Raw genomic sequence first — 230,686 nt, 5'->3', positions numbered from 1 at the left:
TAAATAGCCCCTACCAAAAACCCTCCTTTCATTGAATATATAGTCTACGTTTTCTTATTTTTAATGGTTCAAAAACCGGAAACTCAAACTTGAGACACGAACATATAAAGGCTGCTTTTCCTAGTTCGAAAAAATTCTTGTGAAAAATACTTTTCATCCGCTTATCTAATTCACATTATATGACTATCTATGGTGAGTTGTAAACGTTTTTTTAACACTGTCGGCTCTGCTATGGTAAGATCTTCCTGAGTGAGCTTTTCCAAAGAAAGGAGCTTGGCATGATAGAAATCTATGGAACCCTGGGCCCGGCTTGTGCCCGGGTGTCCTGTCTGAAAGAGATGATCGAAGCCGGCATGACCGGCATCCGCCTCAACCTGTCCCACACCGGCCTGGCCCAGGCTGAGCCATGGATCCGGGTCCTTCATCAGGCGGAGAGGGAGGCCGGGAGTGCGGTGTCTCTCCTTGTTGATCTCCAGGGGCCGGAACTTCGGACCGGGATCCGAACCCGGCCTCTTTCTTTGGAAAAGGGCCAGGACCTCCCCCTCTATTTTTCGGGGGATAGCCCGGCCCAGGAGGGTGAGGCGGATGGCCCGGTCCTTCCCAAAGAATGCAAAGACTTCCTCCGGCCGGGCCAGGAGATCCGGATGGATGATGGGAAGATCCTCCTGGAAGTCCTTCCCGGGGAGGGGCGACTCATGGCCCGGGTCCGCCAAGCCGGTCTCCTGGGCGGGCGGAAGAGCCTGGCCCTGCCGGGTTGCCGGGTTCCCATGCCAGCCCTGACTCCGGCGGATCGTGAGAATATGGCTCTCTTTTCCGACATGGGGGTGGGCGAAGTCATGCTTCCCTTTGTCCGGTCGGCCCGGGACCTCGTGGACCTGAGGGAGGCCCTGGACAAGTCAGGGAACCCGGAGGTCCGGATCCTGGCCAAGCTGGAAAACCGACAGGGCCTGGATGCCCTCGACGACCTCATTCCCCTGGCCGACACCATGGTCATCGCCCGAGGGGACCTGGGCACCGCCCTCCCCCTTTGGGAGCTGCCCTGGGTCCAAAAAGAAGTGGCCAAAAAGTGCCGGGAGGCGGGCCGGCCCTTCATGGTGGTCACCCAAATGCTGGATTCCATGATCCAAAACCCCATTCCCACCCGGGCGGAGGTTTCCGATATTGCCAATGCCGTCTGGGACGGGGCGAGTGCCGTTATGATCACCGGCGAAACCGCCGCCGGGGCCTATCCGGTGGAGGCCATGGACTACCTGGTTAAAACCGTTCGTTTTGCCGAAAACCACATTCCCCGACGATAAGATTACGCGACTAAGGAGGCAACCATGTCCACCATTCACTGCAGCTTTCGCTCCCAGACCCTGGGCAAATCTAACCCCTTCATCATGGTGATGCCGGAAGAAGGTACGCCCTACACCCTGCCGGGCCTGGAACCCCGACTGGTCTTTGGCCTTCATGCCCTTTCCGCCGGCTATGAACAGCTCTACGCCAAGACACCCATCCAGTTTTTTGCCGACACCTACAACATGACCTTCGTCCTCCCCCAGGCCGACCGGTCCTTCTACCTTAACGGCGTCTATCCTTATGAGGACTACATCACCGCAGAACTCCCCGACTACCTCGACCGCCACTTCAAGCTCCCCGACCGGTCCCGCTGGTCCGTCCTCGGCGTATCCATGGGGGGCTATGGAGCGGCCAACCTCTACGCCAAGCACCCCGACCTCTTTTCCTCCTGTGCTTCTTTTTCGGGGGCCTTCGACATCCCCCTCATGCAGGAATTGTCCAAAGCCGACCCCTACCGGGTGGGTCGGGAGAGCCTGGACCCCATCCTCCAGGAATCCTTCGACGCCCTCTTTGACCGGACCTTCCCTAAAAATGGAAAAATCGCCCTCTTCTGTGGAAAATCGGACTTCCTCTACCCCTCCAACCTCCGCCTGGCGGAAAAGCTGGAAAAGGAAGGGGTCAAAGCCCATATCCACTTCGAAGAAGGCGACCATGACTGGATCTTCTGGTCTAGTGTTTTTGAAGAGGGTCTGCGTTTTCTCCAAGGGGTGAATCCGAAGAAATAGAATCTTTTCCCATAATGACCTTCAGCTCTTCAATGATGGGGCGGGTCCCCTCCAGCCAGGCCAAGGGATCCAACTCCTCTCCGGTCAGCCACCGGCCCTGGCTGGCCTCCACCAGGGTCATTTCTCCCAGAGGCCTGGCCCAATAGAGGGAGAGCCGGACCCGGTATTCCGGGTAGTCATGGACCGCCTTCCGGTAGAGGCCCAGGATTTCCATGTCCACCTCCAGCTCCTCCCGGATCTCCCGCCGGAGGGCCTCCTCCGGGCTCTCCCCCGGCTTGACCTTCCCGCCCGGAAATTCCCAGTAGCCTTTGTAGGGGCCATAGCCCTTCTCCGTCCCGAAGATCCGCCCGGGCCTTTCCGGGCGGTCGCAGAAGACGGCCACCACCACATCAATATCCATCAGATCTTCTTTCTTTCCTTGAGCAGGGCCTGGACCTTGTTCATGAAGCGGGGGTAGAGGTCATCAAAACGGGGGATGTCCTCTTCCTTGGGATCTTCCAGGAAGGCCTCCATCTCCTTGGCCAGGGCCATGAGTTCCTCATCCGCCTCCTCCTCATGAAGGGCCCGGGCAACGACCAACCCCTTGTTAGCCAGGGTCATCCGCTTCATGAACTCATGCTCCTTGGCATTTTCCTCCACCAGCTTGGCATAGGGCCACTTCCGGTTGGTTTCGGTCAGGCCCGCCTTGAGGGGGATATAAAAATCCTCCTCCTGGCAGAGGTCCAGGAAATCCGACAGGGCCTCTCCCCCCATGCCCACAAAGAGCTCATGCTCCAGGTCCCGGTCCGCCACGGGCTCCTGGACCCGGTCGTTATCAATGGGGCCATCCACCATGAGGTCCTCCACCGTCATGGAAAACTCCTCATCCGACACCGGCCGGAGGCCGAAGCCCGACCGTGTGGCCAGGTCTTTTAACTTCTCAAAGCGATCGCCGCGAAAACCATAGCAAATAATATAAGGTGTTTTCATTCTTTTTCTCCTCATTTGTTTTATTTATTCATTCCGAATGGGTAATAATAAAGAACTAACGACCATCAGGAGGAAAATTATGCAGAAAAAGACCCCCAAGCCCCATAGACCCTCCGCCAGGTCCACCCGGCGGAGGAGGCCCGACCCCCTCAAGCGGTCAAGGGCCCCCATCTACCTCCTCCTGGTCCTGGTCTTGGCTATGGCCTTCTTCTATTATCTGGTCAATTGGGGGCCCCTGGCCTACCGGAGACATACCGTTTCCGACCTCCCCTACCACGACCTCTTCATCCCTAAGGCCCAAGAATATGGCCTCTCCCCCTATTTGGTGGCCGGGGTCATCCAGCAGGAATCCGCCTTCAAGCCCATGGCCGAGTCCCCGGTCGGCGCCCGAGGGCTCATGCAGGTTATGCCCGATACCGGCCGCTATATCGCCCGAAAAAGGGGGCTGGACTTCGACCCCGATGACCTCTACCAGCCGGAAACCAACATAGACTACGGCTGTTGGTACCTCTCCTACCTGATGAAGCGCTTTGACGGGGTCATCCCCACCGTCCTGGCCGCCTACAATGCCGGCCCCAACATCACCCAGAAATGGCTGGAGGATCCGGAGTATTCCAAGGATGGCCGGACCCTCTACCGGATCCCCTATGGAGAGACGGACCGGTATGTGGTCAAGGTTATGGGCTATATGGAGGACTTCCGGGAGAAATCCAATACGAGCGATCAATGACAAAACCCTGGTCAGGAAATTGGCCAGGGTCTTTTTTTGTCCTAGTCCTCCGCCAAAAATTCCATCCGGGGAAGGCGGACCGACTTGACCGGCCCATAAACCTGGACCTGGAGGATGGCCCCATTCTGGGGAGCCAGGCCCTTGAGGGACTGGTTGGTCCCCATGACCCAGCCCAAGGCCGAAGAAAGGACATTGTAATGGCAGACCAGAAGGTAGTTTTCATTGAAAGCCGGATCCGGCCGCATCCCATAGGGGGTGGCCACAAAGGAGGCCCGCTCCTTGGCCGACAGCTCGTCCAAAACCGACCAAACCCGCCGGCAGACCTCCTCATAGGTCTCCCCCTCCGGAGCCGCATAGGTAACGGGGTTGGCACAGAGGGCGGCATAGTCCGCCTGGTACTGGTCCCAAACCTGGGTCGGTGTCAGGCCCTCGAATACCCCGAAGGACCGCTCCCGAAGGCGGGGCTCACGAACCGCATCCGGATAGCCCAGAGCCTCCGCCGTCTGGATGCAGCGGGTGTAGTCGGAGGTGAAAATGCCATCAAAATGGATTTTGTTCAAATAGGCCTTGGCCGGCTTGAGCTCATCCAGATACTGAGGATCCAGCTCTGTGGACCCGTCGCTGTAGGTGTTGGCCATATTGGACAGGGACCTGCCATGGCGGATAAGATAGATGTTCAAATCGCTGCTCTCTTTCTATTACAGGACCCGGCTTTGGACGGGCCGGCCCTCCAGGAAGTCTTGGGCATTCTTCAGGACGATGTCGGCCCGCTTGGCCATAGCCTCTTGGGTGAAATAGGCCACATGGGGGGTCAGGAGGACATGGGGGGCGGTCAACAAGGGCTCGGACTCATCCAAGGGAGGCTCCCGGTCAAAGACATCCACCCCGGCCCCGGCGATCTTCCCCTCGGCCAGAGCCCGGGCCAGGGCCTTGCTGTTGACGATAGGTCCCCGGGCACAGTTGATGAGGATGGCCGTCTCCTTCATGAGGGCCAGCTCCTTGGCCGTGATGGTGTTCCGGGTCTCCTCGTTCTGGGGGAGGTGGACCGTGACGATGTCCGCCTGGCGGAGGAGGTCCTCCAGGCTCAGGTAATCCATCCCCATATCGACCAGGTCCTGGTGGACGGACCGGTTGTAGCCAACCAGGCGGGCGCCTAGGGCCTGAAAGACCTGAGCCACCCGGGTCCCGATCTTCCCGGTCCCGATGATCCCCACCGTCCGACCGGCAACTTCACCGCCCAGGAAGTCCGCCGCTTTTCCTCCCCGGCGGATGGCCCGGTCGGCCTCTTTGATTTGCCGGAGGAGGGAGATGGTCATGCCGACAACCAACTCTGCCACCCCTTCATCCGAATAGCCGGCGGCATTGGACACCTGGATCCCCTTGGCCTTGCAGGCCTCCAAGGGAATGTGGTCCAATCCCGTAAAGGCCACGTTGATGTATTTGAGATTCTTGGCCGACTCCACCACTTCCTCCGGCATGGGGGTGTTGGCCATGATGACCTGGTCGGCATCCCCCACCCGGTCCAACCACTCCTGGGTGGAGGCGGGCTTGGTCTCATAGGCGGTAAAAGAGTGTCCATCCTGCCCCAAAGCCTCCCGGAAAGCGTCCAGGATGTCTTGGCTGATGGTCAATGGTTCCACGAGTACGGTTCTCATATCAATTCTCCTTCTGGTCATTATTCGGATAGGAGGCCGAAGCCAGGCTGAGGCCATAGATAGGGATCCCTCGCTCCAGCAGGGGACCCGCCCCTGCCACCATGGTCCGGCCGGTCGTCACCAAATCATCCACCAGGATGCCTTCCTGGTCCATCAGGTCCTCAACCCGGACCCTTCCGGTGACTATTTCCTTCCCTATAAAAAATTCAGCGGATAAAAAACCATCCTCCTCGGCCAGGATATAGGATCCCCGGACATTGTCCATCCGGTCCCGGCGGGAGAGAGTGTGCTGCTCCCGGGATTCCCGGGCCTTCCGCAGGGCATGGACCAGGACCAGCCCTCTCCTCATGGCCAGGCCACGGGCGAAGTTCAGGGCCGGGTTGTAGGCCCGGAGGGTCTCCCGCCGTTGCCGCATGGGAAGGTAGGTCAGCCATCCGGCCCGGGAAAGAACAGGGTGGTCTTTCATATAGTCATCCAAAATCGAGACGAAGATCTCTTCCTTATAGCTCTTCCCTGAAAACTTGTAGTCTGCAAATTGGTCCCGGAGGAAGTGGTTGTAGAAGGAAGCGGAAAAGACCGTAAAGTCCGCCTCTTCCGTCAGCTTCCGGCAGGTGGAGGTCCGGTCGATGGCCGCCCGGCAGGAAGGGCAGAGGCCTCCGGACAGGGCCTTCCCCCTCTCCCCGCAGGCCAGGCAGAATCCCTCTTCCTCAAAGAGGAGGCCGAAAATCCGGGCCCCCGGTCCTCCCTCCCAAAATGTCCCATTCTTCTTCCGTCTCATTCCTCCTCCTTAAAAGTCAAAGGGTGACCCTCTTTCCATACTCTCCACGATAGCCCTGTTCAAAGAGGTCTGGCGGGCGTCCGACCGGTCATTCTTGATCATGGACTCCATGATTCGCCGGCTCCCCACCAGGATGCAGAGTTTCCTCGCCCGGGTGATGGCGGTGTAGAGGAGGTTCCGGGTCAGGAAAAAGGGAGGCCCGGCCACCATGGGGAGGACCAGGCAGGGGAATTCCGACCCCTGGGCCTTGTGGATGGTGATGGCAAAGGCATGGTCCAACTCCCCCATGGTCTGGAGGTCGTAGGTCACCCGGCGGCCTTCAAAGTCCACAACCAGCCCTTCGCCCTCCGGGAGGACCTCCTCAACGAAGCCGAAGTCCCCATTGTAGACCCCCTGGCCCTGGACCTCCCCTCCATCGGTCCAGAGGAGGTTGTAGTTGTTTTTGACCTGCATGACCTTGTCCCCCGGCCAAAAGCTCCGGTCCCGGCCCGAGGTCACATGGTCCGCCCGGGCCCCTTGGGGGTTGAGGGCAGCCTGGAGCCTCCGATTGAGCTCCTCGACCCCGCAGACCCCCTTCTTCATGGCTGAAAGGACCTGGATGTCCCTGAGGGGGTCCCAATCGTAGGCCTGAGGCAGACGGCGGGCGACCAGGTCCTCCACCAGGTCCGCCGCATCCCGGTCTGTAGGCGTGGGGAGGAAGAAGAAGTCCCCCTCCTTGTCATTGACCTCCGGAAGCTGGCCATGGTGGATCCGGTGGGCGTTGGAGACGATGAGGGACTCCTTGGACTGTCGGTAGATCCGGTCCAACTTGATGGTGGGAATGACCTCGGACCGGATGAGGTCATGGAGGACATTGCCGGCCCCCACCGAAGGGAGCTGGTCCACATCCCCGACCAAGACCAGGCGGGCCCCATCGGGCAAAGCCCGGACCAAGGTGGCCATGAGGGAGAGGTCGATCATGGAAGCCTCATCGACGATGAGGGCATCCAAGGGTAGAGGGTTGTCCCCGTCGTATTCCGGGATGACCCCGCCCTCCTCCGACCCCTTGAAGCCCAGGAGCCGGTGGATGGTGGAGGCGGTCCGGCCGGTGGACTCCTCCATCCGTTTGGCTGCCCTTCCCGTGGGGGCAGCCAGGTCGGAGGTCAGGCCGTTTTGGTCAAAAACCTCCAGGATGGCCCGGAGGATGGTGGTCTTTCCGGTCCCAGGTCCCCCGGTGATGACCAGGATGGGCTCCCGGGCCGACCGGTCCACCGCCTCTTCCTGGAGGCCGGAGAGCCGGAGACCCATGGCCCCTTCGACCTTGCTCTTGTCAATGACCAAGTCCTCCCGGTCCTCTTCCATGAGGATGGCTAGACCGCCGGCAATGACCTGCTCCGCTGAGTAAGCCCAGTCCGGATACCAGCGGTCCTCAGGGCCGGGCATGAGCCCTCCTTCCCGGTGGACCCTCCCCTGTCCTTGCAAGGCTTCCAGGGCCGGGTCCAGGTGGGAGGAGGCCAGGCCCAGGAGCTTTTCCAGCTCCTCTTCCAGCCGGTCTCCCGTCCAGAAGGAAGACCCCTCTTCCTCCATCCGGGTCTGGAAAAGATAGTGGAGGCCGGCCAGGGTCCGGAAGTAGGAGTCCTCCTCCACCCCCAGCTTCCGGGCCAGCTTGTCGGCGGTCAAAAATCCCACCCCCTCGATGTCCTCAGCCAGGCGGTAGGGGTTTTCCCGGATGATGGCCTCCGTATTCCGCCCATACTTGTCCAAGATCCGGGAGGCCAGCTTCATCCCCAAGTCCAGGGACTGGAGATAAATCATGGAGGCCCGGTTGGCGGCCTGGTCGAGGAGGGCCTGGTGGATTTCCTCCGCCCTTTTCTTTCCGATCCCCCGGATCTTCTTCAAGGCCTCCGGGTGGTCCGTGATGGTTTCCAGGGTTTTCTCCCCATAGAGGTCGACCAGCTTCTTGGCCCGACTTTCTCCGATGTGGGGAAAGAGGCCGGACGACAAATAAGCCACCAACTGTTCTCTCGTTGATGGCTCCTTCTTTGTCCAGCTTGTTACCGAAAATTGGGCACCGAACTTGGGGTGGATGGCCAGGTCCCCGTCCAGAACATAGGCCTCCCCCGGATTGATGTCCAAAAAGTTTCCCACGCAGGTCAAGGGACCGTCCTCCGTGGCCAGCACGAAGACGGTGAATCCATTCTCCCGACTGTGATAGCGGACCCGGTCCACGACCCCTTCAACCTGCATGGTGTTTTCCTTTCTTGACCCGGCCCTCCGGCCTAGTCGTCCTCCTCCATCCGGAAAATATCAGCACCCAAGCCCCGGAGTTTTTCCTCAAACTTGTAGTAGCCACGGTCTAAGTGGAAGACATTGTAGACCTGGGTCTCCCCCTCGGCGACCAAGCCGGCCAGGACCAGGGCTGCGCCCGCCCGGAGGTCGGTAGCCTGGACCTTGGTCCCGACCAGGTGGTCAACCCCCCGGATGATGGCCTCATTGCCCTCGGTCAGGATCAATGCCCCCATCTTGTTGAGTTCGTCCACATGCATGAAGCGGTTCTCGAAAACCGTCTCATCCACCTTGGACTGGCCCTTAGCCGTGGTCATCATGGCCATGAACTGGGCCTGGACGTCCGTGGGCAGGCCCGGATAGGGAAGGGTCCGGATGTTGATGGCCTTGGGTCGGCCGGAGGCATGGATGGTGATCCTGTCCTGGTCCTCATCCTCATTGATGTCGCAGCCGGCTTCTCTCAGCTTGGCCAAAACGGGACGGATGTGCTCGCTAAGGACGTTTTCTACCGTCACCTCGCCCCCCGTCATGGCAGCCCCAACCAGGAAGGTGGCCGCTTCAATCCGGTCGGGGATGATGGAGTGTCGGGCACCGGTCAGGTGGTCCACCCCTTGGATGACCACAGTGGAGGTTCCGGCTCCCCGGATCTTGCCCCCCATCTTGTTGATAAAGTTAGCTAAGTCCACGTTTTCCGGCTCCTTGGCGGCATTTTCGATGATGGTTTCCCCCTTGGCCATGGAAGCCGCCAGCATGATGTTCTGGGTCGCCCCGACAGAGGGGAAGTCCAGGTAGATCCGGCCACCCACCAGGCCGCTGGAGGGGGCCTTGGCCCCGATGATATTGGGTTCCTGGTCAATCTCCGCACCCAGGGCGGCAAAGCCCTTAAGGTGGAGGTCTACCGGCCGCTTGCCGATGGAACAACCGCCCGGCAGGCCGATCTTGGTCCGGCCAAACTTGGTCAGGAGGGGGCCCATGACGATGAAGGAGGCCCGCATCCGGTTGACCAGGTCATAGGGGGCCTCATACCGGTCGACGGTGGTGGGGTCGATCCGGATGACATCCTCTCCAATGTAGTCCACTTTGGCATTGAGGGACCGCAAGACCTCGACCATAACGTCAACGTCCCGTAAGGGGGGAATATTCTCCAGAATAATCTCCTGGTTGCCGAGGAGGGAGGCGGCTAAAATCGGCAGGGCGGCATTCTTTGCCCCGGAGATGGGAACCGTCCCCCGAAGGGGCTCACTCCTTCGAACTCTAATATAAGTCATATTTATCCTCGCTCGTGTCTCTTCGAATCCCTTCTTTTCGGGAAATGATTCCAAATACTTCCTTTATTTCGTCCCGAAGAGGCGGTCGCCCGCATCGCCCAAGCCCGGAAGGATATAGGCATCCTCATTGAGCTGGCGGTCCAGGCCGGCCAGGGTGATGTCCACGTCCGGGTGGGCATCATGGACGGCCTTGATTCCCTCGGGTGCCCCGATAATGGCCACCGCATGGATGGACTCGCAGCCGTACTTCTTCAGGGAAGAAATGGTGTCGATCATGGACCCGCCGGTGGCCAGCATGGGGTCAAGGACGAAGATTTCCCGGTCCTTCACATCCGCCGGCATCTTGAAATAGTATTCCACCGGCTTGTGGGTTTCGGGATCCCGGTAAAGGCCGACATGGCCCACCCGGGCGGAGGGAACGATGGTCAGGAAGGCGTCCACCATGCCCAATCCGGCACGAAGGATGGGAACGAAGCAGAGTTTTTTCCCGGACAGCTGGTAACCCGTGGTCTTCTCCATGGGGGTCTCGATTTCAATCTCTTCCAGGGAAAGGTTTTTCGTCGCCTCATAGCCGGCCAGGATGGCGATCTCCCCCACCAGCTTGCGGAATTCATTGGTCCCCGTATTCTTGTTCCTCAGAATGGTGAGCTTGTGCTTGATTAAAGGGTGGTCCAGGACTCTGACGTTTTCCATATTTTCTCCTATTCTTCGATGACGCGACCGGCCGCCGCCTTCCGCATCCGGTTCATGATGGATTCTCCGTAGCCCAGGGGCGGAACCCCCATGGCAAGAATGACCGCCATCCCGGCCATATCAAATCGACGCAAATTGGTGAAGAGGCTGTGTCCCATCTCGCTGAGATCGGACCGGGAGCCCTGGCTGATGATATAGGGCTCCGGGCCACCGGCCGCCTTGACCGCTTCCCGGACGGGCCGGACGTTCTCTTCAAAAAGAAGGAGGCCCACCCGATCGGGGGACTCCGCCTCCAGGTAGCGGGTGACGATATCCCTTACCGCCTTTTCCATACTATCACTTTTATCCACAAAAAGGGTCATTTCCGCCCGAGGGGCGTAATGTTTATATTTTTGGCCGGGGGATTTGGGCAGGACCTGGCCGGGACCCAGCCCCGGATCCAGGGCTACCCTCGGCAGGTAGGGGGCCAGGATTTCCGGCGTATAGAAACCCGGCCGGAGGACCTGGGCCGGTTCCACCGTCAGGTCCACGACAGTCGATTCAATCCCGATGTCGCAGGGTCCCCCGTCTAAAATGAGGGGGAGGCGACCCGCCATGTCCTGGTAGACGTCCCGGGCATTGGTGGGCGAGGGACGGCCTGAGAGGTTGGCCGAAGGGGCGGCCACCGGCCTTTGGGCAGCCCGGAGGAAGGCCCGTCCGATGGGGTGGGAGGGCATCCGGATCCCCACCGTATCTCCACCGGCCGTCACCTGGTCGGGGATGAGGGAGGACCGGCGGAAGACCAGGGTCATGGGCCCGGGCCAGAGGTCCTCCATGAGCTTTTGGAAGGGGGCCAGGTCCTGGTTCACCAGGGCCGGCAGTTGGTCGAAGTCAGCGATGTGGAGGATGAGGGGGTTATCGGAAGGCCGGCCCTTGGCCCGGAAGATGGCCCGGACGGCTTCCGGATTGAGCCCGTCCGCCCCCAGACCGTAGACCGTCTCGGTCGGAAAGACGACCAGTTCCCCTTGGCGGATAAGGGCTCCGGCCCGGTTCAGGACCTCCTCCGACCCCTGGGCCCGGACGGGGATGAGGTCGGTCTTCCGGTCGGCCTTGATTTGGGATACGCCCAGGCCTTCCGGGGCCTGGCTTCCGGCATCCACCCGGGAAGGGCCCATGGCCCCGGCCTTAGTCATGGCTTTCGACCTCGGAGAGGGCGTGGTTGAGTTTGGGGATGAGTTGCTTTTTCCGGGAGAGGAGGCCGTCGGCTACGAAAGTGTGGTCCACCAGGTTGGCGCCGAACTCCTTGGCCACCAGGTCGGCATGGTCCCCGGCCACCATAACCCGGGAGGACTCCCGGAAGATGTTGGTCATGAGGAGGAGGTAGGTGTCGTCCCCTTGCTCCTTGAGGATCCGGTTCATCTCCTTAAAGAGCTTGTCGTTGATCTCCCCCTGGATATTGTCTTCCATGGTGAAGACCTGGGCGACCCGAATTTTATGCTTGTGGATGTCAAAAAATTTCACGTCCTCGGTCAGGATATCCTTGGCCTTCTTGGAGGTCAGGTCCGTCCCGGCCTTGAACATCTCCATGGCATATTCCTCGGGGTCAATCCCGGCAATGGGGGCCAGGCGAGCGACGGCCTGGCGGTCGGCTTCCATCGTGGTCGGGGACCGGAAGAGGAGGGTGTCCGAGATGATGGCCGAGCACATGAGGCCGGCGGCCAGACGGGAGGGGCGGATCCCCTGTTCATAGTAGATCTGGGAGATGATGGTGGAGGTGCAGCCCACCGGGACGTTGCGGAAGTAGATGGGACCGGCTGTGGTCACATTGGCCACCCGGTGGTGGTCGATGATCTCCAGGATCTCCGCCTGGTTGAGGTCGGGGATGGACTGGGAGGCCTCGTTGTGGTCGACCAGGATGACCTTCTTCTTTTCCGTGTTGATCAGGTGGTAGCGGGAGATGGACCCGACGACCCGGTTCTGGGAATCCACGATGGGATAGGACCGGAAGCGGGTGGAAGCCATCTTCTGCTGGACATCCGGGAGGAAGTCGGTGGTGTGGAAGTAGACCATGTTTTCGGTGGTCATGAGGAAGCCCACCGGGACGGCCTGGGGAAGGAGGCGGGTGGCGGTGAAGGTGGAGAGGCCCGTGGAAAGGACGGTGACCCGGTAGTCCTCGGCCAGTCGGGCCAGGTCCTCGCTCAGCTTGGTGTTGTTGGTCAGGATGAGGAGGGCTACTCCCTTCTTGATGGCATCTTCCTGGGCGTTTTCCCGGTCTCCCACCAGGACAATGTCATTTTCTTTGATGAGCTCATTGTCCACATGGCTCATGGCGTAGATGGCGATGTCGCCGGAGATGGTCCGGGGGTCGTCCGGGAGGAATTGGATCTCGGCGGAAAGGACGTCCATGATGTTGGAGAGGGGGGTCTGAGACCGGCCCAGGATGTTGTCGTTCCAGATGTTGGCATAGGAGTTGGCGATGTTGGACAGGGCGATGATCCCGATCAGCTTCTCTTCCTCATCCACCACCGCCAGGTTATTCTGGTAGTTAGCCTGGATAATTTCTGTGGCCTGGTAGAGGGAGGTCCCCGGCGAGATCCCGTAGGAGGAGTCGAAATTGATGTCTCCCAAAATAGGTTGGATGGACTCCAGGTATTGGGGCGGCTTGGCCCCGAAATAGTCCAGGACAAAGCGGGTTTCCTGGTTGAGCTCGCCCAGGCGGACCGGGATGGCTTCGACATCCCCGATCCGATTTTTCAGCTCCGCATAGGCCAGGGCCGAGCAGATGGAGTCCGTATCCGGGTTCCGGTGACCCGTGATATAGACTTTTTCCTTATTCATTCCTTTAGTCATGGTTCTCCTCTTCTGTCTTCTCTTCTTCGATACTCTCCATCCCGTAGAATTCCAGGGACCGGTTGAGGATGTCCATAAATTCCTCTCCGGTGATGGTCTCTTTCTCCAAGAGATAGCCGGCGATGTCGTGGAGCTGGCGTTCGTATTTCTCCAGGGTTGCGTAGGCTGCCTTGTGGGCTTGACCGATGATGGCCTGGACCATCTTGTCCACCTCCGAGGCCGTGTCGGGGCCGGCCATGAGGTCGGTGTCGCTACTCAGATAGGGGGAGGTCACGGTCTCCAGGGCCAGGAAGCCGAATTCATCGGTCATCCCGAAACGGGTGACCATGGCCCGGGCCAGTCGAGTGGCCTGGAGGATGTCGTTGGAAGCCCCGGTTGTCCGGGTGTGGAAGACCAACTCCTCCGCCGACCGTCCGCCGGTCAGGACCTGGATCCGGTTGAGTAGATCTTCCTTGGTCTCCAGGACCTTCTCCTCCTCATCCACCTGCATGGTGTAGCCCAGGGCTCCCGAGGTCCTGGGAATGATAGTAATCTTGGTCACCGGGGCCGACCGCTTCTGCATGGCGGCGACCAGGGCATGGCCCACCTCATGGTAGGCGATCATCTTCTTGTCCCGGTCGGTGATGACGGCGTTCTTCTTCTGCTGGCCGGCGATGACGGTCTCGACGGATTCGATGAGGTCTTCGGTCGTTACCTTGGACCGTCCCTGACGGACAGCCCGGAGGGCCCCCTCATTGATGATGTTGGCCAGGTCGGCTCCGGAAGTTCCGGCCGTCATCCGGGCCACCTGGTCGAAGTCCACGTCCTCGACCATTTTGACATCCTTGGCGTGGACCTTGAGGATGTCCAGCCGTCCCCGGACATCGGGGAGTTCCACCCGGACCATCCGGTCGAAGCGGCCGGGCCGGGTCAGGGCAGGATCTAAGACCTCCGGCCGGTTGGTGGCAGCCAAAATGACCACCCCGGTGTTGGCGTCAAATCCGTCCATCTCCGAGAGGAGCTGGTTAAGGGTCTGCTCCCGCTCGTCGTCGCCGCCCAGGCCCCGGCCATCCCGGCGCTTGCCGATGGCGTCGATCTCATCGATAAAGACGATGCAGGGCGCTTTTTTCTTGGCTTCCTTAAAGAGGTCGCGGACCTTGGAAGCCCCCATGCCGACAAAGAGCTCAACAAATTCCGAGCCCGAAATGATGAAGAAGGGAACATCCGCCTCCCCGGCCACGGCCTGGGCCAGGAGGGTTTTTCCGGTTCCCGGAGGGCCGACCAGGAGGACTCCCTTGGGGCAAAGGGCCCCGATTTGCTCATACTTGGTCGAGTTGTCCAGGAAGTCCACCACCTCATTAAGTGATTCCTTAGCCTCATCCTGGCCGGCGACGTCGGCAAAGGACTTGCCGGTTTCCGCCTTGACGTAAACCTTGGCGTTGGACTTGCCGAAGGACATGGCGTTGGACCCGGGCATGTTCTTCATGAGCTGGCGGCCGATGAGCCAGAATATAGCCAGGGGGAAGATGAAGGTGAGAAGGAAGGTCAGGATGGGGTTGGGTGGAGAGGGTATGGTCGCTCCGAATTCCACCCCTTTTCGTTTCAGGCTTTCCGTCAGGCTGGGGTCGTTCCACGGCCCGGTTTCATAGGTCTGGGTGTTCCCCTTGTCATCCTTGGCTTCGAAGACATAGCGGTTTTCCTTGAGGGAGACCTTGGTGACCCGGTCATTGTTCAAATCCTCGATAAAGTTAGAGAAGGGGACCTCCTTAACCTGCTTTTGTCGTATGCCGGGGACCAAAAAAATTTGGGCTAAAATCAGGGCAGCCAGGACGATAATATAATAGTAGGTTATCTTCCTGGGCTTCCTGTTCTTGTTGTTTTTCATGGCGTTCCTTTCTTTGCTGGGTTGATCTTGAATCCCTGGAATTGGGTATAAAAATTCAAAGGCTGGATTTGGGACTTATTATTTTTTACCCATCCTATCCCATTCCACCGGAAAAACTGTTACTGACGTCGGAAATTCGGCGAAAGGGCCGGAAAAAGGGCCCGCATCTGAACTGAAAGTGAGGAGGAAAGAATGGGATTAATTAGAGCAGGGGCCGGAGCCATCGGTGGCGGCCTGGGCGATGCCTGGCTGGAAGCCATTGAATCGGCCTATATGGGCCCCGAAATCATCACCGCACCGGGCGTCTCCCGGTCCAAGGATGACCGGAGAAATTCCAACACGAAGAATACGCCCGACACGATTTCCAACGGGTCCATCATCCACGTCGGTGTTAACCAATGCGTGCTCCTCATCGACGGCGGAAAGATCGTCGACTACACGGCGGAGCCGGGCTACTTCAAGGTGGATCATTCCTCCATGCCTTCCCTCATGAATGGGGAACTGGGCAGTTGGGTCAAGGAATCCTTCAACCGCTTCCGCTTTTCCGGGTCAACCCCCCTCAAGCAACAAGCTTATTATATCAACCTCCAGGAGATTCGGGGGATCAAGTTCGGGACCCCCAACCCCGTTTCCTATTATGATAACACCTACAATGCGGAGCTCTTCCTCCGAGCCTTCGGTACTTACACCATCCGGGTCGTTGACCCCATCCTCTTCTACCGTGAGGTGGCCGACCACGATGCTTCCACCTCCGTGTCCATGCAGGATGTGAATGAGCAGTACCGGAACGAGTTCCTGACGGCCTTCCAGACCGCCCTCAACCGCTTCTCCCGTGAGGGTGAGCGGATCGTCTACATCAACTCCCGTGGCCAGGAGCTGGCCGACTACATGCAGGAAGTCCTGGACGATAAGTGGCGGAAAGAAAGAGGGATGGTGGTCGAAAATGTGGCCATCGCCTCCATCTCCTATGATGAGGAATCCCGTAAGCTGGTCGAGATGCGGAGCCAGGGTGCCATGTTGGGCGACCCCTCCATCCGCGAAGGCTATGTCCAAGGGGCCATCGCCCGTGGCCTGGAGGCCGCAGGGTCAAACGAAGCCGGTGCCGGCCAGGCTTTCATGGGCATGGGGATCGGCATGAATGCCATGGGCCAGGGCATGGGGCAATTCTCCCAGACCAACGCCCAGCAGATGGCGGAGGAATCCCGGAAAAACCAGGAGGCTTCCGGCGGGGCCGGTGGGACCACTTCCGGTGGCGCCGGCGTGGCTGGTGGGACTTCCGGCGGGACTGGGGTCGCTGCCGACCGCTGGATTTGCCCGGAGTGCAAGCATGAGAATAGCGGAAAATTCTGTTCAAATTGTGGAACAAAAAAACCGGAGGCAGTTGAAGCCCACTGCCCCAACTGCGGAGAGCGCTTGAAGGATCCTTCTGCTAAGTTCTGCTCCAATTGTGGCCACAAGCTGATCGGCTCCTCTGAGGATAAGCCGGGAGCCGCCCCCCAAGAAGAAAAATAAGGGCAGCCTTCTATAAGAAGCTGCTGGTGAATAGAAAAAAGGCTGTGTCCGAACGATGGATCGTTTGGGCACAGTCTTTTTTCGCTCTCGAAATAATATGGGAGACTTAACAGGTCGGTGGACCCTGGCTGGAGACCCAACTCTGCCACTAGCCAGGGTAACCCCGCCCTGGCTGGAGACCCGATTCTGCCACTAGCCAGGGTAGCCACGCCCTGGCTGGAGACCCGATTCTGCCACTAGCCAGGGTAACCCCGCCCTGGCTGGTGTTCGATTTCGACATAAGCCAGGGAAGCCCGGCCCTGGCTGGTGTCCGGTTTCGCTATAAGCCAGGGAAGCCTCGCCCTGGCTGGAGACCGGTTCTGCTGCTAACCAGGGTAGTCACGCCCTGGCTGGAGCCCAATTCTGCCGCGAGCCAGGGTAAGGGCGCCCTGGCTGGAGACCGATTTCGACATAAGCCAGGGAAGCCTCGCCCTGGCTGGGGCCCAGTTCTTCCGCTAGCCAGGGTAGTCACGCCCTGGCTGGAGTCCGGTTTCGCTGCTAGACAGGGTAGGGCCGCCCTGGGAGATGGCGGAATGATGAGGTTCCCAGGGAAGGCCAGCCCACCTTTCCACCTCCTAATCCTGCTGGTCCTGGAAAAAGCGGATCATGTCCTTCATGGGCTGGCTGAGCCATTTTTTCTTATGGTAGATGAGCTGGCGGTTCATGGAGAGGTGGAAGTCTTCCACGGGGAGGATCTTGAGCTTGTCTCCGGCCATGTGGTGTCGGAGGCTGTACTCGGGGAGGAAGGAAATGCCGCCATTGTCTTCGATGAGGCGGAGGATGATGTCGGTGTTGGGGACCTCCAACCGGGCCTGGATTTCCAGGCCTCGCTTGGCCAGCTCCTGCTCCAGGGCAAAGCGGTAGTTGTCGTGTTGTTCGGTGAGGAGGAAGCTTTGGTCCATGAGGTCCTCCAATTTGAGCTGGTCTTGCTTGGCCAGGGGGTTGTCCCGGTGGGCGATGAAGCAGAGGGCCTCCTCCTTATCCACGGGTTTGATCCAGTTGACGTCATAGAGGGGGCGGTCAAAGAGATAGGCCAGGTCCAGCTCATTGCTGTTGAGCATCCGCTCGATCTGCCAAGGGGACCCGGTGGTGATCCGGACAGACTGGTCGGGGTGGGCCTTGTAGAAGGTCATGAGGACATCCCGGACAAAGGAATTGCAGAGAGAGTGAATGGTCCCCAGGTGGATGGGGTCCCGGATGGGGGCATGGGCCATCTCATATTCGGCCTGGCGGCATGCGGCGACGATGGCCTGGGCATGGGTGTAGAAGAGCTGGCCATGGGCCGTCAGGCGAACGCCCTTTCCGATCCGGTCAAAGAGCTGGGTATTGAACTCCTCTTCCAGCTGTTGGATTTGGATGGTGATGGCCGATTGGGTGTAGCTGAGTTCCCGTGCCGCTTGGGAGAAGGACCCCCGGTCCGCCACCTTGATAAATGTCTTTAAATAGGTCAGTTTCATGAAATCCCCCTTTATCTCCTGCCCTAGCCGGCCAGGTCAGTATTATAAAAATATTTTATCAGTTCCATAAAAAGCTTGCAATTTACAAATGGGTTACGTTTTCCTATACTTATAGAAAAGAGAGGTTTTTTTGACAAGGAAGGTCGTCGAAAAAGAAAGGAAAAGAGGTCCTATGAACGTATTTTCAATTATTGGCCCCGTCATGATCGGTCCCTCTTCCTCCCATACGGCAGGCGCATGCCGGATCGGAAGGATTGTCTACCTCATGACCCATGGCACTCCCCTGAAAAAGGTCACCATCGAACTGTCCGGGTCCTTCGCCCACACCTACCAGGGCCACGGGACGGACAAGGCCATCATGGCCGGTCTCATGGGCTATCAAACGGATTCCATCGAAATCCGGGATGCCCTCAACATTGCCCGCGACCGGGGGATCGACTTCACCTTCGTCCCCACCCACATCCCCGACTCCCACCCCAACACCGCCCGGATCACCTATGAGCTGGAGAACGGGGAGAAGGGCTCCCTCATGGGGGCCTCCATCGGCGGCGGCAATATCCGAGTTGAGGCCGTCAACGGTATGCGGGTCAACCTGACCGGAGAGCGGACCACCGTCATGGTCCTCCACAACGACGTCCCCGGCGTCATCGCCGACGTCACCTCTATGATCTCGGAAAAATACAGCCAGCTCAACATCTGCAACTTCACCCTGGGTCGCCAGGAAAAAGGCGGACTGGCCCTCATGACCATGGAATTCGACAACCCCTGCCCTGACAGTCTGAAAGAGGATATCGAGCAGGTGGACGAAGTGGTCAATACCGTTGTCTTCCCGGCGATATAGGAGGTAATCATGGCAAAAGAATTTTATTCCATCAAAGAGATGGTGGGTGAGGCCCAGGAAAGACAAATCAAGCTCTCCGACCTCATCCTCGAATACCAGGCCCAGGAGTTGGGCAAGAGCCAGGAGGAGCTCCTGGAAATCATGGATGACTACTTCCAGGTCATGATTGACGGGACCCACTTCCATGAGGAGGACAACCTCCCCTCCACCTCCGGCCTGACCGGGGGCGAGTCGGAGAAAATCATGACCTATGCCCGCGAGCACGATGGCGGCTTCGCCGGCTCCTTCTTCACCAAGGCCCTGGCCAGAGGGGTCTCCGTCTCCAACTGCAATGCCGCCATGGGGCAGATCGTCGCCACCCCGACGGCCGGTTCCTGCGGCATCCTCCCCGGCTGCCTGGTCACCATGCTGGAAGATGACGGGGTTGACCGGGGCAAGCTGGTCCGGGCCCTCTTCGTCGCAGCAGGCTTCGGCATGGTCATCGCCCGGACCGCCTCCATTGCCGGAGCCGAGGGAGGCTGCCAGGCCGAGTGCGGGTCAGCCGCCGGCATGGCTGCCGCGGCTATGGTGGAAGTCCTGGGCGGAACCCCTGCCCAATCGGCCGACGCCTGCGGGATGGCCCTGATCAACCAGCTGGGTCTGGTCTGTGACCCCGTGGCCGGCCTGGTCGAAATCCCCTGCGTCAAGCGGAATGCCGGCTCCATCGCCATCGCCCTCTCCGCCACCACCATGGCCATGGCCGGTGTCGACCTCTACATCCCTGTCGATGAGGTTATCGCCGCCATGAAGAAGATCGGCGACACCCTTCCGGCCTCCCTCAAGGAAACCGCCGGAGGCGGACTGGCCCAAACCGCGACCGGCCGGGCCCTCCGGGACAAGGTCTTCGGCAAGATCAAGCAGGAGGAAGCCGAGGAGATGGTCGACTAACTGGACCGGTAGTCAAGAGAAGATAAAAAAAGCCCCCCAAGTTTGGGGGCTTTTTTTATCTTCTAGTGGGCTATTCCTTCGCCGTTGTCTTGACTAGCGAAGATTCTCCCAGACCTTTTTGTTGACGGCCTTTTCAAGACCGACCACAAAGATCTTATCGTAGTTGGCCTTTTCAATGACGGCCTTGATTTCTGCAGGAAGGACAGAGGGCCGGGTCAGGAGAACCGGAGCATCTTCCTTGGCGGCCACAGGACCGACCACCAAAGCATCCGCAAAGACCTGACCGGAAGCCAGGAAGGCGGTCTTGGAATGGGCGAAGAAGTTTTCGGCAATCTTGGCCGATGTGTCATAGCGGTCTTTCCCGGCAACGCGGGCGAGGATTTTCGGCAGTACCTGATCCAGGCTCTTGGACACTGCCTTGTCTCCGCCGGCCACATAAACACCGGAGATGGAGAGGTCCTTGATGGTCTTCTGAATCACCGAGGGAAGCTGATTCTGCTTGACCAGAAGGACGGGATAGCCCATCTTAGCCGCATAGGGGCTGATGGAGAGGGCATCGGCAAAGTCTTGTCCGGTTGCGATAACGGCCTTCTTGGTATTGCCAATGGTGGCAACCACTTTTTTAGCAATCAGGCTGGAGGTCTCGTAGCGGTCGCTTCCGCCGATCCGTTCGATCTTGCCCGTGATCTTCTTGACTTCCTGGGCGGTCGATTCGGCAATGGCATTTTCCTTTCCGATGATGTAGGCTTTTGTGGCGCCCAATCTCCGGATTTCAGCCGCCGTCTTGGCATCCAGGTGGTCAGTGGTGGTCAATAGAATGGGGGCATCCAGGGCCCGTGCCAAAACGCTGGCAGTCAGGGCATCCGGGAATTCATCCTTGCGGACGACGATGACCTTGTCGGCGTGGGTGTAGAATCTCTGAGATACTTTCTCACCGGTTTCCACACGGTCCTCGCCGCCGATGATCTCCGGTCCAGTAGGAGTGGTCGGATTAGTGGGGGTGGTTGGAGTGGGGGTGGTTGGAGTGGTGGGTTTGGACTTCCAAAGGGCTTTCACCAGGAGATAACCCTTACCTTCAACAGCATCCTTGTTAATGGAGTAGGTGCTTCCTTCCTTGTATTCCTTATCAAGGATTTCCCAAGCTTGGAATTCCTTTCCTGGAGGCGGAGTGAAGCCATTTTGGGGTAATTTATAGTCCAGCGGTGTTTCCCATTTTCCATCGAATTCCACCAATCCATTCTCCATCTCACCGCTTCCACCGTTAGGATCAAATCGAATGATCAGATAGGGATTGATATAATTAACGTCGTAGTTATTCAAGAGGCTTTCTTCTTCCAGGATGTCGTGCTTGACATCGGAAGCCGGATCAAACTGCAAATTGGTGAAATCTCGGTAATTTTCAGGGGGAGCACATAGCCGCATCGCTGACCGATTCCCCTTGAAGAGCGTCTTGGCATCGGTTTCCAGACTTTGATAGGCCTCCGGCTTAGTGATTTTATAATTATACTCATAGGGATTGGTATAGATTGCTCCACCATGATAATCGGCAAGATTATTGGTAAACCGGGTGTCTGTTATTTTCGCTCCCTTATTAACAAAGAGGGCTCCACCCCATAAGGCTTCATTTTCCTCAAAGCTGCAGTTGGAAATTTCGGGCTTCCCTAATCCATAGATCGCTCCGCCCGTTCTCGCCTGGTTCTTCTTAAACGTAGCATTTTTGATCGATCCCTTCGCATTGGCACCATAGATAATGGCCCCGCCAACCTTCCCCGCCTGATTGGCCTCGAAAAAACCGCCGGTGATTTCCAAGTTCCCGTAGGCTGCAATCGCTCCGCCATCCGACTTGCTGGTCGCATTGTTTCTAAAGGTCCCACCCTTAATCGTTAGGCTGGCTCCATTTCGTACTTGGATAACTCCTCCCTGGGTGGCGGATTGGTTATTCTGAACAAGAGCTCCTTCTTCCACATATAAATGGCTCTCACCCGTTACAAATATTGCAGGACCATCCGTTCCCACAGGACCATCGGTGCAATTCTGTATCACAGCACCTTTTCCTAAGGTCAGCATGGACGTATTAAACATCGAGCAGCAGCGTCCATCCCCATTTCCATCCAAAATAATATTTTCCAACCGTAATTTACTCGTATTGCCAATAGTGAAAAATCCCCGGTCTCCTTCTCTTTTCAGGGTATATTGGTTATTCCCCTTTGATTTCAATACGATATTCGAATCCTGTTTTGCCCACCAAGCCTCGTCCCGGGGAATGGTATAATCCCGATTTAAGGTGATAACATATTGCTTGGTTAAATCCCCCTGGCCACATACCCCCATGGCTTGGTGAAAGGTATCATATTCGCCGATAAGCTGGGAATTTGTTCCATCCTCTAACTGGACCGTCACCGTAAAGGGCTTACCCTCCGGCTCTTGCGCTTTCACAGGAACAGGTGAAAGGACGGGAATGACCAAGGCCAAGAAAAAGGCAAAGACCAGGGTTAAAAATCCGCCTATTCTTCGATTCTTCATGCAAAGACTCCTTTCTTAATATACAATTCAATGAAAAAAATATTTATCTGTTTTCATTTTACCAGTTCTTTATACTAGAAAGCTTATAATTTTTCAATTTTTCCATCAGATAAAATGAGCATTTCTCTTGTCAACCTCTTTTATTTTCGAGTTGACACTCCCCCTCCTCTCTCGTACAATAGTTCTAGTTTCTTCAAAGGAGGACCTATGTTTGAACCCAGCAAAAAATTCCAAGTCCTGACCCTCTTGCAGGAAGCAAAAGATGAGGGGCGGGCCATTTCCGGATCCGACCTGGGCCGGGCCATGGACATCTCCCGTCAGGCAGTCTGGAAGATGGTCAAGGGCCTGGAGGATGAGGGCTTTGTTATCCCCTCCTCCCCCACCGGCTATTCCCTGGAGGCCCTGCCCAAGGCCCTCCACCCGGAGGCCCTCCGCCTCCTCCTCCCCCCGCCCTATGACGAAGGGGGAATCCGGATCCTGGAGGACACCGCCTCCACCAACCTGGATGCCAAGAACCTCCTGGATGAGACCCGGGCCGAGTGCGTGGTCGTCGCCTCCCGGGCCCAGTCCAAGGGCCGGGGCCGGTTGGGCCGATCCTTCTTCTCCCCGCCCGGCGGCCTCTACTTTTCCTTCGCCTGGCGGAACCATGAGGACCAAAAGAATTTCGGCCTCATCACCATCTTCGCCGCTGTGGCCCTCCACCGGGCTATCCTGGACCTCTACGGAATCCCCACCACCATCAAATGGGTCAACGACCTGGAGAAAGAAGGAAAGAAAATCTCCGGTATCCTGACCGAGGGCCGGGCGGGCCTGGAAAGCGGCCGGATCGACACCATCGTCTGTGGGATCGGAACCAACCTCATGACCCCGGAAGGGGGATTCCCCGAGGACATCCGGGCCCGGGCCGGAGCCCTTTTCCCCGGCCCTCATGAGGACCTGGACTACAACCTCCTCCTGGCCCGGATTATTCAAAACTACCTGGACTTCCAGGCCCATCCCGACCGGGGGCTGGACCTCTACCGGAAGGCCTGCTCGACCCTGGGCAAAACCATCGCCTTTGAAGAGATGGGAAGGGCCAACCCCACCACCATGAAGGGAAAGGCCCTGGCCATCGATGACCTGGGCGGCCTGGTGGTGACCACTTCCCATGGGCAAGAAAAGACCCTCCGCTTTGGAGAAGTCCAAATCCTCAAATAATTTTTTCATTCACTCAAGAAAGGAGCTTTTCATGAAACAATCATCTTTGGGAGCCCGGGAGATCGCCCTGGCGGCCATGTTCGGTGCCCTGACCTACCTGGGCTCCCTCCTGGTCATTCCGATCGGGCCCGTCCCCATCACCCTCCAGACCCTCTTTGTGGAGGTCGCCGCTATCCTCCTCCTGCCGAAAACCGCCGGCCTGGCCATGGTCGTCCACCTCCTCCTCAAGCTCATCACCCAGGGTGGTTCCCTCTTTGTCAGCCCCTCCTTCGGCTTCGTCATCGGATTTATCTTCGCCGCTTTTGCCGGCTCCTACTACTTCAACACCCGAAAAGGCGGCCGCCTCTCGGATAAAAAGTCCCTCCTCACCGCCATCATTATCGCTGCCCTCCTCCCCTACCTGGTCGGCCTCCCCTACATGGCCTATATCCTGAACGGGGTTAATGGCCTGGGCAAGTCCTTTATGGACCTGATGAAAGCAGGCTTCCTCCTCTTCATCCCGGGAGATATCGCCAAGGTCATCCTGGCCTACTTCCTCTCCCTGGTCCTCCTCCCGGCCGTCCAGAAGTCTGGCCGGTAAAGAAGGCTAGTTCTATTTTCCCTTCCCTAATCTATCCATCAAAAAAAGACGGAAGACCGACACCATCGATCCTCCGTCCTTTTTCTTTTGTCTACTTACCTCACCAGGCGAGGCTCACTTTTTCCCACTACGTTCATCACTTCTCCTGTGGTCTCTTTTTCTTGCCCTTAATGAAGAGGGTTCCAAAGAGAGCGAATGAAGCAAGTCCCACTAGCGCATAGGGTAGGATGAAAAGATCACCGGTATGTGGTGCCTTGCTTTGGTTCGTTTTTCCGCCTTTGTTAGCAGGGGAATTCGAAGTCGCAGGATCTTTCTTTCCTTGCTCAGGTTTGCTTCCGGGTTTGCTTCCGGGCTTATTTCCGGGGTCCGTACCCGGCTTTGTGTCCGTCCCCGGTTTTGGATCCGGGTTCGGTTTCTCCGGATTGGTTCCCGGGTTTGGTTTATCCGGATTTGGCTTGTCCGGATCAGTCCCCGGTTCAGGATCCGGTTTCGGAACCACCGGCTTTCCTTTATATTGTGCTTCGAACGTTTGATCCTTCACAAGACCGGTTTTCGGCACATTCGGCGACCATTTATCAAAGAGCTTGGTGCCATCTTTATACCTTGCCGTCTCCGGCAATACTGCCCGTAAATCCGGATCCTCATAGGTGACATCATTACGAACATCAATGATCTTCTTCCGATGACCTTCCACTGTACCGTCTTCCGTCGCATCAAAGATGAGGCGGACATAGCCTTCCGGCACTTCACCCGGATGGTCCGGATCCTCTGAAACAATCACTTTAGGATTATCCACATAGAGGGCCGTGTAAGTTTTCTCCGTTACCGGTCCTTCCGTCGGTACAGGGGAATCCCAGGCATCAAAGCGTTTTGTCGCATCTTTATATACCGCCATCGTCGGCAGGAGTTCCTGGAAATCCGGATCCGCATAGGTGACATCCTGTCTCACATCCAAAATCTTCTTGGTATAACCATCCACTGTGCCGTCAATGGTTGCGTCAAAGATAAGACGAACATAACCCTCCGGAACAGGGTCCGGATTCTTAGGATCTTGTGTGATCACCTTCGGATTTTCCGTATATTGAGCAATGAATATCTCCGGCTCCACCATACCTGTCTCAGGGATAAGCGGATTCCAACGATCAAACTTCATCGTGCCATCTTCATACGTCGCCGTTTGCGGGAATTCCTTCCTCAAATCAGCGTCTTTATAGGAAACATCCTCCCGAACATCAATCACTTTCTTCCGATGACCTTCCACTGTACCATCTTCCGTCGCATCAAAGATGAGGCGGACATAGCCTTCCGGCACTTCACCCGGATGGTCCGGATCCTCTGCAACAATGTACTTCGGACCCTGTTCCACGACCGGTACCGGTTCAGAAGGCATTTTTTCCTTTTCAGTTTGCGTCAGATAGATGTCTTTCGGCTTTTTCCCTTCCGGCAACCGGTTTGTCGGAATGGTAAATTTACCGGTCTCATCGACAGAGACTTCAATGGGATTTCCATCATTTCCCTTCAAGGGATTGCCATCTTCATCGGTCACCGTAATCTTGGAACCGGGAATGCCATTTCCGGTGATCTTATCCTCGCCATAGGGGACAAGATCTACCACCGGCGGATCAGAGATCGGAACAATGGGAGTCAGACCGCCATAATCCTTCTGATATTCCGCTGTAATCGTCGTGTCTTCCTCGAAGATACCGGTCAGCGCTTTGTCCCATTTCGTAAATAGCCAGGTAAAATCTTTTGTGCCATCTGCTTTTCGAACTTCTTTACCGACTGGATCCCCTTCCGGTAAAGTCACTTTCTTCTCCGGATTGACCCAATAGATATGAGGTGTAGAATCAACCGCCTTCTCCGTCGGATCGCAGGTGACTTTCACAAAGTTCTCCGGTACTTCCGGTTTATCATCTCCGATTTGCGGAACAAAATCGGGAACCACCTTCACGTCAACATCAATAATAGTGCTGGACCCATCTTCATAGAAGACTTCAATGGCTTCTTTGAAATCGCCCTCTTTTTCCGTTGTCACTCTCTCTGCCTTGGGCTTGACCAGTTTAATGGTCAGGATTTTCCGCAAATCCTTGCCATTTTCATCCTTGGGCGGCGTGATCACTGCTTCATAGTCATCTACAGTCAAGCTATCCCCAATATTCTTGATGATTTTCCTTGCCGTCGGTTCCAAGGGCAGGATGGGCTGTGTTGGTGTTGAATAAGCGGCGATGATCTCCCTTTCCTGCGAGATCTCCATGCGTTTCGCCAGATCCACCTCCACTCTTCCCTGGGGGTTTTGTTCGCTAACTTGAGCCGGATCCTTATAATACCAACCCTCAAAAGTGAGATTTCCGTTTGGCTTCGGATCTTTTTCCGGAATAAGAACTTGGGCAAGCGGATTGACATAGTAAACTTTCCTCTGCTTATCCACCGCTTTATCCGTTGGATTCACCGTCACCTTGACGTAATCGGAAAGCTCCGGATTATTTTTCACAACATTCGGCTTATCCTCATCATTCAAGGCACGATAGATATTTTTAAATACCTTGACCGGAATGTTGACGACTTTCTTTGTTCCGTTCTTAAAGGTGACCTCTGCTTGGATTTCGACGGTCCTTGGTTTGCTGTCGCCCACCGGTCCGTCTTCCTCCTTAACCAGGTCATAAATATCCTCTTCGCTCGTGATGATTCGATAACTCTGATACTCCGGAAGACCGGTTACCTTTTCCAAAGCCTGGTCAAACTGGTCTTTTTTAGGCATGAAGTTATTCACCCAGGTCCCGTCATCCTTCTTCAGGGATTCAAATACCCACATTCCCCCTATCTCGGTTTCCGGAACGTTCTCCAGGTCCGACCACTTCAGGTTATATTGAGCAACAATCGTCGTCACTTTCTCGGTGAATTGATCCTTGATCGTTTCACCCTTATTCCAGACCTTGGTGGCGTCATCCTTTACCTGCCAGGACTTAAATTGCCACTTTGCCTCCTTGCCCTTTGCATCCTTTAGCGGATTTCCGTCTTTGTCCTTTACCCCGCCACCTTGCGGATCAGCAGCAGGAATTTCCACAATTTTCTCCGGATTGACCTTAAAGTGCTTTTTGCTCTCACCGGTAAACTGATTATCCGTAATGGACGCATCCGCCTTATCCGTTGTATCAAGATAGACATCAACAAAGTAGTCTGGAAGGTCTTCATCTCCCGTTGTTATTTCGATGACGTCCTTCAAGGGTCTGAACTTAGCTGTAAAGGTGTAGTCCTTCCGGATAACGGTGTTGCCATCGATCAGGGGGCTGTCCTGCCAACCGACAAATTCACAATTCGGATCCGGTGTAATCACCGGGGGCAGAAGCGAGCCCTGGGCATCCTGCTCTTGAGGAACGGGAATGTTGCGGAATTCCAATCCATCAATCACGTCGTAAAAGACTTCTTTGATCGGCTTACCCCCGGCATCCTTCCCGAAGGAACCATCCCGGCCTGCTTTGAATATGACACGATGGTAACCATCCGGAACAGCGGAATCCGGCGTCTTCCTTTTAATTACGCGGACATCTTGATAGTAGAAATTCACTTCACCGGAAGCTACCCCGTTAATGCCTGTCATTTTTCCTTCACTGTCCACATCGAAGAAGAGCTGTCTCTGGGGTGTACTGATAAGCTTCCAACCGGGAATCTCACGGAAGTTCACTGCATCATAATCGTTGTTTCCCTTTGTTAGCTCTTCTGAAGGAATAATGGTGTAGCTGCCATCCGGTTTTTCACCTATCGCCGGCAGAGACTCTACCGCTGTATTCTTTGTGCTGAGATAGTTTACTGTATAGTGTCTCTTGGTAAACTCTCTGTAGAAGAAGCGGAAATAATTCTTCTTGGCCTCAGGGTTATCTTTTAGCTCGCCGTGGTCATCAATCTTATCAGGAGCCACGCGCAAACTTTGGAAATACGTGTTCTTTCGTTCCGTTTCCTCGACATATTGTTTATATTCGCCGGAATTCTGTTCCAGCTTGTCCCACTCACTTCTTGGAATCAGGAGATATTCATTCCCTTGGTATTTCCCGGTTGTGGTTGCATATTCCCCTACGCGATTGTTGGGGATGGTTACCTTGGTGGGTTCCTTTATGGGATGAAAGTCCTCATCCAGGAAATAGTGTTCCGCAAGGATGTCAACCATGTCATTTTTGACCCAAATTGCCTTCAAATAGACATCGCTCAACACACTATTGCCAAAGGCGTACAATTCCTCCACACCGTACTTATTTTTATAGGAGGCATCGATCGATCCATCGGCTTTGAAACGAACGATCTCCCAGCCCAGAAAATCGTAACCCTTTCTTATCGGAGGAGCCGGTGCCTGAACGGTCATGCCATTTCGAACATGGAATTTCTGCTCCTTCTCATCTCCGGATTCTTTTACCGGCAAAACATAAGGAACGGTTCCGATCGAGGTTTGGATCTTTTCTCCCTCTTTATGGGTCGCAATATCTTGAGGAAGAAGATCGGAGAAACTTCCTCCATTGGCATCAAAAGTGAGCTTCCAATCGACATCCGGTTCGCCCCATTTGGCATAAAGCACAATATCGTAATTGGGCATCGTGTTGTCGACCTGATCCAATTGAACTTTCAAGGCATCTAGTTCCTTCTGAATGCTTTCCCTTTTTGCATCATCCTTTGCGTGATCAGCAAGCTCGCTATATTTCTCCGCAATTTGCTTTTCTAACGCTTCAGCTTCTGTTGCGCTATCTTTGATCAGCTGACTTCCTTCAGGATCAATGGCCCAGCCTTTGAAGACATACCGTTCAGGCAAATTTGCCGGACGATCGGCTTCTGTCAAAAGATACTCTTTGTCAAGATTTAATTGACGAAGGGGTAAATCATAGTAAATATCCGTAATTGTTGCCGATTTCCCGTTCGAAAGCGTCTTACCCTTAAAATCAGAATATTGGTTGATCGTCGAAGGATCAGTATCCAGGAAGAGCTTGTATTTTTCGCGCTGATATTCAAAACGGAAGCGGTATTTAGGAATCTCGTCGGTTTTTACTCCGTTGATCTCCTCTCTCTTCAAGGCCTGGAAGTAGGATCGTTCATTGTTTTCTCTCTCTGCATCAATCTCATCGAGCGTTTTTTGCAAATCATCCGCTTTTTTTTCAGAGAGATTTACTGCGTACTTTCCTTCTCCCCGGTCTGCTTCTTCGACAGGGTTTACCTCTTTCGTTTCATCCGTGGAAGTGAAACCAATGATTCCCGGTGCAGGATAGAAATATTCTACATCGGTATCGATCTTCGTATAGGCCATATCCGGATTAAAATGCATCTTTCCATCAAAGCCTTCAAAGGCATAATCAATATAGTAAATAGCAAACTGATTTTCCGCGCTGATCGTAGGGCCTAAGGAAATTGTCCGTTCCGGTAGTGGCTTCCCGGTAGACACCGAATGTGTAAGCGGTTTGTTACCTTCTCCAAGTTCATCCAATTCTCTATCAATAAAGTCTTTCGATGTCAGCCAATAGGGCGGAGTATCAAGGAAGTAATCTTCATTAAAATCACCTGCATATCCTGGGATATAGTTAAATCCCCAGCCTAAAAATGATGTTTGAGGAGGAAAGTCAACGCCATCCTCTTCAATCAGCCAAAAATCGTTAGGCCACTGCTTCAATCTCTGCCCGAACTTGGCATCAAAATGATAAGGCTTATTCACCGCCTTCGTGGAATCATAGTGCGTTCCATCAGGTAATGTCATCTTGGCTTCCAGCTTGTCATTGATTGCATATTTTTCAAATAAAAGATGATAGACCTGGCGATCATAATAGATATTGTAGACCGTTCTTCCATCGGGCTGGACTTTCTTGACCAAATCAGCGGATGTGCCGTCCTCGTTTTCTACCTTTTCGCTATTGGCTTCCAGGATCTTCTCCGTATTGCGAACATAATACTTGTTGAGTTCCTTTTCTTTCCCTTGGTCGGTCAAGGATTTCTCGATTTCAGGGAATTTAATGCCATCGGGCATCATCGTGGAAAGGTCAGGTCTTGAGCCCGTTTTCGCATCGGTAACCACTTTAGCCGCGATGAAATCGTAAGTATCCGATTCCGCCCTCTGTGTCCAGAATTGAATCGTATAATCGGCTTTCGGCTTCTCTTTCCAGAGTGCAGTAAAGGTAATATTTTGGGCAGGCATCGCTTCTTTAATCCCGTCAGGAAATTGATCCATATGGAATGTTGTCCCTTTAGCTAGCGTTTTTACTCCGTCATCCGTCTTGTAGCGCAGGTCGACGTTCGCTTTCCAACCATCGAAAATTGCCCCGGTTTTTGATGGTTCCACATCCAGATTGGGGATGGTCTGTCCATAGTAGAGTCTCAGCGAAGGAATCGCCGATCCACCGTCCATATCAAATCGGATATTGAAGGCATCGCGATTATAACGATATTCAATGACCGCATCTTCTTTATTCTCCGGAATTCTCGTATGGATCACCGTTTTTTCCTGAGTGTAACCGATTCTCTCCTCCTCACGAAGAGGCTGGACAATCACATCTGATCCGACAATTCCGCTAACTGTCGTATAAATCAGCTGATCTTCTCCATCTTTTGGTCCATATTGATTCTTATCGTATAGTCCCTGGAAAATATGCTTGACACGCATTTTCCCTTCCTTTGCCTGATAGCGATACGGGTGGAGGGCCATATACTCCGTTCCGCTCTTTGTCCCCTCAATTGCCTTCTGTTTAATGTAATCATAATTCAGTTGGACTTCTGGAGTGGGACGAGTGTAACCATCAATATCCGGAAGCTTCACCGTCTTATCAATCTTACTTTTCTCTGCTTCAGACATTACCGGTTGTTCAATGCCCCGGTTATCGGTATACCGATATTCCTTATCCCCCACGGTTGCTTCATAGGGTTGAAAGATAGGCACTTCTTCTCCGTCTTTCACCGCCATATATTGAACTTTGATGTGATAGGTATTCGGCATCCGGGCATTTTTTATCTGCTCATTTGCCTCTTCTTTTGTCGCCGGATCATCTCCCAGATCTGCCGGGTCAGAAATCGGCTTCTGATTAATGAATTTGGTTTTCTCCTCAGGTATCGCATCATAATTGAAGCCACTCCCATTCCCCTGGCGAAGTAAGCTATTCTGCATTTCCTCGATATATGCCGGTGATGCCGAGGACCGGGTCGGCATCGCCGTGAGAAGCATGGCTATGCCTAACAAGAAGCTAAGACTTCGCATCAAAAAACGTTTCATCCTCTTCCTCCTCTACTTCCAATGATCTGGTTATTCACGCCCATAACCTTTTTTTGAAATTGTCTATTCTTCCAGGATTGACCCTTGTTATATTCATTGTTTCCAAAAATGAATTAAAACTTTGCAAAAGAAAATCATATCCTAGTGTATTCATACTCATTATTATAACGAGCATATCGCTTGTTTTCAATCTCTATTGAGCAAGGATCCTTCTCTTTTCGACCCATGTAGGATTGATTAAAGGAAGATTTGCTTAAGAAAAAAGTGTAAAAAAAGGCGGAATCCTGATGTTGGACTCCGCCTTTTTTCCTGTCTGCTTAATCGTTCAGAAGCTAGGCGTATTTATTCTGGAGGAAATCCTTGGCCACTTCGGGGAAGGACCCATAGGAGAGGACATCCTCATCCGTTCTTGCCAGGCCTGCCGTTTCCTCGCGAAGCTTGGGGAGGATGGGGTCCAGGTGGTCGGCCGGGCGGTCGGTCATGACCTCGGCGTTTCCGATCATCTTGGTCCGGATCTCATCGGAGATGGGTGCGGGAGGCTGGCCATAGAGCCCCTTGACATAGTCTTTGACTTCTTTGGGGACCAGCTTGTAGCGCTCACCCATGAGGACATTCATGGTGGCCTGGGTTCCGACCATCTGGGACATGGGGGTCACCAGGGGTGGGTAGCCCAGGTCCGCACGGACGTTGGGGACTTCCTTGAGAACCGGCTCATAGAGGTCGGGCCGCCCCTGCTGGGTAAGCTGGGAGAGGAGGTTGGAGAGCATGCCGCCCGGGACCTGGTAGACCAGGGCCTTGGGCTCCACCTGGAGCATCTTGATGTTGAGGACGCCCTCGTTGACGTACTTGTCCCGGATGGGGGCGAAGTATTCGGCCAGCTTCTGGAGAACCTCCAGGTCAAGGCCGGTATCGTAGCCCATCTCGCTCAAGCTGATGTGCATGGTCTCGGTGGCCGGGTGGGATGTCCCGCCGCCCAGGGGGGATAGGGCCGTATCAATAATGTCGGCTCCGGCTTCGACTCCCTTGAGGAGGCTCATGGAAGCCGTCCCGGCGGTGGTGTGGCTATGGACTTCGATGGGGAGGTCGGTGACCTTCCTCATGGCCTGGACCAGCTTGAAGGACCGGTCCGGGGTCAGCAAGCCCGCCATATCCTTAATGCAGATGGAGTCCGCACCCAGCTCTTCCATCTCTTTGGTGAGCTTGGTGAAGTAGTCCAGGGTGAAGACCGGGCCCGTCGTATAGCAGATAGCTGCCTGGGCATGGCCCCCGTACTTCTTGGTCGCCTTCATGGCGGTCTCCAGATTTCTCGTGTCGTTCAAGGCATCGAAGATCCGGATGATGTCGATCCCGTTTTCAATCGACTTGGCAACAAAGAGCTCGACGAAATCGTCCGGATAGTTCTTATAACCCAGGACATTCTGCCCACGGAGGAGCATCTGGGTCTTGGTATTCTTCAGCCCCTTGCGGAAGGTCCGAAGCCTCTCCCAAGGATCCTCATTCAAATACCGCATGCAGGTGTCAAAGGTCGCTCCGCCCCAGCACTCCACGGCATAATATCCCGCCGAGTCAATTAAATCGAGAGCCCCTTCCATCTCCTTGGTCGTCATCCTGGTGGCAATCAGGCTCTGCGCCGCATCCCGGAGGATGGTATCCACCACTTTAATTGATTTATTCAAGAGATTATCCTTTCTAGGTACCGGGCGGGAAATCCGCCCCTGCCCCGTTCAAGCCATATACACTCCCCTTTATTCTATCCTAAAAAACGCTTTCTTTCTATCTGATGAGGGAATATTGTCCTCTCCCCACTCTCGCCTAGTGGTGGTTTGGCGATTTCCTGCTAATCAACACTATGATTTTGTCGTCTCAGTAGTGGTGGTTGCCGCAATTTCCGCAAACCAACACTACAATTTCTCCGCCTCAGTAGTGGTGGTTTGACGATTTTCTGCAAATCAACACTATGATTTCGTCGTCTCAGTAGTGGTGGTTGTAGCGATTTTCGCAAATCAACACTACAATTATATCGCCTCAGTAGTGGTGGTTTGGCGATTTTATGCCAATCAACACTATGGTTTTGTCATCTCAATAGTGGTGGTTTGGCGTTTTTCTGCTAATCAACACTATGATAGGGCGAAAAACGCTAATGATGGCCGAAATAATTTAGAAAAAAATTGGCCCCAAAATTGGCCCCAAAACCCAAAATGTGGATAACTTAAAGCAAAAGAAAAACGGCCTGAAGTCGTTGATTTCAAGCCGTTTCTTTATTGATCGGAGTGAGAGGATTTGAACCTCCGGCCCCTTGTCCCCCAGACAAGTGCGCTACCGAACTGCGCCACACCCCGATATCTCAATTATTTTAACAAAAAAAACCAGGTCTTTCAAGGCCTCCGCTGGAATTTGTTGCCCTGTAGGAAATAAGGGCTTGCTACTTTCCAGGCAACATAAACCACCTTACTTTCCCTAGTCCCTGCAAGCGTGGGTTTAGGCGGAACCCAAAAGGATGTCCCTATACCCCTCCAAATGGCAATAACGTCATGAAGGAGCGGTATCCTCATACCCCTCCAAGCGGCGAGAACGTGGGGAAGAGGGGAATTCCCATACCCCTCCAAGTGACGAAAACGGCGGGAAGAGGGGAATGCCTATACCCCTCCAAGTGGCAATTACGGCGGGAAGAGGGGAATGCCCATACCCCTCCAAGTGACAATTATGCCAGAAAGGGGGGGTTCGCCTGGCCACATCGCCGCCTGGCCTGGCCCTTGCAGCCACTCCACGCCCAGCCCGGCTCTGCCAATCCTCGCCCCCCACAAAAAAAGCCCCTCGGCATCAGGCCGAGGGGCTTATCTATAACTATTTTTCCAGACTATTTTACCCAGCCACGGAATTTCATGGCTTCATAGATCCGTTTGATGGAGACGAGGTAGGCGGCGTCGCGCATGGAGCACTTGTGCTCTTGGGCCAGGTTCCAGATGTCGTTGAAGGCGATTTCGGTGGCGGCGCTTTGGCGTTCGACGACTTCTTCTTCTGTCCAGTAGTAGCCGGCCAGGTTCTGCACCCACTCGAAGTAGGAGACGGTGACACCACCGGCGTTGGTCAGGATATCCGGAGTGATGACGATACCACGGTCCATGAGGACTTTCTCACCGGCGGGGGTGGTGGGGCCGTTGGCGGCTTCGGCGACCAGCTTGCACTGGAGCTTGTGGGCTACTTCTTCGGTGATGGCATTTTCCAGGGCACAGGGAGCGAAGATGTCCACGTCCAGGGTGAAGAATTCCTCTTCATTGAGTTCCTTGGAGCCGGGGAAGTTGATGAGGTTGCCATTCTTCTCCATATAGTCTTCCAGCTCATCGAAGTCGAAACCGTCTTCGTTATAGATGGCATAGGTGCCTTTTTCCCGGGTCCATTCGGAGATGGCCACGACCTTGGCGCCGCCCTTGCACATATTCTTGACGGTGAATTTGCCGGCGTTGCCGAAGCCCTGGACGGAAACCTTGGCGCCCTTCATCTCGATACCGATCTTCTCGGCAGCAAACTTGGCGATCAGGTAGATGCCGTAGCCGGTGGCTGCTCCACGTCCGAGGGAGCCGCCCCATTTGGGGTCCTTGCCGGTGAATACGCCGAAGTTGGCATTGCCTTGGTTGATCTTGCAGTACTCATCCTGCATCCAGGACATGACTTTGGTGTTGGTGCCGACATCGGGAGCGGGGATGTCATAGTATTCGCCCAGGTTCCGGTAGAGTTTATCCACATAGCCACGGCAGAGCTGTTCGAGCTCATTGTCGGACAGGGTCTTGGGGTCAACGATGACGCCACCCTTGCCGCCGCCGAAGGGGACGTTCATGACGCCGCACTTGAAGGTCATCCAAATGGAGAGGGCCTTGACTTCGTCAATGTTGACGTTCTGGTGGAAGCGGATCCCGCCCTTGTAGGGGCCGATGGCATTATTGTGCTGGGACCGGTAGCCCTTGAAGACCTTGGTGGTCCCGTCGTCCATCTGGACGGGGATGTTGACTTCAATGACTTGCTGGGGCTGGGAAAGGATCTGGTAGACGTCGTCGCCATAACCCAGGGTTTCGCAGGCTTTCTTGACTTTGGCTTGGGCGGATTCAAAAGGGTTCAGGTTTTCTTTGGCCATGGATATCCTCCTTAACGATATTCCAAATTATCCAAATGGTTGACAGGATAGGAGACAGGCTCTCCCTTTAATACTTCAATGACGCCGGTGGCAGCCATAGTGCAGCAGTTGTAGACCGCCTCACGGGTGGTCGCTGCCGTATGGGGAGTCAGGATGACTTCTTCCATATCATAGAGTGGGGAATCCATGGGCAGGGGTTCCTGCTCGAAGACGTCCAGGGCAGCACCGACGATTTCGCCGGCCTTAATGGCTTCAATAAGATCTTCGGTGTTGACGACTTCGCCTCTGGCGCAGTTGACCAGGGAAGCGGTCTTCTTCATGGCCTTGAAATCCGCCATACCGAAAGAACGATGGGTCTCCGGCGTTCCGGGGAGGTGGAGGGAGATGAAGTCCGCCTCTTTCAGGACCTCTTCCTTGCTGTCCTTCAGGGTGATGGGGGCTTTCATGTTTTCCTGCTTCTGGTAGGGGTCATAGCCGATGACCTTCATGCCCAGGCAAGCGGCTTTTTCCGCCAGCATCTGGCCGATCCGGCCACAGCCGATGAGGCCCAGGGTATGTCCGCCCAGCTCGTAGGTGTTCTTGAGGGTGTAGCGGACGTTGTAGTTTCCGCCGCGGAGTTCCTGGTCAACGTGGCGAACCCGGCGGGCCACCATGAAGAGGAGCATGAGGGTGTGTTCGGCCACGGAGTTGGCATTGCCGCCCGGAGCCCAGGTAACCTGGATGCCCTTTTTGGTGGCATAGTCCACATCGATGTTGTCCAGGCCCACGCCGTGTTTGGCGACCACCTTGAGGTTGGGGGAAGCATCCATCATAGCCGGGGTGATGGGGTCCACCCGGGTGATGATGGCATCGATCTTCTCTTCCTTGAGAATCTTGATGAAGGTTTCTTCCTTCTGGTCGGGCGAGACGATGATTTCAATATCATTTTGATCCAGCAAGTCTCTTCCGGATTGATCCAACTCGACCGTAAATAGTACTTTCTTTTTTGACACGAATGTCCTCCTGTCCTTTTTCCTTTGTCATCGACAACAAGCCGAAGAAGGCCGGTCCCGGCCTTCTCCGCCTGCTTATTCCTTAGTCAAAAAGTTTCTTGACCGCCTCTTTTACTTTATCATCATTGGCGATAAATGGAAGAGTAATATGGCCATCTTCGTGATTTTTATTCCACTCAGCCGCCACTTCCAAAGCGTGCTCATTCCGAGCCCAGGACCGACGGGCCACCCCGCCCATAACGTCCCAGGAGAGGGAGAGGCGGATGATCTCATCGACTTTTTCCGATCCATCGAGGACCAGCCCGAAGCCGCCATTGAGGGACTTGCCGATTCCGACCCCGCCGCCGTTGTGGAGGGCCACATAGGTCATTCCGCGGGCCGCATTCCCGGCGTAGCATTGGATGGCCATGTCGGCACAGACGTTGGAGCCGTCACGGATGTTGGAGGTCTCGCGGAAGGGGGAGTCCGTACCGGAAACATCATGGTGGTCACGGCCGATCATGACCGGGCCGATCTTCCCTTCCCGGACCAGCTTGTTGAAGGCCAGAGCGATGTTGACCCGACCCACTTCATCCTGGTAGAGGATCCGAGCCTGGGTTCCGACGACCAGCTGGTTATCTTCCGCATCCCGGATCCAGTTGTAGTTATCGCGGTCCTGGTAACGGCGGGTAGGATCGATCGCTTCCATGGCTGCATGGTCCGTGGCAATCAGGTCCTCATGTTTACCGGACAGGCAGACCCAACGGAAGGGGCCATAGCCATAGTCGAAGAGGAGGGGGCCCATGATGTCTTCGACATAAGAGGGCCAGATAAAGCCGTCTTTGTCATCGACGCCGTTCCGGGAGATTTCCTTAACACCGGCATCGTAGACCGCCTTCATGAAGGAGTTCCCGTAGTCAAAGAAGTAGGTTCCACGCTCGGTCAGCTTTTTGATGATGTTGAAGTGTCTGTGGAGGGTCTTGTCCACCAACTCACGGAAGGTCTTGGGATCTTCGGCCAGCATCTTGGTCCGCTCTTCAAAGGTCAGGCCCACCGGGCAGTAGCCGCCGTCATGGGCATTGTGGCAGGAGGTCTGGTCGGAGAGGAGGTCAATGTGGATGTCATGGTCATAGATGTATTCGAGGAGGTCGACAATGTTGCCATGGTAGGCAATGGACATGGCTTCCTTCTTGTCCAGGGACTCCTTGGCCATTTGGCAGGCCTCTTCGGGGGTCTCGGCCAGCTTGGAAATCCAGCCCTGCTCCAGACGGGTCTCGATCCGGGAGATGTCGACTTCAGCAACAATGGCTACCGCATGGGCAATCTCCGCCGCCTTTCCCTGGGCACCGGACATCCCGCCCAAACCGGAGGTGACAAAGAGTTTGCCGGACAGGTCATCCTCATGGCCAAGGCCCAGCTTCAGGCGACCGGCGTTGAGGATGGTGTTGAAGGTCCCGTGGACGATGCCCTGGGGCCCGATGTACATCCAGCCGCCGGCGGTCATCTGTCCGTAGTTGGTCACGCCCATCTCTTCAGCAATTTCCCAGTCCTCATGGTTGTCGTATTCACCGATGAGGATGCCGTTGGAGATGACCACACGGGGAGAATTCTTCCGGGACTTGAAGAGACCCACGGGATGGCCCGAAGCCATGACCAGGGTAGTCTCATCGGTCAGGTTCTCCAGGTACTTTTTAATCAAACGGTACTGCATCCAGTCGTGGCAGACGGACCCGGTTTCTCCGTAGGTAACCAGCTCATAGGGATAAAGGGCGACATCGAAGTCCAGGTTGTTATCGATCATGACCTGGATGGCCTTGCCTTCGGTGCATTTCCCCTTGTACTCATCGATGGGCTTGCCATAGATCCGCCCTTCCGGACGGAAGCGGTAGCCATAAATCCGGCCGCGGGTTTTCAGCTCTTCCAAAAATTCGGGGATGAGTTCTTCGTGGAACTTCTCCGGAATGTAGCGAAGGGCATTCTTCAAGGCGATTTCCGTTTGGGCTTGGTTGAGCCGGAAGCCCCGGTCCGGAGCCCGGCGGATCCCTTCCTTGAAGGCCGGCATCTCCGGCAGTTCGTCGAAGTCGAGCTGGATCCGCATGGCCCCGGCGATTTCCTTGTTATCTAACATCTTTTCCTCCTTACTTTTGCAACAAAAACCGACAAAAAGGCAGAATCTTTTCCTTAACAAGTTAAGAATAGTCGGCTTCCGTCTTTTTATAGTCAATTTGGAAAGGGTTTTTTTGACTGTAATTGGATCGTGAGGGAATATATTAAGTAGACGATAAAAATCTTCTCTCAAGCGAAGGTCGACCCTTTCGCTTCTTTTGAACCCCTGCCGGCCCATGAGCCGGCACAAAGGAGGATCCATGCACGCTGACCGCATTCTCACCCACTTCAACCAAGTATTTGCCCCCCATGATCCCGGCCACCCCCTTCGTGGTCAAGAGATGAACCGGGCTGACATCCTGGACGATGCCTATATTGCCTTCAAGGACGGGAAAATCCTGGCCACCGGCTCAGGACAAGTCCCCGCTGACCTGGTTGGCCCGGAAACCGAGGTCCTGGACCGGTCCGGCCACATCGCCCTCCCCGGCCTGATCGACTGCCACACCCACCTGGTCTACGGCGGCTCCCGGGAACATGAGTTCTCCAAAAAGCTCAATGGGATGTCCTACCTGGAAATCCTGGAGGAAGGCGGGGGGATCCTGTCCACCCTGAAGGCCACCCGGGAATCCTCATTCGACCAGCTCTATGACAAGACCCGGGACCTGGTGGAAACCATGATGATCCACGGGGTGACCACCATCGAAGCCAAGTCGGGCTATGGCCTGAATTGGGAGACGGAAAAGCGGCAGATGGAGGTGGTCAAGAAGCTCAATGAGACTCTGCCCGCCGACCTGGTCTCCACCTTCATGGCGGCTCATGTCATCCCCCCCGAATATAAGGGAAGGGAAGATGAGCTCATGGACCAAATCATTGCCATGCTCCCCGATGTCAAGGAGGAGAAACTGGCCGAGTTCGTGGATGTCTTCTGCGAGAAGGGGGTCTACACGGCCGCCCAGTCCAAGCGCCTCCTCCTGGCCGCCAAGGACCTGGGCTTCGCCACCCGGATCCATGCGGATGAGATCGAATCCATCGGCGGATCCGCTGTCGCTGCTGAGGTGGGGGCCACCTCCGCCGAGCACCTCATGATGGTGACGGATGAGGACATCCATAAGATGGCGGAGGCCGGCGTCATCGGCAACCTCCTCCCCGGAACCACCTTCTCCTTGATCCAGGACACCTACGCCCCGGCCCGGAAGATGCTGGATGCCGGCATGGCCATCACCGTGACCACCGACTGCAACCCCGGCTCCTGCCCCATGGCCAACCTCCAATTCGCCATGCAGCTGGGTTGCCTCTACCTCCGGATGACCCCGGTGGAAGTCTATAATGCCGTCACCATCAATGCCGCCTACTCGGTCCGTCGGGCGGAGACCGTCGGCTCCCTCCACGCCGGCAAGAAGGCCGACCTGACCGTCATGAATGTCCCCAACCTGGACTTCGCCCTCTACCACTTCGGGACCAACCACGTTTCCGAAGTCTATAAAGAAGGAAGGCTCGTGGTCAAGGACCGGCAGATGGTCGATCCTGCCGCCACTCGTTAAACCATGAACTACCTTTTGATTGACATCGGGTCCACCTTCACCAAGGGGACCCTGGTGGATGGCCAAGCCGGCCGGATCCTGGCCCGGGCCCAGTCCACCACAACGGTAGACCGGTCCGTGACTCTAGGGGTGGACCGGGTTCTGGAGGGCCTGGAAGAGTCCTCCGGAACCAAGCCCTCATGGGACAAGGCCCTCCTCTGCTCCTCCGCCGCCGGCGGGCTCAAGATGGTGGCCATCGGCCTGGGCCGGAAGCTGACGGCCGAAGCCGCCACCCGGGCTGCCCTGGGGGCCGGAGCCAGGATCCTTAAGACCTACGCCCTCCGCTTGGATGAGGAGGACATTGCGGAGATGGACCGGCTGTCCCCCGACATCCTCCTCCTTGCCGGAGGAACCGACCAGGGCAACCGACTGACCATCCTGGACCATGCCCAAAAGCTGACCGGTCTGACCCGTCGGCCTCCGGTCGTCGTGGCCGGCAACCGGGCCGTCCGTGACCAGGTGGTGGACATCCTGGAAGGGGCCGGCTTCGAGGTCTTCCCCACGGAAAACCTCATGCCCCAGGTCAATGTCCTCAACGCCGACCCCGCCCGCCGGGTCATCCGGTCCATCTTCATGAGCCGGATCACCCGGTCCAAGGGCCTGGATGTCCTGGAAGACCGCCTGGGCAAGGTCCTCATGCCTACCCCGGACGCCGTCCTCCAGGCTGCCCGCCTCCTTTCCCTAGGGACCGAGGGTCAGGCCGGCCTGGGCGACCTCCTCCTGGTCGACATCGGAGGTGCCACCACGGACATCCACTCCGTGGGTCTGGGCCATCCCCGGGAGCCCCGCCTCCGAATTGGGGACAAGACCTATGAGCTCCGGGAGGAGGGCCTCCAGGAACCCCTGGATAAGCGGACGGTCGAAGGCGATTTGGGCATGCGGTATTCGGCCCAAAGTCTCCTGGAGAGCGTCGGCCACGAGGCCCTGGAAGCCCTCTACCCCGCCGACTACACCGCCGCCTGCGGGAGGCGGACTGCCAACACCCGGCTCATCCCGGATAGTCCCGAAGAAATGGCCATTGACCAGGCCATGGCCCGGGCGGCCTACCTCAAGGCCCTGAGTCGGCATGTGGGGACCCTCCGCCGGGAGTTCACCGGCCGGTCCATCTACTACCTGAGCGGCAAGGACTTGACCCACTTCTCCACCATCATCGGAACCGGCGGGGTCCTGGTCCATTCCCCCCAACCCGACCGGGTCCTGGGCATGGACCCCGACCCGGAAAAACGTCCCCTCCTCTATCCTGCCTCCCCCCGGGTCTACATCGACCGGACCTACTCCCTCTCCGCCATGGGCCTCCTGGCCCAGGAGGACCCCGACCTGGCCCTCCGGCTGATGAAGGAGGATTTGGGGGTAAGGTGAGGCTTTGCTATGGATGGAAAGAATGGTGAGGGTGCAGACCTTTAGAATAACCTCAAATATTATTAACAAATATACATTGACATCTTGGTGACATCGTAATAAAATAACAACTAGATAAACGTTTTCTTAATGGCTTCCCCTTTCAGGAAGCCTCTTTCACTCTTAAGGAGAAATCATGTTTACTTTCGAAATCAAGAAGCATTTTCGGCAAAAAAAGCCCTGGATCATTCTCCTTTTTTCCCTCCTCCTCTGTGTTTATGCCTATCTTCTCCGGCCCGACTCCCTTTCAGGATTTGTTGAAGAACGCGAAGAGGCCGACTGGTTCTCTATTTATAGTTATTTTCCTGATTCCAACAATAAGAAAATTCAAGACATCATCACAGAATATAATGAAAAGGAAGCAATCGATTCCATCCAATCGAACACTCCCCATGTAGATATCGATAACCTGGAAAAATTGTCGCCCAATTCTCCCGAATATCGAGAAAGTCGGCGGAAATATTTGAAGTATATCCTTCATTCTGCAGAATTTAACCAGGAATTTATCCGGTCCCATTCCGACATCTTTCGAGAATTTGCATCCGATCATTTCGACGAGCAAAGGCAAAACTTAAAGTGGCAAGTGTTCAAGAATCAGGAACTCCTCCGCCTCGATGAAGATGACCCCTACACCAACGTTCATCCCCTAGGCGAGAATATGGTCGAAGCCTTTATCCATCGCTCACCGGTCTTGCTGGGTCTTCCCGTCTTTCTCTTTTTTGTCCTTCTCTACTCCGGTTTCTATGCCGAGGAAAGAGAAAACGAGACCATTCATTTTCTCTACACCCAGCCTCTGGCAAAGGCTAGAGTCATCCTGGCAAAGGCCCTGGTCATCCTCCTCGACCTGGTCCTCTACCTCCTTTTTCTGGGCCTTTTTTCCTTCCTCATCCTCTCCTTCCTTGGTCTGCCCCTAGCAGGTGGACAAGCCCTCTACCGGATCATGGACCCGGCCAGCTTATCCAATCTTTCCTCGTCACCCCTTTTCTATTACGGCTGGGAGGTCCTCCTTCTTTCCCTGGTCAGTTTTCTCTCCCTTGCCCTGTTTTGGTCCATGCTCTCCCTTTTCTTCTCCACCCGTTTTCACAGCCAAAAGGCTTTGGCTCTTTCCCTGACCTTATTTGCCGGACTCTTTGTCTTGACCCAACACCTTCCGCTTTTCCAAAACAGTGCCAACCCCCTCTTTGCCGGAAAGGTCGTCCTGCGTTTACTGGGGGAGGAATGGATGTGGACCTCCCCCGGGGGAATGGTTCAGGTAGAACTCTTTCCTCCCTCCTCTCCCCTCTTTTCTTTGGTTTTCATCGGCTATTCCCTCCTGCTTTTTGCCCTCTCTTGCCTGCCCAAGGTGGAGGTTATTGAAGGAAGGAAGGCCGGGCGGAAACGGTCCATGTCTCTTTTAAAGATGGAGACCCTGAAGATTGTCGATAGCCAGGGATTCCGAACTTTTTTCATCGGCAGCCTTGTGGTTTTGGTCATTTTATTCATTCCCCGCTTACAGCTGGCTCGTGACGTTCGCCAAAACCAATTGGGAGACGAGGGCTTTCTTCATATGTACCAAGAGGAGGCTGAGGACGCAAAAAAAGAGCTGGACTACATACAAGATCCGGACACCATGAACCACCTCTATGGTAATGAAAAAGAGGGCTATATTCCGGTCAAGGAGTGGACCGAGGAAATCAAGTCCTATTACCAAACCCTCTTAGAAAGCTATGAGACCATCTACCGGGAGCAGGAAGAGAAATTGAAGCTATATCAATCCCTTAGTGATAGCTTTAAAAATAATGATAGTGCGGCCTATTATGACGCTCTTAGCCGGCGGGCCCAGAAAGAGGTGGATTGGTATGATCACACGTTTCGAAAGATGAACTACCCCGGCACCAGCCTTAGCTTTACCCAGGACATCTACCGTGAAGCCGGGAAAAGAGGGGCAAAACCGCTTGTTGGCGAAGACGTCATCTCGATTTCTCCCTACGACCACTTCGAGAGTCCGAAAGCCCGGGATGAATATGTCCTGCGAACCTCAAAGAACGAGGCGGACGGGTTTTTCTTTCCCTATGAGTTGTTAATCAACGAGCATTCCGGCCTTCTTTGTCTGGCTTTAGTCCTCCTTATGGTCATGACCGGTTATACGACAGACCGGGAGGGAGGGCGGCAAATCGAACTCATGTACACGTCCGGTTACCGGAGAGAAACTATCCACTGGATGAAAATCCTTGCCCATGCCCTGATCTCCGTTTTTGTCATTGCCGTCTTCTTCGGTTTTCAGGTCCTTCTGGGCGGGATCTGTGAAGGCTTTGGGAGTTATAACTATCCTGTGGCCTTCTATGAGAATGGGGGTTACCGCTTTATTAGCGTTGCCGGTTTTGTAGGGCGGACTATGGTCACCCTCTTTTTGGTCAGTTTCTTCATCTCTGCCCTGGCCACCTTCCTTTCCCTCTTTATTCGGAAGAAAAACAACCTCATCTTTGCCACGGCGGCCCTCTTATTGTCCGGTTATGTCCTGTGCCGTTTCCTTCCGGCAAGCCTTCGGGCCCTGACCCCCTTCCCCTACCTGGAAGTTTCCCTGGTGGCCGACAATAGTCTTTCTATCCTGCGGGATCTCCCCCTGGCCAGTCCTCCCCTGGTGATGGTCGTCCTTTTGGTTTGGGGGGTGGTCCTTGGCCTGGTTGGACACGTATTGGTTCAACACAAAGATAATGAATGAAAAGATCGGAGTTAATCATGGCCATTTTACAAATTAAGGATCTAAAGAAGTCCTATGGAAAACATGAGGTCCTCAAGGGCATTACCCTAACCCTGGATAAACCCGGCATCTATGCCTTGGTTGGACCCAACGGAGCCGGGAAGTCCACCCTCTTTAATTGCATCTCCAACATTATCTCTCCAAGCTCAGGAACGATTGAGGTGGTCGGGTTAAAGAACACAGACCCCAAGATCTTCTATTCCTGCTCCTTTCTCAAGGACAACCGTGTCCTCTACGACTACCTGACCGGCTACGACCACCTCTTCTTTATTCAAAAGGCTCAAAAACTGGATCCGGATCGGGTGAAAGAAGTGGTGGATGCTCTGGATATTGAAAGCTATATGAACAAGAAGGTCGGCGACTATTCCCTGGGTATGAAACAGCACCTCCTCTTAGCCCTGGCTATGCTCAATAAGCCCAAACTCATGATCCTGGATGAGCCCCTCAACGGTCTGGATCCGGCGGCCATTGTCAAGGTTCGCCGCCTTCTTAAAGACCTGGTTCAAGCGGGAACCACCATCCTCATCTCCAGCCACACCCTGAGTGAAGTGGACAAGATGACCCAGGACATCCTCTGGCTAAAGGACGGACAAATTATTGAAGAAATCATTGACGGAAGCGGGTCTGAAGCCCGATATATGGAGATGTTCCCCGAGGCCATGGAACAATAGTAAATGGCTAATAATTTGATGATAAACATTTGTAATAATGTGAGACAAATAAGAGTATTCTCTTCTCACTTTAATGGTATAATAATAATTAAAATAAGTAGAACGTTTCCTATTAATACGAAATAGGTTCCTTTTCAGAAAGGAGGTTATTCTTTTTCTAAAGCGCAATCCAAGTTAAAGTGCTTTTTATTCAACCCCTAATAATCGATCAAAAGGATTGATATTTTATTCAATCTATCTTTTATTTATGAAAGAAGATCATTATGAAAAAAGCATTACGAATTATCTCTATTCTAATGGTAGCGATCGTTTTTATCTCTATTAACTCTCTCGCTTTGGCAAAAGATAACCAACCTACAAGAAATGATATACCTTATATATTAAATTCTAGTAAAATAAGCGAAGACACAAAAGATTGGCTTCGTTGGTTTGATTCTTTACCTTCGGAAGAGCAACAATACGTAAACTATAGACCATCCGAGTTAGATGGTTATTCTTATGAAAAAAATAATAAGTATTTTAATCCATTAGACCTCCATTTTATTTTTCCTGACGAAGCAGATATATTCACATCTGGTTCAATCACTACATTTGGAGTGAACCCACAAGACCCGGGAAACAAAATATTGCCTCTCTCTGGCTATGAACTAAAATATAATCCTCAATACTGGAACAGTTATAAAGACAGAGCGAACTGTTATACTTATGCTCTAAATTATTTAGCTGGCAAAAACCCTGCAACTCAACAGCCAGGGTATGCTTCCGGTAGAAAGTTTACTTCCTGCACAGGCAAAGCAATTCTGGAAGCGGCTAAACGAGATGTCCCATATTTATCAGGTGTTAAAGGCTTACGTTCTGCTTCAGAAAATCAAAAGCCTGGAAAAAATGAATATAAGGTTGCATTAGTAATAGCGACAGAAATAGGGAAGAAGAAAGATTATCACTGGTATCGTCAAGATTCTGATGGATATTGGAGCCATAAAAGGGGATCCACTGCGATTACAAGGACAGATGCTTCTGGTAAGCAAATTATAAATCCTAGAAAAGCAAACCGTAATTATGGATCCTTAAACTACAATATATTTTATGGATATTTTTTCATAAAACATTAGTTTATTTTCTTTGAAAATGAAAGTCGAGTGTGATCTTATGAACGCAAAGAAATACAAAATAATTCTCCCCGTCCTTGTCCTTGTTGTCTTGTTGCTTTACTTGGTCTTCTTCCGTCAAGGCCAAATCAATAGCCGAGATGTGAAAACCGGGCCTGACTTTTTGCAATACTTGGATCAAAATGGAACCCGGACTGTTAGCTGGTCGGACTTTGACCACCTTCCTCATGAAAAGGATGACGCCGACGAAGGCCATACGGTCACCTACCGGTTAAAGGACGGTTGTGAACTGCTTTTCAGCGGAGATTCTTTGGATCAGCCTCCCCGGTGGATATCGCTCAACCTGGAAAAGGCTTCCATCCAGCCACAGGACAAGGAGGGGAAAATCGAGCCCAAGTCCATTCAAACCAGGGAAGATGTCATTCGCTATGTGGGCCAGGTCGGCGGGGACCATGTTACCTGGTCGGACTTTGACCACTTACCCCATTTACCCCCTGAGGAGGGAGCATCGGGACTTTATATGGTCATCTACACGCTCAAGGACGGCAGCATGCTCAGTCTAAGTGGCCCCGGAGAGGACCAAGCTCCTTGGTTTATCAATTTGTCCTTGACTCCGGATAAGAAGTAAATCCGTCAAGAAACAGACCAAAATGTCCCCGACTTCCGGTTTCGGGGGCATTTTTATTGCAAAGAATAGCTGGCTAGGTCGCTTTTAGACGGTGGGTAGATTGCTCCTTGCTAGAGTGAAGGTGAATGAGAATCAGAAATGGGCCCAGGGCCCAAACCATACCTATAAGAAGGAGTAATCACTATGAAGGATAAAAAAAGACGTCGGATTCTTGTGGGCATCCTGATCCTCATTGCCGTTATTGCCTACTTTCACTTTTTCCGGCAGGCCCCGATCAAGAGCCAAGATGTGACCACCGCCGCCCAGTTCCTCCAGTATTTCGATCAAAAGGGCGAAAAAAATATTACCTGGTCGGATTTTGACCACCTCCCCCACGAAAAGGAAGACGCCGAGGGCCATACGATCACCTACCAGTTGAAAGACGGCAGTACACTGCATTTCAGCGGAGATTCCATGGACCAGCCTCCCCGGGATATTTCCCTCAACCTGGAAAAGGCCTCCATCCAGCCACAGGAAAAGGAGGGAAAAATCGAGCCCAAGTCCATCCAAACCAAGGAGGATGTCATTCGCTATCTAGGCCAGGTCGGCGGGGACCATGTCACCTGGTCGGACTTTGACCACCTTCCCCATGAGAAGGGAGGATCCGGACTTTATGTGGTCGTCTACACGCTCAAGGACGGCAGCAGGCTCGCTCTCAGTGGAACCGGCGAGGACCAAGCCCCTTGGTTTATCAATTTGTCCTTGACGTCGGATAAGAAGTAAACCCGTCGATAAACGGACCAAAATGCCCTCGGCCTTCCGGTTTCGGGGGCATTTTTTTGCAAAAAATGGCTGACCAACCCGCTTTTAGACGGTGGGTAGATTGCCCCCTGCTAGAGTGAGGATGAATGAGAATGAGAAATGGGCCCAGTGCCCAAACCATAGCGTATAAGGAGGAACCATGAAGCGTGTCATGTGCATCCCGAACTATTCCGAGGGTCGGGATCTGGAAAAGGTGGACAAGATTGTCGAGTGCTTCCGGGCCAAGGAAAATGTCAAACTGGTGGACTACCAGCCCGACAAGGACCACAACCGAACAGTGGTAGAGGTTATCGGGGACCCGGATGCGGTCATTGACTGCGTGATCGAATCGGTCAAGGTGGCCCAGGAGGTCATCGATATGACCAAGCATGAAGGTGGCCATCCTCGGATGGGAGCGGTCGATGTCGTTCCCTTTATCCCCATCACCGAAACCACCACCGAAGAGTGTGTGGACTACGCCAACAAGGTGGGCAAGGCCATCGGCGACCTGGGCATCCCGGTCTACCTCTATGAGGATGCAGCGACGTCCAAGTCCCGCAAGAACCTGGCCAAGGTCCGGAAGGGGCAGTATGAGGGCTTCTTCGAGAAGATCAAGGAAGACGGCTGGGAGCCGGACTACGGCCCCCATGAGATGAATGCCAAATCCGGCTGCACCGCGGTGGGCGCCCGCTTCCACCTGGTCGCCTTCAACGTCAACCTCAACACGGATAAGTTCGAAATTGCCGATGCCATCGCCCGCAAGGTCCGCCACATCGGCGGCGGCCTGGCCAAGGTCAAGGGCATCGGCCTCTCCCTGGAAGATAAGGGCATGGTCCAGGTCTCCATGAACCTGGTTGACTACCGAAAGTCCGCCATCTACCAGGCCCTGGAGATGATCAAGTACGAGGCCAAACGCTATGGTGTGACCGTGGGCGAAACCGAACTCATCGGCATGGTCCCCCTCCAGGCCCTGATCGACACCGCTTCCTACTATCTCCAATGCCATGACCTCCGGGCCGACCAGGTCATCGAAACTCTCCTGATCGAAGAATAGGAGGGACCATGGAACTGCGTCATCTGACCCTGACCGATTTCGTCCAGGAACTGGGGTCCAACTCCCCCGCCCCCGGTGGCGGTTCGGTAGCCGCCCTGGCCGCTGCCCAATCCGCCGCCCTCTTCGCCATGGTAGCCGAGCTCACCGCCCAGTCGCCCAAATACACCGACGTGAAAGAGGAAATGGAGGAAATGGCCAACGAACTCCACGCTCTCCAGGACCACTTCCTGGAAGAAGTGGACAATGATGCCAACTCCTTCAACGGCGTCATGGCCGCCTTCCGCATGCCCAAGGATACCGACGAAGAGAAACAGGCCCGCCGGGAAAAAATCCAGGCCGAATACAAAAATGCCGCCAACGTCCCCTATGGCGTAGGGACCAAGGCCGCTGAACTTACCAAATATGCCCCCATCCTTCTGGAAAAGGGCAACACCAACGCCATCACCGACCTGGGCCTCGGCGTCCACAACCTCCGCATGGCCGTCGTCGGCGCATTCTATAACGTCAAGATCAACCTGGGTTCCATTAAAGACCAGGCCTACGTCGAAGAGAAAAAATCCTCCATGGCCACCATCCTGGCCAAGGTCGAAGAAGAGACCCGCCCCATCATCCAGGCAGTAGAAGAAGCCATTGCCTAGGCGATGGGAAGCCCGGGCGGCCCGGAGCCAGGTGGCCTGGGAGCCCGGGAAGCTTGGGAAGCCGGGGAAAACAAGAGTCCTGCCTCTGTCGGAAATATGCCGACAGGGGCAGGGCTTTTTTGGCGGAACTCATAAAGGCGGGACGCAGGGGGAGCCCCCCTTTTCTCCGGTTTCACCAGATAAGGAGGCTCCATATGGCTCTGCCGTGCTTTAGCTTCAAGATGTATAGGAGATGAGGTACTTATCTTTTAAGGAGTTCAACATGCTATGCTTTATCATCCGCTCCTGCTGCATTCTTCCAACAACAATTCCAGGAGCGATTCCCTGATTCTCGGCAAAGTGCTTAACGCTTTGGGCAGAGTAATCCCCTTGATTCCTGAAATCTTCGAAGGCTTCTTTACTAATTAGGACATCACTAGCCCATTGATCTGCCGCTTTTTCATCCTCCTCCGATGTACCGTTAACCAGGCCAGTATGGCCAAGAATGATATGTCCGAGCTCATGGAAAAGGCTAAACCAGAAACGATCGGCATCCTTCCCTCTCGCTGTCAGGCCTACAACAATTTTATTTCCATCTATAAAGGAAGCTCCTTGCAAAAAGGATCCTTTCAGATGAGGAAGAAAAACGAGTGCGATGCCGCAGTCTGCAAGACATTCTTTCAATTGTGGGCAAAAGTCCTCTGGTTCAAGCAAACTCATCTTCCGAATTTTAGGCACTGCAGCCTTCAAACCTTTGATGGTAATTGGATCTGTTGGAATTTCGCGTGCTTTGATCTTCACCTCTTGGGTCCATGCCATCAGTGCGAGATCGCTTTTCTGGGTGATCTTCAACCTTCTACAGGCTATTCTTGTAATCTGATCTTTGCCAATGAGCGAAAGTCTGATAACCTCAAAGAATTTTCTGAGATAAAATACTCTTTCATAAATATTTTTTGTCGCTGGGACCCATCCCTTATCTGCCATTTCTTTGTAAGGGAATTTCTTCGCTAGTTCAGCATCTTCATCCATGCTATTTTCAGCTTCTGCTTTTATCACCTTCTCCCTGAAAATAGCTTCCAGATTATTCCAAAACCGAGCCGGAATGCCCAGCACCATTTCCAATCTCACCGCAGTTTCCGGTGTTAACTGCACTTCGCCATTAATCAACCTGCTGATATGTTTCTCCGACATGTCCATCCTGGCGGCAAACTCTTTCTGGCTCATTCCTCTATCATTCAATTGTTCCTTTATTGTCGCCCCGGGAGGCGTTGCAATATAAGTATGACTTCTTACCATCATGCCACCTCCTTTTCCGGACTCTTCATTCAGTGATAATCAACAATCTCCAAGATATGGGCAATTTGGATTTCTTCATTAATCTTTTCAAAAACCAATCGATAGGGATGAACCAAATCTACTGCATACTGACCCTTCCTATTTTGTGTCAAAGGATGACATCGTCCAATTCGATACTCTATCATCATCTCAACGGAATCGGCTGCTGTGATTTCATCGATACGCTGATGGATCTTTCGGGCCATGTTTGTACCATAAGCTTTTTCCGCTAATTTGGCATCCGTACAAATCTTTTCAATCTTTTTGTATTTATACGTGATTACCAAACCGTCACCCCTTTTCAAAGTTTACCTATAAGGTAAATTTAATATAACATGAAGAGGTGATTTTGTCAATTTCATAATTTACCCATGAGGTAAATTTTTGTCTTTTGTTGTCCCAACTTTCCTCATAAAACAACGATTTCGCTTGCTGTGCAATGACACAGGACTGCCGCATGACACGAGTATGCCCCACCCCCTACAACCGACCTCTCTCGAAAGCATCCCGGTTGGGATCCAGGCCGGCCAGGGCCCGGGTCCGGTAGCTGGTGAGGTCTTGGTTTTGGAGGGCAGCCAGGGCCGGGTCGAGGGAGGAGGAGCCGGTGGTTTCCAGGATGTGGACCCAGGCAAAGGCGACAGTCCCGTCGGCCCGGGGGTCCTTGAGGGAGGCCCGGTTTTCGCCGGCCCGGCTGAGGAATTTGGCGGCGGCTTCCATATCCCCGGTGTCGAAATAGCAGAGGGCCAGGTAGGCTTCGAGGACGGGCCGCTTCCAGAAGGAGTCGAAGAGGCCATAGAGCTGGTAGGCCATGGCGAATTCCTCGCCGGCCAGGTCCACCTGACCCAGGGCATAGAGGGTCTTACCCTTGTTGATGTAGAAGACGGACATGGCGGATGAGGCCTTCTTCTCTTCGGAAAGGCCGATGGCCCGGTCGTATTCGGACAAAGCTTCCCGGTACTTGCCTTCCTGGAAGAAGATTTCGCCTAGGTAGTTGTGGGCGGCGGCGATGTTGACCGCATACCGGCTACCCAGGAAGTCCCGGTCTTGGAAGATTTGGAGGGAGGCCTCCAGGTGGGTCCGGGCCTGATCGTTGTCGCCAACCATCATATAATATAGGCCTTGGAGGCGGAGGAGGATCCCCTCTTCTTCCTTATCCTCCAGGGACCGGGCCAGGTCCAGGCCTCCCCGGATATACTTTTCCATCCCCTGGGCCTGGTTGGTCTGGATGTGGTAGAAGATGACCTGCTTGTAGGATTCCAGGATGAAGACCTGGTCCCCCAGCTCCCGGGCCAGGTCGATGACTCGGCGGATGTCCTGGATTCCCTCCTCATAGAGGCCATCGTGGATGAGGTAGCGGCCCTTGATGTAGTAAAAGATCATGAGGAGGCGGTGGATTTCCTTTTCATCCGGGCCACGGAGGTCAGAGAACTGGGCTTCCAAATGGGCGAAGGAGGACTTGGCCCGATCCCGGGGGATGTAGACCCCCTCGCGGTCATCCTCCCGCTGGTTGGTCAGAACCGGGAAGAGCTCATGCGAAAAATTCAGGTAGTAGTTCAGAGTTTCCAGCTCATATTCCAGGCTCTTGAAGGGGTCCTTGGCCCCACGGAAGTGGTAGACCAGCTTGGAATAGATATAGCCCGTCCCTCCTTTTTCGATGCCCTCCTCCAAAATCTGCCCAATCCGCTGGTGGATGGCCTGACGCTTGGCGGGGGATTGGTCCTGGTAGATGTACTCACGGAGTTTAATGTGGGTGAAGGCAATCCCCACATCCTCCTGGTGGACCTTTTCCACCAGGAGGTTGGTCCTTTTTAGTCCCTCCAGCATTCCAATCAGGTCCAGGTCCGACAGGCCGGTCAACTGGGAGAGGACGGACAGGGGGGCCTCATCATAGAAATAGGAAATGAGGTCGATGAGCTTCCGCTCCTGGGGGCTGAGGAAGGCGAAGCGGGCCCGGATGGCATCCTTGATTTTGGGGGTCATAAAGGGGTCTCGATCCGGCGTATTCATGACCTGGAGGTATTCCGTGAGGAAGAAGGGGGATCCTTCGGTCTCCCAATAGATCCTGTCCATGACCTTATTTTCCAGCTTCTTCCCCATGGCCTGGCGGACAAATTCCTCGGACTCCTTCCGGTTGAACCGCTTGAGGGTAATAGGGGTCAGCTTCCCCGCATTAACCAGGCTGGAGGCCATGTCCAGGAGGTCCTGGCGGAAGGCGGGACGGGAGAGGAGGAGGAAGAGGACCCGGGGGTTGGCCCGGAGGATGGTGGCGGTCAGGACCTGGACGGAGAGGTCATCCATCCAGTGGAGGTCGTCGAAAACCACCACCAGGGGGGACTTCTGGGTGATTTGTTCCAAGGCCAGGAGGATGGTTCGGGAAAGGTCCCGGACCTCCTGACTGCGCTTCATTTCCTCTCCCTGGCTGGACAAGATGTCCTCCAGTCGTCTCAAAAAGACCTCCATGGGGCGAAGGGAAAAATGGGTTTCCGCCTGATAGGCGATAACTTCCGTAGTCAGGACGCCTTGGGGGAGGTCCTCCATGGCCCGGCGGATGAGGGCGGTCTTGCCGACCCCCGCCTCCCCTTCCAGGAGGATGGACCGACCCTCCCCCCGGCCCTTGGCCAACGCTTGGATAGCCCCGCCCACCTGGGCTAACTCGGGGTAGCGACCATAGAAGAAGTCCTCTTTTTCCTTTTCAGGCAGGCGGACCTGAGCCACTGCCTCCTCATAGAGGGCCCGGGTATCATTGTCCGGGCTGATGCCCAATTCATCCCGGAGGAGTTTCTTCAGATTATAATAGGCCTCGATGACCTTTCCCCGCCGGCCCGTCTTTGCATAAAAAGTCATGAGGAGGCGGACATTGCGCTCATCAAACTCATCCATCCCCACCAGGGTGTGGAGGGGCTTTTCCACCTGGTCGAAGCGTCCGGCCTCGATGGCCTCGGACAGGACCTGGTAGGCGTTAGCGATGTATTTCTCCTGGTAGAAGGCCCGCATCTTCATGGTCCAGAATTCATATTCTTCGCTGTCTTTGATATAAAATCCATCCAAAAAATCGCCCCCATAGAGGGCCAAATTGTCCACAGGATTATCGGCAAATTTCAGGGCATCACAAGAGATGTCTTGGGACCAATCCAGACAAAGGAGGGACTTTTTAGGCGAGTCGATGAATTCCGCCCCCAGGCTTTTTTTTGCCTGGTAGATGGCATTGCGGAGGTTCTTTTTGGCAATCCGTTCATCCTCCTCCGGCCAGAGAAGGCCGGCAATCTCATCCCGTCCCACTACCGGCTTGACAGCTAAATAATAGAGCATGGCATTGATTTTGGCATAGGGAAAATAGACTTCCTCCCCGTCCAGTCGGACCTGGGGCATGCCGAAGAGGGTGATTTCCAATTTGGCCATGGGCCTTCTCCTTTCAAAAACCGCCTCTTTTTTCCCGCTCCATCCCTCCGGGAGGTCGCCCGGGGAGTGGATCATGAGGCGAAAGACTTCTTTCCCCTATTTTGTCATAGGGGGTCATTTTCGTCAAAAAAAGAAAATTCTTTTGACGGTCCACCGGCCGGGTCGATGAGGCCATTTCTCCCCCTTTTCTCCTGATTCTTTTCCATGAGGCCTCTCAATAGACCGTTTGTGGACGAAAACGTTTTAGAATAATTGTGATGAATGCTGACTAACCCAGCGAAAAGAGGAGTCCCGGGACTCAATAAGGAGGATATTTATGGAAAAAGTGATTCTAAATGGAGAAGACCTGACCCTGGAAGAGGTCGTTGCCGTTGCACGTGAGAAGGCTCCGGTGGAGATCGCCCCGGAGAACATTGAAAAAGTGAAAGAGTCCCGGAAGATCGTGGACAAAATTGTGGAGGAAGAGCGGGTCGTCTACGGTGTCACCACCGGCTTCGGCTCCCTGGCCAAGGTCCACATCGACAAGGACGATTGCTCCCAGCTCCAGGAGAACCTCATCCGGACCCATTCCTCCGGCTACGGCGACCCCCTGAGCGAAGAAGAAGTCCGCGCCCTCATGCTGATCCGGATTAACTCCCTGGTCAAGGGCGTGTCGGGCATCCGCCTGGAGACCGTCCAGACCCTCCTCGATATGCTCAACAAAGGCGTCGTCCCCCATGTTCCTGAAAAAGGCTCCATCGGCGCATCCGGCGACCTGGCCCCCCTCTCCCACATGGTCCTGCCCATGCTGGGCCTGGGCCGTGCTTTCTATAAGGGCGAACTCATGTCCGGCCAGGAGGCCATGGACAAGGCCGGCGTCAAGGTCATCCACCTGGAGGCCAAGGAAGGCCTGGCCCTCATCAACGGAACCACGGTCCTGACCGCCATCGGCGCCCTGGCCACCTATGATGCCATCAAGCTGGCCAAGCTGGCCGACATCGCCGGTGCCCTCTCCCTGGAAGCCCACCGCGGCATCATCGATGCTTTCTATGAGAAGCTCCACACCATCCGCCCCCATGCCGGCAACCTGACCACCGCCAAGAACATCCGGACCCTGACCGAGGGCTCCACCTTCATGACCCACACTGCCGAAATCCGGGTCCAGGATGCCTACACCCTCCGCTGCATGCCCCAGATCCATGGCGCATCAAAAGACACCATCAATTATGTAGCAGACAAGGTCGCCATCGAAGTCAATGCGGCCACCGACAACCCCATCATCATCTCTGAGGATGAAGTCATCTCCGGCGGGAACTTCCATGGGGAGCCCATGGCCCAGCCCTTCGACTTCCTGGGCATCGGCGCCGCTGAGCTTGGCAACGTCTCCGAACGCCGGGTCGAGCGCCTGGTCAATGCCCAGCTCTCCGACTTCCCCTCCTTCCTGGTCAAGCACCCCGGCCTCAACTCCGGCTTCATGATTACCCAATACGCCTGTGCCGCCCTGGTTTCCGAGAACAAGGTCCTGGCCCACCCCGCCTCCGTTGATTCCATCACCTCATGCGAGAACCAGGAAGACTTCGTCTCTATGGGAACCATCGCCGCCCGCAAGGCTCGCGAGATCATCAAGAACTCCCGCCGGGTCGTCGCCACCGAAATCATGGCTGCCGTCCAAGCCATCGACTTCCGCAAGGAAATGACCGACGGCCAGCTGGGCAAAGGCACCCAAGCCGCCTACGACCTTGTCCGGTCCAAACTCGACTTCATCGCCCACGACAAAGACATCCAGATGTATGACGAGCTGGAAAAGATGACCGACCTCCTGGTCAACGACGACCTCCTGAACGCCGTCGAAAAGGTCGTCGACATCGAGATGTAGTTGAAACAAGGCGGATGCGCCGCCGGCGCTGATGCCACGCAAGAATTAAAGAAAAAAAGCCCCTGACCGCCTCTTGGCGACCGGGGGCTTTTTTGTGGGGGCTCATAGGGCGGCGGCCCCCCTTCCCACGATTTCGGCGAATGAGGAGGCTCCGCTTGGCCCCCTTGTTCCTGCATTTTGCCGAATGAGGAGGCTTACCATGGCCCCCTTGTTCCCGCATTCCGCCGGATAAGGCGGCCCACCATGGCCCCCTTTCTACTGCATTTCGCCGAACAAGGGGGCTCACCATGGCCCCCTTTTCTTCGCATTTCGCCGAATAAGGCGGCCCCGCATGGCCCCCTTTTCCCCGCATTTCGCCGAATGAGGCGGCTCACCATAGCCCCCCTTTCCCCCAATTCCGCCAGATAAGAGGGCTCCACTTGGCCCCCTTGTTCCCGCATTCCGCCGAATGAGGGGGCCAGCTTCCCCTGCCCAATCCCACTACCCCCACCAACCAAAAAGCCCCCAGGTCCAGCTTGAGCGCATTGCAAATCCGAAGGATTTGCCTAAGCGAAAGTGGACCTGGGGGCTGTATTGTTTTTACATCTTTTCCGGAGGATCGTAGCTTTCCCCAAAGGTTTCTGCGGTCACCTTCTTCATGACCTGGTCCTCGAGGGGACGGTCCTGGAAGCCGGTCGGTGTCTTTGCGATCTCATCCACGACATCCAGGCCCTCAATGACCTTGCCGAATGCGGCATAGTCGCCATTGAGATGGGGTGCCGGAGCGTGCATAATGAAGAACTGGGAGCCGGCGGAGTCGGCCATCATGGACCGGGCCATGGAGAGGACGCCGCGGTCATGCTTGAGGTCGTTGGGGATGCCGTTGGAGGCAAATTCGCCTTGGATGGAATAGCCCGGGCCGCCCATGCCGGTGCCCTCGGGGTCACCTCCCTGGATCATGAAGCCGGGGATGACCCGGTGGAAGATGGTTCCATCGTAAAATCCGTCCGCCACCAGGGCCAGGAAGTTCCGGACCGTATTGGGGGCCAGGTCCGGGTAGAGCTCGGCCCGGATGGTCCCGCCTGATTCCATTTCAATCGTCACAATGGGATTTTTCTTTGTCATATTATCTCCTCATCTTTCATTTACCGGGCGGCCGGGATTCCCTCCGGCACCGCCAATTTGAAGTTATCATCCTGGTATTCGATGTCGAAGTTCCCGACCATCTTGTAATCATCCGGGCTCATGCCCATCCCTTCCATGGAGTCCATCCCATCAGAAGAAAGGCCTAAGGAGTCCGTGACCTGTTCCTTCATGGCTTCTGTCCCATCAAAAGAAAGGCCGATAAGACGGTAGCTTTTCTGGTCAAATTTCATGGTCATCTTGACAGGAAGCTTGGCATTCTCGACATCCGGAAGGGCCTGCTGGCTCTGAGCCCCGGTGGATTTGGAAAATTCCTTGAAGTCCAATTCCATATCAAAAACATAGGCTCCGTCCTTTTCCGTCATTTTCGCCTTCTTCAGTTGGTCTTCCAGCTCCTTGACCTGGTCCTTACCCGGCAGCATGGTATTCTTCATCAGGGTTTCTTTGGATAGTCCCTCTGTTTCCTGCCAGCCGCCTCCTTCCTGCTTGACATAGCCATGACCTCCCGAAACATAGAACTCCACATCCTGGGCATTCGTCATTCCCAGCATGGCCATGGTCACCGACATCTTCATGTGGGTGTTGGCTTCTTTATCGGCGGTCAGGTCCATAGTCGATTGAGCTAGGCCCAGATCCATCTCGCCCTTCATCTTCATTCCGACGGGCTGGCTATCTGCCTGCTTGATGGTGGAGACCACCTCCGCTACTACCTGGTCCTGGGTCTGTGTCTGGGCCGTGCCGGAGCAGGCCGTCAGTGCCAAGACGCAAACGAGGAAAAATGAGAGGATGTGCTTCATGAGATCTTCCTTTCTCCCTAATGGGCTGAGTACATCGATTCGGACAATGGATGATGGTGAATGCGTTTTCTTTCTATAAAAATTATATCATTAGACAGGGAGAAAGAAAAAGCCATCCCTCATTCTCTCAGGGCAGTGATGGGAACCACATACACCCCGTCTTCCCTCTGATAAGCTGCATGGCTTAGGCCACATAGGACGCAAAGGACTTCCGGTCCTTTCAACCCATCCTCGGCAAATTGTTTCTTGATCGCCAAAAGATGCTTTGCCGCCTTATCAATCTGTCCAGCCCCCAACTTGATTTCAAAAGCAGCCCAATCACCATCATCAAAGGAAATAACCGCATCTATCTCATTCCCCTTATAATCCTGGTAGTGGAATAGCTTTCCTCCGAAAGATTCCGCATAAATAAGGAGGTCTCGTTCACATAAAGATTCGAAAAGGAAACCGAAGGTGTTGAGGTCCTGAATCAAAGCTTCCTCGGTGACACCTAGTAAAGCCGCCGGAAGAGAAGGATCAACAAAATGTCGCTTGGCTTGTTGTTTTATGGGAACAGAGGAGCGAATATTGGATGAGAAAGCTTTCTGGTCTTCGATCAAGAAAAGACGGTCAAAAAGAGCTAAATAATTGCTTACCGTTTCTCTATTAATAGGATTTCCATCATGGAAGCTAATATCCCGAATCAGTGTTTGAATGCTAGCTGTTGTCGATTCATTTCTTGCCAAAGATCGCAGAAGGGCTTCCATTTTATTTGTATCACGGTTAACCCCTTCCAAACGGTAAATATCATGGTTAATGACCTGATGAAGATATTCTCTTGGGACCTGATAGGCATCCTCCCTTGCTACTGACAAAGAACCCGGCCACCCTCCTCGAATAATAAAATGGGCGAGGTCCTCTATTTTACTTTCTTCAACAAGATGGTTTGTGAAATCCTTCCGGCAGATCGCCTGGAGTGAAACGACTCCGCTGGACTCTCCGGATTCATAGAGTGACATGGGTCGCATACGAATGGACCCAATTCTCCCCGCCCCACTATGGAGAATTCCCTTCTGGGTGGGCGTAGATGATCCTGTCAGGATAAATTGCCCCAACTCACCCCTCCGATCCACCTCATAGCGGACAGCATCCCATAGGCTTGGCACCTCCTGCCATTCATCCAGCAGGATTTTCAAGCTTCATCCAGCAGGATTTCTACTTTTCAACCAGCAGGATTTTCAAGCTTCATCCAGCAGGGTTTCTACTTTTCAACCAGTAGGATTTTCTGAGCTTTTTCACCCAACCCCCACCTCCCCCACCACAAGGGGGCTTTCGGCGGACACCACTTCCAATAGAAAGAGGGCATCCTCTTCCTCCACCAGGACGAGATGGCCGGCAGGGAGGTCCAGGGGATCCCGGCTGCCCAGGCGTATGCAGGCGTCAGCCGGGGAGTAGGCAAAGAGGAGGCCCCGGCGTTTGGGGACAAAGGCCTCCCCCGGACGAAGGACAGCCAGCTGGGCAGGGAGGTCTTCCCGGACGATGAGGTTGAAGTCCCGGCAGTCCAGGCTGTTGCCGGATTGGGTGGTCCATGAGCCGGAAAAGTAGTCTACCTCATAGGGAACAAGGTTCCGCCGGTAGAGAGGGTGGCCTTGGGGGTCAGCGTGGGCCAGCCAGAGGCTGCCGACCAGGGGAAGGATGTAGCGCTGGTAGCCGGTGAAGTCCGAGAAGACGGATTCTGTCCCGGTGAAGCTGGCGGATGAGATCCGAAAAAGGAAGGTCCGGTCCTTGAAGTTCTCCCCTTCCGGGAAGATGGTGAGCTCAGTGGTCTCGCCGCCCGACCAGGTTGAGCGACGGAATGCGTCCGGTGGAATGATCCTCATGGTTCCTCCTCATGTCATTTGCTTTCGATAGCCAGATCTTTCTTACGACTTATTTTACCAAGTCAGGTCCGATGAACCCAAGGATCTTTCTCGAAAATCCCATAATATCCCCAAGCTCGACGGTTATGGTAAAATAAAACCGCTTACCATAGGAGGTATATCAATATATGGAATCTTCAAAAAATCTCATTCAAGCCCCCAATGCGGGTCCCGGGCTGCAAAACTGGGTCATCCGCCTGGTCAAGGGCATTTTGATTGGCATCGGGGGCATCCTCCCCGGCCTATCCGGCGGGGTCCTCTCCGTCATCTTCGGGGTCTACCAACCCGCCATCCGCTTCCTCTCCAATATCCGTGACCACTTCCTGGCCAATGTCCGCTTCTTCATGCCTATCGGCATCGGCGGCCTGGCCGGCATCTTCCTCTTCTCCATCTTTGTGGAGAAGGCCTTCGGCCAATATGCGGCCCAATTCGTCTGCCTCTTCATCGGCTTCGTCATCGGGACCTTCCCTTCCTTATATAAGCAAGCCGGCAGGGAGGGACGGGACTCGACCGACCTGGTCCTCATGGTGGTCTGGGCCATGATCATCTTTGGACTCATGTTCCTGGGACGAAATTTCCCCAAGATCCAATCCTCTCCCCTGGTCTGGTTTTTCTCAGGCGCCGTGGTGGCCTTGGGCTTCATTATCCCCGGCATGTCCCCCTCCAACTTCCTGATCTACTTCGGCCTCTATGACAAGATGGCCGGGGCCCTGGCCGGCCTGGACCTGTCCATGATCCTCCCCTTCTCCCTGGGCATCGTCCTCTGTGTCCTCGCCCTGTCCAAGGTCGCCACCTACCTCTTTGACCACAACTACTCCAAGATTTTCCATTCCGTCCTCGGCATGGTCATCGGATCCACCCTGGGGATCTTCCCCGCCATCATCTTCCCCGCCTACACCGCAGAAGGCCTGGCCCAGGCCAGCCTGACCTTCCTCCCGGCCCTGGCTTTCGGAGCGGTCATGTTGGTGGCCGGGATCCTCATCTCCTACCGTTTCTCCAAACTAGAAGAGGAAGTGTCGTATGAATGATGAAGCACGCTATGCGGTCCTGATCGACGCAGAAAATGTCTCCCCCAAGTACATCCAGATCATCTTTGATGAGGTCTCCAATTATGGGCTGACCACCTACCGGAGGATCTATGGGGACTGGACCTCCAATGAAAACTCCGGCTGGAAATCCACCCTCCTGGATGCCTCCATCACCCCCATCCAGCAATACACCTACACCTCCGGCAAGAACGCCTCGGACTCAGCCCTCATCATCGACGCCATGGACATCCTCTACACCATGTCGGTGGACGGCTTTGTCCTGGTCTCCTCGGACTCCGACTTCACCCGCCTTGCCTCCCGCCTCCGGGAATCCGGCATGCACGTCATCGGCATGGGAGAATCCAAAACCCCCTCCGCCTTCATCGCCGCCTGCAACTCCTTCAAATACCTGGACGTCCTCTATGACTCCAGCCGTGAGGGCAAGGAGGAAGAGGAGCGAGAAGAAGAGCCGACCACCGCCAAACCCTCCAGCAACCGGAAATCCCCTTCACCCAACAACCGGCCCCACAGCAAGTCCTCCAAGTCCAAGGCCGGAACCTCCATCTCCATCATCAAACGGTCCATCAACAACATCATCCAGGAAAACTCCGATGAAGAAGGCATGATCTCCCTGGCCAACCTGGGCAACCAGCTGGTCAAACGCCATCCCGACTTCGACGTCCGAAACTACGGCTATACCAAACTCGCCTCCTTTATCCCCACGGTGAAGAACGTCAAATTGGAAGCCCGGAAAAACTCCAAAGACGGCGCCAACCAACTCTTCGTCAAGCTGAAGTAGGAGGCTCATGAGGCGGGACTCATAGGGCGAGGTGGGGTCATGAGGCGACTCAGGCCGGAAAGTTCCCCCTCTTCCTGATGATTTCGTCATTTGGGGCGGTATGGCAATACCCCTCCTCCTGATGAATTTCGCCATTTGGAGCGGTACAGCAATACCCCTCCTCCTGATGATTTCGCCGTTTGGAGCGGTATGAGGATACCCCTCTTCCTGATGATTTCGCCATTTGGGGCGGTACGGCGATACCCCTCTTCCTGATGATTTCGCCATTTAGAGCGGTATGAGGATACCCCTCTTTCCACCAATTTCGTCGGTTGGGCCGGTATGACAGTGGCAAAATAGCCCGCTTCTCTGATCATCTCCTCAATGATTTCTTTTTTTCATCAAATCCTTTTTTTTGTAATTTAGAACTATACTAATTATATAGAGAGAGTTCCTCTATCTTCTCTTCTATCCGGGCAATCACACAGGATCAATTCAACAGATCGGAGGTAATAGTGATGTTGAAGAATGAGTTTTTAACGATTTATCAGGAAATCAAGCACCCCTACACTAAGCTCAATCTTTCCTATCATCTTTTCAAGATTGCAGCATGCATGGCGGCAGCCCTTTTCCTCATCAGCTTGATTGATGGGGTCATCCTGACCTTCCTCCAGCTTCAAGGAAATATGACTCGCTTCGAACAAGTGGCGGTTAATGCGGCATATTCCACTTCCTTCTTTGCCGCCGTCTGTCTCCCCTTGTTCCTCATCAGCTCTCTCCTCCGAAAAAAAATCTAGGATCCTTTCCAGTCAAAACAAAAGCCCCCTCCCATCCCGCAGGCTAGCGGGACCGGAGGGGGCTCTTTTTTCTTTCACTAATCGCAGGAAACCAAGGGGTTCAAGAGCTGGTAGAGGGTCTTGACGTGGACGCCGGTGGCCATGGCGGGCAAGTAGCCCCGGGCCTTGGACCGGTAGGCGGTCCCGGCGATGTCCAGGTGGATCCAGGGGAGGTCTTCCTTGACAAAGGCCCCGACAAAGAGGCCGGCGGTGACGGATCCGGCTTCCCGACCTGCGGAGTTCTTGATGTCGGCGACGTCGGAATCGTTGAGCTTCTTGAAGAGGTCGTCATAGGGGAAGGCCCAGACCTTCTCCCCGGCCAGGTCAGCAGCCTCCTGGAATTCCTCATAGAAGTCCGGTGCATTGGTCACGGCCCCGGTGTACTCCTCGCCTAGAGCGCTGAGGACCGCCCCGGTCAAGGTGGCCAGGTCGATTACCCGGTCTGCCCCAAGGTCGTTGGAGGCGTAGTGAACGGCGTCCGCCAGGGTCAACCGGCCCTCGGCATCCGTATTGACCACCTCGATGGTCAAGCCCTTCATGGAGTCGATGATGTCCCCCGTCTTGTATGCGGTCCCGGAGATCATATTCTCGCAGGCCGCGACCAGGCCCACCACATTGCACTTGGCCTTGGACTTACCCAGGGCGTACATGGTCCCGATGACCGACCCGGCCCCGCCCATGTCCGAGTGCATGGTGGCCATACCGGCAGGCGATTTCACGCAATAGCCCCCGCTGTCATAGGTCAGGCCCTTGCCCACCAGGGCCGTCTTTGGGCCATCGCTGTTGGCCAGCTCCATGACGATGAGTCGGGGACGGTTGGCTGCCCCACGGGCAACCGCCAGGTAGGCCTCCATCCCCAGGTCCCGGATGGCCTCTTCCTCATAGACCGTCACCTTGACCCCCACCGACTCCAGCTTTTCCTTGGCCAGACGGGCCAGGCTTTCGGGATAAATGACATTGGCCCGCTCATTGACCAGGTCCCGGGCAAAGAAAACCCCATCCATCATATCCCGGATCCGGGCCAAACCATCCCTAAGCTTGTCTTCCTTTCCCCCGGCAGGAGTGTAGTTGACGACCAACCGGACCTCATCGTCCTTCTTGTCGGTTTTCTTGGAGAAGCGGTAGTCCCCTTGACGGAGGCCCTCATAGACCGCCATCAAGGTCTTCCGGTGGCAGAGGCCCAGGTCAGGCATAGTCACTTCCACTACACCCTCTTTCTTCTCCCGGACCAACTTGCCCAGGTCAAAGAAGATCTCCCGAAGGTCGTCCAGGGTCAGGTCCTTCTCCCCTAAACCCAGGGCGACCTGGCCGGCCCCTTCCGGAGAGGGGAGGTAGACCATCTCCCCCTTCTTTCCCTCAAAATCCAGCCTGTCCAGGTAAGCACCGAGGCTTCCTTCCGCCTTGTCTCCCGGGCGGAGGAAAAACACCTTGGCTCCACCCTGTCCATATAATTGAAAGTCGATCATACTATCCTCTTTTCTATTTTTCTCATCCAGGGCCGGACCATGTCCCGCCCTATTGGTGACCATATTTCAAAAAGTCCGAAGGGGGAAGGTCCGGCAGGTCCATCCCCATCCCCTTCTTTTCCATTTCATGCAGTTTTATGAGAAGCAGGTTGATGTCCACCTGGAGGGTTTGGGCCAGGCTGACGACATCGACCCCCTCCTTCAGGTGGTCCCGGACCTCCCCATCATCCATGAGGAGATGGGCGGCAAAGACATTCGCCTCATATTCCGACCGGGAATTGGTGGAAAAGAGGGTGAATTGGACCATGTCCAAGATCCCCTCCTCTGATTGGTGGAGGACGGCATGGCCCAGCTCATGGGCCAGGACGATCCGCCGGTCCCTCTCTCCCATATTGGCGTTGAGGAAGATGCAGGGTCTCCGGTCGACAACGGCAAACATCCCCAGGAGCTGGCTGAAGTCGGACCGTTCGTAGATGGAGACCCCCAGCCCCCGGGCCAGTTCCTCCGGATCCTCCGTCCGAAATTCTTCCTTTAAAGACTCTACCCGTCTCTCAATCTCCATCCTACCCCTCTTTTCGTCCCTCCCAATAGGCATCCTGGAGGGCCCGCATGACCGCATCCTTATCCTCTTCCGTCAAACTCCCGCCGGCAAACATGGCCGAGGCCCGCCGGACCAGGTCCTGGGCTTCCGCCATCCCCGGGTCAGGGGCCATACCCCCTCCCCGGCCTTCCTCAACCTCTTCCATAAGAAGATAGTTCCGGTCCACCGCGAAAATCTTGGCCATCTTATCATAAATCTGCCGACTCTTGGGGTAGGACTGGCCCGTCTCATAAGACCCCACCGTCCGGACCGTTACCCCCAATTGGTCGGCCAGGTCCTTCTGGGTCCAGCCCGCCTTCTTCCGCAGGTCCTTTACCTTATCCGCAAACTTCATACATCCCCCTAGTTTTTCATTTACCCGATCATTGCTCCTTCCATTATACATGAAAACAGAAGAAAATCTTTTCTTTTTTCAACAAAATCCGAAAAATATCTTCCTTTTTCTCTTGACAAGCGAAGTCATTCTTCCTATAATTTCTCATAAACAGGAAGTTCATCTTCTTATTTATGAGAAAGGAGTCAGCTCATGTCCCCCACCATCCTCCATGCCGACATGAATGCCTGCTACGCTTCGATTGAACAAGCCCGCAATCCCGCCCTCCGGGGAAAGGCCATGGCCGTCTGTGGATCGGTGGAAGCCCGAAACGGGATCATCCTGGCCAAGTCCCAGGAAGCCAAGATCCAAGGGGTCAAGACCGGGGAGGCCATCTGGGAAGCCCAACAGAAATGTCCGGGTCTCCTCCTGGTTCCCGCCGACTTCTCCCTCTATTTGGCCTACTCCAAGATGGCCCACCACATTTACCTGGACTACACCAACCGGGTGGAAGCCTTCGGGATGGACGAGTGCTGGTTGGATGTGACCGGGACTGACCGCCTCTTCGGGGATGGGGAGACCCTGGCCCGGACCCTCCGCCGGCGCTTCCGAGATGAACTGGAGGTGACCATCTCCGTGGGGATTTCCGACAATAAGTTTTTCGCTAAGTTGGGCTCCGACTATAAGAAGCCGGATGCCCAGACCCGGATTGACCGGAGTAATTATAAGGAAGTCGCCTGGCCCCTACCTACCTCCGACCTCCTCTTCTGTGGTCCCCAAACGACAAGAAAGCTGGCCCGCTTCGGCATCCACACCATCGGTGACCTGGCCCGGTCGGACCCCGAATTCATCCGCAAGCTCCTGGGCATCAACGGCTATCGGCTCTGGCTGGCGGCTAACGGCCGGGACAGGACTCCCGTAGCTCCCTATGATTTTCGCCCTCCCATTAAGTCCCTGGGCTGTGGGACCACCTTCCGGAGGGACCTGGTCAACCGGGATGAGGTGGCCCTCTCCCTCCGCCGCCTGGCCAAGGAAGTGGAGGGCAAGCTCCTTTCCGCCGGCCTCTCTGCCAGCCGCCTCTCCCTCTCCGTCCGAGACAATACTCTCTTTCAAATGGGCGATGACCTCCCCCTCCCCTATCCCACCCAAAACGCCCAGGACCTGGCCGACCGGGCCCTGGACATCTTCGACGGCTTCTGGTTCTGGAAGCACCGGGTCCGGGCCATGACCCTCCGGGCCTCCCGCCTCCTCCCCCAGCCCAAGGCCGTCCAAAGGGCTTTCTTTCCGGACTACCCTGCCCATGAGAAAAAAGAGGACCTGAGCCGGGCCCTCTTCGCCATCCGGTCCCGATTCGGCTCCAAGTCAGTGGATTTCGCCGCCCTCTATGGCTATGACTATGCCGATCTGGACCGGGATCGGGCGGACATGCCCACCAACAAATTTGTCGCTTGCGCCCGGTAAATCGTGGTAGGATAGGGTGTATGTATTTTTAACTTTTTCTAGACTCTGGAAGGAGGAGGAACCGTGATTTACACCATTACCCTCAACCCCTCTTTGGATTTGATTTCCATTTTAGATGAGCTGAAGCCGGGCCGGACCAACCTGGCGACCAACGACAGCTTCCGAGCGGGCGGACGGGCCATTACCGTTTCTCAAATTTTGAGTATTCTGGATATTCCCTCCACGGCCACCGGCTTTGTGGGGGGCCACACCGGCGCATTTATCGAAGAGGAGCTCTCCAATGCCGGGATTTCCAACCAATTTGTCCACATCGCCGACAACACCCGGATCGACGTATCCCTCTTTGATAACGATGTGGAAACCCGGGTCCTGGGCCGGTCGACCATTGTGACCGTCCAGGAAATCAACGACCTCATGTTCTACCTCTCCCGGATCCGGGAAGGAGACTACATCGTCCTGGCCGGATCCCTGCCCAAAAATGTCTCCGCCGACCTCTACGACCGGATGATTGACATTGCTGTCGTTAATGGGGCCAACTTCCTCCCCATTATCAATGCCGAATATCTCCCCGAGGTCTTGTCCAAAAAACCCCTCCTGATTACCCCCACGGTCAAGGAACTCTCCGAGATGCTGGAAGAAGACCTCCGGACCAAGCAGGATATCCTCCGGGCCGGCCTGACCTGCATCGACATGGGGGCACAAAATGTCATCATCAACCAGGAACTTGCGGGCTCCCTCCTCATCACCTCGGAGCGAAAAACCTATGAAGCCCAGGGGCCGAGCAAGAAAGTAGTCTCTTCTACCCACACGGATATGACCCTGGCTGCCGGCTTTATTGGAGACTATATGCGGATCAACGACCCCAAGGAAGCCTTCAAACTTGCCCAGGCCGTTTCCAATGCTACCTACTATGTCCGCTCCCTCCCCAGCCTGGAAGATATCCGAGAGGAAGTCGATCGGGTGGACGTACTTCCCCTGAACTAGAAGGATAAAAAGATGAAGCTCGCTCAATGCCCATATGAATACATCCCGGTTGTCCTGGGGTCCAACATGAACTCCCTGGGGACCATCCGTGCCTTCCGGTCCCTAGGCGTCGGGGGAATCATTGTGGCGGAAGAAGATGGCGTGGCCTGCTACTCCAAGTATGCGGTTAAAACCTTCATTCAAGATGACCTGGTGGAGGGCTTGGAAAAGGCCGGAGCCTACCTGGCTTCTATAGGAAAGAAAGGTTACCTCTTGGCCACCTCGGATGACTACGCCCTCCGAGTCACCCGCCTGGGTTCCTTGCCCAACTTCCACATTGTCAACAACAATCCGGAAACCATCCAAGCCTGCCTGGACAAGACCGGCCTCTACCCCCTTTTCGATGAAATCGGGGTGGACTATCCCCGGTCCCGCCGGGTGGAGGAGGGGAAGGATTTGCTGGACATCCACGACCTGAAATTCCCCCTCCTGGTCAAGCCGGTGGTCTCCATCCATTTTTCTGACCGCTTTGACAAGGCCACCATACTCCACGAAGAGGAAGCGGTAAAAAACTATGTCGAGAGGTTAAAAGAGGCGGGCTTGGACCGGAGAGTCCTGGTCGCCCAAGAGTATATTCCCGGCAGCGAGCAAAACCTCATCTACTATTTTGCCTATGTCAAAAAAGGGGAGACCATTCGAGAAGTGGCTTCCCGAAAAATTCGCCAATACCCTCCCAATGCAGGAACAACAACCGCCGGCCTCTATGAGGATATTCCCGGCGTGTGCCCGGCCGCCCAGAAGATCAACCGGGCCCTGGCCTTTGATGGTCTCCATGGGATGGAATTCAAATATGACCCCAGGGATGGAAAATACTACTTCCTGGACTCCAATCCCAGGACCTATTTGGATATTTCCGCCCTTGAACCGACAGGAGTTAATGTTCTCCAGGCTGCCTACCTGGACTTCCTGGGCCAACCCATCGACTTTATCCCCAAGAAAGTCCAGAAGAAAGTCCTCTGGGTCAAGGACCATGAGGATATTCTCCGAGCCCTTTTCTTCAACAGGAAAAAATATCCGGACTTTACCCTCAGCTATGGCCAGTACAAAAAAACACTCCAAGGGACTGTGGTCTTTGCGGTTAAGGATGCCGATGACCCCAAGCCTAGACGTTACCTTAACCGAGAAAGGATGAAAACTCTTGTTCAAAAGATTTTCCGTCGCCGCTAAGCGTCTCCTCATCCGCCTTCTCAAGGGACCCTTCCGTGCCTATAACCGAAAAAAGATTCGACAAATCCACCAGGATCGACCCTTACGGGCCCGGGCCCTGGACCCTTCTTCCTTTTATGGAAAGAAAATCCTGGTTCTCTCCCCCCATATCGATGACGAGATCCTGGGCCTGGGCCAGTTTTTCCTCTCCTTAAAAGGAAAGGCGGATATTGACCTCCTCTACACCACCAATAATATGAATGGTCAGGGACAGGAAGTCCGCTTCCGGGAATTGGAGGAGATTGCGAAAGACCTGGACCTCCATGTGATCAAGGCGATCGGCCTCCCCAATGCCCGGGAGACCTCCCACCTCCGGGCCCACTGGTCCTATTTTGTCGACCAAATCAAAGAGGTCCTCGTCGCCAAGGACTATGACCTGATTTGTTCGGTAAATTTTTTGGATGCCCATATCGACCATGAGGCAACGTGCTTCGGCCTGGCCCAAGCTCTGGAAGACCTGGGGGCAGAGAATCCTTCCCCACCCGACATCCTCCTCTACCAGGGATCCAATTTCCTCCCCTATTCCTGGATCAACGCTTATCTCTTGATTGATGACAAGGATAAAGAGGAACTCCGAAAACTCTGTGCTGTCTTCTCCTCCCAGATCTTTATTGAGTTTGCCTTCTACGAATTCCTGGCCCAGGAATTGGCAAAGACTTACCTCCACACTGAGGAAGCCGGGGAATTCTACCGGATCATGACCCGGAAGGACTTCCTCCGTCTGGCTTCGGCCCTGGATTTTGACCAAATTGTTCGGGACTATCCCTTCCGCTTCTATGCCCACCACTCCTTCTATAAGATGGCAGGGAGAGAAAGGGAAAGGCAGGAAAAATATGCAGGAATTCTTCAACGTTTAGAACTTTAAACTATCTGCATTCAAAAGAAAATACTTCATTCCCATGATGACAAATCCCTCATCATTTCTCCAGGGTTTCTTGTTGCCATTTACAATGATGATTTTCTTAAAAGAGTCTGGGATATTACGCAAAGAGTTGAACTCCTGAGTTTGCTTCTCTTCCGAAGTCATGTCATAGGCAACCTGAATATAATACCTCTGGTTGCCTTGGTTAACCACAAAGTCAACTTCTAACTGCTTACGGATACGCTCGCCCTCTTTATCTTTATCAAAGATCTTTACGATGCCCACATCAACATTATAGCCACGAATCAGCAGCTCGTTATAAACAATGTTCTCCATAATATGAGTAGGTTCTTGTTGTCTAAAATTCAAACGAGCATTTCTCAGTCCCAGATCAGTAAAGTAATATTTCAGATTTGCACCGATATATTTTCGTCCTTTAATGTCGTAACGGCTTGCCTTGGAAATTAAAAAGGCATCTGCCAAAAAATCAATATGGTTTGAGATCGTTTTATTGGTATACGTCATTTGACGCTCGCTGGCAAAGGTATTCGCAATCTTTGAAGGGTTAGTTGGTGCGCCGATTGCAGATGCGAGCACATCAACCAGAATACCAATCTCATCCACATTTTGAATTTTATTTCTTTCTATAACATCCTTCAGGTAAACATTAGCAAAGATGTTCTTCAGATAGTCTGCTTTCTGTCGTTCACTTTGGAAACGAACAACCTGCGGCAATCCTCCGTAGGTCATGTAGTCGTCCCAGGCATCATTATAGTCGCCGTCATAAACAGAATAAAACTCAGCAAAAGAAAGGGGATGGATTCTGATTTCATCCCCTCTGCCGCGAAACTCGGTCACAATATCACTGGACAGGAACTTGGAATTACTTCCGGTGACATACACATCAATATTGCTCATGCGCAGCAGACTGTTCAACACTTCCTCAAATCGGGGCATAAACTGTACTTCATCCAGAAGAAGATAATACTTCCCGTCGTCCTTCATCACATCCTTGATATACTTGAAACACATCTTAGGATCCCTTAATTCCTCGTTCTCAATACCGTCCAATGCAATTTCAATAATATGATCAGAGCCAACCCCCTTCTCCAGTAAATATCTCTTAAAGATGGTAAAGAGCAAATAGGATTTTCCGCATCTACGAATGCCGGTGATTACCTTGATCATCCCATTATCTTTTCTCTCAATTAACTGCTGTAGGTAAGTATCTCTTTTAATCTCCATCAGATTGCTCCTCATTTCTGTGCAATTGCACGCTTTTTAGTAATGATATTCTATCGCAAAATAAGATACTTTTCATGATTCATTCCTATTTTATGTGCATATGCACGTTTTTATGGAATAAATGAGGACAAATATAAGCCAGGCTAGGCTTCCAAGCTGTAATGAAGGAAGACATCGATGACAGCTCGAATAAAAAAAGAGCTTCTCTAATGCAGTGTGTTTGACAAAACGCCTTGCATCAAAAGAAGCATCTCTTGAATAAGATTATCCTTTTTTTATTCATCCTCCCCTATGTAGTGGAGGATGGAAACGAATTTTCCCTCCTTGTTTTGAATCTTCCGCAGGCTCTTATGGAAGGCGGGCCGGTCCATCCAGACCTCCCGACCACAGCCGGCGCATTCCAGCTTGATTTCGGTCCCGGTCCGGCGGATGATCCAGGCATTCGTCCCGCAGGGATGGCCTTTTTTCAGAACGACCACATTGCCCACCCGGTAATTGACCATAGCTCACTCTCCTTCCACAAGGACCGGCCCCTGGCCCAGGAGGTCAGGGCGGTGGTCCTGGAGGGCCTTGAGGCAAGCCTCCCGAACCTTCCTCTGGGCAGCAAAGCGGTGGTCATAGTCCGAAACCAAGCCGATCCGGTAGAGATAGGAATAGGCATTGACCTGGTCGATCCCCATGTAAGTGGGTTCTTCCAGGAAGAAGTCCCCCTGGTCTCGGTAGAGGGCCAGGGCTGCCGGCTGGAAGATGGCCTGAGCCTCTTCCGGAGCTAGTCGGATGGGGACGGAAAGGGTGACGTCGCACTTGACCCGGTTCCGGGTCGTCCGATAGTTGATGATGGTCTTGATCTCGGAGTTGGGGACGATGATGAGGACTCCGGTGTATTGGATAATCTTGGTCCGGCGGAGGCCGATTTCCACCACCTCCCCCTCCTTGCCGGCAAATTCCACCCAATCGCCCACGTTGAGGTCGCCGTCAACCAGGATGAAGAGGCCGGAAAAGAGGTCGGCGATGATCCGCTGAGCACCAAAGGCCAGGGCGATACCGCCGATCCCGGCCGCCGTTAGAACCGAGGCGGTGTTGATGCCGAAGAGGTCCAGGATGATCACGGCGGTGAAGAAGTAAATCAGGAAGGTCAGGGTAGACCGGGCGATGGAAAGAATGGTCTTATCCCGTTCGTTGGTCCCCTTCCAGGTCGATTTCTTGGCATAGACCTGGGAAAGAAAACGCCAGAATACCTCCCGGATGATCTTGGCCAGAAGGATGAGGACCCCGGAGATCAATAGGGCGCCCAGAATTCGGGGCAGGTGGAGGCTTTCCTCCATCCAAAGAATCAGGTTTTCCAGTCTCATGCGGTCTCCTTTCCTATTTCTCTTGGGTCTTTTCCGGGATCTTTTCTTCCTGGCCCAGATCCACCCGGTTCAAGGGAACCAACCCTTGGTCGGTGACGGCAGCGGGGGCTCCATCCAGGTTTTGGATGATGGGTTGAGAAATGCCCTTTTTCAAGACTAATTTGCCTTCTTTCACCTCCCCATTTAAGTGGGCCAGCTTTCCTTCGCCAAGGGCATAGATTTCCCTTTGGAAGGTTGCCAGCTGGCTGGGGATAAAGTCCAGAGGCAGGTCCTGGACCTCCCAGTTCTCCATGTCGATGAGGCGGACCTTGGCCCCGTCCAAGATGGCCAGCTTGTCTCCAATAGCCCAGTCTCGGACCCTGGTGAAGGGGATGGACCGGACCATGGCCCCCTCCCGAATGACCAGGAGGCGGTCAGCAGAAAGGACCAGCCAGGCCCCCTTGGGTCCTTCTTTGACATCCAGAAGGGGACGACGGGAGGGCAGGAGGATGTCGGGCCGACCCTCCTCATGGATAGCCAGAAAAGAGAGGGTCCGGTCTTCGGGGGGATAGGGGGCGATCCCCACATCCCACTCCACCTGACCCTGGACGACCAGGTCCTTTTGGATGGGACCCCCGTCCAACCGGGCTGTCCCCATAGCGGTTTTATAGAAGGCATAGGGGATGGACCGGGCTTCCTGGACCTCCCGGACCTCCAAATTTCGGTCGAGGAGGAGGACCCGGTCCGGCAGGGCCACAGCCACTCCCCCGTCTTCCAGGGGCTGGAGCCAGAGGGCTTTGGCCTCCTCTTTCTCATGGACCGTCTCGCCCGAATCCATGTCCAGGACCTTGATTTTTCCATCCGCCAGGGCATAGATCATGGGGCCATAGGCCAGGTCACTCACCTGCTTGCCCAAGGCCACCCGGAAGCGCTCCTGGCCGCCCTCCCGGGCCACTATTTCCGTCCCCTCCAGGTAGTAGAGGGTATTTCCCTTGAGGATCTTTTTCTTCCAGGCTTCCTCCACCTTGATAGGCTGGGTCAGAACCTGGCGGTTCCGGAAAAAGGAAATCGCCAAAAAGAGAAGAACGATAAGGGCCAGCCCGGCCAGGGTCCACTTGAATTTTTTCCGGATAAAGTCCCTTCCTCCGGCAAGGAAGTCCTTGACCATCGATGGCTCCTGGGCGAGATTCGGCCCCGGACCTTCCCCTGAGCCCTCCGCCCGGTCCACCGGGCTCTCTTCCTCATAGGCCCGCCAGGGGAAGATTTCTTCTTCCTCTTCTTTCTCTTCTTCCTCTTCTTTCTCTTCTTTATCTTCTTCGTCCTGGTCCGGGGTCACCTTGTCCGCAGGAGCGACATCGTCCGGAACCACCTCGGTCTCAGCAGGTTCCCGGTCATCCGGGCTTGTTTTATCCATCGGGTCCATGGCCCCCCCTTTCTCGTAAAAAAAGACCTGCCCCGGGTCGGCTGGCAGGTCTTTGGCTTAGAATCGTTCTTTGTCTTCCGTTTCCGAATCCTCATCCTGCTCTTCGGGGTCGTACTCGATCCGGACTCGGGCAAAGCGCTTGTTTTCAATCTCTTCCACCATAAAATGGATCCCCTGGTAATAGACGTAGGGCTGCTCGCTATCCTCCGGGATCCGTCCCATGAGAAAGTAGAGGAGGCCGCCCAGGGTGTCGTAATCTTCGTGGGCCTCATCCAACCGGCTGCCCAGGTTGGTGTTGAGTTCTTTGATGGACAGGGTCCCTTTAGCGTACCAGATGTTATCCGAGACCTTTTCAATTTCCGGCTCATCCGCATCATACTCATCGTCGATGTCGCCGACGATTTCTTCCAGGAGGTCCTCCATGGTCACGATGCCGGAGAAGCCCCCGTACTCATCGATGAGGACCGCGAAGTGGAAGTTGTCCTCCCGCATCTCCCCGAAAAGCTCGTTGATGTTCTTGCGTTCGGGGACGAAGTAGGCGGGGCGGATGATGTCCCGGAGCTTGATACCGTCAAAGCCCGACTTGTAGGCAGCTTGGAGAAAGTCTTTGATGTAGAGGACCCCGATGATGTTGTCAATCTCATCGTCATAGACCGGGATCCGGGAATAGCGAACGGAGAGGAGCTCATCCAAAAACTCGGAGATGGGGTCGTTGATGTCGATGCAGAAGACCTCTGTCCGAGGGGTCATAATCTCTTCCGCCATCTTATTGTCGAAGGTGATGATGGAATTGATCATCTCCTCTTCGATGTGGTTAATGATGCCCTGGGACTGGCCCACGTTGATGATGGACTTGATGTCCGACATGGTGACCTGCTCTTCCGAAGAGGAAATCTCAATCCCCATCAAGCGGAGGATGCCGTTGGTGATGTTGGAGAGGAGGGAGACAAAGGGCCGGAGGATCTTGGAGGCCCACCAAAGAAAGGTGACCGCGGAAAGAGAAAAGCCGTCCGGATTTTGAAGGGCCAGACGCTTGGGGATGAGTTCCCCAAAAACGATGGTGAGAAAGGACAGGACCACGGTCAAGAGGACCGTCGCCACCTGGTAGGGCGAGGGCAGGCCCAGTTGGGCAAACCAGACCCCCAGATATTGGGCAAGACCCGTTGCCGCTGCCGCTGAGTTGAAAAAGCCCGCCAAGGTGATGCAGATTTGGATGGTTGACAGAAAGCGCGAAGGATCCTCCATAAGCTTGAGGATCCGCTTGGCCTTAGGATCCCCCTCCTCCGCATGCTCCTTCATCCGGTGGTCATCCACACTCACCAAGGCCATCTCCGACGCCGCAAAAAAGGCATTGATCAGGATGAGGATGAACATCACCACCAATTGGCTAATAATACTTCGGGCTCCAGGGTCAGTTTGCGCAGGGTCCATATGTTCTCCTTAAGTTCTTCCGTCTAGGGAGGCTTCAACCGGTTCGAATGCGACCTATTAAGCTATTTGGTCGTCGTCCACGGGCGCACTCGCTAGGACAGAACAGTTAGGTTTATTTTATCATATTGGACCGGGATGGAGGGAAATTTCCCTTCGGGCGGGTTGTTTGGAGCCGCCACCCTGGCTAGGGCCTGATTTCCTCATGAGTTTGGGTAGCTACCCTTGATGGCAAGCCGCCTTCGGCGGTGACTCCTGCCTCGGGCTCTGAACTCATGAGTTGCTCGATTCTTAAGTATCCTTCAATCCTGATTTTCCTGTCATTTCGCTAGTTGTCAGGGTTTCAAGCCCTGATATTTTCACAATCCGATAAATTATCAGGGCCCTTTTTCACCCTGCTATTTTCATGATTTAGCAAATTATCAGGGCCGTTGACCCTGATATTCTTGCGATTATCTTATTTGTCAGGATCTTTTTTGACCCTGCTAATTTTGAAATCTAATCAATTGTCAGGGCGCCGAACCCTGTTATACTCATGAGTTTTCTATTTAACAGGGTTTTATCCCTGGCTCGGGCAAGGTTCAGCTGTTGGTAAGACATTCTTGTAAAATGGCGACAAAAAAATCCCCCCTAGTAGAAAACTAGGGGGGCGCTCAACCATGATTCCTACAACAAGCTCTTCACCAGCATATAGACCACCAGAATGGCGGCCAGGCCGATCCGGTAATAGCCGAAGACGGCGAAATCCTTCCGCTTGATATAGTCCATGAATTTCTTGATGACGATATAGGCCACGATGAAGGAAAGGACCAGGCCCAGGAGGATGAGGAACCACTGGTAGAGGGTGAAGCCGCCCAGGTTTTTGATGACCTTGAGGAAGGTGGCGCCCAGCATGGTGGGGATGGCCAGAAAGAAGGAGAATTCGGCGGCGGCGACCCGGGATGAGCCCAGGATCATGGCCCCCAGGATGGTGGCGGCGGACCGGGAGGTGCCGGGAACCAGGGCCAGGCATTGGAAGCAGCCGATGAGGAAGGCGATCCGGAGGGGGAGGTCGCTGACCTCTTCATAGGCAGCGGAGCCCCGGCCGGCGTTCCATCTTTCGATGGCCAGGATGAGGACCCCATAGAGGAAGAGGGTGGCGGTCACGACGGGCATGTTCATGAGCTTGGCATCGATCATGTCGTCGAAAAGGAGGCCCAGGATGGCGGCCGGAATGCAGGCGACCAGGACCTTGCCCCAAAGGCGGAGAGTCTTGGCGTCGGCGGCTTGGGTCAGCTGATAGTGGACCTTGGTCTGGACGTTAAAGTCCTCATAGCGACGGGGCTTTTGGGGGTGGGGCTTGTTTTTGGACCAGGGGTTGAGGCGGTCAAAGTAGAGGACGACTACCGACAGGATGGCCCCCAGCTGGATGATGACGGTGAAGGCGTTGGCAAAGGCCTCCGGGGAGAGCTTGATGAAGTCGTTGACCAGGATGAGGTGGCCGGTGGATGAGATGGGGAGGAATTCCGTGACCCCCTCCACCAGGGACAGGATGGCTACTTTAAGAATGTCTAAAAGGGTTCCCATGTTTGATCTCCATAATGTTCTAAAAAGCTGTGGTGGACCCCGTGGTTGACATAGCCCAGGATGGCATCAACTGCCACATTCTGGCCGGAGCGGAAGATGGAATCTTCCACCATGGGGTTCTCCTTCTTGAGTTCTTGGATCAGGCCCTTGACGAATTTTCGCCGGGAGCCTTCGGATTTCTGGGTTACGGTGCAGGCACAGTCAAGGGCCTTGAGTCCCACCCCGTCCCGCCAGCGGATGATGGCCTCCTCTTTGATCAGGACCATGGGCCGGAGGAGGTCCATATCTTCGAAATTCCGGGCGACGATCTTGGGCATCATGACCTTGAAGTTGCCGGAGAAGAGAACGTTGAGGAGGGTGGTTTCGATGACGTCATTGTAGTGGTGGCCCAGGGCCAGCTTGTTGCAGCCCATCTCTTTCGCCTTGGCGTAGAGGAAGCCCCGCCGCATCCGAGCGCAAAGATAGCAGGGGGCCTTGGGCTCCTCGCTGTCCGTCACCTCGAAGACGTCCGACCGGTAGATGGTGGCCGGGATGCCCAGCCAGGCCAGGTTGAATTCCAAAAGCTCCCGGTTGATGGGGGCATAGCCCGGGTCCATGGCTAAAAATTCCACGTCAAAGGGAATCTTGGAATAGCGGGAGAGAATTTGGAAGAGCTTGGCCAGGAGGAGGGAATCCTTGCCTCCCGAGATGGCCACCCCCACCTTATCCCCCGGCGCCAGCATGTCATATTCCTTGAGGGCCTTGGTGAACTTGGCCACGGTGTCGATCCGGTAGGTGGTCTGGATCTTGTGTTCGATCTCTCTCATGGGGAGGAGGTCCCGGCCGAAGTATTCATAGGCTCGGGGGTAAGCCCGGGCGACGGCTTCCTCATGGCTCTCCCCCTCCCGGACCTGGACCCCGATGGTCTTGGCATCCCCCACAGGGATGGTGTTGGCTTGGGCCAGGTCCTCCGGTCTGAAATTCCGGCGGAGGATGTCCTGGCCGGTTTCCATATGACGGTCTTCCATATGACGGTCTTCCATCATCCCCTCCTTTCTTTCTCTACCAATGGACCCGGGCTGATGTCGCCGGCATCCGGACAATTTTCTTGATCGTAGCGGCAGGTGTAGACCCTCGATGCCGCATGCCGGGGAGCCACCTTGATGGTCATCCCCCGGTCGGGATCGATGCCCTCCTCCATGAGGACAGCCCGGACCGTCGCCAGAGAAATCTCCGGCGTATTATTTTCTTCGGATAAGTGGGCCAAGAGGACCACCTCATCCTTCCCCCGAAGGAGGCCGGCCAAGGCCTGGCCTGCCTGGCGGTTGGAGAGGTGGCCCCGGTTGGACAGGACCCTTTCCTTCAGGGGCTCGGGATAGGGGCCATTCAAAAGCATGGCCACATCATGGTTGGCCTCCAGGTAGAAGATATTGGAGTCCGCAATCCGGTCCATGATCCGGTCATCCAGAAAACCCGTGTCTGTCAGGATCGTGGCCTTCTCCTCCCGGCTGGTGAAGGTGTAGCCCACCGGGTCCACCGCATCATGGTGGATGGGGATGGCCCGGACCTCCAGTCCCTTCCACTCAAAGGCCTGGTCGTTTCTGAAGACGATCCGGTGGTTGGGGGCAATTCGTCCCAGACGCTTGGCCATGGCCCCCCAGGTATTCTCATTGGCAAAGACCGGGATCCGGAAGCGCCGGCTCAAGACCCCCACCCCCTGGATGTGGTCCGCATGCTCATGGGTCACAAAGATCCCATCCAACCGCCTGGGGTCGATGCCTGCTGCCTGGAGGATCTCCTGGATTTGTCGCCCCGACTTCCCCGCATCGACCAAAAAGCAGACTTGGTCGCTCTCCACATAGACGCAGTTTCCGGAGGAACCCGATGAAATGGACTGGACTTTCATAAGCGCTTCCTTTCTATCACAATTAATTAGAATACTAAAGAAAGGGGGAGATGACAAGATGATTGGTGGGGGTGGAGCTCGAGGGATCCGCATGTGCTGATCCTCCTTATTCGATCAATTTTTTGAGGCTAGGGGGAAATACAACTCCACTTAATATTTACAATTTAGAATTAACAAGGTATAATTTATCTAGGAAAAGGTTTATCTAAATGTTTTAATGTATGTATTAAGAAAAGGAGTTGATGATGAAAAAAACTACTTTACTCCTACTTGTTCTTTTGCTGGCCATTACATCTTGTCGTCACCCTGGAGAAAACAACAAATTAGAAGGCAACTTAGAGAATCCAAAGGTTCAAGAGGCGATCAAGGAAAAAGCCTCCGGTTCTCAAGCATTTCTTGTTAAACAAGAAAAAGAAGGATTCTCCCTTATTCTGGTAAAAAAAGAATCCGATCAATACCTCACAGAAGTCTACACCTCTGTTTTTCTTGGCCCAAATGGCCTCGTTAGGGTGGAAGATCCCACACAGGACCCTCCTCTCTTAGGGAAGGAGACAGGAAAGGATCTATTACCTTTTGCCACAGCCAGTGATATCCAAAAAAAATATTTACCGGATCTGATTCAAAAATATGAGGGGGAAGGGTATGAGACCGTTTATTTAACCCCAATGGAGTAGTGGGTAAAACACCTCTTATCTTGATCTTCAAAAAAAACCTCATTCGTTCACAAGCTTAATCGATGCCCCCTTTACCGGAAACTCCGGTAAAGGGGGTTTTCTCTTTTCCTATTGATAATAGAATCGTCCCCTTTGGGGTATAAAAGAGGCCGTGTTATAATCTAGCTATGCAATTTTTCTGCCCTCATTTTGCGATCGAGGATGACTTATCCGGATCGATCGCCTTGCCCTTATTCGAAGGAGGTTTTATGAACTGGTACCAAGAATCCGTCCAGGAGGTGGAGAAGGCCTTGTCCACCCAGGCCGACCGGGGTCTTTCCCCTGCGGAAGCCCAAGCCCGCCTGGAGAAATATGGCCCTAACAAGCTGTCGGAGTCCAAGAAAAAGCCCTTTATTGAAAAGCTGATCGACCAATTTAAGGATCCTTTGGTCATCATCCTGATCGTGGCCTCCATCTTCTCCATGTTCACCGGAGATATGGTCGAGGCCATCATGATCATTGCCATCGTCATCCTCAACGCCGCCCTTTCCATCTACCAGGAGGGAAAGGCGGAGGATTCGGTGGCCGCCCTCCAGGAGATGTCCTCCCCCAATGCCAAGGTGGTGAGAGAGGGCCGGTCCATGGAGGTCAAATCCGAGGACCTGGTCCCTGGCGATGTGGTCCTCCTGGAAACCGGGGACATCGTTCCGGCTGACCTCCGCCTCTTTGAATCCTCCAACCTCCAGATCGATGAGTCCTCATTCACCGGAGAATCCGTCGCCGCGGAGAAGGACGCTGCTACGTCTTATACCGATGAGGTGGGCATTGGGGACCGGGCCAACTACGCCTACTCCTCCACCATCGTGACCTATGGCCACGGCAAGGGCATCGTCACGGATACGGGCCATGAGACGGAGATCGGGAAGATCGCCTCCACCATCGAATCCTTCGAGGAAGAGGCCACCCCCCTCCAGCGCAAGCTCAACGTCCTCTCCGGTCAGCTGGGCAAGCTCATCATCGGCGTGGCCATCTTTGTCGGCATCCTGGGCTTCATCGCCGGCAATGAAATCACCGACATCATCATGACCGCCATCTCCCTGGCGGTAGCCGCCATTCCTGAAGGGATGACCGCCGTCGTCACCATTGTCCTCTCCATCGGGATGAACCGGATGGCCGAGCGCAACGCCATCGTTAAAAAACTCCTCTCCGTGGAAACTTTGGGCACCACCACCGTCATCTGCTCGGATAAGACCGGAACCTTGACCCAAAACGAAATGACCGTCACCAAGATCTTCACCGACGACGAAGTCCTGGAAGTGTCCGGAACCGGCTACGCCCCCGAAGGCGAGATCACCAGGGAGGGCCAGAACCTGGATGCCGGGGAACATGAGGTCCTCCGGACCATGGTCACCATCGCCGCCTCCGCCAACGATGCGGAAATCACCGAACACGAGGGCAACTACGACTGCCTGGGCGACCCGACGGAGGGAGCCCTCCTGACCATGGCCGCCAAGGCCCATGTGGATATCCAGGGCCTGGCGGACCGGATCCCCCGCCTGGCGGAAATCCCCTTCGACTCTGACCGGAAGATGATGACCACCTTCAACGAAGGTTTCTTCGAAGGGAAGGTCGCCTCCTTCACCAAGGGCGCCCCCGACATCATCATCGAAAAATCCAACCGGGTCCTCCTCAATGGAGAGGTCCGGGAATTTACCCCCGACCTGAAAGAAAAGGCCCTGGCCATGAACACCGACTTCGCCTCCCAAGCCCTCCGCTGCCTGGGCTATGCCTACCGGACCTGGGACGGTCTGCCGGCAAAGGAAGACCAGACCTCGGATAAGGTCGAAAAGGACATGGTCTTCGTGGGCCTGACCGGGATGATCGACCCCCCGCGGCCCGAAGTCAAGGCGGCCATTGCCGAAACCAAGTCCGCCGGCATCACCACCATCATGATCACCGGGGACTACCTGGAAACCGCCTACGCCATCGGCAAGGATCTGGGCATCTGCCAAGACAGGTCCCAGGCCATGATGGGCCGGGAACTCAACGATAAGACCCCCGAAGAAGTCCAGGAGATCGTCAAAACCACCCGGATCTTCGCCCGAGTTTCCCCGGAAAATAAGGTTCAGATTGTCGAAGCCCTCAAGGCCAACGGCGAAATCACCGCCATGACTGGGGACGGGGTCAACGACGCCCCCGCCATCAAGCGAGCCGACATCGGGATCGCCATGGGGATTACGGGGACCGACGTGGCCAAGAACACGGCCAACGTCATCTTGACCGACGATAACTTTGCCACCATCGTCAACGCCGTCGAGGAAGGCCGGACCATCTACTCCAACATCAAGAAGTTCATCTCTTTCCTCCTCTCCTGCAACGTCGGTGAAGTCATCGTCATCGCCGTGGCCATGATCATCGACATCTGCTTGATCTTCTCCAAGAGCGGCCAGCAATTCCCCACCCCCCTCTCGCCCATCATGCTCCTCTGGCTCAACCTGGTCACCGACTCCCTCCCGGCCCTGGCCCTGGGGATGGAACCCGGTGAGCCTGACATCATGAATGTTCCCCCGAGAGACCCCAAAGAAGCCATCATCGACGCCAAGATGAAGCGGTCCATCATCGTCCAGGCCGTAGCCATTGCCGTGGCTACCCTGACCTCCTTCGCCATCGGCTACTACTACTTTGGCCAAGGCCTGACCGGGGCCGAAAAGCTGGCGGAGGGCCGGACCATGTGCTTCTCCACCCTGATCCTGGCCGAGCTCTTCCGGGCCATGGCCGCCCGGTCCGACACCTACACCATGTCCCAGATCGGTTGGTTCTCCAACAAGTCCATGAACTACGCCATCCTCATCGGCGTCGCCCTCCTCCTCATCGTCCTCTACATCCCCCAGCTCCGGGACCTCTTCGATGTGTCCTTCATGACCCTCAAGGAATGGGTCCCCACCCTGATCCTCTCCATCATCCCCTTCGCTGCTACCGAAGTTTACGAGGGCATGAGCCGGCAGTAAGACGAAAATCTAACAAAACAAAAAAGCGGCGTCGGAAGGAATTTTCCTTCCGGCGTCGCTTTTTTCTTTCTCCCCTCTCATCCTTCCGAAGCCAGGTCCTCATATCGGATAGGATCGGTCCGCCCCTCGAAGCGGGAGAGGGGAACCGCCTTCGACCAAGCCGCCGAAGACAGGGGGAGCTCCTGGAAGTTCCTCTGGAGATAGCGGTTGACATCGACGATGGTCGCATCCTCACTCGGCCCACCGGAGAGGGCCAGTTGGACCCCGCCTTGGATGACGTTCTCCGCCAGGTCCATCATGGCGTCATAGTCCTTCCGGCTGGCCAGGTAGACCCCCCCTTTGTAGGGAACCAGGTAGGCGCCCTTGTAGTCGTCCTTGAGGTCCTCATAGGTCAAGGTCTGGCCCAAACCCTCCGGCTGGTAGAAGGTCAGGCTCTGGTCTTGCCCGGCCGTTTCCGGATAGGCGGTCCGGTAGATGGTGAAGGTGAGCTTGTTTTTCCCCCGGGACTGGGAGGTCAGGACCAGACCCCCCTTCTTATAAATCATGTCCCCATTTCCGTAGGGGTAGCAGGCCTGGACCAGGAGGCCGGCTTTAGAGGGCGTCAAAATAGCCCAATAACCCTGGACATTTTCCCGGGTCTCCCCCCGCATGGAAGCGTGGATGAGGTATTCCGGGTGGCCATCCCTATCCAAGTCCACCAGGCCCACCTCATAGGCCGGCTCGGTTGTCGGCTTATTCTTACGCAAGTCCTCGATCCCCAGGCGGTCAAAGGGGCCGGCTGCGTAAAGGGGAAGGTTGTATTCCCATTCCACTCGGAAGGCATCATTGAGGAGCTTATCAGTCAGCTTCTCCCACTCTTCCTCCGGACTCATGGTCTCTTCAAACGGACCTTCCTCATTAACCTCCGTCCCCTCTTGGACCAGCTTTTCTATCCGGTCCAGGGTCAGGGGCGGCGTATCCATGGCGGAGAAGACCTTATCGACTATGGCCCCCTCCTTGGCCTTTCGGTAGAGAACCAGGCGGAGACCCGAATCGACCCCCTTCCAGGTCTCCACCAGGGATTCCAGGTCGGGATCAGCGGCGATGGCTTGGGCCTCTTCGGGGCTAACTACCCGGACGGTCAGCTTAGAGGGATAATCCTCTCCCTGGCCCCTTTCTCCCGAATGAAGCCGGGAAAGGAGGTCGGCCGAAGTCAGTCCCTGGAAACTCGCCTCATGGCGGCTATAAAGGTCATAGCCGTCCTTTCCGGCCTGGACAAAGACCTGGCGGGAAAGGTCGGGGTCCCCGGAAAAGTTCAGGGAAAAGGGGACCGGGGAGGAGGAAGCACTCGCCAGAGGAAGGTTGGAAGAAATCCGAGGATTCTCAGAAGATCCGGCCAGGATCCGGTTCCCCTTTGCCATCTTCTTCTCCGGATCCGGCTTGGCCGCTTCCGGCTCACCCGACTCCTCCGGATTCCCGGACCCTTCTTCGATGGACTGGTCCGGATAATGGATGGACAGCTCCCGGGTTGCCTTGACGGAATTGGACAGGTTGGGTTCTCTCAGCTTGTCGGCCTCATAATTCGCTTCTTTGGGGGCATCCGCCCCCTCCTTTTCCTCCCAAACAACCTGTGGCAGGTCCTCTTTCTTTTCTTGGGATTCCTCCAGGGCGACTTCATTCCCCGAATCTTCATGCTTAACCAGGGTCTTGGGCGGGCCCCCTCTCCATCTAAAGAAGAGGACGGCCAGGAGGGCCAGGCCGGCCAGGCCAACCAGGGCCCCGACCTTCTTTTTGTTGGCCCCTTCCCGAAATAAATCCTCTTCCGGGTCGGAAAAATCTTCCCCATAATCTTCTTCGTAAACCGGGGGGTAGGCCTGGTCCAGGTCCTCTTCGAAGGTGTAATCCCCATATTCCTCATGGTCGGCCTTCTTCCAGACCTTCCTGGACTTGCCCGGTTGATAGACCTTGACCCCTTCATCATCCACTTCCCCATACAAAGACGGGTTGTCCAATCGGTCGGGGTCGGTCCCTCTATCCGTGTTATCCTTTACCCACTGGGGGATTTTGGGGTTATCCTTCCCCCAACCCGGTAAGGTTTCTCTTGCCATATTCACTCCTTCAATGACCTCCATAGGTCAATTCAAGATCCTTTTTCTCATTTATATCCAAATTTTATCAAGGGATTTTGAGGATGAAAAGAAGAAACTTCCTCCTTAATCTACTATACTGGAAGAAAGACTTTATTCACACTATCTTTACCCGGAAAGGTCAGCTATGTACGAACGAATTTTAGAGAATACGAAAAAAATCAGCCTGATCCTCATTGCCCTGGTCCTGGTCATCCTCCTGGTGGCCATCGGGGTTATCCACCAGGTCACCGGGGTGCCGGCCCTGGCCCCCCAAAAGGCCGCCTTGCCCGAGGAGGTGAGGGCGGCCCAGGAATCCACTGCTGAGGATCCTGCCTCTGATGAGGCAAATCTCAACAGGGAAGGTGATGGCTTTGCCGTGATCATTGACGGCAAGGCGGCCGGCCAAGTCGCCGGTCAAGAATAGGAGGGGCCATGTTTTGTCCAAAGTGCGGATCATGGAATCCGGAAGACGAAAAAACTTGCCGGGCCTGCGGGGCTACCATGAACAAGGAGGAAAAACCGGAAGAAGAAATGGAGTCCACCCAGCCCCTGACCCCCATCCCCACGGAAGATAAGGATAAGGATGCCACGATAGGTTCCAAGGAGGACGTCTCGGAAGTCACCGATTCTCCGGAAGATGAAGTTCCTATCGCCGAAACGCTTCCGATTGAAGAAGAGGCCTCTAAGCTGAACCTGGACCCGGACCAGTATTTGGAAAGGGCCCGGTCCTACGGGGAAGCGGATTATTATGAGGAATTCTTCCATCCGGACAAGGCTCAGGCTCCCTATCGGCCGACCCCGCCGCCTCCTGCCCCCCGGAAGAGGGGGTTCTCTGCCTACCAGACCATCTTAGTGGTGGCCCTGGTGGCCTTCCTGGTCATCCTCTTCTTCGGCCGACGCCTCCTCCGACCCCGCTTCACCCCCCAGGCCGTCAGCGAACACTTCTTTGTTGCCCTGGCCAACAATTCCCCCAAGGAAGCCCTCCGCCTCCTCGACCGAGAGGAAGAATCCCTCCAGCTCAATGACCAATCCCTGGCCATCCTCCAGAAATTCTACCAGCTGGACAAGGTCTCCTCCTACTCCGTTATCGACGAAGGCTTCATCATGGACACCATCAAAGGCAACAAGGGGAATTTGAAAAAGGACCTGACTATCGAATACATGGTGGAAGGGTCCCAGGAAGTCTACAAGTTCCCCCTGACCCTGGAGAAAAAGAACACCCGGTCCTTCCTCTTCTTTGACAACTGGAAAGTTCGCCCCGAAACCTATGCCCTGGATGAGTTCCAGGTCAAGGTCCCTCCCTCCGCCCAGGTCTCCATTGACGGAAAGATCGTCAGCCAAAACTTCCTGGATACGGAGCGGGGTGATGACGGTTGGGATGTCTACCGCCTGCCCGGCATCCTCCGTGGTGACCATCTCCTGGAGATCTCCGGCAAGGGGGTCCCCCTGGTAAAAACAGTCATCCCGGTGGATGACCGCCATAAGACCCTATCCATGGCGGACCTCCCCCTCAGCCCGGAGGCCATCCAGGCCCTCAATCAACAAGCCCTGAAAAACTTCCGGACCATCCTCCTTGCCGCTGCCCAGGACAAGGACTTCGAGACCATCGCCCCCCTCTTCCTCCATGAGGATGGTATCCGTCAGGATGCGGAGAGGAAATACCAGGCCCTGAAGAATGACCTCAAGAAGTATTCCCACTTCACCGTGGACAAGGTCCGGGTCCAGGCCTTCCCCAAGACTGACGAAGTCCTCATCAAAGCCTCCTGCACCAAGACTCTGACCCAAACCAGCCTATGGGAAAAGCTAGCCGGGGCCTTTTCCTCCGACGACTACACCATGAAAGTCGCCTTCCGCTTTGTCGACGGAAAATGGGTCCAGGCCAACTTCAACGCCGCCCTCCCCTGGGACTAGCTGATGGCCGGTCCATGAGGCGAAAAACTCAACAAAAAAAACGACCTCCACAGGTCCTGAGCCAGTGGAGGTCGTTTTTTATTGTTCATCAGTCGAACCGGCTTTCCCAATGGTCCGCTTGGTGGGCTTCGTAGCAGAGGCGGATGGAGGCTTCATTAACCCTCCCCGACGATAGGGGCGGGAGCCGGTCAATGGGGAAGAAGGCTGCTGCCTTGGTTTCGGGGTTGACCTTGAAGTCTGTGACGATCTCAATCCCCTCCTCGTTGACCTTCCCGGCCCAATCCGTCCGGCAGGTTACATAGCACTTGTAGACTTCGTAGGGGATGACTTCCTTATAGTCATTCTCCGACCGATTCTGGACAGTAACCAGGCGGTGGGCGGTAACGGCGATGCCCGCCTCTTCCATGCACTCCTTCTCGGCATTTTTCCGCAGGCTGATTCCGGCATCGCACCATCCACCCGGCAGGGACCACTCCCCATTCCGCCCTTCCAGAACCAGGAGGACCCGGTCCTCCCGGAAAACGGCCGCCCGGACTTCCACCTTGGGGGTTTGGTAGCCCTTGTCGCCGGCAAAGAGGCCCAGAACTTTTTCCGTCGTCACCCCGGTCTTCTCCGCCATCATCCGGGAAGCGATCTGCCGGATCCCTTCAAAGCGCTCCTTATCGAAAGGATCTCTCGTGTATTCCAGGCCCTGCTGAGCATAAAACTGGAGGGTCTTGGCCCAGTCCAGCCAGGGTTCCATTCCCTCCCGGGGATGGGCATAGGAAATGAGCTGGTGCCAATAGTAGAGGAGGCGGTAACGGACCGGTTCGGCCAGGCTCTCATCGTAAACCAAAGAGAGGTCCATGGGGACCCACTTGGCATCCATGGTCTCCCCCTCCTGGAGTCGGACCTCTTCAATGGGAAGGTCCTGGTGGAGGAAGTAGGCGTGGAGAAGGTGCTGGCCATTGATGGAAGGAAGTTTTCCCAGGAAGACCAGGTCATCCGGGTCAGCCGAGATCCCCGTCTCCTCCTCCAATTCCCTCTGGGCGCTCTCCTTGGGGTCCTCCCCTGACAGGCAGGCGCCCGCCGTATTCTCCCAAAGGCCCGGCCAGGACTTGTTCATGGCCCGCCGGGTCAGGAGGATCTCCCCTTTGGAATTCAGGGTGAAGACGCAGACAATGTGGTTATGGCTTCCCTCCGGATATTGGTCCCCCCTTTGGAAAGTCCCCAGCAAATGGTCGTCCCGGTCAAAGAGGTCAATCCACTCCCTTTCTTCATATTGGTCGGACATCATAGGCTCCTTTATTTTTCATCCACGGTCACATTGAGGGTGGTCCTGAATTTGCTGATGATCTTCTTTTCCAGGCGGGATATGGTCATCTGGGAGACATTGAGTTCCTCCGCAATGGAGATTTGGGTCCGCTTGTCATAATAGCGGTAGTAGAAGATCTTCTTCTCCAGGTCGTTGAGGGATTCCGTCAGCCGGTCCACGACATCGTTGAAATCCACATCCTCATAGGCCTCATCCTCCACCCCGATCATATCCCCCAGGTTGATCTCCCGGTCATCTCCGGAATTGTCGAAGGTCATATCCAGGGATTGGGGGGTGTAGACCTTGGAGGCTTCCATGGTCTCCAAGACCTCTTCCACCGAAACGCCCAGCCGGTCAGCAATATCGTCCACGGTCGGCTGACGCTGGAGCTCTTGAGCCAGGGAGGACCGGGCCAGGTTGACTTTTTTGGACAGCTCCTGGATCCGCCGGGGGACCCGGATGACCCAGCCCTTGTCCCGGAAATAGCGCTTGATCTCCCCGACAATGGTCGGCGTAGCAAAGGAAGAAAATTCGTAGCCCTTGGATACATCGTAGCGGTCGATGGCAAAGACCAAGCCCATACAGGCCACTTGGTAGAGGTCATCATATTCGATGCCCCGGTTGACGTACTTCTTGGCCAGGATTTCCGCAATATAAAGGTGGTCGGTGATGAGCTTGTTCCGGAGTTCCAAATCCCCCGTCCGGGCCAGATCCTCGAATTCCTCCCTTACCTTATTTTTTTTCATCTCTTTTTCTTTTTTCTTCTTGGCCATAGGGATTCCTTTACCGTCCTTTGGTCAGGACAAAGCCGTCTTTCCTCTCCTCCACCCCATCCAGAAGGCTCTCCATGATCATCCGGTGGAGACGGCTCTCCTCCGAATCCTCCGAGGGGGCCTGGGCCAGGATGGCAATGGTGATCCGGTCGTCTTCTTCCGAAAAATTCACCCGGATCCGTTCATTGTAGGGGAAAAGATAGTTTACCGCCTCGCTCACGCAGACCCGGAGGTCGTCCACCGCCTCAATATCAAAGCCCATCTTCTGGGCAATAGAGGCCGTGACCAAGCGGAGGGTCGTCACATACATGGGGTCGGAGGGGATGACCAGACTAACAGTCTCCATCAGGTCCTCCCATCTCAAATTCCTTGTCCAGCTCCGTAATGTAAAAGAGCTTCTCGATGGAGGGCTTGGCATGGAGGATGGCCACCTTGTGGTCATTCACCCGAGCCCTCTTGAGGACGGAAATCAATGCGCCTAGACCCGTGGAATCCAGGTAATCCAGGGAGGCCAGGTCCAGGAAGATATCGGCCGGCCGGTCCTCATAGGCCAAGGCCAGCTCGCTTTTCAGGCGGGGAGAGGCGTTGATATCCAAATCTCCCTTCAATGCCACCCGATGTTCATCCCGGGGGCCCTTGTCGATGTGTATGGAAAAAGCCATAGTAACTCCTTTCAAAGTCCGGGCTTGGTTGCCATGGAGGGGCTTACTCTTCCTCATCCATGGATTCGATATATTTGGCGACCGCCGCAATTTCGTCGTCCTCACCCTTGACCGTCTTGAGCTTGACCCCTTGGGTCGCCCGGGTCTGGGTCGTCACATCCGCCACATTCAGGCGGATGAGGTCGGAGGACTGGCTCATGAGAAGCATCTCATCGTCCTTTTGAACCAGGATCCCACAAACCAGGTCACCGGTCTTTTTGGTGATCTTATAGGTTTTTAGTCCCTTTCCTCCCCGGTTCTGGAGGGTGTAGTGGTCAATCAGGGTCTTCTTCCCGTATCCGCCCCGGGTGGCCGTCAGGAGGTAGTCATTCTCCCCGACCAGGTCCATATCGATGACTTCATCGCCGGCGTTGAGGTTGATCCCCTTGACCCCCATCCCGGTCCGACCGATGGGCCGGACGTCCTTGAGGCTGAAGCGGATGGCCATTCCCTTCTTGGTCACGATCATGGCCTCATCGTCCCCCTTGCCGATTCGGACGACCCGAAGCACGTCGCCTTCCGCCAGGGTGATGGCCCGTAGACCGGAGGAACGGACGTTGCGGAAATTCTCCACGTCGCATTTTTTGATAATTCCTTGGGCAGTCACAAAAAGGAAGTGGGTGTCGTCGCAGGGCTCTTCGCTGATGGGGAAGAGGGATTCCACATACTCGCCCGCCTCTAACTGGAGGAGGTTGACGATGGCGGAACCCTGAGCGATCCGGGATCCTTCCGGCACTTCATAGGCATTTAGGGAATAAACCTTGCCCAAGTTGGTGAAGAAGAGGAGGACATCGTGGGTGGAGACCACATAGAGGTTTTTCACATAGTCCCCCTCCCGGGTGGTCATCCCCCGAATCCCCTTGCCGCCTCGGTTCTGGACCTTATAACGGTCGGTCGGGGTCCGCTTGATATAGCCCCGCTGGGTCATGGAAATGACCATATCCTCTTCTTTGATCAGGTCTTCGATGTTGATTTCATCCGCTTCCGGAAGGATTTGGGTCCGCCGCTTGTCGCCGTAACGGTCCTTAATGTCCTTGAGCTCTTCTTCAATGACGGAGATCAGGACCCGTTCGGACCCCAGGATTTCCTTAAAGCGGGCGATCTGCTTGAGGAGGTCCTGGTATTCCTCATCCAGCTTCTCCCTCTCCAGGCCGGACAAGCGCTTGAGCTGCATGTCCAGGATGGCCTGGGACTGGACATCGTCCAAACCGAAGCGGTCCAGGAAGATGGCCTTGATCTGCTGGTTATCATAGGAGGACCGGATAATCTTGATGATTTCGTCGATGTTGTCGATGGCGATCCGAAGGCCCTCGATGATGTGAGCCCTCTTTTCCGCCTTGTCCAGGTCGAATTGGGTCCGGCGGGTCACCACATCCTTCTGGTGGAGGATATAGTATTCGATGAGTTCCTTGAGGGTTAGGACCCGGGGCTGGCCATCCACCAGGGCCAGGTTGATAATCCCGAAGGTGACTTCCATCTGGGTGTATTTATAAAGGTTGTTGAGGACCACCTTGGGGATGGCATCCCGCTTGAGGTCGATGACGATTCGCATTCCCGTCCGGTTGGTATCATCCCGGATGTCGGAAATGCCCTCGATCCTCTTTTCCCGGACCAGGTCGGCGATCTTGGCAATCAGCTTGGCCTTGTTGACCTGGTAGGGGATTTCCGTCACCAGGATCCGGTTCCGGTTTTTGATCGTTTCAATCTTGGCCACGGCCCGGAGGGTCAACTTGCCCCGTCCGGTGGAATAGGCCCGGCGGATGGCCTTCTTCCCCATGATGGAGGCCCCTGTGGGGAAGTCGGGTCCCGGCAGGTACTTCATGAGCTCCTTGAGTTCGATCTCGGGATTGTTCATGTAGGCGATGCAGGCATCAATGGTCTCCCCTAAATTGTGGGGGGCCATATTGGTGGCCATGCCGACGGCAATTCCGGCCGACCCGTTCACCAGGAGGTTGGGGAAGCGGGAAGGAAGGACCACCGGCTCCTCTTCTTCTTCGTCGAAGTTGGGCTGAAAGTCCACGGTATTTTTATTGATGTCCCGAAGCATTTCCTGGGCCAGTTTGGTCATCCGGACCTCGGTATACCGCATGGCGGCCGCCCCGTCGCCATCGACCGACCCGTAGTTGCCCTGGCCGTCAGCCAGGGGATAACGGATGCTGAAATCCTGGGCCAGGCGGACCACGGCATCATAGATGGCCGAATCCCCATGGGGGTGGAAACGTCCCATGACGTCCCCGACCAGACGGGCGGACTTCCGGTAGGGCTTATCCGGGGTTAAACCCAGGAGACTCATTCCATAGAGGATCCGCCGGTGGACCGGCTTGAGACCGTCACGGACGTCCGGGAGGGCCCGGCCGACAATGACGGACATGGAATAGTCTAAATAGGAGGACTTCATCTCCTCTTCCAGGTCGGTCGGGAAGATGTTCTCGTCCGCGGCAAAGGCGTCCTTGACCCTCTGGTCCGTTTCCAGCCGCTTGTTGAATTCTTGGTTTTTATCGTCTGTCATCGTTCACCCACCTAACCTATCGTATCAATGTGTTCTGCCAGCTTGGCGTTTTCCATAATGAATTCCCGGCGGGGTTCCACCTTATTCCCCATCAGGAGGGAGAAGGTGTCATCCACGGAAGTGGATTCCTGGTCTGCCTTAACTTGGAGGAGGACCCGGCTTTCCGGATTCATGGTGGTCTCCCAAAGCTGGTCGTCATTCATTTCACCGAGACCCTTATAGCGGTTGAGTTTGTAATTGCCGTCTCCTATGGAGGACAAGACCTTCTCCAATTCCTTCTCATCGTAGACATACCTTTCCTTCTTTCCCTGGGTAATCCGGAAAAGAGGAGGCTGGGCCACGAAAACATGGCCTTCGTCAATAAGAGGACGGAGATAGCGGTAGAAGAAGGTCAAAAGGAGGGTCCGGATGTGGGCCCCATCCACGTCGGCATCGGTCATGATAATGATCTTCCCGTAGCGGAGCTTGGAAATGTCGAACTGGTCCCCGATCCCCGTTCCGAAGGCCGTAATCATGGCCTGGATTTCCTGGTAGGAGAGGATGTGGTTTAAGGAGGCCTTTTCCACGTTCAAAATTTTCCCTCGCAGGGGGAGAATGGCTTGGATGGTGTTGTCCCGGCCGGTCTTGGCGGAACCGCCTGCTGAATCCCCCTCGACCAGGAAGATTTCATTCTCCGTGATGTCCGTGGACTGACAATCGGCCAATTTGCCCGGTAGGGTGGTGTTGTCTAAGATGGACCGCTTCCGGGTCAGGTCCCTGGCCTTCCGGGCAGCATTCCTGGCCTTCTGGGAATCCAAGGCCTTCTTTATAATAGCCCTGGCCGGAGTGGGATTTTCTTCCAAAAAGGCGGATAGTTTGCTGGTCAGGAAGGTATCTACCGCCCCGCGGACTTCTGAATTTCCCAACTTAGCCTTGGTCTGGCCTTCGAACTGGGGGTTGGATAACTTAACACAGCAAACCGCCGTCAGGCCCTCGCGGGCATCGTCACCGGAGAGGTTGTCGTCTTTTTCTTTAATGAGTCCCTTTTCCCGACCATAGTCGTTCAAGGTTTTGGTCAAGGCGGACCGGAAGCCGGTTAAATGGGTTCCTCCTTCCGGGGTCAGGATATTATTGGCGAAGGGGAGGACATTTTCCGAATAGCCATCCGTATATTGGAGGGCAACATCCACCAGGATCCCATCCTGTTCACCGGTGAAATGGAGGATTTCCTTATGGAGGGGGTCCTTATTCCGATTGAGGAAGGAGACGAATTCCGCAATCCCTCCCTTATACCGGAAGGTCTGGTCGGTATCATCCCGTTCATCAATCAGGTGGAAGGTAACATTGGCGTTGAGGAAGGCCATCTCCCGGAAGCGCTTCTCCAGGGTTTCCCGGTGGAAGTCCAGGCTTTCAAAAATGGACCCATCCGGGTAGAAGGTCACCTTCGTCCCCGTCTTCTTGGTCTTGCCCACCGTCTCCAGTTCGGTGACCGCCTTCCCATATTCATAGGCCTGGTGGTAGATGTTTCCGTCCCGGTAGACCCAGGCATCCAGCCGCTTGGAAAGGGCGTTAACGACTGATACGCCCACACCGTGGAGGCCGCCGGAAAACTGGTAGGCGGAGGAATCGAATTTTCCCCCCGCATGGAGAACCGTCATGACGGTTTCCAGGGTGGATTTTTTGGTTTGGTGGTGGATTTCCACAGGGATTCCGGACCCGTTATCAATAACGGTGCAAGCCCCATCCTTTTCCAATTTGATGGTGATGTGGTCACAACGTCCCGCCAAGGCTTCATCGACCGAGTTGTCGACCACCTCATAGACTAAATGGTGGAGACCTCTTTCATCGGTCGACCCGATATACATCCCCGGCCGAACACGAACCGCCTCCAGACCTTCCAGAACCCGGATATTGGATTCCCCGTACTCGTTTTTCTTATTTCCCATACTTCCTCATTTCCACACTTGAATCCCGATTGGGTAAAATTCACCAACATTGATTATAACGCTTATTTTTATTTCACATGGACCCGGCCATTGTCCACCCGAAAGGCTGTCCCTTCCCGTCCTCCCTCTACCAAGTGGTTGGAGGTCAGGATGGTTTGGTAGGAACCGATGGTCTCCAGGAGAAAGGTCGACCGCTTCCCATCCAATTCCGAAAAAACATCATCCAGAAGGAGGAGAGGATGGAGGTCCTTGTATTTTTCGATTAATTTTATTTCACTCAGCTTGAGGGCCAAAGTGATGGTCCGGGCCTGACCTTGGGAGGCGAAGGACCGGGAAGGGAGGCCATTCAAACGGAGGAGAATATCATCTTTATGGGGACCCAGGCCGGTATAGCCCAGGGACCGGTCTTCCTCCTTCCGTTGGAAGAGGAGGTCTTTCATCTTTTCGGCGAGGTCATCCGGACCGGTCGGATCCTCTCCTTCGAAGAGCTGGGACTGGTAGGACAGGTCCAAATCCTCTTGCTTGCTGGATAGGGAGGCTTGAAAGCGGGGGGCCAGGGCCCGGATTTCTTCCAGGATTTCCTTCCTTTTCCAAGCGATTTGGCTCCCGGCAGAAGAAAGCTGGTCATCATAGGTGGAAAGTTGGCGGTCAAACCAAGAATCCCCCGGACTTTTTAGAAGAGAATTTCTCTGGGAGAGGACCTTATCGTAGGTCCTGACCAAGGCGCCATAGGCGGGATCCACCGCCCGAAGGAGGTCATCCAGGAAGGCCCTTCTTTCTCCCGGCCCACCTTTGACCAGGACCAGGTTTTCCGGAGCAAAGAGGACCACTTCAAATTGGGCAGCCAATTCTTTGGTGTTTTCCATCTCCACTTCATTGACCCGGATCCGCTTCTTCTCCACCCGGGAAATTTTGACTTCGACCCGCTTGTCCCTCCCCTTCCTTTCCAGGTCGGAAAGAACATAGGCGGACCTCTCTCCAAACCGGACCAAGTCTCGGTCCGGCACATTTCGGAAAGACCTTCCCCGGGCGGTCAGGTAAATGGACTCCAGGATATTGGTCTTTCCCTGGGCATTGGCACCGTAAAAAAGATTCCAATGGGGGTGGAGTTGGATATCCTGGAAGGCGATATTTCGGTAGTTGATGAGTCGGATGTTTTTTAAAATCATGACCCTAACTCTCGGCCATGTCCGAAGGTAACTTCTTCACCAGGAGGCTCTGCCCTTCAAAATCCACCCGGTCTCCGACCTGGACCTTCCTTCCACGCTGGAGGCAGACCTCCCCGTTAAGGAGGACCATCCCCTCTTGAATGACCATTTTTGCCTCCGCTCCTGACATAACCCAGTTGGCCAATTTTAAGACCTGGTCCAGGCGGATGGGGTCCTGACGAATCCAAAGTTCTTCCATACCGTCCCCTTATTCCGAAGCAATCCGGACAGGGAGGACCAGGTAGAGGTAGGCATCCTCATCCTGGGCGGGGTGGATGACCATGGGGTTGAGGGGGCCATTCAAATGGAGGCTTACTTCCTCGCAGTTCAAGGCCTTGATCCCATCCAGGAGGTACTTGGCATTAAAGGCGATGGTGATCTCTCCCCCCTCCAGTTGGCAGGCCACATTTTCATGGACCGACCCGATTTCCGAATTGGACTGGATCTCCAAGCCAGTTTCTTTAAAGAGAAGTTTGATGAGGTTGGCCCTCTCTTCCCTGGCTAAGATAGTCGCCCTCTCCAAAGCTGCCTGGAAGGCTGTTCGGGAAAGGACCACCTTGGACTTGAATTCCCTGGAAATAATCTCTTCATATTGGATGTAATTTTTATCGATGAGGCGGGAGTACATCTTGATCGGACCGGAGGAGAAGTAGACATAGCCGGTGGACAAGGCCATGGTGGTCGTCCCTCCCTCCCGGACGACCCGGGCCAGCTCATTGAAAGCTCTCTTTGGAATGATGGCCGATTTTTCAAAAGCCTCTGCTTCCGGTGGAAGGAGGATTTCCCGAACCGCCATCCGGTAACCGTCCAAGGTAACCAAGCGGAGACGGTCCTTCTTCCGCTCAAAAAAGATCCCGGTCAGGGCAATCTTGGACTCATCTAAAGAAGTGGCAAATTCCGTTTCGCGGACTGCCTGGACCAGGACATCATTATCTACCAGGGTCTTGCCCTCTTCTTCTACATTCGGCAGGGCCGGAAATTCGCTGGCATTGGGAACCTGGATTTCAAAGTGGACTTGGCCACAGTCGATGGTGACCAGGCCTCCTTTTTCTTCGACAATAGCCGGCTCATTGGGGAGCTTGCGGAAGATGTTCCCGATCATGGTGGCAGGAATGACCACAGCCCCTTCTTCCAGGACCTGGCAGGAAATCCGTGTTTCAATGGAGAGCTCTAAATCCGTTGCGGTCAAAATGACTTCAGACCCCTTGGCTTGGAAGCGGATGCACTCCAAAATTTGCATGGTGGTCCGACTGGAGATGGCGCGTTGGCAAATTCCGATTTGTTGGACCATATCCTGGGGCATGACTTGAATTTTCATGATTTCTCCTTTCAAATCCCTTAAAAAGTGAGATTAAATCCGGCCGACTTCAAGGGGCGGCTGGCCTAGTTATTCTAGTAGTAAGACAGTAGTAATAGTAGTAGGGCCTGTGGATAGGGGGGATAAGGGGAGGAAAGACGTCAAAGACTTGTCTTTTCCCTTGGGATGAAAATGTGTATATCTCTTCCTTCTTTTCCCAAAGCTTCCCAAAGTGTCCACAGACTGTCTCAAGAGTTTTCAAAAAGTCCTAACGGTGTTTCAATTGTTCCTCCAAATTTTCTACCTCCTCCCGAATTTCCGGGTCCTTTTTCACCAGGACGGAAATTTTGTCGACGGCGTGCATGACCGTGGTATGGTCCCGAAGGAAGGAGCGACCGATGGCGACCAAGGAAAGGTTGGTCAGATTTCGACCAAGATACATGGCGATCTGTCGAGGTTGGGCGATGGTTTGGATCCTGGACTTGGAGGTCAAGTCATTGGCTTCCAAATTGTAATATTCCGTCACGGCCTTGATGATATCCTCTAAAGTGATTTCAATATCTCTCTCCCGTTCGAGCTTTAGGGCTTCCCGGGCGATAGCCATGTTGTTGTCGCGGTCGTTTTCGTCGATCGTCTTATTGCGGAAGTGGAAGTAAGCGATGACCCGGAGGAGGGCTCCCTCCAATTCCCGGATATTGGCGGTGACATTTTGGGCAATGAATTCAACCACATATTGGGGAAGGTGGATGGATTCTCCCTTCATTTTATTATTTAAAATGGCCACCCGTGTCTCAAAATCGGGCTGTTGGATGTCAGCGGTCATTCCTCCCTCGAAGCGGGTGACCAAACGCTCCTCCAGGTTTTTCAATTGCTTGGGGGGCTTATCCGCAGAAAGGACGATCTGCTTATTAGCTTCTTTAAGATCATTGAAGGTGTGGAAGACCTCCTCCATGGTGGCCTTCTTTCCGGCAATGAATTGGATATCGTCGATCAGGAGGACATCAATGGACCGGTATTTCCGCCGGAAGTTTTCCTTCTCTGCATTGGTCCCGTTTTCAATGACAGCGATCATCTCATTCATAAAATTTTCACTGGTAATATAGAGAACTTTTTTGGAGGGGTCATTCCGGAGAATCTCATGGGCGATGGCCTGCATGAGGTGGGTTTTTCCCAGACCGGAAAGTCCGTAAATAAAGAGGGGATTGTAGGTGGTTCCGGGGTTGGCAATGACCGCCTTGGCGGTCGCATAGGCGAAATCGTTGGAATTTCCCCGGACAAAGGCCTCCATGGTATATTTCGGATTCAAAGAGGAGTAGCCGTTATTTTCTTCCCCTTCTTTCCTTCCGGCCCGGGGACTTTTTTGGAGGGGGGAGGTATTCACCGGCTCCATCTCTTTTACCTCTTCTTTTTCCAAGGGAAGAGGATCCTCATCCATGGCGGGAAAAGTCCTCCACTGGTCATAGTCGTTGGAAGAAGGGTCAATGAGCCGGATGGTGATGGGCCGCTCACAAATATAGGATAGGCATTGTTCAATGGAAGCCTGGTAGTTTTTCTTTACCATGGTTCCAATAAATGAGCTGGCCGTATCCAATAAAAGAACATCATCCTTGAGCTGGATGGGCCGGAGGGGCTTAATCCAATTCTTCAATTGTATGGTGTTGAGCTGGAGGTCAAGCATGTTGATCACTTCATCCCAGATCATGGTCAAGTCGGTCATGGCGATCCTTTGATTCTTTTCATAAAGCTCTACAAATTTCATTTTTCTTGATCAAGGCATGTTGGCGGATAGAAATAAAAATTCTCTTTGAAGGACTTTTCCACGCCGGAAAAGGCAGAAAGAAGCAATTCACATTCTTTATCCACTTTTCCACAATTTTTCATCCACACTGTCCACAGGAATCTTTTCCACGGAATAAAGTCCATATTATTGGCCTTTTTCAAGAGTTTTTAAGGGATTTTCCCCATATTCAGTAGATGAGGAAAATATTTGTCCACAATTTGTGGAAAGATTGTGGAAAATATAGGAGGATATCCCTGGTTTGCACCCTCTTATTTTACCACAATTCCCTTATTTACGCGATTATTTGTGGATAAAAGCCCGGTGGATAAGTTCATCTAGTCCTTGACAGGATTTTCACTCCTTCATATAATATTTAAGATGCTCTCTATTATGCCTGATTTTACTCTAAAACCCACTTTGACCAGGTTGCCGAGAGCCAATGAATCATATTTTTTACACGAGAAGGGAGAAAGTCATGAAACGCACCTACCAGCCAAACAAAATGAAGAGAAAAAAGGACCACGGTTTCCGCAAGAGAATGGCTTCCAAGTCCGGACGCCGCGTATTGAGAAATAGAAGACGCAGAGGTCGGGTACGCTTATCCGCCTAGTTTCCTCTCAATATTGATAGGATGGAGGCGGCTTGATGGATGGAAAACAGGATTGGCCACAAGACTTGAGGCTTCGGAAGAATGAGGACTTCAACCGGGTATACCGGAAGGGAAAGTCGGCATTCAACCGGGACTTCCAGATTGTCGGTTGTAAGAATCCCCGGGGGGTAACCCGCTATGGGATCAGCCTGTCGAAAAAGTTCGGCAAGGCCCACGACCGAAATCGGATGAAGCGCCAGGTCAAGGAAATCATCCGACAGAACAAGGAAGCCTTTCCTAAAGGTTATGATTTTGTCATCCTCCCCCGGCAAAAAGCCAAGGGGCAGGACTACCGGTGGTTGGAGAAATCCCTCTTCCACTGCCTTTCCTTTTGGCCTCCTAAAAATTAATCCTTTTCCACAAGAGACAACTTTAGTAGGAAGGGCCTTCTTATGAACAAGCTTGTCGTCAGCCTGATTCTTCTTTACCGGCGTTTTATTTCCCCTGTTCTGGGGAGAGGAAAATGCCGTTACCGGCCCACCTGTTCAAGCTACTGTCTTCAGGCCTTCCAACACTACCGCTTCTCCACCGCCCTGGTTCTTAGCCTGTGGCGGATTTTACGATGTAATCCCTGGTCCAAGGGAGGATATGACCCCTTGAGACCCTAGGAATGCGAAAAGAGAGGGCAATAGATTGAGTTCAATTTCAAAAATTTTCGGCTCCATCATGCGTTTCTTCTATGAAACGCTCCAAGGAAAAGGGGCCGAGCCGGAGATGATTTCTTTCTTCGCCATATCCATCCTCCTGATGGCTGTGGTGAGTAAGTTGATTACCATCCCCCTGACCTACCAATCCACCAAAAATTCAGCCAAGATGAAGGACTTCCAACCCCAGCTGGAGAAGCTTAAGGAAAAGTATGGCTATGATGAGCGGATCCTCCAGCAAAAGACCATGGAGTTTTATAAGGAAAATAACCTTTCCGCTGCCGGTTGCTCCTCTTGCCTGCCCATGATTATCCAATTAGTCCTCATCGTCGCCCTTTTTGCCGTACTTAAGGAACCGGGCAAGTTCATCTTTGATAACCCCGACCAATTTAACCACATCCAGAAGAACTTCTTCTGGATCCAGGACCTTTCTCAGGCGGACCCCCTCAAGTGGTTCGGTCTCCCCTTGATTAATATGGTCATGACCTTTGCTTCCACCTTCCTCAACCCTGCCATGAAGATGCAGAAGGATAATCCGGCGGGTGGTTCTGCGGCAATGTTAAAATTCATGCCCTTGATCTTTTACTTCATGTCCATCTCCTGGTCAGCCGGTCTGATCCTTTACTGGGCTTTCGGAAACCTCTTGGAAGTCATCTTCCGTCTGATTTCCGGCGCCATTCTTTCCAAGAGACCATCCAAAGACCAAGCTTAATGGACAATAGATAGGAAGGGAAAACAATGACCACAGTAATTAAGACAGCAGATACGGTAGAAAAGGCCGTTCAGCAGGCCCTGGATTCTTTGCAGGTGGGTCGAGATGAAGTGACCATTGATGTCTTGAAGGAAGCCAAGGCCGGGTTTCTCGGTTTTGGGGCCCAGGACGCCGTTGTCCGGGTCTCCCTCAAGGAAGACCGCTTCGACGACCTTCTTAAAGAAGAAAATATTCGAGAGGAAGACCTTTTTAAGGGGCCCTCTTTCGATGATCATCAAGATGAAAGCTTGATTTCTGAAGAGAAGGAAGACGCCAAGGAAGTCGACTTTGATGTGGAGGAAGAAGACGACTTCTCTTCTGAAGAAGAGGATGAGCCTTCGGAGGAATTTTCCAAGGAAGACCTCTATGGAGATTGGGATGCCTACATCAACCGGGAAAGCGCAGACCTCAGTCATCTCTTCCCGGACCAAGTGGAGGATCCCCTGGCCTACTGCAAGGAGTGGATGGAAAGTCTTCTCTCCCTCATGCATATCCAGGCGGACGTCAATGCCAGCATGGAGGGTGAAGGCATCCTCCTGGAGATTGACAATATCTCCGAGACCGATACCGGGATCGTCATCGGTCGGCGGGCGGAGACCTTGAATGCCATCCAGTATATTCAGTCCATCGCCGTCAACCGCCTGACCAAGACCCACCACCAGGTTTATGTGGATGTGGGCGGTTACCGGTCACGTCGTAAGGCCTCTATCCAAAAGATGGCCCAGAGGAATGCGGATAAGGTCCTTAAGACCGGCCGTCCCTACCGGATGGAAGCCATGAATGCCTATGAGCGCCGGCTGGTCCACACTGCCCTCCAAGATGTGGAGGGGGTGACCACTGCTTCAGAAGGCCGAGAGCCCTACCGGAAGGTCGTCATCCGAATCGATGAGTAAGGACAAGGCACTCCTTCCGGAGTGCCTTTTTTTTATGAAAGGAAATGCCATGTTCAAGCCATTCGGAAGGGAAAATAGTGGGGATAGCCGGCCCATGGGGACCGTGGACAAGGATACCATCGTGGCCATCTCCACCGCCCAGGCTCCGGCGGGGATCGGGATTGTCCGCCTGTCCGGGCCGGAAGCCTTCTCCCTGGCGGACCGAGCCTTCCGGGCCTATTCCGGCAAGGCCTTCTCCCCCTCTGACCAAAGGAAGCTGCGCTATGGCCATATTATTGAGGGAGAAAAGGTCCTTGACGAGGTTCTTTGTGTTTATATGAAGGCCCCCCATACCTATACGGCGGAGGATATTGTCGAAGTGAACTGCCATGGGGGCCGGGTCTCTGTTCAAAAAGTGTTGGCCCTATTTCTCCGGATGGGGGCTAGAATGGCCGAGCCCGGGGAGTTTACCCGCAGGGCCTTCCTCAACGGGCGGATTGACCTGGCCCAGGCTGAGGCGGTCGAAGACATCATTCGAGCCCAGACGGGCCTGGCCCAGGAATCCGCTGTCCACCAACTGACCGGAGGGGTCTCCAAGAAGATCAAGGGGATGAAGGAGGACCTCCTCAGGCTCCTAGCTCATGTAGAATACGCCATCAATTTCATGGAGGACGCCATGGAGGACCTCCCCCGGGAGCCCATGGAGGAGGAGGCCCGAGCCCTCTTGGACCGGATGGACCGAGCCCTGGCCGGGGCGGAGACGGGCCGGCTGATCCGGGAGGGGATCAAGACGGTCATCGTAGGCCGGCCCAATGTGGGCAAGTCCTCCCTCCTCAATGCTCTCCTGGAGGACGACCGGGCCATCGTCACGGACATCCCGGGGACGACCCGGGATGCTATCGAAGAATCCTACCAGCTGGAGGGCCTCCGCCTCCGCCTGATTGACACGGCCGGGATCCGGGAAACGGACGACCTGGTTGAATCCCTTGGCGTGGACCGATCCATGGCCCTCCTGGAGGAGGCGGATTTGGTCCTGGTCCTGGTCGATGGGTCCCAGTCCATCCGGAAGGAGGACCGGGCTATCCTGGAAAAATCCGCCGCCCGCCCCCACCTCATCCTGGTCAACAAGGTTGACTTGGGCTTAAGTTCGGATGCCCAAACCCTCCTTCAGGAGGAAGGGGATGGGGGGCCGGCCCTGGCCATTTCCGCCAAGACCGGTCAGGGGATGGAAGACCTGGAAAAGGCCCTGTCCGTCCTCTTTCTCGAGGGAGATGACGGTCGGGAGGGGGCGGACTCCCTCTCCAATATCCGCCAGATCAACCTCCTGGAAAAGGCCCGGGACTCCCTCTCCTCCGCACTTGGGGGCCTGGAAACAGGGGTTAGCCTGGATGCCCTGGACGTGGACCTCCAGGATGCCTACCAGGACCTGGCCGCCATCACCGGGGAATCCATTGAAGAAGACGTTCTGAATAAGATCTTTCAAGATTTTTGCGTGGGAAAGTAGGTCAAGATGGAAAATATTCAAGGCTACCACCGGTCGGATGTGGATGTGGCCGTAGTGGGTGCCGGCCATGCCGGCATCGAAGCCGCCTTTGCTGCAGCCCGCTTGGGGAAAAAAGTCGCCCTCTTTTCCATATCCCTGGATAGTGTGGCCGATATGCCCTGTAATCCCAACATCGGGGGGACCGGCAAGGGCCACCTGGTCCGGGAAATCGACGCCTTGGGCGGGGAAATGGCCCTGGTCATTGATGAGACCTTCCTCCAGTCCCGGATGCTTAACACCTCAAAAGGTCCCGCCATCCACTCCCTCCGGGTCCAGGCGGATAAAAAGCGTTACCAAGAGGTCATGAAACGGCGGCTGGAGGAAGAGGAGAAAATCCAATTGGTGGAGGCCGAGGTTGACCGGATCCTGGTGGAAGAAGGCCAAGTCCGGGGCTTGACCACGGTCCAGGGGGCCATCTTTACCGCCCCCACCGTCATCCTCTGTACGGGGACCTTCCTCAACGGGACCATCCTCATGGGCCCCCTGACCTATTCTTCAGGTCCCCACAATACCAAGCCGGCCCTCCACCTTTCGGAGGACCTCCGGGCCCACGGGATTGATCTCCGCCGGTTCAAGACGGGGACGCCTCCCCGGATCAACCGGCGGACGGTAGATTTTTCCCAAATGATCATCCAGGAGGGGGACCGGGAAATCGTTCCCTTCTCCTTCCTCAACCAGGATAAAACCTACGACGCCTCCAAGCAGTGGCCCTGCTATCTTACTCGGACCACGGCGGAAACCAAGGCCCTGATCGAAGCCAATATCACCCGGTCCACCATGTATTCGGGGGGAAAAAGAGGGGTGGGCCCCCGCTACTGCCCATCCATTGAAGACAAGATGGTCCGCTTCCCCGACCATGAGGCCCACCAGATCTTTCTGGAGCCCGAATCCGCCTCCACCCTGGAAGTCTATGTGGACGGGATGTCCTCCACCATGCCGGAAGAGGTTCAAATGGAGGCAATCCGGACCCTCCCCGGCCTGGAGAAGGCGGAGGTCATGCGGTCGGCCTATGGAATTGAATACGACTGCATCGACGCCCGGATCCTGACCCGGTCCCTGGAGCTTCGGACCATCTCCGGCCTCTTTTTTGCCGGCCAGATCAACGGGTCATCGGGCTATGAAGAGGCGGCCTGCCAGGGGCTCATGGCGGGAATCAATGCCGCCCGGAAAATCGATGGCCTCTCCCCCTTCGTCCTGGACCGGTCCCAGGCCTATATCGGCGTCCTCATCGACGACCTGGTGACCAAAGGGACCAATGAGCCCTACCGGATGATGACCTCCCGCTGTGAATACAGGCTCTCCCTCCGCCAAGACAATGCCGACCTCCGGTTAACCAAACTGGGCTATGAGATTGGCCTGGCTTCTCGGGAGAGATACCTTCTGGCGGAGAAAAAGGGTCGAGCCATTGATGAAGAAGTCGCCCGCCTCTCCGCCCTCATGGTGACCCCCAAGGCGGAAGTCAACGCCTTCCTGGAAGGCCTGGGCTCATCCCCACTGAAAACCGGTGGGAGCCTGGCTGACCTCCTCCGGCGGCCGGAAATAAGCTATGATAAATTAGCCGAACTGGACCCTGACCGGCCCAGCCTCCCCAAGGAAGTCCGGATGGAGGTGGAGAACCGGATCAAGTACGAGGGCTATATCAAAAAACAGAATATCCAGATTGAAAAATTCAAGAAGATGGAATCCCGCCGTCTCTTTGTTGAGGATTATGGGAAGATCCACGGCTTGAAGAAGGAAGCGGCCCAAAAGCTCAACCAGGTCCAGCCGGAATCGGTAGGCCAGGCCTCCCGGATTTCCGGGGTGTCCCCGGCAGATATTAATGTTCTCCTGGTCTACCTGGAGCAGGAAAGAAGGGAGAGACAGGACAAGCGGGAAGGGAGGACGGACCATGAATAAGGGCTTCGTGGATCGCCTGGCCAAGGCGGGTCTGGACCTGACCCCCCAACAGCTGGACCTCTTTGAGGGCTACCGGGCCTTAATTAAAGAATGGAATGAAAAAATTGACATCACAGCCATTACTGAGGACCGGGAGGTGGATAATAAGCATTTTATTGACTCCCTCTCCGTCTTCCGCCAAGTCCGGATTCCCTCTCATATCAGAGTCATGGATATGGGCAGCGGTGGGGGCTTCCCCGGTATCCCCATGAAGATTGTTGATCCCAGCCTGGAGATGACCCTGGTTGACTCCCTGAAAAAGCGGGTGGACTTTCTTCAGGAAGTGGTGAGTCGCCTGGGTCTGGAGGGGGTCCGTTGTATCCACGCCCGGGCAGAGGATTTTCTCCAGGATCCCGGGGAAAGAGAATCCTTCGACCTGGTCGTTTCCCGGGCTGTGGCCCCCCTTCCCACCCTGCTTGAGTACTGCCTACCCGGGGTAAAAATACAAGGACACTTTATCGCCATGAAAGGCCCCGGCGGCCGGGAAGAAGTCTCCCAAGCCGACCGGGCCATCCAAGTTCTTGGGGGTCGGCTCAAAGAAGTGGACAGCTTTAGTTGGACAGAAGAAGGCTATCAAAGGAGCTTGGTTGTCCTCGAGAAGGTCAAGGAAAGCCCCAAGAAATATCCCCGCGGCCAAGGGAAGGCCCGGAAGAGTCCTCTATAATAAAGAAGACGAGAAAGGAGCCAGGATGGATAAGCATTATTTTCTGGAGATGGAAAACAACTTAGAAGGGGTTGTTGAGAATTATGAGAAGGAGAGGGAAACTCCTTTTATTAACCAGGAACAGCAAAATAATGGGAATAAAAAATACATACCCGCAGTCTCCAGCCGCCTCCGCCACCGCTATGTTATGGTCCCCGAGGTTATCTACCGGGCCTCAGGCATCATAGTTATGAAGAAGAGAATCAAGTCTTTAATTTTTTCCACCGATATTGCCATCATCCGGAATAATGATGCCGGCGCCATTTTGGCGGTCTACCCCTTTACACCGGAAATCACCATCATGCAAGCCGTCATCCAAGCGGCTTCTGCCCCGGTCTTCCTGGGCATCGGTGGAGGGACCACCAATGGGAGACGGTCCCTCTTGTTGGGCTTCCAGGCGGAGCTCATGGGAGCCTATGGGGTGGTGGTAAATGCACCCATGTCCAGTCAGGATATCCATGAAATTTCCAAGTATGTGGACATTCCTGTCGTTGCTACCATCATCTCTCCGAATGACCCCTATAAGGAGAAGGTCCAGGCCGGAGCCAAGATACTGAATGTATCGGCCGGAAAAGATACGGCCAAACTGGTCCGACAAATTCGGCGGGATATTGGCAATGAATTTCCCATCATCGCTACGGGCGGTCACCGAGAAGAACACATCCTGAAGACGATTGATGCCGGGGCCAATGCCATCTCCTACACCCCACCTTCCTCTGCAGATATTTTTGGGGCGATCATGGAGGAATACCGACATGAGAAAGCCCAAGAAAACCAAGAATAATAATTTTTCAAATCCCGGATTCGCAAATTGCTGAATCCGGGATTTTTTGTTTCATATGAAACAATTTGGGAGTGTCAGGAACCATTGATCTGATATAATTGTTTTACAATGTTTCATATGAAACATTTAAGGAGAAAACAATGATTGTAGAATTAATTTCAGTAGGAACGGAACTCCTACTTGGCGATATTGTAAATACAGATGTTCAATATCTTTCTAAGGTATGCGCTGAGTTAGGCTTCAACATCTATCACACTTCAGTGGTTGGCGATAATGATAAACGGTTAAGGGTTGAAATAGAACAAGCAGCTTCTCGGTCAGACATCATTATCTTATCCGGGGGCTTAGGATCCACTTCGGACGATATTACCAAACGTGTTGCTATGGACTGCGTGGGCGGTCCAAGGAAGGAAGATCCGGAAACCAAGGAAAGACATGCCCAGCATTATGCGGATGATCCGGAATTCTTTGCTGCGGCTAAAGATATCTATACCTTCCCTGAAAAGGCGACTGTCCTCCGAAATCCTGTGGGCATGTCACCCGGGGCCTGGATGCCTTTTGATGACCGGGGTCAGGAGAAGTACCTAATTGTCCTGCCCGGACCTCCCAATGAATTGCGAGGGGTGATGGAAAAGGACCTGATTGGCCTTCTACGCCAATTCTCCACATCCACCACCCGATCCAGAGAGGTAAAGATTGCCCTTCTGGGTGAATGGAAGGTCTTTCAGGCGATCCAAGACTTGGCCGATCATTCGACTGAACCTACCTTTGCGACTTATGTCAAGGCGGATGGAGTCCTGGTTCGGATGACGACCCAGGAGCCGGACCAGGACAAGGCGGAAAAGATCTTGGATCGGGGTCAAGCCCTGCTTAAAGAAAGGTTGGGCCATCTTGTCCTGGGGGTTATGGAATCCAGTCGTGAAGAGGCCTTGGTTGACCTTCTCGCAAAAGAAGGAGCAACCGTGTCTACTGCGGAGTCCTTCACCGGCGGCATGGTGGCCTCCCGGATCATCAATGCTCCGGGGGCCTCATGTATTATCAAGGAAGCCTATGTTGTCTATAGCGATGAGGCCAAGGCGGAAATTCTAGGAGTGGATCCTGAGTTGATTGAGGAAAAAACTGCGGTGTCGGAGGAAGTCTGCCGGGCTATGCTGGAAGGCCTTCAAAAGAAGACGGCCTGCGACCTGGCCATTGCGACGACCGGATTTGCCGGACCCGGCGGCGACCGTGCCGGACAGGTCTTCATTGGTCTGGCTTACAAGGGGAAATCCCGTATCCTTGAATATCAATGGGATAGCCCACGAAACCGAATCCGACACCGTGCGACCAACCGGGCGATCGATTATGCATTGCTAATGGTGAAAGAGGGAATCCATGGGGAAAGTGATTAGTGTCTACAACCAAAAAGGAGGGGTGGGAAAAACGACCACGGTGATCAATGTGGCGGCAGCTCTGGCCTATACCGGACTCTTTAAGAAGAAGGTCCTGGTCATCGACCTGGACCCGCAAGGTAATGCGAGTTCGGGTTTTGGAGTGGACAAGAGCCAGGTCGAACTGGATATTTATAAGGTTTTGCTTGGGCAAACGGAGATCGGAGAGGCCATTCGGACGGTCAAGGAAAACCGTCTGGATATTCTTCCTTCCACACCGGCCCTGACGGGCTTTGAAATCGAGGCCATCTCGATAGACCGTCCCCACGACCGGCTCAAGGATGCCTTGGACCCGGTTAAGGAGAATTACGACTTTATCTTTATTGACTGTCCTCCTTCCCTGGGTATGCTGTCCATGAATGCCCTGTCGGCCTCCGACTCGGTCCTTATCCCGATCCAATCGGAATACTATGCCCTGGAAGGAGTCAGCCAGCTGGTTTCCACCATCGATATGGTGAAGAACCAAGTCAATCCCAGCCTGGAGATTGAAGGGGTCGTCCTTCAAATGGTAGACACTCGGACCAACTTGTCCCAGGATGTTATCGATGAGGTGGAAAAATTCTTTGGGGAGAAGGTCTATAGGACCCATATTCCCCGGAATATCCGGGTGGCAGAGGCACCCTCTTACGGGGAATCGGTAATCACCTATGATAAAGGGTCCAAGGGGGCCAAAGCCTATATGGCTTTGGCCAAGGAAATAAAGAAAAGAAATTAGCCAAATAGCGAACGCTGAAGTACACTGAAAACGGATAATTATTAGTTTATATAAATAAAGATAGGAGGATTTATGGCGAAGAAAGGTGGACTGGGTCGGGGTTTGGGTGCCCTGATTCCGGGTCTTTCTTTAGAAGAAGACCAGCAGAAGGCCCCGGCCCCTCCTGCAGATAAAAAGAAGATCCAAAAGACCAAGGCAGGGGGATCGACAAGAGGAAAAGACCGTCGAACAAGTGCTCCGGCGGCAAAGAAAATGCCAAAGGCAGAAGCGAAAGCAGAAGCGAAAGAGGATGCGGCCGGCCATTCTGATCCCAAGGGCCTGGGCCTCCTTCTTCCGGTGGAGGAGATCGAGGCCAATCCCGACCAGCCCCGGAAGGACTTCGACCAGGAAAGCTTAGAAGAATTAGCCCTATCCATTAAAAAGTATGGGATCCTCCAGCCCCTCCTGGTGGCCAAGCATACGGCCCCGGGCCGGGCCCCCTATGAGATTGTGGCCGGGGAGCGCCGCTTCCGAGCGGCCAAGTTGGCCGGTCTCAAGGAAGTCCCCGTCCTCATCCGTGAGGAGAATGTGGAGGAGGCGGCCCTCCTGTCCGTGGTGGAAAATGTCCAGCGTCAAGACCTCAATCCTTTGGAGGAGGCTCAGGCCTACCGGACCCTGATGGAGGCCTATACCTTGACCCAGCAAAATCTGGCTGATGCCCTGGGGAAGTCCCGGGCCTATGTGGCCAATGCTACTCGCCTCCTCCAGCTGGATGATGCCTCCCTGGCCGCCCTCCGGGAGGGACGGCTTACTTCCTCCCAGGCAAGGACCCTCCTGGGGGAGAAGGACCTCAAGAAGAGGGAAAGACTCCGCCATCTCTTTATCGAAGGAAAAACCAATGTCAATAAGGAAGAAAAGCGGAACCGAAAGAAATCCAACAAGAACGTGTATTTAACTGACCTGGAAGACCGGCTCAGCCAGTCTCTGGGGAGGCAGGTCCAGATTATTAAGCGGAGGAAGGGATGGGACCTCCAAGTTTCCTGCTATTCGGATGAGGACCTGGATCAGCTGACCCAATCCATCCTCCAAGGGGGGGACCAATGAATCTTGCGCTCATTATTTTGACGGTGATCTCCGTCCTGGCGGCTGTCTTTTCCTATTTCACCGCTTCTAATACCAATAAGAAGCTCAACCGCCTTCGCCGGCGGTATGACTACCTCCTCCGGGGTCGGGGAGACCTCAACCTGGAAGAGCTCATCACCCAGTTTGGAACGGAATTGGATGAGTTTAAGACCAATAACTCTGCCACCATGGGGAGGTTGGGCCGGGTGGAAGCCTGGGTCCAAAAGACCGACACCGACCAGTCGGCGGTCATCAATGAAAAGTACCAGGGCCTGGCCCGCCAGCTGACCAGCCAGATGGATACCACCACTTCACAGATGCTATCCAATATGAAGAGGCTGGATGAGGTGGTCTTTGCCCAGATGGACAAGGTGGAAAAGGATGCCCAAGCCCAGGTGGAGACCCACTACCAGGACCTGGTCAACCAGGTCCAGACCCTGTCGGCCTCTTTCGGTAGCCGGATCAAGAAGAATGAGGAAGACATTTACGTCAACCAGGATACCATGATGAAGTCCTTCCAGGAGCTGGACAGCCACTTTCAGGGGCTACTCCAAGCGGAGGAAGAGGAAAGGAAGAAGGAGGTGGAGGAACTTTCGGTCTATACCAACCAGCAAATCAAGGCCTACCACACCCAGACCTCCGAATCCATGCAGGGCCTGGACCAGCGGCTCTCCCATTCCATGACTCAACTCCAGGAAGACAACGACCAGCGATGGGAGACCATGGAAGAAGAGACCAAGAAGCGCCTGGACACTATGGAGGAGGAAGGCAGGGAGAACCTCAGGCGGGAGATCGGCCTCCTCAAGGACCAGCTCTATACGGCCTACCAGAAGATGGGCCTGGTTCGTTACAATGCCTTCGACGACCTGGTCGGCGAGCTCTCCTTTTCTCTGGTTATGCTGGATGAGCACCGGAACGGCTTTGTCCTGACCTCCATCTATGCCCGCCAGACCTCCAACAGCTTTGCCAAGGTCATTAAGAACGGGGAATGCCTACAAAGCCTCTCTCCGGAAGAAGAGGAAGCCCTGGCCCAGGCCCTGGCCCGGTAAATCTTCTGAAATAGGAGAAAAAGATTGTTGATGGGGGACCTGGGTAAAAATACAGAGCCAAAGAGTCCTTTGGGCTTGGATAATCAAGCCAAGGGTGAAGTGATAAAAAACCATAAGGAGGAAACATGGGAATCGTAGAAAACAGAAGCTTGGGACTGATCGAAGAGTTTGTTGAAGAAATCAAGGGGTCAGACATCCGGATCGTTTACCCGGAGGGGAATGATGAGCGGATCCTGCGTGCAGCCCGCCGTCACAAGAGGGACGGAATTATTGTTCCGATTCTGATCGGGAATCCGGAAGAGATCAAGGCCTTAGCCAAGTCGGAAGCCTTGGATATTGAAGGGATTGAAATCATCGACCCCGAGACCTTTGAGAAGAAAGAAGAGATGATCCAGAAATTCATTGAACGTCGGAAGGGGAAGGTGGATGAGGCCGGTGCCCGGGAGAAACTCAAGGACCGGAACTACTTCGGAACCATGCTGGTCTATATGGGTCTGGCTGATGGACTGGTTTCCGGTGCTGTGGGCACAACCGCTGCGACCATTCTGCCCGGCCTCCAGATCATCAAGATGGGCCCCCAGTCCAAGATGGTCTCCGGCTGCTTCGTCATGATCTCCCCTGAAGATACCCACCGCTACCTCTTTGCGGACTCCGCCGTCAACTTCAACCCCAGTGCCAGCGAGATTGCGGATATTGCCAATGAGACGGCCCGGACGGCCACCCAATTCGGCATCGACCCCAAGGTTGCCCTCCTTTCCTTCTCCACCAAGGGATCGGCATCTTCTCCGGAGCAGGAGAAGATGGAAGAGGCCACAAAGATCGCCAAAGAACGCTATCCTGAGCTGGACGTCGATGGTGAACTTCAGTTTGATGCGGCGATTGATGAAGTGGTCGGCAAGCGGAAAGCCCCCGGTTCTCCGGTGGCCGGACATGCCACGGTCTTTATCTTCCCCGACCTCCAGGCCGGGAACATCTCCTACAAGATCGCTGAGCGCCTGGGTGGCTACACGGCCCTGGGCCCCATCCTCCAAGGGATGGCCAAGCCGGTCAACGACCTTTCCCGTGGTTGCAATGTTGACGATGCCTACCAGATGGGCATTATTACCGCCTTCCAGGCCTATAAAGCCAGAGAAATCCAATAAGACGACGAAAAGAAGGAAAAAAATCCCCGCCCGGTCGGAAGACCGGAGCGGGGTTTTTTTAGAGTTGGATACTAACGAATATCTATTTTTCGGTCCGTAGTGTAGACCGTGAGGGCCCAGAAGAGGAAGGTGAAGGCCAGGCTGAGTAGGAGGAGGGGGATCTGGGAAGAGAGCATTTGGTAGAGCTCGTCATTGATGACTTGAAGGACTTCTTCCGGGCTGGCTGTGGCCGGTAGGCCATCCAAGGCCGCATCAAAAGAATCACCTGTTGGAATATGGAGGATAAAGCCGAAAGCGAAGCTGGCCAAGGTTTGTGCAAATTGCGTGATGATCAAGACCACAACAGGTCCACCTGCACCCAGCTTGCGGAAAAACCATGCCGATCCCACCGTTACGGAGAAGGAAAGGACGGCGGCGGAGAGGAGGAGGCCGGTGATCAGGGAAAGGATAAAGATGGGGGTGGCCGAGGAGAAGAAGAGGGGCTTTACCATCTGGCCGATGAAGTCCAGCATTTCATCCATGGAGGGACTTCCCGGCTCTGCCGTAAAAAGCTGGATGGATCGAAAGACGGAGAGGAAAAGCTGGAGGCCGGCGGAGACCATGGTGAGGAGAGAGAAAGTCAGGTAGTAGAGGGTCCGGGCAGCGGTGAATTCCCGCCCGCTTGCCGGGATGGACCGGTAGAAGTAGGACCTGGCCCCCTCCATGTTTTTATAGTCCTGGACAATGGTGATGAAGTAGATGGCCAGGTGGGCGGCAAAAAGGACAAAGAATTGGATGATGAAGGTAACAGAGATCCACTCACCCTGGCTGCTGAAAAAGCTGGAAACCAGGAAGAGGGCCAGGAAGGCCCAGGCCAGTCCCAGGGCAATTCCGATGGGCTTGAGGGTTTCCTTGCACATTTGTTTGTAAAGTTTGCCGATCATTGGAAAACCTCCTCAAAAATTTGCTTGATGGACTTATTTTCCTGGGCCCGGATCATATCCGCCGGTCCATGGAGGGCGACCTCCCCCCGCTTAAGGAAAATCACATCATCGACCAGAGGCTCGATGTCGGCAATCTGGTGGGTGGAAAGGATCATGAGGGCATCGGGGGAGTAGTTTTCGATCATGACCCGGAGGATGACCTTTCGGGCGGCAGGGTCGACCCCGGAGATGGGCTCATCCAAGAGGTAGATTTGAGCTTCCCGAGCCATGGCCATGACGATGGCGATCTTCTCCTGCATGCCCTTGGACATTTTTTCCAGCTTTTGGCTGGGGTCCATGTCCAGGCCTTCCAGCATCCCGTAGGCTTTTTCTTCGTTGAAGTCTTTGAAGAAGGCTTTATAGGTGGAGATGGTCTGGGAGGGGGTCCAATGGAGGGGGATAGAAGGGCGGTCGGGAAGGTAGGAGACCAGGGACCGAGACCGGGGACCGGGCTTTTGGCCGTCGATGAGGACGCTTCCTTGATAGTAGGAATCGTAGCCGCCCAGGATTCGCAGGAGGCTGGTCTTGCCTGACCCGTTGGGACCCATGAGGCCGATAATTTTTCCTTTTTCCAAAGTCAGGTCGATCCCCTTTAGGGCTTGAAAGGACCCGTGGGATTTGACGACCTGGTTGATTTCGATGATGGCCAAGGGATACCTCCTTATTCTTTCTCTTGACGGCGCAGACGGGGGTCAACTTTCCCCTCGTCGGGCCAATTGTCCCGGGTCAGCTGGCAGGCCCGTTCAGGGCTGACTCCCAGCTGGACCATGGATTGGGTGAAGGTCTGGACTTCCCGGAGGGCCAGCTGCTTTCGGACTTCTTCAATCCGGTCCTCATCGGTGGTGACGAAGCGACCGGCGGTCCGCTGGGACTGGGCCAAGCCCAGGTCCTCCAGCTGGCTGAGGGATTTTTGGACGGTGTTGGGATTGACCTCAAATTGCAAGGCCAATTGGCGAACAGAGGGGATCTTTTCCCCGGGTGGCCAGGTTCCTTGGACGATGGCGATGAGGAAGTGGTCCAGGAGCTGGAGATAGATTGGGCCCGAGGAGGAAAAACGATCCACCATAGGCACTCCTTTCTTACAGAGATAGGGCCGGGAAGGAAAAATTTTCCCCGCCAGCTTTGTATTGATGTATTAACCTAATCATACAAAAAGTATAAGACAAGAAAAGACCGGGGTCAAGACTTTTTTTGCTCCGTCTTTTTCCCGGTCTTTATTTTGATGGATGTTGTTGATTCGCCTATTCCATCGGATTGCGGATGACGGAAACAGCCTGGGACTTGACCTCGGTCAGGAGCTGGTGTTTCATGTCCCAGATCTCCCGGGAGAGGTCGACCTTGTAGATGTGGGGGTTGTCGAAACGGAGGTATTCATCCCAGAGGGAGGCGATCTCTTTTTGGCAGTAGTTCCGGATTTCCGGAAGGCTGGGCCGGTCGTAGACCAGCTTGCCGGCCCGGAAGATCTCCTTGTGCATAGGACGGACCTCATAGTCTTCCAGGACCATCCGCTTCCAGGTGTAGGTGGGATGGAAGATCTCATAGGGGGACCCGTCAGGCAGAGGCTCATCCTTAAGGAGGATGAGATCGGCCAGGGCCTTGTGGTCCTTATTGTAAAAGCGGCAGAAGTGCTTGAATCCGGGGGTGGTGATCTTCTCCACGTTCTCGGAGATCTTGATCTTGGGGAAAATCTCCCCGTCCTTTTCCACGGCGACCAGCTTGTAGACGCCCCCGAAGACGGGATCGGACTTGGAGGTGATGAGGTTTTCACCGACACCGAAGGAGTCCAGGCGGGCTTCCTGCTGGAGGATGTCGGAAATCCGATACTCATCCAGGGCGTTGGAGGCGACGATTTTGGCGTCGGGGTAGCCGGCTTCATCCAGCATCCGGCGGGCCTGTTTGGAGAGGTAAGCAATATCTCCGCTATCCAGGCGGATACCGGCGGGCCGCTTGCCCATGGGGGTCAGAACCTCATCAAAGGTCCGGATGGCATTGGGGACGCCCGAGGCTAGGGTGTCGTAGGTATCGACCAGGAGGAGGCAATTGTCGGGATAACTTTCGGCATAGGCTTTGAAGGCATCCAGCTCGCTGGGGAACATCATGACCCAGGAGTGGGCCATGGTCCCCAAAGCGGGGACCCCCCAGCGCTGGTCGGCCAGGGTGTCAGCCGTCCCCACGCAGCCGGCGATATAGGCAGCCCGGGCCCCCAGGTTAGCGGCATCCGGTCCCTGGGCCCGGCGGGAGCCGAATTCCATGATGGTCCGGCCCCGGGCGGCCCGGACGATCCGGGAGGCCTTGGAAGCGATGCAGGACTGGTGGTTCATGGACAGGAGGAGCATGGTCTCAACCAGGGAGGCCTCGATGATGGGGGCCCGGACCGTGATCAGGGGCTCATTGGGGAAGACGACGGAGCCTTCCGGAACGGCCCAGACGTCGCCGGAGAAGCGGAAGTCGGCCAGCCAGGTTAAAAAGTCTTCCTTGAAGATTCCCTTGGACCGGAGGAAGTCGATGTCTTCCGGGTCGAAGCGGAGGTCATTCAGGTAGTCAATCACCGAGTCCAGGCCGCAGGCGATCGCGAAGCCCCCGTTATCCGGGTTGGACCGGTAGTACATGTCAAAGTAGCCGATGAGGTCCTTCATCCCGTGTTCAAAGTAGCCGTGGGACATGGTCATCTCATAAAAGTCAAAAAGCATGGTCAAGTTTTCGTCGGAACGTGTAAACATTTGAACCTCCTTGGTTCAGAAAAAAGTCTTCTCTTCATTATAGCGGATTGGGCGAGAAATTGTGGAAAATGGGGAATTCCTCTATGGTAAAATAAGGAATAAATGCGTTAAAAGAGAAGGAATCCGGCTGGTGCCGGGGGAGGGGAACTATGCAGTGGAAGCGATATAAGAAAAATGAGGGCTATTCCTATACCCTGGGACCCTTCCCCACCCTGGAGCTGGTGGAAAGCCGGCCCGACCTGGTGGAAGAGGTCCTTATCTCTCCGGCCTTCACGGACCTGGACAAGCTGGTCCGGATCCTGGAGGATAAGGCAATCCCCTACCGGCTTGGGGACAAGGCCATCCACCGCCTGGCCACCAAGGGCAATACCTTTGTTGTGGGTATCTTCCGGACCGACCTGCCCGGCTTGGGCGAGGAGGGGCGGACGGCCAACCACCTGGTCCTGGACCGGGTCTCCGACCTGGGCAACCTGGGCAACATCACCCGGACCATGGCGGGGATGGGGCTGAAAGACCTGGTCACCATCGGGGAGACCTGCGACATCTACCAGCCTAAGGCGGTCCGGGCCTCCATGGGGGCCCTCTTCAAGATCCGCCACAGCCACTACGACTCCCTGGAGGAATACGTCCGGGCCTTTGGCGGAGGGGGTCGGACCCTCTATCTTTTTTACTTGGACCCCACCGCCCGGGCCCTGCCGGACCTGGACATCCGGGAGCCATGGTCCCTGGTCTTCGGGAATGAGGGATCGGGCCTGGACCCCAAGGACCTTGCCCTGGGGCAGACCGTCTTTATCCCCCAATCCGACCAGGTCGACTCCCTCAACCTGACGACGGCCTGCGCCATCGGACTTTATGAGTTTCAACAAAGGAGGAAACATGCACCCCTTTATCGTCTTTGATTTGGATGGAACCCTGTTGGATACCATCGCATCCATCACCCATGAGGTCAACCGGACTTTCCAGGCGAATGGCCTGGAAAGCCTGTCGGTGGAGACTGTTCAGACCCTGGTCGGCAATTCCTCGGCCTACCTCATCGACCACGGGCTCAACCTGGCCGGGGGGAAGGACCTGGGCAAGGGGGACCGGAAGCGGATTTTGGATGAGTACAATCAAAATTACTATGACCACCCCATCGAAGGATCCGCCCCCTATCCGGGGATCGTGGACCTGGCCATTTGGCTTAAGGACAAGGGCCGGAAGCTGGGCGTCTACAGCAATAAGCCGGACCCCATCGTCCACCGGGTCATGGACCACTTCTTCCCTAGGGGCCTCTTCGATGCCGTCTCCGGCTTCCGTGAGGACCTTCCCCGGAAACCGGACCCGACCGGCCTCCTTCAGATGATCGAAGAGGCGGGTTTCAAGCGGGAGGACACCCTCTACATCGGGGATAGCGAGGTGGACGGGATATTGGGAGAAAATGCCGGCTTGGATACCGTCCTGGTGACCTATGGTTACCGGGAAAGCGAGGACTTGGCTGCCTTTACCTTCCCCAAGGTAGACAGCGTGGAAGCCTTGACCAACTACCTGAAAACAGGAAAGGGGGCCCTATCATGAAAGCCGTTCATGAATTCTTTTACCTGGCGGGGGATTGGACGGCCCTCATCATCGAGTTGATTGCCCTGGCCATCGCCATCTTCACCATCCTCCACGCCCTCTATGAGCTCCTGGTGGTGTTCAAGATGGACTTCACCCGCTTCAATGAGTCCGAGACCCTCCCGGCCGGCATGATCACCACCTTGGAGACCCTGATGGTGGCGGAGATTCTCAAGACCGTCCTCGTCACCCGGGATGCCCAAATCTACGACCTCATCACCCTGGTCATCCTGGTCCTGGTCCGGACCTTCCTGACCCACCACCTGGAAAAATCCGTGGATAAGCGGCGGGAGAAGAAGGGGAAGAAACCGGGAGAAAGCCAGGAAAGTTCGGAAGAATCGGTTAATATTACCGTAAAATAACAGAAGAATGATAGGAGGAAGGAATGACTCAACCATTAACTGCCCAAGACTTCAAGAATCAGATTAAGGCCGGATCCGGCGTCGTCCTGGTCGACTTTTTCGCCACATGGTGCGGGCCTTGTAAGATGATGGCCCCCAGCCTGGAAGAGCTGTCGGAGGAAGGCTACCAAATCTTCTCGGTCGACGTGGACCAGGAGAAGGAATTAGCCATGGAATATGGCGTTTTCTCCATCCCCACCATGATCCTCTTCAAGGACGGGGAAAAGGTGGATGAGTTCGTTGGCCTGACGCCCAAAGCCACCATCAAGGAGAAGCTGGACTACCTGGATAATTAGTCGGGAAGAGGTTTTCTGCCGGCAGGCAGGGGCGTCTTTTTGCGGACGGAGGGGCCTTTCAGCCGACAAGGGCCTCTGTTTGCCGACAAAATCGTGTTGGTTTGGTGGAAATCGGGAAACCACCACTCTTGTCTTTGGCCTAGAATAGTGTTGGTTTGGGGAAATTTGGGAAACCAACACTAATTTTTGTACCCGGCGGTCGTGTTGGTTTTAGGAAAAACGCTAAACCACCACTATTATTTCCGTCCACACAAGAGGAGTTTTGCCCGACGGTCGTGTTGGTATGCGGAAAAACGCCAAACCACCACGATGAGGCATGGTAAAAGGAGAGTGGTGATTCGCCAAAAACGGCAAACCACCACTACCCAAACGGAAACAAGGATTGCTTTGGATTGTATCGGGAGGGAAAAATGAGTCAAAAACGAAGAAAACTTCTTTTTTCGGTCGGGATCGGTGTCATTCTTCTCGGATTTATCCTCCTCATTGAGGGCGGATTCAGGATTTCCAGGAAAAGCCTGCCTGGAATACTTGAAGAAATTGAAAGGGGCGATGGGCGGAAAGTCTCCAGCGTGGCGGAGAAGGATGACCTAGCTATCGTCTATTGTTCAGGAAATGATGAACAAGAAGCCATCATCTATGAACTGTCGCAGAATCCTATCACAAAAATGTATTCGATCTCTGATCGTAACGTAACGAATAAAAAGTGGGGTGAGTTTATGAGTGTGGTGGAATCCCCCTTCCACATCTATTGCTATGAGGTCGATTTAACGACCGGCGGGATTTCGTTTTTTGAAGGCTCACTATGTGATCATCCTTATATTTCATGCGTTGTCATCATGTGGGGGATAATATTGGTGTACTTGAGCAAGAGGAAGAAAAAATGATATAGATATCCTTCAGATCTTAGAAAAAGAGCTCGAGTTTGGGTAGTTCCCCAAACCCAAGCTCTTTTCCTTTACTCTACCTCCACACCACTTTCTTCCTCCGTATCCATAAGAGGGGTGGATTCTTCCTCGCCCGATTCTTGGGGCTGAGATTCCTCGGGTGGCTTTTCCGGCTTGGTGGTCGGCTTATTTGGGCCGGATGAGGGAGCGTCCGCACTTTCCTCCGGATGAGAGGAAGATTCCGATTGGGCCGGCTGGCTGCTTTCTTGGGGCGGCTTAGCGGGCTTGGGGTTGGGGCTGGCGGGACGGGCCGGGGCCGGAGCCGGTGGAGGGGTGTTGGCGGCGGTTTCTTGACCGGGCTCAAAAAGGCCGGCATTGGTCAGGACAAGCTCTAATTCCACTTCGCTTTGGGGTTGGGAATAGCCGACGGTCCGGGTGGATCCATCGGGGTATTTTTCCCGGTCCCGGGGGCCAAAGTGGACGATGGCGGGCTGGGCCCGGCGGATGACCTTCTCGGACAGGGCTTCCCGGAAGAGGTCCTTCCCGTCCTGGCTGGTGATCCGGAAGGTGACTTCCGACTGGCCGCGTTGGCCCATCTGGATAATTTTCATTTCACCGGGTTCAAGGTGGAGATCAGCGACCGCACGGATGGGGTATTCTTCATCCACGGTCAGCTTTTCTTCACGGACCTCCTTGCGGAGGGCTTGGAGGAGGTCTTCAGGGGGATCAACTAAGTCGTATTTTTTTCCCGGGCTGCAGGAAGTGAGAAGGAGGCCACCCAGGCAGAGAATCACAAAGGAAGTACGTCGTTTCATTGGGGACTCCGAAATCTATAGCAAAGGGTAAAAAGGATCAATGGGCATAAAAGGCTTTCAAAGGGTCTCATCTCGTGTCTTTTTCTCTTCTTTTGTTTCATTATAACGCAAAGGATGTCAAGAAATTTTGAGACCGAGTGAAGAAGAGGTTTTCCCCCAAAATAATTCCCCCTGCATTCGGTATAATAAAAGCATTGACGAAGCAGGGAAGGGGGCGGCCATGGACCAGATCCGCATGGGCGTACGGACCTTAATTGAATACGTCATGCGGTCGGGGGATGTTGATGGCCGCTACCGGTCCAACCAGAGGATGCAGGAAGGGATCCGGGCCCACCGGAGGATCCAGGACCAATACGGGAAGGGCTATTCTAAGGAAGTCATCTTCCGGGACCGGACGACCCTGGAGGGGATCGAATTCGATGTTGACGGCCGGGCGGATGGGGTCTTCGAAGGGAAAAATGAGGAGGGAAAAGATCGGGTCCTCATCGATGAGATTAAGTCAACGACCCGGCCCCTGGACAGTCTGGACGGGGAGGCCAACCCCCTCCACTGGGCCCAGGCCAAATGCTATGCCCATTTCTACTGCAAGCAGAGGGACCGGGCTTCCATCGAGGTTCGGCTGACCTATGTCAATCTGGATGAGGACCTCCTTTATCGGACCTTCACCAAGATCTTCCAGAGGGAGGAACTGGAGGCCTTCTACCTGGACCTCTTGGGCCGCTATCTGGAATTTTCCCGCCTCCTGGTGGCCTGGAAGAAAAAGAGGGACGGGTCCCTGGCGGATTTTCCCTTCCCTTATGAGGACTTCCGCCCCGGCCAGCGGACCATGGCGGTGGGGGTCTATCAGACCATCGAAGAGGGAGGGGCTCTTTTCGTGGAGGCCCCCACGGGGATCGGGAAGACCATCTCCGCCCTCTATCCGGCCCTTCTGGCCATGCCTCGCCTGGGGGTCAAGAAGATTTTTTACCTAACTGCCCGGACCACCACCCAAAGGGAGCCCGCCCGGGCCATGGATAGGATGCGGGACCAGGGCCTTTGTATCAAGCAGGTGACCCTGACGGCCAAGTCCAAGATCTGCCTCAATGACAAGCTGGTCTGTGACCCCAACCACTGCCCCTATGCCAAGGGCCACTTCGACCGGGTCAATGCGGCCATCCTGGACCTCTTTCAAGCGGAGGATGGGATGGACCGGGCCACCATCACGGAATATGCAGAGAAGCACCGGGTCTGTCCCCATGAATTCCAGCTGGACATGACGGACTTCGCGGACCTGGTCCTCTGCGACTACAACTATTTCTTCGACCCCCGGGTCTACCTCCGTCGGGCCTTCGACAGCGATGACCCCACCACGGTAGTCCTGGTGGATGAGGCCCACAACCTGGTTGACCGGGGGAGGGAGATGTATTCGGCGGAAATCTCCCGGGAGGCCCTCCGCCGCCTGGCCGCCCTCTTCCGGGACAAGGCCAAGAAAAACGAGGACAAAAAAAGCAAGGCAGTCGACCGGACCATCGCCCGCAAGGCCGACCGGGCCGGCCGGGTCATGGAGGACTTCCACCAGGCCCTGGGCCAGCCGGACCAGGTGGCCACGGCGGAGAATCCGGAGGGCTTCTACCTGGCCCTCAAGGGCCTGGCCCAGGCCATGGACCCCTATTTGGCCAAAGAGGGGGATGATCCGGACTATGAGGAGGTCCGCCAGGCCTACTTTGACATCACCGCCTACACCAAGATCGACGACTGCCGGATGGAGGGCTTCCTCAACCTCCTGACCCTCCGCCAGGGGGACCTCTACTGGAAGATCCGCTGCATCGACCCGACCGACCTCCTCCAGGCCACCATCCGGAGGGTCAAGGCCGCCATCTTCTTCTCGGCCACCCTGTCCCCCATGGCCTTCTACGCCCGCCTTTTGGGCGGGGGAGAGTCCCCCCGGGTCCTCCACCTGGACTCCCCCTTCCCGCCCGACCATCTGTACCTGGCCCAGGTCTCTCTATCCACACGGTATAAGGACCGAGACCGGACCATGGAGGGCCTGACCACCCTTCTCCACCACTTCCTGGAGGGGGAAGAGGCCGGGGGCAATGCCATGGTCTTCTTTCCCTCCTATGCCTACTTGAACCGGGTGGCCCGGGCCTACCGGGACCGCTTCGGTGGGGAGGTCCTGGTCCAGGATCCTGAGGCTAGCCATAAGGACCGGGAGGCCCTCCTAGCCCGCTATATGGAGGAAGAGGGCCTGGCGGGCTTCTTTGTCCTGGGCGGGCTTTTTGCCGAGGGGATCGACCTCCCGGGCCTGGCCCTGACCCGGGTGGCTGTGGTCTCGGTGGGCCTCCCCGGCCTATCTTTTGAGCAGGACGTGATTAAGGACTACTTTAACGGGGAAGGTCTTTTCGGCTTCGACTACGCCTACACCTTTCCCGGGATGAACCGGGTCCTCCAGGCGGCCGGACGCCTCATCCGGACGGAAACCGACCGGGGCCGGGTCCTCTTGGTGGACGACCGCTTTGCCCAGGCCCGCTACCGGGCCCTCTACCCCAGGCACTGGAAGGGGATGCGGTATTTCTCAAGGGTGGAAGATTATATAAATGAGGAGAGAAAGGACAGATAATGGTGCGCAAAAAGGATTACTTGGATGTGGTGATCGACCGGGTGGACTACCCCAACCAGGCCCGGGGCTTCAAGCTGGAGTCCATCGAAGAAAATGAGGCGGACCGCCTCCTGGAGATGGACAGCTATTATGACAAGAGGCCTCATGGCCGCCCCATCGTGGCCAAGGGTGGGATCCCGGGCCAGGTCTACCGGGCCAAGGGCAAGCGGGCCAGGGGGGAGGCCAAGGAAGTCCTCCTCCTGGACCTCCTCCGACGGTCCCCATTGGAAAGCCCCGCCCGCTGCTCCCACTTCGACCGCTGCGGGGGCTGCGTCTACCAGACCCTGTCCTATGAGACGGAACTCATGCTCAAGGGGGGCCAGATCCGCCGCCTCTTCCAGGAGGCCGGCTTGGACCTGGATATCCCTATCTACCGGTCCCCTCTTTACGAAGGCTACCGGAATAAAATGGAATATAGCTTTGGGGATGAGGTCAAGGAGGGCCCCCTGACCCTGGGTCTCCACCGGCCGGGCCATTTTTATGAGATTGTGCCCACCCCTTTCTGCAAGATTGTCCCGGAAGACATGAACACCATCCGCCGGGCCAGCCAGGCCTTCTTCCGGGAAAAGGGGATCTCCTACTACCATAAGTCCACCCGCCAGGGGGCCCTCCGCCACCTGGTCCTCCGGACCGCCATGCACACCAGCCAGATCATGGTCAACCTGGTCACCACGTCAGACTCCTCCATGAGCCCCGACCTCCTCCGGGACTATGTGGACCGCATGACCCGCCTCCCCCTGACCTTCGACCTGGTCTCCATCTTCCACACCCAAAACGACGCCGTGGCGGATGCCGTCATCCCGGAGAAGGTCACTCTCCTCTATGGCCAGGAGGAACTCCAGGAAAGCCTCATGGGCCTGACCTTCCACATCGGTCCCTTCTCTTTCTTCCAGCCCAATGTCTTTTCGGCAGAGAACCTCTATGCCAAGGCCATGGAATTCGCCGGCGACCTGACAGGCAAGACCGTCTATGACCTCTACTCCGGAACCGGGACCCTGACCCAGCTCATGGCCAAGAGGGCTCAGCGGGCCATCGGGGTGGAGATTGTGGAAGAGGCCGTCGACAAGGCCAGGGAGACCGCCCAAGCCAACGGCCTGGCCAACGCCAAGTTCCTGGCCGGCGACGTCTTGGACGAACTGGACCGCCTGGCCCAGTCCGAAGACCGGCCGGACCTCATTATGATCGACCCGCCCCGGGAGGGGATCCACTCCAAGGCCCTGGAAAAGATGATCGCTGCAGGACCCGAAAAGATCGTCTACATCTCCTGCAACCCCCGGACCCAGGTCCGAGACCTCCAGCTCTTCATTCAGGGAGGCTACCGCCTGGTCAAGGGCCAGGCCTTCGACCAGTTTCCAAGGACGAAGCATGTTGAAGCCCTAACACTTCTTGTGAGGTCATTCGTAGAATGACCTCACAAGAAGATGTAGGTCTCATGCCAAGAATCTCCAAGAGAAGCACCCGCTATTGAATTTACTGAGGGCATCTCCTATACTTAAATTAAGGTCCGATATGGAAATAATTCTAAATAGATAGAGGTGTAGGCGTATGGAAATAAAGCGTGATTATTATTTAGATAAATTAATACGAAAAAAAGACAATGGGTTCATTAAGATTATTACAGGAATAAGAAGAAGTGGTAAATCTTATTTACTTAATAATCTATTTTATAATTATTTGATCCAAAGTGGTATTGATGAAAACCATATTATAAAATTTGCTTTTGATTCAGCTAGGGATTTATTAAAAATTGGCGAAGATGTAATGGATTTAGATGTACTAAGCGGTGAAAGATTAGTAGATCCTAAAAAATTTTTAGACTATATCATGAGCAAAACGAATGACAAGGAAAAATTTTATGTCCTCTTAGATGAAGTTCAATTGCTTAAATCTTTTGAACAAGTCTTAAACGGATTTTTGCGTCAAGACAATTTTGATGTTTATGCTACCGGGAGTAATTCTAAATTCTTATCTAAAGATGTCATTACTGAATTTGCAGGTAGGGGTGATGAAATCCATGTTATGCCTCTAGTTTTTTCTGAATTTCTTCAAACTTATGATAGCGACAAAGAAGACGCTTTTGCTGAATATCAAGTTTACGGCGGCTTACCAGCTGGAGCTTTAATGAAAACGGATGAAGATAAAATGAATTATCTAAAGGGGCAACTTGAAAATGTATATTTGCGAGATATTGTTCATAGGTATGACATACGCTTAACTTCTGAACTAGAAGACTTACTTAATATTTTAGCATCAGGAATTTCAAGCCTTACGAATCCAAGTAAAATAGCCTCAACTTTTAAGTCCATAAAAAAATCTAAAATTTCTGCAAATACAATTGATAAGTTTATAGGCTACTTTGAAGATTCTTTTATCTTAAAAAGAGTCTACCGATATGATGTTAAAGGGAGAAAATATATAGGCACACCTTATAAAATATACTTTGAAGATCTAGGGCTTAGAAATGCAAGATTAAATTTTAGGCAAATAGAACCGACCCACCTAATGGAAAATATCATTTATAACGAATTAAGATATCGTGGCTATATGGTCGATGTAGGAATGGTCATGAAAAGGGAAAATATTAATAATAAAGATATAAAGAAACAGCTGGAAGTTGACTTTATAGCTAACCTTGGAAGCAAAAGATATTATATTCAATCTGCATATAGCCTCCCATCCATAGAAAAAATAAATCAAGAAAAAGCATCCTTGTTAAATATTGATGACTCATTTAAAAAAATTATTATCGCGAAAGATCGAATAAAGCCGTTTTTAGATGAAAATGGAATTCTCACTATTAATTTATTTGACTTTTTGTTAAACAAGGAAAGTTTAGACCTATAATGAATAACTTAACGGATTCGTTATGGATATATTCCCACTGATGACTCACGTTGAGACGGTAGTATTGATGTCAAGGGTCGAAGGGTGATAGGATCGGAAGCCCTTGAAATAGGGCACTTTTCGGGTTTCGTCGGTTTCGAGCAGGTGGAGACGATGAACGCTCTACGGTAACTTATCCACGGCGGTTCTGCCGGGAAAGTGTGAGAGTGGAGTTGCCGAGATAGATGTCATTAAGTGGAGTTAGTGGATTAGATGTCATGGGTGTTGAGTGTCGGAGATAGATGTTGGAGGAATTGATATATGGCATCAAGGTACTTGTTCGAGAAAAGCACATTGTATCAAAGATAGCCTCTTGTTAGACGAGACCTGCGGTTCTGGCATTATCTTACACGCAATAAATTTGCTTAATGCAGAAGATGGTGGAAATAGACATTGTATTATGGCAACAAACAATGAAATTTCTGCAAAGGAAGAAGAACACTTAATTAAAACCGGATATAAAAAAGGTGATAACGAGTGGGAAAAACTTGGCATATCAAGATATGTAACTTGGCCAAGAACTCTGTGTAGTATAAATGGAGTTAATATATATGGTGATAAGCTTTCTGGAAGTTATGGTTTTGAAACAGAAAAATTTAAATTAGACGAAGAAAGTTCTGTTTTATCTAAAAAACAGGTGCTATTACAAAAGAGAATGTATATCGATAAACAAAAATCCAATTATATCCTAATCTGGCAAAGTTGAAGCTGTCAGATGGTTTTACCGCTAATGTAAAATATTTCAAATGTGATGGGACACCGAGAAAGCCGGAACACTATTTGCTGAGCAATGCACTTTGTTTACATATCAAAGAAATGATAGAGATTCAAAACGCAATTGAAGTGGACAATGTTAAGAATGTGCTTTTGCTTAATAAGAATGATTTTAAAATATCATTTTGAATCCCGATATTTATGCCGAAATTGAAAATGTATGGGTAAATCAAAATATTATTCTTAATTCCGAAGAACTGAAATTGTTGAAAGCAAAAGGCTTCAAATACATTCTACAAGAGTTCTTCGGTCAGGAATTAAGGGAGGCGGCTGAATAATTTTTAATGCAACACTATATCCTTTTCAAACAAAACACGAAGAAAATCTATTGGCAAAGTGCGCCGACCACGAGGAAATCGTACTTTATGCACCGGCGGGTTCAGGTAAAACAGTTATGGTGTGTAAATTTATAGATGATTATCTTGATGAAAATCCAGACACCGTATTTTTATGGCTTTGCCCCGGTGTTGGCGGTCTTGCCAAACAGTCGCAGGACAGTTTTGAAGAAGTGACATCGGGTATTCCTTTTGGCGATGTGTACTCTTTCATTACCGAGCCTGACCCGAGAGGACAAGTTTTCTTTATTAACTGGGATAAAATCAATAAAAAAACTAATGTTGTTCTCTGTGAGGGTGAGCATAAGGACTTGATGACCTTTCTCTTAGAGAATATAATGCCTTTTTGGTAAATAATCGTGATAAGCTTGTTGAACTGTTCAGTCAAATAAGTGCAAATGATATTGCCGATATTGAAGAAACAGATGTTATAGAAAGCAAATGTGGTATCCCCTCTTATCAATACTATAAGCAGCATAAGAAAATTCAAAGAACAGCTATTCTCAATATAAATGTATTTGAAAACTACGGCATCAACATTCTTATACATCCGAATAGAACAGTATCTGAGACAGAATTTGAGCGTTGGTGTGAAAGCTATGATTCTGTAAAGTGGATATATAAGAACGGTGATAAAGGCGATGAATATTTCAGCCTTGTTTACAGAAAGGCATTTCGTCATGCTCATTTTTATTCCGACTACATTATCGGCTTGGAAAACGGAGATGTATGGATTATTGAAGCTAAGGGCGGTATGACAGATGATGGTAGTTCGAACAATGTGGATAGCTATGCAAATCGTAAATTTGAGGCGTTAAAAGAGTATGGAGAAGAACATCCAGAAATCAAGTGGAAATTTGTGCGAGCTATCGGACTGCAGCTTTATCTTTCCAATACCGTATGGTGTGAAATTGCTACCAATCGTAATGTTTGGAAGCCGATTGAGGTGTTTATTTAAGCGACTTTTAGCGTCCAATATAAACTTGAATGGGAGGCACAGTATGAATAAAGTAAATGTAGTAAGTAAATTTGTCAATCCGTTTTCTCAAGATGTAAGGAGAATGTCCGAACGATTTGATAATGCAACAATTAATCACAATGTTAATGAATTAGAGCAATTGCTTGTAGAAGCTGAAAAAATGCTTTGTAATGAAAATGCTGCCTCCCAAGCTCAGTTATATTATTCAATGGGAACGGTGTATATTGATTTTTCAAAATTTAAAGGGATTTCAACCGAAAAGTCAACCGAAAAGCAGCTGTATTATTTTCGTAAAAGTATTTCATTGATTGAATTTAATGAATATTTTGATGAGAAGTACAAGCCATATGTTTTAGGATTTAAAAGAGTCTTATATACAAATTATGCGAATACTTTAGATCATTGTGGACGAAAAATTGCTGCTATTGAACAATACAAAAAGGCACTTAATATTGATGATAATTTTGGAATGGCTCTTGGAAATTTAGGTAGAGTATATCAACATTATGGAATGCTTGAATATGATAATGGGCATCGAGATATATTTCATTATTTCGCATACCATTATTTGGACAATGCTATTAAATCTACGGACCCTAATACATATTCTGAAGCTAAAGATTGTTTCGAAGCTACTATTGATTGTTATGCTCCAGAATATATTGAAAAAGTTTTAAAACCAGATTTATGCTTTAAACAGTTTTCTTACGAAAACCCTGATGAACTTAATTATCGCAAGTGGTGTTTAAGTAATGGTTTGTTTTTAAATACATTGAATGACTTGCCTATAGCAGAATCTTGCTTTGCAGCAGATGTAATTCAACTTCCGAATATGATAGCAAATATTCATTCCAAGCCTATTTTTCACGGAATGTTCAGTCAGCTTAAACAAGAATATATTTATGCAAGGCATCTTTATTACAGCACATTATCTTTTATATCAGAGCCACATTATGCGGATAAAGATACATATATAAAAGCATATACAGATTATTCTCTTTATTCAATTAGAGTAGAAAAATTGAAAACCGCTTTTAAAACGCTCTATGGACTATTTGATAAAATAGCATATTTTCTTGAGCATTATTTTGAACTCGGTATTAATGAGCGAGATATAAATTTTCGTTCTATATGGCGAGATTCCGCAGGTAAGGGAAAAAAAGCATATAATTATAAAAATGTGCTGAATCCTTCGGAAAACTTTGCTTTATCTTCACTATATTGGATTAGTAAAGATTTTTCGGAGAAATTTGAAGATTCTCTAAATCCAGAGCTGAAAAGAATATCTGATATTAGAAATTCGTTAGAGCATAAGTATACAAAAGTATATGATATAATCAACAATAAAGATATTCCCGAATATGGAGATGGATTGGCGTTATATGTTTCAGAAGAAGAATTGTATGAGGTAGTGATATTCTTATTAAAAATTCTTCGAGAGGCTATCATCAACTTATCTTTATGTGTAAATATAGCAGAAATACCTAAAAGGGAAGCAAGTAAGGATAAGCTTGTTTTACCAATGAGTCTTATGGACTATGAAGATGATTGGAAAATATGAGGTGATAATTGTATGAAGATAGGACGCAATGAGTCTTGTCCTTGTGGCAGCGGAAAGAAATATAAAAAGTGTTGTTTGGATAAATCTGATGAACAGCGTTTGGCTGAGGCTGTTTTGCGTTCTTCCGAGAATTTGAAAAACGAAGCACATATTAAGCAATGTCTACATCCAAACAAAGATGAGTGCGACGAAAAAATCATAAAAGCTCACGCGATTCAAAACAATCGAATCCTTAATAAAATTTCTGAAAATGGTATGATTATATCTATGGATGGAGTGCAACATCTCATATTTCAGATAGCAGAAACAAAGGGACGTAAAATTGCAACGGTTTTTACAGGCTTTTGCAAATATCACGATAAGATACTTTTTCAAGAAATTGAAGACAAACCATTTACTTGCACATCTAAGCAATTGTTTTTGATGACATATCGAACGATGGCTTGGCATTATCATAAAAAACAGGAACAGATAAATGCTATTTGTATTCATTATGAAAAACTTCGTGAAGAAGGTTTTGATTTAGCAAAATCGAATGATTTTTTAGATTACTTAACAATACTTTCTATCGGTAATTCGGATAATGATGCAGAGAAAAAGCAATTTGATGAGTACTTATTGGAAGAAAAATTTGACGTAATATCCTCTGTTATTTGGGAAATTCCTTATGAAGTAAGTTTCGCTGTTTCAATGATGACGGAACTTGAACACGATATTAAAGGAAATAAGCTAAATGATATGATGAGTGGTGAGCCAACCGCCAAAATATATCTTAATATTTTCCCTACTGAAGGGAAATCTCTTTGCATTTGGAGTTGGCTAGAAGACAACAACAAATGCTATAAAGAATTTGGTAATCAATTTGAACAGTTAAACATAGTAGACCGAGAAAACTATTTCAATAACAATCTACCAAGATGGACTGATTCGATTGTGATTTCTCCACGCTTATGGGATTACTGGCAACAACCAATTCAGGAAGCGTTTATTACACACGCAAATTTTGATGTTCTCTATAGGCAGATGGAACAAGAGACCAACGATTATGCCTATAAATATATGGATACTCCGTGGAATTTATTTGACAACTTAGCAGAACAATGATTGAAATATTTGCGAGTAAATAACGGCTTTAGTACAGCGAGGTGTTGCCAAATGTCGACACCTCGCTGTGAATTTGAAAATATGTACATTTGTAAATGATGTGAGACCAAAAAAGTAAGTTGAGATCCCCTGTGTGCTATCCTAATTACTGGCGAGCTAGCCCGCCAGTAATTGGGCTCTTTTTTCCATAGGCGTTAGCCATTGTAGCGTCTGCATAGGTAGTCGGTTGGATTTGTAGAGATAGTGCTTCATTTGTAGAAGCAGATCTTCATCACTGTAAAAGGACAAGTGGGCGTAAAAACGCTCATTGTCATTGCGGTGACTTCGCTCGACCTTTCCGTTATGCCTTGGTGTACTGGACCGGATCAGCTTGTGGGCAATCCCTTTTTCTTGACAGTAAAGATCCAAAGGATGGATCCGATCGGTTTCTCGAAAATGAGTGAATTCAACTCTATTGTCGGTTTGAATGGTCTGGGGTTGGTAGCCGAAATGACGGATGGCCATTTTTACAAATTGGACGGTGGAATAGGAAGATTGTTCACGGAAAGGGTAAATGAAGCGTTCTCGGCTGGCTTCATCGATGACAGTGTATTGAAAGAATCGATCCGGCATTTTCCCCACGTAACAAGCGTTTGGAACATATTTGACATCGAGTTGCCACTTCACGCCGAGTGCTTTCGGGGTATCGTAAGGCTTCGGAATATAGGGTTTCTTCTTTGAGGCTTTTTCTTGGTAAAAGCCTTGTTTCCGCAGGAAGCGGAAAAGTGAACAGGGATGGCGGCGGTAGCTCTTTTGAAATTTCAGTTTGGCGTAGAGTTCAATGAGGGAGATGGTTGGATTTCGCCGAATGAAATGTTGAATCGAGGTTTTTTCTTCTTCCGTATGGGCAGTTGCATGCGGACTTTTCGGTCGGTGGGAACGGTCCATTAGTGACTCTCGGCTGCCGTCAAAGCGGCGATTCCAACGCATAAGAGAGGCTTTTGAGATCTTGTAGCGTCGAATAACGAAGTTGACAGAATATCCTAAACGTTACGTTTTAACCGCATAAAATCTTGTTTCTAAAGTATGTGGAAGATAGCGCTGAGTTTTTGTTATACTGGTAGACATAGAGAGAATCCTTTCTTTGTTTGCTTTGCGCTTTCATTGTACAGGTTTTCTCTCTATATTTTTTCTTCTTGGTCTCACATCAATTGTATCTCTACACTGACCGATAACAGGGGAATGAATACAAGTGGAATTTATAAAAAAACAGGCTATAATAACAAAGATAAGTAAGGTCAATTTATAATCAAAAACACAGATAGATGGGCGGTGATATTATATGGCAAAGCGAAAATTTTATGCTGTTCGAGTGGGCAGAACTCCAGGGGTCTATCAGACATGGAATCAAGCGGAAGAACAGATAAAGGGATTTTCTGGTGCAGAATATAAGGCGTTTTCTACGGAGGAAGAGGCAATAAAATATCTTTCTTTTGAAGAAACTAAAGAAAGTATTAAGCCATCCTATGAAGTATCTGATATGAATCGAAAAATAGAATTGGAAACAAAAAATTTACAGGCTGGAGAAGTAATTGCTTTCGTGGATGGGAGTCATTCTTTAGATGCTGATGGAAAAGAAAAATATAGTTTTGGAGTTTTTCTTATAACCAATGAATCAGAAGATAGTTTATATAAGGCTTTTGTAGATAAAACTTATATGGAATCAAGGAATATTGCAGGTGAAATTGAAGGTGTTAAGCAAGCTATTTTATGGGCTATTGAAAATAAAAAACAAAAGATAAAAATCTTTTATGATTATGCAGGTATTGAAAAATGGGCGACAAAAGAGTGGAATGCCAAAGTTAAAATTTCACAAGAGTACAGCAAGTTTTTTGATGAGAAATCAAAGCTGATCAATGTAGAATTTGAACACGTAAAAGCTCATAGTGGAATTGTGTATAATGAAAAAGCGGATGAGTTGGCAAAGAGAGCATTGTTATCACAAGGCTATAAAACATATAATGATGGTTCTATTTATTTCATCGGTTTTCAAAAGCAAGATTGGCTTAATATGGCAATAATGTTGAATGATGAAATTAATGAGGAAGGTGTCGAGAACAAAATTGAGGTAGAAGAATCGAATCCAAAAGATTACTTGGATAAATTGCTACTTACATTTGATGGGCAGCGTGTGATCATTAACTGTTATAAAGGGTGTAAATCCTATGTTCAAGGGAAACAGAGTGTGTTATTTCAAAAAATCATTTCATTGGCAATTGAAAAATTACCAACAGAAAATGCTGTTATAGAAGTGCTAAAGACATATCATGCTTTGAATGTAGATGAGTCTGAAGTAGAAAATGCTTTTTCTACAATACTTTCTAATTTTCCACTAAACGATAACGATATAAAGCTTAGAAATACTTTACTGTCAGCGGTATTTAATACACTAATAACAGGTTATATGCCGGATTATACTTTTTTGGTTACTCCACTTTTCAGAGCAATGGAATTCTATTTGCATAGGATTTTGAGTGATAAGTTAGGGAAAAATACAACAACATCAAAAGGAAGAAATAACTTTTCATATTTCACTCTTGATAGCACAACAAATAAGTACGAGTATAATTCGTCGAAGAAAAATCTAAGTAATAATCAAATCAATTATCTCAATGAATTGTACAATAGATATAATAGAATGAGACATCCTTATGCACATTGGTCAGAGAATTCAATGGAAACACAAGTCATAACAGATATAAAGACAGCCCATGATTTAATTACGGAGGACTTGCATTTTATAAATAAATACTATATAACATTTTAACTAGATTTTTAGGGAAATCATATTAAGAGAGAGGAGGAGATGCTATAATGAAATCATATCTGATAAATAGTTTAAAACAGGGCGGATTTAATTCCATTATTACCTTGTTAGACTATCAAACACAAATATCAAGATGTTTAAAATCCATTTGGATGTCTCCGAATGAAACAGGAAAACTCTTGATAGATACGATATTATGTTCAGGGATGAATGAATATCGTTTTATTGAAACTACTTTAAATGAAGATGGAACAATCAATTTGAATCAATACAAGTATGTTAGTGTTGATAATGATGTACTTGAAAAAGCAAATGAAATTGTAAAGTGTCAGTCTGTTTATTTAAGAAATTCTGTATTGCCGGAATCACAGATAAAAAAAATTGCACAAAACTAAATATTAGATAAAGATGAAAGGATCAAAGCACTTAAAGAAATTTAGGTGCTTTTTTCATATCATATACTTGACATTAGAGGGAAGCGGTGGATTTATGGCATGGGCAAAAAAGCGAGGTGATATGGAGTGAACAAAGATCCATTTAAGGAATATATCAGGGAATCTGAGCCTGCAAAGCGGGACAAGGGCTATGCATGGCATACGGCCATTGGCCTGCAGGCAGTTGACGGGTTGAAGACATCAGAATATCTGGTGCATACTGCCGTCTGGAATATCGAGGGCGAGATTTCCTTTGAAGAGGCAAATGCGCTTTTGCAGACCTACTACGAGGAAAATCCTACTCGTGATGCGTCAGACCGCACCGAGGAGGCCGACAAGGTTTCTGCCCGGATTGCCGCGCTACTTTCCGAGCGTGCCTTCAGCCTTACGCCGAATGAATATATCTCCATTCACAGCGTAAATTGTAACTTCTAATGCAACAAATCATGACCAATCTTTAGAGTCCTTTTCTTCCCCCATGGGGGAAGAAAAATTTAAACAACAATGCCCATCTTCTCAAGCTCCCGGTGAAATAATTGTTCAGACGTCTTCCCTTCTAACCTTCTCTTCGGGTAGTTATTGAAATGGGTCGTTATTTCATTCAACCGTTTCTTACTTACCTTTGAAATATCTGAGCCCTTGGGAATGAACCGACGAATCTGCCCATTCATCTGCTCATTACTTCCTCGCTCAAAAGAGCAATAGGGATGGCAATAGTAGATCTCTGTTCGACGCTCACTCTCTATAAATAAAGAAGACATCAGGCCCTCCACATCGAAAAACTCACTCCCGTTATCTACAGTAATCGTCTTGAAAAGCGCAGAGAAGGAAGAATACCCCAACCTCCTCTCTAGCCGGTCAAGCTGGTTTTGAACCTGCTTCTGGCTTTGTGAAGAGAGCTTAAAGTTTAATGAATAGTTGGTTTGTCTCTCCACTAGAGTCAAGAGACAAGAGCGACCACCTCGTCCGGATTCGACACAGTCCATCTCCCAATGACCAGATTCACTCCGCTCATTCGCAACCTTAGGGCGTTGGTCAATCGACTTGCCTCTCATTCGAGACGATTGTCGTACTCGACGATATTTTCGTTTCGCTCTCTTTCCTCTACGCGGTAGGTCTCGATTGGTGAGGTGAAGGAAATACCCCTTGCTAATATAGCTGTAGAGGGTCTTGGTACAAATTTTAGTGGAGAAAGAAAGTCCTTCACTTTCAATTTTCATGATTACGGCATCCGGTGAATATTTCTTCTCCAGGATCCAGTATTCGACAAAATCGTGGAAGGACTGATCTTTACCAAGCTTTAAAGCAGGACCTTTTGCTGTGGCATTGGAATCAATAAGGTCCTGTGCCACTTCCACTGAATAAGAAATGTATTCTTCCAGCATGGTATTACGCTGAGTGATCCGGCCTCTTTTGAGTTCTCGGATAATGGTTGAGCGATGAACACCCAGTCTTTCTGCCATCTCGCTTTGTGATATTTGCTTCTTAACCGCTCTTCTGTGATTTTCAATGACCATCTTTTCCAAGGTTTGACGGCCTTGGTAAGTAAAATGGCTTCCTTTTTTTCGAGTCGTGGTACAATAAACGTAATCCATGGCTTCTCCTTCTGTGTTTTTGTCGTTATTAACACTTTAACAGATTAGCCATGGATTTTTTTTATTTGTTGCATTTCATTTTACAAGTCGCCTGTGGGGGAAGATATGCGAGATAAATTCAAAAAAGTTTTAAATCAAGTTATTTCAGAATATGAATCAAATGAAAACATACTAGGATTGCTCTTATTTGGATCATTAGCTAAAGGAACGGAACACTCTAGAAGTGATATTGATTTGATTGCGATAAGTGAAGAGACTGAAGATAAGACTACAAATAAGCTTTATGGGGATATAGCTGTCCAAACCATATGGAGAAGTAAAGAGGATTTTCGATTTAAAACATCGAAAAGAACGAGATTTACTCCTGCATCTAAAAGCTACAAGGTTTTAATTGATAAAGAATCTTGGATAAGAGAATTTTTGAAATCTGATATTGTTCAAAATACTTGGAAAGAGCCACTTCCATTGACTGAAAGAGAAAAGCTATTAATGTCTACTGATTTTGCCTCAAGTTTAGACGCTATAAAAGGTTTAGATGAGCAGGGAAAACACATTGAAATAGAAATGTTTATTAATGATTACATATTTTTAGGGTTAGAACTTCTTTATAATAATCGGAAATGGTTTATTAAGCCAAAGAAATATATTCTTGAAGATCTAAAAGTTAAATCACCGGAAGTATGGGATCTTGTAAGAGAAATATATTATTCTAAATCGGTCGATAATAAGTTTGATAATTTTGAAAAGTTTTATTTTAGAATTATTAAATCTATTGATCAGGTTCCGAGAGAATATACTATCTATTGGTAAAAAATATAAAGGAGTATAGTTAAGGCCTTAACGGAATAGTTTTTTGGAGAAGAATTATGGAATATACTTTTGAGAAACTAAACAAAAATAATTTCAGTAAGTATTTTGATTATTTATTATTGGCTACTAGATTGGAACCAGAACTTATGTGTTCCTCTGATATAAATGAAGAAGAACTTTATGAAAGATTAGATGATGAATTAGCAAAAAGAAGCACTTCAATATTGGCTATGGATGAAGATAGAGTGGTTGGAAGAATAGAATATCATTTTTATTCATGTTTTCAGGATGGATATAGAATATGCTATGTCGACTGGCTATATGTATTACCAAAGAATAGAAATAAAGGGATAGCAAAAAAGCTGTTTAATGAAATGATTAAAGATTGCATTAACCATAATGTTGATGAAATTCGCCTAATAAGAGCTACAAATAAAAATGCATGTGACTTTTACGAAAGTTTTCAATCTGCCAAGCTTTGTGAATTTCCATTTTTTATACAACATTTACATTAGGATATTTGGTCTATTCGGTATCGTGTCTCCTAAGATTTCCAAGAAGAACAAAGCGCCGCTTTAGAATTGAGATGTTAATGTCTTGCTTTCTTGATGATAAGATTTGATCCGCCCCTCCAAAGACATATAAAATGGCGTGTTATATGCCTATCACGCATATATCTATTGATTTTTTGCCTTTTCACTATTATGATATTTATGAAAGGTAGGTGATTGATTCATGGCTAAAGTAAGCACAAATATCAACCTTGATCCGGTTCTTAAGAAAGAGTCTCAAGCTTTATTTAAAGATCTCGGTATGGATCTCACAACGGCAGTAACCATTTTTCTAAAACAATCGGTTAGGGAGCAGGCGATTCCGTTCGCCATTAAGCGCGATATGCCAAACGATGAAACTACTGCAGCGCTTGATGAGTACGACGATATGAAAGCGAATCCTAAGAACTACAAGCGTTACGATTCTTTTTCGGATGCACTAAACGAGGTACTCAATGCTTAAAGTCATCCTATCCAAACGCTTCAAGAAAGATTTGAAGCTTGCCCAAAAAAGAGGACTTGATCTTCGCCTGCTCAATGATGTTGTGGATTTGCTGGCTCAGGAAAAAGCGCTTCCTGAGAGCAACAAGGATCACGCCTTAACCGGCAAGTATGCTGCATTTCGAGAATGTCATATCAAGCCGGACTGGTTGCTTATTTATCGTGTGGAAGAGGAGGCTCTTGCACTTATGCTCTTTCGAACAGGTTCTCATGCCGATCTCTTCAATCTCTAAAGTCACCCCTTGCGGGGTGGCTTTTTTTGTTATGCCCATGTTCACCCATAAGTGCTGTGATTCTCGAATGGCACTCATGACATGGATATGAAGAGGCCTTAAACATCTGTATTAAAGGTGGCAATAGTTCTAACTATTGAAAATGAACATAAATAGAAATACAATGTTAGCATAAACTAACGAAAGAAGCGGATGCGTATGCGATACTTCCTAAGGGAGGAGCGGGGCGTAAGCCATTTCAGATGATAGGGGAATGAAGCGAAGTGATAAGGATCATTTCTAGACAGTGATTTGGCGAATTGGGATTAACGGATTAGATAATGGAGTAAAATAAAATGAGTTTAACGTATAAAATTGCATCAGGAATAGTAAGACTGCTTGGTTTCAAAAAGATATTTTTAAAGAATAAAGAGGAGATGCTGGAGTACGCAAAAGGAGAAAATGCCAAAGTTGTATTTGACCAAGGCAAGGCAATGAGAAGGGCAAAGAGAAGGAAGTATCATCTTTTTGATCGAGACGTGATGGGATATCGGCTTCTTTCTTATCAAAATAATCTAACCCCGGCCAAGGGGGCAGTCCTCTATCTCTTCGGCGGAGGAATGATCACTCAGCCGAATCCCTTGGATTTTCCATTGGCGGAAAGAATCATGGAAAAGACGGGAAAAGATGTTTGGTTCCTATTTTATCCACTTTGTTCAGAGGAGGTAAAGGTGGATAAAAACTATGAAGTTTGTTTTGAAACTTATCGGTTAATGACAGAAACTTATAGGGCGGAAAATATCAGCGTACTTGGATTTTCATCAGGCGCTTGTCTAGCCATCGGAATTTTCTTACATAATAATGCTTTAGGCAGACCCCTTACAATGCCCGGTAAAATCATTTCCGTTTCACCGGGAGGAATTCCCGATGTCAATCTTGATGAGAATAAAGAAATATGGGAAAAAGTAAATGCCCTTAACTATAAAGACATTATGATTGAACCTACATATATTAAAACGGCACGAGAAATAGCAAAGGGAGATGAGGATTTACCTGAATATATGTTAGACGGAACGGTGGGAGATTTTACCGACTTTCCGAAAATTTACTTTTATTATGGAGAAAATGAATGCCTTTATGCCTTTGCGGGTGAGTTTAGAAAAGCAATGGAAAAATACCATGTTCCCTATGAAATCATTGTAGGCAAAGGAATGTGCCACTGTTATCCTATGGCGAGGTTTTTTAGAGAAGGAAGAGAGGCCCAAGATCAAATCATTGAACTATTGAGATCTTGACCGAAAGATGAAGAAGGGATTTGGAAATCCATGCTTTTCATTGAAACCGTCATTTTATGCTCTGCATTTTTTGCCCTTTGTTTCTTGGCTACCGGCACGGATGAGAAAAATTTAAAACAGTACATGTCCTATCCTGATGAGGTTCAAAAGCGAATCAAAGAGATTGAAGAGTATCAGGGGAAATACAAGGAAACAGGCAGATTTACCGCGAGGATTGCGAATTTTTTACTATTCGCTATCTTATTTTTATTGTTGGGCATTTTCATCCGTCAGACAAATTTTATGCATAACTTTATTCGTTTGCTGATTTTAGGTGAAACCTTAAATATTTTTGACCTCTTCGTTATTGACCTACTATGGTGGAGAAATACAAAGAGAATTAGGTTATCAAAAATACCCCAAAAGGAGCTCTACCAAAATCCCAAAAAGCACATTGAAGCTTTTTCTAGAGCCTTGGTTTTGTATTTCCTTGTTGCGGTGGTTGATGGATATCTATTGACTCTGTTTTGAAAAATAACCATAGGAGAGTGTTTTTGGGCGTTGAAAGAACTTGCATCGGGTCTTGCTTATCAAGTAGAACGAGACTAGGAAAATTTACACCAACGTAGTTGACATAATGAAAGAGAATATTGCTTCCATTTCCGCAATGATTTATACCTTGAGAGAGGAGGTAAACGAAATTGATAAAAACACTTGCTATGTTACTCATCATCTGCTTATTGGCATCAATTATGATGATGAATTTTATACTTATTATACCGAAATTTGGCTCGAAACATTTCGGCGCACCTGATGACATCAAAGTGATGATGAGTAAGTTGCCAGATAAACCGATTTGGGTCAATATCATCGGTGGACTTATCATGATACTTGGACTGCTAGCTATTGCAGGCGTTCTGGTCTGGGCAATTGTTGATACAGTAAAATTTCATCTAACTTTTCAGCAAGCCTTTCTTAGATTTTTAATCCTATTTGAAGGCTATAAACTTTTTGATATTATCTTTTTTGATTACCTCATGCTTACCAAGTTAAAATTACCGACCAAAGTGTACCCAGAGACGTCTGGCGCCAAAGGATATGATAATTTTGGGTTTAATGCGAAAAGTCAGATTGTAAGAGTTATCATCTTCTTTTTCGTGAGTCTCCTTTTGGCTTATTTACTTACCGTTCTTCTTTAACGAGAAATTTATAGCTTGGCGACGCTCTTTCCTCACTCCCTTGTCTTATGCTTGACATTCGAGTCTTAATACTGTTGACAAGAGAAAAACGAAGAGTTAGTATTAGCTAACGTAACCGACGATACCGTCGATGGAGGAAATGATGCGAGTGATTAAATCAAAAAGGGAGCGTAAAAAGGAAATTATGGAAGCGGCGAAGTCTGTCTTCCTAGAAAAAGGTTTTGAAAAAACCACCATGGAAGATATCATTGCAGGAACCTCCCTTTCCAAGGGTGGTTTCTACCACTACTATACTTCCACCACCGATATCCTCCACGACCTCATGATTGAAGGCATCGCCTACCGCATTAACATCATTAAGCAGACGGTTGGTCAAGCCTCTTCATGGGATGACGAAAGTTTGATCAGTATGATGGTGGATAAGGTTTTGGATGCAAGCGACCTCATGAGCCTTTATGTGATCTTCCTTCAGGCCTCCCAGAGAAATCAGGCTCTGAGAGATCTTTTTCAGGAATTGAAGCAGGATAACCGTGCCATGTATGAAGAAAGTTTTGGCACGGAATCGCAAAAAGCTATGGAATATTTCTACTCCGATCTCCTGCTCCATTTCATGAACACTATTATGTTGGGATCAGAAATACTAGGTGCCCGGGAAGTTTTCCGTAAAAACCGGCCGCTTTTTGTGGCTATGATGAAGCTAGCCTTGGACTATGTGCGGGAGGGCAAGATGAGAACCTAAAAATTTTTGCCACAATGTTAGCCAATACTAACTATCGAACCGTTTTTTGATTGTTTATTTGAGCTTAACTAGAAAGGAGTTTTCTATGTCCGTTTACAAAAAAATGAAACCCTACGTGCCCGGCATGGGAGGCATTCTCACTCTAGCCTTCTTACTTATTATCGGATCTTCTCTTGCCCTCATTGCCGAGTACCAGGCAATTTACTTGTTTTTAGAGAAGATTTTGGTCGAATCCGGCCTGGAGGGGCTAGCCCATTTGGTCACCATCCTTTGCCTTTGTGCCATGGCCTACGCCATAATCTACTTTTTCGGATGTATGGCCACCCATCTGATCGCCTTCCGCCTGGAGGCTAACTTGAAAAAAGCCGGCATGGATGCCCTTTTGGAGGCACCCTCGGCCTTTTTTGACAAGTATCCATCCGGGAAAATCCGGAAGATGCTGGATGATAATACAGCCTTAACCCATACCAGCGTGGCCCATCTCTTGCCGGATATGGCCGCCGCCTTCCTTGTCCCCCTCTTTGGCCTCATTTTGGCCGGAATGATCGACTGGAGGCTCTGCGTCTTTATGGTTTTAACCATCGTTGTTGGTGGCTTTATTGGCAGCAAGATGATGGGGGAATCCACCTTCATGGGCGAATATATGCAGGCTCAGGAGGCTATGGGGGCTCATGCCGTGGAATATGTTCGCAATATGGGCGTGGTCAAGATTTTTAATGCTAACGTCAAGTCCATGAAGAACTTTTATGATTCCATCGCCAGCTATGCGGACAAGGTGCTGGCCTACAGCATGTCCTGCCGGCTTCCCTACGTGACCTTCCAAACCTTTTTCAACTCCGTCTACCTCTTGCTCATTCCCTTGGCCTTCTTTTTCCTGGCCCGGGGGGAAGATCCCGAACTCTACCTGACCAAGGCCATCTTTTATGTCCTCTTTTGCGACATCATCTTCGTGGCCTTCATGAAGATTATGTATGTGGGCATGCATTCCTACCTGGCCTCATCCTCCATCGAAAAGATCGAAAGCCTGATCAAGGAAATGCAGACCGGCAAGCTGGCCTCTGGCTCCGTTGACCAAGCCAAGGACTGTGCCATCGACTTCAAGCACGTCTCTTTTGCCTATGAAAAAGACAAGGTTTTAGAGGACTTGAGCTTTCATCTGGATGGGGGAAAGACCTACGCCCTGGTCGGCTCTTCCGGCGGGGGCAAGTCCACCTTGGCCAAGCTCATTTCCGGCTTCTATCCGATCCAGGAGGGGGAAATCCTCATTGGTGGCAGGGCTCTATCGGATTATTCTGAATTGGCCCGAACCCAGATGTTGGCCATGGTCTTTCAAAATGCCAAGCTCTTTAAGACCACAATCTACGACAATGTCAAAATCGGCAATCCGGCGGCTTCTCGGGATGAAGTCATGGAAGCCTTGAAGCTGGCTCGCTGCGAAGAGATTTTGGACAAATTCCCTGACCGAGAAAATACCTTGATCGGCTCCAAGGGCGTCCACCTGTCCGGTGGTGAGACCCAGCGCATTGCCATCGCCCGGGCTATCCTGAAAAATGCCCCTATCATCATTCTGGATGAAGCTTCGGCAGCAGCCGACCCGGAAAATGAATATGAAATCCAGCAAGCCTTCAGCAACCTCATGAAGGGAAAAACTGTTATCATGATTGCCCACCGGCTCTCTTCCATCCGCCAGGCGGATGAAATTCTGGTCGTGGATGAAGGGAAGATTATCGAGCGGGGCAGCCACCAGGCTTTAATGGAAAGAAATGGCCGTTATGCCTATCTGCAGGGCCTCTATGCCCAAGCCAATGACTGGAGGGTAGCCTAATGAAAAGAAAATTACAAGAAACCTTTGTCCTAACCGAAAAAGGGGCTAGGGGCATGATGCGGGCATCATTCGCTTCCTTTTGCGTGAACATCACCTATATGGCAGCCATGATGGCCTTTTTTGCCTTTGCCCAGGACCTTTTGACCGATGGAAAGCTAAGCCACCTGCCCTTATATCTCCTGGCCGTGGTCGTCATTGTGGTCCTCATGTATCTAGCCTTGGATTTTGAGTATCGGGCCACCTACAATACGACCTACGCGGAATCTCGGGACCTGCGCATAGCCATTGCTGATACCATGAAAGAACTCCCCCTGAGCTATTTTGCCAAACATGACTTGTCCGATCTGGCCCAGACCATGATGCAGGATGTCTTTGATATGGAGCATGCTTTTTCCCATGCAGTACCCCAGGCCATCGGAGCGGGGATCTTTTTGGTCATCATGGTCATCATGATTTTAATCAGCAATTTCTGGATTGGCCTGGCCATTCTTATCCCCACGGCAGTCAGCCTTGCCATCATCCTTCTTTCCAAACGCTATCAAAAAAACTTTGTGAAAAAGTTCTATAACCAAAGCCGGAAAAATGTGGAAATCATCCAGGATGCCATCGAAATGCAGGAAGAAATTCGCTCCTACAACCTGGTGGGTGAGAAAAGACGGGAAATTCACCAGGCCATACGGGCAGCCGAAAAAATGCACATGCAAGCCGAAGTGGGTCAGGGCATTCCGGTTATGTCGGCCATGACTATTGCCAAACTAGCCCTGGCCAGCACGATCCTGACCGTGGCCTATTTCATGGTCAAGGGCCAGATGACGGCCCTCTATGCTATTGGCTATATGATCGCCGCGACTCGCCTGACCTCCGCCATGGACGGCGTCAGCATGAACATCGCTGAACTCTTTCATATTGATGTTCGAGTCGATCGTATCAAGGAGCTCAAAAACACACCGGTCCAAAGGGGACAGGAAGTGGAACTGAAAAACTTTGATATCGAAGTGAAGGACCTCTCCTTTGCTTATGGAAAAAATCCGGTTTTAAATGGCGTAAATTTCTCGGCTAAGCAGGGGGAAGTCACAGCCTTGGTTGGACCTTCAGGGTCGGGCAAAACCACCATGATCCGTCTCCTTTCCCGCCTTTACGATGTTGACCAAGGCGAAATTACCATTGGCGGTCATTCCCTAAAAGACATCGCCCCGGACTGCCTCTATCGGCAGATTTCCATGGTTTTTCAGGATGTAACCCTCTTTAATGGGACGGTCATGGAAAATATCCGCATTGGTCGCAAAAACGCCAGTGATGAAGAAGTCATGGAAGCGGCCAGGAAGGCCCACTGCGAAGACTTTATCTTAAAACTTCCCGAGGGCTACCAAACCCTGATCGGGGAGAACGGCAGTAAGCTTTCAGGAGGGGAAAGGCAAAGACTATCCATTGCCCGGGCCTTCTTAAAGGATGCCCCCATCCTCCTCCTGGACGAAATTTCAGCTTCCCTTGATGTGGAAAATGAGATGGCCATTCAAAAGAGCTTGAATGCCCTGATGAAAGACAAGACCGTGGTCATCATCTCCCACCGGATGAAGTCGATTGAAAATGTGGATCAAATTGTCGTCTTTGAAGAAGGCCGGGTGAATGGCATAGGTCGTCATGAGGAACTGATGACCAGCTCAGCGCTTTATCGGAACTTGGTTGAGAAGTCGAGTTTGACGGAAGCGTATGTTTATTAGAAAGAAACAATCTGTAGACACCCATCCGGTCCTCTCAATCCATGTTGGAGCCCTAACTTTGATGGTGCGAGAGCCGCGGACTGCAGGCTAAGTGGCTCGACATAGTGTTGGTTTGGGAAAAAGTCAAAACCACCACTATGGTTTTGGGCCTAGAATAGTGTTGGTTTTGAGAAATCAGTAAACCAACACTATTGTTTTCGGGCCTAGGATAGTGTTGGTTTTGAGAAATCAGCAAACCACCACTATTTTTTGCTCGCTAAAGTAGTGGCGATTCGTCAAAAACACTAAATCAACACTATTGAGGCGGGGAAAAGCACAGTGGTAATTCGCCAAAAACGCAAAACCAACACTATATGCGCCGGATAAGGGTCTGAATTTAAAGATGCGAGAGCCGCGGACTACAGGCTGAGCGGCAAGCCGCCGACGGCGGAGACAGTAGTATTGATGTCAAGAAAATAAAATTAAAAAAATCAAATGGACCAAAACAATTAGAAGAAGAAAATTATAGGAGAAAAGTTATGGAGCATAATTGCGCTATCATTAAAGCTAAAAAAGCATTTAGATATAGAGCAGCAGCCATCATAGTAGAAGAGGGATGCGTGCTACTTGCAAGAAATGATGAGGATGACTATTACTATTCGGTTGGCGGAGCGGTTCACATGGGCGAGACATCAGAAGAAGCCGTGAAGAGAGAAGTATTTGAAGAGACAGGTTTTAATTACGAAGTCGATCAACTTGCCGTGATACATGAGAACTTCTTCATCGGAAGCTCTGGCTTAAAAGGAGTAGACTTTCATGAGCTTACATTCTACTATATGATGAAGCCCATGGGCAAAAGAGACTTTACAAGCCAAAGCACTACAGAGTCAGGCGCTAAAGAGACAATGCATTGGGTGCCTATAGATGAGCTTGATAAATGCAAGGCATACCCGACATTTCTTAAAGAATATCTTAAATCGGAGCATAGTGGAATAGAGCATATAATTTCAGATGAAAGATATTAATGAATTCCACTATTATGGCAATAGATTGTTCCATAAACATTATTTCATAAAAATTGACAAATAACCGCCAATGGTATATTATAATAATTAACAGTACCCGACACGCCTCTTAACAATGCGGACCAAGTCGGGTCTTTTGATTATAAGGAGTAATAGCGTGAAGAAATCTCATCAAGCTCCCATAGATGTAAACGAGCAAATAGAAAATTTAATATCTTTAGATTTATAAATAGAAGATAAAGATTATGCAAAAAGTGTGCTTAACAGAGTATCTTATTATAGGCTCGTCAAGGCCTATAGTATAACTTTAAAAGAAAATGGAAAGTACATAGAAGCAACTACTTTTGAAAATATAGTTGACCTATATTTATTTGATATGGAACTTAGACATATTTTGTTTTCGTTGATAGAGCATATAGAAGTTCATTTAAGAGCTGTAATTACCAATTACTTTTCATTAAAATATGGGAATTTTGGATATAAAGATTTAAGTAACTATAAGAAAAAGAATTTTCAGAAGAGTACCATAAAGGAACTAGAAAGAGAAATAAAAAGAAATAAGAAATCGCCATTTATACATAACTTCGAAAAAAATTATGAAGGCGGAGAGATTCCATTCTATGCTGTAATAGAGGTAGCAAGTTTTGGCACACTTTCTAAAATGTACAAGAATATGGTTAATGAAGATAAGAAAGAGATTGCCAAAGAATTCGAGGTTGACTATATTTATTTAGAATCTTGGATTGAGAACTTGTCTTATGTCAGAAATATATGTGCTCATTATGGCAGATTGTATGGAGCTAAATTAACCAAGACTCCAAAGTTGTATAAAGAATATTTAAACCAAGGAATATCTAATAATACCATTTTTGCTAGTATAATTAATCTTAAGATTCTAGCTGAAGATGACTATTACGATAAATTTCATAGTGACTTGTTGGAAATAATTAACAAATATCCATCAGCAGAATTAAATCACCTAGGGTTCATTCGTAATTGGCAAAGTATTATTTAATTTTAAAAAATAATATAAAATTAAATAATTACTAAACATATAGCTATTTAATAATGGATGTTCTACTTACATGCTGGACGATTATTTGTTAAATATATGTGGGGGTGTATAGAAACATGACTGAGAAAATTAGATTTGAAAATTTACCTAAATTGCTTAAAAGCATGAAACAAAAAGATTGGATAATAGATAGTTTTTTATTTAGATATAAAAAGGAAGACTATGCAGTAATTTTAAAGACTTATAACAAAAAAGAAAGAAAACCAAATAATTTTGCTGTTGCAAAGTTAGAATTCATTAAAACATCAGATGCTAGCAATTCAATACATGCTTATTGTGATTTTTATGAAGTTTCTTTTGATTCTGTGGCAGAGTTTGCTGATTTTTTTAATATAGAAATTAAAAATGCAAATAGAAATTTGTTTTTAGATTTTTCAAAAATATTTTCTAAATATATTCCTGATAAAAAAGTTGATAATAAGTCAGAATTATTATGTAAACTGCAAGGCTCAAGATGTGAAGGTAATGATCCTGATTCTATATATTGTTACGATGTAAGGCGTAATGGAGAGACAGACGGCTTATCTAATGTTAGAACTATAGAAAATAGTAATAAAGCTCGTACATTAAGACCTTTCTTATATGAGAAGTATAAAGAAGACACAAATCTTAGTTTCTTTTTCTCGCCTAATCCTGAGGACGAGAATTCCGATGAGGAAATTATTTCAAGGGTTGCTAGTAGATCATATTAAAATTAATTAACATATTCCCACATACGAGGCTTTTGAAAAGTTTCAAAATTTATCCATACTGACCACTCAAACCATGTGGAGGTGATCGTATTGATGTCAAGGGAAGGGTGAAAAGCGTTGAAATCAAGGGCTCTGGAGGATTGTGAAATTTTGAAAGAAGCAAGCAAGCGAATTTACGAAAAACAGAATTTGGACTTGGCTGGGGATAGTTGAGTGGACTCGATAGATAGCAGGCCGTTTTTCGACTCTTGAGTCCGTGCGATGGATATTTTGGGTCTCATGAGTCTGTGGGATGGATGAATATTGGGGTTGAAGCTGTGAGTCAGATGTCTATGGGTGGGGGAATGAGCAATAGACCGATTTTAAGGAGGAAAATCTATGGGAAGAAAAATTAGAGTAAGCGGAAAAGGCAAACTTTCTGTAAGACCGGATACCATTTGCCTGGCCATCAAGGCTGAAGGGGTTTTCCCAGATTATGAAAAAACGATCAAAGAGTCTGCTGACCAGACAAGAGTACTGAGGAAATCGATGGAAAAATCAGGGCTTTCAGGTAAGGAACTCAAAACAACACATTTTTCCATTCAATCCGAATATGAAAGTTATCGAAACAAGAATGATGATTATAAGAGGAGATTTGTAGGCTACAAATTTGAGCACCATACCGAGATCAAATTTCCGAATGATAACGAGCAGTTAGGGCGCGCGCTGTATGAACTATCCCATTGCCCAGTTGAGGTGGAATTTTCGATTTGTTATACGGTTTCAAATCCGGGAGACGTAAGAAATGAGCTACTCAGGAAAGCTGTTAAAGATTCCAAAGTGAAAGCAGAGATTTTGGCTGAGTCTGCGGGAGTAAATCTGGGAGAGATTAAACGCATTGATTATTCATGGGGAGAGCTGCAAATCGTTTCACACCCTATTGACAAGTTCATGGCGAAACCTATGTTATTAGAATCCAGAGCATCTTATGACATCGATATCGAGGCGGATGATATTGATGTTGATGATACGGTGACGATTGAGTGGGAAATTAATTAATGTTATCAAAAGCCGAGTAGCTATTGTGCTCGGTTTTGCTCTTTCACCATCATGCTCGTCCCAGACTTAGCATGAAATTCCAGCCTCTCGTCCATCACCGAGATTCCACGATGTACTGGCGGACAAGCTTATCTTCAAATTCTAGCACCTCCACGTCCTGCGTTTTGTAGAGCGTTTCGAAAAGGTGGTAACAAAAAAAGACAGGGAAGCAACCTATTATCGAATTTATGTAAACAACTACATGGTTTTCTATGTGGTTCAGGGGATGACTATGGAAGTGCGACGCATTCTTTATGGCCGGCAGGACTGGAAAAAACATTGATAGGTAAACCGGTAGAATACGAAAAAGATGTTCGATGGCTGAGCGGCAACGTAGAATGGCTTGGAGAATAGAAGAAGTGAATATCAAAGAAGAATTATTTGCATTACAGGATGTTTCATATGCGGACTTTCAGGCGAATTTGATTCCGAATATTCCGCGGGAGCTGATTATCGGAGTCAGGGTTCCGGAGGCCAGAAGGCTGGCGAAAAGGCTTGCCAGGGAAGCGGGAGTCTCACAATTTCTGAAAGATTTGCCGCATACATACTATGATGAAAATATGCTTCACGGACTCCTTCTTTCGGAAATGAAGGATTATGTTGCCTGCATTGTGGCAGTTGATACTTTTCTGCCCTACGTAGATAATTGGGCTGTTTGCGATATCATGTCCCCTAAGATTTTCAAGAAGCATAAAACAGCGCTTTTGGAAAAGATCAAAGAATGGTCCGCATCGGAAAAGGCCTATACTTGCCGCTTTGGCAAAGCAATGGGATACGACCATTAAATACATCGAAGATCAGCGCTTAGATCCATGGACTCATAACAAGGCAATACAAAAAGCCCGTGAAAGTCAGAGCATTACCCCGGAACAAAAAGAGTATTTAAAGTCACTGAAACGATAACAATTTTCGTTTGCAGCGATCTTTGACTTGCACCATTATACGAATTTTTTTTTGCCAGCTTTTATCCTGCTAAGAATGCTATGGAAATTTTCAATCTTTCTATAAAGCGATAGGTTTATCGGGTGACTCCCATGGTAGTCCGGTTAATGTATATTTTCGGTAAATAAGGAGAATCCCTAATAATGATCACAAGCTATATCCCCAAAATTGAAGACCTGTGGTTTAAAGAGACCATGTTGGCAGATCCGGACACCATGTCATATAACCATGCCTGGGGTGGTACGATTTCTTTTCCTGAGGAGAAATGGCACACCTGGTATGAGCGCTGGATCAAAAACCCGGAAAACAAGCGATATTATCGATACCTGAAGGATGACTCAGGCTGCTTTATAGGAGAGATTGCTTATCATTACGATGAAGATCTTGACATTTATTTAGCAAACGTAATAGTTCATGCACTTTACCGAAACAAAGGTTATGGTAGCCAAGGTCTGGATTTACTGTGTGCTGCCGCTAAGGAGCATGGCATCCGGTTTCTTTTTGATAATATCGCTATAGATAACGCAGCTGTTTCACTTTTTCTTAAGCATGGCTTTGTAGAAGATTACAGAGACAATGATGTTGTTATGTTAAAAAGAGAACTCTAGGCCGGTTTGTGAAAGCTCCAGGTCACCTAAACGCAAGAAAGGGAACTTATGGAATAAAAAGCAGAGAGCAATAGCGACTGTTATAAAATATAATTTTAGATTAGTCGAAAACAGAAGTCCTGCGATGGCATATACCGAAAGAGCTATAAAAATACCGATTTGACCCATGATATTTTCGGTGGAAACGGTGAAATTCAGAGTATTGTCTCAAGCCATGTTGAGAGTGTGGTATTGATATCAAAGGAGAAGTCATAAGACGCCACGAAGGCCTGTATTTACAGCCTTTTTCAGGGAAATGACTGTTATATCGAGGCATGAAAATCACGACAAAACCCCTCTGTTCCAACTTATCGAGAGGAAACTGAGGAGGCTTGAGTGAGCGATTTAGATGTTGCCAAATTGAGTGGGAGGGATGTGATTTCTCAGAACCGAAAAGCCCTGCAAGCTTATTTTTGCAAGGATGCCGTTATCCGTTGGCATTGCACAAACGAGAAATTTAGTGTTCAGGAGTATATCAAAGTCAACTGTGATTATCCGGGCGAATGGGATGGAGAAATAGAGCGTATTGAAAAAGCCGGAGAAACACTGATCACAGCTGTGCGTGTTTTCCCAAAAGGCATGAGCGCGTCATTCCATGCCGTCATTTTTATTAAGCTCAAAGATGATCTGATCTCCGAGATGGATGAATATTGGGCGGATGATGGTGAAGTGCCTGAGTGGAGATTGAACATGAAGATCGGGACATCAATTCAATAAATTGGGTTTGAATAATAGGTGACAATTATGATAAAAAATATAGCAATCGTAAGCCTTTCCGCCGGAACAATAGGAGAAGACTTTGTCGAGCATGAGGTGGAGATCGGTAAAAAAAGGCTGAAAGACCTTGGACTTAACGTAATATTTATGCCGAATGCCCTTAAAGGAATTGAATATTTAAAGAATCATCCGGAAAACCGCGCAACTGATCTTTTGCAGGCGTTCAGAGACCCGGATATCGATATGATACTTTGTGCTATCGGCGGTGATGATACATATCGCTTGTTGCCGTATTTATTTGAACATGAGGAGTTGGCTTCCGCCATTTCGAAAAAAGTATTTCTTGGTTTTTCTGATACAACAATCAATCATTTGATGTTGAATAAAGTCGGGTTAAACACATTCTACGGGCAGTCTTTTCTTGCGGACATCTGTGAGCTGGAGAAGGAGATGCTTCCTTATACGAAAAAATATTTTGAAGAAATAATTCAATCCGGAAAGATAAAAGAAATAAAGCCCAGCGAGGTGTGGTATGAAGGCAGGAAAAATTTCGGCATTGATCAGATTGGAAAACCCTTAAAGTCTCATTCGAATCTCGGGTTTGAGCTGCTTCAGGGCAGCTCGGTATTCTCGGGCGAGATACTCGGAGGCTGTATTGACTCACTTTATGACATCTTTAATGGTGACCGATATGCTGATATGCCGGTTCTTTGCAGTAAATACGCACTATTTCCGAAAAAAGAGGAGTGGGAGGGCAGAATTCTGCTGTTGGAGTCCAGCGAAGAAAAAATGCCTCCTGAGAAATACAGAAAAGCACTTACTGTATTGAAGGATACGGGTATCTTTGATGTCGTTTCAGGCATTCTGGTGGGGAAACCGATAGATGAAGCATATGCGGAGGAATATAGGGAAATACTGGTAGATGTCATTGAAAATCCGAATTTGCCCCTGGTGTTTAATATCAATGTTGGACATGCACAGCCACGATGTATTATACCATTTGGCGTGAAGGCGACAGTCGATGTGGAACATCAGGTAATCAGGTTTGAAGAATGAGGGAGACAAAGATGTGCGAAGAATGCTATTCAACGGACAGTAGGGTAACTCATTTATTAAACCCGTCAGATTGCCTGGAAAACCATACACAGCATATTTGCGGTACCTGCGGACGTTGCATCTATATTGAGCGGGATTCCAAGGGAGGACTGCAAAGATGGAATTTTCCGTTCAAATCGTTGGAAATCGCAAATTTGTATTTAAGAACTGCGGATTACATGGCCAAAAAATCATGCGGTATTTATGAGCTGAAAAGTGAAAGCGACAGAGTCTCATATAAGATTTTCGCTGATCAGGAAGACCTGCGGGACTACTTAAAAAAGATTAAAGGTAAACGCTGCGAAGGAATGGCTCCTATATTCAGAGCGTAAGAATACAAGGAGTATCTCAATACGCAGGCAAGAAGAATAACGGCTGACGAAATACAAAAGTATATGTCGGAACGATAAATTTAGAATTTGGAGGAGGATATATCTTGGAAATCATAAGAATAGTATTACCGGTAATATTAGTAAGTTTGCTTGCAATTTGCGCAATAAATCTTGCTAAGAAAAAATCAAAGAATACTTACAAAAAAGAGGAACAAAAAGCAGAAAATTACATGTCTGAAGGTATGGCTATCGGAATGTGTCTGGGAACAGCTGTTGGCATATCATTAGGCAAAGACAATTTGGCTATTGGTATGTCTATTGGGATGCTGTTGGGTATGATTGCAGGGATGAATTATAAGAAATAGACAAATTCAAATTTTGAATGGCTTTACGGAAGACTCGGATCTACATTCTCCGACATCATTTCTTTTGCAAACTTCCATCCTGCAAGGAGCGTTAAGACCAAGTTCTTGATGTAGGGTTATCATCAGGGTAGTCTTGATGTCAAGAGTGAAGGACTAAACTGTAAAAAAAGGCTTGAAATTAGGGAATTCCTAAGAAAAGCCTGGACACAAAAACGAAATGTATTGAAGCCGGAATCACCCAGGCAAGGCTTGCAAAGGAAATCAGTACATCCGCTCCCTATGTGAACAGGGTGATACGCAGCAAGGAAACCATCGTCAACAACACGCTTGTCAAGATGATGGAAGCTCTGGGGTACGATATCGAGTTAAGGTATGTGAGGCGAGAAGAATGATTTTTATGAAAATTGTATTAGTGAGCTGTAGGGAAAGTATAACAAATGGAAATTAGATATATATCACATTCAGATGATAGATTGGCTATCAGCAAAATTTACGAAGATAGTTGGAAACATGCCTACAAAGGGATAATTCCACAAGAATATCTTAATTCAATTCCTGAGGGAAGATGGTCAAAGAACTTTGATATACCCGGATGGAAGACACTTGTTTGTATTGACGATGGAAAGTTTATCGGCACAAGCAGCTTTTGCAGGTCCCGTTTTGAGAAGTTTTCTGAGTGTGGCGAAATCATTTCAATATATTTTCTTCCCGAATATATGGGAAAGGGCTACGGGAAAAAGCTTCTTGAAGCAACTATTTTAGAACTTAACAAGCTTGGTTTTGATGAACTGTTCTTATGGGTGCTTCATGACAATATTGCGGCTAAAAATTTCTATGAGCATTTTGGGTTTCTCCAAACAGAGGATTATCTGGATGATACTATTGGGGGCAAAAAGCTTCGTGAAGTAAGATTTATTTATAGAAATAAATAAAAAATTTACATTGGAATTTTTGAACGGAGGAACTCAGTCGAAATCAACTTAGTTCTTGGGCTTTAGTTGGAAAGGAAATAAAGCAGGTAAGTTAATTGAACAATAGATTATCACTGCGACGGTAGCGGTTTATGCCACAAATGAATAAATGCGGCAAATTCAGTTTTGGGAAATCTCTGATAAGAGAAAAATGAAATTACTGTCGATTCGTAGCAGTGATATTGCGTTTACTATGGGCGCATATGGACGGTTGCTGGAAGAATCCATAAAGCACGAGTTTGAGATTTATCTATTTTAATGAAAAGAACATTTAACTTATGAGGTTTTTATGAGAGAAAAAGAAGAAATAATACGTTTGTGGTTTGAGATGTGGATAATTCAACGAGATTTAGGTATGGATCATATTTTTTCAGAAAATGTGGTTTACACAGAAAGCTGGGGACCACAATATTATGATTTGCAAACAGTAAAACACTGGTTTAAAGAGTGGAATACGAGAGGGAAAGTTTTGGTATGGGAAATTAAGCAATTTTTTCATAAAGAAAATCAGACGATCGTTGAATGGTATTTCAAAAATGAAATGCATACAGGTAAAACAGAAGAATTTGACGGAATTTCTTTGATTGAATGGACGGCTGATAATAAGATAAAATTTTTAAAAGAATATGGATGCAATCGAAGTAACTACAACCCTTATCAGCAAAGCAGCGATCCTGAATTTAGAGATGAAAGAGTAAATTGGTTTTGATGTCGTCAACGAGCAAATCCTAAGTGATATGAATAATTATGCTAATTAATCAGCCTTCGATTCGCACCCTTCAACGACATTCCTTTTGCCAGCTTCCCTCATGCAACGAGCGTTAAGAGTCATTTCTTGATGTATGGTTATCATCAGGGTAGTCTTGATACATGTTGAAGCCCTAACACTACTTTCACGCGATTAGCGTAGCTAATCGATGTGAAAGTAGATGTAGGTCTCATGCCAAGGCGGCCCGCGAAGTCAAGCAGAGCGCAGGCTGAGCGGCAAGCCGCCGACGGCTGAGACGGTCTGTCTAATGGAGCGAGATTCGTGAGGACGGCCTAAGCGGAAAGCCGCCGACGGCGGAAGCCCTAACTTTGATGGTGCGAGCTCCGCAGAGGGTAGGCGGTCCGATGTAGTGTTTGTTTTGGGAAATATGGCAAACCACCACTCGTGTTTTTGGGGGATAGTCGTGTTGGTTTGGGAAAAACAGCCAAACCACCACTATTGTTTTCGAGCCTAGAGTAGTGTTGGTTTTGAAAAATCAGCCAACCAACACTATTTTTTGCTCTAAACTACTCCCAAAGGTAGTGGTGATTCGTCAAAAAACGCTAAACTAACACTATTGAGGTGGGAAAAGCATAGTGTTGATTCGCCAAAAACGCCAAACCAACACTAATGAGGCGGGAAAAGCATAGTGTTGATTTACCAAAAAAAGCCAAACCACCACGATATGCCCAAGATAAGGCCCTAACTTTGATGGGACGAGATCCGCGGAGGGAAGGGTAGGCGGAAAACCGCCAACGGCGGAGACGCTCTGTCTGATGTCATGGGAGAGCTGAAGGTCATCCAATAACGAAACGAGTTATTTTAGAATGAATTTATCTAAGATATGCCGCTTTTTTAAATATTAAATGAGGATAGTTATGTATAGTACGAAAAATATTTCCAAGATAGATGCGCATATCCATTTGATTCCCGACGATGTCATTCAAGCAAATCGCGATTTTGACGGAAAGTTTATTGTGAATGGCTCAGTGAAAGAGTACATGTCTATGATGAAGATGTACAGTATTGAAAAAGCATTCATTATGCCATTTAATGACCCATACATGCTTTCAATGAGTTTTACAGTGGAAGCTGTCCATGATAATTTATTGAAAATAGCAAGTCAATATCCGGGGGTTCTTTATTGCTTTGCTGATATTGATATTAATAAAGATATACATGAGACACTTCAAGAATTTGATCGAATATTTACATATGAGAGCTTTATTGGTATTAAACTTCATCCAACAAATACTGGGTATCCCATTGATGGCTCCTATAATGAGAAGATATTCGAATATGCTCAAGCAAATCACATTCCTATTGAAATACATTCCTATCCAAGAGAAAGCGTAAAAGATGATGTTTGCTCTCCAGTTCGGATTAAAAAAATGGTAGAAAAGTATCCTAAGGTAAGGGTTTCCATTGCTCATATGGGAGGTTTCCAATTTAATGAACTAATAGGGACAGATGTCTATGTGAATATATCAGCAATACTAACTGATTTAGTTAATAGGTACGGTTTAATAAAAACTAACGAAATAATACGTGCATATGGGATTGATAAAGTTATCTTTGCTAGTGATTATCCCGATAATAGAGTATTGAGCCCCAATGATATTTATGACAAGTATTTTGAAATATTAGATAAAATGGATTTTGATCGAGACGAAATCGAAAAAATCTGCAGAGATAATGCATTAACCTTATTTGGATCCAAGATGAAGAAATGATAGTGAAATTAATAAAAATTATCATTTCCCATAATTTGATAACACCATTTTGGAGGTGAGTTATGGAATATACTTTTGAAAAACTAAACAGAGATAATTTCAGTTAGTATTTTGATTATTTATTATTGGCTACTAGATTGGAACCAGAACTTATGTGTTCCTCTGATATAAATGAAGAAGAACTTTGTGAAAGATTAGATGATGAATTAGCAAAAAGAAGCACTTCAATATTGGCTATGGATGAAGATAGAGTGGTTGGAAGAATAGAATATCATTTTTATTCATGTTTTCAGGATGGATATAGAATATGCTATGTCGACTGGCTATATGTATTACCAAAGAATAGAAATAAAGGGATAGCAAAAAAGCTGTTTAATGAAATGATTAAAGATTGCATTAACCATAATGTTGATGAAATTCGATTAATAAGAGCTACAAATAAAAATGCATGTGACTTTTACGATAGTTTTCAATCTGCCAAGCTTTGTGAATTTCCATTTTTTATACAACATTTACATTAGGATATTTGGTCTATTCGGTATCGTGTCTCCGAAGATTTCCAAGAAGAACAAAGCGCCGCTTTAGAATTGAGATGTTAATGTCTTGCTTTCTTGATGATAAGATTTGATCCGCCCCTCCAAAGACATATAAAATGGCGTGTTATATGCCTATCACGCATATATCTATTGATTTTTTGCCTTTTCACTATTATGATATTTATGAAAGGCAGGTGATTGATTCATGGCTAAAGTAAGTACAAATATCAACCTTGATCCGGTTCTTAAGAAAGAGTCTCAAGCTTTATTTAAAGATCTCGGTATGGATCTCACAACGGCAGTAACCATTTTTCTAAAACAATCGGTTAGGGAGCAGGCGATTCCGTTCGCCATTAAGCGCGATATGCCAAACGATGAAACTATTGCAGCGCTTGATGAGTACGACGAGATGAAAGCGAATCCTAAGAACTACAAGCGTTACGATTCTTGTTCGGATGCACTTAACGAGGTACTCAATGCTTAAAGTCATCCTATCCAAACGCTTCAAGAAAGATTTGAAGCTTGCCCAAAAAAGAGGACTTGATCTTCATCTGCTCAATGATGTCGTGGATTTGCTGGCTCAAGAAAAAGTGCTTCCTGAGCACAACAAGGATCACGCCTTAACCGGCAAGTATGCCGTATTTCGAGAATGTCATATTAAGCCGGACTGGTTGCTGATTTATCGTGTGGGTCTCGTGTCATAATTATGACAACGGCAGATAGTAACGATGGATACTGGGGTTCACGCCCGCTACTAAAAAAATAAAACAATAGATTGGAGGTAAAAATGGATTTTAAAATAAGGGAAGCACTTCCAAAAGATGCTGAACAAATTTTATTACACACAAAAATTTGTGGAGGCGAAACAGATAATTTAAGCTATGGAGAAGAAGGATTTAGTTTTACTCTGAAGCAAGAAACGTTGTTTTTAGAAAATTTATTAAAAAGTCATAACCAAATATTATTTGTTGCAGAAGTTGATAACAAGATTGTTGGTACAGCAAATTATACGACTTCAAATATAAAGCGATTATCTCATCGAGGTAGTATCGGTTTATGTGTTCAGAGAGCATATTGGAATCAAGGAATAGCTACTTCATTCATGGAAAACTTAATAAAATTCGGTAAAGAAGAAGCAAAAGCTAAAATAATTTCTTTAGGAGTTAGAAGTGACAACGAAGCGGCTATTCACTTATATAAAAAATTTGGATTTGAAAAGATTGGAACCTTTGAAGGATATTATGAGATAGATAATGAACTCATTGATGTTGATTATATGAATTTAAAGCTTTAGATCTAACTCTATATATGGAAATAGGTTAAGTCTATTTTAGTTAACAACCCACCTGAAGTGAATTAGAATTAGGCTCTAAATACATTGATATAGCTATACGAGAACAAAACACCATATTTGATACATTTTAACGGCATCGCCGCTTAGGGTACGAACCTAATACTAAGGGGTACGAAAATTTAGTATGTGGTACGAAAATTAATAAGCTCACAGCGATGTTCATCCTAAAATTAAACTAAGAGGCATTACGCGTTACAAGAATCTTGTTCTATCTGGCAGGGTTCTTTTTTATGCAATATTAGGCGAATTGCCATTACCGCATAAAATTCTTGACAAACAAGTTAGTCTATGATAACTTGCTATTTACCGAGAATAATCTCGGTAAGGAGAGGGGAATGATGGTCAGAGAACGATTAGATCCGGAAATGCGTAAGGAAGACATTCAAAAGGCTGCTATGGCACTCTTTTCTTCTAAGGGCTTTAACAATACGACAATGGATGATGTTCGTGAAAAATCCGGTTTATCAGCCGGCGGATTATACTACTACTACAAAAATACGGCAGAAATCCTCTACGACATTATGGACAGAGGAAGCAGGATGCGTGAAGCGACGGTAACAAACACGGTTCAACATATGGGGAACAAGCTTACACCACATATCTTGGCTGAAGTTGTCGTCGATAAAATGTTGGCGAATAATCCTTTTACGCCTATCTATGTCATGTTTCTTGGTGAGATTAAGAAAAATGAACAGCTTAACGCATTATATGAAAAACTCAAGAGGGATTCGATTACTTACTTTAAGCATTTTATGAATGGGTACGACTGCGGATTGCTTACTGATGATGACTATGAATTTGTAACGAATCTCATCAATGCAAGCTTGTTATCCTGTGAAATTTTAGATACGCGTGAAAATTTTCTAAAGAACAGACAGCACTTGGTATCCATGCTTGAAGGTTATTTTACTCGTTCGACTTCTCAGTAAGCGGAAGTTTCCGGACTCTAAAATCTTCCATCAATTTCAGCATTTCATTCATTTACTAAGGAGGTTTTTTGATATGAACTTATTGAAAAAGTACATCGCCAAAAATAAGACCGGCTACTTTTTCTCGGTTCTTTTTGCCGTTTTGGGTGTACTGGCAGGACTTTTTACCTATGTGCTCTTGAGCAAAATGATCATTGCCCTCATTGCAGGGAATACAGATTTTGCTTTTTATACTAAAGGAGTCCTCAGTATTCTCGCGCTGCTGTGCGCAAAAGAAGTTTTTATGGGTATTTCCACCACGATTTCTCATACGGCGACCTATGGTGCTTTGTGTGAAATCAGGCGAGATATCATGGACAAACTTTTCAAAATGCCGTTAGGAAACATTTTGAATTTAAGCACAGGAAAGCTAAAAGATGTCATCGTGAATCAAGTTGACAGCATGGAGACAACCCTGGCTCACCTGATTCCTGAAATGACCGCTAATATTGTTGGCCCGGTTTTACTTCTTGTTTACATGTTTGTACTCGATTGGCGCGTTTCGCTCTTGGCACTGGTTCCTCTTGTGATCGGCATGTTTTTTATGGCCGGCCCGATGAAGCGCATGCCTAAAATGTTTCCCAAAGCAGTCAAAATTGGTCAAGACATGAACAACTCGATTGTGGAATATATCAACGGCATTGAGGTCATTAAGTCTTTTAATCAAGGCGATACATCCTATAAAAAATACAGCGATAATGTTTATGCCAAAGCAGATTATTACTGCAAGTGGATGGGCTTGAACAACAACGATTATGCGGTGAGCATGTCGCTTGCACCGATGGGTATTTTAACCATCATTCCGTTTGGCCTTTTCTTCTGTATGCAAGGTAGCCTAAGCGGCGCTCATCTTTTGATGTTGATTATTTTATCGTTTGGCACAATCTCAAATATCATGCAGGTGATGTCTTATGAGGACGATATGGGTCGCATCAAAACCATTGCCGGTGAGATTGAAAAAGTTCTCAACTCAAAAGAGTTATCCCACGCAACCGGTACACAAAACATTTCACGCTATGACATCACTTTCGATCACGTGAATTTCTCTTACGATGACAACAAACAGGTTATCAAGGATGTCAATCTGCACATCAATGAAGGTAGTGTCAATGCACTCGTCGGGTATTCTGGCTCAGGGAAATCGACCGTTGCAAAGCTCCTCGCCGGATTTTGGGATACCGATAGTGGCACCATAACAATTGGTGGCATAGCTCTCAAGGATATGCCTTTAGAACAGCTTTCGGATGCTATTTCTTATGTATCTCAAGACAATTATTTGTTTGATATTTCCATCAAAGATAATATTCGCATCGGCAAAAAAGATGCAACGGATGAGGAAATTATAGAAATCGCTAAAAAATCGGGCTGCCACGATTTCATTATGAAGCTCTCACAAGGCTATGAAACGGTTGCCGGAGAAGGTGGCGGGCATCTCTCCGGCGGAGAGCGCCAGCGCATCTCTATTGCACGCGCCATGCTCAAAGATGCACCGATTGTAATTTTGGATGAAGCCACTTCCTATATCGATCCAGAAAATGAAGCTATTTTGCAAGATGCCATCGCCACATTGGTAAAAGGCAAAACACTCATTATTATCGCCCATCGACTGAAAACCATTGCAGATGTGGATCAAATATTTGTAATCCATGATGGACATGTTGAAAATCACGGAACACACGATGAACTATTAAAAGATTCTCCGGTTTACCAAGAATTGTGGAGTGCGGCCATGCGAGGTGAAGAAAATGATTAATACATTTAAGAAGTTATGGAAATTTGCAGAGCGTGAGCAAGGAATGATTCGCTCCTCGGTGATCTGGAGTTTTTTGGGCGCGATTTTTAACGTTTTTCAATTTATGGCCATCTATTTGGTCATTGCGGCGATTATAAAGCAGGAAATTACGTGGCAGACGATTGGTATGTGCAGCGCATTCTTATTGCTTTCCTTACTGGGCATCATTATTTCTAAGAAAAATTCCATGCTTAAGCAAACGCATGCCGGCTATTTTACAGCCGCAAATAAGCGTATCGCTATGGGAGAAAAAATCAAAAAAGTGCCAATGGGCTTTTTCAATGATTTTAGCTTAGGAAATTTAACGGCCATTGCGACGACAAAGTTGGACAGTCTCGAAACTTGGGTGCCCACACTTTTTATTATGGTATTCGGCGGTCTACTTGTAACCGTGGTATTTATCCTGTCTCTTTTTATGCTGCATTGGAAAATTGCACTCATTGCTATCGCTGGGTCTTTGATTTTCTTGGCGGCGGCCGCTTTAATGCAGCAAAGATCTAAAAAGAGTTCGGATCGAGTTTCTGTTGTACAAAACGATCTCACGAAAGAAGTGCTGGCAACCTTGCAAGGTATGCAGATCATCAAGTCCTACAACTTGGGCGGACAAAATAACAACAAGCTGGATCAAAGTTTTGAAGAAACAAAAAAATCGACGTTGAGCCTTGAAAAGGCCGTTACACCTTACACGGTACTGCAGAAAATCATCATTGCGATCACGATTTCGGTTATGATTGCCACAGCACTTTCATGCTACTTTTCGGGAGAGCTTTCTTTGGACTATACCATCATGACGCTGGTTGCCAGTTTTGTGATTTTTAACAGTTTATTGGCTTCTGGTAGTGCTATGGCCATGCTTAGAACCATTGACAACGCGATGGATTCTTATGATTACGTCAATCAAATGCAAGATATGCCGGAAGGTCATATCAATGATGCACTTCAGCAACACGATATTGAATTTAAAAATGTTTCCTTTGCCTATGGCGAAAAGCCAATCTTAAATAATGTGTCTTGCTATATCCCCGAAAGATCAATGACGGCTATCGTAGGGCCGTCTGGTTCAGGAAAAACAACTTTTTGCAATTTGATCTCTCGCTTTTGGGATGTCAATTCAGGAGAGATTCGCCTTGGAGGAAAGAACATAAAAGATTACTCCCTCGAAAATCTCATGAATCATATTTCGATGGTCTTCCAAGATGTCTATCTTTTTGCCGACACGATTGAAAACAACATTAAATTCGGATGCCCAAATGCCACCCGCGATGATGTGATTGCGGCGGCAAAAAAGGCCCAGTGCCATGACTTTATTTCCGCCTTGCCCGATGGCTATCAGAGCATGATCGGAGAAGGTGGAACAAGTCTTTCCGGCGGTGAAAAACAGCGCATCTCCATTGCCAGAGCAATGCTGAAAGATGCACCGATTATCATCTTTGACGAAGCTACTGCAAATGTTGATCCGGAAAACGAAGATAAGCTGAAAGCAGCCATTGAAGCCCTTACTCAAAACAAAACCGTCATCATGATCGCACACCGCTTGAAGACGATCCGTAATGCAAACCGGATTTTGGTACTGAACAAAGCAGGGATTGAGCAGTGCGGCACACATGATGAATTGATGCTGCAAGGAGGTCTTTATCGAGATCTTATCGAATCGAGAAGCAAGGCGGAAAGCTGGAGATTCGCAAATTAAAGTTTGGAACTAACAACAACATCTTCGACATAAAAATGATTGTGCCTGATGTTGTCGAAAATTAAATGTTCAGAAAGGAATTTTATGATGAAAATAAAAAATGTTGTACAGATCGCCGTATTGGCAGTAATTGGCTGTGTTGTCGCCTTTGGAATCAGTATGCTGACGGGACTTTTAGGCATGGCTGCCCTCTACATTTCAGCCGGGTTTGCCGCTTTTGTGATCGGACCGACCTTTGTGATTGCGGCTCGAAAAGTACAAAAGCGTGGCACAGCGCTTCTCTTTTGGGTTGTGCTTGGGTTGGTATATGCAATTTTAGGTTATGGGATCATGATTCCGATTACTCTGATTGCAGGGATTGTCTGCGAGCTGATTATCGGAAAGTACGATCATAGCAAACGCATCGCCATTGCTTTTAGTGTTGCCATGTTTATCGATTCGATGCACAGCATTCTTTTAACAAAAATTTTAGGCGTCGAAGGTTTAGTAAAATACATGTCATCTACCTTTTCTCCAGAACAAGCAGCACAAATGGTTGCCGCCTATACAAATGAAGTGATTTTGATAGCTGTTGCCGTTAATGTTGTGCTGTGCTTGTTAGCCGGATTTTTCGGAGTATTCATCAACAATAAGTTCTTTGAGAAAAGCACTCAGCAGAGCAAGCTCAAATAAGATGAGCCGATCATTTTCCCGCAGAAAAGATCAAGAGGGATATCTTCATCCGCTTACGCTATTTGCCTTAACGATCCTGTTTTCCTTCTTGGTCTTTACTCGCAATCCATGGTTATATGGAATCACCTGTGCGGCAAGCTTTTTAATCTTGCTGTCTCGTTCCGCTCGAACCTGCATAAAAAATCTCGTTTTTTATGCAGGTATATTCGGTGTGGCAGTGCTTCTGGCTCATATCTCGTCAGGTTTTACAACAGGAGCTTTTTTAGGACTTGCTATTTTAATTCTTCAGTTGTTTCCGATCATGAATATTGGTCGTGCACTGGTCATGACAAGTTCGACTAAAATTTTTACGGCTATGCGCCAGTTGCATTTACCCATAAGTCTATCGGTCGGTCTTGTTACCGCGCTGCGCTTTCTTGACGAAATACTGCTTAGACTTAAGGAAATTAAAGCCGGAATAAAAATCCGCGGTTTTCATGCTTCACTTTTGCACCCCGTCCGTACTTTTGAGCTGTACTTTGTTCCTTTGGTATATAAATGTCTGCATGTCAGCGAAACTCTCGTCTCTTCAATTATTGCCAAAGGTATCGAGTATGAAGGAGAAAAAACCAGTTATTATGATATGCGCTTTAAATTCGCAGATGGCATCAGCCTGTTTGCCGGCGTGGCGCTTTTGGGAGTTGCACTATGGACATCATGAAAGTCAATATTGAGCGCTTCAATTATCAAGGCGCAGAGAAGGCATCTTTGCATGATATTCATTTTATGATTACCGAAGGAGAACTCATCGTGCTCACCGGTAATTCCGGCTGCGGAAAAACAACGCTTACCAGAGTGATGAACGGACTCATACCGGATCAGTATGAAGGAACACTGGATGGTAAAGTCACATTATTGGGTCAAAACTTGCATGATTTTAAGAAGGGTACCTTGGCTAAGGTCATCGGCAACGTATTTCAAAATCCATCCGATCAATTCTTTACCCGCAAGGCAGAAGATGAGGTCGCCCTTGTCGGAGAGAACCTCGGCATGCCGCAGGCGGAACTGAGAAAACGTGTGAAGAAAGCTTTTGAGTACATGAGCATTCCTCATCTCATGGATAAAAATTTGAATGAGCTTTCTGGCGGCGAAAAGCAGCGGGTAGCTATTGCTTCAACCTTGGTTTATGACACAAAGATTATTTTCTTTGATGAGCCTTCAGCTTCCCTTGATCAAGAAGGGATCCGCGATTTGCAAAACATCCTCAAATTGCTTAAAGCGTCGGGTAGAACCATCGTCATTGCCGAACACCGACTGTATTTTTTGAAAGAACTCTACGATAAGCTTTATGTCATGAAAGACGGAACTTTTATCAAAGAGTTTGATGCCGGAGAACTTAAGACTTCCGATTGCAAAGACTTCGGACTTCGGACAATCGACTTTTCCGCACTTGTTCCGCAAAACATGGCAAAGATGAAACAACGTATTTTTTATGCGAATGACGTTCATGTGTCCGTTGGGAAAAAGCAGCTGATATCCGGCCTGTCCTTTGATCTTCATGCCAGTGAAATCATTGGTATTGTCGGTGCCAACGGCATCGGGAAAAGCAGCTTGGGGCGGGTCTTATGCGGTCTTAACGGCAAAAGACAAGAGATTTCATGGGGAAAAACTCAAAGAGAGCGCCTTAAGAATGCCTACTACATGATGCAAGATGCAGATTATCAGCTGTTTTTTGATACCGTGGAAAATGAGGTGCTTGCAAACAGGAAAAAAGCAGATGAAGCTTATTTGACGGCTGTCTCTCATATCATTAAGCATATTGATCTTTGGGACAAACGCAGCGAACATCCCCAAAACCTATCCGGCGGACAAAAGCAAAGGCTGGCTTTAATCAATGCTTTTTTGAGCGAAAAGCAAATTCTTGTCTTGGATGAGCCGACCAGCGGTTTGGATTATATGCATATGGATAAAATCGCCGAGCTTATCTTTGAACTTTCCAAAGGTCGCCCGACAATGATTATTACGCATGACATCGAGCTCTTGCTTAAGGTCTGCCGTACGGTTCTTTTGCTTAAGCATGACGGGTACGAGAAACTTGATTTACAGACGGATGATTGCCGCAAGCTTATTTCTTATTTTGAGCATATGATGAAATAAGAATGGCTGAGAGTGTGCTTTGTTGCATAAGTACGCTCTTTTTCATACCTTGATTTCTGAGCCGTTTCTAAATATCACGCGGATATCGTCTTTTCCATATACCGTGATGTGATCCACGAGGGCACAGAAGCTTTGTGCATTGAATGCTTGCAGAAGCGTATCTTGTTTTTGCAGCTGCTTCAGGCAGAACTTGATATCGGCTTTGGTCGCCTGCATCTTTTTGAGCTTTCCTTCGACCTTCGCTAAGGCCGCCTTTTTTTCATTGTAGAAGCGTTCCAGATCTTCGTACTTTGCTTGATACTCGCTCTGGTCTTGCGGTGTGGTGGCGTTTTGGCGGATAAGGTCTTCGATCATCTTGGCACAGACATCCATCTCACTTTCCAGCTTTGCTTTTTCGCCTTCCAAGGTATGAGTATCATAAACGCCTCCGACAATCTCTTGAAAGCTATTAAGAATCTCATCTTTATTCTCTATGAGCTTGTTGGTCGCAGAAAGGACGGCGGCTTTTAGCTCCTCATCGGTAAGATGCACGCCGTTTTTGCAGGGGGAGTTTTTCTTGCAGTGCCTGTTGCATTGCCAGATGACCTGCTTGTATTTGTCTGTGGAATGCCAGACTTTTGAACCGAGCCTTGTTCCGCATTCACCACAGTAGACCTTGCCGGAGAAAAGTCTCACGCCACTGTGCCTTCCTTTTTCACTTTTGCGTCTTTCCATCTCGCGTTGTACGAGTTCCCACACCTCCGGTTCAATGATGGCTTCGTGGTTTCCGGAGACGTAGTACTGCGGAATTTCGCCTTCGTTTATCTTGTGCTCTTTGGTAAGAAAGTTCGTGGTAAAGGACTTTTGTAGGAGCGCATCGCCTTTGTATTTTTCGTTGGTAAGGATGGATTTGATGTTGCTTGGGTTCCAGCGAGGTTTTCCTGCAGGTGACGGGATACCGTCTTCGGTCAGAGCCTTTGCAATGAGGTGGTAGGTTTTTCCTTGAAGATACATCGCATAGATACGTTTGACGATTTTTGCTTGTTCGAGGTTGACGATGAGGTTTCCATCCTTTCCGCGGTCATAGCCTAAGAAGTGTTTGAAAGGGACGGTGACTTTGCCATCGGCAAAGCGCTTTCTTTGACCCCACGTGCAGTTTTCGGATATCGAGCGGGATTCTTCCTGAGCAAGGCTGCTCATGATGGTAATCAAAAGCTCGCCTTTGGAGTCAAAGGTCCATATATTCTCTTTTTCAAAGAAGCACTCGGTGCCGTGCTCTTTAAGCTTTCGGATGGTGGTTAAGCTGTCCACGGTATTTCTGGCAAAACGCGAGACCGATTTGGTGACGATAAGATCTATTTTTCCGTCAAGGGCATCTTTGACCATGCGTTTGAAGCCCTCTCGCTTTTTGGTATTGGTACCGGTGATCCCTTCGTCGGTGTAGACACCCGCAAATTGCCAGTCATTTCTGGCTTTAATGTAATTTGTGTAGTAGTCTACCTGTGCCTCGTAGCTGGTAAACTGCTCATCGGAGTCCGTTGAGACGCGGGCATAGGCTGCCACGCGGCGTTTGCGTGAAGTGGTGAGCGGTGTTTTGGAGAAGGGTTTGATGCTGGCGGGTATCGTGGTTACTTGTTTGGCCATAGCTTCTCCTTTCGTATCGGCTTGTGCCGCTCTGACGCGTAGCATTCTTTGATGGATGCTTTAAATTTCGCATGCTGTTCCTCTGTCCACTTGTGTCCTTCGTGCGTAGGTTGGATCAGCTTGCGAGCAATTTCCTTTCCATCATAAAAATGAAAGATAAGGTCTTCTCGGCTAAGGACGCTGATATGGTCGATCTTCGAAAGAAAAAAAGCGTCATCGAATGCATCAAGACCTAAGACCTCTGCGGTAAGTGAGCGCAAAAGGTCGTCTCTGAATCCTCTGGTGTCACAGCCGTTATGTTCGGCACATCGCCAGTATCTGCGTTTTCCGCTGGGAGATGTTGAACAGTTTTGTGTTTGCGCGCGGAAATTGCATCCGCAATGTTCGCATCGGATTTTAGTGGAAAAGCAGGTAACGTCTGAGCGTTTCATGGCGTGAGTGCGCCGGTAGTCTGAGGCGCGTTTGCGCGCCGCATCATCCCACGATTCTTTTCGGGCATTATTTTTCCAAGTTTCTCTGATCGTATGGCCATCTTTGAAATGAAAGATGAGAACACCTTGCTTAGGTACTGTAATTTTATCGATTTGCTCATTAAAAACAGCATCATCAAAGTCTTCAAGGCCGAGCACTTTGGCACAGCAAGTTTTAAGGATTCGATCCGGGATGGCTTTTGCCGAGCATGTACTGTACTTTTTCTTGCTGGAGCCGCATACCCAGCTGAAGACTTTATCCCCAAGATTGGAGTGCTTGGCACGGTTGTTTCGGACGTTTCGCATATAGCTTTTCCCGCACAGCTCACATTTGATTTTTCCGGTAAAGCAGTAGATGTTCAGGCTCTTGTTTGCCCGAGGTCCCAGAGCACGTCTTCTTGCCATCTCTTCTTGCACATAGTCGAAAGTTTCCTTGTCGATAATCGCTTCATGGGTGTTTGCGATGAAATACTGAGGAAGCTCACCGCGGTTTTTCTTGCGCTTCTTGGTAATGGGATCTTCGACAAACTCTTTTTGACAGAGCAAATTTCCCGTATAAGTGACATTGGTCAGAACAACCTTAATATTGGAGTCCGTCCAGCGGTAGCCCTTTCTGGTTGTAATGCCTTCCTCTGCAAATTCACGCTCGGTTTCAAGGCGGGATTTTCCATCAAGGAAGTTTTGAAAGATGCGCCGCACGATCCTTGCTTCTTCGGGAACAACAATCAGGGTGTCATCCTTCCAGCGGTAGCCATAGACGTTATTTCGCATATTCGGGTTTCCTTCGGACATGCGTTTTCGGATGGCCCATTTGACGTTGTTAGAGATGCTGATGGTTTCTTCCTGTGCGAAAGAGGCAAGGAGCGTGAGCATCAGCTCACCGTCATCCGAAAGTGAGTTGATTTTTTCCTTTTCAAATCGGACCTCGATGTTGAGGTCTTTTAACTGTCTTACGACTTTTAGGAGGTCGACCGTGTTACGCGCGAATCGGGAGATGGATTTCGTTAAGATGAGGTCTATTTTTCCGGCCTTGCAGTCTTTCATCATGCGCATAAACTCGGGACGTTTTTCCACTGATGTGCCGCTGATGCCTTCATCGGCATAGACACCGGCATAATCCCACTCGGGGTTCTTCTGTATTAAATCAGAATAAAAACTGATCTGTGCCGCCAATGAGTGGTGCAGCCTTTGCGTTTCCATAGAGACACGGGCATAGGCGGCGACTTTTTTGCGGTTTGGCAGCGGTGATTTCTTTGCTTCGATTTTTATGATTTCAGCCATAGAATCGTCTCCTTTCCGTGTCTATACATCACTCTAAAGAGCTGAAATAGCAAGTAAATAACGCACCTAAGCCGGGATGGTATCGCTTTAGGAGTGCGTGGTCGAGACGAATGAATTCCTCTTTATCGATGATGTTTTGCTTGAGCAAAGAAAAGAGGATGGAGCGGGATACTTCATAGGCAAGCTCGGATGCGAAGGCTTCAGTCTTCATGAGAGCCTCCGAATCGGTCTTGGATATAGCAAGCATGACTGCAATACTTTCTGTGCACATTGCCATAGGAAGTGAAAGTTTTTCCGCAGCATGGGCAGGTGAATATATAGATTGCCTTTTTATTCAGCTCTTCCGGATGCTCTTTCCACCAGCTCATCCGGCAGTGCTCTGAGCAGAATTTTTGCTCTTTCCCTTTTTCCTTGACGGGCAGTGGCTTTCCGCAATACTTGCAGTAGCGTAGTGCTGTTAAAGCTTTTGAGGAACCTGTTCTCAGGCCTTCTTTTTGGCAAAAGGAAGCCACGGTGCTTTTCGATAGATTTAAGATGGCAGCAATTACGGCATAACTTGCACCGTTTCGTCTCATGTTGTAAATGCTTTGTTTTTCATCATTTGTCATATCATCCCTCCAGACAGAGGGCAGGTCTTGCTGTCCCTCTAACACTCCCTGAAGAGACGAGGGCGTTATGGACGAATCTTTTTCTGCCTTCTACTGTTCCTCTGGAGGTTTTTGAAGAAGTTGAGCGGACAAAATAAAAAAGCCCGCAAGGGAGTGAAGATTTCTCCTCACGCCTTGCGGGCATATCAATGCATTCAGCTTAGAGCAGTTCGTTTACTCGTTTTTGTACAGCTTCGTAATCGTAGCCTGCTTTCGTCAGGCGGTTTACACGGTCCTTACCGTTTCCCCAGTCGCCGCGGATGACCTCTCGGGCAAGTGTGTCGATGGACTTTTTCGGCTTTATGCCTAAAAGCTTATTTACGCGTGCCTGCACTGCGTCGTAGTCGTAGCCTGCTTTGGTAAGACGGTTTACTCTGACCTCACCGTTTCCCCAAGCACCTGCGATGACTTCATGGGCCAGCGTATCGACAGACTTTCTTGCAGGAGCGGAGCTTGTGCCTTTGCCATAGCCGTTAAAGCCGCCTTTCCTGATGATGGAGGGATAGTCCACATAGGCAAGATCCATATCGCATCTGCCTGCGATGCCCGGCACCGAGCCGCTCGAGGAATACTGCCAAAGGCCGTATTGGCCGCCATAGGTGCAGCGACTGTTCCACTGCGCCACCCAGAAGGCGTAGCGGTTTCTCACATCAGCGGAAACGTTGTTCACTGCTGCTGAGAGCGAGGTGTAGAATCCGGCAAAATAGCCGCCCGCTTCCATCTCATTGCAAAAGGCTCGAATGAGCGAGTCGCAAAAAGCCCGTCCGCAGGCAAGCTGTGACTTTTCTTCCAAATCAAAGTAGATGGGATAGTCAAACTGCTTGCCGGAGAGCACCTGTTTGCAGACACGTGCTTCTTCGCGTGCCTCTCCGGCGCTTCCCGCATAGGAGTACCAATAGGCTCCCACATGAAGACCTGACGCTTTGGCGCGGGCGTAGTTCGTCTCAAACCACTTGTCCTTTTGAGAAAGTGCCGAGCCGTAGCCTGCACGAATAATGACAAAGTTGATCCCGCTTTGTTTTACACGGTTAAAATCAATCGATCCCTGCCAGGTTGATACATCAATTCCTTTTATAGTCATAGTTATTTTTCCTCCTTTTCTGCGCGGTCATGAAGCTGTGCCAAGACCGCCTTGAGTTTGTCCGGGACAGGAAGTCCCAGATGAGTCGCGTTTTCCACAAGCGACAGCCCTTCGTTTGAGAGATAGAAGGAGATGACGGCCGTGCGAAGAATCGCGCCCTGTGTGATGACGTTAGTGTCGATGATGTTGGCAACGGCGACCAGAATGAAGATCACGACCTTTTTGGCGATGCCTTTAAAGCCGACTTCGCTTGAGAGGTTTTTATCGGAGACGGCGCACATAATGCCTGTCACGTAATCGCAGATGACAAAGGCGATCAGCGCATAGAGAAGTCCGTCAAAGCCTCCTAAGTAATAGCCGAGCCAGCCTCCGATGCCGACAAAAATAAGTTGAATGGTTGTCCAGAATTCTTTCATAATAGATTCCTCCTTTGATTTTGAACATGAAAAAAGCCGTCAGTACGGCTTTATGCGAACAAATAGTGGATAGGTGCTTATTCTTGAGTTTCTGTGGCGAGATAGATTATACTTCCTGTTAGTGTATATGTTCTGTTTGGGTCCGGCTTAGGTGGCCTATCTGAAACCGGGGTGTCCTGGGTATTCAGATTCTCAAACTCCTTAAGAACAGGTGCATTGGTTGTAGTGGCAGATGATTGGTTAGGATTTATCATCAGGCAAAGAGCGCCTGTTTCAAGCATGATAAGAGGACGACTATATTCCTCCTCCATGATAAATGCTGTTCCAACGATTGCAGAAGCAGGCTTAATTGGTGAAACGCATAAAGCCAACAGTGGTCCGAAGGAATTATCTGTAAGGGATCGAATAGAAGCCGTGAAATAAAGGGTAGCGAAAGGGCCCTCAACGATCAGATAACTTTCTTGTTTGAATACTACGGCTGGATTGCTACTTGTCAGAGGAAAAATTTTTCGCTCTTTTCCTTTTCTTAGTACTGCGATCGCATCGCCCGTTGTTTTGGCATCCGCCGCATAGCCTTCTTTGGAAAGCGTTGCATCAAGTGTGAGAACAGATTTAGGAACAGCGTCAATAGCTTCTTGCACTCGATTTTGCATTTCGCTGATCTTCTGGTCAACCGTGTTCAGTTTTTCATTCATACGGCTTTTCAGCTCATTGGTAGAGTTTTCGCGTTTTTTTTCATCTTCATTTCGTGAACTTTCTGCATTTTGCCGTAATGCCTCGGCATTCGTTCTTTCTGTTTCAGCATTTTTGCGGGATGTTTCAGCGGATGCTCTTTCTTTTTCCGCCTGAACACGGTTAGCTTCGCCAGATGTCGTGGTTTCAACCTGCTGATTGATGGCGGCAATCGAGTCGTGGATGGCTCCGCGCACGTCTTTGCCGTAGACGGCCGATAAAATTTTACTGAGATAGGTCTTCACGGTGGCCATGTTCTTTTTCCTCCTTCCCGTCCGCTGCGCTGATCTGCTCGCTCATAAGGGCTATGCGCTGACCTTTTTCTTCTGAGAGCAAGGCTTCTATGATGAGGTCAAGTAAAAAGCCGGGAAGCTCATACTTTCCGGCAGTTTGGTTGAGTGCGTATCTCAGTTCGTTTCTCGCTTTTTCAAGGCGCAGGATGAGGGGCAGTTCGTTTTCTTTCATAGCGCACCTCCGAAGAGTTTCACGAAGAAGTCGATGATCTTTCTGAAATTGCGGGCAGCCGCAATGAGCTCAGAGGCATCCTTATCTGAGATTTCTTCGTGCTTGTCGGTGCCTAAGATGATTTCGATGGCTTTCTGCCACTCATCGTCTTTGATTGGAAAGACCGTATCATCCGGCTTTGTTGCTTCTTTTTCGTTTGACTTTTGTTCGATCAGTTCATGTTCTTCCATTGCTGTATCCTCCATGTTTAAAATGTTGCTTCAATCAAAATTCCATTTTTAAACCGCATGCGACATCCGTTTGACCAGCTGGCGACCGTACCGTCGCTGCTCATGGCATTGATCTTTACAAAATGAAAGGCTCCGTTAATGGCTCCGTCAGGCCAGCTGACATTTCTCAGTCGGTTGTAGTGCATGTCGATGTCACATCCGGCATTTAACATCCCGCCGGAGAAGTTTCCGAAAGATGATCTGGCATAGGTCCAAACCATCTCATAGCTGCCGCCACCCGCAGGCTGCGCCGCCCATGTCATATAATCTCCGGTTCGCTCGAGGTCAAAGTTGAGGCCTGCAATGGTGTTGGAGCCGGCAAAGCCGTTTCCGCCGACCAGTCCCAGTTCTTTGTCCTGGTAGTAGATGGAGAGCTTGCCGTAGCCCACACGGACTTTGGTGTCCCCGGAAGAAGCAACGATACTGCCGTCAATATCGGCTCCTTTGGCGGTGAGGTGCCCATAAGTCGTGAGCTTAAAGTTCGGAGAATTCACCGAGAGCCTTTTGGCACTTAAAGCACCTGTGCTCATGTTCCAGCTGATGTTCCCGGCTCTGTCCTTTAAGGTTCCGGCACGAATCAGATCGGCATTTAGCGTGCCGGTCGTGATGTAATTGGCCACAATCGCACCGTTCATCGTGATGGCGGTGCCGTAATAGCCGTTGTATCCGGTCTTGGAATAGCCGAGGCCGCCTGCGTTCCATCGCCAGACCTTTTTGGCTGTATTCTTGTCCACCGTGTCCATGATGAGAATCTCGTTTTTGCGGGTCACGACGTGTCCGGTCGTAGCTGCTGTGATAAGAGCGGTGGCGTTATCCTTGGCAAGGCGAAGCGTGTCGGACTGTGTGGGAAGCCGCTCAATGCGCTCGACCAGTTCTTTGTTCTCGCTGATGCTTCGCTCAGAAAGACCTGCCTTCACTTCGGTTCCAAGTACCACCGTAGAGGATTCAGGGTGATCCAAAGCGATCGTAAGCTCCGTCAGCGGAAAGAACCTGTCCATGCCGTGAGGCGGCGAGATGACACGGATACGATCTCCAATCTTCATCGCTTCCATATCGGCATGCACAAGATGCAGATCGACAGCGGTGAGCGTCAGGGTGACATCGGCAAACTGACTGTCTTTAAGATAGTTTTCCGCCTTCTTCTTTAAGTTGGCAGGTACAGAGACATTTTCAAAGCTCACGGTTTTGGTGACGATACCGAAGTTTTGAATGGCGGAAGCCGACTCCACGTAAGTCTTGCCACCGTTGACGCTCTTAATGGTGGTGTATTCCTCAAGCGCGGCAATGCTTGATGTCTCAAGCCTTTTGCCAAGCGGAATCACACGGGTAGCGATGTCTTCTGCCAAAAGCGTGTCGGTGTAGTCAAGGAGGTTTTCTCCGAACTCAATCACCTGTGTGTTGGTGTTATCGGATTCTGCAAGATAGTCCAGATAGCGAACCTCTCCCACATGGCGCACACGAAGAAAGCCGCCCAAGCGTTTGACGAGTTTGTCGGTGATGGCATCCAAGGTGGTCTCCCAGTTGGTGTAGCGGAAAAGCGAGTCGTTGGGGTCGGTAACGGTGACCTGCCCAACCGTGAAGCGCTTATTGTGCGCGCCGTCTTTTGCCATCTGATTGTTGTGCTTGGCAATAAGCGTCTCAAGAAAAGCGCGGGGTGAGATGTCATGAAATTCGGAAGGCTCCTGCACGGAGTCCAAAAGAAAGGCCAGTTCTCCTTCGCAGGTGATGCTCTTGGTGCCGTAAAAGTCCCGCTCAACCGATAAAATGCGGCCGTAAAAGAGTGCCACACCGTCACGCTCCACACGGACGGTGGAATCCAGCGCTTTGAGCTTTTCGTAGAGCGGATTGATCTTCGGTACGCGGGCAGAAAATGTGCCGGATTTTCCAAGCGCCAGCTCCAGCACCGGATCAATAAGAACAGCCTCATCATCGCCCGGTATATAGAGCACGTGCTCATCTAAAAACACTTGGTACATTAAAGGCTTCCTCCTCTCACAGATACGGTGACGGTGTAAGTTCCAAAAAAGCGCAACGTGTCGCCGGATTCAGGAATGACAAGGTCGGCGAAACGATTTGTGCCGGCATGAAGCGTCCACGACTTTCTCAGCTTGATGGAGTAGACGTAGTTTTTCCTGCCTTCGGTTTCTTGGTAGTTTCTGACATGAAACGTCGGCACCATCGGAACGTGCGATCCGGGAACAAGAAGGTCGGTATAAGAGCTTACGCTCACATCCCGATAGTCTCGGATGATGCCGCTTTCAAAGTTAAACGAGTCCCAAAGCCAATCCTCATCGCTTGCGGCAAGCTCCCATTTATACGGATCGCATTCGATCTCCAGCTCAATTTGTCCCAAAGCGCGGGTGCGCTCAAAGTTTTTTACTTCGGCTCGGCCTTCAAAGTAGTATTCCGGCTCGGAGTCCAAGATGACCTTGACATGCTTTCCATGTATTTCGTCGAGGAAGGCTCGGAGCCTTCCTGCCCAGCTTTCGATCTTTCCGATGCCGCCAAGCGTAAAGGAGAGCGTGCGTCCTTCGTATTCGCATCGTCCCGTCAGAGCCTCTGTGAGATCGAGGCGCTTGGATGATCCGGGAATCTCAACGATGAGTGTTTTAGGCTTTGGCATACCGACCACGTCGGTGTTGGATACGACAAGCCCGTAATTCTTCCACGTGTGTTTGCCGTTTAGAGTGGCTCCAAAGCCTATGTTTTGGTTCATTTCATCCTCCTTCCTACGTAAGCGGCGCGTCTTCCGAGTGCTCCATCCAGTTTTGGTGTGAGTGCTCCGACCAGCGCACCGGAGTCCAGTACGATGTCTTTTTCCGAATTTCCGGCGATGATGGCGAGGTACTTTTCCATGAGTGTTGTGTCCCGGGCGGCAAGCATGCCTTCGAGCTTGTCGTAGAAAGACTTGAGCGGCAAAATCGCCTCCGATCCCGCTTCGCCTCCCGCCATAAGGGCACTTCCGTTCATGCCGAAAAGCGTCGGTCTCGTCATGATTCCGCCTTCCTTGTACCAGTCAATGGAAAGGTGCGGCACTCTGGGCGGCACGATGGAAAAGCCGCCGGAGATCGAAAAATGCGGCAGCTTGATATGCGGAAGCTCGATGTGAAGGCCGGAGAAGAAGCCTTTGATCTTATCGATAATGCCTTTGATGGTGTTTTTAGCCGCTTCGATCGGTGCGGTGATAGCGGACTTGATGCCGTTCCACACGGAGGTGGCCGTGCTCTTGATTCCGTTAAAGATATTTGTCACGGTAGACTTCACGCCGTTAAACACATTTGAGACGGTTGACTTAATCCCACCTACCACACCGGAAATCATGTTTTTGATGCCGTTCCAGATACTGGATGCCGTGGTGCTGATGGCCGTGAAGACCGAGGAGACCGTGTTGGACACAGCACTTACAGCTCCCGTGACAACAGACTTGATTCCTTCCCAGATGCCGGTGAAAAAGGAGACGATCCCATTCCAGGTGTTCTCAAAGAAGGTCTTGATCGCCGTCCAAACCTCGCTCCAGTTCGTGCCAAACCAGGAGAGCACGGTGTTCGTCACACCTTTGATAGCTTCCCAGACAGACGTGAAGATTCCGGAGATGGCCGTCCAGATGCCGGAGAAGACTTCCTTGATGCCGTTCCACAGCTGACTCCAGTTGCCGCTAAAAAGCCCTGCGAAAATATCAAAGATGCCCGTCAGGATGTCGAGGGCTCCTTGTAAAATCGCGGCAATTGCTGAAAAGGCGTTCTCAAATACCGGCGCCAAAAGCTCGGTGAAACCGTTCCAAATGGCAGATACCAGCTCGCCGAAGGACTGAAAGTCAAAACCTAAGGCGTTGATGCGTTCGGTGATGCCGGATGCGAAGTTTGAAAAAGCCTCCTTGATGCTGTTCCACGTGCCGATAATGGAATCCCTGAAACCTTCTGAGGTGTTCCACAGATGCACAAAAGCGGCAACCAGTGTGCCGATGATGGCAACGACTGCCACCACGGGAGCGGAGATGCCGCCGATGGCAGCTCCTATTTTGCTCATGAGACCGGACATGCCGCCCATCTTGACCATGAAGCCGGTGACCGCTTTTCCTACGCTTGAAAAGGTCGTGATAAGCGATCCGATTGATGAGGTCAGCTTGCCGATCACAATCAGTGCAGGCCCCAAGGCGGCGATAAAAAGTCCGATTTTGATGATGGTGTTACGCGTTCCTTCGTCCATGCCGTTTAACTTGTCAACGAAGTTTTGAAGCCAGGTGACGAGTTTTCGGATCGTAGGCATTAAGGCATCACCGATGGAGATGGCAAGTTCCTGCAGCTGACTTTTTAAGATGGTGAGCTGTCCGGGAAGGTTGTCCTGCATGGTTTCTGCCATCTTTTCTGCCGAGCCGTCACAGTTGTCGATGGCGGAAGACAGCTTTTCGATGTCGGCAGGGGCCGCGTTCATGAGGGCGAGAAAGCCGCTCATGGCGTGCTTTCCGACTAATGACTCTGCCGCCTGTGCCTTTTCGGACTCGGAAAGTCCCGAGAAGGCCTCCCGGCAGTCGCCCAAGATGTCGGAAAGAGAGCGCATGGAACCATTCGCATTGGTCGTGGCCACTGTGACCTCACCGATGGATTTTCCTGAAATGGTGAAGTCCTTGCTGAGGTTGGTCATGACGGTACGAAGGGCGGTGCCTGCCTGTGTGGATTTAATCCCGGAGTTTGCCATAAGGCCGATGGCCTCTGCGGTATCTTCAGCGCTAAAGCCCAAGGCTCCTGCAATCGGGGCGCAGTACTTAAAGGTTTCACCCATCATGGAGACGTTGGTGTTCGCATTGGACGACGCCGCGGCGAGGATATCGGCAAAGTGTCCGGAGTCTTTCGCGGAAAGCCCAAAGGCGGTTAAGGCATCGGTCACGATATCGGAAGTGAGGGCTAAATCTTCTCCGGATGCGGCGGCAAGGTTCATGATGCCGTCAATACCGGAGATCATGTCTTTCGATTTCCAGCCGGCCATCGCCATGTAGTTCATGGCGTTAGCCGCGTCGGTGGCGGAGAACTTCGTCTTTTCGCCCATCTCACGTGCTTTATCGCGCAGGGCCTGAAAGTCCTCTCCGGTAGCTCCGGATATTGCAGAGACCTTCGACATCGCTTCATCGAAGTCACCTGCGGTCTTGACCGCCAGTGCGCCAAGTCCTCCCACGGCAAGAGAAACCGGCATGATCTTTTGCCCCGCGCCCGTGATAGCGTCACCCGCTTTGGTGAAAGCGGCTCCTGCCGCATCCATCTTGGAAAAGACTGCGTTGGTGTTGATTGCTTCCTGCTGCAGGCCTTTAAGCTTTTGTTCGGTCTCGACAATCTCACGCTGCAGTGCGTCGTATTTGTCCTGGCCGAGGTCTCCCGATTCCAGCTGTGCCTTGGCTTGTTCCTGGGCTGTCTTTAAGGTATCAAGCTTTTCTTTGGTTGCTGTGATGGCGTTTTTCAGCATTTTTTGCTTTTGCGCCAAAAGCTCAGTGTTTTTCGGATCGAGTTTTAAGAGGCGGTTGACATCTCTTAAGGAGGACTGCGTTGTGCGGATGGTGGAGTTCACTTGTTTTAAGGCTTTATCCAGTCCCGTGGTATCTCCGCCGATTTCCACGGTGATGCCTTTGATACGTGAGGCCATGTGTCCTCCTTTCTAAATATTTGCTTGCAAATGCTTGCAATAATTGATGAATTTTGCTATACTTTCCTCAAAAGGAGATGATTTTTATGGCAAAGACAAGTGCGTTTTATGCCCGTATTGATACGAGCCTTAAGGAAAATGCGGAAGGAATCCTTTCCACTCTGGGGATTACGCCTTCCAGTGCTCTGCAAATGTTTTACAGTCAAGTCGTTTTACAAAAAGGTCTGCCTTTTGAGCCGCGACTTCCATACGCCGCACCTACCGCCATCGGAGGTATGAGCAAAGAAGAGCTTGATGCGGAGCTTTATAAGGGTCTTGATTCTCTGAAAGCGGGGCGTGTCTATACGGCCGATGAAATGGATGAAGAGTTTTCCGGGAAGTATCAGGTATGAGTGAGCACTATTCCGTCGTCTATTCACCGAAAGCCCGCGAAGATCTTCTGGGCATCGGTGACTACATTGCCTATATACTGAAAGCTCCTCTTGCTGCGGATCATCTCACGAAGCTTCTGCGTGAGCAGGCAAAGTCTCTGTCGTCCTTTCCTGAGCGTCATCCTTTAATGGAAGATGAACCGTGGAAGGCGATGAATATGAGAAGACTTCCCGTGAAAAACTACGTCATTTTTTATACGGTCAGCGAGCCGGCACATACGGTAACGATCATTCGTATCGTCTATGGCGGACGAGACCTAAAAGGCATAGCAAATGAAATAACGAATGACTGACAAGCTGCCCGATCAGGGCGGTTTTTTCATGCCTTAAAACTTGTCAAAATCTTCCTGTGTGGCAAGCCGCCTGTACGTGGCCAAGTCGTTGGCTTTTTCCGTCCACATGTCTAAAAGAAGCCCGATGGAGATGAGATCCATGTCCGTAATGGGAATGCCGATCTGACAGGCACGAAGCATAAGAAGTGGCGTTGTCATGGGCCGCTCGCTTCTTATTTGCCTTTTTTTGGTGAGACCTCCGTCTTTAAGTTCTCACCCCAAAGGGAGAGGATTTCAGGAAGTACCTGATAGATGGAAAACATCTCAAAGCCGTCCAGCCACTCTTCAATGGAAGCGGGCACGCTTTTGTCTGCATGCAGCGCCATGATGTAGGCGACGTTTTCAAAAATCTCTAAGTCTTCAACGGGAAAGCCGCCGTCCTTATCTTTCTTGCCCTGATAGCTTTTTTCGAGCTTGGCTAAGTCTTTAAAAATATCCCGTCCGAACTTGGCTCGGTAAAGGCGCGGGATAGCAGCAGACGAGCGAAACTTTACGGGTACACCCGAAACGTCAATGGTCTTTTCAATCATGGTTATTTTCCTCCTGCTGGTGTGCCTGCCTGCGGCACGTAGACCGCCTTATACCAGTTCGCATAGGTTGCAGCATCGGTGGAATCTCCGGTCTTGGCTTTGACAAGGCCGTCCGATCTTGGATCTGCGGTAAGAGACAGGGTTTCCGTTCCCGGCTCAATGGTATCTTCTTTGGTTTCCGACTCGATGGAAGGACGAGAGGCCGTGCAGTTATATAAGGCATGGCGGATCGCTTTGATGTCGCCGTCAAACTCAAAAAGCAAAGCGAACTTCACGGACTCTGCGGTATTGGAGTTTTCGACCAGCACGCCTTTGGAATCGAGCGTCTCCTGCAGGATCTCGGTGCGAAACCACTCTGGGATGAGTGCGATCTCAAGGTCACCGGAGTAGCCGTTGTTGGTGACGGTTCTAAAGTAGACAATGCCGTCGGCATAAAAGGGAGAAGATTCGCCTTCCGCGTCAAGCGACAGCGAAACCGCGCCAGGGATGGGTTTTGGTGTTTCATACGTAAAGGTGGATACGCCGTTCGAGACGGTTTCTGCCATCTTGGCGGCATAGACGTTTTTAATGTTGTATTTGACTTTGTTGTTTTTATTTGCCATGTTTCATCATCCTTTCAGCTCAAATGAATAGGAAACCTCGTAGAGGGCTTCTGCGTTGATATAGACTTCGGCCTTGTCGAAAAACTGATCGTGGCGGATAAGAAGGTCTTCGATTCTTTTTTCGAGCGCACGGTCTTTTTTGTCGGTGTAAAGCTCCAGATAAAAGCGGTTCACGGGAAAATACACCTGACCGTCTGCCGCAAAGTTATGCGACTCCGGCGTTACATAGCAGATAAAGGGCGGATCAGGTGCCTGACCTTCTTCGAAGTGGTCGTAGGCAAAGGGAAGCGCGACCTCTTTCAATATTTCTATGATTTCATCCATCTTTGATCATCCTTTCGATCTCTTTCATAAGCTGCTCCTCACCGATTGTCTCGGCGGGAGCGATATGAGGAATTGCCCTCGTCCTGCCGCCGTTCCGTTTGGCGTGGCCGTGTTCCAAGAGGTGTGCCAGCTGGTAGCGGTTACGAGAGTAGACCGTCACCTGCAAGGCATGGGAGGACTCGGAAGTTTTCTTTTGCGTCCAGCTTTTTTGATAGTCGCCGTGCTTCTTTGGCGCATGCGCCTTGATTTCTTTTTTGGTGGTCGTTGCCGCTTTGGTGACGGCTTGCTTCATGCCTTCCGTTGTCGTTTTGGCATAGGCGTTGAGTTCTTCCATCACGGCATCGGCAAGGCCGGAGGTTTTGACTTTTCGGCTCATCAGGTTCTCTCCTTTACGCAGAAAAACTTGATTGCCCGCTTCCTGAAAGATAGGTGGTCAATTTTTTCGATGTCGTAGGCGCAGCCCTGAAAGACGATGCGAAAGTCTGTCGTGTTCATCGCTGCCGTTTTCTTACACCACCTGACCGTCACCGCCATGTCCGCCTTATCCACTTCAGAAGCTGCGATAAAGACTTCGCGCCCGCCTTCTCCTGAGATGGTGGCGGCACAGGTGTAGTCGTCTTTCCACGTTTCGATTTGGTTTCCGATGGCATCACTTTCCACGGTTCTTTTTTGGAAGGTGACGGTGACATTGAGAAGAGCGATATCCATATCAGAAGCTCACCTGCCTTTCTCCGAAAAGAAGAGCGCGAAGCGTCAAGGTGAGCGCATGGTGATCGGCTTCTTCTCGGTGTTCGTAGAGATAGGCCACCGTAAAAAGCACGGCAATGCGCCCGTTTTCAAAAGAAGAGAGGTCTTCGGTGCGTGCCACGTTTTTGACCAGCTCGGTGGCAGAGGGTATGAGCGACTCGATGAGTGCGTCATCGTCGTCAAAATCCACGCGGAGATAGTTTTTCACGTCTTCAAGGCTCAGCATGCTTCCTCCTTTCCTGCAAGGAAAAGGCGGCTCCCTCGTATAAAGAGAGCCGCCTTATGGCTCAGACGTTTTATTTTTACGCACTGGCTTTGAGAATCTGCACGGCCTCGGGCAAGATCAGTTTTCCGTCCACACGTTCTTTGGCAACGTAGCCCACCATGCCGTTTCCGGCAAAAAGCTCTCGAAGTTCCTGAAAGCTTCTGGTTCCGCGGTCTCCGATGTTGTAATAGGAAAAATCTCCGAAAGCCACGCCGGCTTTTCCCGTCTCCAAAACAGGGCAGAAGGCAGAGGTCTTAACCGGATAGCCGCAAAGACGATCCGGTTCTCCCGCCTGATAGCTCGGCTGCCAGATGTAGGCCTGATTGTTATCCTTGAGCTTTCGAAGGGCGGCAAGCGTTGCGTCATTTAAGATAAACGCGGCGTTTTTGCGGTATGGGCGCTTCAAAGAGTAGATGAGCGTCAGGATATCATCAGTTTTAAGCGCGGTACCCGTGAGTGTGACGGAAACCTCTCCTCCGCCGGTTGCGGCAAAGATGCCAAGCGGCTTGTTTTTGCCGTCGCCGTTTAAGAAGGCATCTTCTTCCGCGTTACCGAGTGCTTTGCCGAACTGGTCGATGATGTAGCTTTCCAAATTGAAAGCATTGTCGTAGAGCAGTTCTTCGGTAACCTTGATCGCTACATGAAGCTTATGGGCATCGAGCACCACCTGATCAAAGGTCGCCTCACCGAAACTTAAGGCCTGACCTTCCTCGATCCATGCCGCGGCAGGCTTGGTAGCCGCGATATTGATCTTGTGTTCGCCGGACGTGGTGATGGTCGTGGCGAGGCTTCGGAAGATATTCTCTTCGGTCAGCTTGTCAATGAGGCGGCTGTCCCATTCTTCAGGTACCAGATAGCCGCCATTTTCGTCTTTGCCTTCTTCCAAGATGTTCGAGATACGCTTAAAGCCGCTTCGCAGGGCAACGAGCATATCCTTGGCATAGGAAGAGGAGGCACGTCCGTGCTTTTCTTCCGTCTCTGTGGAAAGCACGGCCGGTTTTGCCGTAAGCGGCGTACCGAGCGGCTTGCTCATCTTGTCTTCGATGTCCTTTTGACGGCACATGCGCTCAATTTCTGTGCTATAGGCTGCGATCTCGGCTTCCATCTTGTCGTAAGCCGCTCCGTCTTCAGCGCTAAGCAGTCCGTCTTTGTCTCGATGGGATTCCAGAAAAGCCTTTGCGGCCTCCCAGGTCTTGGCACGTTTGTTCAAAAGTTCAGTAATCGTCATGGTAGGTGTCCTCCTTAAATAAAGTGTTTGATAAGATCAAGGCGTGTTTCCAAGTCCTTGACTTTGTAGCGGTGGGTAATCGGTTCTGCCGTTTGGGCAGGCGTTTTTGCCTCACAGGCCGCCGCATAGTCACAGAGCTTTTTGTTGATGGCGGCTGCGACCTTGCGGCGTGAAAAGAGCATCGGTGTCTCCGTGAGGATTTCAGATTCTTTTCCGTTTAGCACGGCACTCTCACCATTTGTAGGATCTTCGTTCTCGCCTTGCGGATAGAGATCCTGCCTTGATGTGATGCGGTCGGCAAAGTGCAGCTCTACTGCCTTTTCTGCGTTCATCCAGGTCTCTTCATCCATGAGTGAAGCGAGCTTTGCATGAGAAAGACCGCTTTTTTGCTTGTAGGCACCGATGATGGATTCTTTGACCTCGGATAACATCCCGATGGCACGCTGCATGTCCTGTGTATCTCCGATGGCCACGGTGGATGGGTTATGGATCATGAGCATGGAAACAGGACTCATGAGAATCTCATCTCCCGCCATCGCAATGACTGATGCGGCGGATGCCGCAAGACCGTCAATCTTGACCGTCACTTTGCCTTGATAGTTCAAAAGTAGGTTATAGATCTGAGCGGCCGCAAAGCAGTCGCCTCCCGGTGAGTTGATCCAGACGGTGATGTTGCCTGTGCCGTCATCAAGTTCGGATTTAAAAAGAGCCGGTGTGACTTCATCGTCAAACCAGCTCTCCTCGGCAATCACGCCGTCCAGATATAAAGTTCGTGTTTCATTTTCGTTTGGATCGGGACTTTTGTTTTTCGTCCATCTCCAAAATTTCTTCTGTCGGTTCATCGGTATCCTCCTTGTTTTTCGTATAAGCCGATCCCGCATCGGCAAGCTTCACGACATTGCCGTTTAAGACATGCAAATCGCCGCCATCTTCTTTTGAGAGCAGATCCATATCTTCTAAGCGCCTCACATCGTTGACCGAGAAGATGCCGTTTTGTATGCCGGTGGCATAACCTCGCATGCGGCTCTCATAATCGCCTCGCAAAATCCCGTCCACGTTAAAGCGAATGAGATAGTCTTTCTTTTGTTCGGGCAAAAGAAGCGAACGCTGCATGGACTCCTCAAAGCGCACGAGCCACGGACGCAGGGTGTAGGTCACAAACTCCAAAGATTGGTGTTCGATATTGGAAAAGGTCGCATGTTCGAGATCTCCGATCATATGGGGCGGCACGCGGAAGATGCGGGCAATCTCATCGATTTGAAACTTCCGCGTCTCAAGAAACTGCGCGGCTTCCGGTGAGATGGAAATCGGCGTATAGGTCATGCCTTCTTCCAAAATGGCGACCTTGTTGGAGTTCTGCGATCCGCCAAAGCCCTGCTCCCAAGACTGGCGGATCTTTTCCGGATCTTTCACCACGCCGGGCATGGATAAGATGCCGGATGGGTTTGCGCCATTTTTAAAGAATGCCGCACCGTATTCTTCGGTGGCCATTGCCATGCCGAGAGCGTTTTTCGCCATCGCAATCGGGCTGTATCCGACAAGACCGTCAAAGCCGAGGCCCGGAACATGGAGTACCTCAGAAGGAGAAAGCCTTACCCGTCCGTTTTTAAGCGTTGGAGCATCGCTTTTACTGACCTGATATTCGTAGTAAAGAGTGCCATTTTCATCCCGGTCAACCGTCATTTTGTTGGCCATGAGCGGGTATAGGGCGACAACTTCACCTTTGCCGTTTCGGATAATCTGTGCATAGGCGTTGCCCCACAAGAGCAGATGGCACATGAGGGTTTCTCGGAAGATAAATGAGGTCATCTCCGGATTCGGTTCATCGTGCAGCAAAAAGTAAAGGGAGCTGTCCGTCGCTTTCTCTTTGCCGGCATTTCCTTTGAGGCGAAAGAGATGGAGCGGAAGACCGGCGACCGCCTCAGCTAAAACTCTTACACAGGCATAGACGGCAGTAATCTGCATGGCAGAGCGCTCCGTCACCGCTTTTCCCGATGTGGTGTGCCCGAAGTAAAAGCGAAAGGCAGAGCCGGCGGTTTGATCTTTCGGCTTATCTCTTGAATGAAAAAGTGACTGTAAAAATCCCATAGGCAAAATCTCCTTTACAAAAATAAAATGCCGCGGCTGTCATAGACTGACTCGCTCGTGTCGCATCCCATGCGGATCGCTCGGTCAAGTGCCATTACAAGTGCAACGGCACCGTCGACTTTCTCGGTGGATTTGGCTTTGTCGATTTTGATATTTCCAGCAGGATCGGTTCGGATGAAGATGTTATCCATCATCCAGCGAAGGACGGGTTGTCCGCCGTGTGCGAGGCGCTGGGAAAGCACGAGGTTCATCAGTTCCTTGGTGGGAGGCGACATCGAAGCAAAGCCCTGACCGAAAGGAACCACCGTAAAGCCGATGTTCTCTAAGTTCTGCACCATCTGAACGGCTCCCCAGCGGTCAAAGGCAATCTCCCGAATGTTGAAGCGCTCGCCTAAGCGCTCGATGAATTTTTCGATAAAGCCGTAGTGGATGACATTTCCTTCCGTAGTCTGCATGGTGCCTTCTTTAATCCAGATGTCATAGGGCACATGGTCACGGCGCACTCTTTGTTCTGCATTTTCTTCGGGAATCCAAAAGTACGGAAGGATAGTGTATTTCTCGTCTTCATCACGGGGTGGAAAGACCAGCACAAAGGCGGTGATGTCGGTGGTGGATGAAAGGTCAAGGCCTCCGTAGCAGATTCTGCCTTCGAGTGCCTTTTCATCCACATCAAAGGCACAGGCGTCCCATTTGTCCATCGGCATCCAGCGGATTGATTGCTTTACCCACTGGTTCAGGCGAAGCTGACGAAACAGGTTCTCCTCCGCGGGGTTTTCTTTAGCCTGCAGGAAGGCGGCTTTCACCTTATCCAGTCCCACCGTGATGCCAAGGGAGGGATTGGCTTTCTTCCAAACCTCAATATCTGACCAGTCATCGCTTTCTTTAGCACCGTAGATTACGGGATAAAAGGTTGGGTCATGCTTTTTGCCGCGCAGGATATCCAGTGCTTTTTGATGCTGCTCATAGCAGATGGAATGGGTATCGGTTCCTGCGGTAGTAATCAGAAAGTAGAGCGGCTGCATGCGGGCATCGCCCGAGCCTTTGGTCATGACATCGAAAAGCCTTCTGTCGGGAGCGGCGTGAAGCTCGTCGTAGACCACGCCGTGAATGTTTAAGCCGTGCTTGGTATAGGCCTCAGAAGACAGAACCTGATAGAAGCTGTTGGTCGGCTTATAGATGAGCCGCTTTTGTGAGGCTAAAATCTTCACGCGCTTGGCAAGAGCCGGCGACATCTTCACCATATCTTCTGCCACGTTAAAAACAATCGATGCCTGCTGACGGTCGGAGGCGCATCCGTAGACTTCGGCTCGCTGTTCACCGTCCCCGCAGCATAAAAGAAGTGCTACAGCTGCAGCAAGCTCGGATTTTCCCATCTTTTTGGGGATTTCGATGTAAGCGGTGTTGAACTGGCGGTAGCCGTTTTCCTTCACGATGCCGAAGAGATCCCTTATGATGCGTTCCTGCCAGTCGATTAGCTCAAATGGCTTTCCCGCCCAGGTCCCTTTGGTGTGCGAGAGGCACTCGATAAAGGAGACGGCATAGTCGGCTTTGCGCTTGTCATAGTGCGAGGGTTTTGCCATGAATTTTGTCGGCTTATAGTTTTTCAGTTTTCGCATGCCATCCTCCTTTCTGTGGCATAAAAAAAAGACCGCTTCTGCGATCTCGTCATCAATCTATTTCTACGAGCAAAAGAGCCTAATCAGCTCTTTTGTCGGAACGTTCGTTCTTTGTTATTTCGTTGCCGCTTTTCCCGCAGCGTAGGCTTCTTCGAGCATCGCTTTCAGTCCCCAGACCGAAACTTCGATGAAGTCGTCGCCGTCGTTATGCCTGGTTTCAAGGTCGCCTCGATCTTCGATTTCCCAGTTGTTTTTCTTTGCGATCTCCAGCAGTGTTTTTTCAATCTTCTTTGTCATGGCTTTTTCCTCCTTTGCCTGTGTTCCTTTTGGCATGTACATATATCACTCTGTTTGGAGGGAATAGCAAGTCATTTATCGAGGTTTTTGACCTTATTTTTCCGTGTTTCTGAGAAGAAATTCATCGTAAGTGATCAGGCCGTTATCGTAGTCTTCATAGGCTTTGTTGCCTTTGAAATTCTCACGTTCCTTTTGCTTTCGCTCTTTGTATCGCTTCAGGTATTCGCTGTAGGCGATCTTTCCTTCGTCGTAGAGCTTCTGTTCCGGCTCCCGTTCGTAGAGCAGGCGCTTCTTTTCCTTTAACTTGGCGGTGGCTTCTAAAAAGCTCTGTCTTTTGGCTTCTTTGTTTGTCATGGCTTGCCTCCTTAGCCTAAAAGCTCATCCAGTTTGCGGTATTCTGCAGCGCGCCGTGCATATTCCTGTTCGAGGCACTGTCTTCTGAATCCGTTTTTGCAGGCTCTGCCTTCACGCTCGATGCGCTGAAGTTCTGCTTTGCGTGCCTTTAGGATGTCGTAGGCATTTGCTGCATCTTCTTGAATGGCGGCTTTATCTTTTTCAAAGGTTGTCATTTTGTCACCTCCATTTTGAAAGCTGGAATCAAGGCGTGCTCATCGCTTCCAAAGTGCGCATAACGTTCTTTTACTTTTACAATGCCGTCCAGTTTGCAGCCGAGTTCCTCGAATTTCGCAATGGTTTCAATCAGGCTTGAAAAAGTGCTGGAAATCGTAAACTCCTTAATTCCAAACTTTTTTAAGTCCCGGATGATTTCTTCAATATCGTGTTCCCAGATAACATCGGCAAAGTTTGACAGTTCATTTCCAGCTTCCTTGCTGTAAAGGTAGGCCTGAGCAAGTGTGGGATGGCAGCCGACATCGCTCCATTTCATTCCTGTTTTAGCGTTTTCAATAGTCTTTACTTCGTACTTCATCTTGTTTTCCTCCTTTGGCTTTCTGTGCTTCTTGCATGTACATATATCACTCTGTTTGGGAGGAATAGCAAGTTATTTATCGATATAAAAGCACGTATTTCAAGGTTTTATTCGCCCGTCAAGATGAAACGGATGTAGGCTTTCTTATCTTCTTCGATGAAGTTTACAAGCTCGTAGAAGTCCCGCTCAAAAGCAAGCCGCTGCACAGTATTGACGTCAAACATGTTCGTAAGGCCTGTGTTCCTTATGGCAAGGATCTGTTCTTTTAGTTTTTCGTCCATTTCTGAATTCTCCTGACTTCATCAATCCCGAAGATGACGTTTAGACCGGAGCCGTTATCCCAATCCACGAGGATGGAGCCGGTATCATCGACTCCGGTGACGGTGCCGCGTGTTCCTGCAGGCGGTGCCTGTGCGTCGTCCATGTGAAGAAGCTCCACACGACAGCCTTTAGGAAAAGTAATCCGCAGCAGTTCCAGCGTTCCTTTCGTTGGCATTTTCATTTTTCTGCCTCCTTCTGGTACTTGAAAGCGGAGGAGCCTTGAAGACGGCTGAGCAGGATTTTCCTTGCTTCCTTGTAGGAATCACCGATCATCCCAAGGCGCAGAAGAAAACAGCGAAAGTAGTATTTTTCGTTTTCGACTGCGTGGTCTTTGCCAGTGATGCGCTTGGATTCCTTTGCCGCCTTGCCCAAAAGGGAGATGAAGGCGGTATAGGCGGAAAGCTCTGCAGAACTTGGCATCTCGGAAAACCACGGGAAGCTGATCTTTTCCTCGTCCACCTCAAAGGCGACGCTTTCAATGCCAAGTGCGTGCTTGATGATGCTTTCTTTTGACGAAAGAAGCTCGGAGAGCCTTTCGAGGTCCTCATCGGTGAACTTGTTTCTTGGAAGCGAGATCGTCACCGCCATGTTTTCCTGTTCCTCCGGCACAAAGCCGTGTTCCGATAAAGTCAGCAGGATGCTGTTTTCTTTTTCCGTATCATTGATGCTGAGCACGCCATGATTGTCCAGTGTGATGTGCTCGCCAATGTGGTAGCAGAAGGTCGGCGCTTTGGTACAGGTGGCTTTCTCTTTTGTGAAGTCTTCCAAGGCTTTCACCAGCGGCCGCCTTGCCGAGCCTGTCAAATTGAAGTGGTAATCCATGTCTTTATCCTCCTTTGCAGGTGTTTTCTTGGTATGTCTATACATCACTCTTACCGGGAGGAATAGCAAGTTATTTTTACAGGTAAATACCACTATTCTTTTTGATTGCGGCAAGTACGAAGATGGCGCACGGAAGCGCGATGCCATTTCCCCAGAGCTTGTAGGCGGCACTGTCCGAGTAGGGATTTTTAAGCCACTTTTTGATCTGCTTGTCGCTTTTTCTCTGGATGGACATCATATCGGTGTAGCGGTCAAAAATCTCACGCCAGAAGGTAAACTGAGCCTTGCTCGGATTTTCTGCTGCAAGACCATCGCACCAGCCGTCCGGAAAGCCCTGAAGCCGGGCACACTCGGTCGGAGTGAGCCTTCTTACGATATAGCCACTCTCGTTTTCGGTGGCAACGGCACCCGGACCTTTGGCAACCATTGTCGGCTGGCATTCTTTTTCCACAGCAAAGTCGTAGGCGGCGTTTTGCCCCTGATTAAAGGAAGCCCGGTCAAGCCCGTAGGAAAGAACCGCCATGCCGCCTTGATTGCAGACGGGATCGGAGCCTCTCGTATCCAGCGTGCGGGAGGTCTCGGTCGTCTGATCTGCACCTTTGATGTCTGAGAACATCGCCTTGTTCTTCTTGGAGCAAAGCGAATAGGCGCACGGCAGATCAACAACAAGCGGCTGATTGTTTCCGCCCGTGCCGAAGCGGGAGACGATGGTCTGCGCCGTATCATTGGGACCTGTGTATCTTGCGTCCTGTCCGTGGTTTTCAAAGATCAGCGGAGGATGGCTTGACTGAGCACGCAGGGTTCCCGTGACATCTTCTGAGATGTCCATGCGCGATCCTCCCTGATCGTTTAGAACAAGCCTGCCTGTTTCATAAGCGCCTCTCTTAGGATTTTCGGCAGGTCTTTTCCTTTCGTCTTGGCACGCCTCAAGATCCCCAAGCACGCTCTCGGACTCAAATAATATTTTTCCGGCACGTGTGTCTCCAAAATCTGCGACAAGAAAGATTCTCTTGCGTCTTTGGGGGACTCCGAAGTGCTGAGCATCAAGTACTCGCCAGCTGAGAGAAAAATGATCTGCCACGATCTCTCCGGCGGCATGCCACTTTTGAGGTCGAGGTGCATCAAGCGTATATCCTTTGACGGAGAGGAAGGCTTCAAGGACTTTTTCGAAGTCCGCTCCTTTGTGGGAGGAGAAAGCGCCCGGGACATTTTCCCAGAGCGCGTATTTTGGATAGTTCCCATAGGTTTTCCACCTCATTTCTTTGATGATTCGTATCGCCTCATAGAAAAGCGACGAGCGGGAACCTTCAATCCCGCTTCGTTTTCCGGCGATGGATAAGTCCTGACAGGGACTGCCGAAGGTGATGATGTCAACCGGCGGCAAATTTGCTCCGTCAAGGTTTCGCACATCTCCCATGTGAGCCACAAAAGGCAGTCGTTTGGATGTCACCCGTATGGCAAAAGGCTCGACTTCCGATGCCCAGAGCGGCTTGATGCCGACGGTAAGTCCGGCAAGCTCAAAACTTCCCGATCCGGAAAAGAGGGAGCCGAGCGTTAAGACGTTACTCATCAGTTGCCTCCCGTTCTTTCAGAAGGTCGGCATAAGGGGTGTCTTTGCCGTCTCTGTGACAGATGATGCCGTCCGTTGTTCCTTTCAGCTCGGCATAACGAGCACAGGCCACATCGATGTATTTCGGTTCCAGCTCAATCCCATAGCAGATGCGGCCAAGCTCCTCGCAGGCGATGAGCGTCGATGCGCTGCCTAAAAAGCCGTCCAAAACAAGAGCGTTGGTTTGTGTGGACTGCTTGATGAGGTGCGCGATGAGAGGCACCGGCTTGGAAGAGGGATGCCCGAAGCCTTCGGTTTTGGAGTTTTTCACCGAGTCAAAATCAAAGCAGGCTTTCTGCTTCTGGTCACCGTACCATTTGTGTTTTCCGTCTTTTCGCCAGCCGTACAGGATCGGCTCAAAGTTAAACTTCCAATCGGTACGCATGAGAGGGGCCCGCTCTTTTCGCCAGATAAGGCCGGCTCCGAGCTTAAAGCCCGCATCATCAAAAGCATCGTAAAAAATACGAGATTTGGATGTGGCATAAAACTCATAGATCGAGGCGTCTTTTGCCATTGCTTCTTTGAAACAGGTAAAAGCCTTCATGAGGAAGTCGTAAGCTTCTTTATCGGTGAGATCATCGTTTTTGATCTTTCCGGACGCGGATTCGAGGTTCACAAAATACGGTGCGTCCGTGCAGACGAGATTCATCTTGGTATCGCCGAGCAGTGCCTTGTATGTCTTGGGATCGGTTGAGTCTCCGCAGATGACGGTGTGCCTCCCGATCGTCCAGATGTCGCCGGGTTTTGTAATGGCAGGCTTTTGAAGCTCTGCGTCTACATCAAAGTCATCTTCGGTGATTTCATCTTCGGAAATGTCCATCAAAGCAGAGAGTTCCTCGTCATCAAAACCTAAAAGGGAGAGGTCAAAGGCATCTCCTGCAAGATCAGATAATTCTACAGAGAGCATTTCCTCATCCCAGCCAGCATTTAAGGCTAAGCGGTTGTCTGCCAAGATGTAGGCGCGCTTTTGTGCATCGGTTAAGTTTTCGGCAAAGACGCACGGGACGGTTTTATATCCTTCCTCACGGGCTGCCGCGATACGTCCGTGTCCGACTAAGATGTTGAACTTGTTGTCAATCACAGCCGGTGAGATAAATCCGAACTCTCGAAGCGAGGCGCGAAGCTGTGCGATCTGCTCCGGTGAGTGTGTTCTGGCATTTCTCGCATAGGGAATGAGCTTATCGATTTCAACTTGAGCAAATTTTGTCGTATCCATCTAAATCAGCCCCCATTCCGCAAATTTCTCAAAGCCTCCGACTGCGCGAATGTAGTCTCGGGCAATTTCTACCATCTCGGCATACGGCTTGCCGTCAACAAACGCGTCTCCGATGGCGCAGGAAAGATGAATCGGTTTTCCGCTTTTCTGTGCCAGAAGATGGGCGTAGATATTGATGGTCACATCGGCTTTGGAGAGATCTTTTCCGTGAAGACCACCGCCGGTGACAGCAGCTCCCATATCGGATCCGAGTTTTCGGTTGGTCGCTCCGGTATCCACGTCCGTGCCGCCCGTCCAGTCGCCTAAAGGATTGACGATGGCGTTTGGATAGGCCGCTTGGAGCTTTTTCGTTTCAACATGAGACTGGCAGATGACGAGTTTTTCGCCGTCTAATATATATTTGCCGTCCGTCTGATAGATGGCATAGATACTTTTGGCAATCTCGGAGAGTTTATTTTCTTCTTCTGTGATGGGAAGTCCTAAGAAGATGCCGTTATCTCCGCAGCGCAGCTTCCAGCATTGGTTTTTGGCCAAATGTATGTCTTGTGGGACGAGCTTAATATCTACAGCTACATTTCCGGCAAGACGACGCACAGTTTTTTCAAGGTCTGCCTTTGAGATCAGCGTGCTTGTTTCCGCAATGATATGGCAGATGCCGTGACCGATCAGGACTTCGACGGCAATCTTGGGGTTTGTCTCGCTTGCATAAGCAAGGTCAACAATGGCTCCCGCGATGCGGTCTGCAACTTTATCGGGATGTGCAGGATTTACTTTTTCAAACATTTCTTCACCTCATTTCTTTTCTCGGAGCAGACGCTCCATCAGGTCATCCTGAGGATCGCCGTCGAAGGCTTCCGTGCAGTTTTGCTTGACGATGTCGTAGATTTCATACCAGAGAAGGTTTGCCTGCTTCTGAAAGTTGAGCGAGAGCTGCACGAACGGACTGGCAATGGCAGCACCGGTCGTTGGATGTTTGCCTAAGAGTCCGTATTTGCTGATAGCAAGCTCGCACTGGATAAAGCGGGCAAAGGCTGTCGAGTAACTTTCAAGAAGACGGCGGTTAATGAGCTTTTCGCAGCCGCGTGCCTGAAGCCACTCCCACGTCTCTTTATAGATTAGGTCAGCGCCTAAAGGCTCCCCGTCCCTTTGTTGAGCAGAAAGGTAGGAAGATGGCTCAGGCATATCCGCTCCTTCAAGTTCCACACCGTCTGTCATGTCTTCGCCGTAGAGTTCTGCGATCGGATATTCCGCACGCGGGAACTCAATGTGTGTCGCTTTTTGTCCTTTGCTGATTTTGTCGGCAAGTGCATCCGGCTTATGACCTGCTTTGATGCGTCTTCCGCCTCGGTTGGTTCCGTCTTTTGCCACGAGGTATTCCTCCTTTCGGTTCGTAAAAATCATCTTTGGGTTTAATAGGGCGTTTGAATTAAAAGTTCTTTACACGACCCTGCCGCACCGTTCCCGACCGGAAGTCCTGTAGAGATTCGACCCGCCCCCGGGTCACAGAATTTTTTATTTGTATTTCGTCGGCTTTTTGTTATGCCAGCGGTCTCCCATAAGTGCCGTGATTCTCGAATGGCACTCATGACAAAGCGCTTCAAGGTTGTCTTCCTTGTGCGTTCCGCCCCAAGAGAGTGGAGTGCGGTGATGCACCTCTGTTGCTTTGGTGTAACGTCCTTCTTTCAGGCATTCCTCACATAAAGGATGCGCCGCAATGTAGCGGTCCCGGATTCTTTTCCAAGCATGACCGTATTTTCTCTTGGTGTTTTTGTCGCGGTTATATTTTTCGTAGTCACGGTTATATTTCTTTTCGTGTTCTTCGCAGAACCGGCCGTCCGTGAGATTCGGACAGCCGGGATAAGAACACGGCTTTTTTGGTTTTCTTGGCAATCCGCACCTCCTTTTTGGCATGAAAAAAGCTCCTCGGGGATTTCTCCCTTTGGAGCTTTCGCCTTATATTTTTCCTGACTATATATTACCACGTCAGGGCACGTGGCATGTTGTTGCAAAGTGTTGTAAAACGTGCATTATTCCAGCTCAATCGGACATTTGGGCATCTTAAAGTGCTGCAGGGCACGTCCATGCCATCTCCAGACTGTTGTGCGGTCAGCATGCAGTGTTTCGCCGATTGCTTCCCATGTCATACCGTCCATGTAGCGGTACTGAAGCACGAGTCTCTCGTCGATATTTTTCACCGTTGCAATCGCATCTTTGATCTGTTCTTTAAGGTCATAAAGTATCGACAGCTCATCAGCAATGCGTTCTTCGATCTCCCACGCTTTTTCCAGCACGCGGATAAATGGCGCTTCGATCGAACGAGTGGTTTGAATGGGATCCTCCCGGTAGCGAAGTCCTGAGACGCTTTCGGACATCTCCCGCAGATTTTTGACTTCCTCAATGTTTGCATTAATTCTCTGGTCAAGGCGGTAGGCTTGGCGCAGATATTCTTTTGGTGTCAGCATTTTTATTCCTCCGTGAAAACAAGTGATGGTTTCCCTCGGATTGACGGAGGTTGACTCTGATTGTCTTAGATTTACTTGGGTTGTCCTAAGGTTGCCTTGACCGCATCAATTAAGGCTGCCTGCGTTTTGTCTTTGTTTTTCAGTACCGTGAGGATATGTTCATCAATGGTGTTCTTACATACGATATGAGAAACCACTACGGTGGCAGATGTTTGCCCTTGCCGCCAGAGCCTTGCGTTGGTTTGACTGTATTGTTCCAAGCTCCAAGGAAGCGAAAACCATATAAGCGTTGAGCCGCCGGCTTGAAGGTTAAGCCCGTGTCCTGCTGATGCGGGGTGAATCAGCCCGACAGCGACCTTGCCTTCATTCCATGCTTGGATGGAGTCTGCCTTATCGAGCTTTCGGTAGTTCACCTTGAGCTTCTTGAGCCTATCTTCGATACGCGTTAGGTCGTGCTTGAAGTTATAGGCGACAAGAAGTGGCTTGCCGTTTGCCGCTTCAACCATGTCTTCCAAAGCGTCGAGCTTATGATCATGGAGATGAACGACTTTCCCATCATCGGCATAGATCGCACCGTTTGCCATCTGAGTGAGCTTTCCGGTGAGAACGGCGGCATTGGCGGCCGTGATTTCATCTTCTTTGACTGACAGCACCAGTTCCTTTTTCAGCTTCTCATAGTCAGCGTATTCACAGTCGGTCATTTCGACTTCGTGCGTGACGCTGATAAGCTCGGGCATCTTCAGGAAGTCTTTTGCCTTCATGGAAATGGTGATATCTGATATTGCTCGATAGATGGCCGCCTCTGCTTCCGGCTTTGGCTTGTAGGAAAAGATGACCTGCCCGTTTCGAGCGTCCGGGACAAAGTAACGCTCCCGGTAGTGAGAGATGAAGCGTCCGAGCCGTTTTCCCATATCGAGGAGCTTGAACTCCGCCCAAAGATCCATGAGCCCGTTTGCCGCAGGCGTACCTGTAAGTCCCACGATGCGTTTTATCTTGGGACGAACTTTCATGAGAGCCTTGAAGCGTTTGGCCTTATGATTCTTGAAAGAAGAGAGTTCATCGACCACAACCGTGTCAAAGGAAAAAGGAAGTCCGGATTCTTCAATGAGCCAGGAGAGGTTCTCCCGGTTGATGATGGTGATGTCTGCGCCCTGAAGAAGCGCGGCTTTTCTCTCTGTTGGCGTTCCGACGGCGACCGCATAAGTCAGCATGGAGAGGTGATCCCATTTCTTGATCTCGGATGGCCACGTTTCTCTTGCGACTCGAAGTGGGGCTACGATTAAAATGCGGTGAGCCTCAAAGCGGTCAAAGAGAAGGTCAAGAATGGCACTAAGGCTGATGACCGTCTTGCCTAAGCCCATATCCAAAAGGATGGCAGAAACATCGTGCTCTTCGATATAGCGGGTGGCGTATTTCTGGTAGTCGTGGGCTATGAACTTCATGTGGCATCACCTCCAATCTTTGTGAGTATTTCTTCGATCAGCTCTTGGTCGCCCAAGACGAAAACCAGAAAGCCTAAATCCCTTAGTTGTCTGTGCCGTATCAGCTGGAGCGGTCTTGGCTTTTTGCCGGGAGCTTTTACCTCGACAAAACCGATATGGCCGTTAGGTAGAAGCACGAGCCGATCCGGCATGCCGTCAAAGCCGGGACAAACAAGTTTTAAACACAATCCACCTTTGGATTTAGCGGCTTTGACAAGTTTTTGTTCGATTGATTTTTCATCCATCACTTTCTCCGTTTCGTTAAACACGTAAGCCGTCAGGCGATAAATCTGATATTTCAAGGCAAGGAGCGATTTTTCCTGCTGCTTCATCAGGGATGGGTATGGAGGGCGATGGAGGCCACGTAACATATCTATATTTTTCAAAATCATCACTACATATAGATGAGTTGATTTTTATTTGTGCGATAGATATAAATGGCTTCCATTGCCTTCCATAAAACCACGAAACTTATTGATATAACTGGGTTTTCTCGTGTTTTTGAATTTAGAATCGTCCTCCATTAAGAACACCGTTTTGTTTCAGATGAAGCCCTATCCATATGTTGCCTTCAGCGGTTTTTTGCCAAGTAAAACCTTGTGCTATCAGAACTCGCTTAAAATCAGCAGAGCTTCTTTTGTATTCACCGATCTCATCACAGTGCTCACGGTACTTCTCATAAAGCTCACCCGCTTTTTGGGTAGCTGTTTTTTCTTCCTCACAGCAATCACTTAAGAAATGGCTGATCCAGTCGTTTTCTTCACGGTAAGCATTCATGGCATCTTTGACGCATTTTGGTGGGACAAGTTTGTAGTCGGCATCAATGTATTTCTTTGCTCCCGCAATCATCCACGAGAGGATTGCCCCGCCGCATCGCTCGGACAGCACCTTGGCATAGTTCTTAATTTCTCCCTTGGCACCCCTGAAATTTGCCTTTAGAGGAATAACGATCAGGCGGTCCCAGGTGCCTTTGTCGATGGTCCCGACTTTGGGCAGATGGTTGGTATAAAGCACCGTCGTATGCGTCGGGATAAAGTTAAAAGGTGCTTCAAATTTTTTCTCAGCATGGATGGGATCTGTGCTGGAGAGATTTTTCAAAGAGCCTGAGTCGAGCCTTTTCCCTTCGGGTAGCTCGGCTGCGAGAATAAGCCTCTTGTTGTGTGTCTCGGCAAGCTCCGCACCTTTGTTCTTGGTCGGCTTTACGGTTAACAGCTCGGCGGAGATGGTACCGGCGTAGTCTCCTAAAACATAGAACTTGGCGTTATTGAAGGTGGATTTACCGTTTCCGCCCTCACCGTACTGGATCACAAGGTTCTCATTTAAGACTTCTCCGATGCACTCTACACCGGATTCCAGCTGCAGGTAATCTTCGAGAGCCTTGTCTTTGCAGGTGAAGTCACGAAGGAACCGGAGCCATTCGTCCATACCTTTGTCATTTGGTGATACAGCACAAATTTTGGTGCAGTAGTCCTTCGGATCATGCGTCCGCAGTTTTCCTGTGCGAAGATCCACTGTCCCGTCTGGTGTATTTAAGAGAAAACCGTCTTGATCAAGCCTTTTCACATCGACTTGCACCATCGGTTTCAGTTCGGTGATGGTTGCCTTGATGTTGGAGGATTTCCTGCGGCTTAAGACAAACTTGTAGAAGGCTTCCGCTTTTTCCTGTGCCTCTTCGCTTTCCGCTTCGTTCACCATTTTCCACGCAAGGCAGAGCTGCTTATGGGTAAATCCCTGCAGCGCTTTCTGCACTAAGAGGTCATCGTCTTTCCAGACCTTTCCCGTGAAATAATAGAGACCGAGACCTTTGACATAGATGACCTTGTCAGTAGCCGCTTCGAGAAAGGCTTTTGCCTGTCCGACATCAGTAAAGTCAGACGGGATGAGACTTTCTTCGAATTCCATGCTGTTGTATTCGGCAGGCGAGATATAGTTTTTATCCGCTTTGATGGTGCTGTTGTAAAAACCGACTGCGCTGTTCCAGATGCTGGCGAGCTCTTCTTCGGAAAGGGGCGGTGTGCATTTTTTTGCTTCCTCAAGATAGGCTTCATGCGCTTTATTGTCATCGGTGCCATATTTCTTGAGCACCAGCCCGGCAAAATGGGACATGGTAGTGTTTCGCGCGCCTTCTGTGATCTTGGCATTGGCACGGCTCATAAATTCATCAATGTCAAAAGCACCATCGAAATATTCAACCTGTGGATACTCAACACCGAAGAAGAAACGTGCTGCATCGAGAGCACCATCATCGAAGGCGGGAAACCTTGCCCGCACTTTTTTCTTAAGGCGGTTATATAGCTTCGCATCGCTTATGGAAGTTTTCAGAGGAAAGTAGATGTGAAACTTGGGACGCGCGGCTTTTCCGTCCTTTTCCTTCATGTTATTTCGGGAATAAACCACAAAAAAGCGCACGTCAGGATATGCTGTTTGAACGTCTTTCGGAGTCTTCCACTCAGCAGGCGGAATATCTGAAGCTAATGGATCGGATGAAACATTGTCACAGTCCAGCGGCAGGCAGTCGGATTCTTGAAACGTTTTATTGCTCCGGTAACCTTTGATAAACTTCTTGCGCTGGTTATAGCCGTCCTTGTAAATCGCACAGACATGATCAAAGGCAGCGACCTTTTTCAGGTCGTCTGCCGTATTGATCTCTGCAGTAAAGGGATAGCTGGTATTTGTTTTCTTGCCGCGAACATTCGAATAGCTGATTCTCATTCTTCAACCTCCTTCAAGTCCTCGGTGAAACAGCGAACGTTTCGCCTGTGGTATTTGGCATATCCGATCTCTTTGGTCATGCCGAGAGAGGGTTTTCCAAATGCCCAAAGCTCGGTGCATTTGTCGATCAGGATTTGTCCGAAGAAAAGAGCCAGCTCACGTTCGCTTTTCTCATCCATAAACTGCGGATACATGAGATGAGGCACGATCGGGATAAAGCCCTGATCAACGGCAAAGCGGGCATAGCGCTTGGCGGCTTCGGTGTTTTTCTCAACATCTCCAGCATAAGGAGAGGCGATATAGACAAGGGGCATATAGGGATAGCGATGCGTCTTAAAGATTGCTTCATAGGCGGTAGGATCCGCGTAGCCTTCTGCGTTTTGATATAGGTTTTCCATCAGCGCACCTCCTGTTCAATCTGCGGATAAATGCCGTTATCTTTCAAAAGTTCGTAGAGGAACAGACGACCTTTTTGCGTCCACTTGGTATGAACCGAGGTATGCTCCTCATTTTTTGAATCCAGGTAGGGATAGGTCTGTGTTTTCGTGTAACCACAGTCCGCATAGTCTTGGTAAAGAAGCCAGATGTTTCCCTGCTTAAACTGCACGCCCAGCTCGTGGAGAAGCTTGTTCATCCGTTTGGCGCTCATGCCGTAGTCTTTGGCAATGACCGATATGTTGACCGCATCCTTGCACCGAAGGACGATGTCACAGTAGCTTGCCTTTGGCTGAAGTTCTGCGATCTGCTGCTTCTGAATCGCTGTGGTTACTTCCAGTGTTTTGGACTTTTCACGCTCTGCTTTAAGCTCAAGCAAAGCCGAGATGAGCATGTCTGGATCTTTGAGCAGTTCCTTGGTGGCATAAACACCATGCTTTCTGATAGCGGGAAGAACCTCGGCGGTTACCCAGCGTTTGAACTTTTTTGCCTTGGGCATGTGGCTTGAAAGAATAAGAGAGTAAAGACCGGACTCGTTGATGAGTTTTGTGTTTTGCTCCCCGCCTAAGGGGTGAACGATTCGTTCAGTCCTTGCGTCCTCATCATCGACATGGTCACGCAGTGCCTTTTGCGGATTGCTGTAACCTAAGATCTCAGCGACATCTTTGCCGACAAAATAGGGCACACCATCAATGTTGGTTGTTCGGATTTCACCGAACTCGTTGTTTTGAAATACCTGTAACTCGTTCATATAAAAACCTCCGTTTCATTCGTTGAGGGAGCACCATTGCCGCCCTCATTACTGCCTGAAGAAACGGAGACGATTTGGACGAACTTTTAGAAAAGTTTTTCTCCGCTCCTTCTACTTCTCTCTGGACGTGAGAAAGCAAAACAGCCGGAGATCTTTGAAAAAATTTTAGAGAAATCAGGACTGTCCGATTTTGAGCAGTCCGAAACGAAGCCTTCGGCTCAGTCTTTCTTGTAAAACTTGCACTCGTAGCCGTCGGCTTTGAGCGGCAAGCCTTCAGCCCACGGCGGTGTGCGGCTCATCTGTTCACAGACTGCCTCAAGCGACATGCGCCTGTCAGCTTCGATCACCACTTCGTCGTGGATGTGCATGACAATGGAGCAGTGCCTGAGTGTCCGCATGGCATAGGCCAAGATGTCACGAGCAGTTGCCTGCACGATGTTTTCCACGAACTTTGGACCGTAGGAGTCAATGCGATCCCATTTCTTTCCGGTGATGACACCCTCATAGGTGACGCAGGGAGATCCGAAGCGGTTCTCACCGAGCTTTGGTTTTACGTAAGCTAAGGCTCTTCCGGAGGGCAGCATGATGAAGAGCATGCCGGAACGGCAGCGAAAGGTAAGACCGTGTGTCTTGGTGACTTTCTTATGGCGGACAGCTTCAAGGACGGCACGATCCATGTCCCACCAGAATTTGACGATGTTCGGATTGGCAGATCTCCACGCATCAACGATGGGTTTTAATTCTTCTTCGGAAAGTCCCATCTCAAGCGCGCCCATCGCTTTTAAGGCTCCGACCGAGCCGCCATAGCCACAGGCCAGTGTTGCTATTTTCCCTTTTTGGCGGAGTTCTCCATTGATACCGTGTTTAACGACGGGTACTCCGAACATGCGGGATGCCGTCTCACAGTAGAGGTCTTTGCCTTCGCGGAAAGCATCAAGCGTGTCGGTTTGCCCGGCATACCATGCGATGACTCTCGCTTCAATGGCGGAATAGTCAGAAACGATGAACTTATGATTTGTCCTTGGGATAAAGGCGGTGCGCACCAGCTGGGATAAGGTATCCGGCACATCGTCATAGAGGAGTTTCACGGCTTCAAAGTCGCCGGACTTTACCAAAGTACGCGCCGCATCCAAGTCGGGCAGGTGGTTTCTGGGGAGATTTTGCATTTGCACGAGTCTTCCTGCCCAGCGCCCTGTGCGGTTAGCCCCGTAAAACTGAAACATGCCACGAACTCTGCCATCTTTACAGGCGGCATTTTGCATCGTCTGATATTTCTTAACCGAGGATTTGGCAAGCTGACTGCGAAGCACAAGAGCATCCCGCAGCTTAGGCGGTGCGGTTTGAATCAGTTCTGCGACTTGCTTTTTGCCGAGCGACTCCGTGGGCATACCGTTTTGGGCAAGCCAGTCTTTCATCTGAACGACCGAATTCGGATTCTCCAAGTTGGTGATGGCTTTCATCTTGGTGATGAGCTCATCCTTTGAGCACCTGTCCATCTCAACGGCTGCATTCGCTAAAGTAAGATCGACTTTCACGCCGCGGTCGTTAATCTCCTGATCAATGGCGTATTCGCCCCAGAGAAAATCCGGCACTGGGTAATTTTTGAGCCTCTCTTTTATGGAAAGTTCCACCTCGACATCGCGCTTGTTGTAGGCCTTGAAGGTTTTCCACTTGTCCGGTGCATCAGAGGAAAGATGTCGTTTTTCAGTTTGCCTGTCCGGCATGCAGAAATAGCGAATGAGGTCTTTACCTTCTTTCATCTTTTGATTTTGAAGGCCGAGTACTTTACCGACACCTTCCAGTGATAGAGGAAGACCCAAAGTTGCTGCCCAGACCATCGAACAGCGCCAAGAGGCGGGATTAAGAAATCTTGCCATCTCTGTTGAAAGCGGATGATGGTCATGAAAGGGATCAAGGCTCATGCCCATATCTGATAGATAGCGAGATAAACAAACTCTCTCAAAATTCGCGTTATATGCCCATTTAATAACGGTGTCGTCTGTCAATGCATCCAGAATGACGTTGGGGATTTGTTCGCCTTGTGCAAGGTCGATGACCTGAACTTCACCGCCATCGATCGAGCAGCCGAAGAGCAGAATGTTAAAATCAGGCGCTTCGGCGTACTTATATACGCCTGCTTTGGCCAGTTCAACGGACGAAAATGACTCTATATCAATGCTAAGTGTTTTCAAAATTTCACCTCCTAAATAGGCAGAAAGGCAGACTGCATCTCCAGTCTGCCTCTCCGCATCATTTGCTTTTAACGGGTTGTGGTGTCGTTTTTTTTCTTCTCGCGCTTTTCCAGTCTTGCAATGAGCACGTTGGCAAAGGCGGCACCGAAGGTGAATCCGACAGCAATCGATAAGATGAGCTGGCACATGAAATCAAGTACAGTTGTCATGGCGCACCTCTTAGCTCAAGAAGTCATCGTCATCATCGGTTGCAAAATCCTCTGCAGCAGAAGCATGACCGCCGAGCGGCTCGCCGTCACGGATTTTCTGCAGGTTGTTGAGACCACAGGCGATGCCGCGGTTTCCGTTGGAGTTGAACGCATAAAAATTGATAGATGCTCGGCCGTAAACGCCTGAGTAGACCTCTGAGCTGTCGATGATTTCGTTTCGGTCGGCATCGACGATGCCCGGCTTGGTGGTGGAGTTCGCGTTTACAAAGTAGCTGTTTGCATAGGCTTCATCGTCCGGACGTTCAGCATCTCCGTCACGAAGCGGCGTTTTGATTGCCGCAAGCGCAGGTACCGAGCGGCCGTTTCCTTTCAGCTTGGCTTCACCTTCCTTGTAGGCAGCTTCGATGGCAGCTTTGATTTTTCCTAAAGTGATGGTATCGGACTTGGGGATAATGAGCGAAACGCTGTACTTCGGTGTGCCTCCATTGATGGATTTTGGCTGCCACACATTGGCATAGCTCCAGCGAGTGTCTTTTCCTGTGATAACCTTCATCGGGTTTGTAAATTTTGACATTTAATTTTCCTCCTTAAAATCTTCTTTTGCTGAATTCATGGCCGGACGTTTATCGGACTCCGGCACGAGGGTTGGTTTTCCTTGCGGCTTTTCGATAAGAGATGAGAGCAGCTCTTCAAAGCGGTTTTTGCCTAAGAGCTTGGTCATAGCGGTGATGCCGAGGAGCTTTTCCTCATAAGGATTAAAGCCTGCATCGGATACCTTCTTTGCGACGGCATCTTCGTTTACGTATTTACGGTTGCTTCTTCCTGCGACGAGCTTATATCCGTGCCACTCTTTTCCTGCCACTGCACGTGTCAGGGCATAGGCCTTGATGTCTTCCGCCCAGCTTGTAAGTTCATCAAGAAGAGGCAAAATCGCTTCGATGTCCGCATCGGTTAAGGTAGGCGGTAGGGCAAAGTCATATCTTGCCAGCGCGAGATTGGCTTCCGCTCTGGCTCGGCAGTCGGCCTTTGCCTTGCAGAAACGGCAATGCTCACCGACTGTAAATTCGCCTTCACCTTCGGCGGCAAGTTCCGCCTTTGGTTTGAGTGTGTTCTCTGCCCAGTCCAGCAGATCCGATGCTTTCATCTCAAAGACGGATACGTTGTCACGCCGTGGCTGAAAGATCGTCATCGATACGGTCTCAATGTCATAGAGCGCAGAAAACATCTCATAGGCCCCGAGGGCATAGCACATGAGCTGCGGATTATGATCGGCTTCAACGAGCACGCCCCGTCCATATTTGAGATCTGTGATGGAAAGCTTGTCGTCGGCGATGATGAGGGCATCGGCAGTACCAAAACCATCCGGTACATAGGTGGAAAAGTCCACACGCTGTTCCACCAGAACGATTGGATCAGTCGTTGCCTTTTTAGCTTCGGCGACTTGCTCCAGCACGTAGCCAGCATAGGCATCGGTCGCTTCATCCATTTCCTCGTTAAAATAATCAAGATTCTCCGTCGGATCATCGGCTTTCCTGCCTAACGCTTTCAGCACCTTGTACTCGGCAAGAGCGTGCGCCGCGGTGCCTTCTTGTGCATAAGAGCTTGACGTGTCCTCATACTTTGCCGAAAGCAGAGCTGATGGCGGGCAGGCAAGCCAGCGATAGGCACTCGATGCGGAAAGCAGCGCATGTTTATTTGGCATGGAGCACCTCCGCGTCATGAAGCAGAGCTTCGTAATTTTTCGGATCAACTTTAGAGAGCCTGTCCGCGCCGTACTTTTCGATCAGGGCGCGCACTTCTGCGGTGTGACCCGCACGGGAGATGTCCGCTAAGACGGCCCGCACGTCTTCAAGCTTCAGCTCCGGCTTTGGCGTTGCTGCAGGAACCGCCACTTCTTCCGGTGCCGTGCTGAACATCGCTTCCAGCTCGGCAGCGATATCGCTTAGTTGTTCGCTACAGGAATGTAGGTCGTCTATAACAGCTTTCATCTTTTTCATCTGTCCCATAGGGATTGCCTCCTTTCTTTGTCTGAATCAGTTTTCTTGTCAGGTCTTTGGTGATAATTGATATGGCAGAGAGCACTTCGATGAGTTCTTCTCTTGTCACACCCGGCACATTGCTTTGTGGTCTCATGGCTACCTCCTTTCCTTCGGGGCCTGCCGTTTTGCCCCTCTATCCCTCCCTGAAGAAAGGGAGGGACGTTGGACGAAGGTTTAAGGTTTAGGAATAAGAGATGAGATCCAAAAGAAGGTCACGAAGCTCCGGATGCCGGCTTTTCAGCCGAGCAAAAAGCTGACGTTTTCGGTAGTTCAGTGTGGTGCGTTTGATGCCGAGGATTTCTGCCATGTCGCGCTCGGATTGACCGGCGACAACAAGACGGATGATTTGGCGCTCCTCGTCCGTGAGACCTGCGAAAATACGGCTGAGTTCTTCGCGCAATGTTTTACGCGCAAGGACGCCTTCCGGTGAATAAGCTTCCGATGCGGGAAGCACATCGGCGTAGGTAAGCGCGCTGTCTGTTTGTACGGTGTCATGGATGGAGACAAACTTCCCGGCAGAACGAAATGGACAGCCGACGCATATGCCATCGCAGCGGTTGATGTTTGCCTTGGTGACGTGGCATTCGCCGTGATACTGCATCTTCATGCGGATACGGGCGCATTCGTTCTCGTAGTCTTTCTTGTGTTCAGGGCTTGTCTCGACCAGACCGAGACCGCGAATATAAATCTTTGATACATTTTGAGCTGCCATTTACAGACCTCCTTCATCTCGAATCCGAGACGGAGAAGGGCAAGGCAAAATGGGCGCAGTAAACAGACCACAAGCCCCGCGGAAATCTCCGCTCGGGGTTGTGACTGCGCTTGCGCATAACGAAGTCAGAAATATTTACTTGCCGGATGAGAACCGTGCGCCACCGTTGATCAGACGATGCAGCCACCCATCAGGACTCGGATGTTCCAAGAAGGAAGCATCCAAGATTTGCCAAATTGAGATTTGCAAATGCCAATATTCTGTTGTTTAATATGAAGATTTTTGGTATAATTTGCTTGTCTCTCAGTGGTCATACTCAATATACGAAATGGTTCATCTCGTATTTGGACACTCTTGGACAACGTTGGACAGTTTGGACAAAATCGGAAAGAGGGGTGATGAAGATGCTGTTCACAGAACTTTTGCATGCCATTCATCCGCACCTCATGAAAGATGCTGAGGTTCCGGATTTTATGAGAGATTTAATTCAAAGGTTTTGCGATATACCAGAGGAAGAATGGAGCACAAAAAAGGATGCATCTTCAGACTCACGGTATAAAGATGCATCCCTATATAAGTTTTATAAGCGTGGTATTTCAAAGAAACTTGCCAAAGCCATGCTCGGTAGGATGACAAAAGATAATTTTGTAAACTCTTTGGCGTATATCAACGAATATGATGAGGACGAGTCCTTACTCAATGCTTTAGCCGAGGACGTCCAGCCATTCACTGACAAAAAAGTCACAAGGGCTAACGTGGCAGAGGTGATCTTTGACCTCATCAAGGAGTCTTTGGAATTTATCGTTAATCCTGAGCTTGAAAATGACCGCAAGATGGCAAAGGCTAATATGACATCCGAGCGGGCAAAGAAAAAATACGGTGCCACGCTCTTGGAAGACTGCAAGCACACTTGCTCAAAGCCTGGTTGTTCCAAACATCTTCAAACAGTGGCGGATGATCATCAAAGCAAAGATGACTACTGCGTTGCTCATATTTCCGGCAATAAAAACTGCTATGAAAACCTGATTCCGCTTTGCCATGACTGCTTTCAGTCTTACAGTCTAAAACATACTCAAGCCGACGAAAAAGAGCTGCAAAAGATAAAACAGCTGCAGGTCCAGACAAATAATGCCCGCACCACGCTTCGCGGAACGGACATAGAAAAAGGCATCAGGCGTGTATTGGAAAACCTTAGTCGAGCCAAAGTCTCCGATTTTGCGGATTTAAACTATAACGCCATTACGGTGACAAAAAAGATAGATCAGGATGCGGATTATTTTCTTTTAGATGAGGTAATGCGAAATGTCACGCGTTACTACCTTTTCATAGAAAAGAACATGAAACAACTGGTCAAGCAGGAAGTCTTCAGCGACGAGCTACTTAGGGCACAAATCAAAGTGTCCTACCAAAAGCTCGCGAAAAAGAATCTGCCGGCGGAGCTGATTTATCAGTTGTTGGCAGAACGCCTGCAAAGCATTACGAAACAGGATGTTCGCTATTGCTACATCGTGATTTCGTATTTTATACAGTCTTGTGAGGTATTCGATGCTCTTACCAAATAAATTATTTTCATACGAAGAGAGTGCATTGCCACTCATGCCTGAGATTTTGAGGATGCTGGATCATCCGAAATCTCCTCGCGAAATCTATCAAAAGCTTTCGCATAAGCATCAGGACACTGTGCGTCTCATCGAAGCTCTCGACTGCCTTTATGCCATGCAAAAGGTAGAGCTTGATGACGAAGGGAGGATCTTTCTGTGCTCCGAGAAATAAGCTGCGAACTGTTCAAAGAAAATAAAAGACAAAGACCACCTGTTATCTTTCATAAAGGACTGAACGTGGTGCTTGGAAGCATTCCCGGAAAAGCCGCATCCATCGGCAAATCCACCATGCTCCTTATTATTGACTTTGTTTTTGGCGGGAATACCTATCTTAAAAGCGAGCCGGTGAGAGAGCTGGGCAACCACACGATTTACTTTGTCTTTTCATTTGCCGGTAAAGATTATCGCTTTGCCAGAAATACAGCAGACGCAAAGCGAGTTTTCAAGGTAGATGAGAATAACGACCCCATTGATTCGATGGAAATCAAAGAATTCACGGACTGGCTTGCGAAAAAATATGACATGGATTTACCCGGTCTTTCCTTCAGAAATACGGTAAGTCGCTTTTTTAGGATCTATGGCAAGAACAACCTCAATGAGTTCAGACCGCTTCAAATGCGCGGTGGAAATGAATCACAAAAAGATGCCATCCATGTTTTGGTGGCACTCTACAACATGTATTCTTCCATTCTGGCTTTTGAAGAACAGCTTCATCTGGTGGAAGATAAGATTGATGCATTCAAAGCAGCCAGAAAATATGAGTTCATACCCTCTGCCGTAGACGGAATGGGAAAGTATCAAGAAAACATCGTAGCCATTCGTGAACTGGAAGAAAAAAGAGATGAGCTTTGTAATTCAGGGAGTCGTCCCATCAACGAGGCGGAAGTGGAAGAAGCAAATCGTGCCAACGAAATAGAACGTGCATATACCGATATCCGGCGCGTCGTCAAAGGCAAACAAGACGATCTGCATTTGCTTGAACTAAATCTACAGCGCGGTATTTATCCGACAGAAGCGGATCTGAAAAGTCTTGCCGAGTTCTTCCCGGAAGCAAATTTTAATAAGCTCATGGATATCGAGTCTTTCCATAGCAAGATCCAAGGCATTCTTCAAGAGGAATTGGAAAGTGCAAAACAAAAGATTACGGTCGAACTTGCCTCTTTGCAGGAACAGGAAGAAAGCATTCGAAATGCAATGTCTGAAATTCGGCCATCCATGACTTTTACTCAGGAATTCCTGACAGCCTACAGTGTATTGGAACAAAGAATCAATAAACTGCAGGACGAAAATAATGCCTTTGATCAGCGGAACAAACTCCAAGAAGAGAAGAAACAGGCAAATAACCGCTACCAAGAACAAATGAAATTCGTCCTTAAAGAAATTGAAGCCACAATTAACCGGAAGATGGAAGAAATCAATGACTACATAACAGATGATCAGTACAATGCTCCACATCTGACAATCTCAAAGTTTGACAGCTATGACTTTGAGACGCCAAAGGACAGTGGCACAAGTACAAATTATCGCGGGATGATGATCTATGACCTCGCCGTTTTAGATACGACAGTGCTGCCGGCGATTGCGCATGACTCCATCCTCTTTGATCCTATGCCACGTCCTGACATGAGCCGGATGATTGAAATCTATAACAAAGAAAAAGAGAAACAAATCTTTATAGCTATCGATAAGACGTTGAACTGCTCCGAAGAAGCACAAAGCATCATTGCAAAACAGACGGTCATCAAACTTGAGAACAATGAGCAGGCTCTCTTCGGAGACAAATGGAGCAGAAAGGCAAATCGATGAAAATCATATACAACAAGCTGTGGAAACTTTTAATCGATAAGAACATGAACAAAGTCCAGTTAAGAGATGCCGCAGATATCAGTAGTAATTCGGTAGCCAAACTCGGGAAAAACGAGCATGTACGCATGGATGTGCTGCTGAAAATCGCTGAGGCACTGGACTGCAAGGTGGAAGACCTGTTTGAGACCATACGAGAGGAGGATGAACGGTGAGACTGCCTGAAACATTACAAAAACTCATTCGCGCAGGAGAAAACATCAGCGTTGAGTTTAAACGCTCAAGAACGGATATTACAAAAGATGTTTACGAAACCGTCTGCGCTTTTTCCAACCGTGATGGCGGACATATTTTTCTCGGAGTAAAAGACGATGGAACAGTCGCAGGTGTTGAGCCGGATCGTATTATGCAAATCAAAAAAGATTTTGTGACGACGATTAACAATGAGTCGAAAATGTTTCCGCCGCTTTATCTCACGCCGGAAGAGTATGAAGAGGATGGCAAAACGATCCTTTATATTTACGTTCCTTCTGGAAAGACGGTTTATCGCAGTGCCGGGCGTATTTACGACCGCAATAACGACTCCGATATCGATATCACCGACAACGCTGATTTGGTTTTTAAGCTTTATGCGAGAAAGCAAAACACTTATTTCGTGAACAAGGTGTATCCGGCGATTCCTATTACTGCTTTGCGCAAGGATCTTTTGGAGCGAGCAAGACGAATGACTCGTGTTAATACTGAGCATCACGCATGGCTGGATATGAGTGATGAAGAGATGCTTCGAAGCTGCGGACTCATCTTGAAAGATCCGGATACCAATCAAGAAGGTCTGACGCTTGCTGCAATTTTGCTCTTTGGCAGCGATAACCGCATTATGTCGGTGCTCCCCCAGCACAAGACCGACGCTATCTTTCGCGTCTTTAATGTCGATCGCTACGATGACCGCGATGTCGTGATTACAAACCTCATTGAAAGCTATGACCGGCTCATTGCTTTTGGACAGAAACACTTAAACGATCTCTTTGTCATGGAAGGAATTCAGCGTATCAGCGCCAGAGATAAGATTTTACGTGAGATTGTCTCCAACCTCCTCATGCATCGAGATTTTTCCAGCGGCTATGTGGCGAAGCTCGTGATTGAGGCAGATAAGATCACGACGGAAAACGCCAATCTGGCACATGGCCACGGCAACCTCAACCTGAAGACGTTTAAGCCTTTTGCTAAAAACCCGCCGATTGCGAAAGTCTTCCGCGAGATCGGGCTTGCCGACGAATTGGGCAGTGGTATGCGCAATACTTATAAATACACTAAGCTCTATTCCGGCGGGCAGCCTACCTTCACGGAAAGCGATGTCTTTACCATCACCATTCCGCTTTCTGAGGCAGCGACGGCAAGTGTGGGACCGACTTCCAACAAATCAACTACGCAAGTCAGTACGGAAGTTGGTACGCAAGTCAGTACGGAAGTCTATTCTCAGGTGAAACTATCAACAGAAGAAATCCAAAAACTACTGGACTATTGCAAAGAGCCACGCAGCCGGCAAGAAATGCAGACATTCTGCGGTATTAAAACAGCAGAGTACTTTAGGAAAAACATCATTCGGCCGCTGGTAGATATCGGGTTATTGCGTTTGACCATTCCGGATAAGCCGACCAGCAGCAAACAGAGATATGTAACAACAGCTAACGGATTACTGTTTGCAAAGTCTGAAAACAGATCCATCTAAGTGCCCGAGAGGAGGAAATAAAAGTCCATGCCAAGAGAAAAGAACACAGATATTTATGTGGCTGAACTTCTGCGTGAAGCAGAGATCAAAGCGACTGCAGAAATCAGCGGCATTAAAGATATTGATGAAGCGTTAAAAACAGCGTCCAAACGTGGCACGGGAAAACTCGGTAGCCCGGAGTTTATTGCGCAAGTGAAAGACTTTGTGCTGATTATCGAAGATAAACGAGATACCAATTTTCATATCAAATGGAATGAGGATCAGAGTACTTTGGATCGCTCGGTGGATGCGACGGTAAATTACGCTGTCAATGGGGCAGTTCACTATGGCGAACACGTTGCCAAACATACACCTTTTAAGAAGATTTTTGCCGTCGGGGTTTCCGGTGATGAGGTTCACCACCTGATCCAGCCGGCTTTTTGTGATGGAAAAACCATCTCGATTCTCGATCCGGTTGAAACTTTCATCAATTTCAATGAGCAAAACATCGACGCTTATTATAACGAGCAGGTGAAAGGTATTCGTGCCGATGAGGAACTGGAACTGGAAGAGATCGTCAAACTCGCTGCCGAACTGCATGAATATCTGCGCGACTATGCACAGCTTGGCGAAACCGAAAAGCCCCTGGTAGTCTCGGCGCTTCTTTTGGCATTGCAAGATCCCAGCTTCAAATTGGATGATCTGATCGGCGATGAGGTCAAAACGGATGGAGATATTGTCTGGGAAGCTCTCTCAAACCACTTAAAACGTATCCGGGTAAAACCCGATGTAAAACGTGAGATGATTCTGGATCAATTCACCATTATCAAGAACAGACAGTCACTCAATAAAAAGCGCGATGACTTGGGTATGACACCGCTTAAGTACTTTGGCATTTACCTACAGAAAAATATCCTGCAAGCGCTGCGTGCGAATGTAAAAGAAGATATCCTCGGACGCTTCTATTCTGAGTTTATGAGTTACTCCGGCGGTGACGGGCAGTCTCTCGGCGTTGTACTCACACCGAGCCATATTTGCGAACTCTTTTGTGACTTGCTGGATGTGAAACCGACCGACACTCTATTCGATCCCTGTACGGGAACGTCCAGCTTCCTCATCGCTGGAATGCACAGGATGCTCAAAAACGCGAAGGACGAACACCAGCGAAGCGAAATCAAGGAAAAGCAAATCCACGGCATCGAGTTGCGTGAAGACATGTTCACCATCGCTACAACTAACATGATTTTACGTGGAGACGGCAGATCAAACTTGGAATGCGACGACTTCTTTAATCGCTCCGCAGAAGAAATCCAGCGAACCATTGCGCCCAGCGTCGGCATGATGAATCCGCCGTACTCGCAAGGGAAAAATGATGCCACATCCAAGTTGCGAGAGATCTCCTTTGTGGAACACCTTTTAGATTGCATGGCCGAAGGCGGACGGGTGGCGGTCATCGTTCCGCAATCCACCATGATTGGCAAAAACGGTGAAGATAAAAAGACGAAGCGGCGCATCTTAAAAAATCACACGCTGGAAGCCGTGATTACCTTGAATAAAAACACCTTTTACCGCGTCGGTGTAAATCCCAGTATTGCTGTCTTTACGGCTCATAAACCACAGCCCAAAGATCGGTTGGTGAAGTTTTTTAATTTTGAAGATGACGGTTTCGTGGTACGAAAACACGTCGGACTGGTGGAGACAGAGACCGCCAAGGATAAAAAACAGCGCCTGCTGGATTGCTTCCGGGGAAAACGGGAAGCTCCGACCAAGTTCATGGTGGAAACCACTATTGAAGCGGATGATGAATGGCTGCACTCTTTCTACTACTTTAATGACGAGATCCCGACGGAGAAAGATTTTCAGAAAACCATCGCAGATTACCTGACCTTCGAGTTCGACATGATCACTCACGGAAGAGGCTACCTCTTCGAGGAGGTGAGCACATGCTGAGCTTGCAGGATAGAGAATGGAAGAACTTTTTTATCGAAGATGAGCTTACAATTAAGTCTGGGAAGCGACTCACAAAAGCTGATATGAAACCAGGCAAGATACCGTTTGTTGGCGCGTCTGATTCCAATAATGGAATTACGGCGTTTGTATCTAATGAAAACGAGAGCACTGATCAGAACATCCTTGGCGTTAATTATAACGGCAGTGTTGTAGAAACTTTTTATCATCCTTATAAAGCCACTTTTTCTGATGACGTGAAGCGTATTGGTATCAAAAAAACTGATTCGAACGACAAATATACACTTCTTTTTCTTAAGCAGTGCATTTTGCAACAAAAATCAAAATATGCATACGGATACAAATTCAATGCTGAACGAATGAAAAGACAAAAAATCCTTCTCCCCATCACTCTCGATGGTGTACCCGATTGGCAATTCATGTCTGACTACATGAAGGAGCAGGAAAAACGCATGCTGGAGAAAGTCCTGCCCTACTTCAAGGATCGACTACTGGATGACTTGCTTGCTTTAGGCGCCATGCCTGACACCACATGGGGAGGCGTTAGACTGGGCGATCTTTTTAACATCACTATTGGGAAGACGCTGGACGGCAACAAAATTGACAAAGAGAATGGTCGCATTCCTTATGTCACGCGCAAAGAGACGAACAACGGTGTTGACGGATTTACCGAAGGACATGATGAGGCTTATCTTTGGGATAAAGTACCTGTCATTACCATCGGCAATGAGACGGCAAAACCCTTTGTGCAGACCACACCATTTTATACGGGAACAAAGGTCAACATCTTGTCGCCGAAGCGAGCACTTTCCGCCGGAGCTTTAAAATTTATTGCCCGCTGCTTTGAATCGAATCGCGAGAGGTATTCCTACTCCTATACGGCAAACTCCACGCGTCTTGCCGAACAGCGCATCATGCTTCCTCTTACGGACAGCGGAGCGCTGAACCATGCTTACATGGAGCAGACCATCGCAAAACTTGAATCAGATTCCTTGTCATATGTTACAGAAATTATGCAAAATCGGTATGAAAAACTGGTATCGTGCATAAACATTCAGGGGGGGGGGTACTGACCGATAGAGATTGGAAGGCTTTCGGGTACGAAGAGATATTCAAAAACATAGGTCGCGGAAAGCGATTAAAGAAAGACGATCATATAATAGGAAAGATGCCTTACGTTTCCTCTACTGCTCAGAACAACGGTGTTGATGGTTTCGTCGGCAACGATGAAAAAGTGCGTGTGTATCAGAACTGCTTAACAGTAGCAAATAGTGGATCTGTAGGAACAGCTTTTTATCAGCCATTTGAATTTGTAGCAAGTGATCACGTGACAGCATTAGGAAATAGCAAATTGAATGAATATAGCTATCAATTTTTAGCAACATTAGTTTCTCGTTTGCAAGAAAAATACAGCTTTAATCGGGAAATTAATGACGAACGAATTCGTAGAGAGCAAATACTTCTCCCGGTTTCCTTGGACGGTGATCCAGACTGGCAATTTATGTCAGATTATATGCGGGCACAGGAGGCTTTGCAGATTTTGAATGCACTGAAACGATGAGCAATCTGAACCTTTTAACGATTCCTCAAACAATTTAACGATTCCCTAAACCTTTTAACGATTACTCGCTCAGGGGTACGAAAATCGGAAACAGGCACACCAACATGAGGCACAGAAAAACTCTAAAATCATACAAAAACTGCCACGAAAAGCAGCAGAGGAAGTTTGCAGAAAGGAGAAAATCCCTGTAAATCAAGGGATTTCGAGGATAAACACATGACTTACGCACCAGCGTTAAATTGTATCAAATACAGTGTCGGAATAGATCTAACAAGTGGGTCTCGTGTCATAATTATGACAACGGCAGATAGTAATGATGGATTCTGGGTTTCAAGCCCTCTACTAGAGAAACAAAATATGAAATGAGGTGATTTAAATAGAAAATGAGTGGTTTAGTATTAATAAAAATGATGAAAAGACCTATGTAATAAGTGAAGACAAGCATTGGGAAAAACCCAATTCCTATTTACTGATAGGGGACGATAAAGCGGGTTTAATTGATACAGGCTTAGGAGTAGGCAACTTAAGAAAAGTAGTTAATCAAATTACTGATTTAGATATTGTAGTTTTAACTACTCATGTCCATTGGGATCACATAGGCGGTCACAATTTATTTGATTCATTTGGAGTTTGTAAAAAAGAAGAAGCTTGGATTAATGGAAACTTTCCTCTTTCTTTAGATATTGTAAAGAAAAATTTATTGGCAGGGGAATGTGAATTTCCAAAGGATTTCAACATTGAAAATTATGAAATTTTTCAAGGGGTTCCAAATTTCACCTATGGAGATGGTGATGTAATTGACTTAGGGAATCGTCTAATAAAGGTGATTCATACTCCAGGACATTCACCAGGTCATTGTTGTTTTTATGAAGAGGGAAAGAATTTATATACAGGTGATTTGGTATATGCAGGCAAACTAGATGCCTATTACCCAAGCACGAATCCAATAGATTTCTTGAACTCAATAATAAAAATCAGAGAACTAAACTTTAAGCGAGTACTTCCAGGTCACTATGATTTTAATTTAAATAGAAATATTGTTGATGAAATTTACACATCACTAAGAAAACTAGATAGCCAGGATATTTTAGGTCAACAACATGGAATTTTTAGATTTGAGAATTTTTCTATACATATTTAAATTATTCAATTGTATGAAATATAGTTAGTAATCCTTTAAAGGTTGTATATTTTTCATTCGTATAGTGCTTGATAACACTTAAGATTTTAGACCTGGGTATCGTGTCATAATTATGACAACGGCAGATAGTAGCGATAGAATCAGGCGTTACAGCTTCTACTTTAAAAATAAGCAGGACCTAATGTATTAATTATACCGACAATTTATTTCGTCAAAATGTCGGTATATGGAATATTATGTCGGAATATGTTATATTGTTGGTGGAGGTGGTTTTCAGTGAAAAAGTACGTTGAGTCAGAATCAGTAGAATTAAAAGAAAAATATACAGAGAACATAGTTAGAGAAATTGTATCTTTTTTAAATACCAATGGTGGAACAATTTATATTGGGATAAATGATAACGGCGATGTTGTAGGTGTAGATAAAGTAGATGAAGTTCTACGAAAAATATCTGATGTTATTACTACTCAAATAGAACCGAATCCACAAGATGAAATCAATTCAGAACTTAAATTTGATGAAGGTAAGATCATCATTGTTCTAAATATAGATAAAGGAAGAAGGCCTATTTATTGCCAGAAGAAATATGGTTTTTCTTCTAGCGGATGTACCATTAGAATAGGTACTACCAATAAAGAAATGACTCCATATCAAATTAGAATTAGGTATGAGCAAAAATTTACAGACACTGAATATATGCTCCAAAAAAGATCAAGTCTAGCAGAATTGTCTTTTCGTGAGCTAAAAATTTACTATTCTGAAAGAGGTTTTCGAACAAATGAAAAATCTTTTGAGTCCAATTTTAATCTTAAAAACAATCATGGTGAATATAATTTATTAGCTGAACTTTTAGCAGATAGAAATAATATACCTTTTATTTTTGTGAAGTTTAAAGGCAAAAATAAAGCTTCGATTTCAGAAAGAAGTGATTATGGGTATGGATGTTTGGTTACTACTTATATGAAGCTCAAGAACAGATTGGAAGCAGAAAATATCATTATTTCTGATACCAAAGTTCGTCCACGAGAGGATATGTTTTTATTTGATTTTGATGCGGTCAATGAAGCAGTTATAAATGCATTAGTTCACAATGATTGGCTTGTCACGGAACCACAGATATCTATGTTCGAAGATAGACTTGAAATATTATCGCATGGTGGTCTTCCTATGGGAATGACAGAGGCTCAATTTTTTGAAGGTATAAGTAAACCAAGAAATACAACCTTGATGAGAATATTTTTAAGTATTGGACTTACCGAACATACTGGTCATGGAATACCAACCATTATTAACAAATATGGTAAAGAAGTTTTTGAGATTACAGACAACTATATTCGCTGTACAATTCCTTTTGAAAAAAGAGTATTAGATAAAATTCTAAAAAACGATGTCGGTATGAATGTCGGTATGAATGTCGGTTTAAATAATACTGAGAAAGAAGTAATGAAGTTTTTGATAGAAAATGGAAACTATACAGCTGTTGATCTTTCTAAAAAGATAGATGTAACTCCAAGAACGATAGAGAGGGCATTTAAAAGTCTCCAAGAGAAGAAGATTCTATCTCGTATTGGCTCTAAGCGTAATGGTACATGGATTATTACAAAATAAATTATTTTAATCAATATCTTTTATGAAAATTGCTTAATTACAGTTTGTAATATTAACAATCCACTTAAATTGAAAGAAGTTCAGCTTCTGAAAGCATTGATATTACTATACGATTTTACTGGTGGAAGAGGAGGCTCTTGCACTTATGCTCTTTAGAACAGGTTCTCATGCCGATCTCTTCAATCTCTAAAGTCACTCCTTGCGGGGTGGCTTTTTTTGTTATGCTCATGTTCACCCATAAGTGTTGTGATTCTCGAATGGCACTCACGACATGGATATGAAGAGGCCTTAAACATATGTACTAAAGTCGACATGTCCATTTACCTCGACAGACCATAAGGTGGTGGGTTAACATGATGCTAAACAATGAGGAAAATCAAGATGCACTGATCAGTTTCCAAGTATGAGTCTAAGCCTTGAACAATTGGCGGAAGTCCTGGTATTGATGACAAGGAGATAATGATGATCATAGACAGCTATGATAAAGACACAGAGCCGGTGATCAGTCTAAAAGACTTTTACGGGGAAAAGAAAGACTTGACGGAAAAATGCCTGATCATCTTTTCGAAAAATATCCTCGAATATTTGCTTGATCATTTTGAGTGTCAGAAAATTGGTCATATAGAATCTGTGAGTGGGTCAAGGCCGGTCTATAAAAGCCACTTTGAGGGTCAAGAATTTGCCTTCTACCTTACGATGATGGGTTCAGTCCTTGCTTCAACAGATTGTGTAGAAGTGAATTGGATAACAGGTGCTAATCAATTTATCATGTTTGGATCTTGTGGAAGCCTGGATAAGGAAAAGACTTTTGGAAAGTACATTATCCCTACAGAGGCCTATAGGGGTGAAGGGGCATCTTATTATTATGCCGCCCCTTCAGATTACCTGGAAATTAAAAACCATGATAAAGTTGAAGATTTTTTTATCCGAGAAAATGCCCCATACATTAAAGGAAAGGTCTGGACGACAGATGTTATGCTTCGTGAGACTCGTGGGCTTGTTGCGAAAAGAAAGTCGGAGGGATGTATAGCCGCAGAAATGGAACTTGCCGGTGTCCAAGCCGCCTGTGATTTTTACGGGCTTGAACTTTATCACTTTCTGGAGTCCGGAGACGTATTAAGCGAGAGTTCCTATGAAATGGAGGGACTCCATAGTGCCAACCATGATCTTGGCAAGCTGTATTTGGCTTTAAAATTTCTAAAAGAAATATAGCAAAGAACCACGACATGTGCCGGATATAGCCCTAGCTTTGATGGTGCGAATGCTGCAGGGCTGATCGAAGCAAATCGGAATTTCTAGGAGAAAAATTTGAATGAATATTACCGTTTATCTTGGGGCAAATGAAGGAAATGACCCGCGCTTACGAAAGGCCGTTGAGGAATTGGGGACATGGATCGGAAATAGTGGAAATGCACTCATCTATGGTGGCTCCAAATCCGGACTGATGGGTGCGATCGCAGATAGCGTTTTGCAAGCCGGTGGCGAAGTGATCGGTGTTGAGCCGAATTTTTTTATTGAAAGTGAATTGCAACATGAGGGATTAACGAAATTAATCGTGACCAAGGATATGACGGAGCGTAAAAACCTCATGATTGCCTTGGGAGAAGCCTTTATTGCCTTCCCCGGTGGCACGGGAACATTGGAGGAAATAGCAGAGGTGATGTCCAAAGTGTCTTTAAAACAGCTGGATGCGCCCTGCATTCTCTACAATCTGAATGGCTACTATGATGATTTGAAAGCCCTTCTGAACCATATGATTGAAAAAGGACTGTCCTCCAAAGAGCGACAGGAGGGCATTTATTTTGCCGAGAATCTTGATGAGATCAAGCAAATTTTGAAGTTGGCATAAATTCTCGTTTGCAGCGAACTTTATAGAAAGCGGTTGGGTATAAATTATAGACATACGTTACCTATCTTAGAAAGAAAATATAAGGGGGTAAAGATGGCTGATAAAAAAGAGAAGAACAAGTATGATTTTATTAAAGCACCTTTAATTCCAAAAGGGTCTAAGAAGGTTGATCCTGTCAAGGATAACGACAAGGTTAAAGATCTGGAGAAAAACAGGGTTGATAACAAGAATAAGGCTTTTACGACGAACAAGGGTCTTAAGATGGCTGAAGATGAGTTTACCCTTAAGGCTGGCAGGAGAGGACCAAGCCTTCTTGAAGATTTTCATTTTAGGGAAAAAATTATGCACTTTGACCATGAGAGGATTCCGGAAAGAATTGTCCATGCTCGTGGCGTGGGTGCCCATGGTATTTTTAAATCGACCAAGGATATGAGTGAATATACGAGAGCTAGCCTATTTTCAGGCCATAATAAGCAAACTCCTTTATTTTCAAGGATTTCTACTGTAGCAGGCTTTAGAGGTTCTACAGATACCCCCCGTGATGTGCGTGGTTTCGCTATAAAATTTTATACAGAAGAAGGAAACTACGATATCGTTGGTAATAATATTCCCGTATTTCTTATCCAAGATGCGATAAAGTTTCCTGACTTTGTCCATGCCGTTAAGCCGGAGCCTGATACTGAAGTGCCTCAAGCCCAATCAGCTCATGATACATTTTGGGACTTTGTAAGCCGCAACCAGGAGTCCGCTCACATGGTGATGTGGCAGATGAGTGATCGGGCCATTCCTTTAAGTCTACGAATGATGGATGGTTTTGCTGTCCATACCTTTAGATGGATAAATGAAGAAGGAAAGTCCTGTTTTGTTCGATACCAATGGAATCCACAGCTGGGTGTCCACTCCAGAGTGTGGGATGAGACCTTGAAGGTATCAGGAAATGATCCCGACAGCCAAAGAAAAGATTTGTATGATGCGATTGATGAAGGTTCATATCCTGTCTGGGATTTTTGTGTTCAAATCCTGCCGGAAGAAAAGGAACATGACTTCCCCTTTGATATCCTGGATCCTACCAAGGTTTGGCCTGAAGAAGATATTCCTAAGATTAAAATTGGGGAAATGATCTTTAATCGAAATGTCGATAATTACTTTGCTGAGACTGAGCAAGTTGCCTTTAATCCGGGAAATGTTGTTCCTGGTATCGACTTTTCGAATGACCCGCTCCTGCAAGGCAGGCTTTTTTCCTACACCGATACCCAACTTTTAAGGTTAGGTGGACCAAACTTTGCACAAATTCCTATCAATAGACCGATAGCTGAAGTTCATAATAATCAGAGAGATGGCTGGCACCAACACATGATCAATAAGGGGCCCGTTGCTTACCATAAATCAAGTATTGATGATCAATCTCCATATTATGCGAGTCCGAAGGACGGTGGCTATGAGCACTACCAGGAAAAGATCGATGGCGAGGTGATCAGGGCCAGGGATGATAGTTTTAGAGATCACTTTAGTCAGGCTACAGCCTTTTATCAGTCTATTAGCAAAGTTGAACAAGAGCACATTATCAATGCCTTCTCTTTTGAATTATCTAAGGTGGAAAGAGAAGAAATTAGGCAAAATGTCGTCGATATGTTTGCCAATGTTGATCAGAAGATGGCAGAAATAATCGCTAAAAATGTTGGTGTTGATAAGCCGGATGCTGATCGTGGCTTCGATCCTGTTGGAGTTAAGCCAAGTAAGGAAGCGGAAAAGGTAAGAATGCCGGAATTTGCTCAAGCGAATACGATCTTTAAAACAGATACCTTGAAGGTCGGAATTTATTCTGATAATGATGACGACTTTGACTTTAAATCTCTAGTAGAAAAGATTAAGGATGCTAAGGCCAAGGCTGAAATTATCCAGGGAAACCTTCAAGATACGAAGGATGGACAAAAGGTTGCTCATAGGTATGAAACCGTTCATCCCGTTTTAGAAGATGCTCTTATTGTAGTTGTTCCGGACAAACCATCCAAAGACTTCAAGAAAAACATTGGTGAATTTGTCGATGAAAGTTTTAAGCACTACAAACCGATTTGGATTATCGGGGATGCTAAGGGAATCTTAGACAAGGAGCAAGGAGAAGCTCCGGGTGTCATTGTCAGTAAGGACATAAAAAAAATAGATGACTTCATTAAAAACTTGGCTCAGCACAGATTCTGGGATAGGGATGGTTCTATATAGATGGAGAAAAAAGAGCTCGGTTTTCCGAGCTCTTTTTTATTGGTAGGCTATAGGATGAGATGGTATCGACATATTGAAAATCAAGTTTCCGAATGATAATGACCGGTTAGGGCGGACACTAAGGTGATCATATGTCGGGTAACCCATCTGTATCTATGAGATGAAAGTTTCGTTAAACCATCAAAACAAACGGAGAGAAGCGTATGGAAAAAATCTGGCATGATTTATACAAAGCAGCGAAGGCCGTTCAGAAACCAAGAGAAATATCTGAACGGATATACGCCGGCGGCGTAGCTGCAGCAATTGAATCGACAAGTGGGACCATATATACCGGAGTATGTGTGGATACATCGTGTGCTTTGGGTATCTGTGCGGAGCGAAATGCGATATTTCATATGATTACCAATGGCGAAAATGAAATCAAGAGGGTCTTGGCCATCATGCCGGATGGAAGGACTGGTGGGCCTTGCGGTGCCTGCCGGGAGTTCATGACGCAGCTGATGCCGGGACGTTATCAGTCAGTAGAAGTAATGCTTGACTACGAAGCAGAAAAAATTGTCAAACTTGGGGAGTTAACACCGGAATGGTGGATATAATCGAAGAAATAGATAAGTTTACAAGGAAAAATGTATAAAAGAGTTTCTTCAATCACAGCATACAGGGGTTGAGCATAATATGACTGATGAAAGAGTTGTCGATCTATAGGAGTATAAAGAGTGAATATCAAAGAAGAATTATTTGCCTTGCAGGATGCCCCCTATGGAGATTTTCAGGCGAAGTTGGTTCCGAATATTCCGAGGGACCTCTTTATCGGGGTTCGAGTTCCGGAGGTCAGAAAACTGGCCAAAAAGCTTGCCAGGGAATCGGAAGCCTCTGAATTTTTGAGCGATTTGCCGCATAAATACTATGATGAAAATATCCTCCACGGAATTCTTCTTTCTGAAATGAAGGAATTTGATGCTTGCATAGAAGCCGTTGATCGCTTTCTGCCCTATGTCGATAATTGGGCAGTATGCGATATCCTGTCTCCGAAAATTTTCAAGAAGCATAAAGTGGCACTTTTGGAAAAAATCAAAGAATGGTCCGCATCGGAAAGGACTTATACCTGCCGTTTTGGGATTGAGATGTTAATGTCTCATTTTCTTGATGAAGACTTTAAGCCTGAGTATCTGGAAATCCCCGCTTCTCTTCATCGTGAAGAATACTATGTTCGAATGATGATTGCCTGGTTCTTTGCAACCGCATTGGCAAAGCAGTGGGATACGACTATTAAAGCCATTGAAGATCATCGTTTAGATCTATGGACTCACAATAAGACAATACAAAAAGCCCGGGAAAGCCGGCGGTTGACGCCGGAAGAAAAAGAGTATTTGAAGTCGCTGAAACGATAATAATTCTTATTTGAAACAGAGAAAACAGCAGGCTAAGATGTTGGTAAGGATAGAACAAAAAGAATGGCCCAGGGACTTTATATGACAACATGGCCATCGACAATCCGGCGGTTTCACTTTTTCTCAAACATGGCTTTGTAGAAGTTTGCAGAGACTATGATGTTGCCTTGTTATTGGAGGGAAATGATGTTGATATTGAAGATGATATCTGTGCTATTGGGTTTGGCATTCATTCTATTTGGTTATTTTATTTATTTTCGGGAAAAGTATGATCTCATCAACGGTTTTGAGGCTGATTTCAAAATGGGTCGCAAGAATGAGGGCTATGCTAAGCATGTGGGGAAGGTGTATCTTGGAATTGGTATTGTTATTTTAATTATTGGAATTATACTCATCATATTTGCTTAGCATAGATGAATTAAAAATGATATTTCAAGAATCAGCTTTATGCAAGAATAGATACTGATCTCAAGGATAACGCGGAGAGCATTCTTTCTCAGCTTGGCATCTCTCCATCCAGTGCAATTCAGATGCTTTATAGCCCATTTCTTTTTCTTTTCAAGAACGATGACGCCTACTCCACAGGCGAATACCGTCGCTCCACTGAGAAGAAGAGTCGTTTCATCTCCGGTTTTTGGAGCTTTGGGTGGCTTGGCTTTCTCCGGCTGTTTCGTCTTGCTCGGTTTACTCTCCGGCTTGGGAACCGGAGTTGGTTTTGAATCAGGCTTTGGATCGGGATTCGGTTTCGGATCAGGATCCGGCTTTGGATCGGGATCCGGATTTGGAGTCGGATTCTTGCTCCATTTGGCATAGAAAACTAAATCGCCTCTCATCTCCGGCCCAATCTCAGTGATGGGAGCGCCTTCGAAGTTTGGATTATCGTACCAGCCTTCGAAGCGATAACCGTTTCGACCCAGCTTATCTGCCGTAGGAAGTTGCGTGGTATCTCCCGCTTTATAGGAAGATGGAGCCTCATATCCTTCCTCAAAGGATCCATCATTGAGCACATAAGTGATGGTGTAGGCTTCTTTATAAACCACCTTGAGGTCGGCCAGCCAAGTCTCCTGCTGATAATTGAGCTTGGTTGCTTCCTCTGCGTGGGTTTTCGCATCGTAGCGTGTACCTTGGCGGCCATCCTCAAACCAGCCTGTTGCCCGGAAGGGGGACATCTTTCCGGTAGCCGTCATGCTTTTTCCGGTGGGAAGCTTGACTGTGTGGGCTTTTTCATTATCAATCGTCATATCGTCCCCGGCTGTAGTCGCATAGTTGTTTCGGAAAGTACCACCATAGACATTGAGAACGGCTGTGGCTTCTGCCTGCCAGGGTAGAAGATTGATTCCGCCACCCATCATTTTAGACTGTTTTTTTCTACCCTTCCGCCATACATATTGAAGGTGCCATAAACCACAATCCCGGCTGCGCCTGTCCCGCCATGCATTCTCGAATTGCAGACGGTGACGCCATCGTATTTTTGTAGGCATAAGTTTTCTCAACTCTATTTTTCATGAATATGCCTTTCCTCTATCAGTTTTTGTCTGTATATTGTATGACAGATTGTATAATAGAATATATGAGGAAGATGAGGGAAAAGCTCCTATTTATCCAAGGAAATCCAAGTTTGTCATGGTGCAGTGAAACCGAAGAGGTGACCATATGAGAACTTATAGCAATAAGGAAGAGTTAAAAGCAGAGATTGAGAAAGCTTTTGAAAAGTATATTTCTGAATTTGATGGTATCCCTGAGGAATTAAAAGATAGGCGTGTTGATGAGGTTGATCGAACGCCGGCAGAGAACCTTGCCTATCAAGTTGGATGGACAAGTTTGCTCCTTCAATGGGAAGAAGATGAGCAAAATGGACGAAAAGTGCATTCTCCCTCCGAACAATTTAAGTGGAATCAACTTAGTGACTTATATCGGTGGTTTACTGATACCTATGCACACCTTTCCTTGGAAGAACTGAAGGCAAAACTAAAAGAAAATGTTAGAGCCATTTATGCCATGATTGATTCCCTAAGTGAGGAAGAATTGTTCAAACCCCATATGAGGACATGGGCGGATGAAGCAACCAAAACGGCGGTGTGGGAAGTGTATAAGTTTATTCATGTAAATACCGTAGCCCCTTTTGGTACATTTCGAACCAGAATTAGAAAATGGAAAAAGGCGGCTTTATAGAGTGGAATGATGACGGTCCGGAAAGAGCAGTTCTCGAGGGTACAAAAGCCTGAAAATAGTGGGGGATATACACTCATGATAATCGAAGAAAGACAGATAACAGACCAGCTTATCCAAGACTTGATCGACCTTTCCCGAGACTGGGCAGAGGAAGAGAGCTGTTATGGTTATCGTCCGAATAAAAAAGAGGACATTATTGGCAACCGGATTTTTGTGGCGGTAGAGGAGAAGCGGGTCTGCGGTTACCTTTTGGGAAATATTCATCCATCAAAAGGGATGAAATCCATCATGGAGGACGGGACGCCTTATTTTGAAGTGGAAGAAATCTATGTTATTCCTAGTCGACGTTCTCAGGGTCTGGGTGCAGAACTCTTTCGTTATGTCGAAGAAAGGCTGAAAGAAGACGTCAATATCATTGTTCTGAGTACTGCGACAAAAAATTGGAAAGCCATTTTTCATTTTTATCTGGATGAATTGGGCATGGATTTCTGGAGTGCCCGTCTATTTAAGAGGATAGTGTAATGGCATAGCTATCTTCTATTGAGGTCTTAAGCAAGTCTTCCGGGGAGCCGTAAGATTTCGTCTGAATTTTTCCAGAAAGAATGTCTCGAGCTTCCTGCATGGCAGCTAATGTTTCTTTATTATAACTGGGTTGTTTAATGGAAGAGGGAAAGCCGCCTTCCATAATTGCACATCAATAGTTAAACAAATGAAATACATCCTTATTCCAATAAATTATGGACATTTGATTCTTTGGCGAGGGGAGTTCGCTGGGAGAGAAGGCTCCAAAGGGCCCTTTTCTGAGGAATTTATTCGGGTAATCGTGTTGGTTTGATAAAATCGGGAAATAACCACTAGCGATTCTGTCCCGCTAATAGTGTTGATTCGGCGAAAACAGCTAAACCACCACTACTATGAGAGCGAAACAATAGTGGTGATTCTGCGAAAACGGCCGGACCACCACTACTTTGGCAGGGAGAGTAAAAAACTGCAGTATCAGACAAGAAAGGAAGATGTTTATGATTGGTGCCATTATTGGTGATATTGTTGGATCCTGCTTTGAATTTCAGCCGATAAAAACCAAGGACTTTCCGCTTTTCTCCCCGGATTCCGATTATACGGACGATTCCCTCATGACCATCGCAGTGGGGCTGGCCTTGGATGAGGCGATTGCCCAGGGCAAGGGAGAGGATCCGGATTTTTTGCAAAGTCAATTTACCAGGGCCATGCAGTTCATCGGGCGGGCCTACCCCAATCCTACAGGGGAATATGGCCTTTCTTTTTCTTCCTGGTTGAAGGCCGACCATCCTCAGCCCTATAATAGCTGGGGAAACGGATCAGCCATGCGGGTTTCCGCATGTGGGGAGAGGGCAAAGTCCTTGGATCAGGCCATCTTCTGGGCCAAACAAAGTGCGGTGGTTAGCCACAATCATCCCGATGGCATAAAGGGGGCTGAGGCGGTGGCAGCTGCAATTTTTCTGGCAAAAGAGGGGCAATCCAAGCAGGCGATCCGGGCGTTCATCCAGGAGCACTTTTATCCGGACATCCCTTCGGTGGAGGCGATTCGGCCAACCTATTCTTTCGACCCATCCTGTCAGGGGACGGTTCCTCAGGCTCTGGCCGCCTTCTTTGATTCAGCAGATTTCGAGGATGCCATCCGAAACGCCACATCCCTTGGCGGCGATGCGGACACCATCGGTGCCATCACCGGGTCGGTGGCCTGGCCCTTCTATGTAAGACAGGCCGGGGTCACGCGAGCCATGAGCCGGATGGCGGAAGAGGCCATGGGGAGAATTCCGGAGGAGTTCAGGGATTTTGTGGCGGGAGATGAGGCAATGTTCGGCTACCTATATATAGAATGAAAAAGTTTTCAAGCAAGGAATATATCTTGTACAATACTATATAGAAGCTAAATTTCAGAAGAATGGGGAGAGGGTCATGGCCATGGAAAAATTGATAGAGATTGAGAGTGCTATGGTTGCACCGGTCTTGGACTTGCTCTTGCAGGATAAGACGTCCAAGCGGAAGATCATTTGGGCCACGGATTCCTATGAGAATCTGGGCGAGGGTTTCGGCGACAAGGAACCGATCACCCGTCTCCTCCTGCGTTATCATCCGGAGGTCATCAAACCCCGCATTGAAAAATCCCAGGAGGCCCAGATCGCTCGGACCCGGAAGCGGGCAGAAGTCTTTACGCCTGCCTGGCTCTGCAATGTCATGAATAATTACTGCGATAAAGATTGGTTCGGTCGCCCAGGGGTCTTCAACCTTCCCGGGGAGGACCACCGCTGGAAGGTGACGGAAGCCCCCATCGAATTCCCTGACCATAAGACCTGGCAGGCCTACGTGGATTCTCGGCGGCTGGAGATCACCTGTGGGGAGGCCCCCTATCTGGTCTCCCGGTATGATGTTTCAACCGGTGACCTCATGCCCCTCCACCGCAGGATTGGAATCCTGGATCGGAAACTCCGCATCGTCAATGAGAATACGAGGGACTATGACGATTGGGCCAAGTGGGCCCTCCGAGCCTTGGAGGCGACCTATGGCTATGAATACCAGGGAGACAACCTCTTGGTGGCACGGATCAACGTTCTCCTGACCTCTGTTGAATACCACGTGGAAAGGTGGGGGAGAAGTCCGGACGTCCCTTTATTGAGGAAGGTGGCCAACCGTATCGCCTGGAACCTTTGGCAAATGGACGGCTTAAAGGATACCGTCCCCTTGGGAAAGCCCTTTGTGGAAGTTGAGCAGATGACCATGTTCTCATCGCCAGATCCCCAAGAGGGGGAAGCAGCGGCACGGACGGCACAGCCTTGTAAAATCTATAACTGGCGAAGAGGTAATTCGGAGGAATTTAAAAGAATGAAAGGGGGTGGAAAAGTGAGTAAGAAGCTGTTTGATTATGTGATTGGGAATCCGCCATACAATGAGGATTTTTCAAAATCCGGTGAGAATGGAAATTTTGGAAAACCAGTATATAACGACTTCATGGATGCGACTTTTTTGGTTTCAGACCGGGTCGAGCTAATCCATCCTGCACGATCCCTTTTTGATGCAGGCAGCACACCCAAAGCATGGAATCGTAAAATATTGAATGATCCTCATTTCAAGGTCCTGCGTTTTGAAGCTGATGCAAAAAAGATTTTTCCCAATAATGACGTTAAGGGTGGTGTAGCGATTACCTATCGGGATGCCCATAGAGACTTTGGTGCCATCGGAACTTTTTTTGCCTATCCTGAACTACGGGGAATTGTTGAAAAAAGCCAAGCAAATGATATTGACCATAGTGTAGCCTCTTTGGTTTACACTCAAGTTCGCTACAATCTGGAGTCATTATATGCAGATCACCCAGATTTACAAACGGTCATTGGATCTTCAGGGAAAGATCGACGTTTTCGAAACAATGCGTTCAAAAAAATACCACTTTTTACCAAAACGCCGATGAATAAAGATGATATTGAAACGATAGGTCTGTTGAAAAATAAGCGGGTTTCGAGATTTATCCCTAAAAAATATGTTGACATGAACCATGAAAATTTGGAAAAGTGGAAAGTGTTGGTTCCTCGGGCGAATGGATCGGGAGCACTTGGTGAAGTATTAAGCACACCCCTAATCGGGGAACCCCTAATCGGGTATACTCAATCCTTTATTGGAATAGGTGCCTTTAAAAGTGAATTTGAAGCTCAAGCAATGATAAAGTACGTAAAGTCTAGATTTGCACGTGTTCTTTTGGGCGTTCTAAAAGTTACTCAAGATAATGATCGGCGTGTATGGAAGCTCATTCCCCTCCAAGACTTCACTTCCTCCTCCGACATCGACTGGTCCAAACCCATTCCGGACATCGACCGCCAGCTTTATCAGAAGTACGGTTTGGATGAAAAGGAAATTGCATTCATTGAAACGCATGTAAAGGAGATGGCATAATGGCGGGGATTCAGATTCGTACAGCAAGCCAGGTCACACCCCAGTGCTATGCCTATACCACGCCGGATCTTCCCAGCCATGAGGGTTGGACCAAGATCGGGTTTACAGAGCGGGATGTGAAAATTCGGGTCAAAGAGCAGACCCACACCATGGGGGTAGAGGCCAAGATTTGGTGGAACATGCGGGCCAGTTTTATGACTGAGCCCTTTGGGACCTTTACGGATAAGGACTTCCATGCCTATCTGAAGAAAATGGGCGTTGACCGTCGGGCCGGAACGGAGTGGTTCCGTATCCATCCGAATGAGGCTCGCCAAGATTTTCTTGACTTTGCCCAAAACCACGGCATCGTGGAAGGGGATAGGGAGGAGGCGGTGATTCCCTATGTCCTCCGTGAGGAGCAGGATGCGGCGGTTCGGATGAGCCTTGAGTATTTCAGGACCCATGAAAAAGGGGAATTTCTCTGGAATGCCAAGCCACGCTTTGGAAAAACCCTGTCCGCCTATGACCTCTGCAAGCGATTGGGGGCGGAGAACATCCTGATTGTAACCAACCGGCCGGCCATCGCCAATTCCTGGTATTCGGATTATGAGACCTTTTTTGGTCCGGAATCCGGCTATCTTTTTGTGAGTACGGTGGAAGGGATTAAGGACCGGAAGTTTGTTCTGAACCGGGAGGAATACATTCAGAAGCTGTCGACCATGGAGGAAGACCGGGTCAAGGGCTGCATCGAGTTTGTCAGCCTCCAGGACCTCAAGGGCTCCCTCTATTTTGGAGGGCAGTATGACAAGCTGGAGGAAATCAGTGCAGAAACCGGCATTGTTTGGGATATTTTAATTATCGATGAGGCGCATGAGGGCGTCGATACCTATAAAACGGATACGGCCTTTAATCAAATCGCTCGCAAACATACCCTCCATCTTTCGGGCACTCCCTTCAAGGCCCTGGCCAATGATAAATTTCCTTCGGATGCGATTTTTAACTGGACCTATGCGGATGAGCAGAAAAAGAAAGGCGAGTGGGACCCATCGAGGGAGGAGGAAAATCCCTATGAGAACCTGCCTCGCCTGTCTCTCTATACCTACCAGATGTCCGAGGTCGTCCGGGATCGACTGGAAAGCGGTATCGCTCTGGCCGACCAGGATGTGGAAGAATATGCCTTCGATTTGAATGAGTTCTTCCGGACCAATGAATCCGGGAAGTTTGTCCATGACCGTGATGTCAACCGGTTTTTGGATGCTTTGACTAAGCAGGAGAAGTTTCCCTTCTCTACCCCGGAACTTCGGGCGGAGCTGAAACACAGTTTTTGGCTCCTTAATCGGGTAGCCAGCGCCAAGGCCTTGGCGAAGAAACTGGAAATCCACCCCGTATTTAAGGACTACGAGATTATCCTGGCTGCCGGTGATGGCAAGCTGGATGAGGAAGCGGAGACGGCCAAGGCCTTCGACCGGGTCACCCGGGCTATCCGGGACTATGACAAAACCATTACTCTTTCTGTGGGGCAGCTGACGACCGGGGTGACGGTTCCGGAGTGGACGGCGGTTTTGATGTTGTCCAACATGGCCTCCCCATCTCTTTATATGCAGGCGGCCTTCCGTGCCCAGAACCCTTGCCTCTTCCGCGATAAGGATGGGAACAGCTACCGGAAGAAGAATGCCTATGTCTTTGATTTTGACCCGGCAAGGACCCTCACTATTTTCGAGCAATTTGCCAACGATTTGATTCCTGAAAGCTTGGGAGAGCGAATTGATTTTGATGGACGGAAGGAACATGTCCGGGAACTCCTGAATTTCTTCCCGGTTTATGGGGAGGATGACCAGGGAGAAATGGTCGAGCTGGATGCCGAGAAAGTATTGACCATTCCCCGCCATATCCATGCTAAGGAAGTTGTGGATCGTGGATTTATGTCCAATTTCCTCTTCGCCAATATTTCCGGGATTTTCAATGCGCCCAAAGAAGTTATTGACCTTATTCAAAATATGGAGCCCATTGAAGAAAAAAGGGCTATTCGGGATCTAACGGTCACCGAAGGAACAGGGGATGAACTAGACCTGAACAGTGAGGGAAGCGTTAAAATTTCGAGGGAAAAGGTCATTGGTCTCTCCGCAAACGTATTTGGGAAAAAGGTCTATGAGACTATCGACCAGGAATTAAAGGATACGGTTGACCGGATCACGGAAGAGCGGGCCGCTGATCTGAAGCCGGAAAAAGAGGAGCTGGAAGAATTACAAAAGAAGTTTAGCAGGCCGATTACCGGGGCTTTGATGGAGACGGCCAAGCTGGAATATGGCAGGGATCTCTCAAGGTCCACGCAGAAACGAATAGAGAAAAAGATCCAGGGCCAGACTGATGGGGTAGTCAATCAGGCCTATGGCGAGTACTCCATCACCCGTAACCGTCAGGAGAGGGAGTTCGAGGAGGAAATGGATTCGGCCCGGGAGGCCGGGGCAACCATGGAGGACTTAACCCGCTTGGAGAATGAGCAAGAGGCTCGTCGCCAAGAAGAACGCGAAGCCATGGTCCGGGATATTCACGAGAAACTTCAAAGTCAAGAGATCATCCGAGCCTCTGCGGAGATTATTGTGGAGACAGTGGAGACGGAAAAACGTCAAGCGGTCAAGCAATCCATTGAATCGGATGTCCGCGACCACCTCCGTGGATTTTCACGGACCATTCCTGCTTTCCTGATGGCCTATGGGGATGAAAATACCACGCTAGCAAATTTTGATGCCTTGGTCCCACCGGAGGTCTTCTGGGAAGTAACCGTCAACCCGAAAACAGATCAGGGCGTAACCCTGGATAATTTCCGCTTCCTCCGCGATGGTGGGGATTATTATGAGAGGGACGAAAATGGCCGCGAAATTCGGGATGAAGAGCACCGGAAGCATTTCCATGGCCAGCTGTTTGATGAGGTGGTCTTCAATGATGCGGTGGCGGAATTTATGAGAAGACGGAAGGAACTGGCCAATTATTTTGATGAAGAGGTGGAAGGGGACATCTTTGACTACATCCCCAACCAGCGGACAAACCAGATCTTTACGCCAAAGAAAGTGGTGATGGAGATGGTGGACCGGCTGGAAAAGGAGAACCCCGGCTGCTTTGACGCTCCCGAGGCCAGCTTTGCCGACCTCTATATGAAATCCGGGATGTATATTACCGCGATTGTGACCCGTCTCTTTCAAAGCGATCGGCTGAAAGCCCTATTTCCAGACGAGTCGGAGCGTTTGAATCATATTTTTGCCCACCAGATCTATGGTTGTGCCCCGACCGAAATCATTTATCGAATCTGTCTCCGATACATTTTGGGATTTAGCAAGACAATTCAAATCGACCACCACAACCTCATCCTCTGTGATACCATGCCCTTGGCCAGGGACGGTAAGCTATATGAAGAACTGGAGGAGAGGTTTGGTCTATCGTGAGGGAATCGTTCGAATATCATTCTAAGCCATGAGCCGGTCCCTATGGCGGAGGTAGTAGAGGATGCCCACGATGTCGGCCAGGGTCCAGCCGATGGGGACGGACCACCAGATGCCGACCACCTCGATGGCGGAGAGGGCATAGGCCAGGACCAGGCTCATGGCGGGCTTGCCCAGGGCACGGTAGAGTCCATAAAGGAGGAAGAGGCAGTCGATGCCAGCGTAGAATGCACCCTCGATCCGGAGGTAGCGGGTCCCTTCCCGAATGACGGCGGTCTCACCGGGGCTGACGAAGAGGGCCATCAAGGAGGGGGCGAAGATCCAGACCAGGAGGGAGATCAGGATGCTACAGGCCATGGAGAGGGCGACAGGCTCCTTCAGGCCGCGGCGGATCCGGTCTTCTTTTTTTGCCCCATAATTTTGGGCAATGAAGGTGGAGAAGGCGTTGCCGAAGTCCTGAACGGGCATATAGGCGAAGGCGTCGATCTTGACTCCGGCGGCGAAGGCGGCCATGACTGTGTGGTCGAAGGGGCCCTTTGGTCAGGTCTATTCTATGTAATTTCAAGTCTCGGCGTCAAAGAGCTGTTTTCGCATGGAGATTATCGTTTTGTTGGGTTATCAAATTAGGGGGTGGCCATGTTTAATCCTTATCTCTGGAAAATTTATAGAGAGGGCAAAGGTTCAAGAACGATAAGGCGCTTTCAAGAAATTTTATTTGGCGAATATACGGGCCAATATGGTCATTTTATCGCAGGACTCCATCGAGCTTTCTGTCCCAGTGAGAGCGTCACGAAGGACATTGAGGATGAGCTTCTATGCGTATATAAGGACCAAGGAAAAAACATCTATTTTTTTGAACGGAAGCAGCACACGGTAGAATCTGCAGTTTCTTCCCTGTACCGGTTATATATGGAGGTCTTTGATCAATCACCAAAGGTTTCCTTTGAAGAGTTTTCGAATTCCATAGAATACTACACCACCTATTTTGCCAGAGAATTGGGTGATTTGCTGGTACCTTACTATTTCAAACACACTTACATTGTATTTGAAAAAATCGCACAGGAGTTTGATATTCCATTGCCTACCTTGCCGGCGAAAAAAGATTATGAGGGAAGATTCCTCTTTTATGGAAAAATTTGTCAAGCTTTACAAAAATTCCGGCTCGAAAATGGATTGGACCCAGCAGAGCTCTGTGCTTTTTTGTATGATTTTGCGCCCAAATATATTGGAGGAACAGCGAGCTATATTGTGGATGATCTGCCAAAGGCGGAAGGAGCTTATTTTATCGGGAGCTCGAAAGATGATATTTATTATACGACCGATCCTGAAGCGATCACCCCTTGGCAATGCAACCCGGAAACGGAAGTGGGTGACAATATCGTCATGTACTTAACCTCACCAACCAGTGCCATCGATTCCATATGGAGAAGCGCTTCCGTCGGATTCAATGATCCCTTCTTTTATTATTATCGGTGCACCTATATTTCACACCCGGTAAAGATAAAGAATATTCCCCTTAGTCAGATGAGAGAAGACAAAATATTGGGGAACCTGCCGATCGTGAGAAAGAATATGCAGGGGATCAATGGAGTGGAAATCTTGCCATCGGCCTATAACCGCATCCTTGACCTGTCGAATGAAGATCTCGAGCGGATTGAGTATACGCCTTATGAGAGCCATGAGGGGATCAGCCGAGAAAAGGATGTGGAAACTCAGCTGATCAAACCCTTCTTGGCAGAATTGGGCTATAGCGAGGCAGATTATATCAAACAGCTATATATAAGGGTAGGTAATGATAATCACTTGCTCATCCCGGACTTTGTCATCAACCCGGTGACATCATTAGGCCATCAAAAGGCGGACTTTGTTATTGAGGCAAAATTCACTCTTGTCTCAAGGAAGGCGATTGAGGCCGCAAAAATACAGGCGAGGAGCTATGCCAAGATTCTCAGTGCCAAGTATGCCGTCCTGTCCTCAAAAGAAGGAATATGGATCATGGATGCCGGGGATGATTATTCACAGTGTATCCTTCAATTCTCATGGGAAGAGTTGAAAAATGAGGATAATTTTTACCAGGTATATAGCATTTTAGGGAAAAACAAGATTGGCGGGAGGACTGTATAATTGGATAATAAAAACATACGAAATAGTTGGAGATTTATCTAAAAGAAAAACCAAAAGGATTTACGGAGGGAAAGAAAATGAAAAAGAACAAATCCTATCTCATAATGACCATCTTATCAGTTGCATTCCTAGGCATTCTAATTTCAAGTTGTGGATCGAAAAAAGCTAATACTGAACCGAGAACACAGATAGAGAAAGAAGCTAGTATTGATTCCACTGGCGAGGAATCAAGTGAAAGAACTGAAGCATCTGAAGAAGAAAGTGAGAAAGAAATTGAATATGCGGCAGATGGAGTAGTCAACGAATTTATAAAAAAATATAATGCAATCTCCTCCTCTTCCTTTGAAAACATAGATAAAGGAAATATTGATATCAAGTATTTTGCAATAAGTTATGATTATTGGTTCGAGATGCTTCATGCCAATGATACGGATAAAATTAGGGTCACTATTACTGGAACAGAGAAAACAGCAGCAGGGGTTGCAGGTATGAAAGAAGCCTTTTATGCAACAGCAAAGGCTATAGAAC

215 protein-coding genes, 1 tRNA gene and 8 pseudogenes are annotated in these 230,686 nt (G+C 49.8%); 119 read left to right on the top strand and 105 right to left on the bottom strand.

Annotated elements, in window-relative coordinates; all coding sequences use genetic code 11:
- Positions 1-278 precede the first annotated feature (278 nt).
- Both pyk and HGKM_RS02220 read left to right on the top strand, forming a co-directional pair.
- On the top strand, positions 279-1,298 hold the full coding sequence (gene pyk / locus HGKM_RS02225; RefSeq protein ID WP_019133701.1) for a pyruvate kinase: 1,020 nt from the start codon (positions 279-281) through the stop codon (positions 1,296-1,298).
- Between the two features lie 24 nt (positions 1,299-1,322).
- Positions 1,323-2,066, top strand: coding sequence for an alpha/beta hydrolase (locus tag HGKM_RS02220; protein WP_019133700.1), 744 nt, complete (start codon positions 1,323-1,325; stop codon positions 2,064-2,066).
- Here HGKM_RS02220 and HGKM_RS02215 read toward each other — a convergent pair.
- Both HGKM_RS02215 and HGKM_RS02210 read right to left on the bottom strand, forming a co-directional pair.
- Positions 2,011-2,466 carry a (deoxy)nucleoside triphosphate pyrophosphohydrolase gene (locus HGKM_RS02215; RefSeq protein WP_019133699.1) on the bottom strand — a complete coding sequence of 152 codons (456 nt, stop codon included), beginning with the start codon at positions 2,464-2,466 and terminating at the stop codon, positions 2,011-2,013. The two genes, HGKM_RS02220 and HGKM_RS02215, sit on opposite strands and share 56 nt — an antisense overlap.
- Entirely contained in the window at positions 2,466-3,035 is a 570-nt protein-coding gene (locus HGKM_RS02210) for a DUF3783 domain-containing protein (protein WP_019133698.1), read from the bottom strand. Before HGKM_RS02210 ends, HGKM_RS02215 begins: the two co-directional genes overlap by 1 nt.
- A 79-nt stretch (positions 3,036-3,114) precedes the next feature.
- Between HGKM_RS02210 and HGKM_RS02205 the strand changes: the two genes are divergently transcribed.
- Complete coding sequence (locus HGKM_RS02205) at positions 3,115-3,765, top strand: lytic transglycosylase domain-containing protein (protein WP_019133697.1); 651 nt, start codon at positions 3,115-3,117, stop codon at positions 3,763-3,765.
- 41 nt (positions 3,766-3,806) lie between these two features.
- Here HGKM_RS02205 and HGKM_RS02200 read toward each other — a convergent pair whose 3' ends face one another.
- The 9 genes from HGKM_RS02200 to ftsH form a co-directional block, all read right to left on the bottom strand.
- Positions 3,807-4,445: a histidine phosphatase family protein gene (locus tag HGKM_RS02200; RefSeq protein WP_019133696.1), complete on the bottom strand. Its 639-nt coding sequence runs from the start codon at positions 4,443-4,445 to the stop codon at positions 3,807-3,809.
- Positions 4,446-4,463: 18 nt separating this feature from the next.
- Entirely contained in the window at positions 4,464-5,420 is a 957-nt protein-coding gene (locus tag HGKM_RS02195) for an NAD(P)-dependent oxidoreductase (RefSeq protein ID WP_034578893.1), read from the bottom strand.
- Position 5,421: 1 nt separating this feature from the next.
- A complete protein-coding gene (locus HGKM_RS08170; RefSeq protein ID WP_019133694.1) occupies positions 5,422-6,198 on the bottom strand; it encodes a ComF family protein in 777 nt (258 codons plus the stop codon).
- Positions 6,199-6,207: 9 nt separating this feature from the next.
- The gene (gene recD2 / locus HGKM_RS02185; RefSeq protein ID WP_019133693.1) at positions 6,208-8,424 is read right to left on the bottom strand and encodes an SF1B family DNA helicase RecD2; all 2,217 of its coding nucleotides are present in this window, start codon (positions 8,422-8,424) and stop codon (positions 6,208-6,210) included.
- Positions 8,425-8,456: 32 nt separating this feature from the next.
- Positions 8,457-9,731 (bottom strand): UDP-N-acetylglucosamine 1-carboxyvinyltransferase, encoded by a 1,275-nt coding sequence (gene murA / locus HGKM_RS02180; protein WP_019133692.1) that lies wholly within the window; start codon positions 9,729-9,731, stop codon positions 8,457-8,459.
- Positions 9,732-9,794: 63 nt separating this feature from the next.
- Entirely contained in the window at positions 9,795-10,424 is a 630-nt protein-coding gene (gene upp, locus HGKM_RS02175) for a uracil phosphoribosyltransferase (RefSeq protein ID WP_019133691.1), read from the bottom strand.
- Between the two features lie 8 nt (positions 10,425-10,432).
- Positions 10,433-11,596: an L-threonylcarbamoyladenylate synthase gene (locus HGKM_RS02170; RefSeq protein WP_019133690.1), complete on the bottom strand. Its 1,164-nt coding sequence runs from the start codon at positions 11,594-11,596 to the stop codon at positions 10,433-10,435.
- A complete protein-coding gene (locus HGKM_RS02165) occupies positions 11,589-13,253 on the bottom strand; it encodes a putative manganese-dependent inorganic diphosphatase (RefSeq protein WP_019133689.1) in 1,665 nt (554 codons plus the stop codon). The genes HGKM_RS02170 and HGKM_RS02165 overlap by 8 nt, the downstream gene beginning before the upstream one ends.
- Positions 13,246-15,117 carry an ATP-dependent zinc metalloprotease FtsH gene (gene ftsH / locus HGKM_RS02160; protein ID WP_019133688.1) on the bottom strand — a complete coding sequence of 624 codons (1,872 nt, stop codon included), beginning with the start codon at positions 15,115-15,117 and terminating at the stop codon, positions 13,246-13,248. Before ftsH ends, HGKM_RS02165 begins: the two co-directional genes overlap by 8 nt.
- Before the next feature lie 192 nt (positions 15,118-15,309).
- Here ftsH and HGKM_RS02155 point away from each other — a divergent pair, with 192 nt between their 5' ends.
- The gene (locus HGKM_RS02155) at positions 15,310-16,629 is read left to right on the top strand and encodes an SPFH domain-containing protein (protein ID WP_019133687.1); all 1,320 of its coding nucleotides are present in this window, start codon (positions 15,310-15,312) and stop codon (positions 16,627-16,629) included.
- A gap of 614 nt (positions 16,630-17,243) precedes the next feature.
- On the opposite strand, the gene HGKM_RS02150 is transcribed toward HGKM_RS02155, so the two are convergent.
- The gene (locus HGKM_RS02150; RefSeq protein WP_019133686.1) at positions 17,244-18,125 is read right to left on the bottom strand and encodes a LysR family transcriptional regulator; all 882 of its coding nucleotides are present in this window, start codon (positions 18,123-18,125) and stop codon (positions 17,244-17,246) included.
- Between the two features lie 172 nt (positions 18,126-18,297).
- On the opposite strand from HGKM_RS02150, the gene sdaAB reads away from it, so the two are divergent.
- Together sdaAB and sdaAA are read left to right on the top strand one after the other, a co-directional pair.
- Positions 18,298-18,966 (top strand): L-serine ammonia-lyase, iron-sulfur-dependent subunit beta, encoded by a 669-nt coding sequence (gene sdaAB, locus HGKM_RS02145; RefSeq protein WP_019133685.1) that lies wholly within the window; start codon positions 18,298-18,300, stop codon positions 18,964-18,966.
- Between the two features lie 9 nt (positions 18,967-18,975).
- Positions 18,976-19,893, top strand: a complete 918-nt coding sequence (sdaAA, locus tag HGKM_RS02140) for an L-serine ammonia-lyase, iron-sulfur-dependent, subunit alpha (RefSeq protein WP_019133684.1) — start codon at positions 18,976-18,978, stop codon at positions 19,891-19,893.
- A 93-nt stretch (positions 19,894-19,986) separates the two neighbouring features.
- On the opposite strand, the gene HGKM_RS08165 is transcribed toward sdaAA, so the two are convergent.
- On the bottom strand, positions 19,987-22,416 hold the full coding sequence (locus HGKM_RS08165; RefSeq protein ID WP_019133683.1) for a cell wall-binding repeat-containing protein: 2,430 nt from the start codon (positions 22,414-22,416) through the stop codon (positions 19,987-19,989).
- A 207-nt stretch (positions 22,417-22,623) separates the two neighbouring features.
- Between HGKM_RS08165 and HGKM_RS02130 the strand changes: the two genes are divergently transcribed.
- Complete coding sequence (locus tag HGKM_RS02130; protein ID WP_019133682.1) at positions 22,624-23,613, top strand: biotin--[acetyl-CoA-carboxylase] ligase; 990 nt, start codon at positions 22,624-22,626, stop codon at positions 23,611-23,613.
- A gap of 31 nt (positions 23,614-23,644) precedes the next feature.
- The gene (locus HGKM_RS02125) at positions 23,645-24,193 is read left to right on the top strand and encodes a biotin transporter BioY (protein WP_019133681.1); all 549 of its coding nucleotides are present in this window, start codon (positions 23,645-23,647) and stop codon (positions 24,191-24,193) included.
- Positions 24,194-24,329: 136 nt separating this feature from the next.
- Here HGKM_RS02125 and HGKM_RS02120 read toward each other — a convergent pair whose 3' ends face one another.
- From HGKM_RS02120 to HGKM_RS02095, 6 genes are all read right to left on the bottom strand, one after another.
- Positions 24,330-31,424, bottom strand: a complete 7,095-nt coding sequence (locus HGKM_RS02120) for an InlB B-repeat-containing protein (RefSeq protein ID WP_019133680.1) — start codon at positions 31,422-31,424, stop codon at positions 24,330-24,332.
- Between the two features lie 332 nt (positions 31,425-31,756).
- Entirely contained in the window at positions 31,757-33,100 is a 1,344-nt protein-coding gene (locus tag HGKM_RS02115; RefSeq protein ID WP_019133678.1) for an oxaloacetate decarboxylase subunit alpha, read from the bottom strand.
- A gap of 589 nt (positions 33,101-33,689) precedes the next feature.
- A tRNA-Pro gene (locus HGKM_RS02110) sits at positions 33,690-33,763 on the bottom strand.
- A gap of 518 nt (positions 33,764-34,281) precedes the next feature.
- Positions 34,282-35,553 carry a Glu/Leu/Phe/Val family dehydrogenase gene (locus tag HGKM_RS02105; protein WP_019133676.1) on the bottom strand — a complete coding sequence of 424 codons (1,272 nt, stop codon included), beginning with the start codon at positions 35,551-35,553 and terminating at the stop codon, positions 34,282-34,284.
- An 11-nt stretch (positions 35,554-35,564) separates the two neighbouring features.
- Positions 35,565-36,545 (bottom strand): hydroxyacid dehydrogenase, encoded by a 981-nt coding sequence (locus tag HGKM_RS02100; protein WP_019133675.1) that lies wholly within the window; start codon positions 36,543-36,545, stop codon positions 35,565-35,567.
- Positions 36,546-36,627: 82 nt separating this feature from the next.
- A complete protein-coding gene (locus HGKM_RS02095) occupies positions 36,628-38,652 on the bottom strand; it encodes a urocanate hydratase (RefSeq protein WP_019133674.1) in 2,025 nt (674 codons plus the stop codon).
- Between the two features lie 238 nt (positions 38,653-38,890).
- Between HGKM_RS02095 and hutI the strand changes: the two genes are divergently transcribed.
- From hutI to HGKM_RS02050, 9 genes are all read left to right on the top strand, one after another.
- Positions 38,891-40,171 carry an imidazolonepropionase gene (gene hutI, locus HGKM_RS02090; protein WP_019133673.1) on the top strand — a complete coding sequence of 427 codons (1,281 nt, stop codon included), beginning with the start codon at positions 38,891-38,893 and terminating at the stop codon, positions 40,169-40,171.
- Positions 40,172-40,186: 15 nt separating this feature from the next.
- Positions 40,187-41,569, top strand: coding sequence for a methylaspartate mutase accessory protein GlmL (gene glmL, locus HGKM_RS02085; protein ID WP_245550603.1), 1,383 nt, complete (start codon positions 40,187-40,189; stop codon positions 41,567-41,569).
- Between the two features lie 175 nt (positions 41,570-41,744).
- Positions 41,745-44,309 carry an ABC transporter permease subunit gene (locus HGKM_RS02080; protein WP_019133671.1) on the top strand — a complete coding sequence of 855 codons (2,565 nt, stop codon included), beginning with the start codon at positions 41,745-41,747 and terminating at the stop codon, positions 44,307-44,309.
- A gap of 17 nt (positions 44,310-44,326) precedes the next feature.
- Complete coding sequence (locus tag HGKM_RS02075) at positions 44,327-45,019, top strand: ABC transporter ATP-binding protein (protein WP_019133670.1); 693 nt, start codon at positions 44,327-44,329, stop codon at positions 45,017-45,019.
- Positions 45,020-45,282: 263 nt separating this feature from the next.
- On the top strand, positions 45,283-46,131 hold the full coding sequence (locus HGKM_RS08160) for a hypothetical protein (protein WP_019133669.1): 849 nt from the start codon (positions 45,283-45,285) through the stop codon (positions 46,129-46,131).
- Positions 46,132-46,168: 37 nt separating this feature from the next.
- The gene (locus HGKM_RS02065; protein WP_019133668.1) at positions 46,169-46,756 is read left to right on the top strand and encodes a hypothetical protein; all 588 of its coding nucleotides are present in this window, start codon (positions 46,169-46,171) and stop codon (positions 46,754-46,756) included.
- 183 nt (positions 46,757-46,939) lie between these two features.
- The gene (locus tag HGKM_RS02060; RefSeq protein WP_019133667.1) at positions 46,940-47,518 is read left to right on the top strand and encodes a hypothetical protein; all 579 of its coding nucleotides are present in this window, start codon (positions 46,940-46,942) and stop codon (positions 47,516-47,518) included.
- Positions 47,519-47,696: 178 nt separating this feature from the next.
- Entirely contained in the window at positions 47,697-48,590 is an 894-nt protein-coding gene (gene ftcD / locus HGKM_RS02055) for a glutamate formimidoyltransferase (protein ID WP_019133666.1), read from the top strand.
- Positions 48,591-48,598: 8 nt separating this feature from the next.
- Entirely contained in the window at positions 48,599-49,228 is a 630-nt protein-coding gene (locus HGKM_RS02050; protein WP_019133665.1) for a cyclodeaminase/cyclohydrolase family protein, read from the top strand.
- A gap of 216 nt (positions 49,229-49,444) precedes the next feature.
- Here HGKM_RS02050 and HGKM_RS02040 read toward each other — a convergent pair whose 3' ends face one another.
- The 3 genes from HGKM_RS02040 to HGKM_RS02030 form a co-directional block, all read right to left on the bottom strand.
- The gene (locus tag HGKM_RS02040; protein ID WP_034579292.1) at positions 49,445-50,503 is read right to left on the bottom strand and encodes a HigA family addiction module antitoxin; all 1,059 of its coding nucleotides are present in this window, start codon (positions 50,501-50,503) and stop codon (positions 49,445-49,447) included.
- Between the two features lie 29 nt (positions 50,504-50,532).
- Positions 50,533-50,829, bottom strand: coding sequence for a type II toxin-antitoxin system RelE/ParE family toxin (locus tag HGKM_RS02035; RefSeq protein ID WP_019133662.1), 297 nt, complete (start codon positions 50,827-50,829; stop codon positions 50,533-50,535).
- A gap of 193 nt (positions 50,830-51,022) precedes the next feature.
- Positions 51,023-53,941, bottom strand: coding sequence for an ATP-binding protein (locus HGKM_RS02030; RefSeq protein ID WP_034579289.1), 2,919 nt, complete (start codon positions 53,939-53,941; stop codon positions 51,023-51,025).
- 316 nt (positions 53,942-54,257) lie between these two features.
- On the opposite strand from HGKM_RS02030, the gene hutH reads away from it, so the two are divergent.
- Positions 54,258-55,796: a histidine ammonia-lyase gene (gene hutH, locus HGKM_RS02025; protein WP_019133659.1), complete on the top strand. Its 1,539-nt coding sequence runs from the start codon at positions 54,258-54,260 to the stop codon at positions 55,794-55,796.
- A 579-nt stretch (positions 55,797-56,375) separates the two neighbouring features.
- Here the strand turns inward: hutH and HGKM_RS02015 are convergent.
- From HGKM_RS02015 to HGKM_RS02000, 4 genes are all read right to left on the bottom strand, one after another.
- Positions 56,376-56,900, bottom strand: a complete 525-nt coding sequence (locus HGKM_RS02015) for a peptidylprolyl isomerase (RefSeq protein WP_019133657.1) — start codon at positions 56,898-56,900, stop codon at positions 56,376-56,378.
- Between the two features lie 20 nt (positions 56,901-56,920).
- On the bottom strand, positions 56,921-57,715 hold the full coding sequence (locus HGKM_RS02010) for a DUF6612 family protein (protein WP_019133656.1): 795 nt from the start codon (positions 57,713-57,715) through the stop codon (positions 56,921-56,923).
- A gap of 119 nt (positions 57,716-57,834) precedes the next feature.
- The gene (locus HGKM_RS02005) at positions 57,835-58,890 is read right to left on the bottom strand and encodes an ATP-binding protein (RefSeq protein WP_019133655.1); all 1,056 of its coding nucleotides are present in this window, start codon (positions 58,888-58,890) and stop codon (positions 57,835-57,837) included.
- A gap of 99 nt (positions 58,891-58,989) precedes the next feature.
- Positions 58,990-59,574 carry a HutD/Ves family protein gene (locus HGKM_RS02000; RefSeq protein ID WP_019133654.1) on the bottom strand — a complete coding sequence of 195 codons (585 nt, stop codon included), beginning with the start codon at positions 59,572-59,574 and terminating at the stop codon, positions 58,990-58,992.
- A 167-nt stretch (positions 59,575-59,741) separates the two neighbouring features.
- Here HGKM_RS02000 and HGKM_RS01995 point away from each other — a divergent pair, with 167 nt between their 5' ends.
- The 3 genes from HGKM_RS01995 (at position 59,742) to HGKM_RS01985 (ending at position 62,216) form a co-directional block, all read left to right on the top strand.
- Positions 59,742-60,641, top strand: a complete 900-nt coding sequence (locus tag HGKM_RS01995) for a DUF368 domain-containing protein (protein ID WP_019133653.1) — start codon at positions 59,742-59,744, stop codon at positions 60,639-60,641.
- Positions 60,634-61,440, top strand: coding sequence for an NYN domain-containing protein (locus HGKM_RS01990; protein ID WP_019133652.1), 807 nt, complete (start codon positions 60,634-60,636; stop codon positions 61,438-61,440). The genes HGKM_RS01995 and HGKM_RS01990 overlap by 8 nt, the downstream gene beginning before the upstream one ends.
- Positions 61,441-61,934: 494 nt before the next feature.
- Positions 61,935-62,216 carry a hypothetical protein gene (locus tag HGKM_RS01985; protein WP_154645899.1) on the top strand — a complete coding sequence of 94 codons (282 nt, stop codon included), beginning with the start codon at positions 61,935-61,937 and terminating at the stop codon, positions 62,214-62,216.
- 77 nt (positions 62,217-62,293) lie between these two features.
- On the opposite strand, the gene HGKM_RS01980 is transcribed toward HGKM_RS01985, so the two are convergent.
- The 3 genes from HGKM_RS01980 to HGKM_RS01970 are packed head-to-tail and all read right to left on the bottom strand — an operon-like array spanning position 62,294 to position 64,656.
- Positions 62,294-63,718 (bottom strand): leucyl aminopeptidase, encoded by a 1,425-nt coding sequence (locus HGKM_RS01980; protein ID WP_425357649.1) that lies wholly within the window; start codon positions 63,716-63,718, stop codon positions 62,294-62,296.
- Between the two features lie 52 nt (positions 63,719-63,770).
- The gene (locus tag HGKM_RS01975) at positions 63,771-64,283 is read right to left on the bottom strand and encodes an ImmA/IrrE family metallo-endopeptidase (RefSeq protein WP_019133649.1); all 513 of its coding nucleotides are present in this window, start codon (positions 64,281-64,283) and stop codon (positions 63,771-63,773) included.
- Between the two features lies 1 nt (position 64,284).
- On the bottom strand, positions 64,285-64,656 hold the full coding sequence (locus HGKM_RS01970) for a helix-turn-helix transcriptional regulator (RefSeq protein ID WP_019133648.1): 372 nt from the start codon (positions 64,654-64,656) through the stop codon (positions 64,285-64,287).
- Between the two features lie 192 nt (positions 64,657-64,848).
- Between HGKM_RS01970 and HGKM_RS01965 the strand changes: the two genes are divergently transcribed.
- The 4 genes from HGKM_RS01965 to HGKM_RS01950 all read left to right on the top strand — a co-directional run bounded on the left by HGKM_RS01965 (position 64,849) and on the right by HGKM_RS01950 (position 69,190).
- A complete protein-coding gene (locus HGKM_RS01965) occupies positions 64,849-66,096 on the top strand; it encodes a DNA polymerase Y family protein (protein WP_019133646.1) in 1,248 nt (415 codons plus the stop codon).
- 63 nt (positions 66,097-66,159) lie between these two features.
- Entirely contained in the window at positions 66,160-67,080 is a 921-nt protein-coding gene (locus tag HGKM_RS01960) for a 1-phosphofructokinase family hexose kinase (protein ID WP_019133645.1), read from the top strand.
- Between the two features lie 12 nt (positions 67,081-67,092).
- Positions 67,093-68,286, top strand: coding sequence for a carboxylate--amine ligase (locus tag HGKM_RS01955; protein ID WP_019133644.1), 1,194 nt, complete (start codon positions 67,093-67,095; stop codon positions 68,284-68,286).
- Positions 68,258-69,190 carry a PIG-L deacetylase family protein gene (locus tag HGKM_RS01950; RefSeq protein WP_019133643.1) on the top strand — a complete coding sequence of 311 codons (933 nt, stop codon included), beginning with the start codon at positions 68,258-68,260 and terminating at the stop codon, positions 69,188-69,190. The genes HGKM_RS01955 and HGKM_RS01950 overlap by 29 nt, the downstream gene beginning before the upstream one ends.
- Here the strand turns inward: HGKM_RS01950 and HGKM_RS01945 are convergent.
- The 8 genes from HGKM_RS01945 to HGKM_RS01910 all read right to left on the bottom strand — a co-directional run bounded on the left by HGKM_RS01945 (position 69,179) and on the right by HGKM_RS01910 (position 78,065).
- Complete coding sequence (locus HGKM_RS01945; protein WP_019133642.1) at positions 69,179-70,432, bottom strand: ATP-binding protein; 1,254 nt, start codon at positions 70,430-70,432, stop codon at positions 69,179-69,181. The two genes, HGKM_RS01950 and HGKM_RS01945, sit on opposite strands and share 12 nt — an antisense overlap.
- Positions 70,433-70,707: 275 nt before the next feature.
- On the bottom strand, positions 70,708-70,935 hold the full coding sequence (locus HGKM_RS01940) for a DUF951 domain-containing protein (RefSeq protein ID WP_019133641.1): 228 nt from the start codon (positions 70,933-70,935) through the stop codon (positions 70,708-70,710).
- 3 nt (positions 70,936-70,938) lie between these two features.
- Positions 70,939-71,784 carry a mechanosensitive ion channel family protein gene (locus HGKM_RS01935; protein WP_019133640.1) on the bottom strand — a complete coding sequence of 282 codons (846 nt, stop codon included), beginning with the start codon at positions 71,782-71,784 and terminating at the stop codon, positions 70,939-70,941.
- 13 nt (positions 71,785-71,797) lie between these two features.
- Entirely contained in the window at positions 71,798-73,186 is a 1,389-nt protein-coding gene (locus tag HGKM_RS01930) for a hypothetical protein (protein WP_019133639.1), read from the bottom strand.
- A 57-nt stretch (positions 73,187-73,243) separates the two neighbouring features.
- Positions 73,244-74,617 (bottom strand): hemolysin family protein, encoded by a 1,374-nt coding sequence (locus HGKM_RS01925; RefSeq protein ID WP_019133638.1) that lies wholly within the window; start codon positions 74,615-74,617, stop codon positions 73,244-73,246.
- A gap of 663 nt (positions 74,618-75,280) precedes the next feature.
- Positions 75,281-76,180: an undecaprenyl-diphosphate phosphatase gene (locus HGKM_RS01920; protein WP_019133637.1), complete on the bottom strand. Its 900-nt coding sequence runs from the start codon at positions 76,178-76,180 to the stop codon at positions 75,281-75,283.
- Entirely contained in the window at positions 76,165-77,202 is a 1,038-nt protein-coding gene (locus HGKM_RS01915) for a PP-loop family protein (RefSeq protein ID WP_019133636.1), read from the bottom strand. The genes HGKM_RS01920 and HGKM_RS01915 overlap by 16 nt, the downstream gene beginning before the upstream one ends.
- Positions 77,202-78,065, bottom strand: coding sequence for an MBL fold metallo-hydrolase (locus HGKM_RS01910; RefSeq protein ID WP_019133635.1), 864 nt, complete (start codon positions 78,063-78,065; stop codon positions 77,202-77,204). Before HGKM_RS01910 ends, HGKM_RS01915 begins: the two co-directional genes overlap by 1 nt.
- Positions 78,066-78,310: 245 nt before the next feature.
- Between HGKM_RS01910 and HGKM_RS01905 the strand changes: the two genes are divergently transcribed.
- Both HGKM_RS01905 and HGKM_RS01900 read left to right on the top strand, forming a co-directional pair.
- Entirely contained in the window at positions 78,311-78,739 is a 429-nt protein-coding gene (locus tag HGKM_RS01905; protein ID WP_019133634.1) for a hypothetical protein, read from the top strand.
- A gap of 248 nt (positions 78,740-78,987) precedes the next feature.
- Positions 78,988-81,726: a cation-translocating P-type ATPase gene (locus HGKM_RS01900; RefSeq protein ID WP_019133633.1), complete on the top strand. Its 2,739-nt coding sequence runs from the start codon at positions 78,988-78,990 to the stop codon at positions 81,724-81,726.
- A gap of 77 nt (positions 81,727-81,803) precedes the next feature.
- Here the strand turns inward: HGKM_RS01900 and HGKM_RS01895 are convergent, their stop codons facing one another.
- Positions 81,804-83,813: a hypothetical protein gene (locus HGKM_RS01895; protein WP_154645898.1), complete on the bottom strand. Its 2,010-nt coding sequence runs from the start codon at positions 83,811-83,813 to the stop codon at positions 81,804-81,806.
- A gap of 166 nt (positions 83,814-83,979) precedes the next feature.
- Between HGKM_RS01895 and HGKM_RS01890 the strand changes: the two genes are divergently transcribed.
- Both HGKM_RS01890 and HGKM_RS01885 read left to right on the top strand, forming a co-directional pair.
- On the top strand, positions 83,980-84,258 hold the full coding sequence (locus HGKM_RS01890) for a hypothetical protein (RefSeq protein WP_019133631.1): 279 nt from the start codon (positions 83,980-83,982) through the stop codon (positions 84,256-84,258).
- Between the two features lie 8 nt (positions 84,259-84,266).
- Positions 84,267-85,745 carry a zinc ribbon domain-containing protein gene (locus HGKM_RS01885; RefSeq protein ID WP_019133630.1) on the top strand — a complete coding sequence of 493 codons (1,479 nt, stop codon included), beginning with the start codon at positions 84,267-84,269 and terminating at the stop codon, positions 85,743-85,745.
- Between the two features lie 88 nt (positions 85,746-85,833).
- On the opposite strand, the gene HGKM_RS08155 is transcribed toward HGKM_RS01885, so the two are convergent.
- From HGKM_RS08155 to dnaA, 10 genes are all read right to left on the bottom strand, one after another.
- Positions 85,834-87,018 (bottom strand): NUDIX hydrolase N-terminal domain-containing protein, encoded by a 1,185-nt coding sequence (locus HGKM_RS08155; RefSeq protein WP_019133629.1) that lies wholly within the window; start codon positions 87,016-87,018, stop codon positions 85,834-85,836.
- Positions 87,019-87,029: 11 nt separating this feature from the next.
- Positions 87,030-87,812 carry a SigB/SigF/SigG family RNA polymerase sigma factor gene (locus tag HGKM_RS01875; protein WP_019133628.1) on the bottom strand — a complete coding sequence of 261 codons (783 nt, stop codon included), beginning with the start codon at positions 87,810-87,812 and terminating at the stop codon, positions 87,030-87,032.
- 10 nt (positions 87,813-87,822) lie between these two features.
- Complete coding sequence (locus tag HGKM_RS01870) at positions 87,823-88,158, bottom strand: ATP-binding protein (RefSeq protein WP_019133627.1); 336 nt, start codon at positions 88,156-88,158, stop codon at positions 87,823-87,825.
- Complete coding sequence (locus HGKM_RS01865) at positions 88,145-88,474, bottom strand: STAS domain-containing protein (RefSeq protein WP_019133626.1); 330 nt, start codon at positions 88,472-88,474, stop codon at positions 88,145-88,147. The genes HGKM_RS01870 and HGKM_RS01865 overlap by 14 nt, the downstream gene beginning before the upstream one ends.
- A gap of 43 nt (positions 88,475-88,517) precedes the next feature.
- On the bottom strand, positions 88,518-90,911 hold the full coding sequence (gene gyrA, locus HGKM_RS01860; RefSeq protein ID WP_051010870.1) for a DNA gyrase subunit A: 2,394 nt from the start codon (positions 90,909-90,911) through the stop codon (positions 88,518-88,520).
- Positions 90,912-91,033: 122 nt separating this feature from the next.
- Complete coding sequence (gene gyrB / locus HGKM_RS01855) at positions 91,034-92,947, bottom strand: DNA topoisomerase (ATP-hydrolyzing) subunit B (RefSeq protein ID WP_019133624.1); 1,914 nt, start codon at positions 92,945-92,947, stop codon at positions 91,034-91,036.
- 68 nt (positions 92,948-93,015) lie between these two features.
- Positions 93,016-94,116, bottom strand: a complete 1,101-nt coding sequence (recF, locus tag HGKM_RS01850; protein WP_019133623.1) for a DNA replication/repair protein RecF — start codon at positions 94,114-94,116, stop codon at positions 93,016-93,018.
- 4 nt (positions 94,117-94,120) lie between these two features.
- On the bottom strand, positions 94,121-94,354 hold the full coding sequence (locus HGKM_RS01845) for an RNA-binding S4 domain-containing protein (protein ID WP_019133622.1): 234 nt from the start codon (positions 94,352-94,354) through the stop codon (positions 94,121-94,123).
- 9 nt (positions 94,355-94,363) lie between these two features.
- Complete coding sequence (gene dnaN / locus HGKM_RS01840; protein WP_019133621.1) at positions 94,364-95,473, bottom strand: DNA polymerase III subunit beta; 1,110 nt, start codon at positions 95,471-95,473, stop codon at positions 94,364-94,366.
- 247 nt (positions 95,474-95,720) lie between these two features.
- On the bottom strand, positions 95,721-97,211 hold the full coding sequence (gene dnaA, locus HGKM_RS01835; protein ID WP_019133620.1) for a chromosomal replication initiator protein DnaA: 1,491 nt from the start codon (positions 97,209-97,211) through the stop codon (positions 95,721-95,723).
- A gap of 496 nt (positions 97,212-97,707) precedes the next feature.
- Between dnaA and rpmH the strand changes: the two genes are divergently transcribed.
- The 14 genes from rpmH (at position 97,708) to pta (ending at position 110,550) form a co-directional block, all read left to right on the top strand.
- Positions 97,708-97,842 (top strand): 50S ribosomal protein L34, encoded by a 135-nt coding sequence (gene rpmH / locus HGKM_RS08470; protein WP_081585080.1) that lies wholly within the window; start codon positions 97,708-97,710, stop codon positions 97,840-97,842.
- A gap of 35 nt (positions 97,843-97,877) precedes the next feature.
- The gene (gene rnpA / locus HGKM_RS01830) at positions 97,878-98,231 is read left to right on the top strand and encodes a ribonuclease P protein component (RefSeq protein ID WP_019133618.1); all 354 of its coding nucleotides are present in this window, start codon (positions 97,878-97,880) and stop codon (positions 98,229-98,231) included.
- 42 nt (positions 98,232-98,273) lie between these two features.
- Positions 98,274-98,489, top strand: a complete 216-nt coding sequence (gene yidD / locus HGKM_RS08465) for a membrane protein insertion efficiency factor YidD (protein ID WP_081585079.1) — start codon at positions 98,274-98,276, stop codon at positions 98,487-98,489.
- A 25-nt stretch (positions 98,490-98,514) separates the two neighbouring features.
- Positions 98,515-99,237 carry a YidC/Oxa1 family membrane protein insertase gene (locus HGKM_RS01825; protein ID WP_019133617.1) on the top strand — a complete coding sequence of 241 codons (723 nt, stop codon included), beginning with the start codon at positions 98,515-98,517 and terminating at the stop codon, positions 99,235-99,237.
- Between the two features lie 26 nt (positions 99,238-99,263).
- Positions 99,264-100,169: an RNA-binding cell elongation regulator Jag/EloR gene (gene jag, locus HGKM_RS01820; RefSeq protein ID WP_019133616.1), complete on the top strand. Its 906-nt coding sequence runs from the start codon at positions 99,264-99,266 to the stop codon at positions 100,167-100,169.
- Positions 100,170-100,218: 49 nt separating this feature from the next.
- A complete protein-coding gene (gene mnmE, locus HGKM_RS01815) occupies positions 100,219-101,652 on the top strand; it encodes a tRNA uridine-5-carboxymethylaminomethyl(34) synthesis GTPase MnmE (RefSeq protein ID WP_172634678.1) in 1,434 nt (477 codons plus the stop codon).
- Between the two features lie 6 nt (positions 101,653-101,658).
- Positions 101,659-103,587 (top strand): tRNA uridine-5-carboxymethylaminomethyl(34) synthesis enzyme MnmG, encoded by a 1,929-nt coding sequence (mnmG, locus tag HGKM_RS01810; protein WP_019133614.1) that lies wholly within the window; start codon positions 101,659-101,661, stop codon positions 103,585-103,587.
- Positions 103,580-104,290 (top strand): 16S rRNA (guanine(527)-N(7))-methyltransferase RsmG, encoded by a 711-nt coding sequence (gene rsmG / locus HGKM_RS01805; protein WP_019133613.1) that lies wholly within the window; start codon positions 103,580-103,582, stop codon positions 104,288-104,290. The genes mnmG and rsmG overlap by 8 nt, the downstream gene beginning before the upstream one ends.
- 25 nt (positions 104,291-104,315) lie before the next feature.
- Positions 104,316-105,113 carry a hypothetical protein gene (locus HGKM_RS01800; protein ID WP_019133612.1) on the top strand — a complete coding sequence of 266 codons (798 nt, stop codon included), beginning with the start codon at positions 104,316-104,318 and terminating at the stop codon, positions 105,111-105,113.
- A gap of 140 nt (positions 105,114-105,253) precedes the next feature.
- Positions 105,254-106,504, top strand: coding sequence for a CinA family nicotinamide mononucleotide deamidase-related protein (locus tag HGKM_RS01795; RefSeq protein WP_081585078.1), 1,251 nt, complete (start codon positions 105,254-105,256; stop codon positions 106,502-106,504).
- Positions 106,488-107,258, top strand: a complete 771-nt coding sequence (locus tag HGKM_RS01790; protein WP_019133610.1) for a ParA family protein — start codon at positions 106,488-106,490, stop codon at positions 107,256-107,258. The genes HGKM_RS01795 and HGKM_RS01790 overlap by 17 nt, the downstream gene beginning before the upstream one ends.
- Before the next feature lie 72 nt (positions 107,259-107,330).
- A complete protein-coding gene (locus HGKM_RS01785; protein WP_019133609.1) occupies positions 107,331-108,341 on the top strand; it encodes a ParB/RepB/Spo0J family partition protein in 1,011 nt (336 codons plus the stop codon).
- Complete coding sequence (locus tag HGKM_RS08150) at positions 108,338-109,408, top strand: DUF4446 family protein (RefSeq protein WP_019133608.1); 1,071 nt, start codon at positions 108,338-108,340, stop codon at positions 109,406-109,408. Before HGKM_RS01785 ends, HGKM_RS08150 begins: the two co-directional genes overlap by 4 nt.
- Before the next feature lie 125 nt (positions 109,409-109,533).
- Complete coding sequence (gene pta, locus HGKM_RS01775) at positions 109,534-110,550, top strand: phosphate acetyltransferase (protein ID WP_019133606.1); 1,017 nt, start codon at positions 109,534-109,536, stop codon at positions 110,548-110,550.
- A gap of 71 nt (positions 110,551-110,621) precedes the next feature.
- Here the strand turns inward: pta and HGKM_RS01770 are convergent, their stop codons facing one another.
- The 4 genes from HGKM_RS01770 to HGKM_RS01755 form a co-directional block, all read right to left on the bottom strand.
- Positions 110,622-111,473 carry a hypothetical protein gene (locus HGKM_RS01770; protein ID WP_019133605.1) on the bottom strand — a complete coding sequence of 284 codons (852 nt, stop codon included), beginning with the start codon at positions 111,471-111,473 and terminating at the stop codon, positions 110,622-110,624.
- Entirely contained in the window at positions 111,470-112,162 is a 693-nt protein-coding gene (locus tag HGKM_RS01765; protein ID WP_019133604.1) for an ABC transporter ATP-binding protein, read from the bottom strand. The genes HGKM_RS01770 and HGKM_RS01765 overlap by 4 nt, the downstream gene beginning before the upstream one ends.
- Before the next feature lie 11 nt (positions 112,163-112,173).
- Entirely contained in the window at positions 112,174-112,578 is a 405-nt protein-coding gene (locus tag HGKM_RS01760) for a GntR family transcriptional regulator (protein WP_019133603.1), read from the bottom strand.
- Positions 112,579-112,753: 175 nt separating this feature from the next.
- Positions 112,754-114,232 carry a nicotinate phosphoribosyltransferase gene (locus HGKM_RS01755; protein ID WP_019133602.1) on the bottom strand — a complete coding sequence of 493 codons (1,479 nt, stop codon included), beginning with the start codon at positions 114,230-114,232 and terminating at the stop codon, positions 112,754-112,756.
- Between the two features lie 149 nt (positions 114,233-114,381).
- On the opposite strand from HGKM_RS01755, the gene HGKM_RS01750 reads away from it, so the two are divergent.
- From HGKM_RS01750 to HGKM_RS01730, 5 genes are all read left to right on the top strand, one after another.
- The gene (locus HGKM_RS01750) at positions 114,382-115,131 is read left to right on the top strand and encodes a TrmH family RNA methyltransferase (RefSeq protein ID WP_019133601.1); all 750 of its coding nucleotides are present in this window, start codon (positions 114,382-114,384) and stop codon (positions 115,129-115,131) included.
- Positions 115,109-115,786, top strand: coding sequence for an HAD family hydrolase (locus HGKM_RS01745; RefSeq protein ID WP_019133600.1), 678 nt, complete (start codon positions 115,109-115,111; stop codon positions 115,784-115,786). Before HGKM_RS01750 ends, HGKM_RS01745 begins: the two co-directional genes overlap by 23 nt.
- Positions 115,783-116,187: a DUF1622 domain-containing protein gene (locus HGKM_RS01740; protein ID WP_019133599.1), complete on the top strand. Its 405-nt coding sequence runs from the start codon at positions 115,783-115,785 to the stop codon at positions 116,185-116,187. The genes HGKM_RS01745 and HGKM_RS01740 overlap by 4 nt, the downstream gene beginning before the upstream one ends.
- 23 nt (positions 116,188-116,210) lie before the next feature.
- Positions 116,211-116,522, top strand: coding sequence for a thioredoxin (trxA, locus tag HGKM_RS01735; RefSeq protein ID WP_019133598.1), 312 nt, complete (start codon positions 116,211-116,213; stop codon positions 116,520-116,522).
- 410 nt (positions 116,523-116,932) lie between these two features.
- Positions 116,933-117,406, top strand: coding sequence for a hypothetical protein (locus HGKM_RS01730; protein ID WP_019133597.1), 474 nt, complete (start codon positions 116,933-116,935; stop codon positions 117,404-117,406).
- Positions 117,407-117,477: 71 nt separating this feature from the next.
- Here HGKM_RS01730 and HGKM_RS09145 read toward each other — a convergent pair whose 3' ends face one another.
- Positions 117,478-118,221 (bottom strand): G5 domain-containing protein, encoded by a 744-nt coding sequence (locus HGKM_RS09145; RefSeq protein ID WP_019133596.1) that lies wholly within the window; start codon positions 118,219-118,221, stop codon positions 117,478-117,480.
- Between the two features lie 220 nt (positions 118,222-118,441).
- Between HGKM_RS09145 and HGKM_RS01720 the strand changes: the two genes are divergently transcribed.
- The 8 genes from HGKM_RS01720 to HGKM_RS01685 all read left to right on the top strand — a co-directional run bounded on the left by HGKM_RS01720 (position 118,442) and on the right by HGKM_RS01685 (position 128,495).
- Positions 118,442-120,820 carry an ATP-dependent DNA helicase gene (locus HGKM_RS01720; protein WP_034579254.1) on the top strand — a complete coding sequence of 793 codons (2,379 nt, stop codon included), beginning with the start codon at positions 118,442-118,444 and terminating at the stop codon, positions 120,818-120,820.
- Positions 120,820-122,268, top strand: a complete 1,449-nt coding sequence (gene rlmD / locus HGKM_RS01715; protein WP_019133594.1) for a 23S rRNA (uracil(1939)-C(5))-methyltransferase RlmD — start codon at positions 120,820-120,822, stop codon at positions 122,266-122,268. The genes HGKM_RS01720 and rlmD overlap by 1 nt, the downstream gene beginning before the upstream one ends.
- Positions 122,269-122,404: 136 nt before the next feature.
- Positions 122,405-123,703 (top strand): ATP-binding protein, encoded by a 1,299-nt coding sequence (locus tag HGKM_RS01710; protein WP_019133593.1) that lies wholly within the window; start codon positions 122,405-122,407, stop codon positions 123,701-123,703.
- A gap of 268 nt (positions 123,704-123,971) precedes the next feature.
- The gene (locus HGKM_RS08695) at positions 123,972-124,448 is read left to right on the top strand and encodes a hypothetical protein (protein WP_154645895.1); all 477 of its coding nucleotides are present in this window, start codon (positions 123,972-123,974) and stop codon (positions 124,446-124,448) included.
- Between the two features lie 342 nt (positions 124,449-124,790).
- Entirely contained in the window at positions 124,791-125,204 is a 414-nt protein-coding gene (locus HGKM_RS01700) for a DEAD/DEAH box helicase family protein (protein WP_081585075.1), read from the top strand.
- The gene (locus HGKM_RS01695) at positions 125,198-125,809 is read left to right on the top strand and encodes a hypothetical protein (protein ID WP_034578881.1); all 612 of its coding nucleotides are present in this window, start codon (positions 125,198-125,200) and stop codon (positions 125,807-125,809) included. The genes HGKM_RS01700 and HGKM_RS01695 overlap by 7 nt, the downstream gene beginning before the upstream one ends.
- A gap of 43 nt (positions 125,810-125,852) precedes the next feature.
- Complete coding sequence (locus tag HGKM_RS01690; protein WP_034578879.1) at positions 125,853-127,391, top strand: LA2681 family HEPN domain-containing protein; 1,539 nt, start codon at positions 125,853-125,855, stop codon at positions 127,389-127,391.
- A gap of 12 nt (positions 127,392-127,403) precedes the next feature.
- Positions 127,404-128,495: an SEC-C metal-binding domain-containing protein gene (locus HGKM_RS01685; protein WP_019133588.1), complete on the top strand. Its 1,092-nt coding sequence runs from the start codon at positions 127,404-127,406 to the stop codon at positions 128,493-128,495.
- A 156-nt stretch (positions 128,496-128,651) separates the two neighbouring features.
- Here the strand turns inward: HGKM_RS01685 and HGKM_RS08690 are convergent.
- A pseudogene (locus HGKM_RS08690) lies at positions 128,652-129,602 on the bottom strand (DDE-type integrase/transposase/recombinase).
- Positions 129,603-129,816: 214 nt separating this feature from the next.
- On the opposite strand from HGKM_RS08690, the gene HGKM_RS01675 reads away from it, so the two are divergent.
- From HGKM_RS01675 to HGKM_RS01665, 3 genes and pseudogenes are all read left to right on the top strand, one after another.
- Positions 129,817-131,301 (top strand): ribonuclease H1 domain-containing protein, encoded by a 1,485-nt coding sequence (locus HGKM_RS01675; RefSeq protein ID WP_019133586.1) that lies wholly within the window; start codon positions 129,817-129,819, stop codon positions 131,299-131,301.
- A gap of 47 nt (positions 131,302-131,348) precedes the next feature.
- On the top strand, positions 131,349-131,696 hold the full coding sequence (locus HGKM_RS01670; protein WP_019133585.1) for a type II toxin-antitoxin system RnlB family antitoxin: 348 nt from the start codon (positions 131,349-131,351) through the stop codon (positions 131,694-131,696).
- A 126-nt stretch (positions 131,697-131,822) separates the two neighbouring features.
- A pseudogene (locus tag HGKM_RS01665) lies at positions 131,823-132,149 on the top strand (antitoxin VbhA family protein); the annotation flags it as partial.
- An 80-nt stretch (positions 132,150-132,229) separates the two neighbouring features.
- Here HGKM_RS01665 and HGKM_RS01660 read toward each other — a convergent pair.
- Positions 132,230-133,330, bottom strand: coding sequence for an IS30 family transposase (locus HGKM_RS01660; RefSeq protein ID WP_019133583.1), 1,101 nt, complete (start codon positions 133,328-133,330; stop codon positions 132,230-132,232).
- A 105-nt stretch (positions 133,331-133,435) separates the two neighbouring features.
- On the opposite strand from HGKM_RS01660, the gene HGKM_RS01655 reads away from it, so the two are divergent.
- From HGKM_RS01655 to HGKM_RS01500, 34 genes and pseudogenes are all read left to right on the top strand, one after another.
- Complete coding sequence (locus tag HGKM_RS01655) at positions 133,436-134,140, top strand: nucleotidyltransferase domain-containing protein (RefSeq protein ID WP_019133582.1); 705 nt, start codon at positions 133,436-133,438, stop codon at positions 134,138-134,140.
- A 56-nt stretch (positions 134,141-134,196) separates the two neighbouring features.
- Positions 134,197-134,655, top strand: coding sequence for a GNAT family N-acetyltransferase (locus tag HGKM_RS01650; RefSeq protein WP_019133581.1), 459 nt, complete (start codon positions 134,197-134,199; stop codon positions 134,653-134,655).
- Between the two features lie 220 nt (positions 134,656-134,875).
- Positions 134,876-135,154 carry a type II toxin-antitoxin system RelB/DinJ family antitoxin gene (locus tag HGKM_RS01645; RefSeq protein WP_019133580.1) on the top strand — a complete coding sequence of 93 codons (279 nt, stop codon included), beginning with the start codon at positions 134,876-134,878 and terminating at the stop codon, positions 135,152-135,154.
- Complete coding sequence (locus tag HGKM_RS01640; RefSeq protein ID WP_019133579.1) at positions 135,147-135,425, top strand: type II toxin-antitoxin system RelE/ParE family toxin; 279 nt, start codon at positions 135,147-135,149, stop codon at positions 135,423-135,425. The genes HGKM_RS01645 and HGKM_RS01640 overlap by 8 nt, the downstream gene beginning before the upstream one ends.
- 335 nt (positions 135,426-135,760) lie before the next feature.
- Entirely contained in the window at positions 135,761-136,699 is a 939-nt protein-coding gene (locus HGKM_RS01635) for an alpha/beta hydrolase (protein ID WP_019133578.1), read from the top strand.
- Positions 136,700-136,729: 30 nt separating this feature from the next.
- Positions 136,730-137,209, top strand: a complete 480-nt coding sequence (locus tag HGKM_RS01630; RefSeq protein ID WP_019133577.1) for a hypothetical protein — start codon at positions 136,730-136,732, stop codon at positions 137,207-137,209.
- Between the two features lie 173 nt (positions 137,210-137,382).
- Positions 137,383-137,877 (top strand): hypothetical protein, encoded by a 495-nt coding sequence (locus HGKM_RS01625; protein WP_034579242.1) that lies wholly within the window; start codon positions 137,383-137,385, stop codon positions 137,875-137,877.
- A gap of 142 nt (positions 137,878-138,019) precedes the next feature.
- The gene (locus tag HGKM_RS01620; protein ID WP_019133575.1) at positions 138,020-138,616 is read left to right on the top strand and encodes a TetR/AcrR family transcriptional regulator; all 597 of its coding nucleotides are present in this window, start codon (positions 138,020-138,022) and stop codon (positions 138,614-138,616) included.
- An 85-nt stretch (positions 138,617-138,701) separates the two neighbouring features.
- Complete coding sequence (locus HGKM_RS01615) at positions 138,702-140,441, top strand: ABC transporter ATP-binding protein (protein WP_019133574.1); 1,740 nt, start codon at positions 138,702-138,704, stop codon at positions 140,439-140,441.
- Positions 140,441-142,162, top strand: a complete 1,722-nt coding sequence (locus HGKM_RS01610; protein WP_019133573.1) for an ABC transporter ATP-binding protein — start codon at positions 140,441-140,443, stop codon at positions 142,160-142,162. The genes HGKM_RS01615 and HGKM_RS01610 overlap by 1 nt, the downstream gene beginning before the upstream one ends.
- Before the next feature lie 518 nt (positions 142,163-142,680).
- The gene (locus HGKM_RS01605) at positions 142,681-143,166 is read left to right on the top strand and encodes an NUDIX hydrolase (RefSeq protein ID WP_019133572.1); all 486 of its coding nucleotides are present in this window, start codon (positions 142,681-142,683) and stop codon (positions 143,164-143,166) included.
- A 256-nt stretch (positions 143,167-143,422) separates the two neighbouring features.
- Positions 143,423-144,181, top strand: coding sequence for an Abi family protein (locus HGKM_RS01600; RefSeq protein ID WP_019133571.1), 759 nt, complete (start codon positions 143,423-143,425; stop codon positions 144,179-144,181).
- Positions 144,182-144,297: 116 nt separating this feature from the next.
- Positions 144,298-144,933, top strand: a complete 636-nt coding sequence (locus HGKM_RS01595; protein WP_019133570.1) for a DUF6037 family protein — start codon at positions 144,298-144,300, stop codon at positions 144,931-144,933.
- Between the two features lie 378 nt (positions 144,934-145,311).
- The gene (locus tag HGKM_RS01590) at positions 145,312-145,971 is read left to right on the top strand and encodes an SIMPL domain-containing protein (RefSeq protein WP_019133569.1); all 660 of its coding nucleotides are present in this window, start codon (positions 145,312-145,314) and stop codon (positions 145,969-145,971) included.
- 398 nt (positions 145,972-146,369) lie between these two features.
- A pseudogene (locus HGKM_RS01585) lies at positions 146,370-146,913 on the top strand (DNA alkylation repair protein).
- Positions 146,914-147,095: 182 nt separating this feature from the next.
- Positions 147,096-147,560, top strand: a complete 465-nt coding sequence (locus HGKM_RS01580) for a GNAT family N-acetyltransferase (RefSeq protein WP_019133567.1) — start codon at positions 147,096-147,098, stop codon at positions 147,558-147,560.
- Positions 147,561-147,935: 375 nt separating this feature from the next.
- Positions 147,936-148,316, top strand: coding sequence for a hypothetical protein (locus HGKM_RS01575; RefSeq protein WP_019133566.1), 381 nt, complete (start codon positions 147,936-147,938; stop codon positions 148,314-148,316).
- 27 nt (positions 148,317-148,343) lie between these two features.
- Positions 148,344-149,372: a S66 family peptidase gene (locus HGKM_RS01570; RefSeq protein ID WP_019133565.1), complete on the top strand. Its 1,029-nt coding sequence runs from the start codon at positions 148,344-148,346 to the stop codon at positions 149,370-149,372.
- Between the two features lie 11 nt (positions 149,373-149,383).
- Positions 149,384-149,821 (top strand): annotated as a pseudogene (locus tag HGKM_RS08975) (hypothetical protein).
- Between the two features lie 26 nt (positions 149,822-149,847).
- Positions 149,848-150,108, top strand: a complete 261-nt coding sequence (locus HGKM_RS01560) for a glycine zipper domain-containing protein (protein WP_019133563.1) — start codon at positions 149,848-149,850, stop codon at positions 150,106-150,108.
- Between the two features lie 185 nt (positions 150,109-150,293).
- Positions 150,294-150,500 (top strand): helix-turn-helix domain-containing protein, encoded by a 207-nt coding sequence (locus tag HGKM_RS08460; protein WP_081585073.1) that lies wholly within the window; start codon positions 150,294-150,296, stop codon positions 150,498-150,500.
- A gap of 45 nt (positions 150,501-150,545) precedes the next feature.
- Positions 150,546-151,040, top strand: a complete 495-nt coding sequence (locus HGKM_RS01555; RefSeq protein WP_019133562.1) for a GNAT family N-acetyltransferase — start codon at positions 150,546-150,548, stop codon at positions 151,038-151,040.
- Positions 151,041-151,368: 328 nt separating this feature from the next.
- Positions 151,369-151,788, top strand: a complete 420-nt coding sequence (locus tag HGKM_RS01550) for a nuclear transport factor 2 family protein (RefSeq protein ID WP_019133561.1) — start codon at positions 151,369-151,371, stop codon at positions 151,786-151,788.
- A 917-nt stretch (positions 151,789-152,705) separates the two neighbouring features.
- Positions 152,706-153,560, top strand: coding sequence for an amidohydrolase family protein (locus HGKM_RS01545; protein ID WP_019133560.1), 855 nt, complete (start codon positions 152,706-152,708; stop codon positions 153,558-153,560).
- A 152-nt stretch (positions 153,561-153,712) separates the two neighbouring features.
- Positions 153,713-154,081, top strand: coding sequence for a GNAT family N-acetyltransferase (locus HGKM_RS08455; protein ID WP_245550599.1), 369 nt, complete (start codon positions 153,713-153,715; stop codon positions 154,079-154,081).
- A 220-nt stretch (positions 154,082-154,301) separates the two neighbouring features.
- Complete coding sequence (locus HGKM_RS01540; RefSeq protein WP_019133559.1) at positions 154,302-154,580, top strand: type II toxin-antitoxin system RelB/DinJ family antitoxin; 279 nt, start codon at positions 154,302-154,304, stop codon at positions 154,578-154,580.
- Positions 154,573-154,800: a type II toxin-antitoxin system YafQ family toxin gene (locus HGKM_RS01535; RefSeq protein WP_019133558.1), complete on the top strand. Its 228-nt coding sequence runs from the start codon at positions 154,573-154,575 to the stop codon at positions 154,798-154,800. Before HGKM_RS01540 ends, HGKM_RS01535 begins: the two co-directional genes overlap by 8 nt.
- Before the next feature lie 83 nt (positions 154,801-154,883).
- Positions 154,884-155,390: a GNAT family N-acetyltransferase gene (locus HGKM_RS01530; RefSeq protein WP_019133557.1), complete on the top strand. Its 507-nt coding sequence runs from the start codon at positions 154,884-154,886 to the stop codon at positions 155,388-155,390.
- A gap of 395 nt (positions 155,391-155,785) precedes the next feature.
- Positions 155,786-156,379, top strand: a complete 594-nt coding sequence (locus HGKM_RS01525; protein ID WP_019133556.1) for a TetR/AcrR family transcriptional regulator — start codon at positions 155,786-155,788, stop codon at positions 156,377-156,379.
- 73 nt (positions 156,380-156,452) lie between these two features.
- On the top strand, positions 156,453-158,171 hold the full coding sequence (locus HGKM_RS01520) for an ABC transporter ATP-binding protein (RefSeq protein WP_019133555.1): 1,719 nt from the start codon (positions 156,453-156,455) through the stop codon (positions 158,169-158,171).
- On the top strand, positions 158,164-159,900 hold the full coding sequence (locus HGKM_RS01515) for an ABC transporter ATP-binding protein (RefSeq protein ID WP_019133554.1): 1,737 nt from the start codon (positions 158,164-158,166) through the stop codon (positions 159,898-159,900). Before HGKM_RS01520 ends, HGKM_RS01515 begins: the two co-directional genes overlap by 8 nt.
- An 87-nt stretch (positions 159,901-159,987) precedes the next feature.
- Positions 159,988-160,572: an MptD family putative ECF transporter S component gene (locus tag HGKM_RS01510; RefSeq protein ID WP_034579234.1), complete on the top strand. Its 585-nt coding sequence runs from the start codon at positions 159,988-159,990 to the stop codon at positions 160,570-160,572.
- 1 nt (position 160,573) lies between these two features.
- On the top strand, positions 160,574-161,272 hold the full coding sequence (locus tag HGKM_RS01505) for an energy-coupling factor transporter transmembrane component T family protein (protein WP_019133552.1): 699 nt from the start codon (positions 160,574-160,576) through the stop codon (positions 161,270-161,272).
- Positions 161,260-162,708, top strand: coding sequence for an ABC transporter ATP-binding protein (locus HGKM_RS01500; protein ID WP_019133551.1), 1,449 nt, complete (start codon positions 161,260-161,262; stop codon positions 162,706-162,708). Before HGKM_RS01505 ends, HGKM_RS01500 begins: the two co-directional genes overlap by 13 nt.
- Positions 162,709-162,750: 42 nt before the next feature.
- Here HGKM_RS01500 and HGKM_RS01495 read toward each other — a convergent pair whose 3' ends face one another.
- From HGKM_RS01495 to HGKM_RS01445, 12 genes are all read right to left on the bottom strand, one after another.
- On the bottom strand, positions 162,751-164,331 hold the full coding sequence (locus HGKM_RS01495; protein ID WP_019133550.1) for a recombinase family protein: 1,581 nt from the start codon (positions 164,329-164,331) through the stop codon (positions 162,751-162,753).
- Positions 164,316-166,082, bottom strand: coding sequence for a recombinase family protein (locus HGKM_RS01490; RefSeq protein WP_019133549.1), 1,767 nt, complete (start codon positions 166,080-166,082; stop codon positions 164,316-164,318). Before HGKM_RS01490 ends, HGKM_RS01495 begins: the two co-directional genes overlap by 16 nt.
- A 28-nt stretch (positions 166,083-166,110) precedes the next feature.
- A complete protein-coding gene (locus HGKM_RS01485) occupies positions 166,111-166,293 on the bottom strand; it encodes an SHOCT domain-containing protein (RefSeq protein WP_053942760.1) in 183 nt (60 codons plus the stop codon).
- Complete coding sequence (locus HGKM_RS08450; RefSeq protein ID WP_081585072.1) at positions 166,283-166,690, bottom strand: helix-turn-helix domain-containing protein; 408 nt, start codon at positions 166,688-166,690, stop codon at positions 166,283-166,285. The genes HGKM_RS01485 and HGKM_RS08450 overlap by 11 nt, the downstream gene beginning before the upstream one ends.
- A 199-nt stretch (positions 166,691-166,889) precedes the next feature.
- Positions 166,890-167,810: a GH25 family lysozyme gene (locus tag HGKM_RS01480; RefSeq protein ID WP_019133547.1), complete on the bottom strand. Its 921-nt coding sequence runs from the start codon at positions 167,808-167,810 to the stop codon at positions 166,890-166,892.
- A gap of 2 nt (positions 167,811-167,812) precedes the next feature.
- The gene (locus tag HGKM_RS01475) at positions 167,813-168,226 is read right to left on the bottom strand and encodes a phage holin family protein (protein WP_019133546.1); all 414 of its coding nucleotides are present in this window, start codon (positions 168,224-168,226) and stop codon (positions 167,813-167,815) included.
- Between the two features lie 77 nt (positions 168,227-168,303).
- Positions 168,304-169,212: a hypothetical protein gene (locus HGKM_RS01470; RefSeq protein WP_019133545.1), complete on the bottom strand. Its 909-nt coding sequence runs from the start codon at positions 169,210-169,212 to the stop codon at positions 168,304-168,306.
- The gene (locus HGKM_RS01465; protein WP_019133544.1) at positions 169,184-169,423 is read right to left on the bottom strand and encodes a hypothetical protein; all 240 of its coding nucleotides are present in this window, start codon (positions 169,421-169,423) and stop codon (positions 169,184-169,186) included. Before HGKM_RS01465 ends, HGKM_RS01470 begins: the two co-directional genes overlap by 29 nt.
- Positions 169,420-169,653 carry a hypothetical protein gene (locus HGKM_RS01460; protein WP_019133543.1) on the bottom strand — a complete coding sequence of 78 codons (234 nt, stop codon included), beginning with the start codon at positions 169,651-169,653 and terminating at the stop codon, positions 169,420-169,422. Before HGKM_RS01460 ends, HGKM_RS01465 begins: the two co-directional genes overlap by 4 nt.
- A 17-nt stretch (positions 169,654-169,670) precedes the next feature.
- A complete protein-coding gene (locus HGKM_RS01455; RefSeq protein WP_019133542.1) occupies positions 169,671-171,668 on the bottom strand; it encodes a phage tail spike protein in 1,998 nt (665 codons plus the stop codon).
- Positions 171,668-172,408 (bottom strand): hypothetical protein, encoded by a 741-nt coding sequence (locus HGKM_RS01450; protein ID WP_019133541.1) that lies wholly within the window; start codon positions 172,406-172,408, stop codon positions 171,668-171,670. The genes HGKM_RS01455 and HGKM_RS01450 overlap by 1 nt, the downstream gene beginning before the upstream one ends.
- Positions 172,405-175,323, bottom strand: a complete 2,919-nt coding sequence (locus HGKM_RS01445) for a phage tail tape measure protein (protein ID WP_019133540.1) — start codon at positions 175,321-175,323, stop codon at positions 172,405-172,407. Before HGKM_RS01445 ends, HGKM_RS01450 begins: the two co-directional genes overlap by 4 nt.
- A gap of 86 nt (positions 175,324-175,409) precedes the next feature.
- Here HGKM_RS01445 and HGKM_RS01440 point away from each other — a divergent pair, with 86 nt between their 5' ends.
- On the top strand, positions 175,410-175,715 hold the full coding sequence (locus HGKM_RS01440; RefSeq protein WP_019133539.1) for a type II toxin-antitoxin system RelB/DinJ family antitoxin: 306 nt from the start codon (positions 175,410-175,412) through the stop codon (positions 175,713-175,715).
- Positions 175,712-176,047, top strand: coding sequence for a type II toxin-antitoxin system RelE/ParE family toxin (locus HGKM_RS01435; protein WP_019133538.1), 336 nt, complete (start codon positions 175,712-175,714; stop codon positions 176,045-176,047). The genes HGKM_RS01440 and HGKM_RS01435 overlap by 4 nt, the downstream gene beginning before the upstream one ends.
- A gap of 212 nt (positions 176,048-176,259) precedes the next feature.
- On the opposite strand, the gene HGKM_RS01430 is transcribed toward HGKM_RS01435, so the two are convergent.
- From HGKM_RS01430 to HGKM_RS01270, 35 genes are all read right to left on the bottom strand, one after another.
- Positions 176,260-176,616 carry a hypothetical protein gene (locus tag HGKM_RS01430; protein ID WP_019133536.1) on the bottom strand — a complete coding sequence of 119 codons (357 nt, stop codon included), beginning with the start codon at positions 176,614-176,616 and terminating at the stop codon, positions 176,260-176,262.
- Positions 176,617-176,618: 2 nt separating this feature from the next.
- A complete protein-coding gene (locus tag HGKM_RS01425; protein WP_019133535.1) occupies positions 176,619-177,218 on the bottom strand; it encodes a major tail protein in 600 nt (199 codons plus the stop codon).
- Positions 177,219-177,224: 6 nt separating this feature from the next.
- Positions 177,225-177,542: a hypothetical protein gene (locus HGKM_RS01420; RefSeq protein ID WP_019133534.1), complete on the bottom strand. Its 318-nt coding sequence runs from the start codon at positions 177,540-177,542 to the stop codon at positions 177,225-177,227.
- Positions 177,535-177,918 (bottom strand): HK97 gp10 family phage protein, encoded by a 384-nt coding sequence (locus tag HGKM_RS01415; RefSeq protein WP_019133533.1) that lies wholly within the window; start codon positions 177,916-177,918, stop codon positions 177,535-177,537. The genes HGKM_RS01420 and HGKM_RS01415 overlap by 8 nt, the downstream gene beginning before the upstream one ends.
- Positions 177,918-178,250: a phage head closure protein gene (locus HGKM_RS01410; RefSeq protein ID WP_002563687.1), complete on the bottom strand. Its 333-nt coding sequence runs from the start codon at positions 178,248-178,250 to the stop codon at positions 177,918-177,920. The genes HGKM_RS01415 and HGKM_RS01410 overlap by 1 nt, the downstream gene beginning before the upstream one ends.
- A 1-nt stretch (position 178,251) precedes the next feature.
- A complete protein-coding gene (locus HGKM_RS01405; RefSeq protein WP_002563688.1) occupies positions 178,252-178,515 on the bottom strand; it encodes a head-tail connector protein in 264 nt (87 codons plus the stop codon).
- A 76-nt stretch (positions 178,516-178,591) separates the two neighbouring features.
- Positions 178,592-179,782 carry a phage major capsid protein gene (locus HGKM_RS01400; RefSeq protein WP_019133532.1) on the bottom strand — a complete coding sequence of 397 codons (1,191 nt, stop codon included), beginning with the start codon at positions 179,780-179,782 and terminating at the stop codon, positions 178,592-178,594.
- Positions 179,783-179,796: 14 nt separating this feature from the next.
- On the bottom strand, positions 179,797-180,624 hold the full coding sequence (locus HGKM_RS01395; RefSeq protein ID WP_019133531.1) for a head maturation protease, ClpP-related: 828 nt from the start codon (positions 180,622-180,624) through the stop codon (positions 179,797-179,799).
- The gene (locus HGKM_RS01390; RefSeq protein ID WP_019133530.1) at positions 180,560-181,870 is read right to left on the bottom strand and encodes a phage portal protein; all 1,311 of its coding nucleotides are present in this window, start codon (positions 181,868-181,870) and stop codon (positions 180,560-180,562) included. The genes HGKM_RS01395 and HGKM_RS01390 overlap by 65 nt, the downstream gene beginning before the upstream one ends.
- A 14-nt stretch (positions 181,871-181,884) precedes the next feature.
- On the bottom strand, positions 181,885-183,486 hold the full coding sequence (locus HGKM_RS01385; protein WP_019133529.1) for a terminase large subunit: 1,602 nt from the start codon (positions 183,484-183,486) through the stop codon (positions 181,885-181,887).
- Between the two features lie 114 nt (positions 183,487-183,600).
- Positions 183,601-183,783, bottom strand: coding sequence for a DUF6900 domain-containing protein (locus HGKM_RS01380; protein ID WP_019133528.1), 183 nt, complete (start codon positions 183,781-183,783; stop codon positions 183,601-183,603).
- A gap of 93 nt (positions 183,784-183,876) precedes the next feature.
- On the bottom strand, positions 183,877-184,137 hold the full coding sequence (locus HGKM_RS01375) for a hypothetical protein (protein ID WP_019133527.1): 261 nt from the start codon (positions 184,135-184,137) through the stop codon (positions 183,877-183,879).
- Positions 184,138-184,148: 11 nt separating this feature from the next.
- On the bottom strand, positions 184,149-184,352 hold the full coding sequence (locus tag HGKM_RS01370) for a hypothetical protein (protein ID WP_019133526.1): 204 nt from the start codon (positions 184,350-184,352) through the stop codon (positions 184,149-184,151).
- Positions 184,349-184,711: a DUF7698 family protein gene (locus HGKM_RS01365; protein WP_019133525.1), complete on the bottom strand. Its 363-nt coding sequence runs from the start codon at positions 184,709-184,711 to the stop codon at positions 184,349-184,351. Before HGKM_RS01365 ends, HGKM_RS01370 begins: the two co-directional genes overlap by 4 nt.
- Positions 184,712-184,818: 107 nt before the next feature.
- Positions 184,819-184,992 carry a DUF5049 domain-containing protein gene (locus HGKM_RS01360; protein ID WP_019133524.1) on the bottom strand — a complete coding sequence of 58 codons (174 nt, stop codon included), beginning with the start codon at positions 184,990-184,992 and terminating at the stop codon, positions 184,819-184,821.
- On the bottom strand, positions 184,977-185,213 hold the full coding sequence (locus HGKM_RS01355) for a DUF4314 domain-containing protein (protein WP_019133523.1): 237 nt from the start codon (positions 185,211-185,213) through the stop codon (positions 184,977-184,979). The genes HGKM_RS01360 and HGKM_RS01355 overlap by 16 nt, the downstream gene beginning before the upstream one ends.
- Positions 185,210-185,854 (bottom strand): hypothetical protein, encoded by a 645-nt coding sequence (locus HGKM_RS01350; protein WP_019133522.1) that lies wholly within the window; start codon positions 185,852-185,854, stop codon positions 185,210-185,212. The genes HGKM_RS01355 and HGKM_RS01350 overlap by 4 nt, the downstream gene beginning before the upstream one ends.
- Positions 185,855-185,930: 76 nt before the next feature.
- A complete protein-coding gene (locus tag HGKM_RS01345) occupies positions 185,931-187,424 on the bottom strand; it encodes a DNA cytosine methyltransferase (RefSeq protein WP_019133521.1) in 1,494 nt (497 codons plus the stop codon).
- Positions 187,417-188,679 carry a site-specific DNA-methyltransferase gene (locus tag HGKM_RS01340; RefSeq protein ID WP_019133520.1) on the bottom strand — a complete coding sequence of 421 codons (1,263 nt, stop codon included), beginning with the start codon at positions 188,677-188,679 and terminating at the stop codon, positions 187,417-187,419. Before HGKM_RS01340 ends, HGKM_RS01345 begins: the two co-directional genes overlap by 8 nt.
- The gene (locus HGKM_RS01335) at positions 188,680-189,462 is read right to left on the bottom strand and encodes an S-adenosylmethionine synthetase N-terminal domain-containing protein (RefSeq protein ID WP_019133519.1); all 783 of its coding nucleotides are present in this window, start codon (positions 189,460-189,462) and stop codon (positions 188,680-188,682) included.
- Positions 189,463-189,471: 9 nt separating this feature from the next.
- Positions 189,472-190,047 (bottom strand): hypothetical protein, encoded by a 576-nt coding sequence (locus tag HGKM_RS01330; protein WP_019133518.1) that lies wholly within the window; start codon positions 190,045-190,047, stop codon positions 189,472-189,474.
- 144 nt (positions 190,048-190,191) lie between these two features.
- Positions 190,192-190,569 carry an HNH endonuclease gene (locus HGKM_RS01325; protein WP_019133517.1) on the bottom strand — a complete coding sequence of 126 codons (378 nt, stop codon included), beginning with the start codon at positions 190,567-190,569 and terminating at the stop codon, positions 190,192-190,194.
- Positions 190,570-190,706: 137 nt separating this feature from the next.
- Entirely contained in the window at positions 190,707-191,141 is a 435-nt protein-coding gene (locus HGKM_RS01320; protein WP_019133516.1) for a helix-turn-helix domain-containing protein, read from the bottom strand.
- Positions 191,142-191,212: 71 nt separating this feature from the next.
- Entirely contained in the window at positions 191,213-192,583 is a 1,371-nt protein-coding gene (locus HGKM_RS01315) for a DEAD/DEAH box helicase (RefSeq protein WP_019133515.1), read from the bottom strand.
- The gene (locus tag HGKM_RS01310; protein ID WP_034579231.1) at positions 192,580-192,867 is read right to left on the bottom strand and encodes a VRR-NUC domain-containing protein; all 288 of its coding nucleotides are present in this window, start codon (positions 192,865-192,867) and stop codon (positions 192,580-192,582) included. The genes HGKM_RS01315 and HGKM_RS01310 overlap by 4 nt, the downstream gene beginning before the upstream one ends.
- 262 nt (positions 192,868-193,129) lie before the next feature.
- Positions 193,130-195,334 (bottom strand): phage/plasmid primase, P4 family, encoded by a 2,205-nt coding sequence (locus HGKM_RS01305; RefSeq protein ID WP_019133513.1) that lies wholly within the window; start codon positions 195,332-195,334, stop codon positions 193,130-193,132.
- Positions 195,331-195,732 carry a DUF7768 domain-containing protein gene (locus HGKM_RS01300; protein ID WP_019133512.1) on the bottom strand — a complete coding sequence of 134 codons (402 nt, stop codon included), beginning with the start codon at positions 195,730-195,732 and terminating at the stop codon, positions 195,331-195,333. The genes HGKM_RS01305 and HGKM_RS01300 overlap by 4 nt, the downstream gene beginning before the upstream one ends.
- Positions 195,732-196,520 carry a phage antirepressor gene (locus HGKM_RS01295; RefSeq protein WP_019133511.1) on the bottom strand — a complete coding sequence of 263 codons (789 nt, stop codon included), beginning with the start codon at positions 196,518-196,520 and terminating at the stop codon, positions 195,732-195,734. The genes HGKM_RS01300 and HGKM_RS01295 overlap by 1 nt, the downstream gene beginning before the upstream one ends.
- Before the next feature lie 218 nt (positions 196,521-196,738).
- Complete coding sequence (locus HGKM_RS01290) at positions 196,739-198,712, bottom strand: DNA polymerase (protein WP_019133510.1); 1,974 nt, start codon at positions 198,710-198,712, stop codon at positions 196,739-196,741.
- A 68-nt stretch (positions 198,713-198,780) separates the two neighbouring features.
- The gene (locus HGKM_RS08685) at positions 198,781-198,921 is read right to left on the bottom strand and encodes a hypothetical protein (protein WP_019133509.1); all 141 of its coding nucleotides are present in this window, start codon (positions 198,919-198,921) and stop codon (positions 198,781-198,783) included.
- Between the two features lie 10 nt (positions 198,922-198,931).
- Positions 198,932-199,495 carry a DUF2815 family protein gene (locus HGKM_RS01285; RefSeq protein WP_019133508.1) on the bottom strand — a complete coding sequence of 188 codons (564 nt, stop codon included), beginning with the start codon at positions 199,493-199,495 and terminating at the stop codon, positions 198,932-198,934.
- A complete protein-coding gene (locus HGKM_RS01280; RefSeq protein WP_019133507.1) occupies positions 199,496-200,623 on the bottom strand; it encodes a DUF2800 domain-containing protein in 1,128 nt (375 codons plus the stop codon).
- Positions 200,613-200,927, bottom strand: coding sequence for a hypothetical protein (locus tag HGKM_RS01275; RefSeq protein WP_019133506.1), 315 nt, complete (start codon positions 200,925-200,927; stop codon positions 200,613-200,615). Before HGKM_RS01275 ends, HGKM_RS01280 begins: the two co-directional genes overlap by 11 nt.
- On the bottom strand, positions 200,875-201,054 hold the full coding sequence (locus HGKM_RS08680) for a hypothetical protein (RefSeq protein WP_135354787.1): 180 nt from the start codon (positions 201,052-201,054) through the stop codon (positions 200,875-200,877). Before HGKM_RS08680 ends, HGKM_RS01275 begins: the two co-directional genes overlap by 53 nt.
- Before the next feature lie 87 nt (positions 201,055-201,141).
- Positions 201,142-201,672 (bottom strand): RNA polymerase sigma factor, encoded by a 531-nt coding sequence (locus HGKM_RS01270; protein ID WP_019133505.1) that lies wholly within the window; start codon positions 201,670-201,672, stop codon positions 201,142-201,144.
- A 398-nt stretch (positions 201,673-202,070) separates the two neighbouring features.
- On the opposite strand from HGKM_RS01270, the gene HGKM_RS01265 reads away from it, so the two are divergent.
- From HGKM_RS01265 to HGKM_RS08795, 17 genes and pseudogenes are all read left to right on the top strand, one after another.
- Entirely contained in the window at positions 202,071-203,234 is a 1,164-nt protein-coding gene (locus tag HGKM_RS01265; RefSeq protein ID WP_034579228.1) for an ABC-three component system protein, read from the top strand.
- Entirely contained in the window at positions 203,218-203,445 is a 228-nt protein-coding gene (locus HGKM_RS09215; RefSeq protein WP_022866311.1) for an ABC-three component system middle component 7, read from the top strand. The genes HGKM_RS01265 and HGKM_RS09215 overlap by 17 nt, the downstream gene beginning before the upstream one ends.
- On the top strand, positions 203,430-205,079 hold the full coding sequence (locus HGKM_RS01255) for a DUF2326 domain-containing protein (protein ID WP_019133502.1): 1,650 nt from the start codon (positions 203,430-203,432) through the stop codon (positions 205,077-205,079). Before HGKM_RS09215 ends, HGKM_RS01255 begins: the two co-directional genes overlap by 16 nt.
- On the top strand, positions 205,076-205,291 hold the full coding sequence (locus HGKM_RS01250; RefSeq protein ID WP_019133501.1) for a helix-turn-helix domain-containing protein: 216 nt from the start codon (positions 205,076-205,078) through the stop codon (positions 205,289-205,291). The genes HGKM_RS01255 and HGKM_RS01250 overlap by 4 nt, the downstream gene beginning before the upstream one ends.
- Positions 205,288-206,805 carry an RNA-binding domain-containing protein gene (locus tag HGKM_RS01245; RefSeq protein WP_019133500.1) on the top strand — a complete coding sequence of 506 codons (1,518 nt, stop codon included), beginning with the start codon at positions 205,288-205,290 and terminating at the stop codon, positions 206,803-206,805. The genes HGKM_RS01250 and HGKM_RS01245 overlap by 4 nt, the downstream gene beginning before the upstream one ends.
- 27 nt (positions 206,806-206,832) lie before the next feature.
- Entirely contained in the window at positions 206,833-208,734 is a 1,902-nt protein-coding gene (locus HGKM_RS01240) for an HsdM family class I SAM-dependent methyltransferase (RefSeq protein WP_019133499.1), read from the top strand.
- On the top strand, positions 208,728-209,825 hold the full coding sequence (locus tag HGKM_RS09140) for a restriction endonuclease subunit S (RefSeq protein ID WP_019133498.1): 1,098 nt from the start codon (positions 208,728-208,730) through the stop codon (positions 209,823-209,825). The genes HGKM_RS01240 and HGKM_RS09140 overlap by 7 nt, the downstream gene beginning before the upstream one ends.
- Positions 209,795-210,313 carry a restriction endonuclease subunit S gene (locus tag HGKM_RS01230; RefSeq protein WP_019133497.1) on the top strand — a complete coding sequence of 173 codons (519 nt, stop codon included), beginning with the start codon at positions 209,795-209,797 and terminating at the stop codon, positions 210,311-210,313. The genes HGKM_RS09140 and HGKM_RS01230 overlap by 31 nt, the downstream gene beginning before the upstream one ends.
- 376 nt (positions 210,314-210,689) lie before the next feature.
- A complete protein-coding gene (locus HGKM_RS01225; RefSeq protein WP_034578869.1) occupies positions 210,690-211,454 on the top strand; it encodes an MBL fold metallo-hydrolase in 765 nt (254 codons plus the stop codon).
- A gap of 276 nt (positions 211,455-211,730) precedes the next feature.
- Complete coding sequence (locus HGKM_RS01220; RefSeq protein WP_019133495.1) at positions 211,731-213,062, top strand: RNA-binding domain-containing protein; 1,332 nt, start codon at positions 211,731-211,733, stop codon at positions 213,060-213,062.
- A gap of 462 nt (positions 213,063-213,524) precedes the next feature.
- Entirely contained in the window at positions 213,525-214,274 is a 750-nt protein-coding gene (locus tag HGKM_RS01215; RefSeq protein WP_019133494.1) for a nucleoside phosphorylase, read from the top strand.
- A gap of 100 nt (positions 214,275-214,374) precedes the next feature.
- Positions 214,375-214,911 carry an LOG family protein gene (locus HGKM_RS01210; protein WP_019133493.1) on the top strand — a complete coding sequence of 179 codons (537 nt, stop codon included), beginning with the start codon at positions 214,375-214,377 and terminating at the stop codon, positions 214,909-214,911.
- Between the two features lie 93 nt (positions 214,912-215,004).
- On the top strand, positions 215,005-217,131 hold the full coding sequence (locus HGKM_RS01205; protein ID WP_019133492.1) for a catalase: 2,127 nt from the start codon (positions 215,005-215,007) through the stop codon (positions 217,129-217,131).
- Positions 217,132-217,334: 203 nt separating this feature from the next.
- A complete protein-coding gene (locus HGKM_RS01200) occupies positions 217,335-217,727 on the top strand; it encodes a cytidine deaminase family protein (RefSeq protein ID WP_019133491.1) in 393 nt (130 codons plus the stop codon).
- Positions 217,728-217,847: 120 nt separating this feature from the next.
- Entirely contained in the window at positions 217,848-218,522 is a 675-nt protein-coding gene (locus tag HGKM_RS01195; RefSeq protein ID WP_019133490.1) for a DNA alkylation repair protein, read from the top strand.
- A 186-nt stretch (positions 218,523-218,708) separates the two neighbouring features.
- Complete coding sequence (locus tag HGKM_RS01190) at positions 218,709-218,930, top strand: DUF3784 domain-containing protein (RefSeq protein ID WP_019133489.1); 222 nt, start codon at positions 218,709-218,711, stop codon at positions 218,928-218,930.
- 47 nt (positions 218,931-218,977) lie between these two features.
- Positions 218,978-219,064, top strand: a pseudogene (locus HGKM_RS08795) (type II toxin-antitoxin system RelB/DinJ family antitoxin); the annotation flags it as partial.
- Positions 219,065-219,325: 261 nt separating this feature from the next.
- Here the strand turns inward: HGKM_RS08795 and HGKM_RS08960 are convergent.
- Positions 219,326-219,691: pseudogene (locus HGKM_RS08960) on the bottom strand (InlB B-repeat-containing protein); the annotation flags it as partial.
- Between the two features lie 484 nt (positions 219,692-220,175).
- On the opposite strand from HGKM_RS08960, the gene HGKM_RS01180 reads away from it, so the two are divergent.
- Together HGKM_RS01180 and HGKM_RS01175 are read left to right on the top strand one after the other, a co-directional pair.
- Positions 220,176-220,694 carry a ClbS/DfsB family four-helix bundle protein gene (locus tag HGKM_RS01180; RefSeq protein ID WP_019133487.1) on the top strand — a complete coding sequence of 173 codons (519 nt, stop codon included), beginning with the start codon at positions 220,176-220,178 and terminating at the stop codon, positions 220,692-220,694.
- Positions 220,695-220,769: 75 nt separating this feature from the next.
- Positions 220,770-221,216 carry a GNAT family N-acetyltransferase gene (locus tag HGKM_RS01175; protein WP_172634677.1) on the top strand — a complete coding sequence of 149 codons (447 nt, stop codon included), beginning with the start codon at positions 220,770-220,772 and terminating at the stop codon, positions 221,214-221,216.
- Here HGKM_RS01175 and HGKM_RS09185 read toward each other — a convergent pair.
- A pseudogene (locus HGKM_RS09185) lies at positions 221,200-221,385 on the bottom strand (hypothetical protein); the annotation flags it as partial. The gene HGKM_RS01175 and the pseudogene HGKM_RS09185 overlap by 17 nt on opposite strands.
- Before the next feature lie 328 nt (positions 221,386-221,713).
- On the opposite strand from HGKM_RS09185, the gene HGKM_RS01170 reads away from it, so the two are divergent.
- From HGKM_RS01170 to HGKM_RS01160, 3 genes are all read left to right on the top strand, one after another.
- Positions 221,714-222,556 carry an ADP-ribosylglycohydrolase family protein gene (locus tag HGKM_RS01170; RefSeq protein ID WP_019133485.1) on the top strand — a complete coding sequence of 281 codons (843 nt, stop codon included), beginning with the start codon at positions 221,714-221,716 and terminating at the stop codon, positions 222,554-222,556.
- Positions 222,557-222,632: 76 nt separating this feature from the next.
- A complete protein-coding gene (locus tag HGKM_RS01165; RefSeq protein WP_051010835.1) occupies positions 222,633-224,618 on the top strand; it encodes an Eco57I restriction-modification methylase domain-containing protein in 1,986 nt (661 codons plus the stop codon).
- Positions 224,618-228,037 carry a DEAD/DEAH box helicase family protein gene (locus HGKM_RS01160; protein ID WP_019133483.1) on the top strand — a complete coding sequence of 1,140 codons (3,420 nt, stop codon included), beginning with the start codon at positions 224,618-224,620 and terminating at the stop codon, positions 228,035-228,037. The genes HGKM_RS01165 and HGKM_RS01160 overlap by 1 nt, the downstream gene beginning before the upstream one ends.
- A 21-nt stretch (positions 228,038-228,058) precedes the next feature.
- On the opposite strand, the pseudogene HGKM_RS01155 reads toward HGKM_RS01160, so the two are convergent.
- A pseudogene (locus HGKM_RS01155) lies at positions 228,059-228,562 on the bottom strand (MATE family efflux transporter); the annotation flags it as partial.
- A gap of 108 nt (positions 228,563-228,670) precedes the next feature.
- Between HGKM_RS01155 and HGKM_RS01150 the strand changes: the two are divergent.
- Both HGKM_RS01150 and HGKM_RS08790 read left to right on the top strand, forming a co-directional pair.
- The gene (locus tag HGKM_RS01150) at positions 228,671-230,158 is read left to right on the top strand and encodes a hypothetical protein (RefSeq protein WP_019133481.1); all 1,488 of its coding nucleotides are present in this window, start codon (positions 228,671-228,673) and stop codon (positions 230,156-230,158) included.
- A gap of 77 nt (positions 230,159-230,235) precedes the next feature.
- The coding region (locus HGKM_RS08790) for a hypothetical protein (protein WP_019133480.1) at positions 230,236-230,686 on the top strand (451 nt) is incomplete at its 3' end.

It is taken from the genome of Kallipyga massiliensis ph2 (genome assembly GCF_000311985.1).
GTDB lineage: Bacteria > Bacillota > Clostridia > Tissierellales > Peptoniphilaceae > Kallipyga > Kallipyga massiliensis.
Note: the sequence above shows the minus strand (reverse complement) of the source record. Positions and strands in the feature narration are given on the sequence as shown.

What these genes read in the sequence shown, in the direction of transcription:
- pyk (WP_019133701.1), top strand. Translation starts at nt 279, where the DNA reads ATGATAGAAATCTATGGAACCCTGGGCCCGGCTTGTGCCCGGGTGTCC.
- HGKM_RS02220 (WP_019133700.1), top strand. Translation starts at nt 1,323, where the DNA reads ATGTCCACCATTCACTGCAGCTTTCGCTCCCAGACCCTGGGCAAATCT.
- HGKM_RS02215 (WP_019133699.1), bottom strand. Translation starts at nt 2,466, where the DNA reads ATGGATATTGATGTGGTGGTGGCCGTCTTCTGCGACCGCCCGGAAAGG.
- HGKM_RS02210 (WP_019133698.1), bottom strand. Translation starts at nt 3,035, where the DNA reads ATGAAAACACCTTATATTATTTGCTATGGTTTTCGCGGCGATCGCTTT.
- HGKM_RS02205 (WP_019133697.1), top strand. Translation starts at nt 3,115, where the DNA reads ATGCAGAAAAAGACCCCCAAGCCCCATAGACCCTCCGCCAGGTCCACC.
- HGKM_RS02195 (WP_034578893.1), bottom strand. Translation starts at nt 5,420, where the DNA reads ATGAGAACCGTACTCGTGGAACCATTGACCATCAGCCAAGACATCCTG.
- HGKM_RS08170 (WP_019133694.1), bottom strand. Translation starts at nt 6,198, where the DNA reads ATGAGACGGAAGAAGAATGGGACATTTTGGGAGGGAGGACCGGGGGCC.
- recD2 (WP_019133693.1), bottom strand. Translation starts at nt 8,424, where the DNA reads ATGCAGGTTGAAGGGGTCGTGGACCGGGTCCGCTATCACAGTCGGGAG.
- murA (WP_019133692.1), bottom strand. Translation starts at nt 9,731, where the DNA reads ATGACTTATATTAGAGTTCGAAGGAGTGAGCCCCTTCGGGGGACGGTT.
- upp (WP_019133691.1), bottom strand. Translation starts at nt 10,424, where the DNA reads ATGGAAAACGTCAGAGTCCTGGACCACCCTTTAATCAAGCACAAGCTC.
- HGKM_RS02170 (WP_019133690.1), bottom strand. Translation starts at nt 11,596, where the DNA reads ATGACTAAGGCCGGGGCCATGGGCCCTTCCCGGGTGGATGCCGGAAGC.
- HGKM_RS02165 (WP_019133689.1), bottom strand. Translation starts at nt 13,253, where the DNA reads ATGACTAAAGGAATGAATAAGGAAAAAGTCTATATCACGGGTCACCGG.
- ftsH (WP_019133688.1), bottom strand. Translation starts at nt 15,117, where the DNA reads ATGAAAAACAACAAGAACAGGAAGCCCAGGAAGATAACCTACTATTAT.
- HGKM_RS02155 (WP_019133687.1), top strand. Translation starts at nt 15,310, where the DNA reads ATGGGATTAATTAGAGCAGGGGCCGGAGCCATCGGTGGCGGCCTGGGC.
- HGKM_RS02150 (WP_019133686.1), bottom strand. Translation starts at nt 18,125, where the DNA reads ATGAAACTGACCTATTTAAAGACATTTATCAAGGTGGCGGACCGGGGG.
- sdaAB (WP_019133685.1), top strand. Translation starts at nt 18,298, where the DNA reads ATGAACGTATTTTCAATTATTGGCCCCGTCATGATCGGTCCCTCTTCC.
- sdaAA (WP_019133684.1), top strand. Translation starts at nt 18,976, where the DNA reads ATGGCAAAAGAATTTTATTCCATCAAAGAGATGGTGGGTGAGGCCCAG.
- HGKM_RS08165 (WP_019133683.1), bottom strand. Translation starts at nt 22,416, where the DNA reads ATGAAGAATCGAAGAATAGGCGGATTTTTAACCCTGGTCTTTGCCTTT.
- HGKM_RS02130 (WP_019133682.1), top strand. Translation starts at nt 22,624, where the DNA reads ATGTTTGAACCCAGCAAAAAATTCCAAGTCCTGACCCTCTTGCAGGAA.
- HGKM_RS02125 (WP_019133681.1), top strand. Translation starts at nt 23,645, where the DNA reads ATGAAACAATCATCTTTGGGAGCCCGGGAGATCGCCCTGGCGGCCATG.
- HGKM_RS02120 (WP_019133680.1), bottom strand. Translation starts at nt 31,424, where the DNA reads ATGAAACGTTTTTTGATGCGAAGTCTTAGCTTCTTGTTAGGCATAGCC.
- HGKM_RS02105 (WP_019133676.1), bottom strand. Translation starts at nt 35,553, where the DNA reads ATGGCCAAAGAAAACCTGAACCCTTTTGAATCCGCCCAAGCCAAAGTC.
- HGKM_RS02095 (WP_019133674.1), bottom strand. Translation starts at nt 38,652, where the DNA reads ATGTTAGATAACAAGGAAATCGCCGGGGCCATGCGGATCCAGCTCGAC.
- hutI (WP_019133673.1), top strand. Translation starts at nt 38,891, where the DNA reads ATGCACGCTGACCGCATTCTCACCCACTTCAACCAAGTATTTGCCCCC.
- HGKM_RS02080 (WP_019133671.1), top strand. Translation starts at nt 41,745, where the DNA reads ATGTTTACTTTCGAAATCAAGAAGCATTTTCGGCAAAAAAAGCCCTGG.
- HGKM_RS02075 (WP_019133670.1), top strand. Translation starts at nt 44,327, where the DNA reads ATGGCCATTTTACAAATTAAGGATCTAAAGAAGTCCTATGGAAAACAT.
- HGKM_RS08160 (WP_019133669.1), top strand. Translation starts at nt 45,283, where the DNA reads ATGAAAAAAGCATTACGAATTATCTCTATTCTAATGGTAGCGATCGTT.
- HGKM_RS02065 (WP_019133668.1), top strand. Translation starts at nt 46,169, where the DNA reads ATGAACGCAAAGAAATACAAAATAATTCTCCCCGTCCTTGTCCTTGTT.
- HGKM_RS02060 (WP_019133667.1), top strand. Translation starts at nt 46,940, where the DNA reads ATGAAGGATAAAAAAAGACGTCGGATTCTTGTGGGCATCCTGATCCTC.
- ftcD (WP_019133666.1), top strand. Translation starts at nt 47,697, where the DNA reads ATGAAGCGTGTCATGTGCATCCCGAACTATTCCGAGGGTCGGGATCTG.
- HGKM_RS02050 (WP_019133665.1), top strand. Translation starts at nt 48,599, where the DNA reads ATGGAACTGCGTCATCTGACCCTGACCGATTTCGTCCAGGAACTGGGG.
- HGKM_RS02040 (WP_034579292.1), bottom strand. Translation starts at nt 50,503, where the DNA reads ATGGTAAGAAGTCATACTTATATTGCAACGCCTCCCGGGGCGACAATA.
- HGKM_RS02030 (WP_034579289.1), bottom strand. Translation starts at nt 53,941, where the DNA reads ATGGCCAAATTGGAAATCACCCTCTTCGGCATGCCCCAGGTCCGACTG.
- hutH (WP_019133659.1), top strand. Translation starts at nt 54,258, where the DNA reads ATGGAAAAAGTGATTCTAAATGGAGAAGACCTGACCCTGGAAGAGGTC.
- HGKM_RS02015 (WP_019133657.1), bottom strand. Translation starts at nt 56,900, where the DNA reads ATGACAAAGAAAAATCCCATTGTGACGATTGAAATGGAATCAGGCGGG.
- HGKM_RS02010 (WP_019133656.1), bottom strand. Translation starts at nt 57,715, where the DNA reads ATGAAGCACATCCTCTCATTTTTCCTCGTTTGCGTCTTGGCACTGACG.
- HGKM_RS02000 (WP_019133654.1), bottom strand. Translation starts at nt 59,574, where the DNA reads ATGAGGATCATTCCACCGGACGCATTCCGTCGCTCAACCTGGTCGGGC.
- HGKM_RS01995 (WP_019133653.1), top strand. Translation starts at nt 59,742, where the DNA reads ATGGAATCTTCAAAAAATCTCATTCAAGCCCCCAATGCGGGTCCCGGG.
- HGKM_RS01990 (WP_019133652.1), top strand. Translation starts at nt 60,634, where the DNA reads ATGAATGATGAAGCACGCTATGCGGTCCTGATCGACGCAGAAAATGTC.
- HGKM_RS01975 (WP_019133649.1), bottom strand. Translation starts at nt 64,283, where the DNA reads ATGGAGATTGAGAGACGGGTAGAGTCTTTAAAGGAAGAATTTCGGACG.
- HGKM_RS01970 (WP_019133648.1), bottom strand. Translation starts at nt 64,656, where the DNA reads ATGAAGTTTGCGGATAAGGTAAAGGACCTGCGGAAGAAGGCGGGCTGG.
- HGKM_RS01965 (WP_019133646.1), top strand. Translation starts at nt 64,849, where the DNA reads ATGTCCCCCACCATCCTCCATGCCGACATGAATGCCTGCTACGCTTCG.
- HGKM_RS01955 (WP_019133644.1), top strand. Translation starts at nt 67,093, where the DNA reads ATGAAGCTCGCTCAATGCCCATATGAATACATCCCGGTTGTCCTGGGG.
- HGKM_RS01945 (WP_019133642.1), bottom strand. Translation starts at nt 70,432, where the DNA reads ATGGAGATTAAAAGAGATACTTACCTACAGCAGTTAATTGAGAGAAAA.
- HGKM_RS01940 (WP_019133641.1), bottom strand. Translation starts at nt 70,935, where the DNA reads ATGGTCAATTACCGGGTGGGCAATGTGGTCGTTCTGAAAAAAGGCCAT.
- HGKM_RS01935 (WP_019133640.1), bottom strand. Translation starts at nt 71,784, where the DNA reads ATGAGACTGGAAAACCTGATTCTTTGGATGGAGGAAAGCCTCCACCTG.
- HGKM_RS01930 (WP_019133639.1), bottom strand. Translation starts at nt 73,186, where the DNA reads ATGGACCCGATGGATAAAACAAGCCCGGATGACCGGGAACCTGCTGAG.
- HGKM_RS01925 (WP_019133638.1), bottom strand. Translation starts at nt 74,617, where the DNA reads ATGGACCCTGCGCAAACTGACCCTGGAGCCCGAAGTATTATTAGCCAA.
- HGKM_RS01920 (WP_019133637.1), bottom strand. Translation starts at nt 76,180, where the DNA reads ATGGGAACCCTTTTAGACATTCTTAAAGTAGCCATCCTGTCCCTGGTG.
- HGKM_RS01915 (WP_019133636.1), bottom strand. Translation starts at nt 77,202, where the DNA reads ATGGAAGACCGTCATATGGAAGACCGTCATATGGAAACCGGCCAGGAC.
- HGKM_RS01910 (WP_019133635.1), bottom strand. Translation starts at nt 78,065, where the DNA reads ATGAAAGTCCAGTCCATTTCATCGGGTTCCTCCGGAAACTGCGTCTAT.
- HGKM_RS01905 (WP_019133634.1), top strand. Translation starts at nt 78,311, where the DNA reads ATGAAAAAAACTACTTTACTCCTACTTGTTCTTTTGCTGGCCATTACA.
- HGKM_RS01900 (WP_019133633.1), top strand. Translation starts at nt 78,988, where the DNA reads ATGAACTGGTACCAAGAATCCGTCCAGGAGGTGGAGAAGGCCTTGTCC.
- HGKM_RS01895 (WP_154645898.1), bottom strand. Translation starts at nt 83,813, where the DNA reads ATGGCAAGAGAAACCTTACCGGGTTGGGGGAAGGATAACCCCAAAATC.
- HGKM_RS01890 (WP_019133631.1), top strand. Translation starts at nt 83,980, where the DNA reads ATGTACGAACGAATTTTAGAGAATACGAAAAAAATCAGCCTGATCCTC.
- HGKM_RS01885 (WP_019133630.1), top strand. Translation starts at nt 84,267, where the DNA reads ATGTTTTGTCCAAAGTGCGGATCATGGAATCCGGAAGACGAAAAAACT.
- HGKM_RS08155 (WP_019133629.1), bottom strand. Translation starts at nt 87,018, where the DNA reads ATGTCCGACCAATATGAAGAAAGGGAGTGGATTGACCTCTTTGACCGG.
- HGKM_RS01875 (WP_019133628.1), bottom strand. Translation starts at nt 87,812, where the DNA reads ATGGCCAAGAAGAAAAAAGAAAAAGAGATGAAAAAAAATAAGGTAAGG.
- HGKM_RS01870 (WP_019133627.1), bottom strand. Translation starts at nt 88,158, where the DNA reads ATGGAGACTGTTAGTCTGGTCATCCCCTCCGACCCCATGTATGTGACG.
- HGKM_RS01865 (WP_019133626.1), bottom strand. Translation starts at nt 88,474, where the DNA reads ATGGCTTTTTCCATACACATCGACAAGGGCCCCCGGGATGAACATCGG.
- gyrA (WP_051010870.1), bottom strand. Translation starts at nt 90,911, where the DNA reads ATGAAGTCCTCCTATTTAGACTATTCCATGTCCGTCATTGTCGGCCGG.
- gyrB (WP_019133624.1), bottom strand. Translation starts at nt 92,947, where the DNA reads ATGGGAAATAAGAAAAACGAGTACGGGGAATCCAATATCCGGGTTCTG.
- recF (WP_019133623.1), bottom strand. Translation starts at nt 94,116, where the DNA reads ATGATTTTAAAAAACATCCGACTCATCAACTACCGAAATATCGCCTTC.
- HGKM_RS01845 (WP_019133622.1), bottom strand. Translation starts at nt 94,354, where the DNA reads ATGGAAGAACTTTGGATTCGTCAGGACCCCATCCGCCTGGACCAGGTC.
- dnaN (WP_019133621.1), bottom strand. Translation starts at nt 95,473, where the DNA reads ATGAAAATTCAAGTCATGCCCCAGGATATGGTCCAACAAATCGGAATT.
- dnaA (WP_019133620.1), bottom strand. Translation starts at nt 97,211, where the DNA reads ATGAAATTTGTAGAGCTTTATGAAAAGAATCAAAGGATCGCCATGACC.
- rpmH (WP_081585080.1), top strand. Translation starts at nt 97,708, where the DNA reads ATGAAACGCACCTACCAGCCAAACAAAATGAAGAGAAAAAAGGACCAC.
- rnpA (WP_019133618.1), top strand. Translation starts at nt 97,878, where the DNA reads ATGGATGGAAAACAGGATTGGCCACAAGACTTGAGGCTTCGGAAGAAT.
- yidD (WP_081585079.1), top strand. Translation starts at nt 98,274, where the DNA reads ATGAACAAGCTTGTCGTCAGCCTGATTCTTCTTTACCGGCGTTTTATT.
- jag (WP_019133616.1), top strand. Translation starts at nt 99,264, where the DNA reads ATGACCACAGTAATTAAGACAGCAGATACGGTAGAAAAGGCCGTTCAG.
- mnmE (WP_172634678.1), top strand. Translation starts at nt 100,219, where the DNA reads ATGTTCAAGCCATTCGGAAGGGAAAATAGTGGGGATAGCCGGCCCATG.
- mnmG (WP_019133614.1), top strand. Translation starts at nt 101,659, where the DNA reads ATGGAAAATATTCAAGGCTACCACCGGTCGGATGTGGATGTGGCCGTA.
- rsmG (WP_019133613.1), top strand. Translation starts at nt 103,580, where the DNA reads ATGAATAAGGGCTTCGTGGATCGCCTGGCCAAGGCGGGTCTGGACCTG.
- HGKM_RS01800 (WP_019133612.1), top strand. Translation starts at nt 104,316, where the DNA reads ATGGATAAGCATTATTTTCTGGAGATGGAAAACAACTTAGAAGGGGTT.
- HGKM_RS01795 (WP_081585078.1), top strand. Translation starts at nt 105,254, where the DNA reads ATGATTGTAGAATTAATTTCAGTAGGAACGGAACTCCTACTTGGCGAT.
- HGKM_RS01790 (WP_019133610.1), top strand. Translation starts at nt 106,488, where the DNA reads ATGGGGAAAGTGATTAGTGTCTACAACCAAAAAGGAGGGGTGGGAAAA.
- HGKM_RS01785 (WP_019133609.1), top strand. Translation starts at nt 107,331, where the DNA reads ATGGCGAAGAAAGGTGGACTGGGTCGGGGTTTGGGTGCCCTGATTCCG.
- HGKM_RS08150 (WP_019133608.1), top strand. Translation starts at nt 108,338, where the DNA reads ATGAATCTTGCGCTCATTATTTTGACGGTGATCTCCGTCCTGGCGGCT.
- pta (WP_019133606.1), top strand. Translation starts at nt 109,534, where the DNA reads ATGGGAATCGTAGAAAACAGAAGCTTGGGACTGATCGAAGAGTTTGTT.
- HGKM_RS01770 (WP_019133605.1), bottom strand. Translation starts at nt 111,473, where the DNA reads ATGATCGGCAAACTTTACAAACAAATGTGCAAGGAAACCCTCAAGCCC.
- HGKM_RS01760 (WP_019133603.1), bottom strand. Translation starts at nt 112,578, where the DNA reads ATGGTGGATCGTTTTTCCTCCTCGGGCCCAATCTATCTCCAGCTCCTG.
- HGKM_RS01755 (WP_019133602.1), bottom strand. Translation starts at nt 114,232, where the DNA reads ATGTTTACACGTTCCGACGAAAACTTGACCATGCTTTTTGACTTTTAT.
- HGKM_RS01750 (WP_019133601.1), top strand. Translation starts at nt 114,382, where the DNA reads ATGCAGTGGAAGCGATATAAGAAAAATGAGGGCTATTCCTATACCCTG.
- HGKM_RS01745 (WP_019133600.1), top strand. Translation starts at nt 115,109, where the DNA reads ATGCACCCCTTTATCGTCTTTGATTTGGATGGAACCCTGTTGGATACC.
- HGKM_RS01740 (WP_019133599.1), top strand. Translation starts at nt 115,783, where the DNA reads ATGAAAGCCGTTCATGAATTCTTTTACCTGGCGGGGGATTGGACGGCC.
- trxA (WP_019133598.1), top strand. Translation starts at nt 116,211, where the DNA reads ATGACTCAACCATTAACTGCCCAAGACTTCAAGAATCAGATTAAGGCC.
- HGKM_RS01730 (WP_019133597.1), top strand. Translation starts at nt 116,933, where the DNA reads ATGAGTCAAAAACGAAGAAAACTTCTTTTTTCGGTCGGGATCGGTGTC.
- HGKM_RS09145 (WP_019133596.1), bottom strand. Translation starts at nt 118,221, where the DNA reads ATGAAACGACGTACTTCCTTTGTGATTCTCTGCCTGGGTGGCCTCCTT.
- HGKM_RS01720 (WP_034579254.1), top strand. Translation starts at nt 118,442, where the DNA reads ATGGACCAGATCCGCATGGGCGTACGGACCTTAATTGAATACGTCATG.
- rlmD (WP_019133594.1), top strand. Translation starts at nt 120,820, where the DNA reads ATGGTGCGCAAAAAGGATTACTTGGATGTGGTGATCGACCGGGTGGAC.
- HGKM_RS01710 (WP_019133593.1), top strand. Translation starts at nt 122,405, where the DNA reads ATGGAAATAAAGCGTGATTATTATTTAGATAAATTAATACGAAAAAAA.
- HGKM_RS01690 (WP_034578879.1), top strand. Translation starts at nt 125,853, where the DNA reads ATGAATAAAGTAAATGTAGTAAGTAAATTTGTCAATCCGTTTTCTCAA.
- HGKM_RS01685 (WP_019133588.1), top strand. Translation starts at nt 127,404, where the DNA reads ATGAAGATAGGACGCAATGAGTCTTGTCCTTGTGGCAGCGGAAAGAAA.
- HGKM_RS01675 (WP_019133586.1), top strand. Translation starts at nt 129,817, where the DNA reads ATGGCAAAGCGAAAATTTTATGCTGTTCGAGTGGGCAGAACTCCAGGG.
- HGKM_RS01670 (WP_019133585.1), top strand. Translation starts at nt 131,349, where the DNA reads ATGAAATCATATCTGATAAATAGTTTAAAACAGGGCGGATTTAATTCC.
- HGKM_RS01660 (WP_019133583.1), bottom strand. Translation starts at nt 133,330, where the DNA reads ATGGATTACGTTTATTGTACCACGACTCGAAAAAAAGGAAGCCATTTT.
- HGKM_RS01655 (WP_019133582.1), top strand. Translation starts at nt 133,436, where the DNA reads ATGCGAGATAAATTCAAAAAAGTTTTAAATCAAGTTATTTCAGAATAT.
- HGKM_RS01650 (WP_019133581.1), top strand. Translation starts at nt 134,197, where the DNA reads ATGGAATATACTTTTGAGAAACTAAACAAAAATAATTTCAGTAAGTAT.
- HGKM_RS01645 (WP_019133580.1), top strand. Translation starts at nt 134,876, where the DNA reads ATGGCTAAAGTAAGCACAAATATCAACCTTGATCCGGTTCTTAAGAAA.
- HGKM_RS01640 (WP_019133579.1), top strand. Translation starts at nt 135,147, where the DNA reads ATGCTTAAAGTCATCCTATCCAAACGCTTCAAGAAAGATTTGAAGCTT.
- HGKM_RS01635 (WP_019133578.1), top strand. Translation starts at nt 135,761, where the DNA reads ATGAGTTTAACGTATAAAATTGCATCAGGAATAGTAAGACTGCTTGGT.
- HGKM_RS01630 (WP_019133577.1), top strand. Translation starts at nt 136,730, where the DNA reads ATGCTTTTCATTGAAACCGTCATTTTATGCTCTGCATTTTTTGCCCTT.
- HGKM_RS01620 (WP_019133575.1), top strand. Translation starts at nt 138,020, where the DNA reads ATGCGAGTGATTAAATCAAAAAGGGAGCGTAAAAAGGAAATTATGGAA.
- HGKM_RS01615 (WP_019133574.1), top strand. Translation starts at nt 138,702, where the DNA reads ATGTCCGTTTACAAAAAAATGAAACCCTACGTGCCCGGCATGGGAGGC.
- HGKM_RS01610 (WP_019133573.1), top strand. Translation starts at nt 140,441, where the DNA reads ATGAAAAGAAAATTACAAGAAACCTTTGTCCTAACCGAAAAAGGGGCT.
- HGKM_RS01605 (WP_019133572.1), top strand. Translation starts at nt 142,681, where the DNA reads ATGGAGCATAATTGCGCTATCATTAAAGCTAAAAAAGCATTTAGATAT.
- HGKM_RS01595 (WP_019133570.1), top strand. Translation starts at nt 144,298, where the DNA reads ATGACTGAGAAAATTAGATTTGAAAATTTACCTAAATTGCTTAAAAGC.
- HGKM_RS01590 (WP_019133569.1), top strand. Translation starts at nt 145,312, where the DNA reads ATGGGAAGAAAAATTAGAGTAAGCGGAAAAGGCAAACTTTCTGTAAGA.
- HGKM_RS01580 (WP_019133567.1), top strand. Translation starts at nt 147,096, where the DNA reads ATGATCACAAGCTATATCCCCAAAATTGAAGACCTGTGGTTTAAAGAG.
- HGKM_RS01570 (WP_019133565.1), top strand. Translation starts at nt 148,344, where the DNA reads ATGATAAAAAATATAGCAATCGTAAGCCTTTCCGCCGGAACAATAGGA.
- HGKM_RS01555 (WP_019133562.1), top strand. Translation starts at nt 150,546, where the DNA reads ATGGAAATTAGATATATATCACATTCAGATGATAGATTGGCTATCAGC.
- HGKM_RS01550 (WP_019133561.1), top strand. Translation starts at nt 151,369, where the DNA reads ATGAGAGAAAAAGAAGAAATAATACGTTTGTGGTTTGAGATGTGGATA.
- HGKM_RS01545 (WP_019133560.1), top strand. Translation starts at nt 152,706, where the DNA reads ATGTATAGTACGAAAAATATTTCCAAGATAGATGCGCATATCCATTTG.
- HGKM_RS08455 (WP_245550599.1), top strand. Translation starts at nt 153,713, where the DNA reads ATGTGTTCCTCTGATATAAATGAAGAAGAACTTTGTGAAAGATTAGAT.
- HGKM_RS01540 (WP_019133559.1), top strand. Translation starts at nt 154,302, where the DNA reads ATGGCTAAAGTAAGTACAAATATCAACCTTGATCCGGTTCTTAAGAAA.
- HGKM_RS01535 (WP_019133558.1), top strand. Translation starts at nt 154,573, where the DNA reads ATGCTTAAAGTCATCCTATCCAAACGCTTCAAGAAAGATTTGAAGCTT.
- HGKM_RS01530 (WP_019133557.1), top strand. Translation starts at nt 154,884, where the DNA reads ATGGATTTTAAAATAAGGGAAGCACTTCCAAAAGATGCTGAACAAATT.
- HGKM_RS01525 (WP_019133556.1), top strand. Translation starts at nt 155,786, where the DNA reads ATGATGGTCAGAGAACGATTAGATCCGGAAATGCGTAAGGAAGACATT.
- HGKM_RS01520 (WP_019133555.1), top strand. Translation starts at nt 156,453, where the DNA reads ATGAACTTATTGAAAAAGTACATCGCCAAAAATAAGACCGGCTACTTT.
- HGKM_RS01515 (WP_019133554.1), top strand. Translation starts at nt 158,164, where the DNA reads ATGATTAATACATTTAAGAAGTTATGGAAATTTGCAGAGCGTGAGCAA.
- HGKM_RS01510 (WP_034579234.1), top strand. Translation starts at nt 159,988, where the DNA reads ATGAAAATAAAAAATGTTGTACAGATCGCCGTATTGGCAGTAATTGGC.
- HGKM_RS01505 (WP_019133552.1), top strand. Translation starts at nt 160,574, where the DNA reads ATGAGCCGATCATTTTCCCGCAGAAAAGATCAAGAGGGATATCTTCAT.
- HGKM_RS01500 (WP_019133551.1), top strand. Translation starts at nt 161,260, where the DNA reads ATGGACATCATGAAAGTCAATATTGAGCGCTTCAATTATCAAGGCGCA.
- HGKM_RS01495 (WP_019133550.1), bottom strand. Translation starts at nt 164,331, where the DNA reads ATGGCCAAACAAGTAACCACGATACCCGCCAGCATCAAACCCTTCTCC.
- HGKM_RS01490 (WP_019133549.1), bottom strand. Translation starts at nt 166,082, where the DNA reads ATGGCTGAAATCATAAAAATCGAAGCAAAGAAATCACCGCTGCCAAAC.
- HGKM_RS01485 (WP_053942760.1), bottom strand. Translation starts at nt 166,293, where the DNA reads ATGAAGACTGAAGCCTTCGCATCCGAGCTTGCCTATGAAGTATCCCGC.
- HGKM_RS08450 (WP_081585072.1), bottom strand. Translation starts at nt 166,690, where the DNA reads ATGACAAATGATGAAAAACAAAGCATTTACAACATGAGACGAAACGGT.
- HGKM_RS01480 (WP_019133547.1), bottom strand. Translation starts at nt 167,810, where the DNA reads ATGACTATAAAAGGAATTGATGTATCAACCTGGCAGGGATCGATTGAT.
- HGKM_RS01475 (WP_019133546.1), bottom strand. Translation starts at nt 168,226, where the DNA reads ATGAAAGAATTCTGGACAACCATTCAACTTATTTTTGTCGGCATCGGA.
- HGKM_RS01470 (WP_019133545.1), bottom strand. Translation starts at nt 169,212, where the DNA reads ATGGCCACCGTGAAGACCTATCTCAGTAAAATTTTATCGGCCGTCTAC.
- HGKM_RS01465 (WP_019133544.1), bottom strand. Translation starts at nt 169,423, where the DNA reads ATGAAAGAAAACGAACTGCCCCTCATCCTGCGCCTTGAAAAAGCGAGA.
- HGKM_RS01460 (WP_019133543.1), bottom strand. Translation starts at nt 169,653, where the DNA reads ATGGAAGAACATGAACTGATCGAACAAAAGTCAAACGAAAAAGAAGCA.
- HGKM_RS01455 (WP_019133542.1), bottom strand. Translation starts at nt 171,668, where the DNA reads ATGTACCAAGTGTTTTTAGATGAGCACGTGCTCTATATACCGGGCGAT.
- HGKM_RS01450 (WP_019133541.1), bottom strand. Translation starts at nt 172,408, where the DNA reads ATGAACCAAAACATAGGCTTTGGAGCCACTCTAAACGGCAAACACACG.
- HGKM_RS01445 (WP_019133540.1), bottom strand. Translation starts at nt 175,323, where the DNA reads ATGGCCTCACGTATCAAAGGCATCACCGTGGAAATCGGCGGAGATACC.
- HGKM_RS01440 (WP_019133539.1), top strand. Translation starts at nt 175,410, where the DNA reads ATGGCAAAGACAAGTGCGTTTTATGCCCGTATTGATACGAGCCTTAAG.
- HGKM_RS01435 (WP_019133538.1), top strand. Translation starts at nt 175,712, where the DNA reads ATGAGTGAGCACTATTCCGTCGTCTATTCACCGAAAGCCCGCGAAGAT.
- HGKM_RS01430 (WP_019133536.1), bottom strand. Translation starts at nt 176,616, where the DNA reads ATGATTGAAAAGACCATTGACGTTTCGGGTGTACCCGTAAAGTTTCGC.
- HGKM_RS01425 (WP_019133535.1), bottom strand. Translation starts at nt 177,218, where the DNA reads ATGGCAAATAAAAACAACAAAGTCAAATACAACATTAAAAACGTCTAT.
- HGKM_RS01420 (WP_019133534.1), bottom strand. Translation starts at nt 177,542, where the DNA reads ATGGATGAAATCATAGAAATATTGAAAGAGGTCGCGCTTCCCTTTGCC.
- HGKM_RS01415 (WP_019133533.1), bottom strand. Translation starts at nt 177,918, where the DNA reads ATGAGCCGAAAAGTCAAAACCTCCGGCCTTGCCGATGCCGTGATGGAA.
- HGKM_RS01410 (WP_002563687.1), bottom strand. Translation starts at nt 178,250, where the DNA reads ATGGATATCGCTCTTCTCAATGTCACCGTCACCTTCCAAAAAAGAACC.
- HGKM_RS01405 (WP_002563688.1), bottom strand. Translation starts at nt 178,515, where the DNA reads ATGCTGAGCCTTGAAGACGTGAAAAACTATCTCCGCGTGGATTTTGAC.
- HGKM_RS01400 (WP_019133532.1), bottom strand. Translation starts at nt 179,782, where the DNA reads ATGACGATTACTGAACTTTTGAACAAACGTGCCAAGACCTGGGAGGCC.
- HGKM_RS01395 (WP_019133531.1), bottom strand. Translation starts at nt 180,624, where the DNA reads ATGAACCGACAGAAGAAATTTTGGAGATGGACGAAAAACAAAAGTCCC.
- HGKM_RS01390 (WP_019133530.1), bottom strand. Translation starts at nt 181,870, where the DNA reads ATGGGATTTTTACAGTCACTTTTTCATTCAAGAGATAAGCCGAAAGAT.
- HGKM_RS01385 (WP_019133529.1), bottom strand. Translation starts at nt 183,486, where the DNA reads ATGCGAAAACTGAAAAACTATAAGCCGACAAAATTCATGGCAAAACCC.
- HGKM_RS01380 (WP_019133528.1), bottom strand. Translation starts at nt 183,783, where the DNA reads ATGACAAAGAAGATTGAAAAAACACTGCTGGAGATCGCAAAGAAAAAC.
- HGKM_RS01375 (WP_019133527.1), bottom strand. Translation starts at nt 184,137, where the DNA reads ATGACAAACAAAGAAGCCAAAAGACAGAGCTTTTTAGAAGCCACCGCC.
- HGKM_RS01370 (WP_019133526.1), bottom strand. Translation starts at nt 184,352, where the DNA reads ATGACAACCTTTGAAAAAGATAAAGCCGCCATTCAAGAAGATGCAGCA.
- HGKM_RS01365 (WP_019133525.1), bottom strand. Translation starts at nt 184,711, where the DNA reads ATGAAGTACGAAGTAAAGACTATTGAAAACGCTAAAACAGGAATGAAA.
- HGKM_RS01360 (WP_019133524.1), bottom strand. Translation starts at nt 184,992, where the DNA reads ATGGACGAAAAACTAAAAGAACAGATCCTTGCCATAAGGAACACAGGC.
- HGKM_RS01355 (WP_019133523.1), bottom strand. Translation starts at nt 185,213, where the DNA reads ATGAAAATGCCAACGAAAGGAACGCTGGAACTGCTGCGGATTACTTTT.
- HGKM_RS01350 (WP_019133522.1), bottom strand. Translation starts at nt 185,854, where the DNA reads ATGGATTACCACTTCAATTTGACAGGCTCGGCAAGGCGGCCGCTGGTG.
- HGKM_RS01345 (WP_019133521.1), bottom strand. Translation starts at nt 187,424, where the DNA reads ATGAGTAACGTCTTAACGCTCGGCTCCCTCTTTTCCGGATCGGGAAGT.
- HGKM_RS01340 (WP_019133520.1), bottom strand. Translation starts at nt 188,679, where the DNA reads ATGGATACGACAAAATTTGCTCAAGTTGAAATCGATAAGCTCATTCCC.
- HGKM_RS01335 (WP_019133519.1), bottom strand. Translation starts at nt 189,462, where the DNA reads ATGTTTGAAAAAGTAAATCCTGCACATCCCGATAAAGTTGCAGACCGC.
- HGKM_RS01320 (WP_019133516.1), bottom strand. Translation starts at nt 191,141, where the DNA reads ATGCTGACACCAAAAGAATATCTGCGCCAAGCCTACCGCCTTGACCAG.
- HGKM_RS01315 (WP_019133515.1), bottom strand. Translation starts at nt 192,583, where the DNA reads ATGAAGTTCATAGCCCACGACTACCAGAAATACGCCACCCGCTATATC.
- HGKM_RS01310 (WP_034579231.1), bottom strand. Translation starts at nt 192,867, where the DNA reads ATGGATGAAAAATCAATCGAACAAAAACTTGTCAAAGCCGCTAAATCC.
- HGKM_RS01305 (WP_019133513.1), bottom strand. Translation starts at nt 195,334, where the DNA reads ATGAGAATCAGCTATTCGAATGTTCGCGGCAAGAAAACAAATACCAGC.
- HGKM_RS01300 (WP_019133512.1), bottom strand. Translation starts at nt 195,732, where the DNA reads ATGGAAAACCTATATCAAAACGCAGAAGGCTACGCGGATCCTACCGCC.
- HGKM_RS01295 (WP_019133511.1), bottom strand. Translation starts at nt 196,520, where the DNA reads ATGAACGAGTTACAGGTATTTCAAAACAACGAGTTCGGTGAAATCCGA.
- HGKM_RS08685 (WP_019133509.1), bottom strand. Translation starts at nt 198,921, where the DNA reads ATGACAACTGTACTTGATTTCATGTGCCAGCTCATCTTATCGATTGCT.
- HGKM_RS01285 (WP_019133508.1), bottom strand. Translation starts at nt 199,495, where the DNA reads ATGTCAAAATTTACAAACCCGATGAAGGTTATCACAGGAAAAGACACT.
- HGKM_RS01280 (WP_019133507.1), bottom strand. Translation starts at nt 200,623, where the DNA reads ATGCCAAATAAACATGCGCTGCTTTCCGCATCGAGTGCCTATCGCTGG.
- HGKM_RS01275 (WP_019133506.1), bottom strand. Translation starts at nt 200,927, where the DNA reads ATGGGACAGATGAAAAAGATGAAAGCTGTTATAGACGACCTACATTCC.
- HGKM_RS08680 (WP_135354787.1), bottom strand. Translation starts at nt 201,054, where the DNA reads ATGAGACCACAAAGCAATGTGCCGGGTGTGACAAGAGAAGAACTCATC.
- HGKM_RS01270 (WP_019133505.1), bottom strand. Translation starts at nt 201,672, where the DNA reads ATGGCAGCTCAAAATGTATCAAAGATTTATATTCGCGGTCTCGGTCTG.
- HGKM_RS01265 (WP_034579228.1), top strand. Translation starts at nt 202,071, where the DNA reads ATGAAGATGCTGTTCACAGAACTTTTGCATGCCATTCATCCGCACCTC.
- HGKM_RS09215 (WP_022866311.1), top strand. Translation starts at nt 203,218, where the DNA reads ATGCTCTTACCAAATAAATTATTTTCATACGAAGAGAGTGCATTGCCA.
- HGKM_RS01250 (WP_019133501.1), top strand. Translation starts at nt 205,076, where the DNA reads ATGAAAATCATATACAACAAGCTGTGGAAACTTTTAATCGATAAGAAC.
- HGKM_RS01240 (WP_019133499.1), top strand. Translation starts at nt 206,833, where the DNA reads ATGCCAAGAGAAAAGAACACAGATATTTATGTGGCTGAACTTCTGCGT.
- HGKM_RS09140 (WP_019133498.1), top strand. Translation starts at nt 208,728, where the DNA reads ATGCTGAGCTTGCAGGATAGAGAATGGAAGAACTTTTTTATCGAAGAT.
- HGKM_RS01215 (WP_019133494.1), top strand. Translation starts at nt 213,525, where the DNA reads ATGATCATAGACAGCTATGATAAAGACACAGAGCCGGTGATCAGTCTA.
- HGKM_RS01210 (WP_019133493.1), top strand. Translation starts at nt 214,375, where the DNA reads ATGAATATTACCGTTTATCTTGGGGCAAATGAAGGAAATGACCCGCGC.
- HGKM_RS01205 (WP_019133492.1), top strand. Translation starts at nt 215,005, where the DNA reads ATGGCTGATAAAAAAGAGAAGAACAAGTATGATTTTATTAAAGCACCT.
- HGKM_RS01200 (WP_019133491.1), top strand. Translation starts at nt 217,335, where the DNA reads ATGGAAAAAATCTGGCATGATTTATACAAAGCAGCGAAGGCCGTTCAG.
- HGKM_RS01190 (WP_019133489.1), top strand. Translation starts at nt 218,709, where the DNA reads ATGTTGATATTGAAGATGATATCTGTGCTATTGGGTTTGGCATTCATT.
- HGKM_RS01180 (WP_019133487.1), top strand. Translation starts at nt 220,176, where the DNA reads ATGAGAACTTATAGCAATAAGGAAGAGTTAAAAGCAGAGATTGAGAAA.
- HGKM_RS01175 (WP_172634677.1), top strand. Translation starts at nt 220,770, where the DNA reads ATGATAATCGAAGAAAGACAGATAACAGACCAGCTTATCCAAGACTTG.
- HGKM_RS01170 (WP_019133485.1), top strand. Translation starts at nt 221,714, where the DNA reads ATGATTGGTGCCATTATTGGTGATATTGTTGGATCCTGCTTTGAATTT.
- HGKM_RS01165 (WP_051010835.1), top strand. Translation starts at nt 222,633, where the DNA reads ATGGCCATGGAAAAATTGATAGAGATTGAGAGTGCTATGGTTGCACCG.
- HGKM_RS01160 (WP_019133483.1), top strand. Translation starts at nt 224,618, where the DNA reads ATGGCGGGGATTCAGATTCGTACAGCAAGCCAGGTCACACCCCAGTGC.
- HGKM_RS01150 (WP_019133481.1), top strand. Translation starts at nt 228,671, where the DNA reads ATGTTTAATCCTTATCTCTGGAAAATTTATAGAGAGGGCAAAGGTTCA.